This window comes from Enterobacter cloacae complex sp. 372C4, assembly GCF_050030615.1.
GTDB lineage: Bacteria > Pseudomonadota > Gammaproteobacteria > Enterobacterales > Enterobacteriaceae > Enterobacter > Enterobacter intestinihominis.
In genome coordinates this window covers 4,070,851-4,301,536 of record NZ_JBLGUQ010000001.1, presented here as the reverse complement: position 1 = coordinate 4,301,536, position 230,686 = coordinate 4,070,851, and the positions used below count along the sequence as shown (strand labels likewise).

Here is a 230,686-nt window from a genome sequence, read left to right as displayed (position 1 = left end):
CGAGTTTCAGGAATTCATCGTACTGGCTGTAGACGCTGATTTCACGATTCACGGAACGAATAAGACGCGCATCGCTTACCGCTTCCCCCTCCTCATTCAGACCACGAATAATCGTGGTATACAGACCATCCTGGGTGCTCAGCGACGGCGGAAAATCACTCTGGATCGGCCGCACAATCACCACACCTGCATTGAGATCGGTATGCTCGTTTAAGAGGTCGATTTGCCAGTCAACGAACGCGCGGAGGAAGTTACCTTCGCCAAACTGGATGATACGTTCAGGGTAGCGCGCACCGGGGAAATCACGACGGTTGAGTGTGTTCACAATGGAGGTCCTTTATAATTAGTCATACAGCCTGATAAGATTGGTGTGATAACTTATCAAAACTTCAGGACCAGAACCCCTGTCTGGATCAACTCAGGACGCGATGGTGAAAAATATCAAAGAAATTTATAGAACACCGAGGTCGCCGTCATGTCCCCGTTCGGCATCAGGGCGTAGCGTGGGATCTCCCCCGCCGTTTGCCAGCCCGCTCTCTGATAAAACGTCTCCGCGCCGCTGCCGGTCGAGGTATCAAGCACCAGCACCGTAAGCGCTTTTTCACGCGCAACCGCCTCCAGGGCTTCCATCAGCGCCATTGCCGCACCTTTACGGCGCGCCTTCTCATGTACCAGAAGTTTCGCGACATCTGCGCGGTGCGGCTGGTTTTCCGGCTGGTCGGTAATCAGCTGGACCGTGCCAACCAGCCCCTGCTCCGCGTCAAAACAGCCCAGGACGGTACGCTCGTCGCGCCCGACGCTGTCTGCGACGCCGAGCCAGAAGGTTTGGGCTTTCTCGGGAGAAAAAGGCAGCATAAAGCTGACGGAGGCGCCGCCGTTTACACAGTTGACGAGGATATCGCTCAGGGAATCAATGTGGCTGAGGATGTCCTGTCGGGAGAGAGGTTTAATCAGCATGGGAGAGTTCATTGCGCGTCCTTAGGTTGAATCTCTCCACTTTGCTATTAACATTTTTGTTACGCAATAAGCGATGACATAGGATTTCGTTATGTCATTTTTCGCCGTGATGTTGCCGCTTCATGGCGTACATTTGCGCATCCGCGTGTTTTAACCATGCCTGCATATCGTTGCGGTGATGATCGAACTCGCTCAGCCCCCAGGAGAACTGTAACGACCAGGGATGCAGCTGACGCGCGTTATACTTCTCCGTTTGTTCGACAAGATACTGCATGGCGATCCAGGCGCCAGGCTCATCGGTATCCGCAAACAGCACCGCGAACTCATCTCCCCCGAAACGCACCAGCATATCGGCCTCGCGGAATGAGGAGCGCATCAGGGCGGCCATCGCTTTCAGGGCCTTGTCGCCCTCCTGATGCCCGAAGCGATCGTTAATGGTTTTGAAATGGTCCAGATCCAGCCAGCCAAGCGTTAACGGTTCTGCCCTACGCTGCGAAACCGACAGTGCAAACTGCGCAAACTGGTTAAACCCGCGTCGGTTAAACAGGCCCGTGAGTTCATCGGTCGTGGCGGCGCTAACGGCTGCAAATTCATCTTCTGCCAGCGCGCTGAGATCGGCCAGTACGGCGGAATCCGCAGCGGTAAACTCACGCGGTGCGTAATCAATGAGACACAACGATCCTACGCACGCCCCGTCACGTAAACGCAGCGGGAAACCGGCATAAAAGCGCACGCCCGGATCTCCCGCCACCTGCGGATTATCCGCAAAGCGTTCGTCCAGCAGCGTGTCAGCCACCACCAGCGGCGCGTCACCCAGGATCGTATGACCACAAAACGAGAGATCGCGAGGCTGGCTGGCGAGTGCCCGCCCGTCGGCAGATTTCACGATCGCAGCGTGGTCATCCACCAGCGTAATCATCGCCAGCGGCACCCTGAAAAAGCGTGTTGCCAGCCGCGTGAGACGATCAAACGCGGGATAATTGTCGATCTCAAGCAGACCGGACTCGCGCAGCGCATTCATGCGCTCCGTTTCATTCACGGGAATTAGAGGTGCTTTCATGACGTCTCCTGACGCTGAGCATTAGTAAAAGCGTAGCTTAAACAGAGACATTGTCAGTTCAGGAGGCACGATTTACCTCAATGACCAGCCAATGATGGATCACGTTGACGATATACTGTTGCTGCTGCGCACTCAGCGGCACGCCCTGCGGGATAGCATGCCACTTAGCCAGACAGCCCCGGCAGCAGGTTGCCGTGGCATGCTGGGCGATAAAAACCGGATGGCCGCGCATCGGCGTCTGCTTACCGTCATTCACCGGGTGTGCAGGCGCCAGCCGCGCGGCGATAAAATCAGCGGCATGCTTATCGATAGTGTCCGCGCCCTTATCCCAGCAGTATTGCCGCTCTTTCATCCCTAAATGAAATCGTGAACGAAACGTGGAGCGAGCCAGGCGCGTGAACAGAGGATCTAACGTGGACATCAGTATACGGACCGTCCAAGGCGTTTGGTCAGCTGTTCCAGCGCCGCGACGCCCGCCAGTGAGTTGCCGGTCTCGTCCAGTTCCGGGCTCCAGACGGCAATCGCCATCTCGTGCGGAACAATGGCCACGACGCCACCGCCAACGCCGGATTTAGCCGGCAGCCCCACGCGCCAGGCAAACTCCCCGGCGTTCTGATACATTCCGCTGGTTGCCATTAAGGCGTTGATCTGCCGGGCCTGCATCGGGGAGACAACGTCCTCGCCCAGATGCGGGGCATGGCCCTGATGCGCCAGAAACAGAAAAGTCTGCGCCAGTTCAACGCAGTTCATCTTCAGGGCGCAGTAATGAAAATAGTTTTGCAGAACCGTGGCGACATCATTATGAAAGTTGCCGAAGGACTTCATCAGCCAGGCGATGGCGGCGTTACGTGCAGAGTGTTCAAACTCAGAGCGCGCTACCACCGGATCGTAGGCGATGTCCTGCACGCCGGAAAGCTGCCGCACAATCTGGAGCATACGCTGGCGCGGCGCGCTCAGACGGCTTTGCAGCATATCGCACACCACCAGCGCCCCGGCGTTGATAAACGGGTTGCGCGGCTTACCCTGTTCGATTTCAAGCTGGAGAAGGGAGTTGAAGGGCTGACCGGAGGGATCTTTGCCCACCCGCTGCCAGATCTCCTGCTCGTCATACTGGCGCATGGCGGCAACGAGGCTAAGCACTTTTGAGATCGACTGAATTGAAAAGCGCTCCAGTGCATCTCCCGCCTGAAAACGCTGCCCGTCGACAGTACAAATGGCGATGCCGAGCTTATTACCGCTGATCGAGGCCAGCGCGGGAATGTAATCGGCAACCTTACCCTGCCCCAGTAACGGACGAACCTGCGCCAGAATCTCGTCCAGCATCTCATTATGGATGACCGCAGCCACACTTTGCTCCTTGCCCTCAGGCTAAAACGGGCTGCGAGTATAACAGAGGCTTATACGTCACGTCAGGCAGGGAGACGAAAACGCGAGACGGCCTGCAACAAAAGATCTGACTCCCGATGCAGGCGCTCAGAGGCATTCGACGCTTCGCTAACCAGCACATCTGTCTGACGCGATACCTGATTCAGCGCCTGAAGTTGGCGCGTCATCTGATGAATGCTTTCCCCCTGATTTAGAGTGGCCAGCGAAATATCATTCAGCAGGCTACTCAGATTGGCCACCAGCCCGGTGACCTGCTGGAGATTTTCTTCCAGACGGTTTACCACCTGAGAACCTTCTTCAATGCCCTGTAGCGAGTGGTTAATTAGCGACTGGATGGTTTGCGTAGAGTGACTGCTTTTTCTGGCCAGCAGCCCCACTTCACGGGCGACCACCGCGAACCCGCGCCCCTGTTCTCCCGCATGGGCGGCTTCAATGGCAGCGTTGAGGGCCAGAATATTGGTCTGAAACGCCACGCTGTCGATCATGGCGACGATCCCACGCATCTCTGAGGATCGGTCGACGATCGTCTGCATCGAGCCATTCACCGCTGTCATCATTTGCTCCCCGCCGACGGCAGCCTGTCGGGCTTCATCCGCGCGCGAGCGGGCGAGTTTTGCATAACCCGTGTTCCCCTCAACGTGGGTTTCGAGATCGGCGATATGCGCGGTCACCTCCTCCAGCTCTTTGGCCTGTCGCGTGGACTGCTGATAAAGCTTCTGGTTCCCCTGCGCAAGTGACCCGATATTTTCGACCATAGAGGTCGTGGCCTCGCTGACCTGAGTCACCAGTTGCTGGAGCCCGCGCTGCATGGCGGTAATACTGCCGCTGAGCTGGCTGATTTCACGGTTAAAACGCACAACGTCAGGGGGTATTCCCGACAAATCCCCTGCCGCAAGCTGGTTAATATGGACAATCAGACGGCGTAGCGGGGATATCACCCATTTCGCCATTGCAAACCAGACGGCAATGGCAATAGCCAGCAGCACCAGCGGCGCAAACAGGAACAGCCGTTGCAGGCCTGAGAGTTGTTCCATGAGCGACTGACGCCCCTGTATCGCCTGCTTCTCACTCCGTTGCTGATAACGTGCAAAGTTGTCATTAAAATCGGTCTGAAACGCCTGGGCGGGTACGGCGAAAAAGAGGTCGATGCTGTTGGTTTTCACCAGCCCTTCCGCCTGCTCGCTAATGGCACCGAAGAACTGCTGATAGCTATTAACAAGCCCCTCGTCCTGCGGAGGATTAAGCGCGAGCCAGGCTTGCCATGCCTGCTGAGACGCCGCCAGGGATTTTTGCGCCTCGTCCATCAGGCTATGCCAGCTCCCTTCCGAACCGGTCTCTTTATCCTGCATAAAGTACACCCCGGAGCGGTTGAGCAGATCGCTCGCCGCAAGCAGCGAAATACGCGCCTGATCCAGTCTGCTCTGTTGCTGCCAGGCCAGCTGATTGCGCTGTTCGTTACGCTGGGCTTGATTCAGGGAAGCGGTAAGCAGGAAGGAGGATGAAAGTTGCAGGGCGGAGAAAAGGCCGATAATACAAAAGATGCCGGTCAGCAGGCCAAACTGACGAGGAAAAAAGCGCTGCGCAAGACGACGAAAAATTTGCGTTAGGTTCATAATTTTCTTCTGTAACAATACGTTAGACGCGAGCGAGTCTACGAAACGAAAATGACAGAACCATTGCAAAATAATGACAGGAAACGTGAATTGCCGGGTAGCGGCCTTGCCCTACCCGGCATCAACATTACACGCGATCCTTCCAGACCGTCTGAACGTTACAGAACTCATGCAGACCGAAATGTGAAAGCTCTCGCCCGAAGCCGCTCTTCTTCACTCCGCCAAACGCAACGCGCGCATCGCTTGCGCTGTAGCCATTGATAAAGACACCGCCGCACTCCAGCTCGCGAGAGAAGGTTTCAGCCAGCGCATCGTTCGCGGTAAAGACCGTCGCTGATAAGCCAAAGTCGCTGTCGTTAGCCAGCTGCAACGCGTGCGACGCATCATTGGCGACGGTAATCGCAGCCACCGGGCCAAACAGCTCCTGACGGAAGGCCGTCATCTGTGGGGTGACGTCGCCGAGTACGGTTGGCGCATAAAAGTTACCGGTCCCGGCAAGCTTCTCGCCGCCGAGCAGCAGGGTCGCCCCTTCCGCCAGCGTAGCCTGTACCTGCTGATGCAGTTCATCGCGAAGATCAAATCGCGCCATCGGGCCAATATAGTTATCTTCCTCATCCGGTGCGCCCATTTTCAGCGCCTGGACCGCGTCAACAAAGCGTTGGGTAAAGGTGTCCGCCACGCCCGCTTCCACAATAAAGCGTTTCGCCGCGGCGCAAACTTGTCCGGTATTCTGATAACGTCCGGCCACGGCCGCGTTGACAGCCAGATCCAGATCGGCATCATTCAGAACGATAAACGGATCGGAGCCGCCCAGCTCCAGCACGCATTTCTTCAGCGCCGCGCCCGCCTGCGCGCCAATTGCCGCACCAGCCCGAACGCTGCCGGTTACGGTCACCGCCGCGATACGCCGATCGTTAATCGCCTGGCTGACGCCGTCATTTGTCGCGTTCACCCAGCCAAAGATCCCCTCCGGGAAACCGGCATCCGCGAACACCTTCCCGATAAGCTCCGCCGAGCCGAGCACATTTGGCGCATGTTTAAGCAGATAGCTGTTCCCTGCCAGCAGGATCGGCACCGCACCGCGCAGCACCTGCCAGAGCGGGAAGTTCCACGGCATCACCGCCAGAATAGGCCCCAGCGGACGGTACTCAATCACCGCATTGTCGACCTGGGTAGATTCCGGGCGCAGCATTGCCGGGCCGTATTCAGCGTACCAGTCGCAAAGGCTGGCGGACTTAGCCACCTCCGCACGCGCCTGCACAATGGGCTTGCCCATCTCCCGGGAGATAGTCTGCGCCATCTCTTCCGCACGGCTACGCAGCGCCGCCCCCAGATCGCGAAGTTTTTGCGCCCGGTGCGCCACGCTTTCGCGTCGCCACTGACGAAAACCGGTATCCGCCTGCGCAATGGCACGTTCAACGTCACCGGACGTTGCCCACGGGTAAGCAGCCAGCGTTTCGCCGGTAGCCGGGTTGACAGAGTGGGCATGGGTAGCAGATGAATACGTCATGAAGTTCTCCATGTAATAACAGTTGATTGATTGTGGCCCACTCTGCTATTTCTTAAAAATGAATAATACTCACCACCTTGTTCACGAATCGAGAACGGTATGGACTTAACACAGCTTGAGATGTTTAACGCCGTCGCACTGACCGGCAGCATTACCCAGGCGGCGCAGAAGGTACACCGGGTGCCGTCAAACCTCACCACCCGCATCCGACAGCTTGAAGCGGATCTCGGCGTGGAGCTGTTTATTCGCGAGAATCAGCGCCTGCGGCTTTCCCCCGCCGGGCACAATTTTTTGCGCTACAGCAAGCAGATCCTGGCGCTGGTCGACGAAGCGCGAATGGTCGTCGCCGGGGATGAACCGCAGGGATTATTCTCGCTCGGCGCGCTGGAAAGTACCGCCGCCGTACGCATTCCGGAAAGTCTGGCGCGGTTTAATCAGCGCTATCCGCGCATTCAGTTTGCGTTATCCACCGGGCCTTCCGGTACGATGATTGACGGTGTGCTTGAGGGGACGCTCAGCGCCGCCTTTGTCGACGGGCCGCTCTCACACCCCGAACTGGAAGGAATGCCGGTTTACCGGGAAGAGATGATGCTGGTCACCCCTGCGGGTCACGCGGAAGTGTCAAAAGCCACGCAGGTGAGCGGTAGCGACGTTTATGCCTTTCGCGCCAACTGTTCCTACCGGCGTCATCTGGAGAGCTGGTTTCATGCTGACCGCGTAACGCCGGGAAGGATCCACGAGATGGAGTCCTACCACGGGATGCTCGCCTGCGTGATTGCCGGGGCAGGCATTGCGCTGATGCCCCGCTCCATGCTGGAGAGCATGCCGGGGCATCATCAGGTGGCGGCGTGGCCGCTGGCGGAAAACTGGCGCTGGCTCACCACCTGGCTGGTGTGGCGACGCGGGGCGATGACCCGCCAGCTTGAGGCGTTTATAGGGCTGCTAAACGAACGTCAGCCACCAGTGTCTTCTCCATAAACAGGCTCAGCGGATCCTCGTTGTAGGGGGCAAACGCGGGGCGCCGTTCGTATCCACACTGTTGATACAGACGAATAGCGGCGTGTTGTTTGATCCCCGTCTCCAGCCGGACGGTGTGGCAGCAGCGGCTGAGGGCTTCATCTTCCAGCGCCGCCAGTAATTTATCACCCAGCCGTTGCCCGCGATGGGTTGGATCAATATAGACCCGTTTCATTTCCCCGGTCCCGTCCCCGTTCAAAACAACAGCGCCACACCCGACGGCGTTAAGCTGAGTGTCACGAATAATCATCAGGATCAGCGAGTCGTCCGGCAGTTCGGTTAAATCCAGCAGATGATTACTTTCCGCGGGATAGAGAACGCTTTGATAACGGTCCAGCGCCGTAATCAGGGCGAGAATATCTGGATGATGGGCAGATTCAGCGGTAATAGAATACATGGCAGGCTCCTTGTCGTTTTCGTTCAACATACCGCCCGCCCTGTATACCGGCGTCATAGTTTTTAATGATGACCGTAATCCTGGTGACGAAGGAAAATTTTCCCCTTCATATACAGCGTGGCCTGGCCGCCAATCAGCACGCGGTCGCCTTTCAGCTCGCAGCGCAGATCCCCGCCACGGGAGGAGACCTGGCGGGCCGACATCTGCGTTTTTCCAAACTTTTCGCTCCAGTACGGGATCAGCATGCTGTGCGCTGATCCCGTCACCGGATCCTCCGGTACCCCTTCCCCCGGGCAGAAGAAGCGGCTGACGAAATCATACTCATCCCCCGGCGCCGTAACGCAGACCATTTTCCCCAGCGGGAGCATGGCTGTGATATCCGGCGTCAGCGCCTCCACCTGCCGCTGGCTGTCGAGCACCACCATGTAATCGCGCCCCACACGCACCTCTTTTGCCGCGTTAATGCCCAGCGAGCTGAACAGCACTGGGGGTGGAGTATCGACAACCTCGGTTGACCACGCTGGGAAATTCAGCGTCAGCCAGTCGCCGCTGCGTTGTACCGTAAGTTCGCCGACAAAGCGCGTGGTGAAGGTGATTTCCGTATGTGGATAATCCAGGTATTCGAAAATAACGTGAGAAGCCGCGAGGGTTGCGTGGCCGCAGAGGTTAATTTCATCCTGCGTGGTAAACCAGCGCAGTTCAAACCCGTTATCCGTTCGGACAAAGAACGCCGTCTCTGACTGATTATGCTGCTTCGCCATCTTCAGCAACGTCTCATCCGGCAGCCACGCTTCCAGCGGACACACCGCCGCCGCATTGCCGCCGAACGCCCTGTCGCTGAAGGCATCCACCAGATAAAAATCAATTTCCTGCATCGTTGGTTCCTCTTAGATTTATTCAGCGCAGAAATACTGTGCCCTTCAGATACAGCGCCGCCTGCCCGCCCATCCGCACGCGGTCGCCTTTCAGTTCGCAGCGTACGTCGCCACCACGGGCAGAAACCTGACGGGCAAACATCTGTGTTTTGCCAAGCTGTTCACTCCAGTAAGGGATCAGCATGGTGTGCGCGGAGCCGGTGACAGGATCTTCCGGCACGGCCACGCCCGGCGAGAAGAAACGACTGACAAAGTCGTATTCCCCCTCGTCCCGGGCGGTGACGGCCACTTTATGCTCCCCCGGCGTCATGGCGGAGAAATCCGGATTAATGGCTTCCACCTGCTCGCGGCTCTCCAGTACCAGCACCCAGGCGCGGCCTTTTCGCGCCTCGACGTAGTGGCTGATACCGAGTGCGGCGAGCATCTCCGGTGGCGGCGTCTGTGCCTGCGTCGGGCAGGCCGGGAAGTCCAGCGTCATCCAGTCACCTTCACGGCTGACGGTCAGGCGACCAGAGGCGGTGTCAAAATGAAGGCGTGAGTCCGGATAATCCAGTTCGTTAAACAGAACATACGCCGCGGCAAGCGTCGCGTGACCACACAGATTAACCTCGGTGAGCGTGGTGAACCAGCGCAGCTCAATCCCCCCTTTGGTGCACACAAAAAACGCGGTTTCCGACTGGTTATGCTGTTGTGCCATCCGCAGTAACGTCTCATCGGGCAGCCACGCGTCGAGCGGGCACACCGCCGCCGGGTTGCCGCCAAAGGAGGACTCGCTGAACGCATCTACCAGATAAAAATCAATCTCCTGCATTGTGTTACCGCCTGTTTTTGTTGTGTTGTTCTTTATCTTCAATGAAAACAACCGCGTTCGCTACCGCTGCATGAAGGTAAATTTTGTGATTCACATCACATAACGGTTGAGTTTTCGCCGTTTAAGGCTTTAAGATCGTCTCCTCATCTTTCAGGCAACGAATCCCAGATATCCCTATGACAACACACACGGTTTCCCGCAGGGTCGCGTGGCTACGCGTGGTCACGCTCGCCATCGCAGCGTTTATTTTCAACACCACGGAATTTGTTCCGGTTGGGCTGCTGTCCGACATTGCAGCCAGCTTCCATATGGAAACGGCACAGGTTGGCATTATGCTGACCATCTATGCATGGGTGGTAGCGCTGATGTCGCTGCCGTTTATGCTGCTGACCAGCCAGATGGAACGTCGTAAGCTGCTGATTGGGCTGTTTGTGGTGTTCATAGCCAGCCATGTGCTGTCATTTATGGCATGGAACTTTACGGTGCTGGTGATCAGCCGCGTCGGCATCGCGTTTGCCCATGCCGTTTTCTGGTCGATCACCGCATCGCTCGCCATTCGTCTCGCCCCGGCGGGGAAACGCGCCCAGGCGTTGAGCCTGATTGCCACCGGAACGGCGCTGGCGATGGTGTTAGGCCTGCCGATCGGGCGCATTGTGGGTCAATACTTCGGCTGGCGCACCACCTTCTTTGCCATCGGCATGGGGGCGCTGATCACCCTGGTGTGTCTGATCAAACTGCTGCCAAAACTGCCTAGCGAACACTCCGGCTCGCTGAAAAGTCTGCCGCTGCTGATGCGTCGACCGGCGCTGATGAGCATCTATCTGCTGACCGTGATTGTGGTGACCGCCCATTACACGGCCTACAGCTATATTGAGCCGTTTGTTCAGGTTGTGGCGGGCTTTAGCGCTAACTTCGCCACCGTTCTGCTGCTGATCCTGGGCGGCGCGGGGATTATCGGCAGCATCCTGTTCGGGAAGCTGGGCAATAAGCACGCGTCTGCGCTTGTAAGCAGTGCGATTGGCCTGCTGCTGGCGTGCCTGCTGTTACTGATGCCTGCGGCAGGCAGCGAGAGTCATCTGGCGATCCTCAGTCTGTTCTGGGGCGTGGCGATCATGATTATTGGTCTGGGAATGCAGGTCAAAGTGCTGGCCCTGGCCCCGGACGCCACGGACGTGGCAATGTCGCTGTTCTCGGGAATTTTTAATCTGGGAATTGGGGCCGGTGCGCTGGTGGGAAATCAGATCAGCCTGCATGTATCGATGTCGGCCATTGGCTATCTCGGGGCGATTCCCGCGCTGATTGCGCTGATCTGGTCGGTGCTTATCTTCCGTAAATGGCCGGTCGCGATGGAAGAACAGACCAGCCACGGTTGACGTTAGTTGTGCCGGGTGGCGGCTTCGGCCTACCCGGCCTAGGTTATTACGGACTTGTAGGCCGGGTAAGCGCAGCGCCACCCGGCGATGTCCTCAGTGATACGTCTTAATGATCTCCAGCACGCCGTTAATAATAAACTGCACGCCCATACAGACCAGCAGGAAGCCCATCAGACGGGAGATAGCTTCAATCCCCCCCTTGCCCACCCAGCGCATAATCGCCCCGGAGCTGCGCAATGACCCCCAGACGATAATGGCGATAAGCGCAAAAATGATCGGCGGCGCAACGGTAATAACCCAGTGCGGAAAAGTCACACCATCACGCACCGTTGAGGCGGAACTGATGATCATCGCAATCGTTCCCGGCCCCGCCGTGCTCGGCATGGCTAACGGCACAAACGCGATATTGGCGCTCGGTTCGCTTTCAAGCTCCTCCGATTTGCTTTTGGCTTCCGGCGATTCATGCGCTTTATGCGCCGGGAACAGCATCCGGAAACCAATAAACGCCACAATCAGCCCACCGGCGATACGCAGACCGGGAATCGAAATACCAAAAGTATTCATCACCAGTTGTCCGGCGTAATAAGCCACCATCATAATCGCGAAGACGTAGACGGAGGCCATCCTCGACTGCTGGTTGCGCTCCGCGCTGTTCATGTTACCCGCCAGCCCCAGAAAGAGCGCCACGGTCGTTAACGGGTTCGCCAGCGGAAGCAACACCACCAGCCCAAGCCCCACTGCTTTAATCAAATCCAACATAATGCACCGCAGTCCTTATCCTTATTCATTACCGCAATTATAGGGGGAAAGTCTCGTCCTGAGCTATCCGCGCAACGTAACCATAATTGTCCCGCGTAACTAATAACCCCAGATTATCTATATGATTTAAAAGCGTACAGAAAAAGTTCCTGAAGCGTTTTAGCAATTCGTGGCATCGGCTGATCCATTCAGTTGACTTATACTTGCCTGAGCAATAATATCTGCCGTGACTAAACTACTTGCCAGGGCAACCATTGTGAAAAGCACCAGTGATCTCTTTAACGACATAATCCCACTGGGTCGTCTTATTCATATGGTTAACCAAAAAAAAGATCGCCTGCTCAATGACTACCTGTCACCGCTGGATATCACCGCAACACAGTTCAAAGTGCTGTGTTCCATTCGCTGCGAAGTGTGTATCACGCCGGTTGAGCTGAAAAAGGTGCTCTCTGTCGATCTGGGTGCGTTAACCCGCATGCTGGATCGTCTCGTCTGCAAAGGATGGATAGAACGAAGCCCTAACCCGAATGACAAACGTGGCGTACTGGTGAAACTGACCAGCGATGGCGCGGCCATGTGTGAGCAATGTCATCAATTAGTAGGACAAACACTGCACCAAGAACTGACAAAAAACTTAACGGCAGATGAAGTGGCAACGCTTGAGCTTTTACTCAAGAAAATCCTGCCGTAAACAGAAAAAGAGGTATGACGATGTCCAGACGCAATACTGACGCTATCACCATTCATAGCATTTTGGACTGGATCGAAGATAACCTGGAATCTCCACTTTCCCTTGAGAAAGTGTCTGAGCGTTCAGGTTACTCAAAATGGCACCTGCAACGGATGTTTAAAAAAGAGACTGGCCATTCATTAGGACAATATATTCGCAGCCGTAAGCTGACGGAGATTGCCCAAAAACTGAAAGAAAGCAATGAGCCGATCCTCTATCTGGCGGAACGCTACGGATTTGAATCGCAACAAACCCTGACGCGTACGTTCAAGAACTACTTTGACGTGCCGCCTCATAAGTACCGTATTACCAGTATGCCGGGTGAATCCCGTTATCTGTATCCGCTAAAACATTGCAGTTAATCATCGCCTGTTAAGACGTAACCGAGGAAATCATGAAATTTATCGCCTCCGCCGCCCTCACCTTGCTGGTGCTGGTTTCCGGCCAGAGCTTCGCGGAGCAAACCCCCAGTGCGGGGCAGCAAAATAATCGTGACACCATGATTATGCCGTCCACGCAAAACCAGTCGCCCTGGGACTTCAATCACATGGGCGCTGGCAGCGACAAATCCGACGAATTAGGCGTGCCGTATTATAATCACGACCTGTAATTCGTTTTTGCCCCGCTAATGCGGGGCTTTTTTCTGCCTTAACTCCGCACCCGCGTCGCCCGACGCACCCGCAAGCCAAAGACGTTGATATACAGCCCGGCCATAATCAGCCCTGCGCCACACAGTTGCAGCGCGCTGAGCGTTTCATCCAGCAACAGGGCGGCGCTGGCAAGCCCGACCACCGGAACCAGCAGCGATAACGGCGCCACGCGCCAGGTTTCATAGCGTCCGAGCAGCGATCCCCAGATGCCGTAGCCAATGATTGAGGCGACTAATGCCAGGTAGATCAGCGACAAAATGGTCGTCAGGTCGATCTCCACCAGGCTTTTCAGCATCACCTGCGGTCCATCCAGAATAAACGACGCGACCATAAACGGCACAATGGGGATCAACGCGCTCCAGACCACCAGCGACATGATCCCAGGACGCGACTCATGCTGCATTATCAGCTTGTTAAAGATGTTGCCGCACGCCCAGCTCAGCCCTGCCGCCAGGGTGAGCATAAAGCCCAGCAGCGCGACATGCTGACCGTTGAGGCTGCCTTCTATCAGCACCAGCACGCCAAAGACCGCAAGGCTAATGCCCGCCAGCTGTTTGCCCTGCAAACGTTCGCCAAAGACAAACGCGCCGAGAATAATGGTAAAGAAAGCCTGCACCTGAAGCACCAGCGAAGCCAGACCCGCAGGCATACCGAATTTGATGGCGCAAAAAAGAAACGCAAACTGACCAAAGCTGATGGTGAGGCCGTAGCCCAGCAGAAGCTTCAGGGGAATCTTTGGGCGGGCAACGAACAGCAGCGCCGGGAAGGCCACCAGCAGGAAGCGCAGACCCGCCAGCATGAGTGGAGGCATGTTGTGCAACCCCATTTTGATGACCACAAAATTGAGTCCCCACACCACGACAACCAGTAACGCTAACAGCCCGTCTTTCCGCGTCATTTTCCGCCCCTGAATTATTAAATTTTTGTAAACACTTCAAGGTAACAGAAAAAATACCCCCGCGAGAAGATCATTAATTCTGGTACTGAGGAGAAGCACTTGCGGATAAATTGGGTGCTATACAAGCTGCCGATCCCATGATAATCCTGTAATAACACAACAAAAAAAGCATAAGCATTTGTCGGGCAGGAAAATGAAACCATCAATCAGGCGCTCAACCGCAGCGCTACTGGCATCGTCATTGTTATTAACAATTGGCCGCGGGGCAACGCTGCCCTTTATGACCATATATCTCACACGCGTGTACGATATGAGCGTGGAGAATATTGGCTATGCCCTTACCGTGGCGTTGACCATTGGCGTGGTGTTTAGCCTGGGATTTGGCATCCTGGCGGACAAGTTCGACAAAAAACGCTATATGCTGGTCGCCATCGTGGCCTTTATCGCCGGGTTTGTGGCCATTCCGCTGGTGAATAACGTGACGCTGGTGGTGTTGTTCTTTGCCCTGATTAACTGCGCCTATTCCGTCTTCTCAACGGTGCTGAAAGCGTGGTTTGCCGACGTGCTGACCTCCAGCGAAAAGGCGCGCGTTTTCTCACTCAACTACAGTTTCCTGAACATCGGCTGGACGATTGGGCCGCCGGTTGGCACTCTACTGGTGATGTACAGCCTGCAACTGCCGTTCTGGCTGGCGGCCTTCTGCGCCGCACTGCCGCTCGGGTTTATCCATTTCTTTGTGCAGAAAAGCGTAGCGTCTGACAGCGTGGAGGAAAAGGCGCCGTGGCAGCCCTCGGTGCTGCTGAAGGACCGGGCGCTGTTCTGGTACACGCTCTCCGGCCTGCTGGCGTCCTATGTGGGCGGATCGTTCGCCAGCTGCATTTCCCAGTATGTCCTCGCCGCGTATGCGGACAGCGATTTCGCAGAAAAGGTGGTGGCCGTTGTGTTGCCCGTCAACGCAGTGGTGGTGGTCACCCTGCAATACGCGCTTGGCCGCAAGATCTCGGCAAGCAACATCCGCCCGCTAATGACAGCCGCAACGCTCTTTTTCATCCTCGGGCTGGGCGGGTTTATGCTTTCCGGCGAGAACCTGCTTTACTGGGGGATTGCGGCGGCGATTTTCACCCTGGGTGAAATTATTTATGCCCCGGGTGAATACATGCTGATCGACAATATCGCCCCGCCGGGCATGAAGGCGAGCTACTTCTCCGCCCAGGCGCTGGGCTGGCTGGGCGCGGCGGCGAACCCGATGATCACCGGGCTCATCCTGACCCATCTGCCGCACTGGTCGTTATTTATTATTATGATGGCCGCCATTATTGCGGCGTGGCTGATGGTTTTGCGCGGGATGCGCGTGAAAAGTGAAGATAGCGTGTCGGGTGGCGCTGCGCTTACCCGACCTGGAAAACCCTAATCCCACGCCGGGTAAGGCTAAGCCCCCACCCGGCAAATCCAACAGCCTAGTGGTGCAACATCTCCTCCACCACCTGCTCTTTGTACATCTCGTTCGGGTAGTAGGTCGGCCAGTTATCCATCTCTTTCAGCAGCGCCTCGTGGGAGGTGTTGCCCATAAAGATATGGAAGTGTGAAGAGGCTTTCGGCCCGATGGTATGATCGCTGAACTGCACAAACTTAGGCGCCTGGCTTGCCTTATCCTTACATTCAAACAGGTAGCGCACGCCTTTTTTCCCCGACGCATAGGTCAGAATTTTATAGCCGCTGTAGTCGTAGCGGCAGCTGCTCATCGTTTTGCCTCTGTGGAATTCCATCACGTTGTTTTCAATGCCGATGGCGTCCACGTCCGTCGCGTAGCCCTTACGGTAGTACGCTTTCACCTCGGCAGCGGATTTTTCCCCCTTCTGCGCTTTCTTTTCGAAAACCGGATCCAGCGAACCATCAAGCAGGAACGGGTAAACAGACTGCCAGGTCCCGTCCCAGTCAGACAGCGTCCTGTCCCTGACGTCTTTATCCTCAAAGACGCCGTTTGCCGCCTTCTGTTCCGCCTCCGTCATCTGATGACCGTGCGAATGGGCAAAAAGCGAGCCGCTTACCAGCAGCGTTCCCAGAGTCAGCGCAATTTTTCCAAGTTGTGCAGCCACAGCAAAACCCTCATTCCGTGTTATAAGAATGAGGATGTTATAGTATAACATTTCAGATCGCAACCAGTCCGCGAACCCCCTCCTGCTCCATGTTCTCACCGCGCCCCTGCTGGACGATGCTGCCGCGCGACATCACCAGATAGCTGTCGGCCAGCTCCGCCGCAAAATCATAAAACTGCTCCACCAGCAGGATCGCCATATCCCCCCGGTTCGCCAGGCTGCGGATCACCTGCCCGATCTCTTTAATCACCGACGGCTGTATACCTTCCGTGGGTTCATCCAGGATCAGTAACCGTGGACGGCTCGCCAGCGCGCGACCAATCGCCAGCTGCTGCTGCTGACCACCGGAAAGATCGCCTCCGCGACGGTGTTTCATCTCCTTCAGCACCGGGAAAAGCTGCCAAATCTCCTCCGGCACGCTCCTTGCGTTTCCCGCGGAGAAGCGCGACAGTCCCATCAGCAGGTTTTCTTCTACGGTCAGACGCGGAAAAATCTCCCGCCCCTGCGGAACATACGCCACGCCGGACTGCACCCGCTGGTGCGGTTTACTGTGAGTGATGGTCTTTCCCTGCCAGACCACCTCCCCGGCTTTCACCGGGATCAGCCCCATCAGGCACCTCAGCAGTGTGGTTTTCCCTACCCCGTTGCGCCCCAGCAGGCAGGTAACTTCCCCGACCACCGCCTCAAAGCTCACCCCGCGCAGAATATGACTTCCGCCGTAGTACTGATTCAGCTCGTTAACCTGTAACATCCCCTCTCCTTAGCGTCCCAGATAGACGTCAATCACCTGCTCATTGGCCTGTACCTCGCGAAGCGAGCCTTCGGCCAGTACGCGCCCCTGATGCAGCACCGTGACGTGGTCGGCGATGGTCTCGACGAAGCCCATATCGTGCTCAACCACCATCAGCGAATGCTTGCCTGCCAGAGTTCGGAACAGCTCGGCTGTGTATTCCGTCTCTGCGTCGGTCATACCGGCGGCGGGTTCGTCCAGCAGCAACAGATGCGGATCCTGCACCAGCAGCATGCCGATCTCCAGAAACTGCTTCTGCCCGTGGGAAAGCAGCCCGGCGCGGCGATCGCGCTCGCTGCCAAGCCGCAGCAAAACCAACATCTCGTCAATGCGGTCGCGCTGCTCGCCGCTGAGTTTTGCCCGCAGGCTCGCCCAGACGGACCTGTCGGCTTTCATGGCGATTTCGAGGTTTTCCCCTACGGTCAGCGCTTCAAACACGGTCGGTTTCTGGAACTTACGGCCAATGCCCTGACGGGCAATGGCCGCCGGTTCAAGGGCTGTCAGATCGATGGACTGATCGTAAATAGCCTTCCCGCTTTTTGGCCGGGTTTTGCCGGTGATCACGTCCATCAGCGTAGTTTTACCGGCGCCGTTAGGGCCAATGATGCAGCGCAATTCTCCAATGCCGATATTAAGTGAGAGATCGGTCAACGCTTGAAAACCATCGAAACTGACGTTAATGGCCTCAAGCTGCAACACCGGATCGGTCTGCTCACGGTAACGATCGCCCGGTAGCTGGCGGGTAAAGAGTCCTTCAGAGGGCTGCATTAATTCTCTCCCTTACGAAACAGACCGAACACGCCGCGCGGTAAAAAGAGCGTCACGGCGATGAAAATCAGCCCAAGAAACAGTTGCCAGTACTCCGGCATCGCCACGGTGAAAAAGCTCTTCGCACCATTGACCAGCGCCGCACCAATCACCGGGCCTACCAGGGTGCCGCGCCCGCCCAGCGCCACCCAGATGGCCGCTTCAATCGAGTTGGTCGGCGACATTTCACCCGGGTTGATAATGCCCACCTGCGGAACGTACAGCGCTCCCGCCAGGCCACACAGCACGGCGGAAAGCGTCCAGACCAGCAGCTTGAAGCCGCGCGGATCGTAGCCGCAGAACGTCAGACGGTTTTCCGCATCGCGCACCGCCGTTAAAATGCGGCCAAATTTACTCTTCGCCAGGGCGTAGCCTGTGCCCAGGGCCAGAAGCAGCAGCATGACCGTTGCGAGAAACAGCGCGATCCGCGTGGTAGTCGCCGTAACGGAAAACCCGAGCAGCGTGGTAAAGCCGGTAAAGCCGTTATTGCCGCCAAAACCGGTTTCGTTGCGAAAGAACAGCAGCATGCCCGCATAGGTCAGCGCCTGGGTCATGATGGAAAAATAGACCCCTTTTATCTTCGAGCGGAAAGCAAACCAGCCGAAGACCAGCGCCAGCAGGCCGGGGATCGTCACGATTAACACCAGCGCCCAGGCAAAATGCTGCGTTCCCCACCAGAACCAGGGCAGTTCGCTCCACGAGAGAAACGACATAAACGCGGGCAGCCCGTCCCCGGCCGCCTGGCGCATCAGGTACATGCCCATCGCATAGCCGCCCAGGGCGAAGAATATGCCGTGCCCCAGCGAGAGCATACCGGCATAGCCCCAGACCAGATCGAGGGCCACGGCGACAATTGCGTAGCAGAGGATCTTGCCGATAAGCGTCAACATCCACGTCGAAACGGCCAGCGGATGGGTGGCGGGTAACAGCGCGAGAAAAGGCAGCACCAGCAGCGCCGCAACCAGCAGACTGCCGAAGATTTGCGCGGTGCGCGGTGCCCTGCGCGCCAGTGTTAAGGTCAATGGCTGGCTCATCAGTCTGTCACCCTCCCTTTAAGTGCGAATAACCCCTGCGGACGTTTCTGGATAAACAGAATGATCGCCACCAGAATCAGGATCTTGCCCAGCACGGCGCCCATCTGCGGTTCAAGAATTTTATTGAAGATCCCCAGACCAAAGGCCGCCGCGACGCTACCGGCCAGCTGGCCGACGCCGCCGAGCACCACCACCAGGAACGAATCGATGATGTATCCCTGGCCCAGCTCCGGCCCCACGTTCCCCAGCTGGGACAACGCCACGCCGCCCAACCCGGCAATGCCGGACCCGAGGCCAAATGCCAGCATATCTACCCGTCCGGTGGGAACGCCGCAGCAGGCCGCCATGCTGCGGTTTTGCGTCACCGCCCGCACGTTGAGACCCAGACGCGTTTTGTTCAGAATGAGCCAGGTGAAGAACAGCACCAGCAGCACAAAGCCGAGCACCACAATACGGTTCCAGGGCAGCGTCAGGTTGGCGAAAACCTGCACCCCGCCGGACAGCCAGGCCGGGTTAGCGACCTCAAGGTTCTGGGCGCCAAAGGTCATTCGCACCAGCTGGATAAGCATCAGGCTGATCCCCCAGGTGGCGAGCAGGGTTTCCAGCGGGCGGCCATACAGATGGCGTATCACCGTGCGCTCCAGCACCATTCCGATGCCTGCGGTCAGGCAAAACGCCACCGGCAGCGCCACCACCGGATAGAGCGCCAGCCACTGAGGCATCCACTGCGCCATCACCTGCTGTACCATCCAGGTGGCATACGCCCCGAGCATCAGCATCTCGCCGTGGGCCATGTTAATCACCCCCAGCAGACCATAGGTGATAGCCAGCCCGAGCGCGGCCAGCAAGAGTACCGACCCCAACGACAGGCCCATGAAGGCCTGCCCCAGCAGTTCGCCCCACATCAGCCGGTGCTGAATACGCTCCAGGCTCTCAGCGGCGGCGGCACGTACCCGTGCGTCCGGCTCGGTTTGTGTCCGGGTGAACGGCGTCAGCGTGGCCTGCACGTCCGGATCGTCAGACTGTCCCAACAGCTCAACAGCCTTGAGCCGTACTTCAGCCTGTGGGCTCGTCAGCTGGAGGTTTGCCAGCGCCAGCATCAGCGACTGTCGGGCGACGTCGTCCGTTTCGCTACTGGCCCGCTGTTGCAGAAAGCCGAGCATATCCGGCCGGGCGTCACGCTGAAGTTGCCGCGCGGCATGACGCCTTTCGGTGACACTGTCACTGACAAGCTGATGCGTCGCCAGCGCCGTGACGGTTAACACGCGCAGTCGGTTGGTCAGCCGCACGGCTTTGGTCGTGCCTTCAGCGCTTTTTGCCGCGCCCAGGGCAACCATTTCGCCGTCGATGCGGGTAAATGCCTTCGTCTGGCTGTCGGTATAAAGGTTCTCCTGTTGCAGCGCCTTAAGCAGCGGCAAACGTGCAGGTTCCGGCGTGGCTGCCCAGCGGGTCAGCATGGCGGTTTGCTGGCTGCGGCTAGCGGCAACGAAATCATCGGCATCCGATGCCTGCGCCATCCCTGGCAGCAGTCCGGTAAGCCACACAATCGCAATCATCATGCGTATGGCGTTCATGACGTCTCTCCCTGGTGGTGGCTTAGTTGCTGGCGGTTTTCATCGGCTGGTCAGGCTTTTTGTCATTCCCGGCGATAAACGGGCTCCACGGTTGAGCGCGTACCGGCTGTTCGGTTTGCCAGACGACGTTGAACTGGCCGTTGCCTTCAATTTCACCAATCATGACGGGCTTATGCAGGTGGTGGTTGGTGGCGTCCATGGTCAGCGTAAAGCCGGACGGCGCGTTGAACGACTGGCCCGCCATTGCCGCGCGCACTTTGTCCACGTCGGTTGTTCCCGCTTTTTCAACCGCCTGCGCCCACATATGCAGGCCAACGTAAGTCGCTTCCATCGGATCGTTGGTGACCACGTTATCGGCATTCGGCAGCTTATGGGCTTTCGCGTAGGCTTTGTAAGCCGCGACAAAGGTCTGGTTCGTCGGGTTGTCGACGGATTCAAAATAGTTCCACGCCGCCAGGTTACCCACCAGCGGTTTGGTATCAATGCCGCGCAGTTCTTCCTCACCCACCGAGAACGCCACCACCGGCACGTCCGTGGCTTTCAGCCCCTGGTTCGCCAGTTCTTTATAGAAAGGCACGTTGGAATCACCGTTGATGGTGGAGACCACTGCCGTTTTGCCGCCCGTGGAGAACTTTTTGATACTGGCGACGATGGTCTGGTAATCGCTATGTCCAAATGGGGTGTAGACCTCTTCAATATCTTTATCTTCAACGCCTTTCGAGTGCAGGAAGGCGCGCAGGATCTTGTTAGTAGTGCGCGGGTAAACGTAGTCCGTACCCAGCAGGAAGAATCGCTTCGCGCTGCCGCCGTCCTCGCTCATCAGATACTCCACCGCCGGGATCGCCTGCTGGTTAGGCGCCGCGCCGGTATAGAAGACGTTAGGTGACATCTCTTCACCTTCATACTGCACCGGATAGAACAGCAAACCGTTCAGCTCCTCAAAAACCGGCAGAACCGATTTACGCGATACGGAGGTCCAGCAGCCAAACACCACGGCGACCTTATCCTGGCTCAGAAGCTGGCGGGCCTTTTCGGCAAACAGCGGCCAGTTGGATGCCGGGTCAACCACCACCGGCTCCAGCTTTTTCCCGAGCACGCCGCCTTTAGCGTTGATTTCATCGATGGTCATCAGGGCGACATCTTTCAGGGGCGTTTCTGAAATGGCCATCGTGCCGGAGAGAGAGTGCATAATCCCGACTTTAATGGTCTCTGCGGCCTGGACGCCAAAGCTCATTCCCATGGCGATGACGGAGGCGGACAAGGTGAACGCTTTAATAAAGGTACGACGGTGCATATTTTCACTCCTGAAAAGAAAGCTGTGCGAAGACGTCCGTTACCGCCGGACGCAGAAAAAAGTAACGCCAGTTTCAGGAGAGCAAAAACAGTGCCAGGTTGCAGAGACAGGATTTTAAAGGGATCGAAGAGAGGAGTGACGGGAAACGACTCAGAATGGTACAGCGCTGCACTGTAATAATGCAGCGCTGTAAACGGCGTTACCAGACGTCGCTGGCGATTTTCGTCACGAGGCGAACTTTATCCCACTGCTGGGCTTCGCTCAGGCTGTTACCCTCTTCCGTAGAAGCAAATCCGCACTGCGGGCTGAGGCAAATCTGCTCTTTCGCCACGTAGCGCGCAGCCTCTTCCAGACGCGCTTTCACCCCTTCCGGGTTCTCCAGTTCACCGTGTTTGGTGGTGATCAGCCCCAGAACCACCTGCTGTTTACCCGGGCGCACAAAACGCAGTGGCGCGAAGTCCCCGCTACGGTCGTTGTCGTACTCCAGGAAGAACGCGTCGACGTTCACCGTGCCGAATAGCACCTCCGCCACCGGCTCATAGCCGCCCTCGGAAATCCAGGTTGAGCGGAAGTTGCCGCGGCAGACGTGCAGCCCGACGGTCAGATCGTCCGGTTTGCCCTCCAGCGCCTTATTCAGCACCCGGGCATAAGTTCGGGCAAGTTCGTCTGCATCGTCACCGCGCTCGCGGATCTGGCGGCGCTGGTCCTCCGAACAAAGATAGGCCCAGACGGTGTCATCCAGTTGCAGATAGCGGCAGCCTGCATCGTAAAAGGCCCGAATGGCATCGCGCCAGGTGGTCGCCAGATCGTCAAAGTAATCCTTCAGATCCGGGTAGACCGTAGCATCAATATCCTTGCGGCCACCGCGGAAGTGCAGCACGCTCGGGCTCGGAATGGTCATCTTCGGCTGTGCATTACCGCTAATGCTTTTGAGGTAGCGGAAATCTTCCAGCATAGGATGATCGCCGAAGCCCAGTTTGCCCGTTACGCGCACGCCGTGGGCTTTGGTCTGCACCCCGTTGAACTGAATGCCCTGCTGGGAATCATAACGCTCCACGCCCTGTAGCCCGTCAAAGAAGTCAAAGTGCCACCAGGCGCGGCGGAATTCACCGTCCGTTACCACATGCAGACCGCAGGCGCACTGCTGCTCGACAACATGACGAATGGCCTCGTCCTCAACCGCGCGAAGCTGCCCGGCATCGATTTCACCGCTGGCAAATTGCAGACGGGCCTGTTTAATGGCATCCGGGCGTAAAAAACTGCCGACTACATCGGCGCGGTACGGGGCATGGTGTCGCTGCATGGAAATCTCCTCTGTCTGTCGGCGTTAATTGCCCACAGTGATAATTCATCTCTTGAATCTTTAGACTTCTGGATGTCTAAACGTCCTGAAAAGATGTCATACCGGCTCGCCGCCGACAAACGAGAAAATTTCATCTGTGTTGAAATAAATTCATGTTCACAGAGCGGGTGATGAAGATCCTGCAAACGCGAACCGCTCATCTTCCCAGCCGGTCATGCCCCCGAGCATAATCTTAACCGGCAGACCCAGACGCGCCAGCTTCAGCGCCGCCCTGTCCGCCCCGTTGCAGTGCGGGCCTGCACAATAGACGACAAACAGCGTGCCCTCCGGCCACGCTTTCATCCGCTCTGCGGTGATCTGGCTCCAGGGTAAATGCAGCGCGCCGGGCAGATGCCGCCGGGCAAAATGTTCAGGCTTTCCGACAACGTGCAGCAGAACAAAGTCCTGCTCACCGCCGGATACCGCATGATGGACATCGGCGCAGTCCGTCTCGACACTCAGACGACGCAGAAAATGTCCCACAGCTTCCTGCGGCTCAGCAGCCGGAAATTCAGTAACATAGCTCATGAATCTTCCTCATTTGTGGTGTTTGTGTTAACACTACTCTATCCCTTAATTCAGCCCATGAATGCGTCCGCCTATGCCAGAAAACAGCAAAAAGATGACAAACTTAAGACATCCCTCGCCGCGCGCGATCGTGCTGGCATATGACGGTTTATGTACCTTTGAGTTTGGCGTGGCGGTAGAAATCTTTGGCTTGCCGCGCCCGGAGATGGGCGATGACTGGTATCAGTTTGCCGTGGCGAGCGTGGATGATGGCGAACTCCGGGCAACGGGCGGGATCCGTATTCTGGCCGATGGCGATCTGGGTCTGCTGGAGACGGCGGATCTGGTTGTCGTTCCCGGCTGGCGAGGGCTGGACGAACCCGTACCCGAAGCGCTCTGCCAGGCGCTCCGCGCGGCGCATGCCCGCGGCTGCCAGCTACTCTCGATCTGTTCTGGCGTTTTCGTTCTGGCAGCCTCAGGCCTGCTTGACGGGCGGAAGGCGACCACCCACTGGCGCTATACGCAAGCGCTGAAAACACGCTATCCCGCCATTACCGTGGTCGAAGATGTGCTCTACCAGGACGAAGGCGATATTCTCACTTCCGCCGGAAGCGCCGCGGGGATTGATCTGTGCCTGCACGTGGTGCGCCGGAATTACGGTATGGAAGTGGCAAACCGCGTGGCGCGTCGGCTGGTGATCCCGCCCCATCGGGACGGCTCGCAAACCCAGCAGCTTAGCCGACCGGTGGCTCAGTTGCGGGAGAGCCAGCGCCTCGGCCAGCTGTTTGATTATCTTCACCAGCATCTGGCCGTTTCCCATACCGTCGAATCGCTGGCCCTGCGGGTGGGTATGAGTCAGCGCACCTTTCTGCGCCGTTTCCAGGACGCGACCGGAACAACACCCGCGCGCTGGTTATTGACTGCGCGATTGCAGCGGGCAAAAGATTATCTCGAAAACAGTCGGCTCAGCATCGACAATATTGCGGAACAAACCGGATTTGGACAAAGCGCCACGCTGCGCCACCATTTCCGGCAGCAATTTGCGCTTTCACCCGCGCAATATCGCAAACAATTTTTACAGCCGGTACGATAAACGGGCAAAAAAAAACCGCCATAATCTGGCGGTAAATGCTTGCATGGATAGATTTGTATTTTGGTATCTACGCTCCGGTATTCCATACCGGGATGTGGATCACCTGCAATCTACCACTGTGAGCCTCAACGAAGCATAAACGAATCGATTAACCCGCTTTGGTATTAATTTGCAGATAACGCATCAGCCCCTGCTCTGCACTCTGGCGGGCATCATCATTAATCGCTTCGAGATAAAACGCACGAGAGACCCCATACGGCGCCTGCTCGGATGGGTAAACAGCGAACTGGAAGGTTTTGCCCCTCGCCTTATTGGTACAGCCCAGCTCCCAGCGATCTTCACTTACCTGGGTGCTATTACATTCGACACGTCCGTAATCGCTGGTTAAATACGATCCGACACGGCTTTTTGCTGACTGAATATATTCTGGTTCTTCATTTGAATAGATGCTGGCCGCAGCACCCACCGCAACCACTACGCCCAGAAGTGATAGCACGATTATTTTTTTCATTTATTCGATCCAATCCTTAGCCAGAAAAATCTTATTGTAAATGATTTCCCAATAAATCTAGCTTCTCTTTGCATACCAGAAATGGGAGTTTACAACGGCGATATAGCTTTTAAGAATAGTCTTAAGTGAGTTTTATGGCGACCACAATTTTTGACAGTCTATTTTCTCAAATTTAAAGAGTCGAATAATTACTCTATGAAATTATCCCTACGATGACCGTAGCGTATTTTCGGGGGTAAAAGATGTTCAGAAAAGGCTTTTCGCTACTGCTGCTGATTAGTGCACTGTTCTCGGGGCAGATTATGGCGGAGCACAAAGGGCATGAATTTGTGTATGTGAAAAACGCCGACCATCAGCTTCGTCATGAAGCTGACAGCGACGAGTTACGCAGCGCGGCAGAGGAGTCTGCGGAGGGGTTGCGCGAGCACCATGCCTGGCAGAAATCGCGCAAACCGGATACCCACTCTGCGGGTTAGCTGCCTTTACGCTTTGGCAGGGTCTTCATCAAATCGTCAGGGCTGACGGAGGCCACAATGCTGCCCGGAGACGGCATTTTGAAGATGTGATTCTTCATCTTGCCGATAACGTGCATTTCACACGGACGGCAGTCAAACTTCAGCGTCAGTACTTCATCGCCATTCACCAGCTGCATCGGCGTCGCTTTCCAACTTTTAATATTGCCTTTCGCCTGTTTCGGACAAAGGTTAAAGGCAAACCGCAGGCAGTGTTTGGTGATCATCACCGGCACATCGCCCTTCTCTTCATGCGCTTCATACGCGGCGTCAATCAACTGCACGCCGTGACGATGGTAAAACGCACGCGCTTTGTGGTTGTAAACGTTCGCAAGGAAAGAGAGATGCGTGTCCGGGTAGACCGGCGCAGGCACCGCTTCGGCCTTACGACTGCCGCGCGGATAGTTTGCCAGGCGTGCTTCATCCAGCATCTCTGCCGTTTCACGGCGGAACTGGTTCAGCAGGCTGTTCGGCACGAACAGCGCATCCGGCAGATTCACCTCAATATTGCGCGCATAATAAATGGTCTGCCCGAGCTTCGCTACGCCATCCTTGAGGTTGCTGAGCGCTTTCTCCGCATTGTTCGCCACCTCGAACAGGCCGTCGAGCGTATGCGTCACGCTGATGCCGTCTTCGCAGGTCATGGTCAGGATCAGCTGCTCTTCCCAGCCACCCAGCGCGATATCCACCGCAATGCGACGCTCGCTGGAGGTCTTGAGCAAGGCCTGCTGCCAGTTGTGATCCAGGTTACGGTTCAGCGCCGCATTCGGGCGGGCTTTGTAAAGGTCGGCAGGCATTTCGTTCGGCCAGACGCGATAACGATTTTCGCCGGTTTTCTCCACCGTATTGGCGCGAAAACCAACCACTTCACGTTTGATCATCACGTTGAGGCCATCGCCGTTCGCCAGCGGCTCTGTAACCTGAACGTCAAGATGATCCTTCGCCACTTTCAGCACTTCACCCACCGGCAGACCAATAAACTTCGGTGAATCGAACGCGCCAATATCCCCTTTGCGCGCATTAACGAAATAATCCGTACTGCCGCGGTGGAACGTTTTGTCCGTCGACGGAATAAAGAAATGCTCTGTACGACCGGCGGACGCGCGCGCCAGGTCACCGCGATCCTCGATGATGGCATCCAGCATCTGACGATAATGGGCGGTGATATTTTTCACGTAGCTCATGTCCTTGTAGCGGCCTTCAATTTTGAAGGAGCGTACGCCGGCATCGATCAGCGCGCCGAGGTTTGCCGTCTGATCGTTATCTTTCATCGACAGCAGGTGTTTTTCGAATGCCACCACGCGGCCCTGATCGTCTTTCAGGGTATACGGCAGACGGCAGGCCTGAGAGCAGTCGCCGCGGTTAGCGCTGCGCCCCGTCTGGGCGTGAGAGATATTACACTGCCCGGAATAGGCCACGCAAAGCGCACCGTGGATAAAGAATTCAATGGTCGCGTCGGTGGCCTGGTGGATATCGCGGATCTGGTTCAGGTTCAGCTCACGCGCCAGAACAATCTGCGTAAACCCGACGTCTGAAAGAAACTTCGCCTTCTCAACGGTGCGGATATCGCACTGGGTGCTGGCGTGCAGCTCAATTGGCGGGATATCCAGTTCCAGAACACCCATATCCTGAACGATCAGAGCGTCAACGCCGGTCTGGTAAAGATCGGTAATAAGACGCTGCGCGGGCTCCAGCTCATCATCATGAAGAATGGTGTTCAGGGTCACGAACACCTTCGCCCCGAAACGGTGGGCGAACGGTACCAGTTCGGCAATGTCGCGCAGGCTATTGCTGGCGTTATGACGGGCACCAAAGCCTGGGCCGCCAATGTAGACGGCATCCGCACCGTGAAGAATGGCTTCACGGGCAATGGCGGCGTCGCGGGCCGGGCTTAGCAGTTCAAGATGATGGGGGTGCAGGCGCATACTTCGTCGTTATCCGTTATGGTCAAAATGGCGGCTATTGTAGTCAGAAGTCTGTGCCAGTGAAACCGTTTTGCGACGCTTTAGCGGGGATAATGGATCAGAGAGTGAAAATGCACCGTCCGGGTGCTGCTGTTGCGGTACGCGTGCGGTTTATCGCCGGCAAAACGCACGCCTGAATCAGCGTATACAGTGCGCCAGACACCGTCGATATGCATATCCAGTTCACCGCTTATCACCACCACGTGTTCAATCACCCCGGCTTCGTGCGGCGTGGACTCACTCAGCGCGCCGGGCGACAGGGTGATGGAGAAATGGTCGAACTTAAGCTGTTCATCCCAGGGGAAAAGCGGTTTCACCACCATCGCCTGCTGCTGCGGATCGAACACCGCCTGCGGTTCGCTCTCTGGAGTGATAAACGCCGAAAAAGGTACGTTCAGCCCGGTGGCAATTTTCCACAAGGTTGAGACCGTCGGGCTGGACTCATTGCGTTCGATTTGCCCAAGCATCGCTTTCGACACGCCCGTCTCTTCCGCCAGTTTCGACAGGCTCCAGCCCCGCGCCTGACGCAGCGCTTTCAGTGTGGTTGCCAGATGTTGAGTGATATCCATGGTTCCTCCCGTTGCAGCAAAGCATACCACTTGTACGCTATAGCGCACAGTGATACCTTATCCCGGACGTTATAACGCACAACGGAGTTCACATGCGATCGACTGCCTCTCTCTTTCCTGCCGTGCTGGCTGGTTTTGTTGCCGTTCTGGTGGGCTACGCCAGCTCTGCCGCCATTATCTGGCAGGCGGCTGCGGCGGCGGGCGCCAGTACACAGCAAATCGCCGGATGGATGACCGCGCTGGGGCTCGGGATGGGGATCAGCACGCTTGCATTGTCGTGGTGGTATAAAGCCCCGGTGCTGACCGCCTGGTCGACTCCTGGCGCGGCGCTGCTCGCCACCAGCCTGCAAGGCGTGACGCTGGCGGAAACCATAGGGGTATTTATATTTGCGAATGCGCTGATTCTGCTGTGCGGCGTCACTGGCCTGTTTGCCCGGTTGATGAAACTGATCCCGCACTCGCTTGCCGCCGCTATGCTGGCAGGCGTGCTGTTACAGTTTGGCCTGAAGGCATTCAGCAATCTTGAGGGACACGTGCTTCTTTGCGGCAGTATGCTGGCCGCCTGGCTGGTGGCTAAAGCCGTGGCGCCCCGGTATGCCATTGTCGCCACGCTGCTGGTGGGGGTGTTCGTGGCCTGGGCTGGAGGTGACGTTGTCACGAATAAAATGACGTTATCGGTGATCATGCCGGAATTCATTGCCCCTGCGTTCACCTTCACCAGCCTGATCAGCATCGGCTTACCCTTCTTCCTGGTGACCATGGCGTCGCAGAATGCGCCCGGCTTCGCCACCATGCAGGCATCGGGCTATCCGCTGGCGGTCTCACCGCTGATCGTTGCCACCGGCGGGCTGGCGCTTCTGTTGTCCCCCTTCGGCGTCTATTCCATCTGTATCGCCGCCATCACCGCCGCCATCTGCCAGAGCCCGGACGCCCACCCGGATGCCAGTAAACGCTGGCTGGCAGCGGCGGCCGCAGGTGGGTTTTATCTGCTGGCGGGGGTGTTCGGCGGGTCGATTTCGGGGCTGATGGCCGCCCTGCCGCTGAGCGGCATCCAGACGCTGGCCGGGCTGGCCCTGCTCGGCACTATCAGCGGGAGTTTGTATCAGGCACTGAATCATGAAGCAGAGCGCGACGCGGCGATCGTCACCTTCCTGATGACCGCCAGCGGCGTCACGCTCCTGGGAATTGGCTCCGCTTTCTGGGGGCTGGTGCTGGGTGGGATCTGTTACGCTGTCTTCTCACGCCTTCGCCGCGCGTAGCTGTGACGGCGTGATGCCGGTCATGCTGCGAAAACGGTTACTGAAATGGCTGGCGGAGTTAAATCCGCAGGCCAGCGCGATGTCGGTGAGCGGCGTGGTCGTGTGCTGAATCAGCGCTTTGGCCTTCTCCATGCGGCGCTGCATGACGTACTGATGCGGCGCCAGCCCCATCGACTGGCGGAACATCCGCGCAAAGTGATACTCACTGAGTGCGGCCTGGCCCGCCAGTTCCGCCAGCGTTAAGGGTTGCGCCAGATTTTCCTCGATAAAGGCCAGCACGTTGCGCAGCACAAACGGCGATAGTCCGCCGGTGACCACCGGTAACTTCCACTGGACGCTGGAATAGTGCTGGACCAAATGCGTCAGTAATAAAGTCGACGCAGTGCTCAGGGTGAGCTGATTGGCGTTTTGCTGCCAGTCGCAGCCGAGCAAAAACTGGCGATAAAGGGCGGTGATTTTCGGATCGCTGCCGAAGATTTTTTCCTCCAGCGTCAGCGATAGCGGTCGTTTATCCCAGATTTTCTCCCCCACGTCCCGCAGGTGTTCATCGGTGCAGTAGAGGTGCACGAACGACAGGTCATCACGAATATCCCATGTGGATTCGCTCTCTTCCGGCATCAGACAAAAACGGTCCGGCCCGCCGCCATTTCTCCAGCCACCCGGCGTTTTTTGATAGCTTTCATAGCCATCCGCCACGTACAGGCTAAGGGTGTGATGGTTGCTTTTCACCGTGATCGTATCGTGCTTGTTGTACCACGCCGCCAGTTGAATGCCAGTATTGAGCGCGACGGTTTCCCGCAGTACTGCATTTTTTTGGCGTAACGTTTCAAAGGTGTCGTAAACGAGAGACATGGCCGTAAACAGGTGATTAATCAGACTGTCAGTCTAAGAAGTGTTGCAGCCTGTTACCAGCCATTGTGCGAGAAAAAAGCGCAAGAATTTGCAAGTCCGGCGCAAGGCGTTGAAAGCCGGGGCCCCCTTCTTTCGCCACACTGTTGTTTTTCGCGGTATGAGAAGAGAGACACCATGAACGCATTACTCTATGGGCTGGTTGTTGTTATCTGGGGCACGACCTGGATCGCCATTTTTTTACAACAGGGGCCGGTTGCAGCGCCGGTCTCCATTTTCTGGCGCTTCGCCGTGGCCAGCGCCACGATGATGATCGTCCTGGTCGCCCTTCGTCGCCTGCGCAGGCTGGCGCTGCGGGATCATCTCTATTGCATGCTTCAGGGTTGCTGCGTTTTCTGTTTCAACTTCTGGTGCTTTTATACCGCCGCCGCCCATATCAATACCGGCCTTGAGTCGGTGATTTTCTCGATGGCCGTACTGTATAACGCCATCAACAGCTTTATCTTCTTCGGCCAGCGTCCACCCGCGCGCTTCTGGACGGCGGCAGCGCTGGGGCTTATCGGGATCATTACCCTGTTCTGGAACGATCTGCTCGCCAGCGGCTGGAGCGCGTCATTGCTGACGGGCATCGGGCTTTCCGCCCTCGGCACCTACGGCTTCTCGCTGGGGAATATGATCAGCATGCGTCATCAGCGAAACGGGCTGGAAACCATGACCACCAACGCCTGGGCGATGCTGTATGGCACCGTCGTGATGGGCCTTATCGCTCTCTTCAGGGGCGATAGCTTTATGCCGGAATGGACGGTGAGCTATATGGGGGCGCTGCTCTATCTTGCGCTGTTTGGCTCGGTGATTGCCTTCGGCGCCTACTTTACGCTGGTAGGCCGTATTGGTCCCGGTAAAGCCGCGTACAGCACCCTGCTGTTCCCGCTGGTGGCGCTGTCGATTTCAACGGTGTACGAGGGTTACGTGTGGCATATCAACGGGATCGTCGGCCTGCTGTTGATATTGGGGGGAAATATGGTGATGTTTACGAAACCGGAAACCTGGTTCCGCCGCCTGCTGACGGCATAAAATAACGGCCTGCGTAAATGCAGGCCGTTTTTTATTATTTTGCTGTCTGATGGACATCAAACATGGTGGCATCGGTCGCCATATCATCCACAACCTGTTTCAGTGTGGCGAATCCCAACGGCGTGTTCTCGTTGGCAAGCTCTTTACCTTCACCTTTACGAACAACTTTAACTACCGGTTTGTTCGTGGCGGCATCAATCAGCTCACCTTCAAAGAAAAGATGCGTATCCATGGTGCGATGGCCAGTTGCCATCTGCGTACCCGCAACCAGCAGCGCGACGGGCACCACTTCATAGAACTGCAAACCTTCTTTCTCTGAGCTCACACCCGTGATGGCGCCGCGGAAGATCAGGCTATGTTTGCCCGGCGTCGTCACAATTGGCTTACGCTGGCCAATCGCGTTTTTTAATGTGTTATTGGTGTAACTCAACAATTCATCAAGCGTTTTTTGCCCAAGCTGTGTGGTTGGCTTTGGTGTCGGATAATAGGTTATCGGGGTCCAGATAATACTGTCGTAGTTCGCCGGATCATAGGAAGGATCGACCCAACGCAAGGTTGGTTTCCCGGTTGCTGATGTCATCTCCTGCAAGTCAGAGTAATCTTTTAAAAAGCCTGAATATTGATCGGGGGCTGCGACTTTTGACGCACAGCCAGAAAGGGCCAACAGGCCAGAAAGCACTGCAACTTTAAAAAAAGTGGAAGTACGCATGATGGAGTTCCGAGTTATCTGCAAGTATGCACTTGAAGTTATAACAAAAAACAGAGGGAAATGTTGTGGCAAAAAATGACGGGGAAGGCACAAATTGTAAAAATAGTGCCCGGACGGGATCCGGGCAGAAAAATATTACTGTTTTATATCTACCTGCCAGAACAGATGTTTGCCGAAGGGATCGATTTCATAGCCCGTGACCTCTTTTCTGACTGGCTCAAAAATGGTCGAGTGGGCAATCATAACCGCCGGCATTTGATCGTGCATCATCTGCTGCGCCTGCTTGTACAGCGCCACGCGTTTTTCGCGATCGGTTATCGATTTTGCTTCGGCAATCAGGTTATCAAACGGCTTATAGCACCATTTGGCCGAGTTCGACCCGCCGTTGGCGGACGTACAGGTAAACAGTGGTCCGAAGAAGTTATCTGGATCGCCCGTCGCCGTTGTCCAGCCCATCAGCGCAGCCTGATGCTCCCCGCCCTTCACGCGCTTCAGGTATTCGCCCCATTCGTAGGTCACGATTTTGGTCTGCACGCCTACTTTCGCCCAGTCCGCCTGGATCATTTCAGCCATACGCTTCGCGTTCGGGTTATACGGCCGCTGCACGGGCATAGCCCACAGATCGATGCTTACGCCGTTGGCAAATCCCGCCTCCTTTAACAGCGTTTTCGCTTTTTCTGGATCGTAATCGTAGTCTTTCAGCTCGCTGTCGGCACTCCAGACGCCAGGCGGCAGCAGGTTTTTCGCCGCCGTGCCGGTGCCGTGGAAGACCGCCTCAATGATGGCCGGTTTGTTAATCGCCATCGCCAGCGCCTGGCGCACTTTTACGTTATCCAGCGGCGGCTTTTGCGTGTTAAATGCCAGGAAACCGGTATTCAGACCGGCCTTGCTCATCAGGTTGATGTCTTTGTTAGCCTTCATACGCGGCAGATCCGCCGGGTTTGGGAACGGCATCACCTGGCACTCATTCTTCTCGACTTTGGCAAAACGCACCGAGGCGTCCGGCGTGATGGTGAACACCAGTCGATCCAGCTTCGATTTTCCCTGCCAGTAGTCCGGGAAGGCGGTAAAGAGGATGCGGGAATCCTTCTGATATTGCGCCAGTTTAAACGGCCCGGTGCCAATCGGCTGCATATCAACCTTTTCAGGCGTGCCCGCTTTCAGCATGGCATCGGCATACTCCGCCGACAGGATGGAGGCAAAATACCACGCCAGATCGGCAACAAACGGCGCTTCCGGGTGCGCCAGGGTGAAGCGCACGGTGCGATCGTCAACCTTATCAATGGCGGTAATCAGGTTGCCGAACTCCAGACTTTCGAAGTTGGAATAACTGCCGTTGGAGACGTTATGGTAGGGATGATTCACATCCTTCTGGCGCATAAACGAGAAAATCACGTCATCCGCGTTGAAGTCGCGCGTCGGCGTGAACAGTTTATTACTGTGGAATTTCACCCCTTTGCGCAGGTGGAAGGTGTAGACCTTACCATCCTCGCTCACCTCCCAGCTTTCCGCCAGGCTCGGCACCAGTTCGGTAGTGCCCGGTTTGAAATCGACCAGACGGTTATAAACCGGTACGGCGCTGGCGTCCACGCTGGTTCCCGACGTGTAGAGCTGAGGATTGAAGTTTTCCGGCGATCCTTCGGAGCAATACACCAGCGTTTTTGCCGCGACGGTGGAACTGACCGTCAGCGCAGCAAGCGCCAGCGTTATCATTGTGAATGTGCTTTTCATCATTTATTCCTGTCTTTTTAATTCGACGGCTAATTACTTCTTTTGCCATTTCATAAATAACATTAAAGTGATGGCGCAAACACATGAAAAATAAATACAGAAGGAAACACTATGGGCTCAGAACTCTCCAGACAATTAACCCAACGCTTTTTCCGCTATCTCGCCATCACCAGCCAGAGCGACCCGAAAGTCAAAACCCTGCCCTCCACCCCGGGCCAGCACGACATGGCGCGGGAGCTGGCGAAGGAGCTGGAAATGCTGGGGTTAGACGATATTGTGATTGATGAGTTCGCCACCGTTACCGCCGTAAAAAAAGGCAATATTCCCGGCGCGCCGCGGATTGGTTTTATTACCCATATCGATACCGTTGACGTCGGTTTATCCCCGGATATTCATCCACAAATATTAACCTTTACGGGAGATGATCTCTGCCTGAATAAAGAAAAAGATATTTGGTTGCGCGTAAATGAGCACCCGGAAATTCTGGCTTATCCTGATGAGGAGATTATTTTCAGCGACGGAACCAGCGTATTAGGCGCAGATAATAAAGCGGCCGTCACCGTGGTCATGACGGTGCTGGAAAACCTCACCGCTGAACATAAGCATGGCGATATTGTGGTGGCGTTTGTGCCCGATGAAGAGATTGGTCTCTGTGGCGCGAAAGCGCTGGATTTGAAGCGCTTCGACGTCGATTTTGCCTGGACCATCGACTGCTGCGAGCTGGGGGAAATTGTTTACGAGAACTTTAACGCGGCTGCGGCTGAAATTCGCTTTACCGGCGTCACGGCGCACCCGATGTCCGCCAAAGGGGTGATGGTCAACCCGCTGCTGATGGCAACGGATTTCATCAGCCATTTCGATCGCCAGCAAACCCCGGAATGCACCGAGGGGCGCGAAGGTTATATCTGGTTTAACGGCATCCAGGCCGGGCAAAACGAAGCGGTGCTGAAAGCCAACATTCGTGATTTTGACAAAGAGGGTTTTGCCGCCCGCAAGCAGCAAATTGCCGATGTGGCAGCGCGGATTGCTGCGCAGCATCCCACGGCAAACGTGGAGTATCGCATTGAAGATACCTACAGCAATATCAGCAATGCGATTGGCGAAGACCGCCGCGCGATCGACCTGATGTTCGAGGCGATGGAATCGCTCGGTATCACCCCAAAACCGATCCCCATGCGCGGTGGCACGGACGGGGCGGCCCTGTCAGCCAAAGGCTTGCTCACCCCGAACTTCTTCACCGGCGCCCATAACTTCCACTCAAAGTTTGAGTTTTTACCGCTGTCGTCGTTCGAGGCCTCCTGTCGCACGGCCTTGCAACTCTGTCTGCTGGCCGCGCGTTAAGCGGGCTTGCGTGCGAGCATGGTGGCGAAGCGCAGCTTGATACGGTTGCCGTTGGCATCGGTACGGTGGAGTTCCCCCACCTCTTCGTTGTACTTGATCAGCTCCCAGCCTTCGTAGTAGTGGCTCAGTTCACCGGTTTTGAAGGCAAACGGGAAGCCGACGGTGCACGGATAATCCTCCGTATCCATGGCGGCAACGATCAGGTTATAGCCGCTTGGTTTAGTGCAACGCTGCATATTGGCGATAAGACCAGGGATGGTTTTCGCTTCGAGAAACATCAACACGACGGTGGAAAGAATAAAGTCGTATTCGCCGTCAAAGGTCAGGTTGTTCAGGTCCTTTATCGCCGTTTGCAGATTCGCGATCCCTTCCGCCGCCTTAATGCGCTCGATGTTATCGATGCTCATCGGGTTTTTATCCCACGCCGTCACGTCATAGCCGTTGGCAGCGAGGTAGAGGCTGTTACGGCCATTTCCGCAACCGAGATCGAGCGTTTTTCCCGGCTTAACAATGTCCGCGCTGAGCAGGACCTCTGAGTGCGTGCGGGTCAGCCCATATTTCTCAGTAAAGTAGTTTTCATCGACAGTCATTATTTTTCCTCAGATTGCATTAGCAGTGCCTTATCAGCGCGCACCAGAAGTTTGCCCTGCATCAGCAAGATAAAAGTACGGACCAGCAGCATCGCGATGATGATGTTGGTGAAAATAAACAGGGGAACCGCGAGGGCATGAAAGAACCCAGACGGACTGCTCTGCCCCAGATGTAAACCGGTGGTCGCCAGCGCCGACACCCCGAACGAGAAGCTCCAGAACGACACGTTGAACGGCTGCGACAGATACCACGGCATCAGACGCAGCATAAACAGGAGTTGCAACAGACCATAGCCGAAAAGCATTTTGGCGAAGGTGTCCGCTTCGCCGCCGTTGACGCTAAACCAGGCGCTACAGGCCACCAGGGCAGGCGCAAGCTGGATCCCGAGCGAAGTACGAAGCGCCGCGGGCAGTTCGCCCACGCTGCGCAGGCGTTGCAGAATGACCGGCTCGAGGCTCAGCCAGGAAAAGACCCCGGCACCAAGGAACACCAGCCCCGCATCGTGGAAACCCAGCGCACCGCAGGCCATGGCGCTGATAAAATTGTTCGCTACCGTCGGCAGATACAGTCCCGGCGTCGTGGCCTCTTCCGGATGCTTACCGCGCCACAGCCCGGCGCTTTGCCAGGCGGCATACGCAAGCTGGATCACCACGCCTACGCTAAACAGCACCAGCGACACTGGTCGGCACCACGGCACAAAGCCAATGGCCACCAGTAGCGTTGTGGCAGGAAACAGGCTGACAAAACTGCTCATTACCGGATGCCGCATCTCGGCCAGCACGCTATGTGGAAACCGTACCGCACGGGTAAGAAACGCCACGCTCAGCAGGAACCAGATCGCCACCGCCAGCGCCACCAGGATGTCGCCCGGCCAGCGCGTCACCGGCCAGATAGTACCGGCATAACGCCAGGCGAACCCCATACCTATGGTACCCAGAACCATACCGAAATAACCGGCGGGCAAGTTAAGAACGCGTTGGTCTTGGTTATGCATTTTTTTTAAACTTTAAAATGTATTTTAAATGCCATTTTAAGGGGTTTACCGTGCAGACGCCAGCACTTCGAAACGCCAAAAGTTTGCTACGTTTAGTGAATGGCTTTTCAGGGAAAACACGATGACAAAATACAGGCTTAGCAATGAAAGGCGTCTCTGGCGCTGGCAGGACGGATCAACGCCGTGCACAACCCTACTCAGACAGATAATTGCCGCAAAGGATTTTAACGATGTGACCAGCGGGACAAAAGGTGGTTGGGTTGAGGATGAACACGCGCTCGCCCAGGACGGGGATTGCTGGGTTTATGATGAAAACAGCGTGGTGTTTGCCGGGGCCAGGATATCCGGCAACGCCCGCCTCACCCAACCTTGCATCGTAAGCCACCGCGCACTCGTAGGCGGCAACAGCTGGCTTGACGCGGCAGAGGTGAGTCACGGCGCGTCAATAAGTGACAACGTCACTATCCAGCACTCCACCGTACGCGGGGAATGCCGTATCGCGGGTGACGCGCGGGTGCTGCATAACAGCATGGTGATTGCAGCCAAAGGGCTGACACCCGACCGTGAGCAGATCCTGCAGATTTACGACAGAGCCACGGTCAGCCAGTCGCGTATTGTGCATCAGGCGCAAATCTACGGCGATGCCATGGTGACCTGGGCCTTTGTTGAGCACCGCGCGGAGGTGTTTGACCGCGCCATTCTTGAGGGCAACGCGCTTAATAACGTCTGGGTGTGCGACTGCGCCAAAGTGTACGGCAACGCCCGCCTGCTGGCCGGTTTAGAGGATGATGCGATCCCGACCGTGCGGTACAGTTCACAGGTCGCGGAAAACGCCCTCGTCGAAGGTAACTGCGTGATTAAACACCACGTATTGATTGGTGGCGAGGCGTGGTTACGCGGCGGGCCGATCCTGATTGATGACAAGGTCGTTATTCAGGGGCGCGCGCGTATCAGCGGCGATGTCCTGATTGAGCATCAGGTGGAGATGACAGACGATGCGGCGATCGAGGCGCTGGAGGGTGAAAGCATTCACGTCCGGGGAGCCAAAGTGATCAACGGTGACACGCGGATCACCCGGACGCCGCTGCTGGGGGCGCTATAGCGGGAATAACCTGGCGTACAGGTTTACGTCATCGAAGCGGCCGTTGAGCATTTCCGCTTCCCGCAAACAACCTTCCAGCGCAAAACCGTTGCGCTGCGCCACGCGGTTACTGTTATGGTTAGCCACGCGACATTTGATCACAAAGCGGCGGATCTCGCCGCGCTCAACGTAATAGCGCATAAACGCCTGTAGCGCCTGAGAGAGAATGCCCTGTCCCTGATGCGCTTTGTCAAGCCAGTAGCCGATGTACCCGGCCTTATTCGCAGGCTCTATCGCGTTAAAAGAAAGCACGCCCACCAGCTCGTCCTTCATGAAAATCAGGAACATTTTGGCGTAGCCGCGCTGGTGCAGCATCTGGTTGCTCTGCACGTTACGGCGCGTGTCCTCTTCAGTGCCGACATGCTGCGCCCAGTCGAAGGCGGTTTGCAGCCAGGTTTTGTTTTTAACAACGAGGTTGTGCAGATCGGTGGTATAGCGCTCTTCGACGGCGCGAAGCTCGATTTCCTGGGTTACGGGGATAATTTCTGAAGACATAGTGCCTCTTAATTGCCGGGTGGCGCTAACGCTTACCCGGCCTACAAATGCGTCCGGATCAGGCCGGGTAAGGCGAAGCCGCCACCCGGCACAAACCCATAAGGACTAACGCATGATCCGGTCGTCAACGTAGTTACGTTTGTCCGGCGCGGGCGGGAAGTACTGATACAGCCAGGTCTCGCTGATGGCGTCGCCCTGACAGCGCAGGAACAGACGCATATCGACCGGCTCGGTGGAGTCAGAGGTTGGGTACCAGTCAAACAGAATGCGATACCCGTCGAACGGCTCGACGTAGAGGATCTCCACCTGCTTCGCTTCACCGCTGGACAGGGTGATCACCGGCTCAATGCCCTTCGGTGCGGCGGCCTTCAAATCGCCCCCGACGAAGTCGATGGCAAAGCGACGGGCCCACACTTTCGGGTAATTTTCACCCGGCGCCCAGCCCTCCGGGAAGCCGCCCATACCGGTACGGGTAGCGTAGACGTTTGCCAGCGGTGAACGCACCGGCGGCTGCGCGCTCCAGTAGAGACGGTATTTGAAGTCCAGTTCATCACCCGCCTGCACCGGTTTTTCCGGCTGCCAGAAGCAGACCACGTTATCGAGCGTCTCGCCGGTTGTCGGGATCTCCATCAGGGCGATGGATCCTTTACCCCAGTTGTTGCGCGGCTCGACCCACAGGCTTGGTCGCTTGTTATACCAGCCCATGACGTCCTGGTAATGGGAGAAATCACGGTCAAGCTGCAACAAACCAAAGCCTTTCGGGTTTTTATCCAGAAAAGCGTTAAATTGCAGCTTTTGCGGGTTGTTCAGCGGTCGGCAGATCCACTCTCCGTTACCGCGCCACATTGCCAGGCGGTCTGAATCGTGGATCTGCGGATGAATGGTGTCGCACATGCGGCGTTCGTTGTTGCCGCAGCTGAACATGCTGGTCATCGGCGCGATGCCGAGCTGCTTGATGTCTTTGCGCGCATAGAGATGGTTTTCGACGTCCATGATCACCTGGCTCTTCTCACAGTGGATCACAAACTTATAGGCACCGGTAATGCTAGGGCTGTCCAGCAGCGCATAGACGGTAAAGGTGGTATCGCCCGGCTTAACGGTTTCAAACCAGAAGGAGGTGAAATCCGGGAACTCTTCCGGGGTGTCAGTAAAGGTATCCACCGCCAGCCCGCGCGCGGAAAGGCCGTACTGGTAGGTATCATCCACTGCGCGGAAGTAACTCGCGCCCAGGAACGAAACGATATCGCGTCGCGCCAGCTCCGGCGCTTTAAAGACGCGGAATCCGGCGAAGCCGAGGTCGCTCTGCCCTTCAAGCTGGCGGGTATCCACGCCCGTATCGCCGTAGCTGAACAGCTCAGGCCGGAAGTGGATCTCACGCGCCTGAGAGGTGCTTTGATCCAGCGAGAACATGCGCACGCGGCGGCGGAATCCCATCCCCATATGGAAGAACTGGGCGTCCAGCTGGCGACCTTCAATGTTATTCCACAGCGACTGTTTCTCATCGTAACGGATGGCGTTGTACGCCTGCGGCGTCATGGTGGCCAGCGTTTCCGGCAGCGGACGCGGCGCACCGCCCCACGGGGTTTTCGCCAGATCGTGCGCCATGGATTGCAGAACAGAGAAGTCAAAGCGACGGCTCTGACCGTCGGCAATGTCGGAGTCAGCAGCATACGCCGCCTGGGAAAACAGAGAAGCAAGGCCAGAAGTGCCGCTCAGGGCAGCCATTGCCAGGGAACCTTTGAGAAAACGTCTGCGATTCATGCCTGAGAAAACGTCCTTATGGTCGTGTGAATGAGTTTCGCGCGCAGCGAAATGACGGCAAGAAAGAACGCACAGCCTAAACAAAAACGGTTAAGAATCCAATTGTTGGCGGGTGATTATCTGAACAAACCGAGAAATATTTTCTGTCGACCAGAACGGCCTGAAAAAGGGGTAAAGTTATGTATAAAAATGTCCCGGCTGGACATCGACAGCCGGGACCAACGAGGCGGTTATTTTACGCTGACATCGATACCCGGGAAGTACTTATCAGCCAGTTTAGCGATCGTGCCGTCGGCACGTACTTTATCAATTGCGGCATCAAGCTGCTTTTTGGTGGCCTCATCCCCCTTACGCAGCCCAAAGCCGATCCCACTGCCGAGGATGGTGTCGTCCGACACCGGTTTGCCGATAAAGCCAAACCCTTTACCCTGCGGCTTGCTGAGGAAACCTGCCTGCCCGGCCGCTGACATGACCAGCGAGGCATCGATGCGGCCATTCAGCAGATCTCCCCAGGCCATATTCTGATCTTTATAAGACACCACGGTGACACCGTGCTTTTCCCAGTGCTCTTTGGCGTAGGTTTCCTGAATTGAACCCTGGAGAACGCCGATGGTTTTGCCCTTCAGCCCTTCGGGGGTAGCCTCTACCGCAGAACCGGCTTTGCCCACCAGCTGGGAGGGAATGCGATAGATGGGCTGGGTGAAATCAATGCTTTTGCGACGCTGTTCGGTGATGTTCATCGCCGAGTTTATGGCGTCGAACTTCTTCGCTACCAGACCGGGGATCAGCGCATCAAACGAGGTTTCTACCCAGCTGCACTTCAGCGCGGCGGCTTTACAGATGGCATTTCCCAGTTCTACGTCAAATCCTTCCAGCTCCCCTGAGGCATTGCGGCTTTCAAACGGCGGATATTCCGCTTCCAGCCCGTATCGCAACTCGGTAGCAGCAAACGACGAGAATGAACACAGCAGTCCTATGCCGACAACTAACGCGCGTAATTTCATCTCAAATTCCTTAACGTGGTGTAACCCGACAAAGGGCCTGGGCACCTGCCCGTAACGTCGCCTCATCTTTCGCAAAAGAGAGACGGATCAGTTTATTGTCCGTGCCATCGGCATAAAACGCTGACAGCGGAATGGTGGCAACCCCGTACTCAACAATCAGCCTTTTCACCATCTCGCTGTCGCGCTCGTCGCTAAAGCCGCTGTAATCCGCAAGCAGGAAAAACGAACCGGCACTCGGAAGCAGCCTGAACGGTGAGTCGGCGAGCAAACTTTGCAGCAGATCGCGCTTGCGCTGATAAAACGCCGCCAGCGACAGCCAGGTTTGCGGATCGGTCATGTGTTCGGCAAACGCGTACTGCATCGGCGTATCGGCCGAGAACATTAAAAATTGATGGACCTTACATATTTCATCCATCAGCTCCGCGGGCGCCACACAATAACCCACGCGCCAGCCGGTGACGTGATAGGTTTTTCCGAAAGAAGAAATAATCACGCTGCGCTCCGCCAGTTGCGGGTGCGTCGCCATCCCGTGATGCGGTTCGCCATCAAAAACGACGTGCTCGTACACTTCGTCAGACAAAATGATGATGTCGGTGTGGCGCGTCAGCACTGCCAGCTGGTGCAGATCGGCGGCTGAAAATACCTGTCCGCTCGGGTTGTGCGGCGTATTGACGATGATCATCCGCGTGCGCGGGGTAATAGCCGCGCGTACTTCATCCCAATTCACGGCAAAATCCGGTACCGTCAGCTTAATAGCGATCGGCGTCGCCCCCTGCAGACGGACAATCGGCGCATAGCTGTCAAAGGAGGGCTCGAAATAGATCACCTCATCGCCAGGATGAACCAGCCCGCTGATGGCTGAGTAAAGCCCTTCGCTGGCGCTGGCAGTCACCAGTACCTCGCTCACCGGGTCATAGCGGGTGCCATAGAGCGTGGCAATTTTGTCCGCGATGCGCTCTCTGAGCGGTTGCAGCCCGGTCATGGAGGCATACTGGTTATGCCCTGACTCCATGGCGCGAGTGACGCCGGAGATAAGTTTTGGGTCGCAGGAAAAATTCGGCGCACCCTGAGAAAGGTTGATGGCGTTATGCCGGGCTGAAAGCTGGCCGATAACGGTAAAAATGGTGGTTCCTACATCGGGCAATTTGGAGCGGGTCTGCACCGGCGTTTTCAAAGTCATCCTCTGTCCCTTCTCGTGGTGAATGCATAACTATTCAAACAATAACTTAATTGCCGGGACAATCGAATTGTTGTCATAATAGCCATGACAAAAACGCATAGCTAAGGTGAGATATGTCGCGTCGTTCATTTCCGCTTAATGCCGTAGAGACGTTTATCGTGACCGCGCGTCACCTGAATCTTACCCATGCCGCGAAGGAGCTTTGTCTGACGCAGGGGGCGGTAAGCCGCAAAATTGCCTCGCTGGAAAGCTGGTTCGGCTTCCCGCTGTTCGAACGCCATGCTCGCGGCCTGCGTCTTTCTTCACAGGGAAGCGCCCTGCTGCCGGAACTGCAATCTGCGTTTGAGCACCTGCTTAACGTTGCTGAACAGGCGCGGACGCACCAGACCGTAATTCGTCTGAAAGCGCCTACCTGCGCGATGCGCTGGCTGGTACCGCGTCTGTTACAGGTCGAGCGCGAACAGCCGGAACTCCAGATTGCGCTGACCACTACCACCGATCACAACGTCAATTTCAAAACCGAATCCTATGACGCGGCGATTGTGTTTGGAACGCACATGAGCGCCGGCGATCTGCTGTTCGAAGAGGCCTTAACCCCGGTGATGAGCCCGCTGAGGGCCGGTTCTGCGCTGGAAACACTCACCTTCCTTCACCCCACGCGGGACAAAACGGACTGGACGCTGTGGCTGGCGAAACAGCCGCGTCCGGCGCCAGCTATGCTCAAAAATCAACACTTTGAAACCATGGATCTGGCCATTACCGCCGCCATTCAGGGGCTGGGCATCGCCATTGCGGATGAAACGCTGGTGGAGGAGGACGTGCGCGCCGGACGGCTGATGCGGCCTTATGATACGAGCATAAAGACGGGGGCGAGCTACCGGCTGGTGTTACGCGACGCACCCGACCCGGAGAACGGGCTGGATGCGTTTCGTGCCTGTCTGCTCAGTCGAGGCTGACGTGGTGTTTCATTACCCGTTTGAAGAGGCTCATACGGGCACGCATAAAACGGTTTTCAAGCCGAAAACCTGCATGTTTATTCACACCGATGCGCAACAACACGTCCCGCCCTTTCCGGCAGGCGGGCCAGCGCGTGGGCCCCACCAGGCTATCGCGTGCTCCCGCATCCCGGGCGAAGCTCACCCAGTAGTCCGCCACCTGAGCGGCGAAGGCCAGATCGCGTTCATTTACATACTGCCGCGAGGGTTCCACCTGCCCAAGGGTATCGAACACGTAGGGCACTTCGTTACCGTGCCAGGCGCCGTTGGTATACGTCGCGTGCTCCGCTTCGGCCACATAATCAAACCAGTATCGCCAGCACAGGCCGCCTGCCCGCTGCTGCGCCTGCATCACCACGTATCCCATGGTGGTAAAGGCCATGTCGCGGCAAACCTGCCTGCCGAGTTCCTCATCGCCCTTCACGCCCGGATAAAGCAGCTTGATCAGCCCCAGGCCAAAGCGCCGCTCGCGACGGAGCTTCTGGATCTGCCCGGCAAGATCGATCCCGAACACCGACATCACGCTGGCTTCGTCGCTGTTCGACCCAATCATCACCGGTACTGAATGCTGACGGGCAGCGAAAAAGACATCGAGCATGGCCTCAGGCAAAACGCAGTCACCCACGATGGGCGCAGGGGCGATATTCAGTGGCGAGGTCAGCGGCCAGAACGCCTCAGGCGGGATCGCGCGAAGCTGTTCCGCGGTGGCATTTTGCAGGCCAAAATGGGCAGCAATCGCTTCGCCTTTATGCATGGCCTGCTCGCGCGGGGTGTCGGGCAGCGTGTACCCGCTTTGCACAATGGCTTTATGGAACAGTCCTCCCGCAAGCGGAGAAGCCATCAGCGACAGCACGCTGCGCGCACCGGCCGACTCGCCAAATACGGTGATGTTCTCAGGATCGCCGCCGAACGCGACAATGTTATCGCGCACCCATTCCAGGGCCTGGATCTGATCGAGCAGCGCAAAGTTATGCACCACGCGTTCTTCTTCCCCCTCAAGCGCCGGATGGGCAAAAAAGCCGAGGTGGCCGAGACGGTAATTAATTGTCACCACCACCGTGCCGCGCTTCGCCAGCGCCCTGCCGTTATACGGAGGCAGACCGCCAGCGCCGAGGGTAAATCCTCCGCCGTGCAGCCAGACCATCACCGGAAGCGGATCGGCGCGTACGACTGGCGACCAGACGTTAAGGTACAGGCAGTCTTCAGAGAACTGGCCAGGATCGCCGCCGCCCAGCTCCTGACAGCTTTCGCTGCTCTGCCAGCTGGAGGCGGAGAACGCCGTCGCCGGACGCACGCCATCCCAGCGTGCAGGGGGGCGTGGGGAGCGCCAGCGCCACGGGCCAACCGGCGGTGCCGCATAAGGAATGCCACACCACACATGGGTATCGCCTTCAGTAGAACCAATTAGTGCGCCCTGGCGCGTTTCAACCACAGGGGCGGAGGGATTTTCCATACCAACCTTCTTTTTCCATCACACCCCTGCAGAGTAACGGTTTCAGAGCAAACCGCAACGCTGTTTGCTGCGCGCTTCCGCCTCCTCGTAAAGCGTAAACTCGTCGTACACCGCACAGCCGAGCGCGGCTTCGAAGGCATTGCGGCTGGCATTGCCGTGGCTGCGCGCCTGCGTTTCATTGCCAAGATTCGACTGGAAAATCCCCGCCGCGCTGACGGGCAGAAAATCCTCATAGGTGATCGGCTGCGCCACAACCCAGCCGCGTTCGATCAGCGGCTGCGGATCGTCGCCGGGACGAAACGCCTGGCGATGCGCCTCACCTGTCGGAGTCAGACGGTAGCGGAAATAAGCCAGCCCCTGACGGCGCAGGAACATTTCGCTGTCCGGGAAGGTGCTGAAGATCTCGCGCAGGTGAAGCTGATGGGTCAGGTTGTCTTTGCCGGTCCCGGCCTGATTTAACAGACGGTCGTACAGCTCGCGCCCTTTCGGCGTAAGGGCCACGCCCCGCTGCTCAATCTCACCGAAACGCGCGGTATGCGTACCCTTGTGTTCTCCCGCGAAAAGCACCGGCTCTTCCAGCGCCTTAAAGCTGGTCTGGCGCAGGAGGATCGGCACCTCGCGGCGCGGCGGGCCTTCAATCAGGATTTTCGGCTCAATGCCGTACTTCGGCATCAGCTCCTGTACCCGGTCGATATCCAGCGTGCGCGGCGTGAGATGGTTGATATGGCACCCCGGGAAACAGACCACATCGGCAATCAGGCGATGTTCGTTGCTAAGCGCCAGATAGGTTTCCTGATCGACCGTCGCATGGCGATGCCAGCGGAAGGTTTCTAAGGCTTCCTGCACAAATTCGCGCGCCTGTGCCTCGGTAAAGTGTCCCTGTACATCATGCAGGTCGATCAGGTCCAGGCAGCGCGGCGTAAAGATGTTGCGCCGGGAGAGGATCTCTGCCGCCCTTTCGCGCAGCGCAACGTTTTCAATCAGCTCCAGGCGCAGCAGCGAGGTAAAAATGCGAAACGGATTACGGCAGAGCGCCGCATCGTCAGTCGGACGAAACGCCGTCGAATGGACGGGCACGCCCGCCTGGGAGAGATCGTAGTAGCTGACCGGGTACATGCCCATAATGGCGAAGATCCGGCGCAGGGTGGAAAGCTCCTGCGCGGTGCCAACGCGGATCGCACCGTGACGTTCAACATTCAGGCGCGCCAGTTCGTCTGCATTTGCCAGTTGTTCATGTAAAAGTGGGTTATTTTCCAGAACCGCCAGGTTAACGTCCGCCACCAGTTCCAGCAAGGTGCCGTACTGCGGAACTTCCTGCTGGTACATCGCCGACATAGCCTGCGAAAAGTGTTCCCGAATATCATCAGCCGTGATGGTGTTCGCCATGATGTCATGCCTCCAGTGAATACTACCTGGAGTGTAGAGAAGCCCGTTCTTTTCGTTGGGAAGAATTTACAAATTGTGATCCAGGCAGACGAGTGGTCAAAGCATGGGCGTTTTCGAAAAACAGTTGTAACTCAAACAGATCAAATGTTAAAAATATTTTGCTATCAGGTTATCAAATTCAAACAACTTAACTTGTCACCCGCGTCGCTCTGTTTTTAACATCGCCTATGGAAAAAAATGGTCTGTTCAGTCAGCGCATACGCTTGCGCCATTTGCATACATTTGTGGCCGTCGCTCAACAGGGAACGCTGGGGCGAGCGGCTGAAACCCTTAACCTTAGTCAGCCTGCACTATCCAAAACGCTGAACGAACTGGAACAGCTTACCGGAACCCGTCTGTTCGACCGCGGCCGTCTGGGCGCTCAGCTTACGCTCGTAGGCGAACAGTTCCTGACGCATGCCGTTAAAGTTCTTGATGCCCTCAATACCGCCGGTCAGGCCTTAAACCGTAAAGAAGAGCAGGCCAGCGACATCGTGCGCGTGGGGGCACTGCCAACGGCGGCGCTGGGCATATTGCCTGCGGCGATCGGCCAGTTCCACCGCCAGCAAAAGCACGCCACGCTTCAGGTCGCGACCATGAATAACACCATGCTGCTGGCGGGCCTGAAGTCAGGGGAGCTCGATCTGGGCATTGGCCGGATGTCCGATCCGGAACTGATGAGCGGCCTGAATTACGAGCTGCTGTTCCTGGAATCACTGAAGCTGGTCGTGCGTCCGAATCATCCCCTGCTGCAGGATACCGTCACCTTAAGCCGCGTAATGGAGTGGCCGGTGGTAGTTTCCCCGAAAGGAACGGTTCCGCGTCAGAATGCGGAAGCGTTGCTGCAAATGCAGGGCTGCACGCTGCCTTCAGGGTGTATTGAAACGCTCTCGGCGTCTCTTTCGCGCCAGCTGACGGTGGATTATGACTACGTGTGGTTTGTGCCGTCCGGCGCGGTGAAGGACGACCTGCGACGCGGCGTGCTTACGGCGCTGCCGGTAACCTCGCCCGGCGCCGGTGAACCCATTGGGATCCTGACGCGGGTAGATGCCCCGCTCTCTGAAGGCGCCCAAACGCTGTTAAGCGCCATTCGTAAGTCAATGCCTCTCTGACCCTAAACGCAGAACCCGCCGCGAGGGCGGGTCTGTCTTACTCAGAACGTTTCCCAGTTATCACCTGAGACGGCCGCCGCCGGGGTTAAAGGCGCGGGTTTTGCTGCGGTTGCGGCAGCAGTCCTTCCTGCTCGTGCCCCATTGAGACGAAACGCGCCAACGGCTTCCGTCAGACGCGCGCCCTGCTCTTCCAGCGAGGCCGCCGCCGCAGAGGCTTCTTCCACCAGCGAGGCATTCTGCTGCGTCACCTTATCCATCTCGGAAATCGCCTGGCTCACCTGAACAATGCCGCGGCTCTGCTCATCAGACGCGGCCGCAATCTCCAGCATAATATCGGTGACGCGTTTAACCGCCTCGACGATCTCATTCATGGTATTGCCCGCCGCAACCACCTCCCCGGAACCCTGATCGATAAGCGACACCGATTCATTAATCAGGCTTTCAATCTCTTTCGCCGCGTTCGCGCTGCGGCTTGCCAGGGTGCGGACTTCACTCGCCACGACCGCAAAGCCGCGTCCTTGTTCACCCGCACGCGCCGCCTCGACCGCCGCATTGAGCGCGAGAATATTGGTCTGGAACGCGATGCTGTTAATCACGGCGGTAATTTCAGAGATCTTCTTCGAGCTGGTGGAAATATTACCCATGGTTTTCACCACGCCGGAGACCATCTGCCCCCCGCGGCTGGCCTTACCGGAGGCATCTTCTGCAAGTTTACTCGCATGATGCGCGTTATCGGCGTTTTGCTTCACCGTCGCGGTGAGCTGCTCCATGCTGGCCGCCGTCTGTTCGATGGCCGCCGCCTGCTGTTCGGTTCGGGATGAGAGATCGGTATTACCCGCGGAGATCTCGCTGGTTCCCCGGTAGATCTCCTCCGCCCCCTGCCGCACCGTGCCCACGGTTGTCACCAGCGCGTGCTGCATTGTTTGCAGATCGCGCGTCAGGCGGCCAATTTCGCTGCGCCCGGTCGGTTCGTCCGGCATGGTCAAATCGCCTTTTGCGATATTTTCGATACGCGTAGCGGCTCGCTGAAGCGGGTTTATCACCGTACGGCGCAGCACCACAAAGGTGATCACCGCCAGCGCCAGCGCCAGGCCAAACGCGCCGAACATAAACATCAGCCCCAGCCGGGTGCGGGTGTGAGCCTGCGCCGTCAGTGCGTTCGCGCGTTCGGTGCGGATTTTTATCGCCTTCAGCAACACCGCGTTATAGGCATCGTCCAGCGGACGCGCGGTCTCATTTTCATGGTTGATAATGGCTTCAAACATGCCGTTTTTGGCATATTTCAGCATCGGCTGCATACCGGCGATGTAGGCGTCATAGCGGGCTTTCAGATCGCCATCCAGCGCTTCATCAGCCTGAGTGCGAACGGTGCGCTTCATATAGGCGGCAAATCCATCCTGCGACTGCCTGATGCGGGTCTCAGCCTCAGCGATGTTTTGCTTCATCGCCTCCATCTCCGCGATGCGGCTCGCCGCCCCCGCGTGGATCATGTTGATACGGGCGGTGCGTAAATGGTTGGAACTGTTTGACAGACCGGTGCGCACCTGGATTTCTGCTGTGACATCCTGCTGATCGTTATCGGCCTGGAGCAGGAAATAGCCTGCCAGACACGAGCTCAAGGCAAACAGGAGAATAATGCCACCGAGAATGGAGGAAAACAGCGGAACCAGCCGGATGTGATGCAAGAAACTCAGCTTGTGCTGCGCCTGCATCGATGTTGTGTTGTCCATGACCGTCGACTCTCTTATAGGTAAGATGCGTAAAAACACGCCTGTAAAAGAGTCATCGGCACAGCGGGGAATTAGATTACGCCTAAAAGCGCCAGACAGGTCACACTTTAGAGAAGATCAGGGAAGAAATGCCAGCGGGAAAAACCGCTGGCAGAATAATCAGTTGTCGCCGAAATGGATGACGGTACGAATGGATTTTCCTTCGTGCATCAGATCGAAGGCTTCGTTGATCTGCTCCAGCGGCAGGCGGTGCGTAATGAACGGGTCGAGCTGAATTTTGCCGACAATCGCATCTTCAACCATGCCCGGCAGCTGTGTACGGCCTTTCACGCCGCCAAATGCCGACCCGCGCCATACGCGCCCTGTCACCAGCTGGAAGGGACGGGTTTTAATCTCCTGACCCGCGCCGGCCACACCGATAATGATGCTCTCACCCCAGCCTTTGTGGCAGCACTCCAGCGCTGAGCGCATCACATTGACGTTGCCGATACATTCGAAGCTGAAGTCCACGCCGCCGTCGGTCAGCTCAACGATCACGTCCTGAACCGGTTTGTCGTAGTCTTTCGGGTTGATGAAGTCGGTCGCACCCATCTCACCTGCGAGCTTAAATTTCTCCGGGTTGGTATCCACAGCAATGATACGCCCAGCTTTCGCCTGTACCGCGCCCTGGATGACCGCCAGACCGATCCCGCCCAGGCCGAACACCGCCACGGTGTCACCCTCTTTCACTTTCGCCGTGTTATGCACCGCGCCGATACCGGTGGTGACACCGCAGCCGAGCAGACAGACTTTATCCAGCGGGGCCTGCGGATTCACTTTCGCCAGTGAGATCTCGGCGCACACCGTGTATTCGCTGAAGGTGCTGGTCCCCATGTAGTGATAGATTGGCTCGCCGTTATAGGAGAAGCGGGTTGTGCCGTCCGGCATAAGACCCTTGCCCTGCGTGGCGCGCACGGCCTGACAGAGGTTAGTTTTGCCGGATTTGCAGAACTTACACTCGCCGCACTCTGCGGTGTAGAGCGGGATCACATGGTCGCCGGGCTTCAGGCTGGTAACGCCTTCACCCACTTCCACCACCACACCGCCCCCTTCGTGGCCGAGCACCGCCGGGAATACGCCTTCCGGATCGTCACCGGAGAGGGTAAACGCATCGGTATGGCAGACGCCGGTGTGAGTAATTTTGATCAGCACTTCGCCTTTCTTCGGCGGAGCAACATCAATTTCAACGATTTTCAGCGGCTGGCCTGGGCCGAACGCGACAGCTGCGCGAGATTTCATGATGTCTTTCCCTTGTTGTGAGGTGTGTGGGTTTATTTTAGATAAGAGCGCAGCAAATGGCCGACTTCCGCCATCCGCACTGCCCGCTGATCCGGGGTGGTCTCCCCCGTCACCAGCTCATCTTTGAGGTGAATTTCAACCATTTCACCCATCAGGCCATTGGCAGCACCGCGCACGGCGGCAATTTGCTGCAGAATGGCGAGACAGGGATCGCCCGACTCCAGGGCGCGTTCAAGGGCATCAACCTGGCCTCGAATGCGGCGGACGCGGGTCAGAATACGTTTTTTATCTTCGGGTGAATGCGGCATACGCCCTCCTGATACTATAGGGGGGTATGGTACCTCGTATGTTATTGCCCTGTAAACCACAAGAAAGAGACGCTGCAATGAGCACATCGCAGGCAAGGAACAAAAGATATTTAGGGTTTATTCTGGCCGCTACGAATCCTATTTAGCTCGTAATGTTAAAATTCAGCACTTATATGGCACGATGTGAACAGAAATAACATTCTCGTCACCTAACATACTGCTACAAACAAAATGGTGGTGTTAATGATTGTACTAAAGAGCTTTTTATTCTTTGTTGGCGCGGCGGTCGCATGCGCGCTTATTATACTTTGTCTTTGGGTTGATATGCGGTTTGTCGGCCATGATATTCCGGAATTATCACTGACCGAAATCATGCAGGAAACGGTATTAGCGACTATCGTGTTTCTCCATTTTCGTCTGGCGAAAATGGATGAATCCATGCGTTACTGTAATATACTGGTTGGCGGTTTTTTCCTGACGATGTTAATTCGTGAACTGGACGCGCTTTTTGACCTCATTTCTCATGGGAGTTGGGTGTGGTTCGCGCTGATTACCGCTCTGCTGGCTATAATTCGCCCCGTTATGCATTTTCGCACTACCCTGGAACAGCTGGCAAAATACACGCAATCCCCCTGGTACGGTATTCTGTTGAGCGGCCTGCTGGCTGTACTGGTCTTCTCCCGTCTCTTTGGAATGCAAGTGCTGTGGCACGCCATTCTGGAGCATGGCTATATGCGTGTCGTGAAAAACGCCGTGGAGGAAGGTTCGGAATCGTTCGGCTATATGCTGTGCCTGGCCGCATCCCTTGGCTATTACATTACCTTTCGCGCTAACGCACGAGAGAAATAGTCTCTTCCCGCTACGTAGACAGAGACGGCGAGGGAAATATTTATCCACTCCATCCTTAGGGCGTTATGGTGGACATGTAAGAAAGACATATCCTAAAAAGAGGTAATCAGGCGTCGATTTTAGCGAATTCTCTCTCACTCTTGCCATCAGCGTCTATCCTTAGACTATCAACAAAAGGAGGCTGGAATGTCTGATTTCGACACTGATAAAAATGCACAATACGCTGGCGATAAAGCCAAAAACAAACTTGATGAATTATCCGGCTCTGCGCAGCAGCAGTTTGGTGAATTCGTTGATTCCCCTAAACATCAGGTGAAAGGTGCAGCGAAAAAATATGCTGCCCAGGCCAGTGATGCCGTCTCGGATGTTACTGAAGCCGTCAGAAATAACCCGTTAACGGGCTTAATCGCTGCGGGTGCGGTAGGCATCGTTCTGGGACTTCTGCTGGGACGGAAATAATTTCAGGCCCTCCGGGGCCTTTTCTTTTCCCCACGTTTTTCTCCCTCTCTTCCCCCCTAATTTTGATAGTTCTTCTGACAAATCCCCGAACTGCACGAAAAACTTGTACAATTTAGATGTACAGATTTGACCGGATAGTATAAATTCGATGCCAGTGATGTTACAAAATTGTTTGTCAACGGTGGAAAATTATGCGTCGCAACCATGCTCCCTCTACAGCAGAAAGCGCTATAACCTTGTATTTTAACAAGGATAATGTCCCAACACAGCAGGAAACCCTTGGTGCCATCGTCAGTGAGATCATCAAAGAAAATGTACAACTGAGCAGAATGACAATTTGTACAAAGCTGTTGCGCAGAATTGAAGAATCAACGTCTGACGTTGAGAAAGCGCACTATAACGGTTTGATAGCCCTCTTCTTCGAGCGTTAACCTGAACACTGTTTTTAACTTACTAAGTTAGTCATGCTGAGTGAGAATAGAGCATCTGGATGCGATGACTAACCCCATGCTACAGCCGCGTGTAGCAGAGTGAGATTAAGCTATGCATAGAACTAAATTTGAACGACTTAAGGATGACCTTATCGGTGAGGCCGTATTATCCATACTGAAAGAGAACGGACCTATTACCTTTGCGTCTCTTGCTAATCGCCTGCTGGCGATGGCTAACGTTGAATCAAATGATGAGCGTAAAAATGCATTGATTGCCGCTGAAGATGAAGTGCGCCAGCGTGTAACCGGCGTATCGCACGACCGGGGAAGAGTGATGGGCGATTATGAAATTGGCCGCATGCGCTCTCTCTTTACTCACAACACGCTTCTGAGCCCAAATAAGAAACACTAATTTTAACCGAGACGGTGACCACCATGAGTAAAGCGACTATGCACCAGACGTATAATTTTGAAGCCCTGCACGATAAAGGACTGGCGGAACACTTTCTTAATGCTGGAAAGCATCTCAGTGGAGAAGTTGAAGTGTTAGGCTCGGCAATACGCTGTATTATGCTGACCGGTGACAACCTTTCGAATAAAGAGATCATCCTGCAACTGATTCACGCCCTTGAAATTACCGAGGAGCCTGAAGCCTGCGATGTCATTCGCAACACACTTGAAATTGTTGTCGGCTTTACGCGTGATGATATCTGAGAATACACTATTGCGACGGTGAGTGAGTGTTTTTTACTGGTGGTCGAATACTGTAGTCTGTCGTACCACCAGCATAGTGAAGCCGTTAACTAAATAGCCGTACCATTCGATCCAACTCTTCTTCTTTAACCGCGCGGGAAAGATAATAACCCTGGAATCGCTTAACCCCTAACGCGACAAGTTTTTCAAATTTTTCTTCGCTATCGACGCCTTCCGCAACGCATTCGGTCCCCGTCATGTCGCTGTAAACCTGTATCGCTTTAATAATGCTATAGTCTTTGTCGTTAGCCACAAAGTGCTCAACAATATCGCGATCAAGCTTTAGTCCATCAACATTAATCAGTCTGATGGGCAGCATAGCATGATATTTTGAAAAACAGTCATCCAGAAAAAGCCGACATCCCTCGGCGCGTAAACGCTGGAGTGTTTCGGGAATATTTTTATCCTTTGTTACGTCAATCGTTTCAGCTAGTTCAAAGACCAGTTTCCCGGCCCACTGCGGTTTGAGTAACATTTCGACCGCCTTTTTGGCCATCCCCGGCAGCGCGTTCCCCGAAGCAAGTTGAGGAGGAATGTTAACTGAAAAATAATATTTCCCATTGTATTTATTGATACCTGATACGGCCGCATGGATGACTAACGCCGTTAGCTTGAGCCATATTTCACTATTTTTTATCCCTCCCAGAAAATAGGCTGGCTTCAGGATCTCACCTTTTTTATGCCAGCGCAGCAGGATTTCAAATCCAACTCCTTTTTTATCACTATCAGTGATAATTTGATAAGCCGCAAAGATTTCCCGTTTATGTAACGCTTGTAATATATCTATTTCCGTTTCCGAAAACACTTTTGTTTTATTTTTTACTGCACAAACCTCATCTCTGAAAACGCGAGAGTCGTTAAACCATACTCTGATAATATATAATTTACCCAAACCCACCTTGCGATGGGTATAAATAGTTTTATCTGACAACCCTAACCTCTTACTCTGCTCTTTTATGGAAATACCCCGATAGAAATTCAGTAGCACGGTTAACTCGCGATGTGTTAACCCATGCAAATTTTCTTTACCCTCCTTGTCCGGTACGTTACGCAACAAGCGTGAAGGGCCAGCACGCTCATCTGTCTCATTTTTTACAAAGCCCATTATTTCTGTAATATTCTCTACCCTGATCGTGGAAAGCTTTTTTGTATTATTAACGAGACTTCTCAACGTTGCATTAAGCCATCGCTCAGGTAGTGCACCATACAGGGTGACCCTGCAAATCACTGGCAGTGCATTCAGAACGGATACCAAGCGCTTCAGGCTTTCAAGAAAAGTAGCAACGTCACGACCAAGGAAAACCGAAACCTCGGGCGATTGATTTTCCATCATTTTTTCAACGTCAACGGAACATATTTCATCCTCTTCAAAATGGAGTCGCGTGGCGTGTACGCCTCGAGATTTCAGAAGCAGGCTATACCCTTCAAAGGTGAAACCGCAGGCTGAAATAACAAACCGTTGCTTGTAGCAAGTACCTTGCACAGAGGGTAAATTTTGAGACATAACCTGCTCCTGAGAATACAAACATCATTCCCATATGTAATTAAAGCCAATATTCCTTGTCGCATTGAATAATTTTACCGCACCCCATTTGGTTAATAAACCGTTATCAATGTTATGCACATGAACATCTTTGCGTTAATCAACCGACTCATCCATATGCAGCATAAATATCATTTTCTTTTCATATAACAACAGTAACCAGGACTTTCTCAAGGTATAATGAAAATTCCGAAAAAGAAGTCCGGACACTTCTTCTCATCGGCTCAGACAAAAAAGAGAAAATGCTATGGATAATCACATCTCATCCAGAGCTTTGCTACATCGACGGGATGTCATTAAAAACAACCCGCGATTTAGTGAAGCTATAATAGAACACTACAGAATCAATGACGCCATTTATAAAAAACAACCCCTGTTCTACAAAACGATGCTTCAGGAATCACGGTTCAATATAATACTCTCAATATGTTGTTTTGTTTTTGGCAATCAGGCTGAGTCGGTCTCGGAGATTAAGGCACTGTGCTCACGCTATAATATCGCCAGCCCTAACAGCGTTATTGCGATCATCACCATACTTAAAACCACCGGGCGAATTAAGACCTGGCGCTGTACCGAAGATCGGCGAAAAACAAAAATCGCGCCTACGGAAAAAGGACTGGATGAGCTTAAACGCTATATGTCCGGGGCGTTCACGCCTGTTAGCATTCTTTATCCGACATTCAACATTAATGTTAATCTTCTGGACAATGACACACTCAGGCACAACTTTTTCCGGCGCGCCGCAGAATACCTTTTCCGCGGATTAACATTCAGTAAAGTACTTCCGGAGGTGGGTTTATTTATTGATAAGGATGGTGGCCGGATGATTATGCTCTATCTCTATTTGCAGGCCATTAAAAACAAAACAGCATACGGTGCCATAATAGCGTATTCAGCCAGCACACTTGCAAAAGAATTTTTCGTCTCGCGTATTCACGTCAACCGCATTATCAAATCGGCACAGGAGGCTGGTTATCTTAAAGATCGCGGCGATGGCCGGATGTCCATTTACCCGGCATTTATCGAACTTGTCGAAAATTATGCCGGTTTATATTTTGCCTATGTCACACATTACATCAATGTGGTGCCAAAAGAACGACGCCATGCTGTCAACATGACGTCTACACTCTGATCTGACGGGCGTTCGGCTTGCTGAACGCCTTTTTTATCGCTCGCGCAGCGCCTCTTTTGCCTTATTTAACGGTTTCAGCAGATAATCAATGACGGATTTACTGCCGGTTTTGATATCAACCGTAGCTATCATGCCCGGAAACACCGGGAATTCCTTGCCCTGCCGGTTAGTCAGATGGTTACTGTCTGTACGGATATAAACGCGATAATAATAAACATCCCGTTTCACCTCGTCCTGAAGGGTATCCGGTGAAATCATCGTCACCTCCCCCTCCAGCCCGCCGTAAATGGAGTAGTCATAAGCGGTGATTTTCACCAGCGCTTTTTGCCCGGGATGGATAAACGCGACATCGCGCGGCGAGATTTTTGCTTCTATCACCATCTGGTCATCAAGCGGTACCAGGCTCATCAGTTTGCCGTTCGGCGGGATCACCCCGCCAACCGTCGTCACGTCAATGTCTTTCACGATGCCACGCACCGGCGCATTAAACGTTAAGCGGGTGAGTGAGTCTTCGCGCCCTTTCATCACCGAACGCTGCGCTTCGATTTCCGCGTTCGCTTTCGCCAGTTCTTCGCGGGCGCGAACGTAGTACTGGTTTTTCATCTCGGTGATTTTGCTCTCCAGCTCATTTTTTTGGCGTTCAAGGCGTAAGACTTCGACCTTACTGGCCGCCCCCTGCGTCACCAGCGGGCGCGTTAATGCCAGTTCACGCTGCACGAGATCCGCTCCCTGGCGTAAACCCGCCAGCCCTTTTTCAAGGCTTTCGCGACGAGACTGGTAAAGCGCCGTTTCCTGTTTAACCAGCTCAACGTCGTCATCCAGCTCTGCCGGGAATGTCAGCCCGGTGTCGTTCACTTCAGCATTCAGACGCGCGGCTGTCGCCATCGCAGCATTTAATCGAGACTCGCTCTCAAGCACGCTGGACTCGGTTTTCGTCCGGTCCAGTTGGGCAAGCTGTTGACCACGCTCGACGATATCGCCTTCGCGCACCATCAGACTGTGGATAATCCCCCCTTCCAGGGACTGGATCACCTGCTCGTGGGAGGACGGGATCACCTTGCCACTGCCCGTAGTGACCTCATCCAGCTGGAACAGGCTGGCCCAGGTAATAAACACCACCAGCAGGGCAAACAGCGACCATGCCACCAGCGACGATCGCGGCAGGCGGGGCTCCTTCAGTCGGCTATTAAAGCGGGAGAAATCATTCATGCCACGCCCTCCGTTTTCAGTTTAACCGTGCGCTGCGGCGCCTGCTGCGGGGCCATTCCGTGCTGGCGTAAAATGGCATCACGAGGGCCATCCATCACCACTTTGCCGTTTTCCAGCACGATGATGCGGTCAACCAGGTCCAGAATCGGCAGACGATGCGTCGCCACCACCAGCGTCCGGCGCTTACCGAGCCACTGGTGCAGATGCTGGATAAACTGCTTCTCGCTGACCTCATCCAGCCAGGCAGTGGGTTCATCCAGCAGCAGAATATTCGGCGAGGTGATCAGCGCGCGGGCCAGCAGCAGCGCCTGACGTTGCCCGCCGGAAAGCCCCATTCCGCCCTCGTTGATGATGGTGTTCAGCCCCATTTTCTGCTTGCGCACAAACTCCAGCGCACCGCTATTGACCAGCGCCTGATGGATTTCCTCGTCTGTCGCCAGCGGATTACCCATCAGGATGTTGTCGCGTACGGAGCCGAAGAACAGCCTCGCCTGCTGACTGAGCAGCTGCATATCGCGGCGTACGTCAGCCGGGTCAAGATGATTGAGAGCAATATCGTCCAGCAAAATGCTGCCCTGCTGTGGCTCCTGCATTCCCGCCAGCAGGTGCAGCAAAGTGCTTTTCCCCGAACCATTCCGCCCGAGCACCGCCACGCGCTCCCCGGCGCGAATGCGCAGTTTGCTGACGTTCAGCACGGTGAGCTTCTCTTCTTCGTCGTAATAAAACCCGACGTCGTCCAGCTGATAATCACCGCGCAGGTGGGCTTTATGCACTTTTTTGCCGTGCTGGGGATCGTCAATCGGACGCTGCATCAGGTCATCCAGTCCCTTGCGGGCCACCTTTGCTGACTGCCAGCGGGAGAGCACGCCGGAAATCTGCGACAGCGGCGCAATGGTGCGGGACGCCAGAATCGAGGTGCCCACCAGCGCACCGGTGGTCATGTCGCCGCTGATGACCAGGTAACAGCCCACCAGCAGCACCACGGCGTAGACGATAGATTGCACCTCCTGGGTCCAGGTCAGCAGCAGCCCCGTCAGCCAGCGCTGTTTCATGCCGACGCTGGCGGCAACGTCATTGGTGTTATTCCACTGGTTCTGGAACCGCTGCTCGGCGCGCATCAGCTTGATGTCCTCAAGCCCCTGCACCGCTTCCACCAGCGTGGCGTTACGAATCGCCGATTCACGCATCCCTTCGCTGGAGAGTTTTCCCAGCGGGCGCTGCACCAGCAGGCCGGGAATGAGCAGCAGCGGCACGGCCAGCAGCACCACCAGCACCAGCGGGCCGCCAATCATCCACAGAATGAAGACGAACAGCAGGAAGAACGGCAGATCGGAGATGGCTGCAATGGTGGTGGAGGTGATCAGCTCCCGCACCGACTCCAGCTCGCGGATCTGAGCGATAAACGACCCGGTCGATTTCGACCGTGCGCCGTTTTTAATCCGCAGGGCGTGGGCAAACACGCGCTCGGAAATACGCAGGTCGGCGCGTTTCCCTACCACATCCGAAATATGCACCCGCAGCATGCGCATGATGAATTCAAACACGATGGCGATCATCACGCCGCCAAACAGCACCCACAGCGTGGCCTCCGACTGGGACGGCACCACCCTGTCATACACCTGCATGGAAAAGACCATGCCGGAGAGCGCCAGCACGTTGGCGACCAGCGCCACCAGCATAATGTCGCTGTAGCGACGCCAGTCTTTCAGCGCCAGCTGCCAGAACCAGTTTTTCTCATAGGGTTTGATGTAATCATCCACGCGCGCATCCGGCGTGGACTCCAGGGGACGCAGTACCATCAGCCCTTTTAACCGCGAACCGAGTTCGTCACGCGTCAGCGTCGTCTCCAGGCCGCCGTCGCCGCTGAACTGCACGCTGATGTTCCCTTCGTTGTCCATACGGTTGATGACCGCGATTTGCCCGCCGGTGAACTCCGCCAGCAGCGGTAAGCGCCACGGGTCGAGCGATACGGCTTCCGCCGCTACCCAACGCATCCCCAGCCCAAGCTGGCGCGCCATCTCCTCCAGCACCAGCTGGCGCGAAGACTGGCTTTCATGGTTAATCGTGACCCGAACATGCTCCGCCGAAAAATCCAGCCGATAGTGCTTAGCGATGATGAGCATGCCCTGCAACCAGGGTTCGTACTGTGGATGTGTCTTCATAATGCTACGTCCTGTTCAGGGCGATGATTTCGCACTGAAATGATACCTTTGCGAGATGATTAGAAATCGAACGTTGCCTAAACGAGCCCGCAAAATAATCTTGTGAAATAGAGGGTTATGGCTATTAATGTAAAGAAACGCAAAAAGCCGCGAGGATCGCTCCCCGCGGCGTTGTTTTACGCAATTAACAGTTGATGATTTGCCAGCAGCGTCGCCAGATCCGTCTGCACGCCGTTCAGCGTCACCAGGGTGGTTGGCGAGAACTGGCCGCCCGTCCCGTCGAGGTCAACCTGGATCTCGGTGTTGCTGCCGTTCTGCACCACGCGGATGTAGTCAGCAATGTTGCCCGCGCTACTGTCCAGCGTCGCCACGCCGTTCACGTAGCTCGCCGAGCCGGTGCCGGTATAGCCGCTGTCGGAAAGCAGGTCGCGCAGATCGATGCGGTCCGTGTCTGCCGTCCCTTCCCAGGTACCGACGGTAAAGCCGTTCACCACATCGCTACCGTTGCCGCCCGTCGCGTCAGACGCGTTGATCAGCTTATAGAGCAGCGTGTCCTGACCGCCGCTGCCGATGTTGAAGGTGTCGTTACCGCCGCGGCCTTCGAACTGGTTATCACCGCTGTTGCCGGTGATCACGTCGTCATGGTCGGAGCCGTTAATCCCTTCAATATTCAACAACCGTGTAGTACCGAACCCGGTGTCCTGCGCCGTTGAGAGGCGCAAATCAACAGTTATCCCAGAGGTGGCATTGCGGTAATCCACCACGTCCATGCCGCCGGTATTGCTCCAGGTGTCGTAGTCGGAATGGGTATTCCAGCCGCCGGAGCCGTTATAGGTATAGGTCCCATCCTCTGCGATAAAGGTGTCGTTATACCCGGTTCCGGTAATGGTTCCGCTGTGGCCGCCGGTGGCCGCTTCGGCGGTGAGAACATAACCCTCTTTGCCGTTGCTCGCGTCCAGGCCGGTCCAGGTGACGTTATCCGACACGCCGTTGGTGATCTTCACGATCTCCGCCGAGTAGGTTTCGTTCGGATCCAGCCCGTAGAAACTTACCTGCGCAGAGGTATCATTCGAGCCAATGCCGGACTGGGCGTTGATGATCTGCGAGGCCACCAGCACGCCCGCAGCGTTATACAGATTGACCGTGTTGCCATAGTAGGCGTTGATGCCTTCGCTATCGACAATGTGCAGATGCATCGCGGTACCGTCAGCAATGGTTTTGCTGTTTTGCACCAGCACCACCTTGCCATTCTGCTGAGACACCAGCAGATCCTGCGCACCATCCCAGTTGTAGTCCACCGCGGCGACGCCGGTGACGTTAGCAAGCCCTGACGCAAGCTGGCTTGAAGTCCAGGTTGAGCCGTAGCCGTTGTTGGTGAACAAGGTTGCCGTCTGCGAGCCGCCGTAGGTGCTGAGCTTGATGATGTCCATCTGCCCATCGCCGTTCCAGTCCACCGCCACCGACAAATAGCCCGCCGTGGCGTTAGAGGCTTCCACCGCGCTCCTGGTGGTGGATAGCTGCCCGGTACCGTCGTTGTAGTAAATCACCCCGCCGTTGTTGTTGTAGCTGCTGCCCAGGTACAGGTCCATGTAGCCATCGCCGTTAAAGTCCGCCCACGTCATGGACGCCGCCGTGGTGGTATTCGAGGCGTTGGCCACAAACACGTTGGTCAGGTTCTGGCCAATGGAGAGCGTACCGTTCCCGTTGTTGTTTATCACGGTGAGCGAGTACGCCCCGCTGCGGTTGGTGTGCTGCACGATGTCCACGGTGCCGTCGTTGTTCAGGTCGACGCCGGAGATTTCACGTCCGGAATCGAACTGGCCGTAGAATCCACCTTCCCCGCCGGTGCCGTCCGGCGACAGAACGCCGTTGGTATTAACCAGGTAGGTCAGGGAGTCCATACCGGCATCTCCGTAGGCCAGATCCAGATAGCCATCCCCGGTTTTATCGTAGGCAATTACGCCGCCGTACCAGATAGTGGTCCCCATTGCCAGCTGGCTGGCGGTGTAACTGCTGCCATCGTAGGTCCACATCACCTGCGTAGAACCCGCGTAGGTGTTCTCAGTTGCGAAAATATCCTGGGTGCCGTTACGGTCAAAGTCGGCGGCGGTCTGACTCACCACGTAATAGCCACGGGTGTTGCTCAGCGTATTGCCGGCATAGGTCGAGCTATCGCTGCTGGTGTAAGACTGGCCGTTAGCAATGATATTCCACAGCCCGCTGCTATTGGTGCCCACCGTCATGGTCGAGTTGTTCGAGTTACCCGTCGTGGTCGCCCAGTCGGTATTCACCGAGGTGGTATCGATCACCAGGCTGCCGGTTGCCGTACCAGTGGTGTTACCGTTGCCCGCGCTACTCTTCACCTGCGCGGTTACGTCGTAGTTCGCCACGCTCAGGGCATCGCTGTCCGGGATCTGCAGATACCAGGTATTGTGATCCGGGTCGACTACCACCGCGCCGCCGGTCTGGGAGGTGTAGGTTTTCCCGTTCACCGTCACCACCAGATATTCACCGTTTACCAGGTCTGCGGAGACCGTACCGCTGACAATCGGCGTGGTATCCGAGGTGGTCTGGGCAGTAATCGCCGCCGTGGTGGTCGGGATGCTGGTATCGACGTTCAGCACAAAGCCATCCGATTCCGTGTAGTTACCGGCTTTGTCGGTGACGCGCAGAATGTAAGTGTGATTCCCGTCGAGCAGGCCGTTGTCCTGATAGGACCAGCTTGCGCTGCCGTTCATTGTGACCTGACCCAGCAAGATCCCGTCCCGGTAAAGCTGCACGATTTCGCCGTCTTCCGGAGCACGGTTAAGCGTACCGTTGATCAGCGGTGAGGTATCGTCTGTCGCGACTGATGCGCCGTACGTGCCCGTACGTTCACCTTCCCCGTCGGTATAGCTGACCACCGTTCCCACCGTTTCAGGCGGCGTGGTATCAACCGTTACCACCTGCGACGAGGTTGAGCCGACGTTGCCCGCCTGGTCGATGATCCGCACCTGCCAGGTGTAATCCCCGTCCGCCAGATCGCGGGTATCCGTATAGCTCCAGCGCTGGTTAGTGACGGCAGTGTCAATCCAGGTATTGCCGCCGTCGAGGCTGATCTGTACGCGCTCGTCGCTGGCCAGCGCGCTGCCCAACGAGCCGTTGATCGTCAGCGAGGTGTCCATGGTGTTGAAATCACTCCCGGACTGCCCGGTATCTTCGCTGATGCTGTCAATGGTGATGCCGTACTGCGGCGCCTGGGTATCCACCGTCACGTCCTGCGAGGTGGTGGCCCCGACGTTGCCCGCCTGATCGACAACCCGCACCTGATAGCGGTAGTCGCCGTCGGCCAGGGTGCGCGCGTCGTTATAACTCCACCGGGTGCCGCTTACCGTGGCGTAAACCCAGGTAGTGCCGCCATCCATGCTCACCTGCACATACTCACCCGCCCCGAGTTCGGCCCCGAGCGTCCCGTTGAGCGTGTACGAGGTCGAACTGGTCAGGAAGTCGTTATTGTCGAAGCCGGTATCGACGGTGATGTTATCCACGGTCACCGTAATCGCCGCATCCGGCGCGACCGTATCGACCGTCACCTGCTGATGAGCGCTGGCACCCACGTTGCCCGCCGCATCCACTACGCGAACGTAGTAGTCATAGGTCTGGTTACCCAGCGTGCGGCCGTCCACGTAGTACCAGCTGTTGCCGGTGACGATCACGTTCTGCCAGCTGACTCCGCCGTCGATGCTAATCTGGGCATATTCGCCGTCGGCCAGCGTTGCGCCGAGCGAGCCGTGCAGCGTCAGGGAGGTATCATTGGTGATAAAGTCGCTGCTGCTCAGGCCGGTATCGTCGCTGATGCTGTCGATAGCGATCGTTTCGCTGGCGTCCGGCGCGACGGTATCAATGGTCACCACCTGTCTGGTGGTGGCGCTGATATTCCCCGCGTCGTCAATCACCCGCAGCTGGTAGTTGTAGTCTCCGTCGGCCAGCGTGCGGCCATCAACGTAGGTCCAGCTCAGTCCGCTGACGCTCACGTCAGTCCAGGTCGCGCCACCGTCCAGGCTGATCTGCGCGTGGTCGCCGCTGCCCAGGGCCGCGCCGAGCGTCCCTTTCAGGCTAATCTGGTTGTCGCTGGTAATGAAGTCGCTGTCGGACAGGCCGGTATCCTGCGAGACGGAATCCACGGTAATGCTCGTCGCCGCAGGCTTCGTCAGATCGATTACCACGTCCTGGCTGTCCGTTGCCCCAACGTTCCCCGCATTATCAATGACGCGCACCTGGTACGGGTACGTCCCGTCCGTCAGGGTACGCCCATCGGTGTAGCGCCAGGTGGTGCCGGTCACGGTCAGGTCAATCCAGGTTGAACCACCGTCCAGGCTGATCTGCGCCTTCTCGTTATTGCCGAGCTGCGCCGATAGCGAACCGTTCACCACCACCTGCTTATCGTTGGTGATGAAGTCACTCGCGCTCAGGCCGGTATCGTTTTGCAGGGAATCAATGCTGATCCCCATTGACGGTGCGGTGAGATCCACGGTGACGCTGTGGTTATCGCTGGCGCTGTTGCCGATGGCGTTGCTCACCTGCGCATTGATCACGTACGAACCGCCGTCCGCCAGCGCGGTCACGTCTGCGCTGCCGACCGTATAGCTCCAGGTGCCGTCATTTTGAACGGTAGCCGTGTAGGTTTTACCGTTAAGCGTAATGGTCACCGTCTGGCCCGCAGGCGCGTCGGTGGTGCCGCTGACAATTAGCGGCGTGCCGTGCTCGGCGGCGTTGACGATATCGTCCTGGGCAAAGGTGTTAATGACGATGGTCGGCACGTCGCCGTTCAGCGTCACGTCGTGTGTTGCGCTGCCCGGGTTACCCGCCTTATCGCTCACCGTAGCCGTAATGGTGTAATCCCCATCGCTCAGGCCGAGGAAGTCGCGGCCCGGCACGAAGACCGACCACGAACCGTCTGCTCCAACGGTCGCCTGATAGCTGTGCCCGTTGAAGGAGACGGTCACCGTCTGGCCCTGCTCCGCGGTGGTGGTCCCGCTAATAGTCTGCCCCGCCAGCTGCTCGGCGTTGTTGACGATATCGTCATCGGCCACGGTGCTGATGGTGACGGCTGGTGCGACGGTATCGACCGTTAAGGTATGGGTCGTCTGGCCGCTGTTACCGGCTTTATCGTTGACCACGGCGGTCACCGTCAGCGCACCCTGGCTCAGTGCGGCCAGGTCTGCCGCCGGAACGTCCAGCGTCCAGGTGCCATCGCTGCCGACAAGCGCAGTGTAGGTTTTTCCGCCCAGCGTGACGGTCACCGTCTGGCCTGCTTCCGCGCTGGAAGAGCCGTGTACGGTGAGCGGCTGCTGAGCTTCCGCCGCATTCAGCACGTCGTTGCCCGACAACGTGTTCACGCTAATCACCGGCGCGGTGGTGTCCACGCTGATGGTATGCGTCGCCGAGGCGCTGTTCCCGGCGCTGTCCTGCGCCGAAGCAGAAACCTGGTAGCTCGCGCCGTCGGCCAGAGCGCCCACGTCGGCGGCTGGAACGGTGGTCTGCCAGGCGCCGTCGCTCTGAATGGTGGCCGTATAGCTCTTACCATTCAGGGTGATAGTGACCTGCGTACCGCTGGCGAACTGCGCACTGGAACCGTTGATAACCAGCGACGCGCCCGCTTCTGCCGCATTGATCACGTCATCACCACTGAGGGTGTTGACGGTCAGCGCGACCGATGCGGTATTTACCACCACGTCATGGGTCTGAGTGCTGCTGTTGCCTGCGCTGTCGGTGATAGTCGCGCTGAGGGTTACGGTGCCGTCGGTCAGTGCGGAAATCACGCTGGCCGGAACGCCCACGCTCCAGTAACCGCTGGCGTCAACGGTGGTGGTGTACTGATTCGAACCGATGGTGATAATCAGCTTATCGCCGACGCTGGCGCCGGTTGCGGTGCCGCTGACGATCTGCGCCTGCCCGTGCTCCACGCTGTTGATGACGTCATCACCCGCCACGACGTTAAAGCTGACGGTCGGCGGCGTGGTATCAAGCGTAATCGCTTTGCCCGCGCTGCCCGGGTTACCCGCGGCGTCACTCACGCTCACCTGCACGGTATAGCCGTTATCCGCCAGGGCGGACAGGTCTGTGCCCGGCACGTTAACGCTCCAGACGCCGCCCTGCTGAACCTGCGCGGTGTAGCTGTTCCCGCCGAAGGTTACGGTTACCGTCTGACCGACTTCCGCCGTGGTGGTGCCGGAAATGGCCACGCCCGCAGCCGCTTCGCTGCCGTTGATCACGTTGTCGCCTGCGACCGTGTCAATCGTCACGGTTGGCGCGGTGGCATCTACACTGTATTCGCGGCCCGCAGAGGCGCTGTTGCCGTGCGCGTTGGTGATGCTCACCTGCACGCTGGCGTCGCCGTCTTTCAGACCCGCAAGATCCGAGGAAGGCACGTTCGCCGTCCAGTTGCCGTCGGCATCGACTTTGGCGGTGTAAGACTTGCCGCCAAAGGTGATGGTCACGGTCTGGTTCTCTTCCACATTGGATGTGCTGCCGGAAAGCACCAGATCCGCGCCTTTCTCCGCCGCATTAATCACGTCGTCGGTGGCGATGGCATCGATGCTGATCGCCACGGCTGCCAGATCGATGGTGACGTCGTGGCTGATGGAGACCGGATTGCCCGCCGCGCTCTGGCCCGCTACGGTGACGGTCATCGTGCCTGCGGCCAGAGCGCCCACGTCTGCCGCCGGGATCGCCGCGGTCCAGGAGCCGTCTGCCAGTACCGACGCGGCATAGGTCTTGCCATTCAGGGTCACGGTGAGCGTAGTGCCCGCCGCCAGCCCATCGCTTGAGCCAGTGACGATAAGATTCTGACCATGCTCAATGCTGTTGATCACGTCATCGCCCGCCACGGTATCCACGCGCAGCCCCGGCAGGCTGGCGTCGATAGTGATATCGCGCTCGCCCGTTCCCGTATTGCCATGGTCATTAGTGACGGTCGCTGACACCATTAAATCGCCGTTGCCCAGCGCCGTCAGAACCGACTCAGGCACGTTCACGGACCAGGTCAGATCGCTCTGCACCGTCGCGGCGTAGCTGTTGCCGCCGATGGTCACCGTCACGGTGTTGCCCGCCTCAGCGTTCGTTACCCTGCCGCTGAGGGTCTGCCCCGCAGCCACTTCCGCCGCGTTAATCACGTTGTCGCCCGCCACTGTGTTGATGGTGACGGTTGGCAGCGCGGTGTCGACAAGCAGGTTCGCGGTATTGCTCACGCTGTTGCCCACGCCGTTGGTGGCGGTCGCGCTCAGGGTGTAGTTGGCTTCGCCCAGGCTCGCCAGATCCGCCGCCGGAACGGTCAGGCTCCAGGTGCCGTCTGCCGCAGTTGTCGCCGTGTAGTTTTTACCGTTCAGAATTACAGTCACCACGGTGCCTTCCGCCAGGTTGGCGCTGGTGCCGCTGACGCCCAGGTCCTGCCCTTTTTCTACCGCGTTCAGTACGTTGTCATCGCTGATGGCGTTAAAGCTGACCGACGGCAGACCGGTATCGACGGTCACATTATGCGTACCGCTGCCGGTGTTGCCCGCCGCGTCGGTGACAGACGCTGTGACGGTCACGGTGCCGTCGCTGAGGCCTGAAATCACGCTGGCCGGGACGCCCACGCTCCAGTTACCCGCCGCGTCCAGCACGGTGGTGTAAGTCTGGCCGCCGATCGTGACGGTGACCTTATCGCCCGCCGCCGCGCCGGTGGCGGAGCCGCTGACGATCTGCGCCTGATTGTGTTCAGCCGCGTTAATCACATCGTCACCTGCAACGGTGTGGATGGTCACCCCAGGAACGGTCACATCCACCGTCAGAGTGTGATCAACCGATGCCGGGTTACCCGCCTTGTCGCTGACTGAGGCAGTGACCGTCACGCTGCCGTCGGTTAATCCTGCCAGATCCGCCGCCGGAACGTTCAGCGTCCAGCTGCCGTCTGCGCTGACGGTTGTGGTGAAATCTTTGCCGTTCAGCGACACGGTCAGCGTCTGGCCCGCTTCGGCGGTGCTGGTGCCGGAGATTGCCAGGTCTGACTGCGCTTCCGTGGCGTTGAGGATACCGTCTGTGGCAATCGTGTTGATGGTCACGGACGGCGCGGTAGCATCCACGCTGTACTCGTGGCCCGCAGACGCGCTGTTGCCGTTCACGTTGGTGACGCTCACCTGCACGCTGGCGTCGCCATCCTTCAGGCCAGCCAGATCCGCTGACGGCACGGTGTAAGTCCAGTTGCCGCTGTCGTCCACGGTGGCGGTGTAGATCCTGCCGTTCAGACTGATGGTCACGGTCTGCCCGGCTTCCACGTTGGTGGTCGCACCGGACAGCACCAGATCCGCGCCCTTCTCCGCCGCGTTAATCACGTCGTCGGTGGCAAGCGCATTGATGCTGATGGCAACGGTAGCCAGATCCACGGTCACGTCGTGGCTGATGGTGATCGGATTACCCGCCGCGCTGTCGCCGGTAACGCTGATTTTCACGGTGCCTTCCGGCCACGCGCTCACGTCGGTGGACGGGATCGCCGCGCGCCAGGTGCCGTCTGCCAGTACCGTTGCCGCGTAATCTTTACCGTTGACGGTAACCGTCAGCGCCGTGCCCGGCGCCAGCCCGTCGCTGGAGCCTGAAACAATCAGGTTCTGCGCGTGCTCAATGGTGTTGATCACGTCATCACCCGCCACGGTATTCACGCGCAGGCCCGGCAGGTTAGCGTCGATAGCGATCTCGCGCTCGCCGGTCCCGGTGTTGCCGTGGCCGTTGGTGACGGTTGCCGTCACGCTCAGGCTGCCGTTGCCGAGTGCTGTCAGCACGTCAGACGGCACGTTGACGGACCAGGACAGATTGTTCTGCACCGTTGCGGTGTAGCTGTGGCCGCCGATAGTCACCGTCACGGTGTTGCCCGCTTCGGCATTCGCCACGGTGCCGCTCAGGGTCTGACCTGCCGCCACTTCCGCCGCGTTAATCACGTTGTCGCCCGCCACGGTGTTGATGGTGACGGTTGGCAGCGCGGTGTCCACCAGCAGGTTCGCGGTGTTGCTCACGCTGTTGCCCACGCCGTTGGTGGCGGTCGCGTTCAGGGTGTAACTGGCCTGACCGAGACCGGCCAGATCCGCCGCCGGAACGGTCAGGCTCCAGGTACCGTCTGCAGCAGTTGTCGCCGTGTAGTTTTTACCGTTCAGAATTACGGTCACCACGGTGCCTTCCGCCAGGTTGGCGCTGGTGCCGCTGACGCTCAGGTCCTGGCCTTTTTCTACCGCGTTCAGGACGTTGTCATCGCTGATGGCGTTAAAGCTGACCGACGGCAGACCGGTATCGACGGTCACATTATGCGTGCCGCTGCCAGTGTTGCCCGCCGCGTCGGTGACAGACGCAGTGACGGTCACGGTGCCGTCGCTGAGGCCTGAAATCACATTTGCCGGAACGCCCACGCTCCAGTTACCCGCCGCGTCCAGCACGGTGGTGTAAGTCTGGCCGCCGATCGTGACGGTGACCTTATCGCCCGCTGCCGCGCCGGTGGCGGAGCCGCTGACGATCTGTGCCTGCTTGTGTTCAGCCACGTTAATCACATCGTCACCTGCCACGGTGTGGATGGTCACAGTCGGAACGGTGACGTCCACCGTCAGGTTGTGGTCCACCGACGCCGGGTTACCCGCCTTGTCGCTGACTGAGGCAGTGACCGTCACGCTGCCGTCGGTTAATCCTGCCAGATCCGCCGCCGGAACGTTCAGCGTCCAGCTGCCGTTCGCGCTGACGGTTGTGGTGTAATCTTTGCCGTTCAGCGATACGGTCAGCGTCTGGCCCGCTTCGGCGGTGCTGGTGCCGGAGATTGCCAGGTCAGACTGCGCTTCCGTGGCGTTCAGGATATCGTCTGTGGCAATCGTGTTGATGGTCACGGACGGCGCGGTAGCATCCACGCTGTACTCGCGGCCCGCCGAGGCGCTGTTGCCGTTCACGTTGGTGACGCTTACCTGCACGCTGGCATCACCCTCTTTCAGACCGGTCAGATCCGAAGATGGCACAGTGGCGGTCCATTTACCCTCAGCGTCCACCGTGGCGGTGTAGTTCTTGCCGCCGAAGGCGATGGTGACGGTTTGATTTTCCTCCACGTTCGCAGTGGTGCCGGAGAGCACCAGATCCGCGCCCTTCTCGGCGGCGTTGATCACGTCATCGGAAGCGATGGCGTCAATGCTGATGGCGACGTTTGCCAGATCCACCGTCACATCATGGTTGATAGTCACCGGATTGCCCGCGCTGCTCTGCCCTTCAACGGTCACGGTGACCGTGCCTGCGGCAAGGGCACTCACGTCCGCAGAAGGGATCGCCGCACTCCAGGTGCCGTCTGCCAGCACGGTAGCCGCATAGGTTTTACCGTTTACGGTGACGGTCAGCGCCGTACCCGCCGTCAGGCCGTCGCTTGAACCCGTGATAATCAGATTCTGCCCGTGTTCGATGCTGTTAATCACGTCATCGCCCGCCACGGTGTCCACGCGCAGGCCCGGCAGATTCGCGTCTATCACGATTTCGCGCTCGCCCGTTCCGCTATTGCCCACGCCGTTGGTGACGCTGGCTGACACTGTTAAATCGCCGTTGCCCAGCGCGGTCAGCACAGACTCCGGCACGCTAACGGACCAGGTGAGATCGCTCTGCACCGTTGCGGTGTAGCTGTTGCCGCCAATGGTCACGGTCACGGTGTTACCCGCTTCGGCATTCACCACCTTACCGCTGATGGTCTGGCCGGTTGCCAGCTCCGCCGCGTTGATCACGTCGTCGCCCGCCACGGTGTTGATGATTACGCCAGGCAGAACGGATTCCACGTTCACGGTGTGCGAGGTGCTGGTGCTGTTGCCGACGCTATCCGTTGCGGAGGCCGACACTGTGTAAAGCGCTTCACCCAGTTGCCCCACCTCGCTCGCCGGAACGGTGGTGGTCCATTGGCCATTGGTAGCTACCGTGGCGCTGTACGCTTTGCCGTTCAGTATCACGGTCACCACCGCGCCTGTCGCCAGGCCGGAAGCCGTACCGGAGATCGTCAGATCCTGGGTTTTCTCGGTGTTGTTGATCACATCGTCACCGGACACGGTGTCAATGGTCAGCACCGGCGCGGTGAGGTTGACTTCAACCTCGTGCGTTGTGCTGTTGCTGTTTCCGGCTTTATCGGTCAGCGCCGCGGTGATGGTGTGATCCCCGGCAGTCAGAGCACTCACGTCCGCCGCAGGCACGCCCACGTTCCACTTGCCGGAAGCGTCCAGGGTCGCCGTGTAATCTTTGTTATTGATGGTGACGGTCACCACGTCACCCGCCGCCGCACCGGTCACGGAACCGGTGACAATCAGCGCCTGCGCATGCTCGGCGCTGTTGATCACGTCGTCGTCGGAAACGGCGTTAATGGTCAGCTGTGGCACCGTGGTATCCACCAGCACATCGCGATCCGTCGAGGCCGGGTTACCCGCTTTATCCAGGACGGCTGCCGTGATGGTGTAATCGCCGTCGGAAATCGCGCCGACATCCGCAGACGGTACGGTGACGCTCCAGCTGCCATTCGCCTGCACGGTGGTGGTGTAATTCTCGCCGTTCAGGGTCACGGTCACTGTCTGGCCCGCTTCCGCGTCAGAGACGCCGTTGATGACCAGATCCTGCTGCGCTTCGGCAGCATTGATGATGTTGTTGTCGCTGACGATTTCAATCGACACCGTCGGCGCGGTGGCATCCACGCTGTACTCGCGGCCCGCAGAGGCGCTGTTGCCGTTTACGTTGGTGACGCTGACCTGCACGCTGGTGTCGCCGTCTTTCAGTCCGCCCAAATCGGCAGACGGTACGGTCGCCGTCCAGTGGCCGCTGGCATCCACCGTCGCGCTATAGGTCTTACCGCCGAAAATGATAGTAACGGTCTGGTTTTCTTCCACGTTGGTGGTCGAGCCGGACAGCACCAGATCCGCACCCTTCTCGGCTGCGTTAATCACGTCGTCGGTAGCTACGGCGTCGATGCTGATGGCGACCGGCGCCAGATCCACCTTCACGTCATGGCTGATGGAAACCGGATTACCCGCCGCGCTCTGGCCGTCAACGGTCACGGTGACTGTACCTGCGCTCAGCGCGCCGACGTCAGCCGCCGGAATAGCCGCCGTCCAGGTGCCGTCCGCCAGCACGGTTGCCGCGTAGGTTTTGCCGTTGACGGTGACCGTCAGCGCCGATCCGCTCGCCAGCCCGTCGCTGGAGCCGGTGATAATCAGGTTTTGAGTATGCTCGATGCTGTTGATCACATCGTCGCCTGCCACGGTATCCACGCGCAGGCCCGGCAGGCTGGCATCAATCGTGATGTCGCGCTCGCCGGTGCCGGTGTTGCCGTGGCCGTTGGTCACGCTCGCTGTTACGGTGAGATCGCCGTTACCGATAGCGGTTAAGACGTCAGATGCCACGTTAACCGACCAGCTCAGATCGTCCTGAACCGTCGCGGTATAGGTGTTGCCCCCGATACCGATCGTGACAGTGTCACCGCTCGCCGCGCCGCTCACTTTCCCGCTCAGGGTTTGTCCGGAAGCCACTTCCGCTGCGTTAATCACGTCGTCGGTGGCAACTGCATTAATGGTGACCTGCGGCAGCGCGCTGTCGACCAGCACGCTATGGCTGGTGTTCGCGCTATTACCCGCGGTATCGGTCACGCTGGCCGTCACGCTGTAGCTCGCTTCGCCCAGTGCCGAGACGTTTGCCGCCGGAACGGTGACGCTCCAGTTACCGCTGGCATCGGTGGTGGCGGCGTAACTGATACCGTTCAGGGTTACGGTGATGCGGGTCCCGTCCGGCTGGTTGCTGGTGCCGGAGACCAGCAGATCCTGACCTTTCTCGGTCGCGTTGATCACGTCGTCAACCGCCAGGGTAGTGATGGCAATCACCGGCGCGGTCAGGGAGACGTCAAACGCGTGCGTCGCGCTGGTGCTGTTGCCCGCTTTATCGGTGAGCGTGGCGGAGATCGTTTGATCGCCGTTAGCCAGCGCGCCCACGTCCGCCGCCGGAACGCCCACGCTCCAGTTACCGGCACCGTCCAGCATGGCGGTGTAGTCTTTGCCGTTCAGGGTCAGGGTAATCACATCGCCCGCCTGCGCGCCCGTCACCTTGCCGGTGACAATCAGCGCCTGGCCGTGCTCGGCAATATTAACAATGTCGTCGCCCGCCACAATGTTGAAGGTAATCTGCGGCACGGTAGTGTCGACCAGCACGGACGCCCCCGCGCTGGCCGGGTTGCCCGCTTTATCGGACACGGTCGCCGTGACCGCCGCGCTACCGTCTGCGATCCCCGCCAGATCCGCCGCCGGTACATCCAGCGTCCAGCTGCCGTTTGCCTGCACCTGGGCGGTGTACTGATTGCCGTTGAAGGTCACGGTGACCGTCTGGCCTGCTTCGGCAGTAGACGTCCCGCTCAGGGTCAGGTCCTGCGCCGCCTCTGCCGCATTTAGCATGTTGTCGCCGCTGATGGTGTTGATGGTGACCGCTGGCGCGGCGGTATCGACGCTGAATGCCTGCGAGGAAGAGGCCGCGTTGCCGTTCATGTTGGTTACGCTAACCTGTACGCTGGCGTCGCCATCCTTCAGGCCGCTCAGTTCGGCAGCCGGTACGGTGCAGGTCCAGTCGCCGTTGGCATCGACCATCGTGGCCCAGGTTTTACCCGCAAAGATAATGGTAACGGTCTGGCCCGCTTCAACGTTCGAGGAGGAGCCGGACAGCACTAGATCCTGGCCTTTTTCTGCCGCGTTCAGCACGTTGTCGTCCGTCACGCTGTTGATGCTTATCGCCACCGGGGCGAGATCGACATCCACCACGGTACCGATGTTCACCGGGTTGCCGGAGGTATCCTGCGCGCTGGCGCTGATGGTGAGCGCTCCATCCGCCCACCGGGAGACGTCTGCGGCCGGAACCGCAGCCTGCCAGGTGCCGTCCGCCAGTACCGAGGCGGAATAACTCTTGCCGTTGATGCTCACGGTGACGGTGCTACCCGCCGCCAGGTCGGTGCTGGTACCGGAGATAACCAGGTTCTGCGCGTGTTCAATAACGTTAATGACGTCGTCACCGGCGACGGTATCAATGCGCAGGCCGGGCAACTGGGCGTCAATGGTGACATCCAGGGAAGACGATCCGGTATTACCGTGCGCGTTCGTCACGCTGGCCGATACGGTCAGGTCGCCGTTGCCGAGCGCGGTTAACTGACTCTGGGTTAACGGCAGGCTCCAGGTGAGATCGTCCTGTACGGTAGCCGTGTATGTCTGCCCGCCGATGATAATGGTGACGGTATCGCCCGATGCCGCGTTCGATACTTTCCCGGTCAGGGTTTGCCCTGCGGCCACTTCCGCCGCGTTAACGATATTGTCGCCCGCGACGTTGTTGAGGGTAACAACCGGCAGCGAGCTGTCCACCAGCACATCGTGCGTGGCAGAGGCGCTGTTGCCCACATTATCGGTGACGCTCGCCGTCACGGTGTAATTGGCTTCACCCAGCGCGCTCACCGCAGAGGCGGGTACGGTAACGCTCCAGTTGCCACTGGCGTCGGTGGTGGCTGCATAGTTGATACCGTTCAGATTAACGGTGATGGTGGTTCCTTCCGGCTGGTTGCTGGTACCGGAAAGCAGCAGATCTTCGCCCTTCTCTGCCGCATTGATCACGTCATCCGCCGCCAGCGTACTAATACCGATTACAGGCGTGACTGTATTGACCACCACATCCACAGAACTGCTGCCGGTGTTGCCGGACCGATCGGTCACGGAGACGTTAATGGTCCAGGTGCCGTCCGTCAGCCCCTGAACGACGGACGCAGGCAGGCCGAGGCTCCAGTTGCCCGCCGCATCCACCACGGTGGTGTAGTCCACGTTATTGATGGTGATGATGACCAAATCACCCGCCGCCGCGCCGGTGACGGAGCCGCTCAGGATCTGCGCCTGTGAATGGGCCAGCTGGTTAACGGTGTTGGTGTCGGTGACGAAATCGTTGATGGTCACCTGCGGTTCGGTGGCATCCACCAGCCCAACGCGGTCCGCGCTGCTGCTGTTGCCCGCCACGTCACTGACGGTGGCCGTGACGGTGACATTGCCATCGGTCAGCGCGCCAACGTCGGCGGCAGGCACGTTCAACTGCCAGCGACCGTCCGCCTGGACCGTGGTCTGGTAAGATTTACCGTTCAGCGTCACGGTGACCGTCTGGCCCGCTTCAGCGGTTGTGCTGCCGCTGAGCACCAGATCCTGCTGCGCTTCTGCCGCATTAATGATGTTGTCGTCGGTCAGGTTATCAAGCGTAATGGCTGGCGGCTGCGTATCGACGGTCACCACGCGTGAGGCGTCCGCGCTGTTGCCGTTGACGTTAGTCACGCTGACGCTCACCTGCGCCCGCCCGTCGATCAGCGTTTCCATCGCGCTCGCCGGAACGGTCAGGCGCCAGGAGCCGTCCTGCTGCACCTGTGCGGTAAAGGTTTGATCCGCGAATTTCACCAGCACGGTTTGCCCGGCCTCTACGCCCTGCGTCTGACCGGAAAGGGTGACATCCGCGCCTTTTTCCGCCGCGTTGAGCATATCGTCAGTGGTTACGGTATCGATGGTGACGGCCACCGCGTTCAGGTCAAGCTCGATCGGGTGTTCAGCCGCCACGGTGTTGCCCCAGGCATCTTCCGCACTGACGCTGACGGTCATGCCTCCCGCCGTCCATGCCTGAAGGTCCGCCGACGGCACGCCAATCTGCCAGCTGCCGCTGGCGTTAACCGTGGTGACGTATTCAACATTATTGATGGTGACGGTGATCTGTGTGCCTTCGGCCAGATGAGTGCTGGAGCCGGTCACGGCCAGATCCTGCTGCTGTTCAATGGCGTTAATCACGTCATCGCCAGAGATCGTGTTCACGCGCAGGCCCGGCAGTTCGGCGTTGATGTTGATATCACGTTCGCCGGTGCCGGTGTTGCCGTGCGCATTCGTGACAGAGGCGCTGAAGGTTAAATCGCCGTCGCCAAACGCCTGAAGGTCGGCCGATGGGATGGTCACGCTCCATTTCAGGTCGCTGCCAACCGTCGCGGTGTAGCTCTTGCCGCCCACGGTGACAGAGACGGTATCGCCCGCCGCCGCGCCGGTGACGCGTCCGCTGAGGGTTTGGTCAACCGCCGCTTCGGCGTTATTGACCAGGTTATCCCCGGCAAAGGTGTTGAGGATCACCTGCGGCAGCGCGGTATCGACCAGCAGATTCGCCTCGGCGGAGCCGCTGTTACCCACGCTGTCGGTGCCGCTGACGCTCACGGTGTAAAGGGTATTCGCCAGATCCAGCACGTCGGAAACCGGCACCTGAACGGACCAGCTACCGTTCTCAACGGTGGCCTGATAGTTAACGTTGTTCAATGTCACGGTGACAGCGCTGCCGTTCGGCAGATTACTGGTCCCGCTAAGGCTCAGAGGCTGCATGGCCTCCAGCGCATTCAGGACGTTATCCTGGCTGATGGGGTCAAGGGTAAATTCCGGCGGGTTGCCGCTGAGCGTAATGCCGTGCGTCGCGCTGCCGGTGTTGCCCGCCGCATCGGTCACGGAGACCGAAATGCTGTGGCTACCTTCACCCAGCGTGCCAATGACAGAGGCTGGCACGCCGACGCTCCAGCTGCCGTCCGCCTGGACGACACCGGTAAAGGTCTTGCCGCCAACGGTCACGGTGACAACGTCGCCCGCCGCCGCGCCGTTCGCCAGGCCGGAAATAATCTGAGCCTGCCCCTGCTCGCTGGTGTTCAGAATGTCGTCGCCCGCGACAGTGTTGATAGTGACCACTGGCGCTGCGGTATCGACCGTGAAATCGGCGGTGGTGGAGGCCCCGTTACCCGCTTTGTCGCTGACGTTTGCCGTCAGGGTGTGCTCGCCGTTAGCCATCGCCTGTACTTCACTGGCCGAAAGCGTAACGGACCAGGTGCCGTCGCTGCCCACGGTCGCCGTGTGATTTTTGCCGTTCAGCGTGACCGTCACAATCTGGCCCGCTTCCGCATCGGTTTTTCCGGTCAGCGTCAGCGGCTGATTATGTTCAGCCGCGTTGATGATGTTGTCCTGGGCGATCGTGTCGACAGAAATCGCTGGCGCAGCGGTATCGACGCCAATCGTCTGGCTGCCGGTCACGGTGTTGCCCGCCGCGTCTTTGCCGCTGACGTTGACCGTCCAGGTACCATCGCCCAGCGCCTGCGCGTCAGCAGCAGGCACCTTCACGCTCCATGCGCCGTTTGCCCCCACTTCTGCGGAATAGGTTTTACCGTTCAGCGTGACGGTAAGCGCCGTTCCCTGCGCCAGGTTTTTGCTGGTGCCGGACAGCGTAAAGCCAGCGGCCTGCTCGCTGGCGTTGATCACGTTATCGCCCGCCGTGGTGGCGAGCGTCACGCTGGTATCCGCTGTAGAAACGGTTACGGTAATACTGCCCGCAGAGGTCGTTTTACTGCCGTCGATCTGGACGACGGACCAGGTATGTTCCCCCTCCGCCTGGGTCGGAAGTGTTACCGTCCAGGTGCCGTCCTTTGCGACCATGGTGCTGGCGATGGTGCTGCCGCTGCTGTCTTTAACCTGAATGGTCGCGCCCGGCTGCCCGGTACCGCTGAAGGTTGGGGTGTTATCATCCGTGACCTCTTTTGCACTCAGCACCCCCTGCTTGTCACCCGCGTTATCCGTCAGCAAAAATGTTGGCGTGGCGCTTTCGACTTCTTTTGTATTATCAATAACTTTTGTTTTGGTTTCGCCGTCACCGCCGTGAGCCAGCAGTGCGCCAATCGCACCGCCTCCCAACGCCGCTCCGGCAATCCAGCCCCACGGCGCATCGCTTAAGACGCTTCCCTGCTCCAGAAAAGGTTCAATGCTGCTAATGGGTGCAGCCTGGGCGGTTAATTCGGTGGCGGCAACGCCTGATGCTTCCCCGGCATCGGCAAATGAAATATGCGTCAACTCCTGGTTATCGTTAAATACCAGTTCGGAATGATTATGGGTTTCCGTGTCTTCGACAAAATAATTATTGCAGCGGATCACGCTGCCATCTTTCATATAAATGAGGAGGTCATTCCCCTGGCGGACATAACGCACCACGTCCTGAGCAGAACCCTGAATTTCAATCACGCTCGGCGATGAAATAGAGACCGAGAGATTCCCTTCACCGGTTAATTTCGTTTTTTCTGCCGTTTTTCGAATGATAACATCAACAACTTTTGCGTTACTCATATTCTTCTCCTTGCAGGTGCGCGTATTCCTGTGGTTATGTCCACCAGAGGGATGTAACTATCCCTGGGAAAAACCACCCATTATTGTCTGACTTATTTCGCGCAGAAAGGCGCGCCTTTTTTAACTCAAATCAGGTAATTTCGCGGCAGCGTTTTTCTCTATTCCGATAAGCGGCATGAGATTATCCACCGCGGAGGCGTAATTAATCGCCGCGCTCCAGCCATCGTATTCAGCCATTATTTTCGCTGAGGTGGCAGACCAGACATCCTGCTCCACGCTGAGCAGATCGTTAATGCTGCGCTTGCTCAGGGTATATTCATTTTTGTAGACGTCGCGGGCGCGCAACGCATTTTCCAGCTGACGTTTTCCGGCCTCCATACGTCCTTGCGCCCCGGTCCAGTCGGCCTGTGCGACGGAGGCTTTTTGCAGGACATCAAAACGGGCCTGATCGACCTGAGACGATGCCATTGCCCTTGCGCCCTCGGCCTGACGGACGCGCGCCGAGACCGCGCCGCCCTGATAAAGCGGTGCATCAATATTGAGCTGGATCTGATCATCCCAGTACGCGCGATTATCAGACTCGTACCGGGTGCGGCCCCCTTTCAGGCTTAAGGTTGGCCAGTGCTGTGACTTCGCGGTTTCTACGCCGTACTGGGCTGAACGCTCCATGTTCTGCGCGGCCATCACCGTTGGGATCAGTGAATAATCAATTCGATTGAGAGAATCCGACTCCACGGCCAGACCTCCCGGAACCGGTGAATAGCGTTCAGCCTGTATGCCAGTTAATACCGCCAGCCGCGCGCGGGCGCTGTTCAGGGACGCATTGTACTGCTCTACCGTCGCCTGCATTCCGGCAATACGGGTGCGGGTCTGAAGCTCATCAGAGGTGGAGCTTACCCCTGCATCGGCGCGGAGTTTTGCCAGCTGCTCAACGTTTTTAAGCGCCTGCACGTTCTCTGTTGCCGCCTGTAACAGATCGCTGTAGCGTTTCACTTCCACATAGCTGAGGGCCGTTTTTTCCGCGACGGCAGACATCGTGCTCATCAGCTGGTAGCGATAGCTGTCACGCTGAGCTGAAGACTGGCTGATGCTGTTATTGGTCTTGCCAAAATCGTACACAAGCTGCGTCAGGCTCAGACCCCAGGCTGCGGAATTTCGCAACGAGCCGCTCGAATCGGTGGTCTGGCTGTGACCCGTACTCCCGTTCAAGGCTATTTGTGGCATCCAGCCACTACGCGCTTCGTCTATTTGTGCCTGGCCAATCCCCAGCTGTGCAGCCTGCTGACTCACCGACGGGTCGCGGTCAAGAGCGAAAAGAATACTTTCTTTCATCGTCATTGCCGCAACGGGAGATATCCCTACCAGACCGTTAGTTGCATGAGCCGCAGTCGCCACCAGTGAAATTAAGGTCAGGGAAGCAGATAATCTGAGCATCCTGTTATTGCATTTCATCTTTATAATACCCCCGACTTCAGGTGATGGCTAAATAATTACCAGGAAGAGGTACAAATAATTCACCCTATTTGCCCCACTCCTGTTTGATAAATTCCGCCAATAGTCGCCCACACCCATTTCAATTGAGATGAGAGCCGTACAATCTCTTTTTTTCTTTTAAGAATTTACTTAAATATTTATTGATTCGCAGCATAACAAAATGTGATATGAGCGACCACATCCGTAATGTTAATGTGGTGTTACAAATAAGAAAAAAGATGGGGTTTCTGGACAAATGGCTATTAGATGCGTTTACGCTGAATCATATAAACCCTCTGTAATTTAAGGAAAATTCTGAAACACCTTGATGTACATTTTTGCGTTTATTTCATCTCGAATCAGACACAAAGATTTTCAAAGAACTGTCAATTTAAGTCATTCGCTGATTAATATTAAATTATTTTACTTTAAAAAGAATATCTAATAGATATAAGCACCAATTTATATTTATAATCTGGTTTTATATTCTTATTCGAACTCCTTATTCGGTAGCTTTAACCAAATTTCTATGTAAAACATAGCGTTAACATCAGGTCTAAACGATACATACATGTTTTTGATGACTGATTAATGCTAATTCAATATTCACCTTATCAAACTGTTTTTGGACAACATCCCCCTCCTGTTACGATTCCCTTTCCTGTAAAATGCTGTAAACTGCATAGTATTGCGACATTTTGCAGGATACTGCACCCATGCATAAAACCGCCAGACAGAAATATGTACTTGAAATTATTACTGAACAAGGCCAGGCCAGCATCACTGAGCTGGCAGAAAAGTTGCAGGTTTCGGCGGATACCATCCGTCGCGATCTGACCGATCTGGAAAAACAGGGACTGGCACAAAAAAACCATGGCGGCGCCATCGCGCTGAATCTCTCGACGATGAACCGAGTTAGCAGGAATACCTTACTGCCTGAAATCAAGCAGCGGCTGGGTAAACAGGTTGCGCAGTGCGTACCTGCGGGCTCGACGCTTTTTCTGGACGCCGGAAGCACACTTCTGGCCGTTGCCTCTTTCCTGCAGGGACCGCTGACCATCATCACCCCTTCTCTTGATATCGCCCAGCAGGTTAGCGATCGGGAAGATGTCGATCTGATCCTGCTTGGTGGAAAGTGGGATCAGAAACAGCGCCTGTTTGCCGGAAGCGCCACCCTTTCGCTGCTCTCTCGCTACCGGGCGGATATCGCCATCCTTGGCGCATGCGCCATTCATGCCGAGCTCGGATTGAGCGCCAGTCAGGAGGCGGATGCCGAGGTGAAGCGTGCCATGCTGGCCGCAAGCCAGGCGCACTGGGTAGTCGCCGATCATCTGAAACTCAACCAGTGCGAACCTTATCTGGTTTCAGGGTTATCCCAGATTCATCAACTGTTTTTAGATCGTCCCTGGGCAGAGCTCGGGGACCATAGCGCCGTGCAGGTTACCGTTTGCGCGCATTAACGTGGAGAAGGTCATGAATAAAGTGAAGACAATGAATATTGCGCTGATCGGGTATGGTTTTGTGGGTAAGACGTTTCATGCCCCGCTGATCCAGTCCGTCGACGGCCTGAAGCTGGCGGTGGTCTCATCCCGGGATGAAGAAAAGGTCAAACGCGATCTGCCGGACGTCCTCGTTGTCGCCACCCCTGAAGAGGCTATTCAGCACCCGGATATCGACCTGGTGGTTATCGCCTCCCCTAACGCGACCCATGCGCCGCTGGCCACCCTGGCGCTCAACGCCGGCAAGCACGTAGTGGTGGATAAGCCATTTACGCTGGATATGCAGGAAGCGCGAGACCTGATTGCGCTTGCGCAAGAAAAACAACGCCTGCTCTCTGTCTTCCATAACCGCCGCTGGGACAGCGATTTTCTCGGCATTAAGCAGGTGATTGAGCAAGGCAGTATCGGCAAGGTAAAACACTTTGAATCGCATATCGATCGTTTCCGCCCGGAGGTTCGCGTGCGCTGGAGAGAGCAAAATGTTCCCGGCAGTGGCCTGTGGTTCGACTTAGGCCCGCACATGATTGACCAGACGCTACAGCTTTTTGGTCTGCCGCTGTCGGTACAGGGCAACATCGCCACCCTGCGTGACGGTGCGGAAATTAACGACTGGGCGCACGTGGTGCTGAACTATCCTGACCACAAAGTGGTCCTCCATTGCAGCATGCTGGTGGCAGGCGGCGTTGCCCGCTTTACCGTCCACGGCGATAAGGCCAGCGTGGTGAAAGCGCGCATCGATCAGCAGGAAGCCCAGCTTCTGGCAGGCGTCATTCCGGGTAGCGAAAGCTGGGGTGAGGACAGCGACGCTATGGTGCTGTTTAATGCCCAGGGTGAAGCCAGCGCTATCCCTGCGCCAAAAGGCGACCAGCGGCAGTACTATATAAACGTGCGCGATGCCCTGAACGGCAAGATTGACAATCCGGTCCATCCGGTGGAAGCCCTGGCGGTGATGGCGGTGCTGGAAGCGGCGGTAAAATCTTCAGAAACGGGTACAACTCAGGAACTGGATTTAACGGCGCAGGAGCGCGCGCAACTGCAATAAGCCGCAAAAAAAATGCCCTGCGGGTTGGCAGGGCATTATCGGTCACTGACGCTTTTTCGGCATCATGCGCAGCAGCGTATTGTCTCTCCAGAAATAGTGATGCATCAGCGCGGCAAAGGCGTGCAAACCAATCACAAAATACCCCAGATTCGCCAGCGTTACGTGCCACGCTTTTAGCGTATCCACCAGGTCAAAATTCCCCTCCGCCGCATGCGGCATCGTCAGGCCAAACGCAAACCAGTCATTTCCCCGGTTATACATCATCACCATGCCGATCAGCGGCAGCGCAATAAACAGCAGGTAGATAACCAGATGCCCCAGATGGGACAGCCCGGTGATCATCGCTTTTGGTTTCGGTTGAATGGGCGGAGCCGGGAATTTCAGGCGGATAAGCAGGCGCGCCACCATCAGCACCAGGATGCTGATCCCGCAGGAAACGTGGATCATATTAATAAGCGGACGATCGGTTCGCGGGAACCAACCTCTGAATTCCATGGCGCAATAGGCCATAATCACTAACAGAAAAACCAGCCAGTGAATGCTGATTTGCAGACCCGTATATTTTGTGCGCATGTTGTTTCCCGATAAATAACAGTTATCGCGCCAACATAACCACCTTTCCTGAAAATGTGAACCCCCTTTTACGGAGGGCCGAGTATTCCCAGTTATTTGAAATCAGAAGCATTAACGTGCCTTCAGAATAACGGAGGGATTACAGCGATGCCCAGGTCCGGCTGAAAATCGCTGAGGCGTTTGCCTTCCGGCCGGGGCGAGGCGCAGGGATGCGCCGAGAGGGCGGGCTTTACAGGGATGTTACCTCCGCCCGTCCCCGATAAGCCGGAAGGAATAAGCCGAAGGGACCGCGAAGCGGCGATTTACCGCCGGGAGCCCGGGTCGCCAGGGTGGTGGCGACTGAGCCACCCTGGCACGTTCACCGGTCATTTTGTTACAGAGTAGCAAGGAGCCTAAAGTGAACGGAATGACCACCAGAGCCGTATGTTCCCCTCACCCTAACCCTCTCCCCAAAGGGGCGAGGGAACTGCTCCGTGCACACATTATCTCGCATGGAGGGGGCTCCTGATTACGACTGTAAATAGACTACCTGCGTCTGCAAATACTCATTCAGACCGTGTTTGCCATCCGCCCCGCCGATCCCGGATTTCCGCCAGCCCGCATGGAAGCCCTGCATCGCTTCAAAGTTTTCACGGTTAATGTAGGTCTCGCCGAACTTAAGCCCTTTAATGGCTTTCATGGCGACATTCAGATCCTGCGTATATACAGACGAGGTTAAACCGTAGTCGCTGTCGTTGGCCATTTTCAGGGCCTCTTCCAGGGTGTCGAAAGCCACCACCGGCAACACCGGGCCAAAGGTCTCTTCGTGCATGATGGCCATGTCCTGATGTACGTCCAGCAGCAGCGTTGGGGGATAAAAATACCCTTTGCCCTCTGCCGCTTTACCGCCAAGGACCACTTTAGCCCCTTCCTGCACCGCGCGCGCCACCTTCTGCTCCACACGCTCCAGCGCGGCGGCGTTGATCAGCGGCCCCATGGCAATATCCGTTCGCTCAGCCGGATTGCCAAACTGGACGGCTTTCATTGCCTCGCCCAGACGATTCACAAAGCGGTCGTAGATCCCCTTCTGAACATAGACACGTTCCGCGCAGTTACACACCTGTCCGGTATTGATGACGCGTGAATCCACAATGGCCTTCACGGCCAGCTCGAGGTCGGCATCGTCCATCACGATGGCCGGGGCTTTACCACCCAGCTCCAGCCCCACTTTGGTGATGTTTTTCGCAGCCGCAGCCATGATCTTTTCACCCGCCCCGACGCTGCCGGTCATGCTGACCATCGCCACTTTCGGGTTCCCGGCCAGCTCCTGTCCGACGGTTTCACCGCGGCCCAGCACCAGGTTGAAGACGCCTTTCGGCAGGCCAATCTCGTCGACGATTTTGGCAAACGCAATGGCGTTGTTTGGGGTAAATTCGCTCGGTTTGATAACGATGGTGTTGCCGGTGATTAGCGCAGGAGCGAGCTTACGGGCAATCAGGAAGAAGGGAAAGTTCCACGGCAGAATGCCGGTGGTGACGCCAAGGGCGCGCTTAAACACCAGAATATTCTCGCCCGGACGGTCGCTCTGAATGATTTCCCCTTCATAACGGCGCGCCCACTCGGCCATATAGTCGATATAGTCAGCGGTAAAGTTAACTTCCACTTCCGCCAGCTGCTGGATCTTGCCCCCTTCGGCCACAATCAGCGCGCTGATTTCGCTGACGCGCTCGCGGATCCCGGCGGAAATTTTGCGTAGCCAGCTGGCGCGTTCAATGGCCGGCAGCGCCTCCCAGCCAGCCTGCGCGCGCTCTGCCGCGTCAATGGCCTTGCGGGCGTCCTCGGCGGTGCCATCGGGAATACGGGAAATGACCTCTTCCGTGGCCGGATTGATCACGTCAATCCAGGCATCACCCTGCCAGGCAACAAACTGTCCATCAATATACATAGGATGTTGTACGGGTACTGTCATAACCTGCTCCTGTAATCACACTGTTTTTAACAAGTAAACTTAATGTTAAAAACTATAATTACCGGGGCAATTGCCTACTCTATGAGTCTGTTTTTGTGAGATATCTCATAAAAGAAACGGGTCAGCCCGTTTCAAAAATCACAAATCGGCAACAAAGGCTGCCCGTTTGCGTAAAAGATGGCGCAAACGGGCAAGAGCATTACAGCAGAGAACGGCTCACCAGCGCGTCGGTGAGAATGACGTCGTTTCGCAGGATCTGCCACGCGGCGTCCACGTCGGCAGGGATATCGACATGGGCAATGAAATCACGTCCCGCCGGACCGTAGCCGTTGATGTCGTCCCTGAGTCGCGGAAATTCACCCAGCACCAGCGACAGGTAACGTTCTACCGGCCATAACCCCTCGACCGGGCCGCTGAACGCCAGACCGTCGTCACTGTTTTGCAGGACGGGCGTCAGGCCGGGATGACTCATCCATGCGGGCGATGCAGCCTCGTCGCGGCAAACGCGGGCAAACGTAGCCATTGTGCGACGCTGCATCGTCGGGTCCTGCACTACCAGCACCCGGGCGGCGTTCAGTCCGGACTGTTTCATCAACGCCCGGCTGAAGCGGGCGTTTTCGCCACAGTTGGTCGACTGATCCTCAACGTGAAGATGCTCAGCCGGAATGTTCCAGAATTCACGGGCGATGTCGGCCAGAATAGCCGCCTCAGCCCGCCCGGTGGTGGGTATCCTGTTATAGCGGGGGTGCTTAGCAATCGCGGCGTAGAGGAAGGTCGTCGAGTGACCGATCCCGCCGCTGATGATCAGAGGAACCCCCTGTTCAGCCGCGATTTTACAGGCAGCATCAATCGCGGGGATCACCGCGTTACCCGCCAGAATCACCAGATCAACGGGCTGGTTGTCCTGATAGTCGTCCTGAGCAAGCCACGCCCCAACGGTATTCACGGCGTCGAGTGTTGTGCCAGGCAGACAGGGGAAAAGTGCCATTGTCATCGTTACCTCCTTACAGCATTAATCTTTAGAGTACTTCACACAACGGGGGTGAAAAGGAGATCACTCTGAAAGCCGAGGTGCTCATTACGCTGCATATTTGTCATTTTGATGAAATAACCAGAAACATCCAAAAACAATTGGGTTGCACCCTGAGTTTGTGCTTTTGATTATCTGCCCTTCAACACATCCTGCCACAACAGCGTGCTGAAAAAGCACCAGTTGCTGCTTAATCCATCGTGATCTGACCCGTTTTAGTTCTGGCTGACTTGCCAAACGTAACATCCAACCCTAAGTTGCTTAACAATTTCACAACCATTACACACCGACAGGTTGCACCTGAAGCGCGCCAGGTAACACCTCTATTATCATCCACGTGGCGGAGTTTTGAGTCATGACACAACATGAGAGCACGACAACGGTATTGCGGAAAAACAAAAAGGTATTAATTGCCAGTCTTACGGGAAGTTCTATTGAATGGTTTGATTATTTTCTCTATGGCACCGCTGCCGCGCTGGTGTTTAACAAGATTTTCTTTCCGATGGTCGACCCGGTAATCGGGCTGATCCTCTCCTATCTCTCCTTCTCGTTGACCTTTTTTATTCGCCCCATTGGCGGCGTTCTCTTTGCACATATCGGGGATCGTATCGGTCGCAAAAAAACGCTTGTCCTCACCCTTTCATTGATGGGAGGTGCAACCGTGATGATTGGCCTGCTGCCCACCTACGACATGATCGGGATGTGGGCGCCCGCGTTGCTGATCCTGATGCGTATTATTCAGGGGATGGGTATCGGCGGTGAATGGGGTGGCGCGCTGCTGCTGGCTTACGAGTATGCTCCAGAAAAACGCAAAGGCTTCTTCGGCAGTATTCCGCAGGCGGGCGTTACCATCGGCATGTTGATGGCGACATTTATCGTCTCGCTAATGACGCTGTTCAGCGAAGAGGATTTTCTCTCCTGGGGCTGGCGCATTCCGTTCCTGCTCAGTTCCGTGCTGGTAATATTGGGGCTTTGGATCCGGAAAGATATTGACGAAACGCCTGATTTCCAGAAAGTGAAAAAATCCGGCCAGGTTGCGAAAGCTCCGCTGCGCGACACCATAAAACACCACTGGCGTGAAGTGCTAATTGCCGCCGGGCTTAAGGTTGTTGAGACAGCACCGTTCTATATTTTCTCCACGTTTGTGGTGAGCTACGCCACTACCACCCTGACCTATCAGAAATCCCAGGCGCTGGAGGCAGTAACTCTTGGCGCACTGGTCGCCACTATCATGATCCCGCTGATGGGGCTGCTCTCCGACAGGGTTGGCCGCCAGCGTATGTACGCCGTCAGTGTCTTCGTGCTCGGCCTGTTTATCGTGCCCTGGTTTATGCTGCTGAATACCGGTACCACCTGGGGAATTGTGCTCGCGACCGTTATCGCTTTTGGCGTACTGTGGGCACCGGTGACGGCGGTTCTCGGCACGCTCTGCTCTGAAATTTTCAGTGCCAACGTTCGCTACACCGGTATCACGCTGGGTTATCAACTTGGGGCCGCGCTGGCGGGCGGAACGGCACCGCTAATAGCTACCGGACTGCTGGCGAAATACGACGGCGACTGGGTACCCGTGGCCTGGTATCTGGGCGTGACGGTCGCTATCTCCCTCATTGCAATTTTTTGTGCCAGCCGCATCAACCGTGAACGCCACCTTCAGGCGCAGCCGGAACAGCGATAATATTATTGCGGCTCCGTTCGCGAGCCGCACTTTTTCTTCATCATTCCCTCTACATTTGATTAACATACAATATTCGTATTCACTTGAATTATGATTTGCGTCAGCCGTAGAATCATTAGCCCGCTCACAATTCAACATTTTTAAAGGTAAACCCCGTTATGCGCCTGCCCCAACGCGATCCTTATGCTCCTCGCGAGTGGCAGCCACACGAGAAACCCGCTCTGCTGGGTTCCCCTTCCACCCCGGAACATCCGACGTCGAAACGGATCGCCTATGGCGTGGTCGGCCTGCTGGTGTGCCTGACCGGGGCGCTGGGTAACGCGGTCGTCACCGCCAATCTGCAAAATCTGCAAGGCACCTTCGGCGCCTGGTCGACTGAAATCGCCTGGCTGCCTGCCGTCTATGTCATGACTAACGTCTCTATCAACCTGCTGCTGGTAAAGTTTCGCCAGCAGTACGGTTTGCGCGCGTTTACGGAAGGCTTCCTGGTGCTGTATGTGCTGGTCACCTTTTTCCACCTGTTTGTGAACGATCTCAGCTCGGCGCTGATGGTACGGGCGGCACACGGGATGGTCGCCGCCGCGCTCAGCTCGCTCGGCATTTATTACCAGATACAGGCCTGGCCCGCGAAGCACCGACTGAAGGCGCTGACCATCGGCATTACCGGTTCGTCGCTGGCGATACCGCTGGCGCGGCTGTTCTCCACCGAGCTGTTGCAGCTTGATGAGTGGCGTGGGCTGTACTTCTTCGAGCTGGGTTTGGCCCTGATCTCACTGGCCTGCGTGATGGTGCTGAAACTGCCCCCGGGCGATCGACGCAAAGTTTTCGAGAAGAAAGATTTCATCACCTTCTTTTTGCTTGCGCCCGGTATGGCGCTGTTGTGCGCGGTTCTGTCGCTAGGGCGTCTGGAATGGTGGTTTGAAACACCGTGGATCGGCTGGGCGTTGGCTCTCTCGCTGGTGCTAATTGTCTGTGCAATCGTCTTTGAACATAACCGCAGCAACCCGCTGCTCAATACCCGCTGGCTGTCCAGCGGCAGCATCGTACGCCTGGGGTTGATTATGCTGCTGATCCGCATCGTACTGGCGGAACAGAACACCGGCGTCATCGGCTGGCTGCAATATGCGGGCCTACAGAATGAACAGATGACCCATCTGGCGTGGTCTATTTTCGCCGGAATCGTCTGCGGTATCGTCACCAGCTGTCTGACGATCAAACCCACTAAGCTGGCCTGGCCGATTATCACCTCGCTGGCGCTGATGATTGTTGCTTCGCTGCTGGACAGCCAGTCCAACAACCTGACCCGGCCGGATCAGCTGATGTTCAGCCAGTTCCTGCTTGGTTTCGGCAGCGCTTTCTTCCTCGCCCCTGCGATGCTGGCCGCCATTGGCGGGGTGATCGCCGATCCACGCAATCTGGTCAGCTTTTCCGTGATGTTTGGCATGAGTCAGAACCTTGGTGGCCTGCTGGGTTCTGCAATCCTTGGTACCTTCCAGACCTGGCGCGAGAAGTACCATTCCAGCCTGCTGGCTGACCAGCTCACCACCCTCAACCCGCTGGTGAACGAACGCATTCAGCTTTACACCCAGATGTATAAAAGCCTGGTTGGCGACAGTTCCCTGTTGGGAACCCAGGCCATTATTCAGCTTCAGACGGTGACGACGCTTGAGGCAAACATTCTGGCTTACAACGATACTTATCTCCTGACGGCGAGCATTGCCACAGCCACGCTGGTCTGGATTTTATGGCGCTTGCTGCGCCTGCGCATCACCGCCCGTATGGCCCTTAAGAACGCCACTGGCAATAAGTAATGACTATTTTTCAGGAGAAGTTATGAGTCAGCAGGATGCCGCCAAAGAGCAGGCCAACACCCGCAAAAATGTACGCGTCGTTTCCATTTTCACCGCCGCGGCTATCGGCATTGTCGGGGTGCTGGTGATCCTTTATGCCTGGCAGTTGCCCCCGTTCACGCGTCATACCCAGTTTACTGATAACGCCTACGTGCGCGGCCAGACCACGTTCATCAGTCCGCAAGTCAACGGCTACATTACTGAGGTCCATGTTCAGGATTTTGTGCAGGTTAAAAAAGGCGACCTGCTGTTGCAGATTGATGACCGGATCTATCGCCAGCGCGTCCATCAGGCCGAGGCGCAGCTGGCAATGAAAATTGCTGCGCTGAACAACAACCTGCAACAGCGTAAAAGCGCGGAAGCGGTGATTGCCAAAAACGAAGCGGCACTGAAAAACGCCCGTGCCCAAAGTCTGAAAACCCAGGCGGATCTGAAACGCGTGAAGGATCTGACCGCAGACGGCTCCCTGTCCATTCGCGAGCGCGATGCGGCGCTGGCCAATGCCGCCCAGGGGAGCGCCGATATCGACCAGGCGAAAGCAACGCTTGAGATGTCGCGCCAGGATCTACAAACGGTTATCGTCAATCGCGCTTCGCTGGAAGCGGACGTTGAAAATGCGAAAGCCGCGCTGGAGCTTGCGCAGATCGATCTGCAAAACACCCGCATTGTCGCGCCGCGTGACGGTCAGCTCGGGCAGATTGCGGTGCGTCTGGGAGCGTACGTCACCGCCGGGACGCACCTTACCACGCTGGTCCCGCCGCAGCACTGGGTGATCGCCAATATCAAAGAGACGCAGCTGGCGAATTTACGCGTCGGACAGCCAGTGAAATTCACCGTCGATGCGTTAAACGATAAAGCCTATCAGGGCCGCGTGGAGAGCATATCCCCGGCCACAGGCGTCGAGTTCAGCGCTATCACCCCGGATAACGCCACGGGCAACTTTGTTAAAATCGCCCAGCGCATCCCGGTACGCATTGAGGTACTCGGTGAGCCGGAGGCGTACCGGCTGCTGCGCCCTGGCATGTCGGTGCAGGTCACCATCGACACGCGGGAGGCGAAACAATGACGCTTCGCCCGATAGCCGGCCTGCTGATGATGGCTATCCTTGCGGGTTGCCAGTCGGTTGACGTTGAGCCCGCCACATCGTCCCTGCATATCCCGGCCCAGTGGCGCGCGACGTCGGGGCCAACCAGCCCGACAGAGCAGCTCTGGTGGCGTAATTTCCACGACAGCAATCTGAATCACTATGTGGATCAGGCGCTGAAGAACAACAGCGACGTGCTGATTGCCCGCGAGCGGATTAATGAGTATCAGGCCCGGGTATACGCCGCCGACGGCAGCCTGTTCCCGTCGCTTGACGCGGGCGTGACCGGGACGCGCGCGCGCTCGCAGTCCGCCGCCACAGGCCTTCCGGTATACGGTACGTTGTACAAAGGCAGCCTGACCGCCAGCTACGACGTGGATATCTGGGGGGTAAACCGCAGCACCTCCCGTGCCGCCGAAGCGTCGCTGGAGGCACAAAAGGCGGCGGCCGCGGCGGCAGATCTCACGGTCGCATCGTCGGTGGCCTCCGGGTACGTCACTCTCCTGTCGCTGGATGAACAGCTTCGCGTTACCCAGTCCACGCTGAAATCGCGTGAAGAGGCGTTCAATCTTGCTAAACGACAGTTTGAGACGGGATACAGCTCTCGCCTTGAGCTGATGCAATCGGATTCTGAGCTGCGCGCTACCCGCGCTCAGGTTCCACTGCTTCAGCACCAGATTGCGCAGCAGGAGAATGCGCTTAGCCTGCTGCTGGGCAGCAACCCGGGTAACGTTGCGCGCGGTGAAAGCTTTGATGCCCTGACGCCGCTGAAACTGCCCTCCCAACTGCCGTCGACGTTACTGAACCGGCGTCCGGATATCGTCCAGGCTGAACGTCAGCTGATTGCGGCGGACGCGACGCTGGCGGCATCGCGTGCCAGCCTGCTGCCGTCGATCAACCTCACGGCCACAGGATCGGTGCAGGATCGCACGCTGTCGGGATTGCTGGATAACCCCCTCCAGCTCTGGAGCGTGGGCGGCAGTATTCTTGCGCCGCTGCTGAACCGACAGACGCTGAATGCACAGGTGGATATCTCCCAGTCTCAGCGTAATCAGGCGTTGTACAGCTACGAAAAAACCGTACGTAATGCGTTTGCCGAGGTGAATGACAGCCTTGATGCCATCACCCGTTATCAGGAACAGCTTACCGAGCTGTTGGCTCAGCAGGCGGTCGCGCAGGAGACGCTGCGGATAGCGCAAAACCGCTACCGCAACGGGTACTCTTCTTATCTGGATGTGCTCGATGCACAGCGCACGCTGTTCTCGGTGCAGACCAGCGTGGTACAGGTGAAAAACAACCTGCTGCTGGCGCAAATTGATTTGTATAAAGCGCTGGGCGGCGGTTGGGTCAGTGCGTGAAAACATGCCGGGTGGCGGCTACGCCTTACCCGGCCTACATTTCGCCTCTGGCGATACCCCCAAGGAGTCAATCTATGCAACAGCAGTGGTGTTCAGTAGATAATTACATGATTTCGTCGCTTATTCCTGAGGATGAGGTTCTCCAGAGCGTGCTTGAAAACAACAAACGCGCCGGTTTGCCCGAGCACGATGTTGCCGCTAATCAGGGGCAACTGCTGGCGCTGTTTGTCCGCATGACGCAGGCCCGCCGCATTCTGGAGATCGGTACGCTTGGTGCGTATAGCTCAATCTGGATGGCGCGCGCCCTGCCGCCGGATGGAAAGCTGATTACGCTTGAAGCGGACCCGAAACATGCCGCTGTTGCACGACAGAATATTCACCTTGCGGGACTCAGCGATCGTATCGAACTGATTACAGGCCCGGCGCTAAAGTCGCTCGAGAATTTCGGTGACGTCCCGCCCTTTGACCTGATCTTTATTGATGCCGATAAGCCAAACAATCCCGGCTACCTGGAGTGGGCGCTGCACTACTCCCGTCCCGGCACGGTCATAATCGGCGATAACGTGGTGCGCGACGGCGAGGTGGTTAACGGGCAAAGCGACGATGCACGCGTGCATGGGGTACGGAAGTTTATCGAGATGACTGGAGATAACCCACGCTTAACCGCCACCGCGCTGCAAACGGTGGGCGTTAAGGGGTGGGATGGGTTTACGCTAGCGATGGTGGAACGATAAAAAAGCCGGGTGGCGGCTACGCCTTACCCGGCCTGCATGTTCTCCCGTAGGCCCGGTAAGCGCAGCGCCACCGGGCAATGGTTTTAGCCGGAGATCTGCTCCATCGCCTGCAAGATACGCTTATCCGAAATGGGATACGGCGTACCGAGCTGCTGGGCGAAGAAGCTGACGCGCAGCTCCTCGATCATCCAGCGGATCTCCCGCACATCGTCATCATCGCGACGCGCTGGCGGCAGTTTGTTGAGCCACTGCTGCCACGCCTGCTGCACGTTTTCGACTTTCAGCATCTGCGCTCGATCGCGATGCGGATCGACCGCCATTTTCTCCAGACGCTTCTCAATCGCCTGCAAATAACGCAGCGTATCACCCAGACGCTTAAAGCCGTTGCCGGTGACAAAGCCGCGATACACCAGCCCCGCCATCTGCGCCTTCACGTCCGACAGACCCAGGGCCATGGTCATATCCACCCGCCCCTTCAGACGCTTGTTGATATTGAACACGGCGGTGAGGATCTGCTCGACCTGTTTGGCAATCTCCACCACGGTGTCGTTCAGCTCCGCGCGCACCTTTTCATGAAGCTGAGCAAAGCCCTCTTCCGTCCAGACCGGACCGCCCGCCTCGTGGATCAGTTTGTCCACACCGCAGGAGATGCAGTCGTCGATCAGATCCAGCACCTTACCGTACGGGTTAAAGTAGAGCCCCAGCTTGGCTTTGTTCGGCAGCTTCTCGTGCAGATACTTAATCGGCGACGGGATGTTAAGCAGCAGCAGGCGACGCAGCCCGCGCCACATCATCTGCTGTTGCTCCTGCGGATTGTCAAAGAGCTTAATCGCCACGCTGTCGCGCTCATCCACCAGCGCGGGCCAGGCTTTCACCTTGTAGTTCCCGCGCTTCTGCTCATAGCTTTCCGGAAGCTGACCAAAGCTCCAGATGTGCAGCCCGCTCTGCTCAATACCGTCATCGGCCACCGCAGAGAGCGTCTCCTGGACTTTACCTTTCAGCGCTTCTTTCAGCTCCGTCAGAGAACGGCCTTCGAGCAGCTTTTTGTTTTTATCGTCCACCACGCGGAATGTGATTTTCAGGTGATCGGGCACCTGATCCCAGTTCCAGTCGTCGCGGTCAATGGTGGTCCCGGTCATGCGTCGGAACTCACGCTCCAGTGCGTCCAGCAGCGGCAGTTCCAGCGGCGTGACGCGGCCTAAAAACGCTTCGGCGTAGTTCGGCGCCGGTACAAAGTTGCGCCGCACTGGTTTAGGCAGGGATTTGATTAATGCAATGACCAGTTCGCGGCGCAGGCCGGGAATTTGCCACTCAAACCCGCTCTCATCCACCTGGTTTAACAGCGGCAGCGGAATGTGCACCGTCACGCCATCGGCATCCGCGCCCGGCTCAAACTGATAGGTCAGACGCAGCTTCAGGTTGCCCTGATGCCAGAAGTTCGGGTAGTCGAGCTTGCTGACCGACTCCGCGCCCTCTTTGATCAGCATGCTCTTTTCAAAGTTGAGCAGGTCCGGGGTCTCTTTGCTGGCTTTCTTCCACCAGCTGTCGAAATGGCGCGCCGAGATCACATCGTGGCTGATGCGCTGGTCGTAAAACTCAAACAGCGTCTCGTCGTCCACCAGAATGTCGCGGCGGCGGGACTTGTGCTCAAGCTCTTCCACCTCGGCGCGCAGCTTGAGGTTTTCGCGGAAGAACGCATGGCGCGTCTGCCAGTCGCCTTCCACCAGCGCATGGCGGATAAACAGCTCGCGACTCAGCGCCGGGTCAATCTGGCTGTAGTTAACCTTACGCGCTGCAACCACCGGCAGGCCGTAAACGGTGACTTTTTCCGTCGCCATCACCGCGCCCTGCCCGCGCTCCCAGTGCGGCTCACTGTACGAGCGTTTCAGCAGGTGCTGCGCCACCGGCTCAACCCACTCTGGATCGATACGCGCGGCGATACGCCCCCACAGACGGCTGGTTTCCACCAGCTCGGCAACCATGGTCCACTTCGGCGGCTTCTTGAACAAACCGGAGCCCGGGAAGATGGAGAAACGCGCGTTGCGTGCGCCGGTAAATTCCTGTTTATCCGCATCCTTCATCCCGATATGGGACAGCAGGCCGGTCAACAGGGCAATATGAATTTCGCGGTACTCCGCCGGTTCACTGTTCACCGGGATGCCCAGCTCTTTCACCACCTGGCGCAGTTGGGTGTAGATATCCTGCCATTCGCGCACGCGCAGGTAGTTGAGGAAATCCACCCGGCACTGACGGTGGAACTGATTCGAAGAGAGCGCTTTTTGCTGCTCGCCGAGGTAGTTCCACAGGTTGACGAATGCGAGGAAATCGGACTCTTTATCGTGGAAGCGACGGTGTTTTTCATCCGACGCCTGCTGTTTGTCCATTGGACGCTCGCGCGGATCCTGAATGGAGAGCGCCGAGGTGATGATCATCGCCTCGCGCACGCAGCCGTGTTTTTGCGCCTCCAGCACCATGCGCGCCAGACGCGGGTCGACCGGCAGCTGGCTAAGCTGGCGGCCCAACGGCGTTAGCTTGTAGGCCGTCGCCTGCTCGTCGGTAGTAATGGCCCCCAGCTCTTCCAGCAGCCGCACCCCGTCCTGAATATTGCGCTTATCCGGCGCTTCCACAAACGGGAAGGCGGCGATATCGCCCAGCCCCAGCGCGGTCATTTGCAGGATAACGGATGCCAGGTTGGTTCGCAGGATCTCCGGATCGGTAAACTCCGGGCGCGACAGGAAATCGTCTTCCGAATAGAGACGAATACAGATCCCTTCCGACACGCGGCCGCAGCGGCCCTTACGCTGATTAGCTGACGCCTGCGAAACCGGCTCGATCGGCAGACGCTGAACTTTGGTTCTGTAGCTGTAGCGGCTGATGCGCGCCGTACCCGGGTCGATCACGTATTTAATGCCCGGTACGGTCAGCGAGGTTTCGGCCACGTTGGTCGCCAGCACGATGCGGCGCCCGCTGTGCGGCTGGAACACGCGGTTCTGCTCGCTGTTGGACAGGCGCGCGTACAGCGGCAGGATCTCGGTATGGCGCAGATCGCGCTTGCTGAGCGCATCGGCGGTATCGCGGATCTCACGCTCGCCGCTCATGAAGATCAGAATGTCGCCAGAACTCTCGTTGCCCAGCTCATCGACGGCATCGAAGATGGCCTGAAGCTGGTCGCGCTCGGTATCGTCCGCCTCTTCAACAATCGGGCGATAGCGCACTTCAACCGGGTAGGTTCGGCCTGAGACTTCAATGATCGGCGCATTGTTGAAATGTTTTGAGAAGCGCTCCGGGTCGATGGTCGCGGAGGTGATGATGATTTTCAGATCCGGACGCCGGGGCAGCAGCTCTTTCAGGTAGCCGAGCAGGAAGTCGATGTTCAGGCTGCGCTCGTGCGCTTCATCGATGATGATGGTGTCGTACTGCATCAGCAGACGATCCTGCTGGATTTCCGCCAGCAGGATACCGTCGGTCATCAGCTTAACCATGGTGTTATCGCTGACGTGGTCGCTGAATCGCACCTTGTAGCCGATGCAGCCGCCCGGCTCCGTTTGCAGCTCGTCGGCAATACGGTTCGCCACGGTGCGCGCCGCCAGACGACGCGGCTGGGTGTGACCGATCAACCCTTTCACCCCGCGGCCTAATTCCATGCAGATCTTCGGCAGCTGAGTGGTTTTACCTGAACCGGTTTCCCCCGCGACGATCACCACCTGGTGATCGCGCACGGCCTCAAGAATGTCCTGTTTTTTCTGGCTGACGGGCAGGTTTTCCGGATAGGTAATCTCCGGGCGTGCGGCTTCACGCAGCACAACTTTCCCTGCCGCCTGTTCAATCTCTTTGGCCATCTCCTGGTAAATGGCCTGTTGTGCATCAGGATTTTTAACCTTCTTAACGCCGTGCAGACGGCGCGCAAACCGCTGTTTATCGCGCAGCATCAGCGAATCAAGCTGTTGCATCAGCACCGGGAAGGATAATTTCTGTTGTTCTGTCATAGCGTTAACGGGCAGTGCACTGCCGGATAAAATCTCTTTTTAATGATTGCTATAGAGTACCACATCAGTGCTTTTCGCGCCTTATTCAAAAAATTCGAACATAGGCTTCGATATATTGCGCTATCCCTGTGGCAGGATTGTGAATAAAGTGTCAACAAGCAACGGGGCAACCCCCTCAATCAAATACAAAACAGGAAATTCCCATGAGCAAAGTATTAGTGTTGAAATCCAGTATTCTGGCAGGGTATTCACAGTCTGGTCAGCTGGCTGACTATTTCGTTGAACAGTGGCGTGAACAGCACAGCGCGGATGAAATCACCGTGCGTGACCTGGCGGCAAACCCGATTCCTGTGCTGGACGGCGAGCTGGTTGGCGCGCTGCGTCCGAGCGATGCGCCTCTCACCCCACGTCAGCAGGAAGCCCTGGCGCTCTCCGACGAGCTGATTGCTGAGTTGCAGGCCCACGACGTTATCGTGATCAACGCCCCAATGTATAACTTCAACATTCCTACGCAGCTGAAGAACTACTTCGACCTGGTGGCGCGCGCTGGCGTAACCTTCCGTTACACCGAGAACGGACCGGAAGGTCTGGTGAAAGGTAAACGCGCTATCGTCCTGACCAGCCGCGGCGGTATTCACAAAGATACCCCTAGCGATCTGGTCGCACCGTACATGACGCTGTTCCTGGGCTTCATCGGCATTACCGACGTGAACTTCGTGTTCGCTGAAGGTATCGCTTACGGCCCGGAAGTGGCCACCAAAGCGCAGACCGACGCGAAAGCCGCTATCGACAGCCTGGTCGCAGCCTAAATTTTCCCCCTCTCACCGCCCGGTGGGAGGGTTTTTCTTTCCCCCGTATTTCGTTATCATCCGCACCCACTCTCCAGCCCGGCGGCCTGATGTCTGTCATTATCGATACGTTTATTGCACCACCCTGTCACGACGACATTGAGATCCTCTGGCAGGACGAGCATCTGCTGCTGATCAACAAACCCTCAGGGCTGCTCAGCCTGTCCGGGAAAAATCCGCAAAACCGCGATTCCGTCCACCACCGTCTGGTGCAAACCTTTCCCGGCTGCACGCTGGTGCATCGTCTTGATTTTGGCACTTCGGGTCTGATGGTCATTGCACGTAACAAAGCGATTAACGCCGCGCTTTGCCACCAGTTCAGCCAGCGCGCCGTGACCAAGGTTTACACCGCCCTGTTGTGCGGACATGTGGAACAGGACGAAGGGACCGTGGATGCCCCGATTGCCAAAGATCCGGCGCTGTTTCCGCTGATGACGATCTGTGCCCGCACCGGTAAGCCCGCTCGCTCCCGCTATCGGGTGATGGAACGTATTTATCAGGATACGACAATGCCGTTGACGCGGGTTGAGCTTACCCCGGAGACCGGGCGCACCCACCAGCTGCGCATTCACTGTCAGCAGTTAGGCCACCCTATTTTGGGGTGCGATCTGTATGGGGGTCTGGAATGGCCGGGGGCGGAAGAAACGCCCCGGCTGATGCTGCATGCAAGCGTTCTGAGTTTTATTCATCCGCTGAGCGGCGAGACCATGAATGCCCGTCACGCCGCGCCATTCTGAACGAGGTTTACCACATTAAATCGTCAGGGATTTTGAAGTCTGCGTACGGATCGTCTTCGTCCTGCTCTTCCTGACTCAGCGCGCTGTTTAGCACAATGCTGTCCGCATCGCGCTGGGCAATTTTATCCGCCACCACCGCCGGGATAATCGCGTAATCACAGTCGCCATTCGCGTTAATCACCAGTCGGGCAATCGCCAGGCGACCGTTGATCAGCTGGGTTTGCGTCTGCTTATCGACGTCGATTTTTTTGATCAGGCTGCCATCGGTAAAGTTAAAGGTAATGTTGCCCTTCGCCACGGTGATGCGGTTCATCTCAATCAGCTGCTTCACCTGCGCCCTGAACTCTTTTGCCAGCACCGCCTGTTTTTGCTGTTCGCTCAGCTGCTTATCACGCTCCAGCTGGGCTTTCTTGTTCTCTTCAACAGCCTCTCTCGCCTCGCGAGCCTGGACGCGGGATTTTTTTGCCGTGCGCTGAACCTTCGCCATCTTTTTACTGCTGACTAAGCCCGCTTTCAGCATCTGCTCTTGTAGGGTGAGTTTTGTCATGATCGTTTAAACCGGTTGGAAATGTCGGGGGATTATACCTGAATCGCGCAGTTCATGAAGAACCCTCATGACGCAGTGAAATTAAGTCACTTCCCCTGCGCCAGTGGCTCAGGCATAAATTATGCATTGATAACGTTTAGGCAACATGAACTTAGGATGCATAACCAAATGAGTCAGGCTTTCACATTTACCCTTAAGCGCAGTTGCTTTGATGAAAATTATAACCCGTCAGAAAACACGCGTACCACCACCAACTTCGCCAACCTGGCGCGTGGCGAGAAGCGTCAGGAGAACCTGCGCAATACGCTGGTGATGATCAACAACCGCTTTAACGCGCTGGCGAGCTGGGATAACCCGAAAGCCGACCGCTATGCCGTCGAGCTGGAGATTATTTCAGTCGATATGAATATCGGCGGCGATTTTACTTTCCCGGCCATCGAAATTCTGCAAACGACGATTGTGGATAAAAAGACCCACGAGCGCATCGAAGGCATCGTCGGGAATAACTTCTCATCCTATGTTCGTGACTATGATTTCAGCGTCCTGCTGCTGGAACATAATAAAGATCAGCCCCGTTTTACCCTCCCCGAGAATTTTGGCGAGCTGCACGGCAATATCTTTAAAAGCTTCATTCATTCTGCGGAATATCAGGCGAACTTTAAAAAAGCGCCGGTGATCTGCCTGAGCGTCTCCAGCAAAGACACCTATCGTCGTACCGGTAACCACCACCCGGTGCTGGGGTATGAGTACCAGCCGGACGGCGAGTCGCTAACGGAACAGTACTTCGCGAAGATGGGCCTCAAGGTTCGCTATTTCATGCCGGAAAACAGCGTCGCGCCATTTGCCTTCTTCTTCACCGGCGATTTACTGCGTGATTACACCAATCTGGAACTGATCGGCACCATCAGCACCATGGAGACGTTCCAGAAGATCTATCGACCAGAAATTTACAATGCCAATTCCGCTGCGGGACAGTGCTATCAGCCCGACCTGAATCAGCAGGATCACTCATTAACAAAAATCGTCTATGACCGTGAAGAGCGCAGCCGGCTGGCCATTGAACAGGGTAAATATACCGAAGAGCGGTTCATCAAACCCTATAAAACCCTTCTTGAGCAGTGGTCTCATCACTTCACGCTTTAATTTAATACGAATAAAAGGTTCTTCTTATGAAAACATTGCTCCCGACATCGACGGCTGGCAGCCTGCCGAAACCCACCTGGCTTGCGCAGCCGGAAACGCTCTGGTCGCCGTGGAAACTCCAGGACGAGGAATTACTGGCAGGGAAACAGGATGCGCTTCGTTTGTCTCTGGATGAACAGATTCGCGCCGGGATTGATATCGTCAGCGACGGGGAACAAACCCGCCAGCATTTCGTCACCACCTTTATTGAACATCTCAGCGGCGTGGATTTTGAAAATCGTCAGACGGTGCGGATCCGTAACCGTTACGATGCGAGCGTGCCGACCGTGGTAGACGCGGTGGCGCGCCAGAAACCGGTGTTTGTAGACGACGCGAAATACCTGCGCCAGCTGACGGACAAGCCGATCAAGTGGGCGCTGCCCGGCCCGATGACCATGATCGACACGCTATACGATGCTCACTATAAAAGCCGCGAAAAGCTGGCCTGGGAGTTCGCTAAAATTCTCAATCAGGAAGCCCGCGAGCTGGAGGCGGCCGGCGTTGACATTATTCAGTTCGACGAACCTGCCTTTAACGTCTTTTTCGACGAAGTGAATGACTGGGGCATCGCCGCGCTGGAGCGCGCCATTGAAGGGCTGAAATGCGAAACCGCAGTACATATCTGCTACGGGTACGGCATCAAAGCCAATACGGACTGGAAAAAAACGCTCGGCTCCGAGTGGCGCCAGTATGAAGAGGCGTTTCCTAAGTTGCAGACCTCAAAGATCGATATCATCTCGCTGGAGTGCCACAACTCGCGCGTGCCGATGGATCTACTGGAGCTGATCCGCGGTAAAAAAGTGATGGTCGGGGCAATTGATGTTGCCACCCAGACCATCGAAACGCCGGAAGAGGTTGCCGATACGCTACGCAAGGCGTTGCAGTTTGTGGATGCAGACAAGCTCTATCCGTCCACCAACTGCGGCATGGCTCCCCTTTCCCGCCAGGTCGCCAACGGTAAGCTGAAGGCATTAAGCGCCGGGGCTGACATTATCCGTCGCGAGCTTGCCCGCTAACCTTCAGGTTTGCCAGTACAGCGGCGTACCGAACCGCTCAATATAGTAGTCAATCACCGCCCTGACGTTAAGGGGCGGATGACGCGCGTTCGGGTAAATCGCCGCAATCGTCAGTGGCTCCGTATTAATTGAACACTCCATTTCCGGCAGCAGTGCCACCAGCTCACCGCTTTTGAGCCGTTCGCTCACCATCCAGTCCGGGAAAAGCACAACGCCCATGCCGCCCAGCGCCGCAATCAGGAGGGTTTCCGCGTTATTGGAAGTCATCAGCGGTACGATGGGATAGTGAACCCACGCCTCGCCCGGCTGCCGGATCAGCCAGCGGTTAGGCCCGGACGAACCGCGGTAAATCAGACAGTGGTGACGGCTGAGATCGTCCGGCCCCTCGGGTGCGCCATGTTTTTGCAGATAGTCCGGCGAGGCCGCCAGATGGTAGAACTGCTGACCGAACACCCGGGCGTGAAACGAGGAGTCCGTCAGCGCGCCGATGCGGAAGATAACGTCCGCGGCGTCGCGGTGCGGATCGATAAAATCGTCGGTGAGGGTCAGTTCAATGGAGAGACGAGGATAACGCGCCAGAAGCCCCGGCAGGCCCGGCGCGATGTGCCGTTGTCCGAAAAAGACCGGGCCATTGATACGCAGCGTGCCCGACGGCTCGCGGGCGCGTTCATCCAGCTCGCGTCGCGCATCCTCCAGATTTCCGGCCATCGCCCGGGCGTAGCGCACAAAAAGATGCCCGCTCTCTGTGGGCATAATCGCCCGCGTGTTGCGGTAGAAAAGCTGTTGCCCGAGGGCGTCCTCAAGCTGGTGGATCACGCGGGAAACCTGCGACGCAGAAATCCCTTCCCGCCTCGCCACCACGGAAAAATTCTGCGTTTCATAAACGTCGATGAAGATCAGCAGCGCGCGAATGCTGATATGTCCGGCATCCATCATTAATGCATTTCCTGCACAGGTGTTTCCTGCATTATGGCATTTTTCTCAATGATGTTCAGACGTAATCTTCTCCGCCTGGAAAAAGGAGAAAAAGCGTTATGCACATTATTTTAATTTTACTGGTGATTGCCGGCGGCATGGGGCTGTCCGTGGAAGCCGGGCTGCTGGGGCCGCTGGGCGCGGAGGTGGGCGACCTGTGGGCGGCGTTCAGCATATTTAGCGTGGGAACCGGGCTGACGTTTCTGCTGATGCTGTTTTTCAGCCCCCGCAACAGTCCCTCATTTTTTGCGCAGCCGTCATGGCACCTGCTGGGCGGCGTGCTCGGCCCGGTCTACGTCATCATTCTCACCATTGCCACGCCAGCGATCGGTATTGCTATGACGATGATCGGCATTCTGGCAGGCCAGGTCTTTAAAAGCCTGATTATTGACCACTATGGCCTGCTGGGTACGCCGCACCGCAGGATCGATACAAAACGCATTATTGCGCTGGGATTTATCATCGCCGCGCTCATTCTCGTGGCGCAGGGGTAACGTTATGACAGTGATTATGATTATTCTGGCGGTGATTGGCGGCGCGACGCTGAGCATTCAGGCTGCCATTAACGGGCAATTAGGCAGCAGCGTGGGGGTATTCAAAAGCGCGTTTCTGACCTTTTCCGTCGGCGCGCTGGTAACCGCCCTGCTCATTTTCTTTTTTGAGCCGAAACAGGCGGTCAGCCTGATGGATGTGCCCAAGTGGCAGCTTCTGGGCGCCCTGTGCGGCGTGCCCTATATAGTGATTATGGTGCTCGCGGTGCAGCGTATCGGCACCGCCGTTGCCACGGTAGCGGTGATCCTGGGTCAGCTGGCCATGAGCATGCTGATTGATAACTTTGGCTGGCTGAACAATGAAGCCATTCCGTTTTCAGCGAGCCGTTTCGGGGCCGTGGTCTGCCTGAGTATCGCGCTCTTCTTCATCTACTCAAGCAGTAAACCTCAGCCCGAAGAGGATTAACCGCCCTCTTTGCGGGTAAAGAACAGCGTCACCGTGGCGACGGTGACGCCAAATTTCTTCATCTCGGTTTTATTGAACAGACGGGTGCTGTCCTGCAAATACATCCAGTCATCAAAGTGCAGCAGCCAGGTTTTGCCATCCGCCTTCACGTTCATGCTGTAGCGCCAGTTAAGGGCGTTGCCCGAAACCTGACCTGTCGCGACACCTTCTATGTCACCCGCCGTGCCTTCGTAACGATCGTGGCCAATGCGGCGGATATGCCAGACGCGCTGCTGCTTTTCGCCATCGTCATAGACAAAATGCTCGTTCAGCGTCAGCGTATCGCCGATAACATCTCCGGCGATCTCGACGTGAAAACGGCGGATCTGCTTACCGCTGCGGTCCTGCACCATCCCCCACGCCTCGGTTTTGCCCTGGAAGTAGTGGAAAATATCAAGCCTTGGCTGCTGCTGACGATACTCGGTCACTTCTGTGCTGCACCCGGCCACCAGCATTGTCAGTGTAAGCGCCATTAACAGGAATCGTTTCATTGTGGTCCTCCGATTAACTGCTGACGCAGTTCAGGATACTCGGTGCGGGGATCGAGCCAGATCGCCAGAAAGCGCGAGCTAAACGCTGCCGACTGGCGCGGCCCGAGGGGCGTAAATTTTTTCTGCAAAGCCGTGGGGCGATACCAGAATTGCCCCTGACCGTTATTAACCACAAACGCGAGCTGCGTGCCGGGCGTGACGTCGGGCCAGAGCGCTTTTAGCATCCGCAGCCAGGCTTCACTCTGCGGCGCCTGCTGCAAAATGCCCTGCGCCTGCCACTGGTCGCGGGTCGCCTCGACCAGGTCGTCGCCATCGATATACCGGGCATAGGTGATAATCAGCGCGTTATCGCTGTCTGTTCCTGTATAGCTGCCGTCGGGCGTCAGCAGCTGAGAGGTATAAACGGTAAACGGCCCCCAGGTGAGGGTGGCATCGCCTACCTTGCGCCAGCTCAGCCAGTCTGCCGCCTGCACGGTACAGGTGAAGATGGACAAGGCGAGCACCAGTAACAGATTTTTCATTGTTGTCTCCCCATCAGCAGGTGGAAAAACAGCATCAGCACCAACCAGCCCGGGATCATCCAGCTGACGACGATAAAAGTCGGCTCCAGGAACGTGATGGCCCCCAGACGCTCGCCAAACAGGTAGGCCAGCGGCCCGCCCAAGGTCGCCAGCGCCGTCAGCAGCCAGCCCGGCAAGGTGGTCGTGCGGGTCAGTTGCGTCCAGACGGTGGCAAACATCAGCCACAGCGCCACCATCCATAGCGGCATCAGAGACGTGCCAGTGAATGAAATCAACCCCGTCAGCGCCCAAAGGGCGTCCAGCATCGCGCCCGACGCCGCCAGCACAAGAGCGTATACCCGGTGTGATGGCGGTAACAACAGCCAGGCAATCAGCGCCAGCGCGATCCAGATGACCAGCCCCTGCTCGCGAAACAGCACCACCAGCGTCCAGTAGAGATCAAACCCGATGGCCAACAGAAAGACCTGCCCGTAGCGCTTCATACGCGTTCCGCAGTCAGTTGCACCACGCTGATGGTGCGGGCGTTAAACCCGGCTTCACAGTAGCCGAGGTAGTACAGCCACATCCGGCGGAAACGGTCATCAAATCCGAGCTTTTCAATCTCCTGCCAGGCGTGAACGAAGCGCTGACGCCAGTGCGCCAGCGTGCGGGCGTAGTCCGGCCCCATATCGAAGAGGTTACGCACGACAAAATCGGTATGGCGGGTCATCAGTTCATTCATGGCGGTGATGCTGGGCAAAAAGCCGCCGGGGAAGATGTAGCGCTGAATAAAATCGACGCTTTTGCTGTAGTCGCGATAGCGCTGATCCTGAATGGTGATGGCCTGAATCGCCATCCGCCCGCCCGGACGCAGACGCGCCTGGCAGGTGCGGAAAAACGTTGGCAGGTAGCGTTGGCCGACGGCTTCAATCATCTCAACCGACACCAGCTTATCGTACACTCCGGTCAGATCGCGGTAGTCGCAGAGCAGCACCTCAACGCGATCCTGTAAACCTGCCCGCGCGATCCGCGCGGTGGCCCACTGGTACTGCTCCTGCGATAGCGTGGTAGTTGTTACCCGGCAGCCATAATGACGGGCGGCATATTCCGCCATCGCCCCCCAGCCGGTACCAATCTCCAGCAGATGATCGTTTGCGGTGAGCGCCAGTTGGTCGCACAGCCTGGCCATTTTTGCCTGCTGAGCCGCCGCGAGATCCTGCTCTTCCCCGGTAAACAGCGCGCTGGAGTAAAGGAGTTGTTCATCAAGGAAATGGGCGTAAAAGGCGTTGCCCAAATCGTAATGGGCGGCAATATTTTCCCGTGCCTGCGCGCGGGAGTTGCGCCGCATCCAGTGCCGTAGCCGCTCTACCGGTTTCCCGAGCAGGCGAAACCCTTTTTCCAGTTGCCCGAGGATCTGGCTATTGCGCGCTATCAGCTCCAGCAGCGGCGTCAGGTGGGCCGTCTCCCAGTCGCCATCTATCCACGCTTGTGCCGCGGCGAGGCTGCCCCCGGTTAAAATGCGCCAGTAGACGCCCGGCGCGAGTACCTGCACCTCAGCGTGAAGCGCGGTGGAGGCGTCGCCGAACTGGAATGTCTGCGCGCCTTCACGCAGCGTCAGCGAGCCGCCGCGCAGCCCGTTCAGCAGGCGAAAAAGCAGCCATCGCGCGACGCGGACGTTGCGCGGGATATCGGGTTCAAGCGCAAAGACGGGATCGGTCATGAGCGTTCACTCCTGCTTAGGGGATGGTTATGCAGCGGCACGCGCTTCAGCCACAGCCTGAGCGCCTGCCAGTAAATAGCGAGAACGGTTTTGAGGGTCATCAACGGGATCCGCGCCAGCAGCGACCGCAGCGCTGCGCGCGTCAGCGGCTCCCGGCGCAGCGTCAGAGTGGCATCAAACACCTTCGTCTCCTGATGGTTTTCGATATGCATGCGCAGCGTGCTGGACGGACTGTTGAAGCGCCAGTGGTAGACCATGTCCATCGGATTAAAGGGCGAGACGTGAAACGCTTTTTCCGTCGGCGGGGCGTCCCGCCCCGCTACCGCGTAGTAGTGTCGTTCATTCCACGGCGTGTTGCGGACTTCGGCGAGAACCCAGCGCAGGGTGTCTTCCCTGTCATAGCAGTAGTAAAAATTGACCGGGTTAAAATGAAAGCCGAAATAACGCAGTTGGGTTAGAAGCATGACCCGCCCCGCCGGGCGTTCGCCGGTCAGATTTTCCAGACGCTCAAGGATGCACTCCTTGAGCGGCGTGCCCAGCGGGTAGTCCGCATCATAAAATGCCGCGGGCGCAACGCGGTTACGGCGCACACCGACGGAGGGCAGCGCGTCCAGCTCATCGAGATCGAGCCAGGCCATAAAGACGCTGTAGGTAAAGTGGTGCGCTTTTGGCGAAAGACGGCGATGGCGCAATGTGCCGTGGTAAAGGCAGCTGTTCATCTCAGTTGCCCTCCCCGGCCGCGATAGCGTTTACCACATCCAGCGCACTGCGTACCCCATCTTCGTGGAAGCCGTTGTACCAGTACGCGCCGCAGAACCAGCTCCGCTGGCGACCGTTTATTTCTCCGCGTCGGGCCTGGGCTTGCCAGCTTTGCGGGTTAAAAAGCGGATGCTCATAGACAAAGCGGCGCAGCACATAGCGTTCTTCCACCGGCGTTTCCGGGTTGAGGGTGACGCAAAACAGCGGGCTACCCGGCGGCAGTCCCTGCAAAATATTCATGTTATAGGTGACGCAGGCGCTGGCCCGATCCTGCTCGCTGAGGCGGTAGTTCCAGCTCGCCCACGCGCGCTTGCGCACCGGCAGCCAGCGCGGATCGCTGTGAAGCACCACCTCGTTACGCTGCCAGCCGATATCACCCAGCACCTCACGTTCAGCCTGCGTTGGGCTGGCGAGCATCGCCAGCGCCTGAGCGGAGTGGCAGGCGAAGATCACCTGATCAAAGTTGTCTGTTACGTCCTCACGCGTTATATCAACCCCGCGATCGTGGCGAATAATCTGCTGCACCGGCGCATTGAGGTGCAGCGTCAGGCGATTGCCAAGCTTGTCCAGCATCGCGCGAATGTACTCCCGGGAGCCACCCGGCACCACGTACCACTGCGGACGATGGGTAATGTCCAGCAGACCGTGGTTTTCAAAAAAGCGTAAAAAGAGCGGCAGCGGGAAGCGTTTCATCTCATGTAGCGAGGATGACCAGATAGCCGCCCCCATTGGCAGAATGTAGTGACGCGCAAAAAAAGGCGTGAAGCGGTGCTGGTGCAGGAACGTCTCCAGCGTGGCGGACTCGCTGACGTCACCCCGGAGCGTCTGTTTCGCCAGCCGGTTAAAGCGCACGATCTCCTTCAGCAGCGTCCAGAACGCAGGGTTTAACAGATTACGACGCTGGGCGAACAGCGACGTCAGCGTGTGGCCGTTGTACTCCAGCCCGCTCTGCGGGTTATGCACCGAAAAACTCATCTGCGTTTTTTGCCCGCTGATGCCCAGTTCGCTCAGCAGCCCCATGAAGCGCGGATAGGTGCGGTCGTTGTAGACAATAAAACCGGTGTCGATGGCAAAGTTGCCCTGCGGCGTGTCGACATCCACCGTTGCGGTATGACCGCCCGGCGTGGCCTGCGCTTCAAACAGCGTGACCTGATGATGTCCGGCGAGCCGCCAGGCACAGGTTAACCCGGCGATACCGCTGCCGATAATCGCGATCTTCATGGTCGCACCATCCTGCGCAGCAGTGCGCGCTGAAGTTTATCGGGCAGACCGGAGAGCAGGCGCAGCGCCAGGCTAAACCCGGCGGGAAACGCGATATGATCCTTCCCTTTTGCCAGACCGCGACGAATGGCATGGACGGCGTCCTCCACGCTGACCCGGCCCGGCATCGGGAAATCATTTTTTCGGGTCAGCGGCGTGTCGACAAAACCAGGTGAAACGACCGTGACGGCGATCCCTTTCGGCTCCCAGTCGAGGCGCAGCGTCTCAGCAAACCAGGTTAACGCCGCTTTAGAGGCGCCATAGGCTTCGGCTCGCGGGAAGTGAAGCCAGTGCGCCATCGAACTGACCAGCACCACGCGGTTGCCGGATATCAGCTGCGGCCGCAACGCCGCAAGGCAGTTTACCGGCCCCATGAAATTGGTGGTCATGACGCGCGCCACCAACGCGGCATCCACCTCGCCGCGATCGAGATACTCGCAGGTTCCGGCGCAAAGAATCACCGTGTCGGCAGCACAGTCCGCCAGCGCCTGGCGACAGGCGTCCCTGTCTGTCATATCGAACAGGCGCACCGTAATGTTGGGGCTGTGCTGATGCACGGCTGCCAGACGTTGCGCATCGCGCCCGCAGGCAATCACCCGGTAGCCATCGTCGGCAAAAGATTTCGCCAGCCCGGCCCCTATGCCCGAGCTTGCGCCGGTGATCAGAACCGTTTTCATGATTTCACTCTCCGCTTCACGCCGCGTACGGCCCAGCCGAGCACCGGAAGATGTTCGTAAATCATCTCTCCGGCATCGTAGTAATCCCGCTGGCGAACAATGCGATCGTCGCGCATGTCTACCACAGAGCAGCCCGGCAGCTGGCGCATTGCCCCCCGGGCAATACGCGGGTGCGACCAGTGCATCATCCAGGTAACAACAAAGCGATCGCCCTGCTGCAAGGGTGCATCGACGGTAAAGCGGCACCGCTGGACGTTAGCCAGCAGGTGAGTGAAATAGCGCTGAATCGCGAACAACCCGCTGTGTTCGCCAAAGGGATCGATAAGCGTGGCATCGGCGCGATAAATCTTTGCCAGCGCCGAAGGTGGCTGGGTATCCAGCGTGGCGTAATAATCAACGAATCGACTGATGACGGACGGCAACGTGCTCATGGGTCACATCCTGGCTGTAAACAACGTAGCGAAATCGCATAATTAAAACTTACACAATTAGCGTTATTTGTCCAAGTTTGTGCAGATATATTTTTTATACCTCTTTTAATTCAGTATTTTAAAAACTTCCCTGAGGTGCCAATTTGAGTCAAAAGCAGATTCTCACCGCCGTGCCGTTATTTTTAGGGATAACCTTAAGGCAAAGGTGCCATTTATCTTCCAGACTTATCCTTTTAATTCATAAGGATGTCACGCGATGAAAAATTTACTGATGGCGCTCTTTTCCAGCCCGGAATCCTTGTTGCAGGTTATGAGTCACCAGGAAATTATCGAAGCCGTAGAGGATGGCGACCGCATCATCATCGATCAGGATGGAAACGCCTCGGTTAACTACAAAAGTAACGAGGTTCGGCAGGACTTTCTGCGCCATGTCAACGCGCTGAAGAGGGCCTGAAATGGGAACGGCAATATTCATGGTATTGATGGTATGCGGCTACTGGTACACCAGCCGCGATCTCTCAACCCGGTTCAAAATTAAGCGTTCATTCGGCTGGGATGTCTATTTCCTTGTGGCGCTGTATGGCTGCATTTTCGTTTTACAGGGCGTGATCGCCACCGGCCTGCTCTGGCTGCTGTTGTTCGCCCTCTCCGCCGCCGACAACACGTTCCATTTCACGTCCGCAAAATACGCCGACTGGCAAATTGATTTTATGAACTGGAGCTTTTTAGGGATTCAGGCTCCGGTCGTGGTGATGCTGGCCTTTGCGATCCTGTTTTGTCTCTATCGTTCTAACTGGGCCGGCAGCGCGCGGCTGGACGGCGAAGGCCGGAAAAAGCTCTACAAGCGGCTGGCACAATCGAGCGGGATTGAACAACTGCTCTATCAGTGCATGGAGGAAGGTGAACTTGCGCACGTCACGCTGAAGTCGCGGCGGATTTATATTGGCATGATCCATACCGCCACGCTGGAGTATGAAAAAACCGCCAATATCGTGCTTATCCCGATGCTGAGCGGCTACCGCGACGGGGAGAACATGCAGCTGTGTATTGAGCACAACTACAGCAAATGGTACGCCGAGCATGAGGTTACGCTCGACTCAGAGCCAAAAAGCGCTATGGATTTCCGTAAGGTGATCATGCTTGATCAGATCGAGAGTATTTCGCTGTTCGATCCGGCAAGTGCCAGCGCGCTGGCGATGCGTGAATAAAAAAATGGCGCCTTATTTCTAAGGCGCCAGGATTATGTGGATGAAACCTGAACTTATGGCGTTACGATATTGAACCAGAAGTCAAATTTGTCCATGTAGCTCAGCATCTCTTCCAGCTTCGCCCCGTTTCCACTCACCTTCACGTAACCTTTATCCATCGCCTGCTTCAGCGTCTCTTTCTTAAGGATGATGTTGTTCAGCGTGGTGCGATCAAGCGCGATAGTTGCGTCGGCATCCTTCGCCTGCGCGTTGGCGGTATGGTTCAGCACGCCGTTTTCCAGCTCCAGCTTGTATTTGCCGCCATCCTTACCGAGATCGACATTGAAGACCGCCTTCGCGTTACCGGCACGCACCCCGTTGATGTGCACACCCAGGTAGTCGAAGAACATTTCCGGGGTCATCGCCCGCACGGTAACCGGGCTGGCGGTGTTCGGCGTCGGCAGCTTCTTCACACCATTACGCAGTTCTTGCGCGCCGGTCAGGTAGAAGTTACGCCAGGTGCCCGCTTCCGCCTGGTAACCTAACTGCTCAAGCGCGTCGGCTTCCAGATTCCGGGCAGCCTGGTTGTTAGGATCGGCAAAGACCACTTTGCTGACCACCTGAGCAACCCAACGGTAATTACCCTGCTGATAATCCGCTTTGGCTTTCTGCATGATGGCATCAGCGCCGCCCATGTACTGCACGAACTTCTTCGCAGCCTGTTCAGGCGGCAGCTCGTCGAGGGTTGCCGGGTTGCCGTCGAACCAGCCGAGATAAAACACGTAAGTGGCTTTGACGTCGTGGCTAACGGAGCCGTAGTAACCGCGGCTTGCCCACTGTTTCTCGAGCGATTCCGGCAGCTTAAATTCTGCGGCGATCTCATCGCGAGTCAGGCCTTTGTTGGCCATACGCAGGGTCTGGTCGTTGATGTAGCGGTACATATCGCGCTGGCCTTTCATCAGCTTGACGATATTCTCGTTACCCCAGGTCGGCCAGTGGTGCTGCGCAATAATCACTTCCGCGTCCGCGCCCCAGCGCTCAATGGCGGCGTTAATGTACTTAGACCAGGCCAGCGGGTCGCGGATTTTCGCGCCGCGCAGGGAGTAGGTGTTGTGCAGAGTATGGGTCACGTCCTCTGCGGCCTCGATCATTTTCTTCTCTTTGACGTACCACAGCATCTCCGACGGAGCTTCTGAACCCGGCGCCATCATAAAGTCGTAGGTCAAACCGTCGATCACTTCTTCCTGACCGGTATGGGTAATGTAGTCGGTCGGCGGGATGAGGGTGACAGTACCCGCAGAGGTGGTGGTGCCAAGGCCTGCACCCACCTGGCCTTTTGCATCCGGCTTCAGCAGGTTGCCGTACATATAGCTCGCACGGCGGCTCATCGCGTTTCCGGCCATAATGTTTTCGGAAACCGCCTCTTTCATAAAGCCATCCGGCGCGTAGATTTTCACTTTGCCAGACTTGACGTCAGCTTCGTCAACCACGCCGCGCAGGCCGCCATAGTGGTCAACGTGGCTGTGGGTGATCACCACAGCGACGACCGGTTTCTTGCCGCGGTTTGCATAGTAGAGATCCAGCGCTTCTTTCGCCGGTTCAGCGCTTAACAGCGGGTCGATAACGGTAATGCCCTTCTCGCCCTCAATGATGGTCATGTTGGAGAGATCGAGATTACGGATCTGATACACGCCGTCGGTGACCTTAAACAGCCCGCCAATGTTGATCAACTGTGACTGACGCCACAGGCTCGGGTTTACCGTATCCGGGGCTTTTTCACCCTCTTTGACGAAATCATATTTCGCCGGGTTCCAGATAACGTTCCCCTGCTCGCCTTTGATCATGTTTTGCGGCAGCGGGGCGATAAAGCCTTTATGGGCATTTTCAAAGTCGGTTTTATCGGCAAACGGTAATTTGTTATACAGGGCGTTATTAGCCTGCTGGGTTGTAGGAGTGGCATCCTGCGGCTGTACTTCCGCAAACGCGGAAAGCGACAGCGACGTCAACACACCGGCCAGCGCCAGATGTTTAGCGATTATCGTTAATTTCATTAAATGGCCTCATAGATTAATTGCGCCGCCAGCGATATTTAATTGTGGCGGATAATTTTAATGCGAACTCATTGAGGACCATTCTAACCAGAATACCTTCCCTTCATAGTCCCATATGGGACTGGTTATTTATCGATTCGTAATCCGTGGGCTATTGCTGCTATACTCGCTACCATAGCAGACGTTGCGGGGAGAGGCTTAGCGTGAATTTCCAGGATATCCATACCTATTATCAGCAACTCAATATTGGGCAATTTTTTCCACAAATGCTTTGTGAAGGCGAGGTCTTAACCGTTGCCGCAAATAAAAAACTCACCGTTGAACCTGGCTATATTTATTTCTGTACTGAAGGGTCGCTGACGATATTAATGCCTGATGATGGGCTGAATATTGGCAATACTATTGAGTATATGCCGATCGGGTTAATGGAAAGGTATTGTCCACTGGCGAAGTATGAATATCGCAGCAGTGCCAGGGTGAAACTGGTGAGAATATCCTGGGCCGACTTCGACCAGATATTTTTCCAGGGTGGGCCTGAGCGCATGCAGGCGCTGGCCACCATACTGACCTACATGTCGATATTCACCATCGACCTGCATAACGAACGCAGGCAGGTCACCAGCTACCAGACCATTAAACCTATGCTCTATCGCTATCTTTATCGGCAGGAAACCCACACGGAAGAGAATGAGGGTCTGGCGCTGTTTATCATCAAGCGCACTAACCTGTCGCGAACGCATGTCTTTCGCGTGCTGGCGGATCTTAAAGCCGGGGGCTATATCACCATGAAGCGCGGAAAGCTGGTGTCGATAGACCGTCCGCTGCCGGAGGCGTATTAAATTACGCCCCTGAAGCGAATGCTTCAGGGGCTGGCTGATTAACGCACCAGGTGCAGGAAGTGCAGATGTTTTTCATACTGGTCCAGAATATCGTTAATTAACTGCTCCTGGTTCCAGCCCATCACATCGTAATTTTGCCCACCTTCCTTGAGGTAGATTTCTGCCCGATAGTATCGGTGCTGTTCTGCCTGATTCTCATCATTCTCCATGGCCGCTAGCGCGAAGGTCGGCGAGTTATAGCCACGCAGCCTGACTTCATAAATGAAATTCAGCTCATTGCCTAAATCCACCTCAAGGCGAATACGATCGTCCGACGCGTCGCTGATATGGCTCTGCGTTCCCTGCTTATTCAGTTCATCCTGCACCAGCACCATGGCCGGTTTGATCACCTCTTCCATAAAGCGTTTCACCAGGGAGCGTTTAGGTAAGTAGGCGATGTTACGCAGTCTGCGCTGCCACGGAATGGGGTTACGGGCCGCTGTCGGTGCGATCGTGGCCATACTCAGGCTCTCGCGTTTGGTCAAATCGCGTCGGAGCGCCTTCAGCAGGCCATAGATCGACACCAGCAGGATCATCGAGAACGGTAGCGCGCTGGCGATGGTCACGGTTTGCAGCGCACTCAGTCCGCCCGCGAGCAGCAGCGCGATAGCGACTACGCCCATCAGCGCGGCCCAGAAGATGCGCTGCCAGACGGGGGTATTGGCCTCGCCGCCGGACGCGAGGGTATCCACCACCATCGCCCCGGAGTCAGCGGAGGTCACAAAGAAGACGATGACCATCGCCATGGCAATAAACGACAGCACGGAAGAGAACGGGAAATGCTCAAGGAAATTAAACAGCGCCAGCGCCACGTCCTGCTGGACGGTATTCGCCAGATCGGACGCTCCCTTGTTCATGATGAGGTAAATGGCGCTATTGCCGAACACCGTCATCCACATCAGGGTAAAGCCCGCCGGGACAAACAGCACGCCGGTCACGAACTCGCGGATGGTTCTGCCGCGGGACACACGGGCAATGAACATCCCGACAAACGGCGACCAGGACAGCCACCAGCCCCAGTACAGCAGCGTCCAGCCTCCCAGCCAGTTGCTGGATTTCGGTTCATAAGCGTACAGGTTAAACGTCTTGCTCACCAGCTCGGACAGGTATCCGCCGGTATTTTCCACAAAGGATTTCAGCAGGAGTACGGTTGGCCCCAGGCACAACACCAGCACCAGCAGCAGTACCGCCAGCCCCAGATTGAGCTCTGATAAAATGCGAATGCCTTTGTCCAGACCGGACACCACAGAAATGGTCGCCAGCCCGGTAATCAGGACGATAAGGATCACCTGCACGGTATCGTTGATGGGCACGCCAAAAAGGTGGTTCAGCCCGGCATTGACCTGTAAAACGCCGTAACCTAACGAGGTCGCCACGCCAAATACGGTGCCGATTACCGCGAAGATATCCACCGCATGACCTAGCGGGCCGTAAATACGGTCCCCGATAATCGGATAAAGCGCCGAACGAAGCGTCAAAGGCAGGCCGTGGCGGTAGCTGAAGAACGCCAGAATCAACGCAACGATGGCGTAGATAGCCCAGGCGTGCAGCCCCCAGTGGAAGAATGTCAGCCGCATGGCCTCTTTGGCCGCAGCGACCGTTTCAGGTGTCCCCACCGGCGGGGAAAGGTAGTGCATGACCGGCTCCGCCACGCCGAAGAACATCAGGCCGATCCCCATCCCCGCCGAGAACAGCATGGCGAACCACGAGTGGTAGCTGAAGTCAGGCTGGGAGTGGTCGGGCCCGAGTTTAATATCGCCGTAGCGGGACAAGCCGAGGAACGTCACGCTCATTAAAATCAGCGCGACGGCAAGAATGTAAAACCAGCTGGCGTTGGTGAATATTTGCTGTTGCAGTAGCTTAAAGTTTTTATCGGCAACGTCAGGGAAAATCGCGGCAAAGGCGACAAGAAGGAAAATTAACAAAGCAGATGTGTAAAATACCGCTTTGTTAATCTGGCTTTTGGACTGCTTTGGGATAGTGTCGTTTTCACTCATATAGTGTCTTCCATAAACGCATTGACCGCTCTGAATGAGAGGCGTGATCTGCGTCAGGGTAACAAAATCCCTTTATGAATGCAGGTCTGAAACGTTCAATTATACACTATCCCCAAAGGGTATTTGTTGCGCGTTAACGCATCCCTATGCCATTGCATTATTTCGCAGGCAAGAAATGGTTAATTATCCCGGCCAGCCGACTTGGGCCGTAAGTTCTCATCGAATACCAGCCGTTTGCGGCCGGGCTCTTCTTCCCGCAGCGGCTCTACCTGATGCAGCGTCTGCTTACAGCGATCCACCAGCACCTGATACTCCCGCGTGCCCTGCTTTTTCCACTCTATTTCCTGCGCGCTTAGCTCACGAATCGCTTTCGCCGGACTGCCAAGAATTAAGTGATTCGCAGGCATTTCCGCTTTGGCCTTCACAAACGCCGCCGCCCCGACGATGCTGTTTTCGCCGATCGTCGCTCCGTCCATCACCACCGCATTCATCCCCACCAGCGCATTACGACGGATAATGCAGCCATGCAGGATCGCGCTGTGGCCGATATGCCCGTCCTCTTCCACCACCGTGTCCTGCTCCGGAAAACCGTGCATCACACAGTTATCCTGAATGTTCGCGCCGTCTTTCACCACGATCCGGCCAAAATCACCGCGCAGGCTGGCGTTGGGGCCTACGTAAACACCTTTGCCGAGGATCACGTCGCCAATCAGCACCGCGGTCGGGTGAACATAGCTCTCTTCAGGCACGACCGGCGTCAGACCATCAATTTGATAAACAGGCATACCCTCTCCTTATGTGATATTCAGACCACCAAAACGCTGGTGATAAAGCGTGCCGGGCGCGGGCAGCTCGCCGACGGAGGTTTCCCCCTTCTCACTGACAAACGCCAGGGCTCCCGCTGCCACGCGCTGGTAGATGTTAATGCACAGCTGTCGCGCGCTCTGTCCCGCCCAGTGCGCCGGGAGTAACTCCTCCGGCAACAGCGGATCTTTCAGCACCACGCGACGATAAAAATGAATGAGTAACAGCTGGATCTGGAAGCAGCGTTCCGGGGTTAAATCCTCGGGCGACGCCTCTTTCAGCAGCGGCAGCAGCGGACGGAACGAGTTGATAAACGTTTCGTACATCGCGTTTTGTTCGGTCAACTGCCAGCACTCTTCCACGCGGGATCGTAACGCCGCGCGTGACAAAGCCAGCGGCGAATGAGCTTCAAAGAAAATGACGTTTTCCGCCACGCCCGCGTCATGCAACAGCGACTGCACGTCCGCGAGGTTCTGCGACGGCGAGGCCATCAGGCTCGGCGCCAGCGTGCCGAACCCTTGCCAGATGAGCTGTTTTTTCACGTCCGCGAGCGTGGTTTTATCCAGCCCTTCGGAGAGCAGCAGCAGCCATTTGCCATCCCACGCCGGCAGTTCCGCACGGTAGATTTTATTTTCCGCGCGTCGGGTCAAACGCAGCCCCTTGTCGCTGAGACGGTAAAAGCTGCGGCGGCCAATGCGGGACACGTCCAGCCAGCCCTCTTTGTTGAGGCGAAACAGCGCGGTGCGCACAAAGCGCTCCCCGAATCCCATCCCTTCCAGCAGGGCCGCCAGACTGCCGAGCCAGATCTCTCCGCCGCGATGGGAAAGCGCGTCGCCATACAGCGAGGAGATAAGCGACGTTCCGCTGACGGGAACAGAGCTGACTGCGTGCTGGATAAAGGCATCAAGTTTATTCATGTGATTCATTCTGTTGTTATTTTTTTCCTGGATGAATCATAGCATACGAATCTGGGGTTTCCCCCTCACCCTAACCCTCTCCCAAAGGGAGAGGGAACTTAATATACCCTCTCCCTTTGGGCTGAGGGATCCCCAGTAATTTTTTTATGCAGAAGCAATAAAGTTGCTTTCTAAATGACTGAGGGCTGTCAGCGATGCCCTGGTCCGGCTGTAAATCGCTGAGGCGTTTCCTGCAGGCCGGGGCGAGGCGCAGGGATGCGCCGAGAGGGCGGCTTTACAGGGACGTTGCCTCCGCCCGTACCCGATAAGCCGGAAGGAATAAGCCGAGGGCACCGCGAAGCGGCGATTTACCGCCGGGAGCCCGGGTCGCCAGGGTGGTGGCGACTGAGCCACCCTGGCACGTTCACCGGTCATGTCGTTACAGAGTAGCAAGGAACATAAAGTGAACGGAATGACCACCACCGCCGTATGTTCCCCTCACCCTAACCCTCTCCCCGGAGGGGCGAGGGGATTGCTCAGTGCTCGCATTAATTTGTGGGGAACCCTCAGCCCTTTGGGAGAGGGCTGGAGTAAGGGAAATTCAACCGTTGGCTGCTACTTTACGCAAATCAAACACCCGGCAGGCTTTACCCTCGGATCGCGGTATGCTGCCGCAGTTAACGATCATCACATCGGTTGAAATCCCCACCATCGATTTAATCCGATGACGCAGCTGATGGCAGACCTGACAACGCTGTTCATGCGTCAGCGTTAAGCTACTCTGTTTCAGCTCGACCTTCACCGAAAGTGAATCAAGATGCCCGCGGCGGTTCACCTCCAGCTGATAGTGCGGCGAAAGATGTTCGAACTTGACGATCTCCTCTTCCAGCTGTGACGGGAAGACGTTAACGCCGCGAATGATGAGCATGTCGTCGCTGCGCCCGCTGATACGATCCATCCGGCGCATGGTGCGTGCGGTACCCGGCAGCAGGCGCGTCAGGTCGCGGGTGCGGTAGCGGATCACCGGCAGCGCCTCTTTGGTCAGCGTGGTGAACAGCAGTTCGCCCTGCTCGCCGTCGGCCAGCGGCGTGCCATCATTCGGGTTGACGATCTCCGGGTAGAAGTGATCTTCCCAGATGGTCGGGCCGTCAGCGGTTTCAAGACACTCCATCGCCACGCCCGGCCCCATCACCTCGGAGAGACCATAGATATCCAGCGCGGTAATGCCCAGCCGTTTCTCGATCTCGCGGCGCATCGCCTGCGTCCACGGCTCGGCGCCAAACACGCCGACGCGCAGGGAACAGGCGCTGGCATCACCGCCCATCTGACGCTCCAGCTCTTCGATCAGGTTCAGGCAGTAAGAGGGCGTCACCATGATCATATCCGGCTGGAAATCGCGGATCAGCTGCGCCTGCTTCTCCGTCTGGCCGCCGGACATCGGGATCACCGTCGCCCCCAGACGCTCTGCACCGTAGTGCGCCCCCAGCCCGCCGGTGAAGAGCCCGTAACCGTAGGCGACGTGAATTTTATCCTTCGCGCTGCCCCCGGCGGCGCGCAGGGAACGGGCGACGATATTGGCCCAGTTGTCGATATCATTCTGGGTATACCCCACCACGGTCGGCTTTCCGGTGGTGCCCGACGAGGCGTGAATACGCACCACCTGCTCCATCGGCACCGCAAAGGTATCGAACGGGTAGTTGTCGCGCAGATCCTGCTTGGTGGTGCACGGGAATTTTTGCAGGTCCGCCAGCTCGTTGAAATCGTCAGGGTGAACGCCCGCGGCATCAAACTTGCGTTTGTACATCGGAACGTTGTTGTAGGCGTGGTTCAGCGTCCACTTCAGGCGCGCGGTCTGCAACGCCTGCAATTCATCAATGGACGCGGTTTCGATCGGATCAAGCTTTGTTGTATTTATCATCGCAGGGTACTCACATTATTGTTCGCTCAAACACGCTCAAGGATCATGGCAATGCCCTGACCCACACCGATGCACATCGTACACAGCGCGTAGCGCCCGCCGCGTCGGTGCAATTCATTGCTCGCGGCCAGCGCCAGTCTGGCACCGCTCATTCCCAGCGGATGACCTAGCGCGATCGCTCCGCCGTTCGGGTTGACATGCTCCGCGTCATCCGGCAAGCCCAGCTGACGCAGCACCCCCAGCGCCTGTGCGGCGAAGGCTTCGTTAAGCTCAATGACGTCCATATCGGTGATACTGAGTCCGGCACGTTCCAGCACCTTACGGGTGGCGGGAACCGGGCCTAATCCCATCAGACGCGGCTCGACGCCCGCGGTCGACATGGCCACAATGCGGGTGCGCGGGGTTAACCCCTGGGCAAGCGCCATCGGCTCGCTGGCGATAATCAGCGCCGCCGCCCCGTCGTTGACGCCAGAGGCGTTCCCCGCCGTCACCACACCGTTCTTGCGAAACGGGGCTTTCAGCGCGGCAAGCTGTTCAAGGGTGGTTTCGGCGCGCGGATGCTCGTCTACGCTCACTTCCGTTACCGCGCCTTTTTTACCCGTTACCTGTACCGGGATTATCTCCTGCGCCAGAACGCCATTCTGCTGCGCCAGCGCGGTGCGCTGCTGGCTGCGCAAGGCAAATGCGTCCTGATCGGCACGGCTTATATTTAACAATTCCGCTACATTCTCTGCCGTTTCCGGCATGCTGTCAGTTCCGTATTGCTGATGCATGAGCGGATTCACAAATCGCCAGCCGATGGTGGTATCGAAGATCTCCGCCTGACGCTGAAACGCCGCGGTGGCTTTACCCATCACGAACGGCGCACGGGACATGGATTCGACGCCACCGGCGATCAGCAGATCGCCATCCCCGGCCTTAATGGCGCGCGCCGCAAAGCCAAGGGCATCCAGACCGGAGCCGCACAGGCGGTTAATGGTGGTACCGGAAACGGTCTGCGGCAGCCCGGCCAGCAGCGACGACATGCGCGCCACGTTGCGGTTATCCTCTCCGGCCTGATTTGCGCAGCCGAAGATCACGTCATCTATGCGCTCCAGATCGAGCTGCGGGTAACGCGCCAGCAGCGCACGCAGCGGAACGGCCCCTAAGTCATCGGCACGCAGGCTGGATAATGCTCCACCATAACGACCGACCGGGGTACGCACACCCTCACAAATAAATGCGTTACGCATCAGGCTTCTCCTGTCACACTGCCGCCGGTGCGGTGGGATTTCCCGCGAAAAAGAGCGACGGTTTTCTGTTGTTGATTCTGAATTTCAATGTCATAGACGCCGGTCAGTTTGCCCTGATGCTTCACCCGCGCGATAGCGGTCAGCTTATCGCCAGCAAAGCCCGGACGCAGAAAATCGATGGCGCAGCCTGAGGCCACCGCCGCCAGCCCCTGACTGTTGCAGGCGTAGGCAAAGGCGGTATCGGCCAGCGAGAATAGCTGTCCGCCGTGGCAGGTTTTATGCCCGTTAAGCATCTGCGGGGTGATGGTCATGGTCACCACCGCGTAGCCCTCGCCCATGTCGATAATGTCCATCCCCATCGCCTGCGCGCAGGCGTCCCGTTCGTACATCGCGCGGGCGTTATGCCAGGCGTTATGACTCATAACTACTCTCCAGAAGCGCACGCTGGCGCAGCAATGAACAGGGGCGATAACGTTCCTCGCCGTAGTGACGTTGCAGGTTCTCCAGCAGCGTTAACAGACGCTGCCAGCCAAGGCGCTCGCCCCAGGCGATGGGGCCGCAGGGATAGTTGACCCCTAAGCGCATGGCGGTATCGATGTCTTGCTCACCGGCGACCCCTTTTTGCAGGGCATCCAGCGCTTCGTTGGCAATCATCGCCACCGTGCGCCAGATCAGCAGGCCGGGGTAATCCGCAATCTGGACCACACGTTTCTCCTGGTGCTGCAACCAGTAAATGACTTTCTGCGTGGCGGCGTGCGGGTTGCCGGGCGCGGCGGCTATAACGGCCACATCCCGCTCGATGCGGTCGACCACCACCACCGGACAGCCGTGGCGCAGCGCCAGCGACTGCGCGGTTTCACCCTGCGTTTCGATCAGCAACAGATCGTCAATTTCCGTGACACCGTCACTTCTTCGCTGTGCGCGCATCGGGCTGAAGCTGTGGCTGACCGGGGCGAGCCAGCTGACGGCGGGTTTGTCCTCCTGCCAGCGGTAAACGCCCTGCCCGCTTTTCTTACCCAGACGCCCCGCCAGCACCAGCTCCTGCTGCACCAGCGACGGCAAAAAACGACGCTCCTGCCAGAAGGCGTTAAATACGGAGCAGGTCACGGCAAAGTTGACGTCCTGACCAATCATGTCCGTCAGCTCAAGCGGCCCCATCGGGAACCCCCCGCCGTCTCGCAGGGCGGCGTCGATCACCTCGGGCGCTGCCACCTGCTCTTCCAGCGCGCGCCAGGCTTCCGAGTAGAAAGGACGCGCTACGCGGTTGACGATAAACCCCGGCGTGGACTGGCAGCGTACCGGCTGCTTTCCCCAGCTCAGCGCCAGCTCGCACAGCGCATCGGCCACTTCGGGTGAGGTCGCCAGCCCGCTGACCACCTCCACCAGCTTCATCACCGGGGCAGGATTGAAGAAGTGCAGCCCGGCGACGCGTTCAGGGTGGTTTATCTCCGCCGCAATCGCGGTAACGGAAATAGACGAGGTATTGCTGGCGAGTAGCGTCTGCGGCGGGCAAACCTCTGCCAGCTGGGCAAACAGCGCCTTTTTCACTTCAAGCCGCTCGGAGGCCGCCTCGATCACCAGATCGGCTTTCGCCAGAGCACTGATATTCGTCACCGGCGTCAGGCGGGCGAGGATCTGTTCCCCGGCGTCGGCAGAGAGTTTTCCGCGCGCAACGCGAGAGGACAGCCGCTGGCGAATGCCGTCGACGGCGCGGGAAATCGCCGCAGCGTCAATGTCGTACACCAGAACCGGATGACCGTGGCTGGCTGCCACTTCGGCAATCCCGGCGCCCATGGTGCCGCTGCCAATGACGGCGACCGTATGGATATTCACCATCTTATTTCCCCGTAAAGTTCGGCGCGCGTTTTGCCAGGAACGCGCTGACGCCTTCCCGGTAGTCGTCGCTGCGTCCAGCCAGACGTTGATAGTCGCGCTCCAGATCAAGCTGGGCGTCGAGGGTGTTGGTTTCGGCGGCGTTGATCGCCTGCTTGATCAAGCCCAGGCCAAAGGTCGGCTGCGAGGCAAAATGCAGCGCCATCTGCTGTGCGGTGGCGGAGAGCTGCTCGTCGTCCACCACCTGCCAGATCATTCCCCAGGCCTGTGCCTGCTCGGCGCTGAGCTTGTCACCCAGCAATGCCAGCCCCATGGCGCGGGCGCGTCCGGTCACGCGCGGCAGCAGCCAGGTTCCGCCGCAGTCCGGTACCAGCCCGAGCTTGCTGAAGGCCATCACAAAGCTGGCTGAACGGGCCGCAATCACCATGTCACAGCCGACGGCCAGCGTGGCACCTGCCCCCGCCGCCACGCCGTTAACCGCGCAAATCACCGGCTTCGGCAGTTTTGCCAGGCGGCGCACCAGCGGGTTGTAAAAAGTCTCAACGGACATGCCCAGATCCGGCGCAGGGCCGTTCGGGTCCACGTTACGGTCGTTGAGATCCTGCCCGGCGCAGAAACCGCGTCCTGCCCCGGTGATCAGCAGGCAGCGGATGGCGTCATCGCGCTCGGCCTGCTTCAGGCATTCGGAAAGCTGCTGGTGCATGACGTCGTTAAAGCTGTTCAGGCGCTCCGGGCGGTTCAGCGTAATGGTCATTACGCCCTGCTCAACATGGCTCAGAATAAATTCCACAATTAGCGTCCTTTAAAGTCTGGGGTGCGTTTCTGTAAAAAGGCGTTGATGCCTTCCCGGCGATCGTCGGTGGCCGCGAGTAGCGCAAACAGCTGACGCTCCTGCGCCAGCCCGGCCTGAAGCGGCACTTCCTGCGACTGGCGAAGCGCCTGCTTCGCCGCCTGTAACGCCAGCGGCGAGTGGCGCGCCATCAGCCCCGCCTGCTTCAGGGCATACTCCAGCGTCAGCGAGGCCGGGTAAACGTCACTGACCAGCCCGGCGCTGTGCGCCTGAACCGCCGTGATGCTTTCGCCCGTCAGCACCATTTTGCTGGCCAGCGATTTGCCCACGCTACGGATTAGCCGCTGTGTGCCGCCTGCGCCCGGCATGATCCCGAGGGTGATTTCCGGCAGGCCAAAGCGGGCGTTATCACCGGCAATCACCACGTCGCAGAGCAGCGCCAGCTCACAGCCTGCCCCCAGCACGTAGCCGTTCACGGCGGCAATCAGCGGTTTGGTGAAGGCGTTTATCCGCGCCCACAGCTGCGGGCGGATATCGTTCAGTGTGGCGGGCAGGTCTTTCTCCGCCATTTCGTTGAGATCGGCCCCGGCAGCAAAGCAGCGTTCGTTGCCGTAAATCACACAGACGGCGATCTCCGCATCCGCGGCGGCGGCTTCAAGCTGCTCCGCGATTTGCGTGAGCAGCGCATTGTTGAGCGCGTTGCGCGCCGCCGGACGGTTAAGCGTCAGCTGCAACACGCGGCCATAACGGGTGACAATCAGTTCGCTCATGCCATCCCCTTCGCATCAAAATCGACGATAACGTCAGCGGTTAACGGCAGCGCCTGACAGCTCAGCACATAGCCTGCGGCCAGCTCGTCCGGCTCCAGACTGTAGTTGGTCGCCATGTCCACCTTCCCGCGAAGCACTTTGCATTTGCAGGTGGCGCACACGCCGCCCTTGCAGGCGTAAGGCAGATCCGCCCCCTGACGCAGGGCCGCGTCAAGAATGCTCTCGTCGTCCGCCGTCAGGGTGATCTCCCTGTCGCGCCCGTCCTGACGGACGGTGACCTTCTGCCCGTCGGCCTGCACGCTGACTGTCCGTTTAACGGGGGTTCCCGGCGTGTTAAAGCGTTCAAGATGGATCGCTTTTTCCGGCATACCCAGCGCTTTCAGCGCCGCCTCAGCCTCGTCCATCATCGCCGACGGGCCGCAGATGAAGGCTTCATCGTACTGGCGGAAATTCACCAGCGTTTTTGCCAGCGCATGGAGCTTTTCCCCGTCAATACGGCCATTGAGCAGATCGCTGTCGAGCGTCTCCTGGCTGAAGATAGAGATCAGCTGCAAACGCTGCGGGTATTTATCTTTCAGGTCCGCCAGCGCCCGGCGGAACATCATGCTCTGGCTGCTGCGGTTACCGTAAATCAGGGTGAAGTGGCTGTGGGCTTCAGTGGCCAGCGTAGCGGACATAATCGCCAGCATCGGGGTGATCCCGGACCCGGCGGCAATCGCCAGATAGTGGCCTTCGCGTTCGGCCTGCGGCTGGTAGCCAAAATGCCCCTGGGGAATCATCACCTCCAGCGCCATGCCAGGTTTGATCTCGTCCCGGGCATAGCGGGAAAAACGTCCGCCCTCGATGGCTTTGACCGCCACGCTGATCTCACCGCACGCGGTGCTCCGGCAGATGGAGTAGCAGCGGCGCAGTTCATCCCCGCCAGGACTGGCTTTCAGGGTCAAATGCTGACCGGGACGGAAGCGGTACGCCTCCTGTAACGCCTGCGGCACCGCGAAGGTAATGGTCACCGCGTCGCGGGTTTCGGGTTCCACTTTTGCCACTGTTAATGAATGAAACGTTGTCATGGCAGCCTCAAATACATTTGAAATAGTCGAAGGGCTCACGGCAGGTATTGCAGCGGTAGAGCGCTTTGCAGGCCGTGGAACCAAATTCACTGATGAGCGAGGTATCGGTGCTCGCACAGCGCGGGCAGCTCACCTCCGCGGGAACGTGGGCATGGCAGCTATGGCCGACAGGCGGGCTGATGCCATATTCCCGCAGGCGCCTGCGGGCATCGTCGGTCATCCAGTCGGTGGTCCAGGCGGGCTCCAGTTGCAGCACAATATGTACCGGGGAAAAGCCGTTCCCGGTCAGAGTTTCGCGGATCGCCCCCAGCAGATGCTCCGTTGCCGGACAGCCCGAATAGGTTGGCGTGAAGCCTATAACCCAGCCTTCCCCCTGCGCCTTCACGCTGCGCACCATGCCTAAGTCGGTGATGGTCAGCACCGGCACTTCCGGGTCGGGGATCTGGCTTAACAGCGCCCAAATCTGCGGGATTTGGGCAGGCGCAATGTCGACGAGGCGTTGCATAGCGTTCTCCTTTACCACTGCTGGTCGGGGTAAACGCGCTGGAGATACTGCATCTCAGCCAGCATCGGTCCGAGGTGTTCAGTATGTAGCCCCTTCTTGCCGCCCGTGCGATACGCCACTTCCTCGGGCACGCGGAGGGTAGCTTCCGCCAGCCCGGCAAACACTTCGCGCTCCCACGGTTCCCGCAGGGCGCGCGGATCAACCGCCACGTCGGTGTCAACCAGCGCCAGCTCGACGTCGTCGGCGTCAAACAATTCAGCCGTAAAGCGCCACAGGCTATCCACCGCCTCCTGCATTTTCTGTGAGGAGGTTTCTGTCCCGTCCCCCAGCCGCACCAGCCAGCCGCGGCTAAAACGCAGGTGATAGCGCGCCTCTTTAATGGCTTTTGCCGCGATGGCGGCAAGCTGACTGTCGCTGCTGTGGATCAACCGTTCGTACAGCGCTACGTTCCACGCATCCATCAGATACTGACGGGCAATGGTGTCGGCGAAGCTGCCGTTTGGCTGTTCCACCAGCAGCAAATTGCGGAACTGACGCTCATCGCGGCCATAGGCCAGGGTATCTTCATCGCCCTTACCCTCCCGTTCAGCGGCGTAGGTCAGGAAATTGCGCGCCTGCCCGAGCAGATCAAGGCCGATATTGGCGAGCGCCAGGTCAATTTCCAGCTCCGGCGCATGGCCGCACCAGGCGCCCAGACGCTGTGAGAGCACCAGACCGTTGTCACCCAGACGCAGGGCATAAGCAGATACGTTGTTCATCCCCAACCTCACATATGCTCAATGCCATCAGGGATGGTGTAAAACGTCGGATGGCGGTAGACCTTGCTTTCCGCCGGATCGAAAAACTCCCCGCTCTCTTCCGGCTGGGAGGCGACGATTTCACTCGCCTTCACCACCCAGATGGAACAGCCTTCGCTGCGGCGGGTATAGGCATCGCGCGCGTTTTCCAGCGCCATGCGGTCGTCGGCAGCGTGAAGGCTGCCCACATGGCGGTGCGACAGCCCCTGCTTCGAACGGACAAAAACTTCGTATAACGGCCAGTAAACATTGCTCATGGTTGATTCCTCTTATGCGGCCAGGCGGGCGCGTTGTTTTTCCGCGTGGGCCAGAGCGGCTTCACGCACCCATGCGCCGTCGTCCCAGGCTTTACGTTTTGCGGCCAGACGTTCGTGGTTGCATATCCCGCGCCCGTTGATCACCTCGTCAAATTCGTGCCAGTCGATTTCGCCGAAGCGGTAGTGGCCGCTCTCTTCATCGAAACGCAGGTCGGGATCCGGCACGGTCATGCCAAGCATCTCCACCTGAGGCACCGTGTTGTCCACGAAGCGCTGGCGAAGCTCATCGTTGCCAAAGCGTTTGATCTTCCAGGCGAGACTGCGGGCGCTGTTTGGGGAGTTGTCGTCGTTGGGTCCGAACATCATCAGCGCGGGCCACCAGAAACGGTTGATGGCGTCCTGCAACATCTGCCGCTGTGCTTCGCTGCCCTGCGCCAGCGCCATACAGGCCTCAAAACCCTGACGCTGGTGGAAGCTCTCTTCTTTACAGATTTTCACCATCGCCCGGGCGTACGGGCCGTAAGACGTACGGCACAGCGCCACCTGGTTCACAATGGCCGCCCCGTCCACCAGCCAGCCAATGACGCCGATATCGGCCCAGCTCAGGGTCGGATAGTTGAAGATGGAGGAGTATTTCATCTTGCCGTCGAGCATCTTTTGATAGATGTCCTCCCGGGCGCAGCCCAGCGTTTCCGCCGCGCTGTAGAGGTACAGGCCGTGTCCGGCTTCGTCCTGAACCTTCGCCAGCAGAATGGCTTTCCGGCGCAGCGTCGGCGCGCGGGTGATCCAGTTTCCTTCCGGCAGCATGCCGACAATCTCAGAGTGGGCGTGCTGTCCAATCTGGCGGATCAGCGTCTTGCGATAGGCATCCGGCATCCAGTCCTGCGGCTCGATGGCCGTCTCCTGTGCGATGCGTTGCTCAAAGCGTTGTTCTTGCGTCACATAACCACCTTTGTGATTCGTTAAATCACCACAAACAGCAAAATGGTGAATCATTTGGTTTCTTAAAAGTTACACAAAGGTTAAATATAACCCCAAGAAGCGTTTGTTTATTTTGTGACGACGCTCGCAAGCCTTTTCGTTAAAGGCCGATGATACAAGGCTTTCGGGTGGTCAGGCTAAGCAATAGAGATCACAACGTTAACAATTCATTAAAACTCAGCTTGATTTTTATGATTCGCGATCAAACTATTTATAGTGAAATCACGAAACACCTGGAGAGAAGAAATGCAGCAGTTAGCCAGCTTCTTGTCCGGCACCTGGCAATCAGGCCGGGGCCGCGAGCGCACCATCACCCACGCCATCAGCGGGGAAACGCTATTTGAAGTCACCAGCGAAGGGCTGGATATGGCGGCCGCGCGCCGTTACGCCATTGAACACGGCGGAGAAGCGCTCCGCGCAATGAGCTTTATCGAGCGCGCCGCCATGCTGAAGGCGGTGGCCAAACATCTTCTGAGCCAGAAGGATCGGTTTTATGCCCTGTCAGCCCAGACCGGCGCGACGAAGGCCGACAGCTGGGTAGATATTGAAGGCGGTATCGGCACCCTCTTCACCTACGCAAGCCTCGGCAGCCGTGAGCTGCCGGACGATACCCTGTGGCCGGAGGATGAGCTGATCCCGCTGTCGAAGGAAGGCGGCTTTGCGGCACGTCACGTGTTAACGTCGAAATCCGGCGTGGCGGTGCATATCAACGCGTTCAACTTCCCGTGCTGGGGGATGCTGGAAAAGCTCGCACCCACCTGGCTTGCCGGGATGCCCGCCATCATCAAGCCCGCCACCGCCACCGCGCAGGTGACTCAGGCAATGGTGAAAGCGATCGTCGAGAGCGGACTGGTGCCGGACGGCGCCATCAGCCTGATCTGTGGTGGCGCGGGCGATCTGCTGAACCAGCTCGACAGCCAGGACGTGGTGACGTTTACCGGGTCGGCCAGCACCGGGCAGAGCCTGCGCGTACATCCGAATATCGTCGCGCATTCCATTCCGTTTACCATGGAAGCGGACTCCCTTAACTGCTGCGTGCTCGGTGAAGACGTAACGCCGGAGCAGCCGGAGTTTGCGCTGTTTATTCGCGAAGTGGTGCGCGAGATGACCGCCAAAGCCGGGCAAAAATGTACCGCCATCCGCCGCATCATCGTGCCGGAAGCGCAGGTTGAAGCCGTCAGCCAAGCGCTGATTGCGCGGCTGGAGAACGTGGTCGTCGGCGATCCGGCCCAGGAAGGGGTCAAGATGGGGGCTCTCGTCAACAGTGAGCAACGTGCTGACGTGCAGGAAAAAGTCGATCATCTGCTTGCCTCGGGCTGCCAGATCCGTCTGGGTGGTAAAGCCGATATGCAGGCGGCTGGCGCATTCTTCCCGCCCACCCTGCTGTTCTGCCCGCAGCCGGACGAAACTCCGGCCGTTCACGCCACCGAAGCCTTTGGCCCCGTCGCCACCCTGATGCCCTGCCGCAACAGTGAACACGCCATGCAGCTGGCGCGGGCGGGCGGCGGCAGCCTGGCGGGAACGCTGGTCACGGCAGATTCAAACGTGGCGCGGCAATTTATTGCCGGTGCCGCGCGCGCCCACGGACGCATTCAGATCCTCAACCAGGAATCCTCGAAAGAATCCACCGGCCACGGTTCACCGCTGCCGCAGCTGGTGCACGGCGGCCCGGGACGTGCGGGCGGCGGCGAGGAGCTGGGCGGCCTGCGTGCGGTGAAGCACTATCTCCAGCGCACGGCCATTCAGGGCAGCCCGTCCATGCTCGCCGCCATCGGCAAACAGTGGGTCCGTGGCGCGGAGGTGCTGGAAGATCGCGTTCATCCGTTCCGTAAATACTTCGAGGAGTTACAGCCGGGCGACAGCCTGCTGACCCCGCGTCGTACCCTGACGGAAGCGGATATCGTGAATTTTGCCTGCCTGAGCGGGGATCATTTCTATGCCCATATGGACAAAATTGGCGCGGCGGAGTCGATTTTTGGCGAGCGCGTGGTACACGGTTATTTCCTGATTTCCGCCGCGGCGGGGCTGTTTGTCGATGCCGGGGTTGGGCCGGTCATTGCCAACTACGGCATGGAAAACCTGCGCTTTATCGAGCCGGTCAAGCCGGGCGATACCATTCAGGTGCGCCTGACCTGTAAACGTAAAACGCTGAAGAAACAGCGCACTGCCGAGGAAAAACCGACGGGCGTGGTGGAATGGGCGGTGGAGATCTTCAACCAGCATCAGCAGGCCGTGGCGCTTTACTCCATCCTGACGCTGGTGGTGCGCCAGCAGGGTGACTTTTAATCAAAGCAATGGCATTAACCTTGCTGCCTGGAGTGTTTGAGCGCATCAAAATAAACGGAAGGTAATACAGGGACTGGTTGGCTTTGATTAATCGAACCATCCAGTCTGCCTGGTTTGGATAAGTTACAACCGGAAACACTAAGCAAATTGACCGTATAGTTAGCATAGTTATTATTTATCGCCGGGAATATTCCCGCGTTAAATTACATGGATGATTAACAGACTATGGCAATTCCTGTTTACCTTTTCTTGACTGACGATGGTGGTACAAAAATTACAGGCTCGGTGGATGTTTGTTACCGTGAGGGAAGCATTGAAGTCACTGGCTTTACACACAATCTTCGCCTCCCAACCGATCCATTGACCGGGAAAATTACCAGTAAACGTAACCATGCCCCAGTCGTATTTCAAAAAGAAATCGATTCCTCCTCCCCTTACCTGATGAAAGCGGTTGCGACTGGCCAAACCCTTAAAACGGCCGAGTTCAGGTGGTATCGCATTAATGACGCCGGACAGGAAGTAGAATATTACAATATGCGTCTCGATAATATTCGCGTCGTTTCCGTTACGCCATTGATGCATGACATTAAAGACCCGACGAAAGAAAAACATAATCATCTTGAAGTCGTGGAACTACGCTATGATAAAATAACATGGACATATTGCGATGGTAATATACAGTTTGCAGACTGTTGGGCTGAGCGTTAAATATGCGAACTCCTTCCTATTCAACACCCTATAATATTGCATCCTTTGCACCACCTGGCGTGGACGTCGTTAGCCACATGATAATAGCGCGATTTCATGGTGGCCCCTCATTAATGACCTACATATGGTTTTATCAAATGGTCAGAAACCATGGTCCCTGGGATTATAAACAAGGCCGTGCAGAGTATGCCAATTTTGGCAATTTTCATTACGGTGCCGTTGGTGCGGCAGCAGGCATTCCTGAGGGAATTCTGCTCCGGGGGGCAGGCACTGCACAGATTCTTGCCGGGACAAGCGATCCTGCCGAATTTGCAAAATTCCAGAACAATAATAATTACGGTGATGATCCAGTCGATCAGTTATGGATAAGGGCAGGAATAGATTATGCGCGACGTTCGGGTTTTTAACTGGCGAGCTGGAATTATTATCTTTAGTTTTCTCATATTCATTGCATACCCTTTCCGCGATCTTTTTACCGTGTATGAAAATTTGCAGGAAAAAATCAAGGTTAACGATCGTTTAACTCTTTACATCACCCAGGTTGAGACGGGCTCACTGTCTAAAAACAGGTCTCATATTTATCTCTTTGATGCGAAAAAAAGTCCGGAAGAATTCATGTCTAACATTAAGAATATCAATCCCGTCATGATCACCGATGATGATAAAGCTTCAGTGGCAATTAAAAATGGAGACATTTATCTTCGCGTTCGCGGTACGGTTTATTCGTTCACGACGGTAGGTTTCGATGTCTGCATTCATCTCGACAGTTCACCTTACTGAAGCACACTTTCACTTTCACGGGGTGTGATGCACCCCCGGTCTTTTTTTAACCTGGCAAGACTGACAAACAACCTGGCAGATGCAGGCAAACGCTTTTCGTGCGCGCCTGTCAGGATAAGGCTGACACAACACAATAAACACAACAAGATGAGGTCTGCGATGGGAAGCAATTCTTCTTTTTTTGCCCGTAGAACGGCACTGGCCATGGCCGTTGCGCTCTGTTGCGCCTGGCAATCCCCTGTTTACGCTCACGGCAGCGAGGCGCATATGGTCCCGATGGACAAAACGCTTCAGGCGTTTGGCGCGGACGTGCAGTGGGATGATTACGCCCAGATGTTCACCATCGTTAAAGACGGTGCCTTTGTGAAGGTCAAACCCGGCGCCAACACCGCCATCGTTAATGGCAAACCGCTGACGCTCCAGGTGCCCGTGGTGATGAAGAACAATAAGGCCTATATCCCGGAGACTTTTATCAACGATGTCTTTCAGTCCGGTCTTGATCAGACATTCCAGGTTGAAAAACGCCCCCATCCGTTAAACGCGCTGACCGCTGATGAAATCAACCAGGCCGTAGCCATTGTGAAAGCCTCTGCGGATTTTAAACCCAATACCCGCTTTACCCAGATTGCGCTGGCGGAGCCAGAAAAGGCCAAAGTCTGGGACTTTGTGCTTAACGGCACGGCGGTGGATGCACCCCGCCAGGCCAATATCATCATGCTTGATGGTAAACACATCATCGAAAGCCGGGTGGATCTGAAGGACAAAAAGATCCTCCGCTGGGAGCCGATCAAAGACGCGCACGGCATGGTGCTGCTGGATGACTTCAATACCGTGCAGCAGATCATCAATGAAAGCCCGGAGTTTGCCGCCGTGCTGAAAAAGCGCGGCATTACCGATCCGAAGAAAGTGATCACCACCCCGCTTACCGTCGGCTTTTTTGACGGCAAGGATGGGCTGAAACAGGAAGACCGCCTGCTGAAAGTGATCAGCTATCTCGACGTGGGCGACGGTAACTACTGGGCGCACCCGATCGAAAACCTGGTTGCGGTGGTGGATCTCGAGCAGAAGAAAATCCAGAAGATTGAGGAGGGCCCGGTCGTGCCGGTGCCGCTCACCCCGCGTCCTTATGATGGCCGTGACCGCGTTGAAACGGTGAAAAAACCGCTGGAGATTATCGAGCCGGAAGGCAAGAACTACACCATTACCGGGGATATGGTGCACTGGCAGAACTGGGATTTTCATCTGAGCCTGGACTCGCGCGTCGGCCCGATGATCTCCACCGTGACCTATAACGACAACGGCAAAAAGCGACAGGTGATGTATCAGGGATCGCTCGGGGGCATGATTGTGCCGTACGGCGACCCGGATATCGGCTGGTACTTTAAGGCCTACCTGGACTCCGGTGATTACGGCATGGGTACCCTGACCTCCCCGCTGGTGCGCGGCAAGGATGTTCCGTCTAACGCCGTGATGCTCAACGAAACCATCCCGGACTATACCGGTGCGCCAATGGAGATCCCCCGGGCGATCGCCATTTTCGAGCGTTACGCCGGGCCGGAGTATAAGCATCAGGAGTTAGGTAAACCCAACGTCAGCACCGAGCGCCGCGAGCTGGTGGTGCGCTGGGTCAGCACCGTGGGTAACTACGATTATATCTTCGACTGGGTATTCCACGAAAACGGCACCATCGGCATTGATGCAGGGGCCACGGGCATTGAAGCGGTGAAAGGCGTGCAGACGAAAACCATGCATGATGCCACCGCGAAGGATGACACCCGATACGGTACGCTGATCGACCATAATATTGTCGGCACCACCCACCAGCACATCTACAACTTCCGTCTGGATATGGACGTGGACGGCATCAACAACAAGCTGGTGGCCATGGATCCGGACGTCAAACCGAACACCGCTGGCGGACCGCGCACCAGCACCATGCAGGTTAATCAGTATGATATTGATACCGAACAGCAGGCGGCGCAGAAGTTTGATCCGGGCACCATCCGCCTGTTGAGCAACACCAGCAAAGAGAACCGCATGGGCAACCCGGTCTCGTATCAGATCATCCCTTACGCGGGGGGCACACACCCGGTGGCGACGGGCGCGAGGTTTGCCCCGGACGAGTGGATTTATCACCGCCTGAGCTTTATGGATAAACAGCTGTGGGTGACGCGTTACCATCCCGACGAGATGTACCCGGAGGGAAAATACCCGAACCGTTCCACGCATGATACGGGCCTCGGCCAGTACAGCAAAGATAACGAGTCGCTGAACGACCAGGATAACGTCATCTGGATGACCACCGGCACCACCCATGTCGCCCGCGCCGAGGAGTGGCCGATAATGCCGACGGAATGGGTGCACACGTTACTCAAGCCGTGGAACTTCTTTGACGAGACGCCAACGCTCGGTAAGAAAAAAGAGCAGAAATAACACGTTGACCGGGCACGATGCCCGGTTTTTCATTCGCTTTCTTGCTGAATACCACTCCCCGATTATAGTTAATGTTACTTCGCTTAATGCTTTTGCAACATCTGAAACATTTTGTAGATATCGAAGTGTCCATGAACAACGCTATACATAACCGAGAGGTTTTAGGATGAAAGTCAATGAGATAGCAAGAAGCCTTGCGCTGGCCGGTTTTTTCATTTCCGCCAGTTCAGCCTGGGCCGCAGAAGCCCCTAAGGATGCAACCGCAGCAACTCAGCAGGCCAACAACGCACTCTTCAACCAGCTTCCTTTCTCCGATAACACCGATTTTACCAATGCCCACAAAGGGTTTATCGCCCCGCTACCTCAGGAAATTATCAAAGGGGAGCAAGGCAACACCGTCTGGGATCCACAGCAGTACGCCTTTATCAAGGAAGGCGATAAAGCGCCCGATTCGGTTAACCCGAGCTTATGGCGTCAGTCCCAGCTGATTAACATCAGCGGCCTGTTTGAAGTCACCGAGGGCGTGTACCAGATCCGTAACCTCGACCTGTCAAACATGACCATTATTGAAGGTAAAGAAGGCATTACCGTGGTCGACCCGCTGGTGTCGGCGGAGACGGCCAAAGTCGGGATGGATCTTTACTATAAAAATCGCGGCAAGAAACCTGTCGTCGCTGTTATTTACACCCACAGCCACGTTGACCACTATGGCGGCGTGCGCGGCGTGGTGGACGAAGCCGACGTGAAGTCCGGCAAGGTTAAAGTCTACGCGCCAGCCGGATTTATGGAGGCCGCCGTCGCGGAAAATATCATGGCGGGCAACGTCATGAGCCGCCGCGCCAGCTATATGTACGGCAACCTGCTGAAGCCGGATGCGAAAGGCCAGGTGGGTGCGGGTCTCGGCACCACCACCTCCGCCGGGACGGTGACCCTGATTGCCCCGACCAATATCATCGAGAAAGATGGTCAGAAAGAGGTGATCGATGGCCTGACCTATGATTTTATGCTCGCGCCGGGCTCCGAAGCGCCTTCTGAGATGCTCTGGTATATCGAAGAGAAAAAGCTGATCGAGTCTGCGGAAGATGTCACCCATACCCTTCACAACACCTACTCCCTGCGCGGTGCGAAAATTCGTGAACCGCTGCCATGGTCGAAATACATCAACCAGGCAATTGTACGCTGGGGTGATAAGGCCGAAGTTATCATGGCGCAGCACCACTGGCCGACCTGGGGCAACGAGAATGTGGTTAACCTGCTGAAAAGCCAGCGCGACCTCTACCGCTACATCAACGACCAGACCCTGCGCATGGCGAATGAAGGGCTGACGCGTGACGAGATCGCCGCCAACTTCAAGCTGCCGAACTCCCTGGCCAATACCTGGGCCAACCGAGGCTATTACGGTTCAGTCAGCCATGACGTCAAAGCCACCTACGTGCTCTATTTAGGCTGGTTTGACGGCAACCCCGCGACCCTGGATGAACTGCCGCCTGAAGAAGCTGCGAAGAAATTTGTGGAGTATATGGGAGGCGCGGATGCCATCCTGAGTAAAGCTAAAACCGATTTTGACCAGGGCAACTATCGCTGGGTGGCTCAGGTGGTCAGCAAAGTGGTGTTCGCCGATCCAAACAACCAGGCCGCACGTAACCTTGAAGCGGATGCCCTGGAGCAGTTGGGTTATCAGGCTGAATCCGGCCCATGGCGTAACTTCTACCTGACCGGCGCGCAGGAGTTGCGTAACGGCGTGGTGAAAGGTCCGACCCCGAATACCGCCAGCCCGGATACCGTGCGCGCAATGACGCCAGAAATGTTCTTTGACTATCTGGCGGTGCATATCAACGGTGAAAAAGCAGCGGATGCAAAATCGGTGTTTAACATCGACCTCGGCAGCGACGGCGGCAAATATAAGCTGGAGCTGGAAAATGGCGTGCTGAACCACACGGCGAACGCCGAAGCGAAGGATGCTGACGCGACCGTGACCCTCAACCGCGATACGCTGAATAAAATCATCCTGAAAGAAGTGACGCTTAAACAGGCTCAGGATAATGGCGATATCAAAGTGACGGGCGATGCCGCAAAACTCGATGCCATGCTCGGTTACATGGATAAATTTGAATTCTGGTTTAACATTGTGACCCCGTAAAGGCATGCACTCGCGGGCGGTCTTTCCGCCCGCCACAGGGACATTCTCTCTCATGGAAAAAAGACACAACGCCACTCCGGAGCCCGCGACCTGGCCGACCCGTAACGCCATGGTTGTCCACGGGCTGGCCATGAACCTGCCGTGGCTCGCCTTCGTCAACGCGAGCTTTGCGCTAATGATCCTGCTGCGCAATTCCCTGTTCGGCCAAATTGATACCCTCTTACACGTCAGCCCACCTCTCACACAGATGATTGACGCTTCCATGCTGGGGGTAGTCATCCTTTCCGTGGCGTTGGTAATAATGGCCTGGCGCCACATCCGCGGCGTCAGCGCCGTGCTGTTAATGTGTAGCCTGCTATGGTCGATAAGTTGTTACTGGTTTATCAACGTGATACAGCTTCCTCATCCCTGGCCGATATTTGTTACCCTGCTGATGGCCGGTATGACCGCGCTCTATTTTCATCCGGTGGGACTGGTGTGCTTTATCGCGCCGCTGTGGATCACCATGCCCGTTGCCAGCATGCTGCTGAATCAGGAGATGAACCTTCGCTTTGCCGGGCTGTGGGTGGTGTTCACGTTCATTCTCGTTTGCGGACGCTACATCCTCTTAAGCTGGTTTGAAGAGGCCTGGCGTCGCAACCAGCAGAATCAGCGTTTAATTTCGCGGCTGGATGCGCTGGCCCATCAGGATCCGCTGACGAAAACGGCCAACCGCAGGGCGATGGAGCTGGTGCTGGAAAACGCGGTGGAGCAAGGCAAACGCTTCACGGTCCTGATGCTGGATGTCGACTACTTCAAACTGTATAACGACACCTATGGTCACCAGGCGGGGGACGCGTGTCTCGCGCGGGTCGCGGAGGTGCTGAACACCTCGGTGCGCACGCCAGAGGATGTGGTTTCGCGCTACGGTGGTGAGGAGTTCGTCGTGATCCTCTTTGACTGTGAAGAAAGCGTTGCTGAGAAAGTCGCCGCGCGGATCCAGGCTGGCCTGCGCACCGCAGCCATTGCGCACAGCGCGTCGAAGGTGAGTGAATGTGTGACGGTGAGTATGGGCATTGCCGGCTATACCCCAGGACTGGCCGGCCCGGAAATCATCGCCCGCGCCGATGCGGCGTTGTATCGGGCGAAGGAGTCCGGGCGGGATAGGTGGTCGCTGTAAGTTACGCCGGGTGGCGCTGCGCTTACCCGGCCTACAAAACCAACCTTTTCCTTGCTCCCGTAGGCCGGGTAAGGCGTAGCCGCCACCCGGCGTTTTTTTAATACCGCACACACACCGACTTAGTTTCGCACCAGCCGTCCAGCCAGTCGGGGCGGAAATCATTGCCCGCGCCGATGCGGCGCTGTACAGGGCGAAGGAGGCCGGGCGGAATCGGTGGTCGCTGTAAGTTACGCCGGGTGGCGCTGCGCTTACCCGGCCTACAAAACCAACTTTTTTCCTCGATCCCGTAGGCCGGGTAAGGCGTAGCCGCCACCCGGCGTTTTTTTAATACCGCACACACACCGACTTGGTTTCACACCAGCCGTCCAGCCAGTCGGGGCGGAAATCATCGCCCGCGCCGATGCGGCGCTGTACAGGGCGAAGGAGGCCGGGCGGAATCGGTGGTCGCTGTAAGTTACGCCGGGTGGCGCTGCGCTTACCCTGCCTACAAAACCAACCTTTTTCCTCGATCCCGTAGGCCGGGTAAGGCGTAGCCGCCACCCGGCGTTTTTTTAATACCGCACACACACCGACTTGGTTTCACACCAGCCGTCCAGCCAGTCGGGGCCGAAATCGCGCCCGGTGCCAGACTGCTTCATGCCGCCGAACGGCAGGTTGGCGTCTATCAGCGTGTGGCTGTTCACCCACACGGTTCCGGCCTGTAGTCTGTCGGTGTACTCCAGCGCTTTACTGATGTTCTGCGTCCAGACGCTGGCCGTTAAGCCGTATTCAGTGTCGTTCGCCAGCTGAAGCGCCTCTTCCCCGTCAGCTACACGGACCAGATTCACCACCGGCCCGAAGACCTCTTCACGCGTCAGTCGCAGATGATTATCCGGGTTGACCACCAGCGTTGGCGAAACGTAATAGCCTTTGCCGTCTGGCCCCCGGTTCCCGGCGATCAGCTCCGCATTGTGCGCCTTCGCCTCATCCAGAAACGCCTGGACCTTATCGCAGTGGGCGCGCGACACCAGCGGGTTGATAAACGCGTCCGGCGACATGCCCGGCCCGACGCTCAGGGATTTCACGGCCTGTTCAAAGCCGCTGACCAGCGTGTCGAACAGCGGAGCTTCAATATATATACGTGAACTGGCCGCGCAGACCTGCCCCTGATTCAGGAAGCTGCCGGTCATCAGCCCTTCAATCACCCACGCCGGATCGGCATCTTTCAGCACGATGGCCGGGTTTTTGCCGCCCAGTTCCAGCGTCACGCCCGTTAGCTTATCCGCCGCCGCGCGGGCAATCTGCTTGCCCGTCGCCGTCGATCCGGTAAAGCTCACTTTGGCAATGCGCGGGTGCGAGGTCAGTGCCGCGCCACAGACGGCGCCACTGCCGGTCACCACGTTGAAAACGCCATCCGGGATCCCCGCCTCGCTCGCCAGTTCCGCCACCCGTAACAGGGTGAGCGGCGTGGTTTCCGAGGGTTTGATCACGATGGAGCAACCTGCCGCCAGCGCGGGCATCACTTTCCACATGCCAATCATCAGCGGGAAGTTCCATGGCACAATCCCCGCCACGACCCCAACCGGCTCTTTACGCGTCCACGCCTGATAACGCGCGCCCTGCGGCAGTGGAATCGAGAGATCGAGGGTTTTACCGGCAATTTTGGTGGTCAGCCCTGCCGTGTAGCGCATCCAGTTCAGGGTGCAGCCCACCTCGAAGGCGCGGGAAATGTTAATCGATTTCCCCTGCTCCAGGGTTTCGAGCTGTGCCAGCTCTTCGCCATGCTGTTCCACCAGATCCGCAAACCGCAGCAGGATGCGTTCCCGCTCTGCCGGAAGCCGCCCGGCCCAGCTTCGGGCGACAAAGGCGCGCCAGCCAGACATCACCGCACGATCGACATCATCAACGCTGGCATCGGCGGTGGAGGCAATGACCTCTCCGGTCGCCGGGTTGTAGACGTTCAGACGCTTTTCGCTATCGGATGCCGCCTGACGCCCTTCGATCCACAGGCCGTGCTGGCGATCTAAAAACTGCTGCACGCCAGGCAGGACGGCGACGTGTGATTCGGACATAGGATACTCCTTCGTTATGCTTCGCAGGGTGTGTATGCAGTCTAAGAGGGGATTCGCATTCCTGCTTTTGTCTGTGTGACATTCGCTTTGCCAGCTGTGACAGGCTCCGCAAATCGTGATAATTCCCGCTTATATCGCTGTAACCGTTGAGTGTTCTTTCCTATAGTCAGCCTCGTAGCCCTGACAATATGCAACATAAATGCAACAATGCGAAAACAGTGACGGTGCAGCGAGAACATCAATGGCATGTGCAAGCGAACAGGACAATTTTCAGCAGTGGCTGGCGCAAATTAACCAGGTTTGTGGGCGCTTTGCGGCACGTCCGTTAGAGGGGGCGTTTCTCGGCGAACTGGAAACCAGCTACACCCAAAGTCTGAAGCTGAGCACGGTGACCGCCGCAGGCGTTAACCTGTTTCGCACCCGTCAGGAGATCAAAAACGGCAACGATGCCTGGTTCTACACCGTCTTTCAGCTGGAAGGCAGCGCCGGAATCGAACAGGACGACCAGCGCGCGCTGCTGAAAGCCGGGGATATCACGCTGATTGACGCCTCCCGCCCGTGCTCAATTTACTGGCAGGAGCGTTCCCGCCAGATTTCGCTGCTGCTCCCGCGACAAATCATTGAGCAACACGCGCGTTTTCAGGAAGTGAGGTGCGCGTTGCCCCTCTCCCGCAGTCTGCCTACCGTACAGCTGAGCTACCGACTGTTACAGGAGAGCATGGGCAATGCCGATCTCAGCGCCAGTGAAAGCGAAGCGGCGCTGGAGGCGATGGTGTGTCTGCTGCGTCCGGCCTTCCAGCAGCATGACGAGGTGCTGCCGCGCAAGGAGCGTCAGTTCCGCCACGTTCTGTCCCTGATTGACGATCATATTCAGTCGGAGGCGTTAAGACCGGAGTGGATAGCCTCAGAGAGCGGCATGTCCGTGCGTAGCTTGTACCGCATGTTTGCCGGGAAAGGGCTGGTGGTAGCGCAGTATATTAAGAACCGTCGCCTCGATTTATGCGCTCAGGCGCTGCGTTCCATCGGCGATGACGAAAAGCTGGCGGGCATTGGCTACAGCTGGGGCTTTACCGACCATAGCCATTTTTCCACCGCCTTTAAGCAGCGTTTCGGGGTTTCGCCGGGCGAATACCGTAAGCGTTACCGCTAGTTACTTTTTCAGCCACTTGCCGTTAATCCCCTTCACGTACTCACCCGGCTGCGCGCGGGCCACCAGCTTTTGCCCCGCCATTTTCGCCACCTCGTCGACGGGCAAATTATTGCTGTCAGCAAGCTGCTGGTAACTTTCCGTGCGTGCGGCGTTGATACGGTTCACCAGCGCCAGGGTTTCAGCGTCGTGCTGAACGGGCGCAAGATAGCCGCTCAGGGTTTCCCCTACGCGCCCCTGGGTGCGCGCATCGTTGAGCGTAAGCGTGGCGGCGTGAACGTTCATCCCCAGCGCCAGTAACATCAGAGCTAATTGTTTCATGGCATCCTCAGAACAGATCGCTGCGGGATTTCAGCAGGGCTTCGACGTCTTTATCCACCTTGATATGGATTTCATGCTCGATTTTCACGTTCATGTTGATGGTGATCGGCTCTTTGGGCGCCGCCACTTCAATGCGCGGCGTGCAGCCTGACAGCAGCGCGACGACGGCCACGGTGAGTACACCAGCCCTCTTTTTCATTGTTGTTCCTCACTTTCCTTGCCTGTCGAACCGCGGAGAAGGGGTATCGCCGCATGTTGCTCAAACCATGTTTGCAGATTGTCCCCAAAGCGCAGGCTGCGCCAGAGGGTAAAAATGTTCTCTTCATGGGTGTAATTCAGGTTAACGAAGCTGCTTTTGCCCTCGACGCGGCTGGTGCCTTTAATGGCCGCCTGCATGGTTAACACACCCAGATTATCCACATTGAGTTTTGTCCACGACTGCGAAATTTCCATATAGCGGAGCCAGTTGATCGCCGCCCCGGCAACCACGTTGTCTTTCACAATGGCATCCGCCGTGTCCTGGTCGATGCGCAGCGTCATCGGCCCCGGGTTGGTCAGCCAGCCATCTTTAATGATCCATTTCTCATTGTCCAGCCAGAACGGCAGCGCGCCGCTCACCGGGCCGGACATGGCAAACTGCTTCGGATTTACCGCGCTTATCAGTTCGCTGGAGGAAATATTATCCACGCGCAGTAAAGCCGGATCGTGCTGCGGCATTCTCAACTGCTGCATGGTGATTTTCCCGCCGAGCGCTTCCACCTTCACGTTGGTGAGCAGGAGCGGGTTCGCTTCGGTCCAGGGATAATCGCCCTGGAGATCCGCGGTGATATTTCGGGCTGTGACCAGGTTTTTCACCTCGTCAATTCGTAACGTTACCGGTCCGCGCGTGCCCAGTGACCAGGTGCCCTGGCTTAAGCGGAACGGCAGAACAAAATCAACGCCGTTGATTTCGTTATCCGGCATCCACGCGCTGCCCGCTTTCAGCACCCCGTGCCCCCCGGCCTCAAACCCCTGGTCGGGGGCCGCCGAGAAAGCCACCTGCGCGTACATTTCGCCGCCGCGCAGGGTCATTTTCCAGTCTGGCGGGATCAGCGGCTGGAACACTGTAAGAGACTGTTTTGGCCACCAGGCCTGACCGCGGAGGCGTTCGCCGTCCCAGCGTCCATTCACCTGGACCGGGCCGATGTCATCCGCATGAAGGTTCCCTTTAAACTGGAACACCGTCGGGTCTGTCCCGTCAACGCTGAAGGTCAAAACGGACGGCGGCAGCACGCTTCCGCCTGAAAAGCTTGTTTGCCCGGCATTGAGCGCGAGCGCGCCGCTAAAGGTGGGGTTATCCGGGTCCCGCGACCAGCGCACCGGGTGATCCAGCACCAGGCGCGGTTTGCTGACCAGCATCGTGCCGTACTGCAATTTGTCGAACCCCGTGGAAAGATCGGTCAGTTCGATAACGTTGTCGCGCCACTCCCCGGTTCCCCGGACATCCCAGCGCGCGTTCATCGGCGTGAAGTTCCCTTTACCCCAGTAGCGCCACTGCCACAAACCGTTGTCCGGTAAAAAGTCGTTAGCCTGGCCGTCCAGATGCAGCTCAAAATTGCCCATCTCGTTTTCATGCGCCCGCAGAATGGCTTGCAGGCGGCCGTCCACGCCCTTTTGCGTGAGCTTCACGCCCGCCAGCGGCCAGCGGATCTCATCGATATCCAGCGAGTCAATGATGCGTCCGCGCGAGCGCAATAGTGCGCCGGGTTCAAACGTAAGCTGCGGATCGTAAAGGCTGCCGGTCAGCTTCGCCGGGAGTCTGGCATACAGGATCAGATCGTTTTGCTTGGCTTCCCCGCTCAGGTGCAGCGGCATAGCGCTGTTTTCTATACTGAGCGAGCCGGGACCGATATTCAGCACCGCGTTGCCCTTACCCGCGTCCCCCTGGGTCAGCACGTTGAGCCGCCCCGTGAAGGTGGCTTTTTCCAGCCCCTGCTGCCAGTTATCCACCTTCAGGCCGATGCGACCGCTCATCGGCATACCGGAGGCTGACCAGTTCCAGCGCCCGTCGCTGATGGTCAACTGCTGAGCGGTGATCTGCCACGGTAAATCGAGCAGCGGATCGGGGTTGTCCCGCGCCATAACCACCAGCTGGCCCTGATTATCCTCCCAGTCCAGATCGGCATCGACCAGCGAGGATAACTGTGGCACGTTAAAGGTCGCGACCGTATGCCCTTTCACCGGTACGCCGTCCGGCACCAGCGGCAGGGTAAATTCACCGACCAGCTTCACGGGCTGCGACTGGTCCGGAAGCTGCACATCGAACTGGCTGATGGAGAGCGTCTGGCCGCGCAACTGCCCCTTAATGCTCACCTGCTCGCCTTTATAGGTGATGTCCTGGCGGGCTGGCGTGAGTGAGGCATGCAGCTCACCCTCCCACTGCTGCCAGGGAGAAAGGGTAAAACGGTGGATGGTCAGCCAGGTGTTGGGCAGGATGGTCTGCCACTGCGCCAGCGTTTTCGGCGCCACCGTAGACGGCGCCGATTGCGGTAATTTGCTCAGGCAGACAGAGTTAAGTTCAAGTGCGCCAATATCCAGATCCCAGCGGCTGGGGTGTGACAGGGTCACGTTTTCCATGCGGGCAATTTCGCACTCTTCTACCAGATAACGGAGATCGGGGATGATCAGGGCGTGGCGCGTGAGCCGTGGGCTTTTTTCAAACGCGATGCGTGTTCCAACGGGAAGCCAGATCCCGGCGAGCGTGGGCACCCACTGGGCGAGCGTCATCAGCAGCGTCAGCGGCACAAGAAATAGCAGCAGTAAAAGCGCGATTGCGGCTTTGTATTTACCCTTCATGGGCAGTTAATATCCTGATTTTGCGAAATAAATAAGCCGTTCTTGCCGCTCATTGTCGCATGTTTAGCCAGTCAGTTGAAGGTAATGCCATTTTTAAGAGTAGATGCTCTACAATAATTCATAGAACTTATTGATTTCAATGAATTTTGAAAAATTGTAAGATAATTTTAAACATGCTAACGTGGTTCCAAAATCACTGGAGAAAGTCTTATGAAACTCGCGGTATATAGCACAAAGCAGTACGACAAAAAGTATCTGCAACATGTTAACGAGACGTACGGTTTCGATCTTGAATTTTTCGACTTTCTGCTGACTGAAAAGACGGCTAAAACCGCCCACGGCTGCGAAGGCGTGTGTATCTTCGTTAACGATGACGGTAGCCGACCGGTACTGGAAGAGTTGAAAAAACAGGGCGTGAAATACATTGCTCTGCGCTGCGCGGGCTTTAACAACGTCGATCTCGATGCCGCCAAAGAGCTGGGTCTGAAGGTTGTTCGCGTTCCGGCCTATTCTCCGGAAGCCGTGGCAGAACATGCGGTCGGGATGATGATGTCGCTCAACCGTCGTATTCACCGTGCCTATCAGCGTACCCGTGATGCCAACTTCTCTCTTGAAGGGCTGACCGGCTTTACTATGTACGGTAAAACCGCAGGCGTGATCGGTACCGGCAAAATTGGTGTGGCCGCCCTACGCATCCTGAAAGGATTTGGCATGCGCCTGCTGGCGTTTGATCCGTACCCAAGCGCCGCTGCGCTGGAGCTGGGCGTGGAGTATGTCGATCTGAAAACGCTCTTCTCGCAGTCTGATGTTATCTCCCTGCACTGCCCGCTGACTCCTGAAAACTATCACCTGCTTAACCAGTCGGCGTTCGACCAGATGAAAGACGGCGTGATGATCATCAATACCAGCCGCGGCGGACTGATCGACTCTCAGGCCGCTATCGAAGCGTTGAAAACGCAAAAAATCGGCGCGTTGGGTATGGACGTGTATGAGAACGAACGCGATCTGTTCTTTGAGGATAAATCTAACGACGTGATTCAGGACGACGTGTTCCGTCGCCTGTCGGCCTGCCACAACGTGTTGTTCACCGGCCACCAGGCGTTTCTGACCGCCGAAGCGCTGATCAGTATTTCGGAAACCACGCTGGGGAATTTACAGCAGCTTGAACAGGGCGAAGCGTGCCCTAACGCGATCGTTTAAGATCGTCAGGCCGGGTGGCGGTAACCTCTGCCCGGCCAATAATAAGCCCATCAGAAAATAAGCACAGGTTAACTATTAAGATGGCTAACGTTCATCGTAAATATAACAATCAAGGATATGACTGTTCCGGTGTGACCATATCAGAATGAGGCTCTGCTGAAGGCTGCGTGATTTGCTGCACTATCGTAACCAGTTGTTCAAAAACAGCTCTCATTTGCGTCGGGTAGGTTAAAGACAACCAGGTTGCCAGCACTGCTCCAGCCAAAAAGCCCAACTTCATACACCATCCCTAATAAATTCAGCGAGATACAAGCTTTAACGTATGTGTGGTGCCGGGTGCCTCCCGGTGAGTCGTTGGTCAGCCACCTTGACCCGCTACTGATTGCCTAAGCTACACGTGCTGTTTAGCCCCTCCGCACAGGGGGATTCACCACGCGAGAAAAATAACACAGTGCCCCGGCTGGTTTAGGGGATATTTCGTTTAAAAATAAATAATGACCATACAAAATTAATCTATAACTGTTTTCAGGAACCCTTCTACACTTTAAGCGGATATATCAGTAATAAGATTAATATAAGTCAGTTTTATTACGTCCCTAAATGCTGGGCTATTTACTTAGCCTTCACACATGTTGCCATTAGCAGAGGAGTCTGAAATATGGCATTCGTAACAACGAAAGATGGTGTCAGTATTTATTACAAAGACTGGGGTCCGAAGGATGCGCAGCCGATCGTTTTCCATCACGGCTGGCCGCTGAGCGCCGATGACTGGGATAACCAGATGCTCTTTTTCCTTGCAGAAGGCTTCCGCGTCATCGCCCTCGACCGTCGTGGTCATGGTCGTTCCGATCAGGTGAGTGAAGGTCATGATATGGATCATTATGCCTCCGACGCATCAGCCGTGGTCGAAAGCCTTGATTTGCGTAATGCCGTGCACGTCGGCCACTCCACCGGCGGAGGCCAGGTCGCCAGATACGTTGCGAAGTACGGCCAGCCTCAGGGGCGAGTGGCCAAAGCGGTACTTGTCAGCGCCGTTCCTCCGCTGATGGTAAAATCAGACACGAACCCCGGCGGTACGCCCATTGAAGTGTTCGACGGCTTCCGCCAGGCGCTGGCCGCTAACCGCGCCCAGTTTTACCTCGACGTCGCCAGCGGTCCTTTCTATGGATTTAACCGAGACGGAGCAGAGGTTTCGCAGGGAACAATCCAGAACTGGTGGCGTCAGGGTATGATCGGTAGCGCCAAAGCCCACTATGATGGCATTAAGGCATTTTCAGAAACCGACCAGACGGACGATCTCAAAGCCATCACGGTTCCCGTCCTGGTGTTGCAGGGTGATGACGATCAGGTCGTCCCGTATAAAAATGCCTCCCTTCTTCAGGATAAGCTGCTCGCAAACAGCGAGCTTAAAATCTATCCAGGCTTCCCGCATGGGATGCATACCACGCATGCAGATACCATAAATGCCGATATCCTGACGTTTATTCGCTCATAAAGACGTTGATTATCCATAAAACAACCGGGCACCACGCCCGGTTCTCTTTTGCGGCAAGAATTGAGCGACCATTTCAGGAAGAAACGCTTACAGGAGTTTGATTTTTACTTCATACCCCTCCAGGCCTGTCATGGCCTCACGAGCGATAAACTCAATTTCAGATACTTCCTGCCCTGTTTTTTTTCGTAATTCTGCAATTTTTTTGGCTATAAGCGCTGAAATTTCTTCCTCTGCCTTTTGCGTCATTGCGTCAACTTTCATATTTACCTCTTGCGGCCGTTTACTGTTTCCAGTATCTAACTGGTTTTAACCATAACCCTATGTAAAGCGTAGACTATCTGCGTTACGTATGCTGCCTTCACCTTGAGATGAGGGGCAGATGGGGCCATTGCATTTAAATATGCATTTAGATTGCATTATTTGAATAAGCTGTTATTGTGCCAACGCCTTAGAGCACATAAACATAAGAAAAGATTTGACTCAAACTCGCCCCGCACCAGGGGCATTTTTTTTGCTCCCTATAAGCAAAAAACCCGCCATGAGCGGGTTTCTGCGTTATTCGGAAAGATTATTTGAAGACTTCTGCTACGGCCTGGAAGTTAGGGCCATGCTCTCGAGCGGCGATGATGACATAGTATTTCCCGCCCTTCTCATCTGCCAGTTTCGAGAGTTTTTGATGAAGATCTGAAGGTGAAGAAATTTGTCCACCTGAAGCCCCTACAGATACATTGCCCAGGTATTCAAGTTTGAAGTGGTGCGCTTCATCTTTGGAAATCATATCTGCCGCAGATGCGCCAAAGCTTGCAACTGTTAAAGCCAATACACTCCCTAATAGTGCTTTTTTCATATCATTCCTCCTGTTAATAAATCTATCTATTTAACATTAGCATCAAATATGGGAATGATCCGTGCCAATGTCGTAGAGAGACTGAGTGATAAGCGTCGCCTTATTGAGCATTATTACCTGCCCTCTCTGACGCAACCTGCGATTACAGCAGGTTCATCTACTATACTGACCTGTGCAGTTAGCATTTATCTGCCCGGTTGCGCGTTAGGTAACCGAAACTTACCTGTACCATGACCATCAGGAGAACAATATGCACACGAGTAAAACCCTGAAAAGGCTGCTAGCCGTATCAGCAGTTGCAGCAATGTTCAGCACCGTTGGCGTACAAGCCCAGACGACAAGCGCCGCGCAAACTAACGCTGCGGGCCAGGCTCAACCGGACGCCAGACTCAGCTCCGGCGACGAGAAAGCGTTAAAGGACATGGCGCAGGCCAATATCAACGAAGTCGCCGCCGCCAGGCTCGCCCTGGACAAGGCCCAGACCAGTGAAGTGAAAACATTCGCCCAGAAAATGGTCGACGACCACGGCGCCGCCCTGACCAAAGTGCAGGCCGTTGCCCAGAAAAAGGGCGTAGAGCTGCCGACCGAGCCAGACGCCGCCCATAAAGCCCTGAACTCAAGGCTGGAAAACCAGCGCGGTGACGCTTTTGACAAGATGTATATGGAATATGCCGGTGTGAAAGACCACGAGAAGGTGCTGTCGAAGCTTAAAAACGACGCCAGTAAAATCGACGATCCGGATGTGAAGGCGCTGGCCAACGAGCACACGCCGGTGGTTGAGCAGCACCTGAAGTCCGCCGAGCAGATGTCAACCCACTCCGGCGCATCAGCCGATAAATAACGCGTCGGTAAAACGACTACTGCAAAATAACGTGGGGCCCACAGGCCCCACTTCATTTTTCCCTTCCAGGTGAATTATTCCGGCAAGGCGTAAACAACCACCTGATCGCCCACCTGATCCTTCAGGATCGTGTTCCCGCCAGCCACGAAGGCCACATACTGCCGACCCTTATATTCATACACGGACGGGTTCGCTACCGCTGGCGCTTCTGCCTGATCGGACCACAGCTCCTCACCGCTCTCTACCGAGTAGGCACGCACTTTGGCATCCATTGAAGCACCGATGAAGATCACGCCACCCGCCGTCACGGCCGGGCCACCAATGGTAGGCGAACCCCAGCTTTCCGGCATGAAGAAGCCATACTGCTGTGAGGCGCCAACCGGACGACGCCATTTCACATCGCCCGTGTGCATGTCTATCGCCACGATTTCGCCAAATGGCGGCTGCCAGCACGGCATGCCCAGCCAGTTGCTCGCCACCAGCAGACGCATACCGTACGGGGCGCCTTCCTGTGGGGCAAAGCCGCTTTCGTTGCCGGAGTCTTTGTCCGCGTTATCGTAATCCTCACGGCTGTAGAGCTTCACGTACTGAACGATATGCGAGGTGTTGACGATGGCGATCTGTTTTTGCGGATCGAACGCCACCCCGCCCCACTGCACGCCGCCGGCGCTATCGGGATAGGTGAGCGTGCCTTCGCCTTTGGTGGTAGGCGGAGTATACATTCCCTCATAGGTCAGGTTATCCCACAGGCGAGAGCACTGGCCGCCACCGACGATATCCGCCAGCTTCCAGATTTCCGGCTTTTTCGACTGGTCGAGCAGCGGCGCAGGTTTGGTCGGGAACGGCTGTGTAGGCGAGAGAACTTCGCCCTGGACCGAACCATCACCCTGCGGAACCGGACGCTCTTCGATTGGCCATACGTCCTCCCCGGTCAGGCGGTTAACCACAAACAGGAAGCCCTGCTTGGTGGCCTGAACCAGCGCCGGGATCTGCTTGCCGTCTACGGTGATATCCATCAGCGTCGGGGCAGAGTTGATGTCGTAATCCCAGACGTCGTGGTGTACCCACTGACGGGACCAGACCACTTTACCGGTGTTGATGTCCAGCGCGGTGGTGGAGGTGCCAAGCGGAATTGCGTCGACGCGGTTGCCGCCCCAATAGTTGGGAGACGGCGATGAGACCGGGAGATAGACCAGCCCATTGGCCTCATCGGCGGACATGTGCGTCCAGACGTTGGCGGTACCGGTACGCTTGCGGATCTCTGCCGGTATCGCCTCAAAGGTCCATTCAAGCTTGCCGGTCTGGGCGTTGACAGAAAATACGGTACCCGGAGGCGCTTCGGCATAGGCCCAGTCTTTCCCGGCCCAACCCACCAGCAGATGGTTGCCGACGACGGTTGGCGGTTGCAGGACAGAGAGCGGATACTTGGCGTTAACGGTGTTCCACTGATTCAGATCCAGCACCCCATTGTCCGCAAAGCCGCTGCACGGTTTGCCTGAATCGGCGTCCAGCGCAAAGAGCTTGCCGTCAACGGTGCCCATATAGACCATCTTCTGGCACGCCTCTCCCTTCACCGGATTTTTGGCCTGCCAGTAGGAAACGCCGCGGTTTTTCAGCACCGGCTGGGTCAGTGCCTTGCGCGACGATTTGGTGTCATAGTGCCACTTCTCTTTACCCGTGCCCGGATCCAGCGCAATCAGGCGATCGAAAGGGGTACCGATGTAGAGCGTGTCGTTAGCGAAAATGGGCGTTGCGGACCACACGGTCGCTGGCGTATCACCTTTACCATCCGAGACGTCGCCGGTATGGAACTCCCAGACTTTCGTTAATTTACTGACGTTATCCGCCGTGATCTGGGTAAGCGGGCTGTATTTCTGCGCGTTAAGCTGGCCGTGGAAGCTGTCCCAGGTTGGCGTGCTGGGCACCAGCGGCGTCGCTGGCTGGCTGGCCGAGGCGACTTTCTTTCCGTCACCGCTACCGGTTGAGGCATCGTCTGTGGTTTTTGTGGTTCCAGGCGCCTGCTGATCGGCCGCATCAATATTCAGTGATTCCTGGGTCCCCTGAGAGGCCTCAGCGGCTTTATCCTGCGCCTGCAGCGCGAACGGGGTGACCAGCAGCGCCAGCGCCGTCATGCTGACTTTTATGAAGGGATAATGCTTATCGTTATGCACGGGCGGCTCCTCAGGTTCTGACGGAATGGTTGTAACGGGCGGAATGGCTGCTCAGCATAATCAGACCAATCAGGCCGACCACCATGGCTGCCGTTATGATGTACTGGTGCAGCAGCGCGGCGGCAAAACCAATACCCGCCAACACCACCAGGGTGACAATAATCAGGAAAACACGCGCCCCGCGCCCCGATGCCGCACGTAACACAAAGATCAGTATCGCCAGCACCGCGCTGGCAATGGCCACGCCCAGTGCGCCAATGGTGCCTGTGACGCCGGTAAGCGGCGTCCACCAGGCGTATAGCGCCACCGCGAAGCCTATAACCGCGGCCAACAGCAGCAAAATAGTGCCGACGCGCGAATATTGAGAATGCAACATACCAGGAATCCCCCTCTAAAAAATGCAAAATGGACCAACATTAAGGCGTTTTCGTGGATATATGTCCCTGCTGTTCGCGCGTGCAATGGCTATTAAAACAACGCGACGTGAAAAACGGTGGCATATTTCCCTAAACGTAACTGAGTATAGAAGAGGATTTTTTAAAGGGGCGTTTATCCGGCGAGTACCCTTCCTCACGTTGAGCCCATAAGGCAGTGTGTTTCGCTAAAAACGCTCGGGCGAGGTTTATTGTCTGCTTTGAGCGAGGGACAAACGCTGGGGTGTAAAAAAATCGCCAGATGGGGTAGTAAAGGCTAGATTTAATTCAGGCATAACTGGTATGACCACATAAATAAGGCTCTATGAATGCGTTCAGTCATAATACCCGTCAATGAAGGTGGATTTCTGGCAGCCACAATTTGGGAAAGAAGCGATGCCAAAGCGATAGTGCTCCTTCATCCGGCAACGGCGGTTGTACAGGGGTTTTATAAGGGATTCGCAGAATATCTTTTTAACAGAGGATTCAACGTCCTTACATACGATTATCGCGGCACCGGCCTCTCTAAATCCGGGCTGGTCCGTACTTACCGCGTTTCGATGTCTGACTGGATCGACCAGGACGTCGGATGTATAACCGCCTGGGCTAAAGCACATTTTCCAGAGCTTAGCCTGTTGGCGGTAGGACACAGTGTGGGCGGGCATGCCGTTCTGCTTTCAACAGCCACCCACGCCCTGCAAGCTGCGGTCATTGTAGCCTCACATGCCGGGGTGACGAGCACCATCAAACGCACCACAGAAAAGGTGCGTGTCTGGTGCGTATTACGTGTTCTGGCTCCGATTCTGTGCCGTATCTTCGGTTACATGCCTGCCAGGCGCCTGGGGCTGGGTGAAGATTTACCTGCGCCAGTCATGCTTCAATGGGGGCGCTGGAGCGCAATGCCTGGATATTTCTACGATGATCCACACTGGAATGCACGCCAACGGGCAAGTGAGATCACCCTACCCGTGCTGGTAATGGGATTTGATGACGATCCCTGGGCTAACCGTGAAGCTATTGCACGGCTGATGGAGCCGGTGCAACAAGCAAAAATAGAACGCTGCGAGATACGGCACGCAGAGTTTGGTCTTTCGTCCATTGGGCATATGGGATTTTTTCGTACGCGATGTGCGGAGAAATTATGGCCCGTCGTCGGTCAATGGCTGGAGAGTCAGTGCCCGGATTGAACGACGCGTGAACATGACCTTTCTGAGTATTCAACATATTAAAACCTGCCGGCATAAAAATTTGGAAATTTAACGGAAATGGTTAAGCTTCTTAGACACATGCTTAAGGGATAGTCAGGAAATGATTGTTAACTGTATGGTCTACCGTTCAGGCCACCCCGCCGAAACCGTAGATATTGAGGATATCAGTGAAGTCATCCAGGATACCGATGCGTTTATCTGGCTGGGGCTTTGGCAGCCTGAACCTGCGTTTATGTACAAAGTCCAGGAGGAGTTCGGTCTGCACGATCTGGCCGTTGAGGATGCGCTTAATGCACATCAGCGGCCTAAAATAGAGCGTTATGGCAGCTCGGCATTTATCGTTGTAAAAACCGTCAGTGGACAGGACGACAATATTGAGTTTGGCGAAACGCATTTGTTTGTGGGCCGAAACTTCCTCATTACGGTGCGTCATGGTGCTTCAGTGAGCTATGCACCTATACGCGCCCGTGCTGCTGAGGCCCCGGACATGCTTTCGTACGGTCCGGCTTATCCTCTTTACTGTATTCTGGATTTTATTGTTGACAGTTATGCAGAGCTGACTGCGCGCCTCAACACCAAAATTGGTGATATAGAAGCGACACTTTTTCACAGTGAATTTGACCGTGAAGCTATTCAGGACGTGTATTCCCTCCGCCGTAATCTACTCGGGCTTCGCAACGCCGCTCAGCCAGTAGAAGAAATCTGTACAGAGCTTATCCGCATTCATGAAGAACTTATTCCAAAACCCCTCAGGGCGTATTTCAGAGATATTCAGGATCACGCAAGCCATGTAGTAACGGATGTAAATGACATGCGTGAGCTGCTAAGCAGCGCGATGCACGTTAACCTGGCACTGGTTTCAGTGCAGCAAAACGAAGTCGTGAAGAAACTGGCCGGTTGGGGGGCCATCCTCGTGATCCCGACGGTAGTCTTTAGCATGTATGGTATGAACTTCGAACATATGCCGGAACTGAAGACGCTCTTTGGCTATCCGGCTACGGTCGCTGTCACGCTGGGAGCCTGTGTATTACTGTGGCTTCGGCTCAAACGCTCTCGCTGGCTTTGATTGATAAGCGATCTGATAGTTTTTGGTGTCGTGAAGTACAGTAAAGCCTCACGCTTATGTCGATTATGCCACGACACCATACCCTATCCGTTATTTCCCCTGCATATGTCGGTACATTCCTGTTCACCGGGACCCGGTTGCTCAATCCGGGATCGCCCGCTCCACCGTTTATAAAATCCTGAAAAACGAGGCTATCACAGGGCAAGGTCACTCGTTATTCTAAATTATCAAACCACATCGATAATTATTATATTTGTTTATGATTCATTGAGCTCAGATGTGAATTTATATTGACGGACGTAAACATTATTTTTTCACACATGGATGGTTAATATGAAAAGGGTTTTTATGACGGCTGCATTAACGGGTTTATTTGTCAGTAATAATCCGTATGCAGGAGAAAGCTATCTGGTCTATAACCCACATAATATTGCGGTATTTGAAGTGCGTTTCTTTAATGTTGGCGATGGCCCCTTTATGCCGGACTGGCCGAATGCGTCTGTGTCAACATGGGATCTTGGCCAGCAACAAAAAGAAAAAATACTCGACGCTATGCGTTACTGGGCTGAGGTTATTACCCCCAGCCCGGGGCAACTGCCTGCCATTATCAATGTGGGGACGTTTAACGACGAGAATGCCGCAGGTTCCAGCGATTCAGTTACCGACGGCATTATAAGTCTGACGCAGTTGCAAGGCGCATTGAACGGCATTGATACCGGAGAGCTGACCTTTGGTTCCCACGCCCAGTTCATCATGGGCAAACTGGATTTTGATAACGTTCCCTATGTGCCCGCGCAATTGCCGCGCACTGGAAAGGCCGATCTGGTCAGCGTCGCTGTTCATGAGCTGGCCCATGGACTGGGAATATCCAATATGGTTACCGATCTGCAAGGAAGTGGCACATTCACGCCCGCTTTCGATACCGTGCCTTTTGGCTCCTGGACCAGCCATCTGCGCGATGACCGTGGCAATCCTGCCCGGCCAGGGCAAGTAATATTGTGTAATGGATGCAATAACAGATGGGATCCACAAGGCTTTGATGTACGGCTTGATAAAGGCTATTTCACCGGCAGGCATGTGGATGAAGTCCTTGCAGGCGCCATGCCTGGCGTGCCGGTGAAAATGTTAGCAGACGACGGCTCGGTCGATGATAACTACATGAGCCATATCGAGCTGAAAAACAGCATGATGAGCCATCAGAACTACCGCAATTACACCACGTTTATGGAAGCGGAACTGGCGTTGCTGCAGGATATGGGATATCAGATTGACCGGCGTAACTTTTTCGGTTTTTCGCTATATGGCAACGGGCAAACGCTCGTTAACCGCAATGGCTATTTTCAGCGTAATCAGCAGGCGGATGGCTATCTGGCTGGTCAATACAATACCGCTAATCTGGGAGTTGGCCTGCATGTGTATGGCAGTAATAACCATATCTTTCAACAAGCGGACCTGTTGACGTCAGGGGCTGGCGGCGCGGGCATCCGTATAGATGGGCAAAATAACACCCTGAGCATCGATCCCGGTGTACGGATATACGCCGATGGCGTTAATGGCCGTGGGGTGATGTTTGCCTACGGTAAACAGCACAGCCTTATTCAACGTGGCGACGTTCAGGCACTGGGAGCCAGTGGCGTCGGTATCAGTTTTGATTTTGGCAATAACCTCCTGGGTAACGAGGTGGACTATCGCGGATCCTGGCTTCATATCGTGGACGGCTATTACGATGCGTTATTACCCGAGTTGCAGGGAGCGCTGGTAGACAATGCCGACATCAGCGGACGGGTTGCCGGTAAAGGCGCGGCGATTTATATATCACCGAACGCGCTGGTCGGTAATATAAATATATTAACGGGTGCCCGGCTGGAGGGTGATATTTATTCGGACTACGCCCAGCGGGATGACTATGGCCAACAGCGGTTAACGCTGCTTACCTTCGGTCGGAAGGCCAATGCGTACGGGCAAGCGACGGAAGCTGCCGATGCTGATTTCAGCTTTACGTACCGCGGAAACATTGAAGGTATCAATAATCTGGCACTGGACGCGCACGGAGGGAAAACCTCGCTTAATGGCGATTTCCAGATTTACAGCATGACTATCGCGCCAGGTGCCAGCCTGTCCGGCAACGCCAGCTATACGCTTAATGAGGAAGGCCGCTTTGTAAATAACGGGATCCTTGCGCCGGGTAATTCACTTGGGCAAATCAAAATATCCGGTGCTTATCAACAGGGGAATACCGGGCAGTTGTTGTTGGAAGTCGACGGGCGCGGCAGGCATGATACTCTGCAAGTGGACGGTCACGCACAATTTGACGGTCAACTGACGTTTGCGCCGCAGCCGGACTGGTACGCAACAAACTGGCGTCTGAATACGCAAGATTTGCTAAAAACGGACGCTTCCGACGGCAATTTCAGTGCGGTGAACAGTGTGCTCCGTTCACCCACGCTAACGCTGCAAACAACGCCACAGGGAAAGAATGGCTGGCAGCTCTCAATGCTGCGCGCTTCAAACGCATACAGCCGGTATGCGCAGGACGCTAATGCGCGGCAGGTAGGGCAAGCGCTGGATAAAATTGTGGCGGAAGCTAAGTCGGATATACAACCGCTGTACCGTACTCTGGATTTCTCAGCCACTGATGGCGGGAGTATCAGCAATGCCTTGCCGCAACTTTCTGCGGGCGCCTACAGCGCCATGTTCGCAAGTTCCCTGCAGCGTGAACAGCAGATAGCGCGGATCGTTGGCGGGCCAAATCCTGTGGTTATGCCGAAGCAACTGACGGAAGGCGAATGGCGCAGCTTTGCCATACCCTTTGGCGGCGGCTTCTGGCAACAGCGTCAGGGTGACAGTGTAGGGTACGACGCCAGCAGTTATGGCATTGTATTCGGTGCTGAAAAACAAAACGATGAGAATCACAACTGGATTTATGGCTTTCATGGTGCGGTCAGCGGTCAGTCGGTGACGGTGAAATCACCAGAAACCGCAACCGGGAAAACCACTGCTTTCGATCTGGGTGTTCATGCTCGTTACGGCGCTGAAAGGTCCGAAGGAATGTATTTATTCGGCACTGGCCGATTGGGTATTGAAGACAGCTGGCTGGACAGAAACATTAATGTAGAAACTTACGGAGCAAGCCACCATGCCACCTGGACCGGATTGTCAGGTTCTGTTACGGCCGGCGGAGGCTATCGATGGGCGCTGAATAATAATGTGAACGCCGGACCGGTAACGTCATTGAATTACACCACATTACATCGTCCCGGCGTGAAGGAAAGCGGCAATGACGGCAGCCGACTGATGCTGGGTTCGCAGACCTTCGATTCTCTGAGATCAAGTATCGGGGTGAATGGTAACTGGAATGTACCCCTCGCTTCAGGGGCATCGTTCGCAGCTGAGCTGCAGCTCACCTGGGATCATGAACTGCTTGATGGCAACGTAGTGCAACAAGCCTCTTTCGCCAACTATCGAAGCACAGGGTTTAGTTCCAGGAATCAGGTGACTGGTCGTGACACTCTGGGTGTTAAGGCAGGTATGAGCTATAAAATCAACGCTGATGTCGAATTGGGCATCGGGGTTGAAAGCGAAATGTTTCGTTCTGGCTATGACTCGATTGCAGGTAATCTTTCAGCCACATGGCGTTTCTGATGCCTGAGGACGAGAAAATAATAGGACTGGCCCTATCCCCGGCGTTGCCGGGGTATTCCTGAAGGCTTTTGATATCAAAAATGGCTTGTGTCGCCCTGGCCATGCTCACCTGAACCTTTAACCCGCTTAAGCTGGATCTCTTCACCACGTTGCCAGGCATCCGCTCCCTTAGCAACTGGGTGCGCCACAATATCCTTACGTTCTTCTTTGATGGCTTGCGTGCTCACGTCAAAGCGTCGATCTCTGTCCGCCAGAAGTTTAGGGTCTAACTGCCCTTCCCCGGTAAAGCCCATCATCAGTGCCGGAATGCCGAGCGGCAGCTTTTTATCGCGGTCGGTGTGCCAGGTATGCCAGGTCTTGCCGTAGGTATTCACAATTTTGCTCATCAATGCTTTGTCAGCCACTGCAGGTAAACCTGGAGCAATCAGGCTGCCGGATTTCACTTCATATTGATGGCTGTGCCACAATTTTTTTTCTTCCGGCGGCAGTGTGTTAAACAAACGCTCACTAATAATGTACTCAACGCCCATTAAACGGGCATCTTTGGTGTTACCGTCGTAGATCACCGCCTGCATCACGTCTTCATTCAACACGGTTACATAATGATGGGCTTCCATCTGGCCATTTTTATCCCCGCTATAAAAATGGAAACCGTCAAGGTAGGCACTCATTGCATCAATGGGCGGACGGGACTGGATAAGCTGAGCACCGGCTTCAAGCGTGCTCGTCCCGACGGAGGTTTTTACACCCGGAACAGGCGTATTTGAAGGGGTATTGTTCGCGCCACAACCCACCAACGTCAGGCTCGACAATAATAAAAGCGATAATGGTTTCATTGACCCTCCCTGTAAAAGTCACTTTACTGAAAGTAGTACATTCGCGCAGACACGCCAGGAGAGTTTTTATTAAACCATCCGGCAAACTGGCGTACGTTCCGTTTAAGAACACCATTTAAATACTGGCAGAAAGAGCATCAGAGATTTTTCAGCCGCGAAGGCCATTTTTCTGAAGATATGGAGTTGATCGCAGAAGAGTTTGAAGTGGTTGAGATCCTGTAGGACAAAGTAAAGGGGCTGGCGTTTGATCAATTGCCATTTATATCAATGTCCGCTTCTGGCACAAAACAGCCATTAACATTCATCGAATTCTCAGTAAATCTGAATACCGGGTCGTATACCGCGGCGAAAGCATTTCACGCTTCATCTGCCATTGCTGCTGTATGCCCTGCCCGGCAAAATAAAGCGTACCCTTTCCATCTTTCGCGTTCAGACGATCCAGCACTTCCATCAGCTTTTCACTTCCGGCACGCGGCGCGCTATTGTCAAACAAATTGAGCTGGGCAACGCCCTGGCTGAAGAAGTCCCCGAGCATAATGCCGGCTTTCTGGTAGCGGTGGCCCTCCTTCCAGATTTTGTCGAGGCACTTTACCGCGGCGTTGATAATGTCGCGGGAGTCCTGAGTGGGTGTGAGAAGCGTCATTGAGGCACTGTTGCCGTAATAGGGTTCGTTCAGAGCGAACGGAGAGGTCTTTACGAACGCCGAGATAAAGCGGCAATACTGGTGCTCGCCACGTAACTTCTCAGCGCCACGGGCCGCATAGCTGCATATAGCCTGGCGCACCTGCTTGTATTCTGTCACGCGCTCACCGAATGACCGACTACAGACGATCTCCTGCTTTGTCGGTGCAAACTCTTCCAGATCGAGGCACGGCTCGCCGCGCAGCTCCCGGACCGTTCGCTCCAGCACTACATTGAAGTGCTTGCGGATAATCCACGTGCTCTGCTCTGAGAGATCCAGCGCCGTTTTGATACCCATCGCATTGAGCTTCTTGCTGATGCGCCTGCCCACGCCCCATACGTCCTCTACAGGCACGATAGCCAACAACCGGCGCTGGCGGTCGATATTGGATAAATCAACCACCCCACCCGTCTGCTGCTGCCATTTCTTCGCCGCGTGATTTGCCAGCTTCGCCAGCGTCTTCGTCTGGGCTATGCCAACGCCGACCTTCAGGTGCGTACGCTTCAAAACCGTTTCGCGGATCTCCTTGCCAAAATCAGTCAGGTCCCGGCAATTACGAACCCCGGTGAGATCACAAAAGGCCTCATCAATGGAATATATTTCGACGCGAGGGCTTATTTCTTCCAGCGTGGTCATTACCCGGCTGGACATGTCAGCGTAAAGTTCGTAGTTACTGCTGAAGCAAACCACGCCGGCGCGCCGGAACAGGTCTTTCTGCTTAAAGTATGGCGCCCCCATGGTAACGCCAGCGGCTTTGGCCTCTGCGCTGCGCGCTATCACGCAACCGTCGTTATTTGAGAGGACAACCACCGGTCGGCCTCTCAAATCTGGCCTGAATACCGTCTCGCATGATGCATAGAATGAATTCACATCACAGAGCGCAAACATATCAGCTGGCCGATTTAACAATAAAAGTGACCACACCAAAAACGTCCAGCGTGTCTTCACTGCCAACGATAATCGGTGAATAAGCGCTGTTCATCGGATTGAGTTGAACATTAGGAGGCAGTTGCAGGCGCTTAACGGTGAATTCCCCTTCCACCGCGGCGATGACGATATCGCCGTGCTCAGCCGTTCGGGAACTATCGACCACCAGTAAATCGCCGTCGCTTATTCCCCCTTCAATCATTGAATCACCCGCGGCTTTAACGAAATACGTCGAGCTGGGGTGGGCAACCAGAAGTTCATTAAGATCAATGCGCTGCTCCACATAATCGGCAGCCGGGCTTGGGAATCCGCACTGAACTAAATCGCTGAAAAGTGGAAGCGCGATAATCTCACGCAGTTCTGTAGGTCTGATAAATTCCATTACGCATACCTCTAATACTGTTTTTATATACAGTAGTTTTGTTTTGAAGCACGCGCAAGGCAGCTGAACCGTAGCGACTGTTTAAACCTTCACCGTTTCGTTTGTAAGTTTCTCTCTGGCTTCAAATTATGGTTTTTGTAAATTTTACGATTAAACGCTTCGACTGCTCGTTTTAAAGGCTAAATGAATAGATTGTCATCAACATAAACAAGGTGAAGGGCGGCATGGCATTTCTTTAGCCGGAATGCCGTTTGACTGTACCCATATACAGTAGTATTTTTACGTGCAGACAGAATCGCACAATTAATATTCATAGGGAAAAAATAATGTTTGTTGAACTGGTTTATGACAAGCGAAACGTACAGGGGCTGGAGGGAGCCAGGGAGATAATTCTGGCTGAACTGACAAAACGTGTGCACCGGATTTTTCCTGATGCCAGCGTGACGGTTAAGCCAATGCAGGCGAATGGCCTGAATAGCGATGCCAGCAAAAGCGACCGGGAAAAGCTGAACCGTATGCTTGAGGAAATGTTTGAAGAGTCGGACATGTGGCTGACGCAAGAGTAACAAGGTTAACAAATACCAGCCCACCGGGGAAAAACCGGGCGCAATGCCCGGTTCTGTTTTCAGCCAGTAATGCCTTTAATCACTCACCCGCGGTTCTCCAGCATCGGTTCATTTCTCGGATCGTGCCCGCAAGATAAAAACGCCTCCCGGAATTTCTGCCCATTTTCTCGCGTTATCTTGTACAAAATACAGCTTTTGCATGTCGATCAAGTCACTTATCCCTGCCCTATACTTTGAGTATGACATCCGACTGGAGGTTTCTATGTGTGGACGCTTTGCACAAGCCCAAACCCGTGAAGAATACCTGGCCTACCTTGCCGACGAAGGCGATCGCGACATCGCGTATGACCCGGCCCCCATTGGCCGGTACAACGTCGCGCCCGGTACCAAAGTCCTGCTGCTGAGCGAACGCGACGAACTACTGCACCTCGATCCGGTGTTCTGGGGCTACGCACCTGGATGGTGGAACAAAGCACCACTGATTAACGCACGTGTAGAAACCGCGGCCACCAGCAGAATGTTTAAACCTCTGTGGCAACATGGCCGGGCGATCTGTTTTGCCGATGGATGGTTCGAATGGAAGAAGTCAGGTGACAAGAAACAACCCTACTTCATCCACCGGGCCGACGGTCAGCCAATCTTTATGGCGGCGATCGGAAGCACACCGTTTGAGCGCGGCGATGAAGCCGAGGGATTTCTGATTGTGACGTCTGCGGCTGATAAAGGCCTCGTCGACATTCATGACCGCAGGCCATTAGTTTTGTCACCAGAAGCGGCACGCGAGTGGATGCGACAGCATGTTGGCGGGAAAGAAGCTGAAGAGATAGCTTCAGATGGTGCAGTGCCCACCGATAAGTTCGTCTGGCATGCGGTAACGCGTACAGTAGGAAATGTAAAAAACCAGGGGAGGAATTTGATAGAGCAAATAGAAATCAAATCTGATCTTAGTTAGACCTGCACTTTTTAGATGGGATAATAAAACCCTTCCCTCTATTGAAGTCAAAACCTTTGACAACTCCTGTCATTTTACGAGACAAATTATTTCCTTGCTGTAAATCAAATTTGACGACACAGGAAAAATTTGGATTGGCTAATCAAATCTGTATGGCCTCCCAGATGGCTAAAATAAGATTTGCTTAAAAGATCTACACGTGCCTTAATGATGTGGTTGGTTCGATGCAATGTGAATCTGACTTTTCCAAAGTAGTCCTCATAACCAGGTGCTATCTCTGATATCCCCTCCTCTTGAGTCCATACGTATGCCATCATGCGTTTCTTTTCATGAACTTGTAACTTTTAAGTGTTCAAGTGGAGTTTTTATGTCATCAAAAATGATAGGTCTTGTTAAGTGGTTTAACGATGATAAGGGTTTTGGCTTCATCTCCCCACTCGATGGAAGTAAAGATATCCTTGTTCACTCTTCTTCTCTACAGGGAGAGACATTCAAAACTCTTTTTGAAGGCCAAAAAGTTAAATTTGCTGTCATTGCCGGTACCAAAGGTCCGACAGCTGCAAATGTTACGCTTTGCGATAAATAACCCCCCTCAATGACCGCTTAAGCTTCTGTGAATTAAATAATCAGAAGCGTCATTTATCGTTTGCGAATATCATTACAACAGGCCAGCATATTTACAGCACCGTCAAATTTGCTGACCGATGTGATGAAATGCAGGACTGCTGCATGAATAGTCTCAAAGCAGAAGCTAACTGCTTATAAAATATTAAAGTGCGTAAGAGGTTAGGCAGCCTCCAAAAGCATCACTTCTTAGTTATTATATGAGATTTTTTAGTAATGCTGAGGGGATTTGAACAACGCGTTGCAGTAAGGGCAAACCAGTTGAGCTCCCTTTTGTACACGATTGTAACTATGCTCCGAGTCTCTTGTGCAGTTTGGACAAGGGCATTTGACTAAATAATTTCGGCGGAATTGCGTGTTTTTACGTGCAGACATAAGCTTCTCCAGTACAAATGGACTGCTACAGTACACGTTAAGGCAGAATATTGCTTGTTTTAATTTCGAAAGAGGTAACTAAACGTCAATAAATCAACCCCTTTCGAACAACCCCGGGCCATAAAACTCCCTGAAATACATGGTGATACATGAAAAAAGTAATTATTTTCTTTAATGGTAAACCAGGTAAAGTAATCACCGTACTTAAGGGCGTGACATCAATACGCGAACAATACCCTAATGGAGAAGGGATAAACCTTCCGATAATGTCAGCCGGTTTTCCCTCTTTAACAGGTGACCATGAAGTTGTCTATGTTGCATCAGATCGAGAGCTTACATCTCAGGAAATATTAGATGCAGCCAGGAAGTATCTATAAGCTTCAATATCTTCTACCAACACTGCAGATAACCTTTAGTAACAAGCATTATTAAAACAATTAGGAATTATCAGTATTGCCTACCTGGCGTAGGCTTTTTTTTTCATTTAGCAGACGATACATTCCTGTCTAATGTCATATATTTTTTAGGACTCGGAACATTTTTTGATTCAAACAGTCTAAAAGATATACTCACAAAGGGGGCCTTTATGACAACGCTTATCATCTCTACTATCGTGGCAATGGTACTGGCATTGATGATTTTAAGTCTGATCAAGATCGGGATCAGCGTATCGAACAATCCTGATGAACTGTAATGTATTCAAGTTTCCATAACCTCTTTATTTACTGGGCAGCCTATTCACCTTTCCTCGCAGGCAGCGCCACTCCAGCCCCGGGTACGTTCCACAATTAATTCCCTCTCCATTGGCGCAGCAGGAAGCTGCCCAGTCGTTCGCCCTGATATACAGGGTCAGCCATAAGAAAGTTATCCTGCAAATTTCGCAGAATTTAAGGATTCATTTTGGGGAGGAATTTGGAGGAGTTTCGGGGAAGAAAAAATCGAACAAAAAACCGGGCATCGCGCCCGGTTCTGTTTCCACACTAAAAAGCCCTTAAACACTCAATCCACGATTCTCCAGCATCGGTTCGATCCTCGGATCGTGCCCGCGCCAGTTCCGGTAAAGTTCAGCTAAATCAGTGCTGTTGCCGCGCGACAAAATCGCCTCGCGGAATGTCTGTCCGTTTTCGCGTGTCAAACCGCCCTGCTCGACAAACCACTGATAGCCATCGTCCGCCAGCATCTGCGTCCAGAGATAGGCGTAATAGCCCGCCGCGTAGCCGCCGCCGAAGATATGGGCAAAATAGCTGCTGCGATAGCGCGGCGGTACGGCTGGAAGATCCAGCCCTTCTTTTTTCAACGCGGCGGCTTCAAAGGTTTCCACGTCTTCAATGGGCTCCTGAATGCCGTGCCAGTTCATATCCAGCAGCGCGGCGCTCAGCAGTTCCGTCATGTCATAACCCTTATTAAACTGGGTCGCATTGAGCATTTTTTCCCGCAGCGCATCCGGCATCGGCTCGCCGGTTTGATAATGACGGGCAAAGTGCGCAAACACCTGCGGATGGCTGGCCCAGTGTTCATTGATCTGCGACGGGAATTCAACGAAATCACGCGGCGTGTTGGTGCCTGAAAGCGTGGCATAGCGCTGGCTGGCAAACAGGCCATGCAGTGTATGGCCAAACTCGTGGAACAGGGTAATCACATCATCCCAGGAGATCAGCGCGGTCTGCCCGTTCGCTGGTTTTTGATAGTTGCAGACGTTATAAATCACCGGACGCGCGGCAAACTCGTAAGACTGCTCAACAAAATTCCCCATCCACGCCCCGCCCGCTTTGGAATCACGCGCGAAAAAGTCGCCGTAGAACAGCGCCATGCCTTCACCCGTGTGGTCGAAAATCTCCCACACGCGAACGTCCGGGTGATAAACCGGAATATCGAAACGCTCGACAAAACGGATACCGAACAGCTGCGTGGCGGTCCAGAATACGCCATCTTCCAGCACGGTATTGAGCGCGAAATAGGGTTTGATCTGCGACTCATCCAGCGCGTATTTCGCTGAACGCACGCGTTCGGCATAAAACGCCCAGTCCCAGGCCTGCACCGTAAAACCGCCCTGCTCGTCGTCAATGACCTTCTGAATATCCGCCTGCTCCAGCGCGGCCCTGCTGCGCGCCGCAGGAACTATCCCGCGCATGAATTCGAGCGCGGCATCCGGCGTTTTCGCCATTTGTTCGGCAATGCTCCAGCTGGCATAGTTATCAAAGCCGAGCAGTTGCGCCTGTCTTGCCCGCAACGCGGTAAGCCGACGGATCAGGTCGCGCGTATCGTTTTCGTCGCCTTTTTGAGTGCGTTCCCAGCCCGCGCTAAACAGCTTTTTACGGGTCTCGCGCAGAGACAGCGCCGCCAGCGCGGGCTGTTGCGTGGTATTCAGAAGCGGGATCAGCCAGCGATCCGTCAGCCCTTTTTCTGCGGCAGCATGAGCCGCGGCAGCCATCTCCTCCGCACTGAGTCCGTCAAGCTGGTGAACATCATCCACCACCAGCCCTCCCGCCTTATTCGCCGCCAGCAGGCGCTGGTTGAACTGGCTGGTCAGGGCGGCGGCTTCGGTATTCAGGGCTTTCAGCTCGGCTTTTTCATCGGCGTTCAGACGCGCGCCCGCAAGAACAAAGTGCTGATACGTCACCTCCGTCAGTCGGCGGGATTCGGCATCCAGCGTGTCGCGATCCTGCCAGACGGCTTCCACGCGGGCGAAAAGCGTATCGTTTAGCCAGATATCGTTCGCCAGCCCGGCCAGTTCGGTGGAGAACTGCTCGTCCAGTGCCTGAAGATAATCGTTGGTGTGTGCGGACGTCATGGCGAAGAACACGCTGCTGACGCGCGACAGCATGGCCCCGCTTTTTTCCAGCGCCAGCACGGTGTTGTTGAAGTCCGGCACGGCGCTCTGCGCGATAATCGCGTCAATGTCTGCACGCTTGAGGCGCATTGCTTCATCAAACGCCGGGCGATAGTGGCTGTCTTCTATCACATCAAAACGCGGAGCCTGATAAGGCAGCAGGCTAACGTCAAAGAAAGGGTTGTTGACCGACATCGTTTACTCCTGAGCACGGTATTTCTCACCAGAGTAGGCCAGCCTGCTCCGGCCTGCAATGGCGTCATACAAATGTTGCCTTAACGACCCGCCCGAGAGCGTGCTATGGTAGTACAACACAAAAAGCGTTGAGGAACAGTGAGATGATTATATTAGTTACCGGGGCGACAGCAGGTTTTGGTGAAAGCATCACGCGTCGCTTCGTCGCCAACGGACATAAGGTGATTGCAACGGGTCGTCGTCAGGAGCGTCTCCAGGAGCTGAAAGACGAGCTGGGCGACAGCATCCTGACCGCACAGCTGGACGTGCGCAACCGCGCCGCCATTGAAGAGATGATTGCCAACCTGCCTGCCGAATGGCGTGAAATCGACGTGCTGGTCAATAACGCTGGCCTGGCGCTGGGCATGGAGCCTGCCCACAAAGCCAACGTGGAAGACTGGGAGAACATGATCGACACCAACAACAAAGGCCTGGTGTACATGACCCGCGCCGTGCTGCCGGGCATGGTTGAACGTAACCGTGGTCATATCATTAATATCGGTTCCACCGCAGGCAGCTGGCCTTACGCGGGCGGCAACGTCTATGGCGCAACCAAGGCCTTTGTACGCCAGTTCAGCCTGAACCTGCGCACCGACCTGCACGGTACCGCGATCCGCGTGACCGATGTTGAGCCGGGTCTGGTCGGTGGAACGGAATTCTCCAACGTGCGCTTCAAGGGTGACGACGCGAAAGCGGATAAAACCTATGAAAATGCGAATGCGCTGACGCCGGAAGATATCACCGAAACCGTCTGGTGGGTCGCGACGCTGCCGAAGCATGTCAACATCAACACGGTTGAGATGATGCCCGTCAGCCAGACCTATGCCGGACTCAGCGTGCATCGCGGGTAATTCACCCTTCCCGGCCTGCGGGCCGGGTATGTGATGACGGGTAAAAGAATGGTAGTATGTTCAGGTTAACTCTCTGAGAAATCACAACCCATGGCCGCTGAATCGCAACTTAATCCTACCCAGCCTGTAAATCAGCAAATTTATCGCATCTTACGCCGTGATATCGTTCGCTGCCTGATCCCACCGGGAACGCCACTCTCAGAAAAAGAGGTTTCGGTACGTTTTGACGTTTCTCGTCAGCCCGTGCGCGAGGCGTTTATTAAGCTCGCAGAAAACGGCCTTATCCAGATCCGCCCTCAGCGCGGCAGCTATGTAAATAAAATTTCGCTTTCGCAGGTACGGAATGGCTGTTTTGTTCGCCAGGCCATTGAGTGCGCCGTTGTGCGTCGCGCCGCGTCGCTCATCAACGATAACCAGTGCTACCTGCTGGAGCAAAACCTGCATCAGCAACGCATTGCCATCGACCGCAAACAGCTGAACGACTTTTTCCAGCTGGACGACGAATTTCACCAGAAACTGGCGCAGATCGCCGAGTGCCAGCTCGCGTGGGATACCGTCGAAAACATCAAAGCTACCATCGACCGCGTGCGCTACATGAGCCTCGACCATGTTTCTCCGCCAGAGATGTTGCTGCGCCAGCATCACGATATTTTCAGCGCACTGGAAAAACGCGACGTGGAAGCCGTAGATAAAGCGATGACGCTTCACCTCCAGGAAATTAGCGAGTCAGTTCAGTTAATTCGTCAGGAAAACCGCGAGTGGTTCAGCGAAGAATAAAACCTCGCCGCCCCTTTCGGTTGCGGCGAAGTAATTAGCGGACCACTAATACCGGAATAGTGGCGTAGCGCAGGATAGTTTCAGCATTCGAGCCCAGCAGATGTGTTGTCATGCTCGGGTTTCTTGATCCAATAACAATAACGTCATATTTCCCCTTTTTGCTGAGCTGGATGATTTCATCGCGTACGTTGCCGAAACGTACTTCACAATCAATATTTTCCGCGGACATATCAAAGAGCCGTTTCAGTGCCTTCATCTTCTTATCCGACTCGGCGGTCATATACTCTTCGAACTTCTTAATATCGGCATTGAACCCCCGCAGTAACGAACGGCTGCTGTTAGGGAGAATGTTGACCAGGGTGATCGTTGCGCCTTCCGATTTCGCGAGGTTGACCGCGTGGCGTACCGCTTTATCGCTTAGATCCATTTCAAACACGTCAACAGGCATCAAAATTTTCTTATACATAAGCCTGACTCCTTTTCCGATGAAGGGTTATTTTCTGCCTCCAGAATGGCATTGTGGATATAAACAAAGCCTAAACGCTTGCGTCTGGAAACTATCAATTAAGGAAAATAACTGTCCGCTTTGTAAAGCGGTGTCCTGAACCGTCAACGCCATCTGGAAATAAGAAAAAAGTGTGAGCTTGATCAAAAGCAAATAATTTCGTTTAAGAGAGGCGTATTAATAGTGCCCCGTGAACGGCAGCCGTTGAATTAGCGCCGTAACGGATAAGTGCGAGAGGAGAAAATACCATGATGACATACGACCGTAACCGAAATGCAATCACCACTGGCAGCCGCGTCATGATTAGCGGCACAGGTCAGTTCGGCGTGATTAAAGCGATCCACAGCGACGGCCTTAATGCCGAGCAGGTGCGTCGTGGTAAAACGGTTGAAGTGGAAGGATGCGAAGGTAAGTTCGAACCGATTGAGCTGATTCGCCTGGGGATGCACTAAGCTGTGCCCCGACATGCCGCCGCGAACGGCGGCATGTCAAAGCGTTAAAGCCGGGCTGCGTACTCAGCAACCGTGGCCTTCGCGCCTTTTTGCAGCAACGTTTGATAGGCCTGCATGACGGCAGCCACGAATACCGTGTCCTTCGGCAGCTCGTTACCGAAAATAGCCTCAATGCCCAACAGCGCGCTAACGCGGCTTTCACCTTCAGCGCTACCGTTTACCGCCGCCTGAATCACCGCCAGCTGCGGATCGCTCACCTCAATCGCGTTACCCTGCTCATCCACACCGCCGACATAACGCATCCAGCCCGCCACGCCGAGGGCCAGCAGCGGGAAGGGTTTCTGGTGGACAAGGTGCCAGCGCACGGAATCGAGCATGCGCTGCGGCAATTTCTGGCTACCGTCCATGGCGATTTGCCAGGTGCGGTGACGCAGGGCCGGATTGCTGTAACGCGCAATCAGCTGGTCGGCATAACGACCCAAATCCACGCCCCGCACTTTCAGCGTCGGCGCCTGCTCTATCAGCATCAGCGCATGCGCGGCTGCGCGATAATGTTCATCTTCCATGCAGTCGTTAATGTGCTGATAACCGGCAAGATAGCCGAGATAGGCCAGGAACGAGTGGCTGCCGTTAAGCATTCGCAGCTTCATCTCTTCAAACGGAATGACATCAGAAACCAGCTCCGCACCGGCCTTTTCCCACTGGGGACGTCCGGCAACAAAATTATCTTCCACCACCCACTGGCGGAACGGCTCGCAGGCGACACCTGCCGGATCGCGTACGCCAGTCAGCTGTTCGATTTTATCCAGCGTATCAGCCGTGACGGCGGGCACAATGCGGTCCACCATGGTTGACGGGAAGGTGACGTTCGCTTCGATCCAGTCCGCCAGATCGCCGTCTACGGCGCGCGCGTAGGCACAGGTCACATTGCGCATCACGTGGCCGTTCTCCGGCATGTTATCGCATGACATCACGCTGAATGCCGGTAGCCCCGCCGCCTTGCGACGCGCCAGCGCCTCAACCACCACGCCCGGCGCAGATTTAGGCTGATGCGGGTTTTGCAGGTCGGCAACGATAAACGGATGATCGAACATCAGTTGTCCGGTTGCCGGGGAGTGGCAATATCCTTTCTCGGTGATGGTCAGGGAAACAATGGCGACCTGCGGCTCACACAGCGCCGCCAGCACGGTTTCCAGCCCGTCGATCTGCGCATGCAGCGCGTTTTTGACGACGCCGACCACGCGCGCCGTCCACGCATCGGCAGACATCTCTGCCACGGTATAAAGGTTATCCTGTGCCTTCAGATCGGCGATCTGCTGTTCGCCGCCAATCAGGTTAACTTCGCAGTAACCCCAGTCGCTGCCTTGTTCTGCGGCGAGTATATCGGTGTACACCGCCTGGTGCGCACGGTGAAACGCGCCAAACCCTAAATGAACAATGCGTGCCTTGAGGCTGTCGCGATCGTATTGAGGACGCGTTGCCTTCGCCTGTAATAACCGGTTTTCCATGATTGAGACTCGTTAATTAATGAAAGCTGTGATCCACTGCCGCTTCCTTTTAAGAGCGGCAGCGCCTGCTGACTACACCAACTAGAATGGCAGTCGGAGTCAAAAAACGCTGCCATTAACCATACTGACACATCGTTTTCAGATCTTGATTTACATTAACTTTTCGCCATGTGGTGTGACATCAGTAAAAAGTTGTGTGACAGGTAACGCAAGATGTAAACCACTAGCGGCGTGAAGAGAGCGCGCCGTAGGCTACCGATTCCTTATGAGGAGCCTCCGCAGCATCTTCGGCTTCACTCAAATCGCAGTCGCGCACTTCTGGCATCAGCAACGCGGAGACCAGCCCAATCAGCGAGTACGCCACCAGCATCACCACAATCGGCCACCAGGACCCGGTCATGTTGCAGAAGATCCCCGCCAGCACCGGACCAAAGCCTACGGCTACCAGCCCGCCCGCCTCTTTCGAAATGGCCATGCGGGTAAAGCGGTTCCGCGAACCAAACATCTCTGCCATGGTGATATTTTCCAGCGCGAACAGCCCGAGCACCGCAAAGTTATGAATAACGATGATAGAGAGCATAATCACGCCCGGCGCGTAACTCTTATCGACGATAATCGACAGCATCGGGTAAGCCAGAATAATGGCTGAAATGTTAAGGAGGATATACGGCAGACGGCGCCCCACTTTATCGGACAGCCAGCCCAGCAGCGGGATGGAGAGGAAGCCGAGAATCGAACTGATCATCAGCGCATCGGTTGGGATCGCCTTATCAAACAACAGCGTCTGCACCAGATATCCGGCAAGGAAAGTCTGAATCAAACCTGAGTTGCCGGCCTGACCAAAGCGCAGCCCCGTCGCCAGCCAGAACGATTTGCTCTTAAACATCGCGCCTAATGAGGTATCCGGCGCAGCAACCGGCGCAATGGTTTCAGCGTCGTTAACCTTCTCAAACACCGGGCTCTCTTTAAGGTTCATACGCAGCCAGATGGCGAAGATCATCACCACCACGCTGGCGAGGAACGGCACGCGCCAGCCCCAGGCAATAAGTTCTTCACGATCGAGGGCAAAGAACATCACGGCCCAGATCGCCGTGGCGCTCAGCGTCCCGCAGTTGGTTCCCATGGCCACCAGCGAGGAGATGATGCCGCGTTTACCCTTCGGCGCGTACTCCGCCAGCATGGTACCTGCGCCGGAGATTTCTGCCCCCGCGCCCAGCCCCTGAATAATGCGCAGCGTCACCAGCAGCACCGGTGCGAAAATCCCGATCTGCGCGTAGGTTGGCAGGACGCCGATTAAGGTGGTGCAGATCCCCATCATGGTGATGGTGATAAACAGCACCTTTTTGCGGCCAATTCTGTCGCCCATTCTGCCGAAGATAAATGCCCCGACGATACGCGCGATGTAGCCTGCCCCATAGGTGCCCATCGCCAGGATCAGCGCCATGGCCGCGGATTGTTCAGGGAAGAAAATTTCATGGAATACCAGCGCGGCGCCAAGGGAGTAAAGCTGAAAATCCATAAACTCCAGGGCGGTGCCCAGCCAGCCGGATACGGCGGCTTTCACCAGGTCTGACGTACTTCTTTGAGGTTGTGCTTGAGTCATAATGGCTATCTCTGCAAGGTAAGATGCGTACCACTGAGAGCCTGTCTTCGCAGGCTCTTAACCGCGTGAATTATTATTGGTCGAACGTGAGCAAGACTTTGCAGCACTGCCGCTGGTCTTTTTCAAACAGTTCGATGGCGTCTGTAACGTGGTGATAGTCAAATGTATGGGTGACCAGTTTTTCAGGGTCGATCAGCCCTTTTTCCAGCCAGTCAATGACCACCGGAAATTTGTTGGCATTCAGGCGCGAAGAGAAGATCGACAGCTCTTTGCCGGTGATCCCCTGTTGCACGATCTGGCTCGGGTCGCTGGAGAAGCCCATCAGCACGATGCGCGCCGCCGGAGACGCCAGCGTAATCGCTTCCTGCAAAATGGACGGATGACAGGCAGCATCGATGATTAACGTCGGCTTGATGCCTTTTTCATCCAGCGCGGCCTGTAATGAGTGCTCGCTGTTGTTGAAGACCCAGTCTGCGCCGCTGCGTTGCGCCATCCCCAGCCGCTCATCAATGCGATCCACCACGATGACCTGCTTCACCTTGTAAACGCCCTTTAGCGCCTGCACGGTGACCAGCCCCATCGGGCCTGCGCCGTAGATCAGCGCCACGTCCTGTTCGGTGGGTTTCGCCTGCCCCGTCACGTTGGCGGCAATGGTGAAAGGCTCAACCATCACCGCGTGTTTGTCAGGGATCGCATCCGGAATGTGCCAGGCATTTTTCGCCGGCACGACGGCGTATTCGCTGAAGCCACCGTCACGGTGGACGCCCAGCACCACCAGCGAGGTACAAACGTTCGGTTTTCCGACGGAACACGGGTAGCAGTGCCCGCAGCTGATCACCGGATCCACAGACACGCGCTGGCCCAGTCGGGTGCTCTCCACGCCTTCGCCAACCGCGTCTATTTCGCCAAAGAACTCGTGACCGATTACCCGCGGGTATTTCGCAAACGGGTTATGCCCGCGATAGATATGGCTGTCTGAACCGCAGATACCGGCGAGTTTAATTCTGACGCGGACGTCGCCTGCCCCCGGCAACGGGAGAGGACGCTCCTCAATCACCAGCGCATTCGGCTGTTGGATCACAACGCTTTTCATCATTCGCTCCTCGTTTACCAGTTCCAGAGGGTGCCGTCTTCCAGACGGGCCACCGGCAGACAGGCCGGTTCGTACGGGTATTTCGCTGCCAGCTTCTCATCAAACTCAATGCCCAGCCCTGGCTTGTCGCCCGGGTGCATATAGCCGTTATCGAAGCGCCAGCTGTGCGGGAACACTTCCAGCATCTGCTCTGAATACCCCATATACTCCTGCACGCCAAAGTTCGGTACCCACAGGTCAAAATGCAGCGCCGCGGCGTGGCAAATCGGCGACAGATCCGACGGGCCGTGTGAGCCGGTGCGCACCTGGTAGAGTGAGGCAAAGTCAGCAATGCGACGCATCCCGGTAATGCCGCCCGCATGGGTTATGGTGGCGCGGATATAGTCAATGAGCTGCTCTTCAATCAGCTGCTTGCAGTCCCAGATGCTGTTGAACACTTCCCCCACCGCAATGGGCGTGACGGTGTGCTGGCGAATCAGGCGGAAACACTCCTGGTTTTCAGCGGGAGTCGGGTCTTCCATCCAGAACAGGCGGTACTCTTCAATGCTTTTGCCGAATCGCGCCGCTTCGATGGGCGTCAGACGGTGGTGCATGTCGTGAAGGAGATGTTCGTTGAAGCCGAACTGACTGCGCACTGCGTCGAACAGTTTCGGCGTAAAGTCGAGGTATTTCTCGGTGGACCAAAGCTGCTCGTCCGGCCAGTCGCCCTTGGTTGCAGGCTCATACGCCAGCCCTTTTCCTTTAGACATACCATAGGTGGTTTTCATCCCCGGCACGCCGCACTGCACGCGAATAGCCTTGAAGCCCATCTCTTTATGACGGGCATAATCTTCCAGTACGTCGTCAATGGTGTGCCCGGTGGTATGACAATAAACCATCACCCCTTCCCGGGAGGCTCCGCCCAGAAGTTGATAGAGCGGCATATTCGCGGCTTTCGCTTTGATGTCCCACAGCGCCATATCCACGGCAGAAATCGCTGACATGGTGACCGGGCCACGACGCCAGTACGCGCCTTTATAGAAGAATTGCCAGATATCTTCGATGCGGTGCGCATCGCGGCCAATCAGCTGAGGGCACAGGTGATCTTTCAGGTAGGAGGCAACGGAAAGTTCACGTCCGTTAAGCGTGGCATCACCCAGGCCGACAATGCCCTCATCGGTGGTGATTTTAAGGGTGACAAAGTTACGCCCCGGGCAGGTGACAAATACTTCAGCCCCGACAATCTTCATAATCCATTTCCTTACATCGCTCGTTGTGATGCAGGAAATTTACGCAACTACACTACTACCATACAAGTATAACGATCGAAAAATCAGCGGGCGATCACACTATGAGGACGACTATGCGCGTCCCCAGCCGGCCACGATGATCAACATGCCGCACAGGGCAACCAGCGCGCCTGCCCAGTCATACAGGCTTAGCCTGATGCCATCGACAAAGCGCAGCCACAGCAGCGCAGTACAGACGTACACCCCTCCGTAGGCCGCATAAACCCGCCCGCTAGCGGCCGGATGCAGGGTGAGCAGCCAGACGAAAAGAACCAGGGACACACCCGCCGGGATCAGCAGCAGCGCGGAAGCGCCCCGCTTTAGCCAGAGCCACGGCAAAAAGCATCCGATGATTTCACACAGCGCGGTCGCGAAAAAAAGCAGCGTCGTTTTGAACATTTTTCTCGTTTCGTGAGGATTGATTTAGACATCATACGCGATAATGCTCTCATCGTTCCCATACCTGCCGCGCGGGTATGACACCCTTTCGGATTGGTGTAGAATCCAACGGGGTAATCCGATTGTCTGCACCCGTTTAAAGGAAACGCTATGACTACATTAAGCAAACGCCTTTGTCTGACAGCCGCACTGGCGCTGTCCTCGTTCGCCTTCGCCGCAACGGCATCAGCCGAAACCAGCAAACTCATCATTGAGTCTGGTGACAGCGCGCAAAGCCGTCAGAACGCCGCCATGGACAAAGAACAATGGAATGACACCCGCAGCCTGCGTCAGAAAGTGAATAAGCGCGTGGAAAAAGAGTGGGATAAAGAAGACGTCGCGTTTGATGCCCGCGACAAATGCCAGCAAAGTGCCAACGTCAACGCTTACTGGGAGCCTAACACCCTGCGCTGTCTGGATCGTCGCACTGGCCGCACGGTAGCACCGTAATGTCGACGCCGTGTGACGTAAAGCTCCGTCCGCTGGAGCGCGAAGATTTACGCTTTGTCCACCAGCTCGACAACAATGCCAGCGTGATGCGCTACTGGTTTGAAGAGCCTTACGAGGCCTTCGTCGAGCTGTCCGATCTCTACGATAAGCATATCCACGATCAAAGTGAACGCCGGTTTGTGGTGGAGTGCGAAGGTGAGAAAGCCGGGCTGGTTGAGCTGGTTGAGATCAACCATGTTCACCGTCGGGCGGAATTTCAGATCATTATTTCACCGGAGCACCAGGGGAAAGGTCTTGCGTCGCGGGCGGCAAAGCTGGCGATGGATTATGGGTTTAACGTCCTGAATCTCTACAAGCTTTACCTCATCGTCGATAAAGAGAACGAAAAAGCGATTCATATCTACCGTAAGCTCGGCTTTATGGTGGAAGGTGAACTGATCCATGAGTTCTTTATTAATGGCGAATACCGTAACACCATCCGCATGTGCATTTTCCAGCATCAGCATCTGGCCGGGCATAAATCCTCCTCCGCCAACCTGCTTAAACCCACCGCGCAGTAACCTGCGCGGTTTTATTCTTAATAATATTCAATGCTGTTTTTGATGGTGTACTTGCGCTCAATGGCAGGTTTAACGCTGTCATCGACGATAACCAGCTCGCAGCTCACCGGGTTGTTGTGGCGATCGTAATCGCAACTCTGCTTTACATTGCCCATCGGTTTATCGTTCAACAGGCTTACCGCCGTATAATCCATGCGCTTACGCAGATCTTTCGACGGCATCGATTTGACCGATAAACGCTGGTCGCCGGAGACCGTGGTTTTACCGAGCGGGTAGCCGTCGGTATCATACTGGTACTTCACTTCCATCTCTTTGCTGTGCGCGGCAACCACAAACCCGTTATCGTCGGTGTCCCATGTCAGGCCGGCAGACGGCAGTTCCGCCAGCTGACATTTTCCCTGCAACTTCACCTTCTGCTGCTGGGTTTCCGCATCGACGTAGTAGTTAGCATCCAGCACCAGCGCAATGCCCGTGTTAGCCTCCAGATCGTGCAGTTCAAGGGTATCGAAACACCCCTCCGACGACATCGTTCCGGTCACGCGTTTAGAGACTTCACCCTTATCGTTCAACAGCGTCTGGGTAAAATCTTTCACCGGCCCGCGCAGAGGGTCAAAGTCAAACTCGTTCGAAAAGCTCGCCATCTCCGGCGTAAATGACAGCGGCGCGGTGTTGTTGTCACATCCCACCAGTACCGTTGCCAGTAGCGTTATCGCTGCGTATTTATTCACATCATTTACCGTTCAGAGAGAGATACAATCATATTAGCAAATACAGCAACTTACATAACAGCACTTCATTTGACTCTTTACGCTGTATAAATCCGTCATTTGCATTGACGAGACCTGCCAAAGTGGCTACTTTGGGCGCGGAAAATTCCACATTATTATAAAATTAGATTCTTAAATTTTCGGGTTAACATCATGATTTACGACTGTTTTTTGTACTATGACGAAGATATGTTGCTCGACATCAGATTACATACGCTCGCTGATGTCGTTGACCGTTTTGTCATTGTAGAAGCAACACACTCTTTTACGGGCATACCGCGAGAATTACATTTCGATATTACGAAGTTTGGCAAATTCAGAGACAAAATTATTTACGTGCCTTTTGACGCGCAGCCTATTTTAAACAGTGCTGACAATAACCAGGTTGATGCCTGGGCAAATGAAGCAGCGCTTCGCAACTCCATTATGAATGGGTTAAAAGACGCGGCAGACGACGATCTGATTCTGGTGTCAGACGTTGATGAAATTTTCTCTCCCGAGACGGTCAGGGCCATTAATCCACGCGCGCTCTGCACGACTATTCATCAAAACGTGTTCAACTATCAGTTTAATCTTCAGGTTCACAACATGGATGGTACGCCGAGAAAATGTACCTTGCCCCGCGCGACGTCCTATTACAACCTTAAGCATTTCTTCCACGGTGAGCCTGAATCTTTCAGAAACTGGAAGCGTGCACGCAAAGATAAAAACTGGTCATGGTTTAAATGGAACTGGCTAAAAATCAATAATAAGGTTGTGAAAGATGGCGGCTGGCATTTCTCCTGGGTAATGACCCCAGAAAGAATTTCCGAAAAAATGTCTACCATTTCTCATACCGAATACGATCTGCCGGAATTTAATAACCCGGAACATATTATGAAGGTTATCACCAACGCCGAAGATATCTGGGGACGAGACCGAAAACTGGTCAGGCAAGAGGTATCAAAACGCACCCTGCCTTCTTATCTGGTAGACAATCAGCACCATTATTCGCAATTTATTTTATGACGCAGGCGGGGCTCCAGGACAATTCAGAAAGAGAGACACAAAAACAAAAGCTTACCCTAACCCTGCTATGCTTACAGTCTATACAGTGAAAAGGAGCTACAGATGAAACGGTTACCCTGGATTACCGCCCTGCTGTTAATGAGTGCTTCACCTGCTATTCTTGCGGCCCCGGACTCCTGCGAGCGCGTGAAAAGCGACATTCAGCAGAAGATTATCAACAACGGCGTACCGGAGTCTGGCTTTACCCTGAACATCGTGCCAAACGATCAGGCCGACCAGCCGGATGCGCAGGTCGTTGGGCATTGCGCCAACGATACTTTCAAAATTTTGTACACTCGCACCAGTAGCGGCAACTACCCGGTAAGCGGTGCAGGTACGCAGGAGAATGCACCCGCTGAGCCGCAATGATTTTCCCACTCAATTCCCCTGAGTTGACGAGGATTAATATTTAATACCTCTAAATAAGTAACACTCCCCCCATCATTAGCCCGGTTGTAGTCACGGGTGAAAATAATTATTAACAATGATGGGGTGAGTTATGTCCGAAGTTGAACATCACGACGGGATAAGCCGTCGAACTCTGGTTAAATCTACTGCCATAGGATCTCTGGCGCTTGCCGCCGGTGGGATCGCATTGCCTTTTGGTCTGAAAAGCGCCGCCGCCGCAGTGCAGACCGCTATTCAGCCAGCGGAAGATAAAGTCGTCTGGGGCGCCTGCTCGGTAAACTGCGGTAGCCGCTGCGCGCTGCGTCTGCACGTTCGCGATGACGAAGTCTATTGGGTTGAAACGGATAATACCGGCGAGGATGTTTACGGCAACCATCAGGTTCGCGCCTGCCTGCGAGGCCGTTCAATTCGCCGTCGCATTAATCATCCAGACCGTCTGAACTATCCGATGAAACGCGTGGGCAAACGCGGAGAAGGCAAGTTTGAACGTATCACCTGGGAAGAAGCGCTGGACACCATCGCCGCGAGCCTGAAAAGCGTGGTCGAAAAATACGGCAACGAAGCGGTCTACATTAACTACTCCTCCGGAATTGTCGGCGGCAATATCACCCGCTCCTCCCCTTACGCCTCGCTGGTGGCACGCATGATGAACTGCTACGGCGGCTTCCTCAGCCACTACGGTACCTACAGCACCGCGCAGATCGCCTGCGCAATGCCCTACACCTACGGCAGCAACGACGGCAACAGTACATCGGATATCGAAAACACCAAACTGGTGGTGATGTTCGGCAATAATCCGGCAGAAACGCGCATGAGCGGCGGCGGGATCACTTACTACCTTGAACAGGCACGTGAACGGTCTAACGCACGGATGATCGTTATCGATCCGCGCTACACCGACACCGCCGCAGGCCGCGAAGACGAGTGGATCCCGATTCGTCCGGGCACCGATGCCGCACTGGTGGCAGGTATTGCGTGGGTGCTGATTAATGAAAACCTCGTCGATCAGCCCTTCCTCGATAAATACTGCGTAGGTTATGACGAAAAAACCCTGCCGGAAGGCGCACCTGTTAACGGTCATTACAAAGCCTATATTCTCGGCCAGGGTGATGACAAAACCGCGAAAACTCCGGAGTGGGCGTCGCGCATTACAGGCATTCCTGCCGATCGCATTATTAAGCTGGCCCGTGAAATCGGTTCGGCAAAACCGGCCTACATTTGCCAGGGTTGGGGCCCGCAGCGTCAGGCCAACGGCGAGCAGACATCCCGCGCCATCGCCATGCTGCCGATCCTGACCGGCAACGTCGGCATTAACGGCGGCAACAGCGGCGCGCGCGAATCGACCTACACCATCACCATCGAACGTATGCCGCTGCCGGAAAATCCTGTGAAAACGCAAATCTCCTGCTTCAGCTGGACGGATGCCATCGTGCGTGGACCGGAGATGACCGCCCTGCGCGACGGCGTACGCGGCAAGGATAAGCTGGATGTGCCGATCAAGTTCATCTGGAACTATGCGGGTAATACCATCATCAACCAGCACTCTGATATCAACAAAACTCACGACATTTTGCAGGATGAGAGTAAGTGCGAAACGATCGTCGTTATCGACAACTTCATGACCTCGTCCGCGAAGTATGCCGATATTGTCCTGCCGGACCTGATGACCGTTGAGCAGGAAGATATCATCCCCAACGATTACGCCGGCAACATGGGATACCTGATTTTCCTCCAGCCGGTAACCGCCCCGAAGTTTGAGCGCAAACCCATCTACTGGATCATGAGCGAAGTAGCGAAACGTCTCGGACCGGATGTCTATCAGAAATTCACCGAAGGCCGTACGCAGGAGCAGTGGCTGCGCTACCTTTACGCCAAAATGGTTGCCAAAGATCCGCTGCTGCCGTCCTACGACGCGCTGAAAAAAATGGGTATTTATAAGCGCAAAGATCCAAATGGACATTTTGTGGCCTATAAAAAATTCCGTGACGATCCGGATGCCAATCCGCTGAAAACACCGTCGGGGAAAATCGAGATCTACTCCAGCAAGCTGGCGGATATTGCGGCAACCTGGGAACTGCAAAAAGACGAAACCATCACCCCGCTGCCAGTCTATACCTCAACCTTTGAAGGCTGGGACGCGCCCGAGCGCAGCAAATTCCCGCTGCAACTGTTCGGTTTCCACTTTAAAGCCCGTACCCACTCCAGCTACGGCAACGTGGATGTGCTCCAGGCCGCCTGTCGCCAGGAGGTGTGGCTTAACCCTGTAGACGCCGAGAAGCGCGGCATTAAAAACGGTGACACGGTGCGCGTGTTTAACGATCGCGGCGAAGTGCGCATTGCCGCCAAAGTCACCCCGCGCATTATGCCTGGTGTGAGCGCGATGGGCCAGGGCGCCTGGCATGACGCCAACATGAACGGCGATCGTGTCGATCACGGCTCCTGCATCAATACCCTGACCACACACCGCCCGTCACCGCTGGCGAAAGGCAATCCGCAGCACACGAACCTGGTGCAGATCGAGAAGGCATAAGGATTAACCGATGACAACCCAGTATGGATTTTTTATTGATTCCAGCCGCTGCACCGGGTGTAAAACCTGCGAGCTGGCCTGCAAGGATTATAAAGACCTGACCCCGGGCGTCAGCTTCCGTCGTATTTATGAATACGCGGGCGGCGACTGGCAGGAGGATAACGGCGTCTGGCATCAGAACGTCTTCGCCTATTACCTGTCGATTGCCTGCAACCACTGCGAAGATCCGGCCTGCACTAAGGTCTGCCCGAGCGGGGCAATGCACAAGCGAGACGACGGTTTTGTGGTGGTGGACGAGGATGTCTGCATCGGCTGTCGCTACTGCCACATGGCCTGCCCGTACGGCGCGCCGCAGTATAACGCGGCTAAAGGCCACATGACCAAGTGCGACGGCTGCCACAGCCGCGTGGCGGACGGCAAAAAGCCCATCTGCGTCGAGTCCTGCCCGCTGCGCGCGCTGGACTTTGGCCCGATTGAAGAGCTGCGCAAAAAACACGGCCAGCTTGCTGCGGTCGCGCCGCTGCCGTCTGCGCACTTCACGAAGCCGAGTATTGTGATTAAACCTAACGCCAACAGCCGTCCGACGGGTGACACCACCGGCTACCTGGCAAACCCGAAGGAGGTGTGAGATGGGAAGTGGATGGCATGAATGGCCGCTGGTGATCTTCACCGTTTTCGGGCAGTGCGTGGCTGGCGCATTAATCGTGATGGGCTTCGCCTGGCTGAATGAAGGTGATGACAAGGCCAGAATACGCATCGTGCGCAGCCTGTTTTTTCTCTGGCTGGTAATGGGTATTGGGTTTATGGCCTCGGTACTGCATCTTGGCTCCCCGCTGCGCGCCTTCAACTCGCTTAACCGCGTGGGAGCGTCAGCGCTGAGTAATGAGATCGCGGCGGGTTCGATCTTCTTTGCCGTGGGCGGTTTCTGGTGGCTGGTGTCGGTTATCGGTAAAATGCCCCCAGCTTTAGGCAAAATCTGGCTGGTTGTCAGCCAGCTCCTGGGTGTCGTTTTTGTCTGGGCGATGACCCGGGTCTATCAGATCGATACCGTACCGACCTGGTATACGGGCTACACCACGTTGGCCTTCTTCCTGACGATGGCTCTTACTGGCCCGCTGCTGGCCGCGCTGCTGCTGCGGGTCGCAAACGTGACATACAAAGGTACCCTTGCCGCGTCTGTCAGCGTACTGGCACTCATCGCCTGCGTGGCGGTCGTCGTGTTGCAAAGCAATACGCTGGGGACGATCCAGAGTTCTATCCAGCAGGCTAACGCCCTGCTGCCGGATTATGGTTCGCTTCAGGTATGGCGCATCGCGCTGCTGGCGGCGGGTTTAGGCTGCTGGATCTGTCCGCTTATTCGTCGTCAGGAACCGAAAACGCTCGGCCTGTTTGCAGGTTTCGTGCTGGTGGCGGTGGGTGAACTGATTGGCCGTGGGCTATTTTATGGTTTGCATATGACCGCAGGGTTAGCAATTGCAGGTTAACACAGGTGCGCGGGCTACCCCCGCGCACAAGTAAGGAAAGTTGTAATGAATGACGTCTCACACCGCGAATCGTTCGCGTTCAGCGCCCGGGTACTGGGCGCGCTGTTTTATTTTGCCCCTGACAGCGAGCAGACCGCACCGCTGGTGAGTGCCCTGACCGCAGGTGACTGGATGCAGGACTGGCCGCTGGCGCAGGAAAGCCTGCAGCCCGTGGCCAGTATGTTTAAGAACCCGTCGGACGAAGCGTTGAAAGACGCCTGGCAGCGTCTGTTTATTGGCCCGTATGCCCTGCCCGCCCCCCCGTGGGGCTCCGTCTGGCTCGATCGCGAGTCCGTGCTGTTTGGCGATTCGACCCTTGCATTGCGCCAGTGGATGCGTGAAAACCATATCGCCTTTGAGATGCAGCAGAATGAGCCGGAAGATCACTTCGGAACGTTGCTGATGCTGGCGGCATGGCTTGCCGAGAACGGTCGCGACACAGAACGCGACCAGCTTATGGCCTGGCATCTGCTGCCGTGGAGCACGCGTTTCCTTAGCGTATTCGTTGAAAACGCGGCCCATCCGTCTATACGGCGCTGGGTAAACTTGCCCAGCTGACGCTGGCAGAATGGCAGTCCACTTTGCTGATCCCGATTGCAGAAAAAACGCTGTACCGATAGCAGCTCCTGGCTTGTACATCCGTTGTGTAAGCCAGGTTCGGACATTTTTGCTGCAACGCAGATCCGGAACTGCTATACTGTATATAATTACAGTGCTGGAGGTGCAAAATGGCTGTTGAAACAAAATTCGTGGTCGTAAGAAAAGGTGAAGAGAAAATGACTTTTGCCAGTAAGAAAGAGGCTGACGCTCACGACAAACTGCTCGACATGGCAGAAGCGTTCACCGACTGGCTGCTGCAAAGCGGAATGCAGATGGATGAAACGCAGGCGGAAAACCTTGGTCTGTATCTTGCCGAGCAGAAAGAGTCCGTGCAGCATATCCTGCGTACCAGCAAGCTTCCCGAGCTCAATGCTGCAACGGATAAAACAGCGCCAGAGGCGGATAGCAGCAAAAAAATCCGGGCCGTCAAAGCCGCCTGATCGTCAGAACGACTCATCACCTGTCCTGCTGCCGCGGGCCGGAAACGGCTCGCGGCTTAATAGTGCGGTAAATTATCACACAACTCTTGCAACTCGTTGATTAGTCTGGCCACATGGAAACCATCACAGACAGAATGATGAACCTGAACGGCGAAAGGCAACAAGACTTTTCCATCCTGGTTAAAGTATTTTCCAAACGTGAACATGGGCGCAAAAAAGTTCTGCATGTTAGCCACGTTGATATTAAAACTGGTAAAACTGACCCACGGAATATCCGATATGAAGAATATATTTTCCCGGTACTCTTCTTTGGGCCAGTAGGCAAGATTATCACCATAGCGAGAAACGTCTTCTGCATAAACGTTCTGAAAGTGATGAATATTCCCGTCGAAGTGACTCCATAATGATGAAAACGTCTCCGTCTCTTTATGGAAAAGGGTATAGCTGGGATGCACCTCATTCCATATTACAAGCTCATTATCCTTCATAGCCATACGGAACTCAGAATGGCGGTTAACGACTGTCGAAATAAGGGAAATAATCGAAGGATAAAATTTCCAGCCAACCTGTTTGATATGTTTCAGCAGCGCAGTGATATCCAGCTGAACCGTTTGGTTAATCGTGCATTGAGCAAAGCTCTGAAAGACTTCAAAATGTTCTTTCCTTGCCCAACTCGATAAGTCTACAGCCGTATATTCTGGCGTTATTTTTGTCATTTCTTTGCCTTAATTAAGCAGCGCTATATAAAATACTAGCGTACCACAAACCCAGGAGCTGTATAGACCGTCGAGCAGAGGCTGCCTTAAATTTTCAACGTATCAATAACCGCTCTCAGCGCCGGGGACACGTTGCGGTGCGGGTAATAGAGGTAAAGCCCGTCCATCCGCAGGCTGTAGCGCTGTAAGACGCGTATAAGCGTGCCACGCTCCAGATCGTCAGCCACCAGCTCAACCGGGACATAGGCCAGCCCGAGTTCCAGCCGGGCCGCTTCAGCCTCCATGTAGCTGTCGGAAAAGGCCCATTGCCCCTCAGGCCGGTGCGTAACTCGCTTCCCGTCCTGAACAAGCTCCCAGTGATAGTGGTTACCGTCGGCAAACTGGTAGGCAATGCAGGGATGAGCATCCAGATCGGCGGGCGTCTGCGGGAAACCATAGCGCCGAAAATACGCCGGGGCGGCAACCACAGCCATCTCCATATCGGGCGTGATGCGCACCGCAATCATTCCTTGTCCCACCTCTGGTCCCAGCCGGACGCCCGCGTCGAATCGCTCCGCAATGATATCCACGAACCGGCTCTCATTCATCAATTCCAGACGGATATCCGGGTAACGCTGTTTGAAAATAGCGAGCTTTGGCAGCAGACATTTCTCGATGGCGTGCTGGCTGGCATTAATGCGCACCGTGCCGGACGGCGTCTGGCGGTAATGCGCCAGTCTGGTCAACCCGGTATCAAGCGCATCAAAGGCGGAGCCGGCGGTCTGGTAAAGCTGTTCCCCGGCGTGTGTCAGCGACAGCTTGCGCGTAGTACGCACCAGAAGCTGAACGCCCAACCGCTCTTCCAGCTCACGAACCGATCGGCTGATCCCGGATTGCGCCAGCCCGAGCCGCTGTGCGGCTGCCGTGAAGCTTCCCTCCCGCACCACCTGGATAAAGAGATACAGTTCATTATAGTTTTCCCGCTTCGCCATCATGCCTCGTCAATTCATAACAAAATGATATTAATCCTAGCAGCTTTCGGCCTCTAATCAGCACTATTTCTGCTAACTATAATGGCCTCATTACAACAACACACGGTACCTCTTATGAAAACATTCACCCAAAAACTGTCCGTTGCGCTGCTGTTATGCGCATCATTAAGTGGAGTGACAACAATGAGTTATGCAGAAACGCTAAATCCTAACGCCCCCGTTTCGATGGTGACAACCTGGGATAAAACCTTCGCCGAGAGCAATAAAGTCAACCACCGCAAAGTGACGTTCCAGAACCGGTACGGGATCACTCTGGTGGGCGATCTGTACATTCCCAGGAACCACGGCGACCAGAAACTGGCGGCGATAGCCGTCAGTGGGCCGTTCGGTGCGGTTAAAGAACAATCCAGCGGTCTGTACGCCCAGACTCTGGCTGAGCAGGGGTTCGTGGCCCTGGCCTTCGACCCATCCTACACGGGGGAAAGTGGCGGCCAGCCGCGTAACGTTGCCTCCCCTGACATCAACACCGAAGACTTTAGCGCCGCTGTGGATTTCCTGGGGTTACAGAAAGAGGTCGACCGTAACCGTATCGGCATTCTTGGTATCTGCGGCTGGGGCGGTATGGCGCTGAACGCGGCATCCATGGATACCCGCGTGAAGGCGGTCGCCACCAGCGTAATGTACGATATGAGCCGCGCGATGGGTCAAGGCGTGGGCAACGGGAAAGATCGCTATTCAGCGGCCGATCGTCGGGCCGTGTTGCAGTATCTGAACGCGCAGCGCTGGAAAGATGCTGAAAGCGGCACTTTCGCCCATGGCGGCCACGATATTAATGTCGATGAGAATGGCAAGGTGACGGCGGCCGAGCGCATTCTGCCGGAAGCACTGCCCACCGATCCGCATCCGGTACTGAAAGAGTTCTATGATTACTACCGTATGCCGCGCGGTTTCCATGCTCGTTCCGTAAACTCCACCGGCGCGTGGACTGCGACCATGCCGTTATCCTTTATGAATATGCCGCTGCTGAGCTATGCCGGGGAGATCACTATCCCAACGCTGATTGTGACCGGTGAAAACGCACACTCTCGTTATTTTGCGGAGGATGCGTTCAAGGCCGTCGGCAGCAAAGAGAAAGAGCTGGTGATTGTTCCCGGTGCAAACCATGTTGATCTCTACGATAACGTCGCAGGAAAAATCCCGTTCGCGCAGTTTGAGCAGTTCTTCAAAACCAGTCTGAAATAACACTCAAAGCCCCCGGAAATCACGGGGGCATCTCTTCTCATCGTCGTGAATGACACCTATGTCTACACTGAATCAAATCCCATCCCGCTACAGCGAGCATGCACACTGGGACAGTATTTTTGCCCGTCAGTCTGCTCGTGGCATCTGCAATAAGGCATTATATTAACAGGGTTATTTTATTTAATTACAAAACCTCGAATACCTCCCGTTGAAATAATAATTAAGCAATATCCTGGTCAGTCGGCGACATCGCTTTGTTAGCTTGAGAAGTCAGGCAAAGCTCAAACTGGAGGTATTCTTTGCTGATTAAATTAAAGAAAGAACGAACGCATCAGGAGGATCGTTGTCTTGCACTCTGGCTGGCGACCTCCGCGGGACTGCTGAATGCCATTGCGCTGGGCGCGTTCGGCTTTTTCCCCTCTCATATGACGGGTAATACATCGCAGTTATCCAGCGAAGTTTCCTCCACCGATCTCAGTGATATTCTTTTTTTTGGCGCCATTATTCTGTCGTTTGTCACTGGCGCCATTGTTGCGCGGATTATTGTTATCTGGGGAATTATCCATAACGTCAGGCTGATATTCAGCCAGGTTTTATTTGTTGAAGGGCTATTACTTGCGGGGGTATCCCTTTATGAAATGTATTTTCACTCCTTCGCCACGAATCAGGAGATTATTCTTTTCCTGTGCGGTTTGATGGGAATTCATAACTCCACCTCAACTCAGCTTTCCGGCGGTCGGGTGAGATCCACGCACATTACCGGCACGCTGACCGATGCCGGCATTTCGCTGGCCTCCGTTATGGTCGCCATGCTGCGCCGGGATTATTCCAAAGACACGGCCGCGCAAAAGAGCCAGCTCAAAACCCATTTAACCACCCTTTTCTCGTTTATTACCGGCGGGATTGCGGGGCTGATCCTCTTCAGAGAGTTTGGATTCCACGCGATGCTGGCACTGGGCCTGATGCTGGTGTTTATCGCCGCCTTTTCAATCGTTCGTATCTCGTGGCGCGTTCGAAAGGTACGCGCCGCGCTTAGTCGATAGGGTGATCAGCACGCCTCAAGTGACGTTGTCACTTGAGGCGTGCTTCTTTAAGACTATTCTGCCTTCCCACTGACAGCCCTTACGCCATAAGGCTTAACTCAGGTTGTCACTAATTTCATAGGGTTACTGTTTTACCCCCTTTGCTGGAACCCTTCCGTTTCGCTTGCTATAGGTGAAGTACCCCTGCCGAAACATGGCATAACAACAGGCAACCGCAACAGGTGGTTGCTATAACGCATGCGCACAGGGAGACACACCGCAATGCACCCATTACTTAAACGTTCGCTGCTTTTTGTCGGCGCGATTATCGTGGTCCTCGCTCTCCTCACCTGGGGAATTGGACTGGAGACGATTAAGGCGCGCCAGGTTGACCTGCTCTACCTCGGTCAACAGCACCTGATTCTGGTCTTTTCATCAATGTTCTTTGCCCTGTTGGTGGGCATTCCAAGCGGTATTCTGCTGAGCCGTCCGGCGGCACGGGGTATCGCCGAATACGTGATGCAAATCTTTAACGTGGGCAACACCCTGCCGCCGCTGGCCGTTCTGGCGCTGGCGATGGTGGTGATTGGCATCGGTGATAAACCGGCCATTATCGCCCTCTTTCTCGCTTCTTTGCTGCCAATTGTGCGTAACACCTATGCCGGGCTGTGCTCTGTTCCCGCGTCGTTGCTGGAAGCGGCAAACGGCATCGGCATGACCAAATGGCAGCGCCTGCATCAGGTCGAAATTCCTAACGCCTGGCCGGTGATGCTTTCCGGTATTCGCATTGCCACTGCGATTAACGTCGGTACCGCACCGCTGGCATTCCTGATTGGCGCCAGCAGCTACGGCGAGCTGATTTTCCCGGGGATCTATCTGAATGACTTCCCGACGCTGATCCTGGGCGCGGCGGCCACCGCCCTGTTCGCCCTGATTCTGGATACGCTGCTGGCGGCACTGGGTCGACTACTGAGCCCGCATCTCGCGCGATAATTATAACAAGGAGCTTCTATGAGACTGTTTTCCGGCCTGACGGCGCTGTGCGCCGCCGCGCTCTTCACCAGCCAGGCGCTCGCCGCGCCGCTGATCCTGGCAACAAAGAGCTTTACCGAGCAGCACATTCTCTCGGCCATGACCGTACAGTATCTGCAAAAGAAAGGATTTCAGGTGCAGCCGCAGACTAATATTGCGACGGTGATTTCCCGTAACGCGATGATTAACAAGCAGATTGATATGACCTGGGAGTACACCGGCACGTCGCTGATCATCTTCAACCATATCAACAAACGCATGTCGCCGCAGGAGTCATACGAGACGGTGAAACGCCTCGACGCAAAGCACGGTCTGGTGTGGCTTAAACCTGCCGATATGAACAATACCTATGCCTTTGCCATGCAGCGCAAGCGCGCCGAGGCTGAACATATCAATACCATGTCTGAGATGGTGGCAAAGATTGAGCAGATCCGTAAAACCGATCCAGATAACAACTGGCTGCTGGGCCTTGACCTGGAATTTGCCGGGCGTAGCGACGGGATGAAACCGTTGCAGGCGGCCTACAACATGGAGCTGGACCGCCCGCAGATCCGCCAGATGGATCCGGGGCTGGTCTATAACGCGGTGCGCGACGGGTTTGTCGATGCCGGGCTGATCTACACCACCGACGGGCGCGTGAAGGGCTTCGATCTTAAAGTGCTGGAAGACGATAAAGGCTTCTTCCCGAGTTACGCCGTGACGCCAGTTGTTCGAAAAGACACGCTGGAGGCTAACCCGGGGCTGGAGGAGGCGCTGAACACCCTCTCAGCCCAGCTCAACAACGACGTTATCACCGAACTGAATAAGAAGGTGGATATCGACCATCAGTCACCGCAGCAGGTCGCCCGTGATTTCCTGCGTAGCAAACAGTTGCTGTAGGAGGCGCTATGGAGACGATTCACTATATTCTCGACAACTGGGACTATCTCTTAACCCTGACGCTGCAACACCTCTGGCTGGTGGCACTCGCCGTGGGCCTGGCGATTGTTATTGGCGTGCCGCTGGGTATTTTAATTGTCCGCCATAAATGGCTGGCAACGCCGGTGCTGGGGATTGCCACCATTGTGCTCACCATCCCGTCAATTGCGCTTTTCGGCCTGATGATCCCGCTCTTTTCGCTGATCGGTCAGGGCATTGGCGCCCTGCCCGCGATTACGGCGGTGTTCCTCTATTCACTGCTGCCGATTGTGCGCAACACCCACACGGCGCTCGACAGCCTGCCACCCGGCCTGCGCGAAGCGGGACGCGGCATCGGCATGACCTTCTGGCAGCGTCTGCGCTGGGTGGAAATCCCAATGGCGCTGCCGGTCATTTTTGGCGGCATCCGAACCGCCGTGGTGATGAACATCGGCGTCATGGCGATTGCTGCCGTGATTGGCGCGGGCGGTCTGGGCCTGCTGCTGCTTAACGGTATTGGCGGGAGTGATATTCGTATGTTAATTGCGGGCGCGCTGATGATTTGTCTTTTAGCGATTGTGCTCGACTGGTTGCTGCACCGTTTGCAGGTGGTACTGACTCCGAAGGGGATTCGATAATGATAAAACTGGAAAACCTCACCAAACAATTTTCACAGAAGCACGGCCAGACGTTTAAGGCCGTCGACAACGTCAACCTGAACGTGCCTGAAGGGGAAATGTGCGTGCTGCTCGGCCCGTCCGGCTGCGGGAAAACCACTACCCTGAAGATGATTAACCGTCTCATTACGCCAAGCAGCGGGACGATCCTGATTAACGGCGAAGACACCAGCGGGATGGACACCGTGACCCTGCGCCGCAACATTGGCTACGTGATCCAGCAGATTGGCCTGTTCCCGAACATGACTATCGAAGAGAACATTACCGTCGTGCCGCGCATGCTGGGCTGGGACAAAGCGCGCTGTAAATCCCGTGCCGAGGAGCTGATGGATATGGTGGCAATGGATCCACATAAATTCCTTCACCGCTATCCGCGCGAAATGTCCGGCGGTCAGCAGCAGCGTATCGGCGTCATCCGCGCGCTGGCAGCGGATCCTCCGGTCCTGCTGATGGATGAACCATTCGGCGCGGTTGACCCGATTAACCGTGAGGTGATCCAGAACCAGTTCCTGGAGATGCAGCGCAAGCTGAAAAAGACCGTGATGCTGGTGAGCCACGATATTGACGAAGCGCTGAAGCTGGGCGACCGTATTGCCGTCTTCCGTCAGGGGCGTATTGTTCAGTGCGCCAGCCCGGACGAGCTGCTGGCGAAACCCGCCAATGAGTTTGTCGGCTCGTTTGTTGGTCAGGACCGGACGTTGAAACGCCTGCTGCTGGTATCCGCGGGCGACGTCACCGACCAGCAGCCGACGATTACGGTACGCGAATCGACGCCGCTGCCAGAGGCCTTCGCCACCATGGATGACAACGATATTCGCGCCATTACCGTGGTTGATGATCTCGGCAAACCGCTGGGCTTTGTGAAGCGCCGCGAAGCGCGTAATGCCAGCGGCAGCTGCGGTGATATTCTGCATCCGTTCCGCATGACAGGTAAGGCCGAGGATAACCTGCGCGTGGTGCTTTCTCGCCTGTATGAGAGCAACACCAGCTGGATGCCGATTGTGGACGAGGACGGACGCTATAACGGCGAGATATCCCAGGATTATATTGCGGAGTATTTGAGCTCAGGGCGTACGCGCCGGGCATTGAATATTCATAGCGAGAGTTAAGCATTCAGGCCGGGTACTGCCCGGCCTTTTTCCGCACGCATACCTTTTGCTAACCTCACGTTTTCCCGCCACAATATCGTATCGTCCCCGTTAATCACGACTTCATGCAACGTCTTCACGCATACCCCGACATCCGCGCGATGTTTCGCCGTCTCCTGATTGCTACCGTCACCGGCGTGCTGGCAGCGCTGGCCGTTGCGGTGTTCCGCCACAGCATGTATCTGCTGGAGTGGTTGTTTCTCAGCAACGAAAGCGGAAGCCTGGTGAACGCCGCTGCCGCGTTATCGCCCTGGCGGCGGGCGCTCACGCCTGCGCTGGGTGGTCTGGCCGCGGGAGTGCTACTGTGGGGATGGCAGCGCATGACGGCACAACGTCCCCACGCCCCGACCGATTATATGGAGGCGCTGGAAACGGGTGATGGCCAGTTTGATTACGGCGCCAGCCTGGTGAAATCCCTCGCCTCGTTGCTGGTGGTCGCCAGCGGCAGCGCCATCGGCCGGGAAGGCGCCATGATCCTGCTTGCCGCCCTCGCTGCCTCCTTTTTTGCACAACGTTGTACGCTGAAATCCGAATGGAAACTGTGGATCGCCTGCGGTGCCGCCGCCGGGATGGCCAGCGCCTATCATGCGCCGCTGGCGGGCAGCCTGTTTATCGCAGAGATCCTGTTTGGCACACTTATGCTGGCCTCCCTCGGCCCGGTGGTGATTGCCGCTGTGGTGGCTCTGCTGACCACGCGCCTGTTAAGTCCCGGCGCGAATACGCTTTATGATGTCCATCTCAGCGAGATGCTTACGGCGGTGGATTATTTCCTGATCGTTGGCGTGGGTCTGCTGGCTGGGCTGTGCGGCCCGCTTTTGATGTGGCTAATGGCTTTCAGCCATTCTCTTTTTCTGCGTCTCAAACTCTCACCACCGTGGCAGCTGGCGCTGGGGGGTCTGATCGTCGGGCTGCTGTCGCTGCTGACGCCGAAGGTATGGGGGAATGGCTACAGCGTGGTTCAGGCGTTTTTGCAGTCGCCGCCGCTGCTGTCGGTAATTGCCGGCGTCTTTATCTGCAAGCTCCTGGCGGTGCTGGCAAGCAGCGGGTCCGGCGCACCGGGAGGCGTGTTTACGCCAACCTTGTTCGTTGGTATGGCAACGGGAATGCTGTTTGCGCAGATCTTTGCGCTGTGGTTTCCTGGCTCTGAGACGGCGATCCTGCTTGGGCTGGCAGGAATGGCGACGCTGCTCGCCGCCACAACGCATGCGCCAATCATGTCGGCCTTGATGGTATGTGAGATGACCGGGCAGTATTTTTTACTTCCCGGTTTGCTGGTTGCCTGTGTTGTGGCGTCGGTATTGTCGAGAACGCTACGCCACGACTCGATCTACGGCCAGCATACCGCCGAAAGCCGAGAGATCGATATAGTGCGCTAATTCGCGCTGCTCGGCGCGGGGCAGATAAGGCAGTTCGCCTACCAACGGGCCAGGCAGCTTTTTGCTCAGCACGTCGATGATTTCTGCGTAGTGCGCAAGGCCCGGGTTAATACGGTTCGCCACCCAACCAATCAGTGGCAGGCCGTCATTAGCGATAGCCTGCGCCGTCAGCAAGGCATGGTTGATGCACCCTTCCTGAATGCCCACGACCATAATCACCGGCAGCTGCTCCTGCACCACCCACTCGGAAAGGGGACGTAAATCGTTCATCAGGCTGCGCCAGCCACCGGTCCCTTCAACGACAACGTGGTCAACCTTTTCACTCAGATTTGCCAGGCCATCAGAAAGCAGACTGTAGTTGATAAGCCCGCTGTGAGCGACGCTGCTTTCCTCTTCGCTTAACGCGATAGGATTGACGGCATCATAAGGCAGTTCCAGAGACGAGACGCTTTGCAGAACCAGGGCGTCCTTATTGCGCAGCCCTTCTGGCGTCTCTTTACTGCCTTTTGCTACCGGCTTGTATCCTGCAACGCGTTTACCGCTTGCCGCCAGGGCCTGAAGTAACGCGCGGGATACGACGGTCTTCCCGACAGACGTATCCGTACCAGTAATAAAGAAACGCTTAAGCATGACTCATTCCACCTCTTGGGTATGCTTCAAAAAATATAAACCAGGTAAATAATTCAGTGGGGAAAGTCTACGGGAAGCGTGCGCTACCCGGCTTGAGATAGCGCAATTTTTCGTACATCTATGGAAAAGAGTTAGCCCTGAAGCAAACGAATCAGTAACGAGCCGTTGTACATCGCATCTTTTACCAGCGCGGCGCCAGCCATCGTACCCTGGTTGGAAAATTGCGTACTTTCCACCACGATGTTTTTACTGTACGCGGGAAGCGCCTGCTGGTTGATGCAGGCGGAAATCGCCGGGAAGAGGATATCCGCCGCCTGGCTGAGCGGGGAGCCGATCAGTATTTTTTGCGGGTTAAACAGGTTCACCATAATGGCCAGAATGCGCCCGACATTATTGCCCACGCCGGTAATGATGTCCTTCGCCAGCAGATCGCCCTGCCTTGCCGCAGTGCACAATGCCTCGACGCTCAACGGTTGACCGTGCAGCGTGGAGCTCATTGACTGGCTGAGCCGCACCTGCGCCAGCTCCAGCACGCTTTCGACGCTGGCAATCGTCTCCAGACAACCATGATTACCGCAGTAGCAGCGTTTTCCGTACGGATCGACCTGCGTATGGCCAATCTCTACCAGGCTACTGCTGCCAGCATGCAACAGACGCCCGTCGGTGATCACACCTGCGCCAACGTTATGATCAATCACCACCTGAATTACGTCGCGCGCGCCCCGGGAAGCGCCAAATAACGCCTCCGCCATCGTCCAGGCGCTGATATCATGCTGAATGTAGACCGGCACACCGGTGTGGTTTTCCAGCACGTCGCCCAGCGGCATCTCTTTGACGTTTTCATAAAACGGCATGCGGTGCACAATGCCATTTTCGGTATCAATAATTCCCGGCAGGGTGATCGCAATCGCCGTTAAACGTTCAAGGCGCTGCTGGTGACGAATAAAGAACTGGTCGATGTGGGTCAGAATGGCATCGAGGAGTGGTTGCTCTGCATCGAGCGGGAGCTCCAGCCGGTCTTCCACCACCAGCTTGCTGCTGAGGTCGCGCAGCGCGAGGAAGATTTCCCCGCGGCTAATTCGCAGCGACAGGTAGTGCCAGGCTTCCGTTTCCACCACCAGCCCTACCGCCGGACGGCCACGGCTGCCCGGCTCCTGAATTTCTGTCTCCTGAACCAGATGGGCTTCCAGCATTTCGCGGACAATCTTGGTAATACTGGCGGGTGCCAGTTGTGCCAGGCGCGAAAGATCGATACGCGAAACCGGACCCAGCTGATCAATCAGGCGATAAACGGCGCCCGCGTTGGTCTGCTTGATCTGATCGATATGCCCTGGCTGACTATCAGCAACCACCTCGTACTCCCTTATTTTCGAGCTTCGAAATAAACTGAGGGCTATGGTGAAGCACTTCAATGGCTGACGTCAAATTTTTACTTAGCCATGTGATTTACTGCACATTTTCGCCCGCTTTTCCCTATAAATAACGCCCGTGAGAAGCGGTAATTAATTGTTCTTTGAAACGCTGTGCCGCATGGCTCTGTTCATGATGTTTAGACCACACCAGCCACATCTCCGAGACCGCATCCTGCTCGGCAATATTCACCCAGCGCATTTCCGGCAGTTGTACCCGTTTAAACGAGGCCGGAAGAATCGACACGCCAAGCCCTGCGGCAACGAGACCAATGATCGTCATGGCTTCCCCCACTTCCTGCGCGATAGTCGGGACAAGGCCATATCGCCGCATCAGACCAAGAATATCGTCATACAATCCGGTACCCACCTGTGGGTCAAAAAAGACAAAGGGTTCTTTCGCCAGTTCAGCCAGCGTGACGCTATGCTGCGCGGCGAGCGGGTGATCCCGGGGGATCATCGCCATCAGCGGTTCGCGGAGGATCACCTGCCACGCCAGGGTATCAGGCAACTGCGTGTTACGCATTAGCCCCAGGTCGAGCGATCCTTCATTAAGCGGCGATATTTGCTCCCGGGTATTGATTTCGCGCGTCTGAATATGCACATCCGGAAAGTTACTGCGAAACGAGGATAGCGTTTGTGAAACAGCGCTGATGAAGGGGGCCGACGAGGTAAACCCGATGCGCAGCTCTCCCGTCTCCCCGAGATGAAGCCGTTCCGCTCTGGCGGCGGCGTCCACCACCATACTCAGGATCTGTCGGCTATCGGCGAGAAACTGTTTTCCCGCCGCCGTCAGGCTCACGCTGCGGTTGGTTCGCGCCAGCAGACGCGCCCCAACCTGCTGCTCAAGGATCTGGATCTGTTGGCTCAGCGGTGGCTGGGAGATATTCAGCCTTGCCGCAGCACGACCAAAATGGAGCTCTTCAGCGACGGCGACAAAATAGCGCAGATGGCGCAGCTCGATATTCATATTTTTAAAGTATCATTTGAGATTATTAATATATTAGACAGAATATTTACATTTTCCTACCCTAATCTTGTGGTCATACCCGTCACCAGAAACCACGGGGAAGTTTAAGCAAGGATTATGTGTGAGCCGTACAACGACCGTTGATATCGCGCCGGCCAGCGACATTGATGATTTACCCGCAGTACCGCAGCCGGTTCAGTTTATAAAACGTGGTACCCCCCAGTTTATGCGCGTCACGCTGGCGCTCTTCTCAGCGGGTCTCGCCACTTTCGCCCTGCTCTACTGCGTTCAGCCGATCCTGCCGGTCCTGTCGCATGAATTTGGCGTGTCGCCAGCCAGCAGCAGTATTTCGCTCTCCATTTCAACCGGGATGCTGGCGATCGGTCTGCTGTTCACCGGGCCACTTTCAGATGCCATCGGGCGTAAGCAGGTCATGGTAACGGCGTTAATGCTGGCCTCCGTGTGTACCTTGCTGTCCACCATGATGACCAGCTGGCACGGCATTCTGGTCATGCGCGCGCTGATTGGGTTATCCCTCAGCGGCGTGGCGGCGGTCGGGATGACCTATCTCAGCGAGGAGATCCACCCGAGTTTCGTGGCCTTCTCCATGGGGCTGTACATTAGCGGGAACTCTATCGGCGGGATGAGCGGACGCCTGCTCAGCGGTGTGTTTACCGATTTCTTTAACTGGCGCATTGCGCTGGCCGTAATCGGCTGCTTCGCCCTCGCTTCGGCGCTGATGTTCTGGAAAATCCTGCCGGAATCGCGCCATTTCCGCCCGACTTCTCTGCGTCCGAAAACACTGTTTATCAACTTTCGCCTGCACTGGCGCGATCAAGGGCTGCCCCGTTTGTTCCTGACCGGTTTCCTGCTGATGGGCTCGTTCGTGACGCTGTTCAACTACATTGGCTATCGTCTGATGCTTTCACCGTGGCATCTTAGCCAGGCATTAGTGGGTTTGCTCTCTGTGGCATATCTCACCGGGACATGGAGTTCGCCAAAAGCGGGCGCCATGACCGCGCGCTTCGGCCGTGGTCCGGTGATGCTGGTATCCACCGCCGTGATGCTGTTCGGACTGCTGATGACGCTTTTCTCTTCCCTGTGGCTGATTTTTGCCGGAATGCTGCTCTTCTCTGCGGGCTTCTTTGCCGCGCATTCCGTTGCCAGCAGCTGGATTGGCCCACGCGCGCGCCGCGCTAAAGGTCAGGCTTCGTCACTGTATCTGTTCAGTTACTATCTCGGTTCCAGCATAGCCGGTACGCTCGGCGGGGTGTTCTGGCATAACTACGGCTGGAACGGCGTGGGCGGATTTATCGCGCTGATGTTGTGTGCGGCACTGCTGGTGGGCGCGAGCCTGCATAAACGACTGCATTAACATTCAGCCCTCTTCGTGTTTAAATCGAGCCGATGCTAATTTTTGTCATCGGCTGATTCAGACACGAGGACTTCATGAAAAACAATAACTATCAACAACTCACCCGCACCTTCCAGCGTCTCTCCCGCTTCTCTCACCTCTCCTCCATCGCCAGCTGGGACATGTTTACCATGATGCCGCCCGGCGGCAGCGCCGCGCGCGGTGAAGCGCTGGCGGAGATGAGCGTCCTGCAACATCAGATCCTGACCGATAAAAAAGTGGGTGAATGGCTGGCGACGGCGGCAGAAGAAGATCTGAACGACGTTGAGCAGGCCAACCTGCGTGAAATGACGCGCCACTACCAGCAGGCCACTTTACTGCCGGAATCGCTGGTGGAGGCCAAATCGCTGGCGGGCAGCAGGTGTGAACACGCCTGGCGTACTCAGCGTCCGGCCAACGACTGGCAGGGCTTTTCAGCCAACCTGAAAGAGGTGGTGAAGCTCAGTCGTGAAGAGGCCCGCCTGCGCGCCGAGGCTAAAGGCTGCACGCCTTACGACGCGCTGCTGGATATCTTTGAACCCGACATGTCCAGCGCTCGCCTGGATGTGCTGTTCGGCGATCTGAAGTCCTGGCTGCCGGAGCTGCTGGCAAAGGTTGTGGAAAAACAGGCTCAACGATCGTTCGTTCCGCCACAGGGTCCCTTCCCCACCGCCACCCAGCGCGAGCTGGGCCTGGAAGCGATGAAAATGCTTGGCTTCGATTTTAACGGCGGTCGTCTGGACGTTAGCGCCCACCCGTTCTGCGGCGGCGTTCCGGAAGATGTGCGTATCACCACGCGTTACGATGAAGACGAGTTGCTCAGCGCGCTTTTCGGCGTGATCCACGAAACCGGACATGCCCGCTACGAGCAAAACCTTCCGCGAGCGTGGGCCGGCCAGCCCGTTGCGCTGGCGCGCTCTACGGCGATCCATGAATCCCAAAGTCTGTTCTTTGAAATGCAGCTGGGCCGCAGTGAGGCTTTCCTGAAGCATCTGCTTCCGGCGGTCCATGCCCGTTTCGGCAGCCAGGCGGCATTCAGTGAAGATAATTTTATTGCCTGGAATCAGCGCGTGAAACCGGGCTACATCCGCGTTGATGCAGATGAAGTGAGCTATCCGGCGCATGTGGTATTGCGCTATGAGATTGAGCGCGCGCTGATCAATGGCGAAATTGAAGTGGATGATATCCCCGCGTTATGGGATGAGAAAATGCAGGCCTGGCTTGGATTATCCACCAAAGATAACTACCGCAACGGCTGTATGCAGGACATCCACTGGACCGACGGCGGTTTTGGCTACTTCCCGTCTTACACGCTGGGGGCTATGTATGCGGCACAGCTGTTCCATGCCGCCAAAACTGCGCTGCCCGGGTTGCAGGCATCCATTGCCGGGGGCGACTTCTCGGCGCTGTTTGACTGGCTGCGTCAGAATATCTGGCAGCACGGCAGCCGTTTCAGCACGTCGCAGCTCATCACCCAGGCCACAGGTGAAGATCTGAATATCCGCTACTTCCGCGAACACCTGACGTCCCGCTACCTGTAAACGAACGCGCCGGGGGCCACCCCGGCGTTGTACATACGGTTACACACCGATACCAATCACTCACGGAAACCCCGAATTTACAGGGATATAGTTATTTCAACGGCCCCGCAGTGGGGTTAAATGAAAAACCAAATTCGAGGGTATGAAAATGAAAAAAGTATTAGCTCTGGTTGTTGCCGCTGCTATGGGTCTTTCTTCCGCTGCATTCGCGGCTGAAACTACCGCCACCGCAGCGCCTGCGGCATCCACCGCTGCTCCGGCCAAAACGGTTCACCATAAAAAACATCACAAAGCGGCTAAACCAGCGGCAGCACAGAAAGCGCAGGCCGCGAAAAAGCACCACAAAAAAGCGGCAAAACCTGCGGTAGAGCAGAAAGCCCAGGCGGCTAAAAAGCATCACAAAAAAGCGGCAAAACACGAAGCGGCTAAACCTGCTGCACAGCCAGCAGCGTAAGAGTACAAGCTTAACCGTGCCCTTCGGGGCACGTTGGTAAACCGGCGCTGAACGGGATTGCGGTCAGCGCCGTTTTTTTATCCGGAGGGCGTATGCTGCGGCGCTATCGGTTTGAGTTCATTCTTATCCTGCTAATTTTATGCGCGCTCATCGCCAGCCACTTTTATCTTTCCTGAATGTAGCACGCTGATTTTACTCCCACTTTCTCGCCGTCGCGTCTATAGTATTTTCATAGGGTTCACTTTTAATAATCATAATTACCCCCACCAGAGTGTGATATGCGTAAATCTGTTGTGCTGTTACTGGGAACGTTTAGCCTTTTTGCTGGCTTTTCACATGCGGATGAGGGCGACGATGACGCCATCAGCGCCAAAGAGGTAAAGACGCTGTTTTTTGGTCATGACGATCGTACGCGTGTCACCGATCCTACCGAAGCGCCCTGGGATGCCATCGGGCAACTGGAAACCGCCAGCGGCAATCTATGTACCGCAACTCTCATAACGCCACGCCTTGCGCTTACGGCGGGTCATTGCCTGTTAATGCCGCCCGAAGGCAAACCGGATAAAGCGATCGCCCTGCGCTTTGTCTCGCAGAAAGGGATTTGGCGCTACGAAATTCACGGTATTGAGGGGCGGGTGGATCCGTCGCTCGGGAAACGCCTGAAACCGGATGGCGATGGCTGGATTGTGCCGCCCGGGGCGGCATCCTGGGATTTCGGGCTGATCGTTTTACGTTATCCGCCGTCCGGGATCGCTCCGCTACCGCTCTTTGATGGTGACAAAGACGCGCTCACCGCCGCCCTGAAAGCCGCCGATCGAAAAGTGACGCAGTCAGGCTACCCTGTTGATCACCTCGATTCGCTGTACACCCATACGGACTGCGTGGTGACGGGCTGGGCGCAAAACAGCGTGCTTTCGCATCAGTGCGATACGCTACCGGGTGATAGCGGATCGCCCCTGATGTTAAAAACCGTTAACGGCTGGCAACTGATTGGCGTTCAGAGTTCTGCTCCGGCAGCGAAAGACCGCTGGCGCGCCGATAACCGAGCGTTAGCGGTGACCGGTTTTCGCGACCGGCTGGAAGCCCTGGCGCAGCAGTAGGTCACTCAGGCCAGTTTAATCATGATCATGCCAGCGAGCAGTAATACCAGCCCTATCCAGCCTTTATGGTTTAAACGCTGCCCGAACATAATCCAGCCTGCCGCCAGGGTGGCGGCAATACCGAAGCCGCCCCACAGCGCGTAGGCCACGGAAAGATCGATGCCTTTCACCGCCTGTGACAGAGCGCTAAACGCCCCCAGAACCGCGGCAATCGATAACAGGCCGTAGGCTTTGCGACGAAAACCGTCGGAGAACTTCAGAAAGACGTTCGCAATAATTTCCAGAACGATGGCGAAAGCCAGCCAGGCCGCGTGGATCCATTCAAACTGCTGCATGGGTCTGCTCCTTCTGCTGTTTTGCCGGTTTGCGCGTACCCGATTTAATCAGCACGATACCTGCCACCAGGGTCGTCAGCCCGGCAATTTTCATTGTCGTCAGGGTTTCATCAAATATCATGACGCTGAACAGCGTAATCAATAAAATACCAACACCTTCCCACAAAGCGTATGCCACGCCCAGCGCGATTTTTTTAACCGCGAAAGAGAGGAATATATAGGAAAGCGTAATCATGACCAGCATCAAAATAAATCCGGTGCTGCCGTCACTCACGCTCGCCCATTTCATCGACAAGGTGCCGGTAATTTCAGCAACGATAGCCAGAGCTAATAAAATCCAGTAAAACATGTTTTTCTCCTGCTTGAGAATATAATCCATCGAGGCTCGCTGCGAACAGCAAACCAAAAAAGTGGGAATTAAATCAGTTAGCTAAGCGCATAGCGCCAGCTCAGGCAGAAGACGTGACTATAGCGCGGAACGCCAGTGTTGTTCACCGGAAAGCGTGCAGAGGGAGGTAGAAAACAGAGCAGAGTTGTTTGAAAAATACGTCCTGAACAAATTGTCCATAAAATTACAATTATCCGCGGTGTTGCTTCTCGTCTTTGCGGATGAAAATTGTCCTCAGTAGTTGAACACGCCTGATTTGTATCATAAGCCAGGAATTTACTCAAAGCCTTTTCATTTCTTTACCCAGTCTGTTTGATTTTGGTTAGTTTTTTTAATCCGCTTTCCCCTCTATTATAAATAAAAAACTGTTCAGGAACGTCCATGGCCAAACCCATTATCACCCTCAACGGGCTTAAGATCGTCATCATGCTGGGCATGCTGGTGATCATTCTGACCGGCGTTCGTTTTGCGGCCGATATCATCGTGCCCTTTATCCTGGCGCTTTTTATCGCGGTGATCCTCAATCCACTGGTGCAGCGAATGGTGCGGCTGCGCATCCCGCGTGTGCTGGCGATAAGCCTGCTTATCAGTATTATTATCGTTGCGATGGTGCTGTTAGTCGCCTATCTGGGAACCTCCCTGAACGAGCTGGCGCGGACGCTGCCGACATACCGCTCTTCCCTCGCGACCCCGCTGCTGCAAATTGAACCCTGGCTGCAACGCGCGGGTATCGAAGTCTCGGTTGAGGAACTGCTTAAATACATCGATCCGAATGCCGCCATGACGATTGTCACCAGCCTGCTGGCACAGCTCTCCAACGCCATGACCTCGATTTTCCTGCTGTTCCTGACGGTTGTGTTTATGCTGCTGGAAGTTCCACAGCTGCCTGCAAAACTCCAGCACATCATGGTGCGTCCGGTAGAGGGAATGGGTGCTATTCAGCGCGCGCTCGACAGCGTTTCACGCTATCTGGTGCTGAAAACGGCCATCAGCCTGGTGACGGGATTAGTGGTCTGGGGGATGCTCGCCGCGCTGGATGTGCGTTTTGCCTTCGTCTGGGGACTGCTGGCCTTTGCGCTCAACTATATTCCTAACATCGGCTCCGTGCTGGCGGCGATCCCCCCTATCCTTCAGGTGCTGGTTTTCAGCGGTTTGTATGATGCCCTGATTCTGCTGGCAGGTTATCTGGTGATTAACCTTGTCTTCGGGAACATTCTCGAACCACGGATAATGGGACGCGGGCTGGGGCTTTCAACTCTTGTTGTGTTCCTGTCCCTGATTTTCTGGGGCTGGCTGCTCGGGCCTGTCGGCATGCTGCTTTCCGTTCCGCTGACAATTATTGTCAAAATTGGCCTGGAGCAGACCGCCGGTGGACAAAGTATCGCTGTACTGCTGAGCGACATGAGCCATAAGGCCGATTAATTGTCCATCGACAGCATAGGCTTGCCCGTTCTTCCCGCTTCGCGGTAGTTGCCCACTGCCCGCTGCCATTCCGACAGCGGGTAGAGGGTAACATCGCTGCACTGGCTGGCGCGCAGTTTAGGCCAGATGCGCCGAAACTCCGCCTGCCACGCCTCAGCGCTCAGCGCGTCCAGATAGTTACGAATGTGAAACCACGCCACGCGCGGCAACGGCCGCTGCTGCCGGAAGGTCTGCCCGGAGAGTAGCCCGTAGCAGACAAAGGTACCGGTTTCGGGCATCACGCTCAGGATCGCCTCCGCCAGGCTGCCGCCCGTGGCGTCGTACACCACCTCCGCTTGCGCGGCGGCAGCGTTGACGGCGGCCGTATCATCTTGCGCAATCGGGACGATCCCCATTTCAGCCAGACGTTGAGCGTGCACGGGCGAGCGATGGATCCCGTAAACCGCCTCTGCACCCGCCTGGCGTGCCCATTGCCCGAGCAGAACGGCGCAGTCAGAACCGGCAGCGGTGAGCAGCACCGTTTTCCCGATCGGAGGATAGCGGTCCAGCATCATCTGAGCGGCAAGCGGGTTGATATACGCCCGCGCGGCAAGAAGCGAGTCGATGTCGTCCGGGACGGGAACCGCATACGCCACCGGGCAGTCGACATAGCGCTGCCAGGTTCCCTGCCCCCGTAACGGCAGAACCCGCTTGCCCAGCAGCGCCGGGTAAGCGGCGGGCGTTTCGGTCACTATTCCGACCCCTTCATAACCGGCTATTGCGGGCAGCGGCGTGCGATGGCGATATGCCCCGGTGATGGGGATGAGATCGGAGGCGTTCACCGGAGAAAAAAGCATGCGCACACGTATCTCTCCCGGCTGTCGCGGTGACAATGGTGTGGTTTCCGCTTGCAGTACCGATTCAGGCTCACCAAACCGGCGATACCAGAGGGCCAGATTACGCATTGCGATCGCGCCATCCCATTTCCGGTGCGACATGTTTCAGGATGGACTCGATCACATGTGCGTTGTATTCCACGCCCAGCTGATTCGGCACGGTAAGCAACAGCGTATCCGCTTCCGCGATCGCTTCATCCTTTCTCAACTGTTCAATCAGCTTGTCTGGCTCTGCGGCATAGCTGCGTCCGAAAATGGCCCGCGTTTTCTCATCCAGATAGCCAACGCTGTCGCTCTCATTGCGGCTTGAACCGAAATACATCCGGTCGCGATCGTCCATCAGGGCAAAAATACTGCGGCTGACCGAAACGCGTGGCTGACGGGTATGCCCTGCCTCGGCCCAGGCCTGTCGGTAGGCACGGATCTGTTTTGCCTGCTGAATATGGAACGGCTCGCCGGTTTCATCATCTTTCAGCGTTGAGCTTTGCAGGTTCATCCCCAGTTTTGCCGCCCATACTGCCGTTGCATTGGAGCCAGCCCCCCACCAGATACGATCGCGTAAGCCCTCTGAATGCGGCTCCAGACGCAACAATCCCGGCGGGTTTGGGAACATCGGCTGTGGGTTAGGCTTCGCAAACCCTTCACCGCGTAATACATCAAGCAGTACCTCAGTGTGGCGGCGCGCCATATCAGATTCGTTTTCCCCGTCCTGCGGCACGTAACCAAAATAACGCCAACCATCAATCACCTGCTCCGGGGAGCCCCGGCTGATACCAAGCTGTAATCGCCCGCCGGAGATGAGATCTGCCGCGCCAGCATCTTCCGCCATATACAGCGGATTCTCGTACCGCATGTCGATCACGCCCGTACCGATTTCGATGCGTTTGGTTTTCGCGCCTATCGCAGCCAGCAAGGGGAATGGCGAACTGAGCTGGCGGGCAAAGTGGTGCACGCGGAAATAAGCACCGTCCGCGCCCAGCTCTTCAGCGGCGACAGCCAGATCGATGGACTGTAGCAGCGTGTCAGCTGCGGTTTGCGTGCCGGACTGGGAAGACGGCGTCCAGTGACCAAACGACAAAAATCCGATCTTTTTCATAGTGGAGTATCCTGATAAAGCATTGCGTTATCCCTACTCTACGCATTAACCGATGAGAATAAATGGTGATTATTTAACGGAATGCTTCAAATAAACTGACAGAAATACGCAAATCGCACGCTGCCTTCCCGCAGAGGAGGCATTCTCCTGGCATCTCAAAATGGGATATAGTGTGAACTGTTCTCTTTTTTAACAGGTAACATCAGCAATGGCTCTGATCCCCAAAAACTACGCACGGCTGGAAAGCGGCTACCGTGAAAAAGCGCTAAAAATTTACCCGTGGGTCTGTGGACGCTGCTCGCGGGAGTTTGTGTATTCGAATCTTCGTGAACTCACGGTCCACCATATCGACCACGATCACACCAATAATCCGGAAGATGGCAGTAACTGGGAGTTGTTGTGCCTGTTTTGCCATGACCACGAACACTCAAAGTACACCGAAGCGGATCAGTATGGCACCACCGTTGTCGCAGGTGAGGATGCGCAAAAAGACGTGGGTGTCGCCACGTTTAACCCCTTTGCCGATCTCAAGGCGATGATGAACAAGAAGAAGTAATATCGGCGGCTTTACTGCCCATACCTGCCGTATGGGCAGTCAGAAAGATAAAGGTAATGTATTCCAGTCACAGATTGAACAAGGAGACGGCCTTAATATCGGCTTCAGGATTCACGCGTTTTACAGCCTCTAAAAACGCAGCAAAGTTTTGATTAAACACCGTCAGATTATTATAAAATTGCACCTGTTTTTCACGGGTTCCCTCAAGATAGCTCACAGACCAGATCCGCCTGTTATTTACCACCGTCGAGCCCGGCTTAATTTTTACGATAGCCGCCAGCTCAATTTTACGGGTGACGCTATTTATGACCTCGTATAAATACTGCTCATCATAAAAGTAGGTTTTACCTGACGATCCGCCAAACCAGGAAGGATGGGTAGAGATTTTTTTCATTCCCCGGCTGTCGGCAACGATGCGCTTTGGATGCCGAATACGCCTGATGAAAAAGCGCATCAGCATAATCAGTGCCGTGAAAGACAGCACCACGAAAAGAAAATTAATGCTCTCCCGCATATTTCGTTACCTGCCACGCATAACTCAAAGTGGCGAAGTATAGCGTAGCCCTGTAGCTCAGGGAACGTACGCGATGCAATCGCAGATGGAACGGGAAATGCTCTTATCTCGCCACGCAACATGATGTGCGGATCTCCTCAGGGTTAAGTGATATTAACAATTGCTGCTAAGTTGTAAGTTTCCCCTTGCCGGACAGGACAAATCAGTTATCGTGCCAGGCAACTTTTTCAGCAATAAAAAACAGTGGGATGCGCTATGGCGATTTTTGATGGTCACAATGACCTGTTGCTTAATTTATGGCTTCACCATCGCCAGGATCCGGTAAAGGCCTTCTTTTCCGGCATTGAGAACGGACACCTCGATTATCCGCGCATGCAGCAAGGCGGATTTTCCGGCGGGCTGTTCGCGCTGTTCGTGCCGCCGCAGGAGTATATCGCCCGCATGGCGCCGCACTACGCCAGCGAGCCGTGGCAACCGATCGACATTCTCTGGCAGCAGTTGACGATCCTCAAGCAGCTTGTCGCACACTCCGATGGGCGGGCGCGATTGTGCCTGAGCGCGGCAGATATCGAACGCTGCCGTCAGGATAAGGTGCTGGCGATGGTGGCGCATATTGAGGGTGCGGGCGGTTTTGACGGCGAGGGTGGCGATCTACAGGCTTTCTATGCCGCTGGCGTGCGCAGCATTGGGCCTTTCTGGAACATTGCTAACCGTTTTGGCACCGGCGTTAACGGGGCGTTTCCCGGCAGCCCGGACAGCGGCCCAGGGCTTACCGCAGAGGGTATCGCCCTCATTAAGCACGCTAACGCCCTGAACATGCTGATTGACGTTTCTCATATGAATGAAAAGGCGTTCTGGGATACTGCTGGTCATTCCTCTTCACCGCTGGTCGCCACCCATTCCAACGCCCATACGCTGTGCCCGCAACCGCGTAATCTGACCGATCGGCAACTGCTGGCTATCCGCGACAGCGGCGGCGTGGCAGGGGTCAATTTCGGCAACGCCTTTCTGCGCGCCGACGGTAAACGCGATAGCGATACCCCGCTGAGCACAATCGTTCGCCATATCGACTATCTTATTAACATCATGGGCGAAGATCATGTTGCGCTGGGCTCCGATTTTGACGGCATCACGTTACCTGATGATTTGCATGATGTGAGTGGTTTACCGCGGCTAATCAGCGCGTTGCGTGACAGCGGCTATGATCAATTTGTGCTGAATAAGCTGCTGTGGGGCAACTGGCAAAAGGTATTGCAAAATGTTTGGCAACAATAGGTTACGTTGTAAACATTACGTTAATTCCTTACATCTTTCGGGTTGAGCTTTGCCCCACTGTGACGCATTATTTGATGACCATCACAAAACTGGCACAAACAATGGTGTTGGTGCTGTATTTTTAAAGAGGAAAAAACGATGTGGAAGAAACCTGCTTTTATTGATTTACGTCTTGGCCTGGAAGTGACGCTGTACATTTCCAACCGCTAATCGCTCAGCCCGCCATCCGTGCGGGCATTTCTGTTTTACTACCTGGCCTATCTTCATGTTTATTAAAGTCCTCGGTTCCGCCGCCGGCGGCGGTTTCCCTCAGTGGAACTGTAATTGCGCCAACTGTCAGGGTTTGCGCAACGGTACCCTTCAGGCGACCCCCCGCACCCAGTCGTCGATCATCGTCAGCGATAACGGCGAAGAGTGGATACTGTGTAACGCCTCGCCCGATATCAGCCAGCAGATTGCCCATACGCCAGAACTGAATAAGAAAGAGGTTCTGCGCGGCACGCATATTGGCGGCATTATTCTCACCGACAGCCAGATTGACCACACCACCGGGCTGCTCAGCCTGCGCGAAGGGTGTCCGCATCAGGTATGGTGTACGCCGGAGGTGCATGAAGATCTTTCCAGCGGATTCCCGATTTTTACCATGCTCCGGCACTGGAACGGCGGCCTGGTCCATCATCCGATTGCGCCGCTCACCGCCTTTAGCGTGGAAGCCTGCCCTGATTTGCAGTTTACCGCTGTCCCCATCGCCAGTAACGCACCGCCCTATTCGCCGTGGCGCGACCGCCCGCTGCCGGGGCATAACGTGGCGCTGTTTATCGAAAACCGCCGCAACGGTCAGACGCTGTTCTACGCGCCGGGTCTCGGTGAACCCGATGCCGCCATCCTGCCGTGGCTTAAAAAAGCGGACTGTCTGCTGATTGACGGCACCGTCTGGCAGGACGATGAACTGCAGGCCGCTGGCGTCGGGCGCAATACCGGCCGCGATATGGGCCATCTGGCGCTCGGCGATGAACACGGCATGATGGCGCTGCTGGCCTCTCTGCCGGCAAAGCGCAAGATTCTGATTCACATTAATAACACTAACCCGATCCTTAACGAGCAGTCGCCGCAGCGTCACGCCCTCACGCAGCAGGGAATTGAAGTGAGCTGGGACGGGATGACCATCACGCTTCAGGACTAACTATGCACATTCGTGAAACGCTCTCGCCGCAAGAGTTTGAACACGCCCTCCGGGCGAAAGGCGCCTACTATCATATTCACCATCCGTACCATATCGCGATGCATAACGGCGAGGCCAGCCGCGAGCAGATCCAGGGCTGGGTGGCGAACCGGTTTTACTACCAGACGACGATCCCGCTGAAAGATGCGGCCATTATGGCGAACTGCCCGGATCCGCACACGCGTCGAAAATGGGTGCAGCGGATCCTCGATCACGACGGCAGCAACGGTCATGACGGCGGGATCGAAGCCTGGCTACAGCTGGGCGAAGCCGTAGGGCTTAGCCGCGACGACTTAATCAGCGAACGCCACGTGCTGCCCGGCGTCCGTTTCGCCGTGGACGCTTACGTTAACTTCGCCCGCCGCGCCAACTGGCAGGAGGCGGCATGCAGTTCGCTCACCGAACTGTTTGCCCCGCAAATTCATCAGTCGCGTCTCGACAGCTGGCCGCAGCACTATCCGTGGATCAAAGAGGAAGGCTATTTTTATTTTCGCAGCCGCCTCAGCCAGGCCAGCCGCGACGTTGAACACGGTCTGGAGCTGGCGAAGAGTTACTGCGATAGCGCAGAAAAGCAGAATCGGATGCTGGAGATCCTTCAGTTCAAACTCGATATCCTGTGGTCGATGCTCGACGCGATGACCATGGCCTACGCGCTACAGCGTCCGCCTTATCACACGGTCACCGACAAAGCGGCCTGGCACACAACCCGACTGGTATAAGCATGCAAAAAAACTCCATCGTCGCCTTTCGTCGCGGCTATCGCCTGCAATGGGAAGCCGCTCAGGACAGCCATGTCATCCTTTATCCGGAAGGCATGGCTAAACTCAATGAGACCGCGACCGCAATCCTCGAACTGGTCGATGGCCAACGCGACGCGGCGGCCATCATTGCCATACTCAACGAACGGTTCCCGGAAGCCGGCGGCGTGGATGACGACGTCGTAGAATTCCTGCAAATCGCTTATCAACAGAAGTGGATTATTTTCCGTGAGCCAGAATAAACCCACCGTCAATCCACCGCTGTGGCTGCTGGCGGAGCTGACCTATCGCTGTCCGCTACAGTGTCCTTACTGCTCTAACCCGCTGGACTTTGCCCGGCAGGATCAGGAGCTGACCACTGAACAGTGGATTGAGGTTTTCCGCCAGGCGCGGGCGATGGGCAGCGTGCAGATAGGTTTTTCCGGCGGCGAACCGTTGACGCGTAAAGATCTGCCGGAGCTGATCCGCGCCGCCCGCGATCTCGGTTTTTATACCAACCTGATCACCTCGGGAATTGGCCTGACGGAAAGCAAGCTCGACGCGTTCAGCGAGGCCGGTCTGGACCATATCCAGATTAGCTTCCAGGCCAGCGATGAAGTGCTCAACGCTGCGCTGGCGGGGAATAAAAAAGCCTTCCAGCAGAAGCTGGCAATGGCCAAAGCGGTCAAAGCGCGCGATTACCCGATGGTGCTGAATTTCGTCCTGCACCGGCACAACATCGACCAGATCGATAAAATCATCGAGCTGTGCATCGAACTGGACGCCGACGACGTCGAACTTGCCACCTGCCAGTTCTACGGTTGGGCGTTCCTTAATCGTCAGGGCCTTTTGCCGACGCGGGAACAGATCGCCCGCGCGGAACGCGTGGTTGCCGAATATCGGCAAAAAATGGCCGCCAGCGGCAATCTGACCAACCTGCTGTTCGTCACCCCTGATTATTACGAAGAGCGACCAAAAGGCTGTATGGGCGGCTGGGGGTCGATTTTCCTCAGCGTGACCCCGGAAGGCACGGCGCTGCCCTGCCACAGCGCGCGCCAGCTACCGGTGGAGTTCCCCTCGGTGCTTGATCAGAGTCTGGAATCCATCTGGTATGACTCTTTCGGCTTCAACCGCTATCGCGGGTTTGACTGGATGCCGGAGCCGTGCCGCTCCTGCGATGAAAAGGAGAAGGACTTCGGCGGCTGCCGCTGCCAGGCCTTTATGCTCACCGGGAATGCGGATAACGCCGATCCGGTGTGCAGCAAATCGCCGCATCATCATAAAATTCTGGACGCGCGACGCGAAGCAGCCTGTAGCGACATGAAAATCGGCCAGCTTCAGTTCCGCAACCGTACCCGTTCGCAGCTTATCTATAAAACCCGGGAACTGTAGCGATAATGACCACCCGCATCGTGGAGCTGGCAGGCGGTTTACGCGCAACGCTGGTGCATCAGCCGCAGGCGACACGCGCGGCGGCGCTGGCGCGCGTGAGTGCCGGAAGCCATCACGAGCCACCGCGCTTCGCCGGTCTTGCGCATTTACTTGAGCACCTGCTGTTCCGCGGTAGCCAGCGCTATCAGGGCGACGATCGACTCATGGCCTGGGTCCAGCGTCAGGGCGGTAGCGTCAATGCCACCACGCTGGCTCGCCACAGCGCATTTTTCTTCGATGTGGCCGCCGATAACCTGTACGACGGCATCGCACGACTGCGGGATATGTTGCAGGCGCCGCTGCTTTCATGCGATGACATACAGCGCGAAGTGGCGGTCATTGATGCGGAAAACCGGCTCATCCAGCAGCATGATTCCGCCAGGCGCGAAGCGGCGGCACGCCACGCGATGGAAGAACCCACAGTTTTTCGCCGTTTTCAGGTAGGTAGCCAGGATTCTCTGGGGCAGGACACGGGATCGCTGCAAACCGCGTTGCGCGACTTTCATCGGCGCTATTATGTGGCCGGACACCTGCAATTGTGGCTGCAAGGGCCGCAAACGCTGGATGCGCTGGCCGAGCTTGCCCATACGTTTGCGTCCGGTTTTGCTTCTGGTGGCATGCCTGAAACCGCTCCCCCGTTGCGTCTTAGCGCTGAAGCAGATTTTCAGCTGGCAGTGACGGAGCGACCCGCACTGTGGCGTTGTCCGTTAATTCGAAAATGTGACAACGTCATCTTATTTCGGGAGTTTTTACTGGACGACGCCCCCGGAAGCCTGATTGCCGGGCTGCGGGCGCGAGGGCTGGCAGAAGATGTCGCCCTGAACTGGCTTTATCAGGATAACGATAACGGCTGGCTGGCGCTAACGGTTGATAGCGAACGACCCGAGGAGGTTGACCCGCATATTACCCACTGGCTACGGGCGCTACAGCAAACGACGGATGAGCAGCAGCGGCATTATTATCGGCTGGCACAGCAGCGTTTCAGCGCCCTGACGACGCTGGAGCAGCTGCGCCAGCGGGCGTTCGGTTTTGCGCCCGGTGCGGCGCCCGTAAGTTTTTCTGCCTTTTGTGCCGATTTACTGGCGGCGCCCACCTCGTATCTGGCCTGCAAAAAAATTGAAACCGCTGAAATTATCGCCAGCCAGGGGTTTGCTCTGCCGCTTAGCCATTGGCGTCGCCAGCCGGTTGCAGATGATAGCCCCATCGCGTTTTCCTTCTACCCGCAGACTGCCAGGTATGTTACGCCAGCCCCGACGTCAGAAGCCGCTCCGCTGCTGCATTTGTCGGCGCAGACACAACCGCCAACGCTGATCCTGCGCAGGCCTTTTTATTCGTGCGTGGAACGGGCGCAGGGGGTGGCGATGAGCAAACAGTTACGCCCTCTTCTTGCTGAACTGCGCCATATTGACGGCAGCGGCGAGTGGCAAACGGTTGACGGTAGCTGGCAGCTCACCCTGCGGCTTCCTGACGCCGTGGTGACGGCGGAACACATCATCGGGGCGATAATCGATCGCCTCTCCCTCCCCGCTCCGGCTCTTACGCCAGTGCCAGAAGGCATTGCCATCCGTGAGCTGCTTCAGCAATTGCCTGAACGTCTGGCATCGGATCCGCCACGGGACGGCTGGCTGGCGGCGCTAGTTGGCGGCAGCGTCGCACACGCGCACGGGTTAGCCCGGCAGCTTGGCCTGCTCCGGGCGCCGGTTAACGCTAAGCCGACGCCATTAAGCGGTTGTCCCGGCGGGATCGAACACATTCCGCACGCCAGCGCGGATTCGGCGCTGCTGGTGTTTATTCCCCTGCCGCCGGGCGCATCGCTCGCCGCGCTGCGGCTGCTGGCGTTATGCTGCGAACCGCAATTTTTCCAGCGCCTGCGCGTGGAACAGCAGATTGGCTACGTGGTCAGCTGTCGTTATCAGCGTATTGCCGATCGCGATGGCCTGCTGCTGGCGTTACAGTCGCCTGACCGCTCTCCCGTGAACCTGTTGGGTTGCTGCAAACAATTTTTGCGTGAGCTGACGCTGTGCGATGTGACGGCGTTCAGCGTATTGCGACAGCAGCTGGCGACGCAAATCCGGTCACCGATGAATGCCAGCGCCACGGCAGTAGCCGCCCTGCGCCAGCGCTATGGTTTACCGGTGTTAACGCCGCAGGCTGTTGATGCCCTGCAACATGACGAGATAATCGCACTATGGCGCGAGATGACTCGCCATCGCCGTCGCTGGCGGGTGCTTTTCACGGGCTGACCGGACCCGCCGCTTTCTTCATATCCGTGGTTTTTAGTCAAAAAAAAGCCCCGTACTACGACGGGGCCAGGTTGCTTATTTCGCTGTTATTTATCCAGCGCGTAGGCAATCACGTAGTCACCACGATCCGGCGACTGGCGTGCACCGCCAGCAGAGATCAGAATGTACTGTTTGCCGGTTTTCGGTGATACATAGCTGATAGGTCCGCCCTGGCTACCCACCGGAAGACGCGCTTTCCACACTTCTTCCCCCGTAGAGGAATCAAAGGCGCGCAGGTAGTAATCCTGGGTTCCCGCAATGAAGACCAGACCGCCCTGCGTGGCCAGCGTACCGCCCAGCGTCGGCATACCGACAGGCATTGGCATACGCATTTTTACCCCAAACGGACCGGTATCCTGTACGGTACCGACCGGCACCTGCCAGACGATTTTCTGCGTTTTCAGGTCAATGGCGGAGAGAGAGCCAAACGGTGGTTTCTGGCACGGAATGCCCAGCGGTGACATGAAACGGTTTTTGTTGACCGAATACGGCGTTCCTTTCATCGGAACGGCGCCCATCCCGGCGTTCACGGCTTCACCGCCCGTGTTTGCCACCGCGCTCTGCGGATCTTGCTTAATCAGCTGAACCCACAGGCCCAGACGCATGTCATTGACGAAGATATACTGGTTGTTCGGATCGGTGGACAAACTGCCCCAGTTCATTCCACCCAGCGAGCCCGGGAAGCTCAGGGAAATATCGGTTCCCGGCATCGTGTACAGACCGTCATAACGCATTGATTTGAAGCTGATACGACAGGCCAGCTGGTCAAACGGCGTCGCCCCCCACATATCCGATTCTTTCAGGGTTTCAGCGCCAATCTGCGGCATCCCCACAGAGCGAGGCTGCGTTGCCGGGTACTGTTCACGTGGAATATCCGCTGGTTTTACCGGAACCTCTTTCACTTCAGTGAGCGGTTTACCCGTCAGGCGATCGAGAACGTAAATTTGCCCCGCTTTAGTGCCCACCACCACCGCGGGCTTGTTGCCCTCTTTCGTTGGGAAATCAACCAGGCTCGGCTGCATCGGGATATCGAAATCCCAGAGGTCGTTATGCGCGGTCTGGTATACCCACTTCTCTTTCCCGGTAGTCGCATCCAGCGCGAGAATTGAGGTGGCGTATTTGTGATCTTCCGGAATACGGTCAGCGCCCCACAGGTCGACAGAGGAACTTCCCATCGGGATAAACACGGTATTCATCGACGCATCCCAGGACATAGGGGCCCAGGAGTTTGCGGAGCTGCGTTTGTAGTGTTCGCCCGGCTTCAGAACATAGTTCGGATCCGGATTACGCGGATCGAACGCCCAGCGCAGCTGGCCGGTGATCACGTCATAACCACGTATTACGCCGCCCGGCATATCGGTGCTGACGTTATCCGCAACGCGGCCGCCAACCACGACCGTGGTACCCGCCAGCGTCGGGGCCGACGTCAACACATAGGTTGGATCTGACGCGTCGCCCATTCCTTCATGCAGGTTAACGCTGCCGTTAGTACCGAAGTCCGGGCAGAATTTGCCGTTATCGGCGTCTAACGCGATCAGCTTACCGTCAATGGTATTCATCAGGATACGGCGCTGGCATGCCGCGCCCGGTGCGACCTGCGCTGGCAGAACCGGTGTGGAGCCGGCTACCGTTGGCTGTGCCAGCGGTTTGGTGGCATCAAAGTACGCCAGGCCACGGCAGCGCATCCAGATTGCAGACTTAGCGTTGATTTCCGCTTTCCAGATCTCTTTCCCGCTATCGGCATCCACGGCGATCACGTTGTTATGCGGCGTACAGAGGAAGACACGATCGTCTACCTGTAGCGGCGTTTGCTGATCTTCTGCGCCATTGCCATCCGGACTTTGCGGAATATCACCGGTATGGTAGGTCCAGACCGGTTTCAGGTTTTTCACGTTGTCACGGGTTATCTGGTCCAGCGACACAAAGCGACTACCGCCAGCCGTATTACCGTAGTGATCCCAGTTCTGCTGTTTCGCCTCTTCTTTTACCGGCACCAGCGGGCGCTTTTCGCCGCTAAACGGCACGGTCGGATGGGGTTGAAACATCTGAACAAAGGTGACGCCCATGCCGATAATAAGGACCGCGCAGACCGCTATCGCCCCTTTCGTGGAGGACGGTTTTCCTTCACGCTTACGCAATGCAGGCCAGGTGGCTGCTGCCAGCACCATCAGCCCGGCGGGTACCATTAATCGGGAAACCAGGGGCCAGAAGTCGAGTCCGGCATCGAAAAATGCCCAAATCAGGGTGCCAAGAAACACCAGAGCAAACAGCCCTACGGCAGAGGATTTGCGGCGGAAAAACTGAATAGCAGAGAGCAGCGTGAAAACCCCGGCAATGAGAAAGTACCAACTCCCCCCCAGGGAAGCCAGTTTAAAACCGCCGATGGCAAAAAACAGCCCCGTCACAAGAAGTACCACACCCACCAGCAGGCACCACGGGCCTAACCAGCCCAATGGGCGGGGATTATTGTCTGACATAAAAATGAATCTCCTGATTACTTTATATAAAGCAGGGTTTTATTAACTGCCACGATGTTAAAACCCTGCACAACGCTAATTGTTCGTATGCGAAGCATAAATTAAAAAGAGAACGTAGACAAAACCTATTATGTCGGAAGAAATGAAAACCAGCGCAATTGCATGGGTTTAACAGGGTTAAAATAGCGAATATCGCTAACTACGTCACCGATGCTGGAATTTATGACCAGCCGTAAGTTGCTTAAAGGATTAATATCAGGATTCCCCCAAGGCCGTTCTTATAGCGTCAGATTTTTACAGCTGAGCCTTCAAACAGAAGATTTAATTAAGCAATAACCATGAATAAGCACAGGGATAAACCTGAGTTCAGTTTCAGGAAGAAGTTATCAATAATTTTAGAGCGTCTGGTGCGTTGAACATTCCGTCATTATCAGCACTGAAAATGTGACTTTCCGCATCAAAGCGGACTCACAGCGTGACAATACAAACACTATCAAATCACTTAATGAAGTCTTGAATCGCAGAAAAGCCAAACAGTAATTCACTGCGCTTTCACTACACATTGACTTTACACCAAGACTAGCGCATATTTTACAGCACAAATTAACAAGACAATTTTTGGAGGACGTTTTCTATGCCAGCCCGTGATTATCCCGACAAGCGTGTTGCTCGCGGTGTAGCAAAGGAGGCCGATCTCAGGATGTTAAGTGCGCGCATCGATCCAGCGCTGATGGAGTACATCCGCATTACTGCGTATGAAACACGGAAAAGTAAGCAGGAAATCGTGGCGGAAGCGTTAGCACTTCACCGCCAAAGGAATCAGATTGTGTCATAAACACCTAAAGCCCGAAAAATCCCCCAGGCTTTTGCTGCTGTCTGGATTACTCCACCAGCGTATTTAACGTCTCCAGCGCCTCAGGCGGCAATACCAGATCGGCTGCCGCCAGGTTTTCACGCAGATGCGCCACCGAAGAAGTACCCGGGATCAAGAGGATATTTGGCGAGCGTTGCAGCAGCCATGCCAGCGCCACCTGCATAGGCGTCGCATCCAGTGAATCCGCCACCGCCTGTAGCCCGGAAGATTGCAGTGGCGTGAAACCACCCAGTGGGAAGAACGGCACCCAGGCAATCCCCTGCTGCGCCAGCGAATCTACCAGCGCATCGTCACCGCGATTCACCACGTTGTACATGTTCTGTACGCATACCACGGAAACCATCTTCTGCGCTTCAGCCACCTGCGAAGCGGTGACGTTGCTCAGCCCAATATGGCGAACCAGCCCCTGTTGTTGCAGCTCCGCGAGGGTGCTTAGCGGCGCGGCAATCGAGCCTTCCGCTGGTCCGTGGGCGCTAAACATGATCCGCAGGTTAACCACGTCCAGCACATCTCGCTTCAGGTTGCGCAGGTTGTCATGCACCGCCTGCGTCAGCTCCTGGGCGGAAAACGCCGGCAGCCAGGAGGCGTCCTCGCCGCGTCGGGCTCCGATCTTGGTCACAATCGTAAGGTCATCCCGGTAAGGATGAAGCGCCTCGCAGATAAGCTGGTTGGTCACATTGGGGCCGTAAAAATCGCTGGTATCAATGTGATTTACCCCCGACTCTACCGCTTCACGCAACACCGCCAGCGCCGCATTTTTGTCTTTTGGCGGACCAAAAACGCCAGGTCCGGCAAGCTGCATCGCGCCATAGCCAAACCGTTTAACCGTACGCGTTCCGAGCGTGAATGTTCCGCATTTATCTATGCTGCTCATGCTGACCTTCCTCATTAAAATGATCCGGGTTTACAACAGGTTCCGCAACGAAACCATTAGTTAAGCAATAGTAAAATTAAAGTTTAAATTCGCTACGACGATAGTATTGATGTAACCCTGCCTCTTCTATTACGGATGACCGCCATGCTGAAAAATCTGCACGTGATTACCGGTATTATCTTTGCCCTCACCATATTCTGTCTGCTGCAAGTTGTCACGGGAGGGTTGTTCTACTCTGCCGTTAACAACGATCGTCACAACTTTCAGAACTCCGGGTTGCTTAATGCCCAGCAGGAGAGCCTGAGCGACAGTGTGAACACCCTGGTGAAAACGCGCGTTACCGTCACTCGCGTGGCGATCCGCTACCTGAAAAACCAGCGCGACCCGGCCTCTCTCGCGGCAATCAATACGCTGCTGGGCACCGCGAACGGTTCGCTGGCCAAAGCCGAAGACTATTACAAAAACTGGCAGGCGATTCCGCAGGTGAAGGGGCAAAATGCCGCGCTCACCGAAGAGATGCAGAAAGCCTGGAAGAACATGCACGAGGTAATGCGCTTGTCCATTGCGTACTTGCGCGCCGATAACTATCAGGCCTATGGCGACCTGGACGCCCAGCAGGCGCAGGATGAGATGGAGGCGGTCTATACCCGCTGGCGCGCGGAAAACAACGTGCTGCTGAAAGCCGCCGCCGAAGAGAACCAGAACAGCTTTACCCAGATGCAGTGGACGCTGGCGGCGATCTTCCTGACCGTTATCGCCGTGCTGGTGGTGATCTGGCAGGGTCTACAGCACCTGCTCCTGAGACCGCTCAACGCCATCATGAACCATATTCGCACCATCGCGAGCGGCGATCTGACGCAAAACGTCGCGATTACCGGGCGCAACGAAATGGGCCAGCTGGCCGCCGGTCTGCATGAGATGCAACAGTCGCTGGTCAGCACCGTCAGCGCCGTGCGCGGCAGCACAGATTCTATCTACACGGGCGCAGGAGAAATTGCCGCCGGGAGTAACGACCTTTCCGCCCGAACCGAGCAGCAGGCAGCCTCGCTGGAAGAGACCGCCGCCAGCATGGAAGAGCTGACGGCCACGGTGAAACAGAACTCGGATAACGCTCGTCAGGCGACGCTGCTGGCAAAGAATGCGTCTGAAACCGCCGCACGCGGCGGCCAGGTGGTGAATAATGTAGTGCGTACCATGAATGACATTGCCGACAGTTCTCAGCAAATTGCGCATATCACCGGCGTTATCGATAGCATTGCCTTCCAGACCAACATTCTGGCGCTCAACGCGGCGGTTGAAGCCGCCCGTGCCGGCGAACAAGGCCGCGGCTTTGCGGTGGTGGCAGGCGAAGTACGGACGCTGGCCAGCCGCAGCGCGCAGGCGGCAAAAGAGATCAAAGGGCTTATTGAAAACTCCGTCAGCCGGGTGAATACCGGCTCGGAACAGGTGAGCGAGGCGGGTGCGACCATGAAAGAGATCGTCGCGGCCGTGACACGCGTAACCGATATTATGGCTGAAATCTCGTCGGCGTCTGACGAGCAAAGCCGCGGTATTGAACAGGTCAGCCTGGCGGTCTCGCAGATGGACAGCGTAACGCAGCAAAACGCCGCGCTGGTACAGGAGTCGGCAACGGCGGCGGCGGCGCTGGAAGATCAGTCTGAACAGCTGCGCCAGGCCGTGGCGGCATTCCGGCTGAACATGCAGGAAAACACCGCTCCGCGGCCAAAAAATACAAAAGCACCGCAACTGTTGCGTCCCGCCACGGTCAGTGCATCAGGTGACACAAACTGGGAGACGTTCTAGGCCTTACCGTTAACGGCTGCGCTTGGCGTGACGTTCCCAGTTCTCCTGTTTCGCCTCATCGGATTTTCGGAGTGAAACATAACATGCCCCGCTGCCGCCGTGATGCGGCAGCGCCACGCAGAAAGCCTGCACGTCCTCGAACTCAGTTAACCAGCGGGCAAGATAACTGCGCACCACGTTCGGGTGCGAATTCTGCTCGCGGCCCTTCCCGTGAATGATAATCAGGTTACGTAAACCGTCGCGGCTGGCCTGGCGAATGAAGGCGTACAGCATCTGGCGGCAGCGTTCGGCGGGCTGACGCAACAGATTTAAGCTGGCCTGTCGGGCGTATTTACCCGAGCGCAGCTTGTCAATAACGCCCTGCTGAACGCCCTCGCGCTGGAACATCAGCGGCTCTTCAAGCGGCAAGAGTTCCAGGAAACCCAGTGTGAGAAAGTTGTCGAGCTGCTCGGTATCGATCTCCTGGCGAACCCGGGTATTACGGCTTTGCTGCCAGTGGATATCGGTGCAGCGTTTCAGGGGCTGGACATCCTCCATGGCGTCAAGAAAAAGTGATTTGTCGTCAGGGTTCATGGAAATCCTCCGGGCACATCGGGGCTTGTACTATACCTGCACCGGGCAGGGGCCTCAATAACCCTTACCGCAAGGGGCAAGATAAATATTAATCTGATGAATATATATAGCTACCATTAAAGTTATTTAAATATTACTTAACTAAAACTACAGCAGAGTTAAAATAAGTGATTTGCGTTGAAATTTTGTAAAACCAATGACGTGCCGCCTTTCTTTTTTCAGGAAAGATGTTATACCTAAATATACCTGCCTCATGGATATAATACCCAGGATTTGCGAAAGGACGCACTGCTGTGTGTACTGTAGGGTCTGTCTGATGTCGGACAGGCTCTATTTTTTCTTTGGCAATTTCACGATAAAACTATTTTTCTCGCTTCCCTTCTGAATTGTGTAATTAATGATTCAGCCAGGGGCGTCTGGCGTGCATCACGGCGCTGAATTAAATAATAGGCCGCTCTGGGAAGTGTTTCCACAACCGGCAGCATGACCAGCCGGTGCGCCAGCAGCGGGTCGCAGCCCAACTCCTGCGGCAGCACGCTCAGGAAGTCACTTTGTGCGACAAGGCTAATACAGGACGAAAAGGTTTCGCAAACGACGCCAATACGCGGTATCTGCGAGCGATGATGAAATATATCCTCAAGCTGCTTATAATAACTTCCCCGCGGCGTTGGCATTGTCCAGTTATAATGAAGAAGTTCATTAATAGAGGTAGCCCCCAACGCCGGATGTCCTTCCCGACAAAATACCGCAAAAGGTTTCTCAAAGAGTTTTTCAAACGTAAATTCGTGATCGTAAGGCCCCTGATAATAGGTATTGATGGTAAAGTCCAGCTCACCCTGGCGTAATTCATTGATCATTGATACCAGCTGACCTTCCATAATCCGCACCTTGATCTGAGGATGCTGCGCATGAAAACGGGAGATAACGGCGGGCATCAGGCTGCGCGCCACGCTGGCACCCATCCCAATATTGATCTGCCCGGTCAGCTCCCCCTGACGCTGACGGATATCATCCTGCGCTGCGCGAAGCTCTTCCAGAATCAAATTAGCGCGGTGATAAAACCCTTCCCCGCACTCGGTCAGGGCGACACCTTTACTCCGGCGCACAAACAGCTGTGCCGCCATGCCCTCTTCCAGCTCTTTAATGGATTTAGTCAGCGCGGGCTGCGAAAGATTCAGCACCCGGCTGGCTCCGCGAATACTGCCCTGACGCGCCACTTCGACAAAAGCCCGAATTTGATGAAATTTAATCTGAAATGACATAACCCGACCGATAACCGTTGTTTATCAGAGTAAAGAAACTGTCATCTACTTTAATGGAATCGGATGTGCGAGGGTAATTCCTGAACGGTTAAAACTGTGAAAAATCGCTTAGTGATAAGTAAAAACTATCACAGCGTGAAGCAGTTCACATATTTTAATGATGACAGGAAAAGATATGAACGCACTGGCGCAGTACATCCACACATTAGCCCCCCAACTGAGCGCATGGCGTCGCGATCTTCACCATTTCGCGGAATCCGGCTGGGTGGAGTTTCGCACTGCCGCGAAAGTCTCGGAGATCCTGGACTCGCTGGGTTACGAGCTGGCGATGGGTCGCGATGTCGTGGATGCCGAAAGCCGGATGGGGTTGCCCGATGACGCAACCCTGGCGCGGGAATTTGCCCGCGCCCGCGCGCAAGGCGCACCGGAAAAATGGCTCGCGCCGTTCGAAGGCGGGTTCACCGGCATTGTCGCGACCCTGAATACCGGTCGCCCCGGCCCGACGCTGGCCTTTCGCGTGGACATGGATGCGCTTGATCTGAGCGAAGCGCATGACGACAGCCACCGGCCGTACCGCGACGGTTTTGCCTCCTGCAACCCGGGCATGATGCACGCCTGCGCGCACGACGGCCACACCACCATTGGTCTGGGGCTGGCGCAGGTGCTTAAGCAGTATGAAGCCCAGCTCAACGGCACCATCAAACTGATCTTCCAGCCTGCCGAAGAGGGTACGCGCGGCGCCCGCGCTATGGTCGCTGCAGGGGCGCTGGACGACGTGGACTACTTTACCGCCATTCATATTGGAACCGGCGTTCCGGAAGGGACGGTGATCTGCGGCAGCGATAACTTCATGGCGACCACCAAATTTGACGTGCGCTTTACCGGCGTTGCCGCACACGCTGGCGGTAAACCGGAAGAGGGCCGTAACGCCCTGCTCGCGGCGGCCCAGGCCGCTATCGCGCTGCATGGCATCGCGCCACACAGCGAAGGCGCGTCCCGGGTTAACGTCGGAGTCATGCAGGCGGGCAGCGGACGCAACGTGGTTCCGGCTGATGCGTTGCTTAAGGTTGAAACCCGCGGTGAAAGCGAGGCGATTAATCAGTATGTCTTTGAGCGCGCGCAGGCGGTGATTACCGGCGCGGCAGCACTCTACGGCGTAACAGCCGGGATAAACCTGATGGGGGCGGCGACCTCCAGTGCCCCCACCCCGGCCTGGGTCGATTATCTGCGCGAACAGGCAAGCCAGGTGCCCGGCGTGACTCATGCCATTAATAAGGTCAAAGCGCCTGCGGGCTCCGAAGATGCCACGCTAATGATGGCCCGCGTGCAGCAGAACGGCGGCATGGCCTCGTATATGGTCTTCGGCACCGAACTGAGCGCCGGACATCACAACGAAAAATTCGATTTTGATGAGCAGGTGATGAACGTTGCCATCGAAACACTGGCGCGAACTGCGCTTAATTTCCCGTGGACGCGAGGTGTGTAATGCAGGAGAACTACGCTTTTATCGCTGATGCCATCGACACGCGATGTCAGACGTTTACCGATATTGCCGACGACATCTGGGATCATCCCGAAACGCGCTTTGAAGAGTTCTGGTCCGCCGAACGGCTTGCCAGCGCGCTGGAAGCCGAGGGCTTTACCCTGATGCGGGAAGCCGGAGGCATTCCCAACGCCTTTATTGCCAGCTACGGCAGCGGCAAGCCCGTTATCGCCCTTCTGGGCGAATACGACGCCCTGGCCGGGTTGAGCCAGCAGGCGCACTGCGCGACGGCGCAATCCGCCACCCCGGGGGCTAACGGCCATGGCTGCGGGCATAACCTGTTGGGTACTGCTGCCTTTGCCGGTGCGGTGGCGGTGAAAAGCTGGCTGGAACAGCACGGCGGCAGCGGAACGGTACGATTTTACGGCTGCCCCGGCGAGGAAGGCGGCTCCGGTAAAACCTTTATGGTGCGTGAAGGATTATTTGACGACGTGGACGCTGCCGTGACCTGGCATCCGGAAGCCTTTGCCGGGATGTTTAACGTCAGCACGCTGGCCAATATTCAGGCCGCCTGGCGGTTTAAGGGGATCGCCGCCCATGCCGCAAACTCCCCACATCTGGGACGTAGCGCGCTGGATGCCGTGACGTTGATGACCACCGGCACAAACTTCCTCAACGAACACATCATTGAAAAAGCGCGCGTTCATTACGCCATCACCGATACCGGCGGAATTTCGCCTAACGTGGTGCAGGCTCAGGCAGAAGTGCTGTACCTGATCCGCGCTCCGGAGATGGCCGATGCGCAGCAGATCTACGCGCGCATCGAGAAAATCGCCCAGGGCGCGGCGATGATGACCGAAACCACTGTCGAGTGTCGCTTTGATAAAGCCTGCTCCAGCTATCTGCCGAACCGTACGCTCGAAGCGGCCATGTACCGCGCATTGCAGCATTACGGCACGCCGGACTGGACGGAAGAAGAACGCGAATTTGCCCGTGAAATCCGCGCCACGCTCACGGCAAACGACCTGCAAAACAGCCTGAAAAACATTGCCGCAACGGGAGCCGAAGAGGGAAAAGCCTTTGCCCGACGCCATCACGAAACGCTGCTGGTGGATGAAGTTGCCCCTTACGCCATCACCGATAACGTGCTGGCTGGCTCCACCGACGTGGGGGATGTCAGCTGGAAGATGCCTGTCGCACAGTGCTTTAGCCCCTGTTTTACCGTCGGCACCCCGCTGCATACCTGGCAATTGGTGGCGCAGGGGCGTACCTCTATTGCCCATAAAGGCATGCTGCTGGCCGGAAAAGTGATGGGCGCGACCGCGCTGCATCTGCTTCAGGATGCCGACCTGCTGCGAAAATGTCGGGAAGAATTCGAACAACACATAACAGAAAAACCGTACGAGTGTCCGATCCCGCAGGACGTGACACCGTCACCTTTAAAATAAAAAAACACAACACAACACAACACAACACAACACAACAACAGTCCCGAGGAACGCCCATGAGTATGTCATCCATACCTTCGCATTCCCCATCCGGTAAGCTCTATGGCTGGGTTGAAAGGATCGGTAATAAAGTGCCGCACCCTTTCCTGCTTTTTATCTATTTAATTGTCATCCTGATGGTCGCGACAGCCGTGCTGTCCGCCTTTGATGTGAGCGTGCGCAGCCCGGCCGACGGCAGCATGGTGGCCGTAAAAAATCTGCTCAGCGTGGAGGGGTTGCACTGGTTTTTGCCGAACGTGATTAAAAACTTCAGCGGTTTTGCGCCGCTGGGCGCCATCCTGGCGCTGGTGTTAGGCGCGGGTCTGGCCGAACGTGTGGGTCTGCTGCCCGCGCTGATGGTGAAAATGGCCTCGCACGTCAGCGCGCGTTATGCCAGCTATATGGTGCTGTTTATTGCCTTCTTCAGCCATATCTCGTCCGACGCGGCGCTGGTGATCATGCCGCCGATGGGGGCGCTGATTTTCCTCGCCGTTGGCCGTCATCCTGTTGCGGGCCTGCTGTCGGCGATCGCAGGCGTCGGCTGTGGGTTTACCGCTAACCTGCTTATCGTGACCACCGATGTGCTGCTCTCCGGCATCAGCACGGAGGCTGCCAGCACCATCGATGCGGCCATGCACGTCAGCGTGATCGACAACTGGTACTTTATGGCCAGTTCGGTGATTGTCCTGACGATTGTCGGGGGGCTGATTACCGATAAGATCGTTGAGCCGCGCCTGGGTAAATGGGAAGGCCGGAGCGATGAAAAGCTGGAGACGCTGAGCAAAGAGCAGCAATTCGGCCTGCGCGTCGCCGGGATCGTCTCGCTGGCGTTCATTGCGGCTGTGGCGCTGATGGTGGTGCCGGAGAATGGCGTGTTGCGCGATCCGATCAAACACACCGTACTTCCCTCGCCGTTTATTCAGGGTATTGTGCCGCTGATAATTCTCTTCTTCTTCGTCGTTTCGCTCGCCTACGGCATCGCTACCGGTAAAATCCGCCGTCAGGGAGATCTGCCGCACCTGATGATCGAGCCGATGAAGGAGATGGCGGGTTTTATCGTGATGGTGTTCCCGCTGGCGCAGTTTGTGGCCATGTTTAACTGGAGCAACATGGGCAAGTTTATGGCCGTGAGCCTGACGGACGCGCTGGAGGCGGCGGGGTTGAGCGGGGTTCCGGCGTTTGTCGGCCTGGCGCTGCTGTCGTCCCTGCTGTGCATGTTTATTGCCAGCGGGTCGGCCATCTGGTCGATTCTGGCCCCCATCTTTGTCCCCATGTTTATGATGCTCGGCTTTCATCCGGCATTCGCCCAGATCCTGTTCCGTGTCGCCGATTCTTCGGTGATCCCGCTGGCGCCCGTGTCACCCTTCGTTCCGCTGTTTTTAGGCTTCCTGCAACGCTACAGACCGGAGGCTAAGCTGGGTACCTACTATTCGCTGGTTCTGCCCTATCCGCTTATCTTCTTAGGGGTATGGCTGGTGATGCTGGTGGCGTGGTATCTTGTCGGCCTGCCGATTGGACCGGGTGTTTACCCGAGGCTGAACTAAGGAGTACTGATGCTGAGATTACTCGAAGATAAGATTGCGACGCCGCTGGGGCCGCTGTGGGTTATCGCGGATGAAGCGTTCAATCTGCGCGCTGTTGAGTGGGAAGAGCACAGCGACCGGATGGTTGAGCTGCTCAACATCCATTATCGCGCCGAGGGTTACGAGCGTATTACTGCCCGTAATCCTGGCGGGCTGAGCGATAAACTGGCGGCCTACTTCGAGGGCGATCTCAGCATTATTAATACCCTGCCAACCGCCACGGCGGGTACCCCTTTTCAGCGCGAGGTGTGGCAGGCGCTACGTAACATTCCCTGCGGGCAGGTGATGCACTACGGTCAGCTGGCAGAGCAGCTTGGCCGTGCCGGCGCGGCGCGCGCAGTCGGTGCGGCAAATGGCTCAAATCCCGTCAGCATTGTGGTGCCTTGCCATCGCGTGATCGGGCGCAACGGCACCCTCACCGGCTATGCCGGGGGCGTACAGCGTAAAGAGTGGCTGCTGCGTCACGAAGGGTATTTTCTGCTGTAATTCCCAGGCTTTTTGTGCTTAATTTTCTTCCTGTTAGGCTAATAATCCTTAATCATTCTGTGGAATTTCAAGGAGATGGCAGCTCGCTGCCGTCTCTTGTCTTTATTGGGGGTTTGCCAGACTTACGTCCTTACCAAAAAGATGTTAAAATTGACCAATATCAATTAAGGCTTGAGCAAACCTATGATCCCGGAAAAGCGAATTATACGACGCATTCAGTCTGGCGGTTGTGCTATCCATTGCCAGGATTGCAGCATCAGCCAGCTCTGTATCCCGTTTACTCTGAATGAGCATGAACTCGATCAGCTTGACAATATCATCGAGCGCAAAAAGCCTATTCAGAAAGGGCAGACGCTGTTTAAAGCGGGAGACGAACTGAAATCGCTCTATGCTATCCGTTCTGGCACCATCAAAAGCTACACCATTACCGAACAGGGCGACGAGCAGATCACTGGCTTCCATCTGGCGGGCGATTTAGTCGGCTTTGACGCCATCGGCAGTGGCCATCACCCGAGCTTTGCTCAGGCGCTGGAAACCTCTATGGTTTGTGAAATCCCGTTTGAAACGCTGGACGATCTGTCCGGTAAGATGCCGAACCTGCGTCAGCAGATGATGCGTCTGATGAGCGGTGAGATCAAAGGCGATCAGGATATGATCCTGCTGCTTTCCAAAAAGAATGCCGAAGAGCGTCTGGCCGCCTTTATCTATAACCTCTCCCGCCGTTTCGCGGAACGTGGCTTCTCCCCACGCGAATTCCGTCTGACCATGACGCGTGGCGATATTGGTAACTATCTGGGCCTGACCGTGGAAACCATCAGCCGTCTGCTGGGTCGTTTCCAGAAGAGCGGAATGCTGGCGGTTAAAGGTAAGTACATCACCATTGAAAACGGTGAAGCCCTGGCCATTCTGGCGGGTCACTCACGTAACGTGGCATAACTCTCCCGGATATCTTATGCCAGATCGATAAATTTTCATGATTATTGATCTGGCAAAAACTTCCCCCCTGTTTCATTCAAGATATATAGGTTACTCTTTTACTTACAGACTGTGGTGACAGTAGTAAGGAGACCTGTATGGCAAAGTATCAAAATATGCTGGTGGCTATCGATCCGAATCAGGACGATCAGCCAGCATTACGACGTGCTGTGTATTTACATCAACGGATTGGTGGCAAAATTAAAGCCTTTTTGCCGATTTATGACTTCTCATACGAGATGACCACCCTTCTGTCGCCTGACGAGCGCACCGCTATGCGTCAGGGAGTGATCAGCCAGCGTACCGCGTGGATCCGCGAGCAGGCGAAGTATTATCTGGAAGCGGGCGTACCTATCGATATCAAGGTGGTCTGGCACAACCGTCCTTTCGAAGCCATTATTCAGGAAGTGGTGGCCGGTGGGCATGACCTGCTGCTGAAAATGGCGCACCAGCATGACAAACTGGAATCCGTGATTTTCACCCCGACCGACTGGCACCTGCTGCGCAAATGCCCTTGTCCGGTATGGATGGTGAAAGATCAGCCGTGGCCTGAGGGCGGGAAAGCCGTCGTGGCGGTCAATCTGGCCAGCGAAGAGGATTATCACAATTCGCTGAACGAGAAGCTGGTGAAGGAGACCCTTCAGCTAGCCGACCAGGTTAACCACACTGAAGTCCATCTGGTGGGGGCCTATCCGGTTACGCCAATCAATATCGCCATCGAGCTGCCTGAATTTGACCCGAGCGTGTATAACGACGCGATTCGCGGTCAGCATCTGCTGGCCATGAAAGCGCTGCGCCAGAAATTCAGTATCGATGAGAACATGACGCACGTAGAAAAAGGGTTACCTGAAGAGGTTATTCCGGATCTGGCGGAGCATTTGCAGGCCGGGATTGTGGTGCTGGGCACCATTGGCCGGACCGGTATTTCTGCCGCGTTCCTGGGTAATACCGCCGAGCAGGTGATCGACCATCTTCGCTGCGACCTTCTGGTTATCAAGCCGGATCAGTATCAGACGCCGGTTGAACTGGACGATGAGGAAGACGATTGACCCCAAAATGAAAGCCCGCCGGTAACGGCGGGCTTTTTTTATTGCGCTTCGCTCAACCGTTGCGCCGGTGCCTCGTCGCCAGCATTCATCCAGGGCGCGTGCAGAACCATGCTCGGCAGCGCCAGCTTGATCTCCTGCTGGTTCAGCCCCTCCAGAATACGAATATTGATCTCCTGCTGAATATCCATGTACTTGTTGTAATCCGCCGTATTAACGATATGGACCACCTCGAAGGTCAGGCGATCGCGATCGAAGCCCAGGAAATGGGCGCGGTCAAACTTCGTTTCCCCGACGTCGGTAATGATCTGTTTGACCATATCACCCACTGAACGCAGTTTTTCCGGCGCCGTGTCGCTGGCGACCCCGAAGGTAAAGACGATCCGGCGCGTTTGCATCCGCTTGTAGTTATGCAGCGTCTGTTGCAGCAGGATGGCGTTCCCGCAGACAATCTGCTCCCCGCTCAGGCTACGGATACGGGTGGTTTTCAGGCCGATGTGCTCTACCGTCCCGGCGACATCGTTAAACACCACAAAATCGCCGATTTCGAACGGCTTATCAAAACCGATGGAGAGCGATGCAAACACGTCGCTCAGGATCGTTTGCACCGCGAGGGCGATAGCAATACCCCCTACCCCAAGGCTGGCAACCAGAGCAGTGATGTTGACGCCCGCGTTAGCAAGGATAGACAGCAGCATCACTGACCAGACAATGGCACGGAGGATAAGCCCCGTGATCACCAGCGTCACCGGGTTTTTATGGCTTCCCGGCGCCAGCATGACGTGACGAAGCCACGACACCACCCCCTGATCCATCCACAGCGCCACCTGGATAGCGAAGACCAGGAACCAGGCGTGGCTCACGGTACCAAAGAGATGATCCGGTAAGTCGACGAAACGCAGGCTGAACAGCAGCGCCACGACAAAAAGCAGGAAGCGGCTGGTGCGGTTAAGCATATCCGTCAGGATAAAACGCATCCGGTTGGTGGTGGGATGCTTGTCGCCCCAGGTGGTGATCCCTTTCTTAACAAAGGCGATCAGGCGCGTCAGCAGCCAGTACACCAGCAGAGTTACAAAGACTACCGTGGCGACGCCAATCCAGAATGATGGCGTCATCATCAGCGCGATGATGTCAAAGCGGGACAGAAATTGCATTACACCTCCTCGTATTACACAAAGGGTAAAGTATAGACAGAGGAGAATGGCTGACCGCAGAAATAAGAAAACCGCCCCCAGGGGCGGTTTGACAGGATGAAGCGGAATTAAAGAGATTTCAGAATCGCATCCACGCTGGCCTTGGCGTCGCCAAACAGCATGTGGGTGTTATCTTTAAAGAACAGCGGGTTCTGCACGCCAGCATAGCCGGTGTTCATAGAGCGTTTGAAGACAATGACGTTCTGCGCCTTCCACACTTCGAGAACAGGCATACCCGCAATCGGGCTGCGCGGATCGTCCTGCGCCGCCGGGTTAACGGTGTCGTTGGCGCCAATCACCAGCACGGTGTCGGTGTCGGCGAAATCATCGTTGATCTCGTCCATTTCCAGCACGATGTCGTAAGGCACCTTCGCTTCCGCCAGCAGCACGTTCATGTGGCCTGGCAGACGCCCCGCCACCGGGTGAATACCAAAGCGAACCTTGATACCGCGCGCGCGCAGTTTCTCGGTGATTTCCGCCACCGGATACTGCGCCTGCGCCACCGCCATGCCATAGCCCGGGGTGATGATAACGGAATGCGAGTTTTTCAGCATCTCTGCGGTGTCTTCCGCACTGATTTCACGGTGTTCACCCACTTCCTCATCAGAACCGGTTGATGAACCGTCAGAACCGAAGCCACCCGCGATGACGCTGATAAACGAGCGGTTCATCGCCTTACACATGATGTAAGACAGGATCGCACCGGAAGAACCGACCAGCGCACCGGTGACAATCAGCAGGTCGTTGCTCAGCATGAAGCCTGCTGCCGCCGCTGCCCAACCGGAATAGGAGTTCAGCATGGAGACGACTACCGGCATATCTGCCCCGCCGATAGACGCCACCAAATGCCAGCCGAAGGCCAGCGCGATAATGGTCATCACCAGTAACGCCAGCACCTGCAAGCCTACGCTTTCGGTACGCACGAAGACCACCAGCAGCACAAAGGAAACGACCAGCGCCGCCAGATTCAGCTTATGGCGGTTAGGCAGCATCAGCGGTTTGGAAGAGATCTTCCCGCGCAGTTTGCCGAACGCCACGATTGAGCCGGTGAAGGTCACCGCACCAATGAAGATGCCGAGGAACACTTCGGTCAGGTGGATGTTCACCAGAATCGGTTCCAGACCCGGTTCGTGGTACAGATAGCTGTTGAAGCCCACCAGCACCGCGGCCAGACCCACGAAGCTGTGCAGAATAGCAACCAGCTCCGGCATCTCGGTCATTTCAACGCGTTTCGCCAGACGAATACCAATCGCACCACCGATGATCATCGCCACCAGGATCCACGCCACGTTGCCGGTGTCCGGCCCAAAGATGGTGGCAATCAGCGCAATCGCCATCCCGGCGATACCAAAGTTATTTCCCTGCTGAGACGTTTCGTGTTTGGAAAGCCCCGCCAGACTGAAAATAAACAGGATTGCAGCAACAATGTATGCGGCTGTAACTAATCCTCCAGACATATGCTACCCCTTAGCCTTTACGAAACATTTTCAGCATGCGCTGAGTCACGGTGAAACCACCGAAAATATTGATACTGGCGATCAGCACTGCAATGAAGCTCAGGAAGCTGATCCAGCCGCCATGACCAATTTGCAGCAATGCCCCAACCACGATAATCCCGGAGATGGCATTGGTAACCGACATCAGCGGGGTATGCAGCGCATGGGAAACGTTCCATACGACGTAGTAACCCACCACGCAGGAGAGCGCGAAGACGGTGAAGTGGCCAAGGAACTCTTTTGGCGCGACGTCCGCCAGCCAGCCAAACAGGATAATGACCAGCGCCATGATGGCGTATTTGCGCCACGGCGACGCAGGTTTCGCTGGTTCTGCAGGCTCAGGCGCCGCTTTCGGCGCAGCCTGAGGCTGAGCGGAAACCTGTATCGGCGGTGCAGGCCAGGTGATTTCCCCTTCACGCACCACGGTCACGCCGCGCACCACCACATCATCAAAATCAACGGTGATGTTGCCGTCTTTCTCTTTGCAGAGCAGCTTCAGCAGATTAACGAGGTTCGTGCCGTACAGCTGAGAGGACTGGGTTGGCAGACGTCCTGGCAGGTCGGTATAACCGATCACCTTCACGCCGTTCGCGGTCGTCGTGACCTGATTTGGCACGGTATACTCACAGTTACCGCCGTTTTGCGCCGCCAGATCGACAATCACGCTGCCCGGCTGCATGGAATCCACCATCTCACGGGTGATCAGCTTCGGTGCCGGTTTACCCGGAATAAGCGCGGTGGTGACAATGATGTCCACCTCTTTTGCCTGCGCCGCAAAGAGCGCCATTTCCGCCTTAATAAAGGCTTCAGACATGACCTTCGCGTAACCATCACCGCTGCCCGCTTCTTCCTTGAAGTCCAGCTCAAGGAATTCGGCGCCCATACTCTGCACCTGCTCCTTCACTTCCGGCCGGGTATCAAACGCACGAACAATAGCGCCCAGGCTGTTTGCGGCCCCAATAGCGGCAAGACCTGCCACACCGGCACCAATTACCATCACCTTCGCGGGTGGTACTTTGCCTGCGGCCGTAATTTGACCGGTAAAGAAGCGACCAAACTCATGCGCAGCTTCGACAATGGCGCGATAGCCGGCAATGTTTGCCATAGAACTCAGCGCATCCAGAGACTGCGCGCGCGAAATACGCGGCACGGAATCCATCGCCATCACGGTGACACCGCGTGCCGCCAGTTTCTCCATCAGCTCCGGGTTTTGGGCTGGCCAGACAAAGCTCACAAGCGTCGTGCCCGCGTTCAGCAGTTCAATTTCACTCTCTTCCGGTGCGTTTACCTTCAGAATAATGGGTGATTGCCAGACCTCAGCACCGTCCACTACGTCCGCGCCAGCCTGAGTAAAGGCCTCGTCATCGAAACTCGCCAGTTTGCCCGCGCCGCTTTCAATCGCGACGGTAAAACCCAGTTTAAGCAGTTGCTCCACCGTTTTTGGTGTTGCCGCTACGCGGGTTTCATTGGCTAACCGTTCTTTTGGTACCCCAATACGCATAGTTTTCCCTTCCATCGGTTTGTGATGATGGTTTGTCGATAATTGCCCGCGGTTCGTATCAATTTTCACCATCGCGATAACGACGGAGAATGATTAACCCCGGAAAATAAAACAGTAACAAACTTTCTATAACCTACTGAAAATAGCGCCCGTGATCTACCGCCAGAAAACACTATTTCTTATTTTATCTGTGAAAAATAAGCGATCGGGGTCACTGACAGAGATATTTACCTTAAATTCGCCTTCAGGACCGATAAATCGCGCAAGCGAAGCGGTAAAAACATGATATAGCGCCATAAAAGAACAACTCATTAACATTAAATTAACTTGTAAAAGTCATATGCTTAATCAGTTTTTCTTGTGAAACGCCTGTTTTTTCCACATATCACAAAATGTTATCGAATCAGGTCCTTTGCTGAGCACAGGCTGTGAAAAATGCCGCAGACAGCGACGGGTGTTAAATGCCATAATCGGGACCGTCTCAAATTAACAACAACACCAGTACATGGTTTGCGCAAGGCGAAGGATTATTTTTATGAAGCTTAAGAACACTCTCCTGGCGTCCGCACTTCTTTCCGCGACCGCCCTGTCAGCGAATGCTGCGACAGAGTTGACGCCGGAGCAAGCGGCAGCGTTAAAACCTTTTGACCATACGGTCATTGTGGGTCGGTATAATTCCATTGGCGATGCCGTCGCCGCCGCATCAAAAGCCGCCGATAAAAACGGCGCTGCCTCGTTTTACGTTGTTGACCAGTCCGATCAGGGCAACAGCGGTAACCAGCGCGTGACTGTTGCGCTGTACAAAGAGAATGCCCCAAAGGCAGATGAACAGAAAAACCGCGTTATTAACGGCATTGTTGAACTGCCGAAAGATCAGGCTGTTCAGCTGGAACCGTATGACACCGTGACCGTTCAGGGCTTCTACCGCAGCCAGCCTGAAGTTAACGATGCCATCACCAAAGCCGCGAGAGAAAAAGGCGCTTACGCGTTTTATATCGTGCGTCAGGTTGATGCCAACCAGGGCGGAAACCAGCGCATTACCGCCTTCATCTATAAGCAAGATGCGAAAAAACGCGTAGTGCAAAGCCCGGATGCGATTCCAGCGGATTCAGAAGCCGGTCGTGCTGCGTTAGCAAAAGGCGGTGAAGAAGCGAAGAAAGTTGAAATTCCGGGCGTAGCAACGTCTGCGGCACCAAGCGCAGAAGTGGGTCGTTTCTTTGAAACCCAATCCACCAAAGGCGGTCGTTATACCGTTACGTTACCAGACGGCACGAAAATTGAAGAGCTGAACAAAGCCACTGCCGCGCAGATGGTGCCGTTCGACAGCATCAAGTTTACGGGCAACTATGGCAACATGACAGAAATCTCCTATCAGGTGGCGAAGCGTGCTGCGAAGAAAGGCGCGAAGTATTATCACATCACCCGCCAGTGGCAGGAACGTGGCAACAACCTGACCATCAGTGCCGATCTGTACAAGTAACAAAACGGTTTCATAAAGGCGGCGCAGTGCCGCCTTTTTTGTTACTTTTTTTCTGATTTCTGCCCCATGTCATTGCATGCATCCGTCACACTCCGTAAAATCCCGCGCCTTAGCGTGATCCACCATTTTTATGCGCCTTAGCGAAATAATTATTCTGGATTTGGACTTTTCATAACAGGAAGCCAATGGAAAAGAAACTTGGCCTGAGTGCGTTAACTGCACTTGTATTGAGCTCAATGCTGGGCGCGGGCGTATTCAGTTTGCCGCAGAACATGGCGGCCGTCGCCAGCCCGGCCGCATTATTGATTGGCTGGGGCATCACCGGCGTCGGGATTTTGTTGCTGGCGTTCGCCATGCTGCTGCTGACGCGTATCCGACCGGATCTGGACGGCGGAATATTCACTTACGCCCGTGAAGGTTTTGGCGAGCTGATTGGCTTCTGCTCCGCCTGGGGCTACTGGCTGTGCGCGGTGATCGCCAACGTCTCCTATCTGGTTATCGTCTTCTCGGCGCTCAGTTTCTTTACCGATACGCCCGAACTGCGCCTGTTTGGTGACGGCAATACCTGGCAGTCCATCGTCGGCGCCTCGGTGCTGCTGTGGATTGTTCACTGGTTGATTTTGCGCGGCGTTCAGACCGCGGCCAGCATTAACCTGGTGGCGACGCTGGCCAAGCTGGTGCCACTTGGCCTGTTCGTCGTGCTGGCCTTCCTCGCCTTCCGTCTCGATGTCTTTACGCTCGATTTCAGCGGTATTGCGTTGGGCGTTCCCGTCTGGGAGCAGGTGAAAAATACCATGCTGATTACCCTGTGGGTGTTCATCGGTGTTGAAGGTGCCGTCGTGGTCTCTGCCCGCGCGCGTAACAAACGCGACGTGGGACGCGCCACGCTGCTGGCCGTCCTGGCGGCGCTGGGCGTTTATCTGCTGGTGACGCTGCTGTCGCTCGGTGTGGTGGCCCGCCCTGAACTGGCGGAGATGCGTAATCCGTCCATGGCCGGGCTGATGGTGAAAATGCTCGGTCCCTGGGGTGATGTGGTTATCGCGGCAGGTTTGATTGTCTCCGTCTGCGGCGCGTACCTGAGCTGGACCATTATGGCGGCGGAAGTTCCGTTCCTGGCCGCCACGCACAAAGCGTTCCCGCGCCTGTTTGCCCGTCAGAACAAAAACAGTTCGCCATCGGCCTCTCTGTGGCTCACCAACATCAGCGTGCAGGTCTGTCTGGTGCTGATCTGGCTCACAGGTTCGGACTATAACACGCTGCTGACCATCGCCTCCGAGATGATTCTGGTACCCTATTTCTTAGTGGGCGCATATCTGTTAAAAATTGCGACCCGCCCGGCACACTATGCGGTAGGCGTAGGTGCCTGTATTTACGGTCTATGGTTATTGTATGCTTCCGGCCCGATGCATCTGCTGCTGTCCGTGGTGCTCTACGCGCCAGGCCTGCTGGTGTTTATCTACGCTCGCCGTACGCATCAGCTTGATAATGCCCTTAAGCGCCGCGAAATGGCGTTGATAGGTTTGCTGTTAGTCGCTGCCGTACCGGCAACGTGGATGTTAATGGGATAGCGCCGCCTGTCCCATTGTTGAACTGAAAAGGAGATTACGATGGGACACACGCAGCAACGCCCAATATTGATCACTGGCGCAGGCCGTCGCATCGGCCTCGCCCTCGCCCATCACTTTCTCAATCTTCGCCATCCGGTTATCGTCAGTTACCGCACGGAATATCCCTCCATTGAAGGGCTACGACATGCCGGAGCCGTCTGCATTCAGGCG

The 230,686-nt window shown here is 56.1% G+C and carries 206 protein-coding genes and 4 pseudogenes (2 of these 210 running past the window's edge); 100 read left to right on the top strand and 110 right to left on the bottom strand.

Going from position 1 to position 230,686, the window contains the following annotated elements; all coding sequences use genetic code 11:
- The 7 genes from ACQG11_RS20880 to sad all read right to left on the bottom strand — a co-directional run.
- On the bottom strand, positions 1 to 325 hold the 5' portion of the coding sequence (locus ACQG11_RS20880) for a tagaturonate reductase (protein ID WP_063853634.1). The gene continues 1,127 nt to the left of window position 1, outside the view; the window shows 325 of its 1,452 coding nt (coding positions 1–325); it begins with the start codon at positions 323 to 325; its stop codon lies beyond the left edge, outside the window.
- A gap of 116 nt (positions 326 to 441) precedes the next feature.
- The gene (locus tag ACQG11_RS20875; protein WP_426728744.1) at positions 442 to 969 is read right to left on the bottom strand and encodes a GNAT family N-acetyltransferase; all 528 of its coding nucleotides are present in this window, start codon (positions 967 to 969) and stop codon (positions 442 to 444) included.
- Positions 970 to 1,051: 82 nt separating this feature from the next.
- Positions 1,052 to 2,017: a sensor domain-containing diguanylate cyclase gene (locus tag ACQG11_RS20870; protein WP_022648115.1), complete on the bottom strand. Its 966-nt coding sequence runs from the start codon at positions 2,015 to 2,017 to the stop codon at positions 1,052 to 1,054.
- Between the two features lie 58 nt (positions 2,018 to 2,075).
- Entirely contained in the window at positions 2,076 to 2,438 is a 363-nt protein-coding gene (locus tag ACQG11_RS20865; RefSeq protein ID WP_048965757.1) for a DUF4186 domain-containing protein, read from the bottom strand.
- On the bottom strand, positions 2,438 to 3,364 hold the full coding sequence (gene glsB / locus ACQG11_RS20860; protein WP_003857165.1) for a glutaminase B: 927 nt from the start codon (positions 3,362 to 3,364) through the stop codon (positions 2,438 to 2,440). The genes ACQG11_RS20865 and glsB overlap by 1 nt, the downstream gene beginning before the upstream one ends.
- A gap of 62 nt (positions 3,365 to 3,426) precedes the next feature.
- Positions 3,427 to 5,016, bottom strand: a complete 1,590-nt coding sequence (locus ACQG11_RS20855) for a methyl-accepting chemotaxis protein (RefSeq protein WP_171935879.1) — start codon at positions 5,014 to 5,016, stop codon at positions 3,427 to 3,429.
- 127 nt (positions 5,017 to 5,143) lie between these two features.
- A complete protein-coding gene (gene sad, locus ACQG11_RS20850; protein ID WP_193131998.1) occupies positions 5,144 to 6,526 on the bottom strand; it encodes a succinate-semialdehyde dehydrogenase in 1,383 nt (460 codons plus the stop codon).
- A gap of 99 nt (positions 6,527 to 6,625) precedes the next feature.
- Here sad and ptrR point away from each other — a divergent pair, with 99 nt between their 5' ends.
- Positions 6,626 to 7,504: a putrescine utilization regulator PtrR gene (ptrR, locus tag ACQG11_RS20845; RefSeq protein ID WP_045622741.1), complete on the top strand. Its 879-nt coding sequence runs from the start codon at positions 6,626 to 6,628 to the stop codon at positions 7,502 to 7,504.
- Here ptrR and ACQG11_RS20840 read toward each other — a convergent pair.
- From ACQG11_RS20840 to ACQG11_RS20830, 3 genes are all read right to left on the bottom strand, one after another.
- Positions 7,458 to 7,940 (bottom strand): GNAT family N-acetyltransferase, encoded by a 483-nt coding sequence (locus ACQG11_RS20840; RefSeq protein WP_032622224.1) that lies wholly within the window; start codon positions 7,938 to 7,940, stop codon positions 7,458 to 7,460. The genes ptrR and ACQG11_RS20840 overlap by 47 nt on opposite strands.
- Positions 7,941 to 8,002: 62 nt before the next feature.
- Positions 8,003 to 8,815 (bottom strand): PhzF family phenazine biosynthesis protein, encoded by an 813-nt coding sequence (locus ACQG11_RS20835; protein WP_426728743.1) that lies wholly within the window; start codon positions 8,813 to 8,815, stop codon positions 8,003 to 8,005.
- A gap of 22 nt (positions 8,816 to 8,837) precedes the next feature.
- Positions 8,838 to 9,626 carry a PhzF family phenazine biosynthesis protein gene (locus ACQG11_RS20830; protein WP_063137745.1) on the bottom strand — a complete coding sequence of 263 codons (789 nt, stop codon included), beginning with the start codon at positions 9,624 to 9,626 and terminating at the stop codon, positions 8,838 to 8,840.
- Between the two features lie 176 nt (positions 9,627 to 9,802).
- Here ACQG11_RS20830 and ACQG11_RS20825 point away from each other — a divergent pair, with 176 nt between their 5' ends.
- On the top strand, positions 9,803 to 10,999 hold the full coding sequence (locus tag ACQG11_RS20825; RefSeq protein WP_022648106.1) for a sugar transporter: 1,197 nt from the start codon (positions 9,803 to 9,805) through the stop codon (positions 10,997 to 10,999).
- A 93-nt stretch (positions 11,000 to 11,092) separates the two neighbouring features.
- On the opposite strand, the gene ACQG11_RS20820 is transcribed toward ACQG11_RS20825, so the two are convergent.
- Positions 11,093 to 11,758, bottom strand: coding sequence for a MarC family NAAT transporter (locus ACQG11_RS20820; protein ID WP_022648105.1), 666 nt, complete (start codon positions 11,756 to 11,758; stop codon positions 11,093 to 11,095).
- 256 nt (positions 11,759 to 12,014) lie between these two features.
- On the opposite strand from ACQG11_RS20820, the gene marR reads away from it, so the two are divergent.
- The 3 genes from marR to marB are packed head-to-tail and all read left to right on the top strand — an operon-like array spanning position 12,015 to position 13,098.
- Positions 12,015 to 12,449, top strand: coding sequence for a multiple antibiotic resistance transcriptional regulator MarR (gene marR, locus ACQG11_RS20815; RefSeq protein WP_020884159.1), 435 nt, complete (start codon positions 12,015 to 12,017; stop codon positions 12,447 to 12,449).
- A gap of 20 nt (positions 12,450 to 12,469) precedes the next feature.
- Complete coding sequence (marA, locus tag ACQG11_RS20810; protein ID WP_001303241.1) at positions 12,470 to 12,850, top strand: MDR efflux pump AcrAB transcriptional activator MarA; 381 nt, start codon at positions 12,470 to 12,472, stop codon at positions 12,848 to 12,850.
- Between the two features lie 32 nt (positions 12,851 to 12,882).
- Complete coding sequence (gene marB, locus ACQG11_RS20805) at positions 12,883 to 13,098, top strand: multiple antibiotic resistance protein MarB (RefSeq protein WP_003857184.1); 216 nt, start codon at positions 12,883 to 12,885, stop codon at positions 13,096 to 13,098.
- Positions 13,099 to 13,136: 38 nt separating this feature from the next.
- Here marB and eamA read toward each other — a convergent pair whose 3' ends face one another.
- Positions 13,137 to 14,036: an O-acetylserine/cysteine exporter gene (gene eamA, locus ACQG11_RS20800; RefSeq protein WP_023300097.1), complete on the bottom strand. Its 900-nt coding sequence runs from the start codon at positions 14,034 to 14,036 to the stop codon at positions 13,137 to 13,139.
- A gap of 193 nt (positions 14,037 to 14,229) precedes the next feature.
- Between eamA and ydeE the strand changes: the two genes are divergently transcribed.
- Entirely contained in the window at positions 14,230 to 15,447 is a 1,218-nt protein-coding gene (gene ydeE, locus ACQG11_RS20795) for an efflux MFS transporter YdeE (RefSeq protein ID WP_022648102.1), read from the top strand.
- Positions 15,448 to 15,493: 46 nt separating this feature from the next.
- On the opposite strand, the gene zinT is transcribed toward ydeE, so the two are convergent.
- From zinT to ACQG11_RS20755, 8 genes are all read right to left on the bottom strand, one after another.
- Positions 15,494 to 16,132, bottom strand: coding sequence for a metal-binding protein ZinT (gene zinT, locus ACQG11_RS20790; protein WP_045308192.1), 639 nt, complete (start codon positions 16,130 to 16,132; stop codon positions 15,494 to 15,496).
- A gap of 52 nt (positions 16,133 to 16,184) precedes the next feature.
- Positions 16,185 to 16,883 carry an urea ABC transporter ATP-binding subunit UrtE gene (gene urtE / locus ACQG11_RS20785; RefSeq protein ID WP_023300094.1) on the bottom strand — a complete coding sequence of 233 codons (699 nt, stop codon included), beginning with the start codon at positions 16,881 to 16,883 and terminating at the stop codon, positions 16,185 to 16,187.
- A gap of 9 nt (positions 16,884 to 16,892) precedes the next feature.
- On the bottom strand, positions 16,893 to 17,690 hold the full coding sequence (gene urtD, locus ACQG11_RS20780; protein WP_032624266.1) for an urea ABC transporter ATP-binding protein UrtD: 798 nt from the start codon (positions 17,688 to 17,690) through the stop codon (positions 16,893 to 16,895).
- Positions 17,690 to 18,763 (bottom strand): urea ABC transporter permease subunit UrtC, encoded by a 1,074-nt coding sequence (urtC, locus tag ACQG11_RS20775; protein WP_045622751.1) that lies wholly within the window; start codon positions 18,761 to 18,763, stop codon positions 17,690 to 17,692. The genes urtD and urtC overlap by 1 nt, the downstream gene beginning before the upstream one ends.
- Positions 18,763 to 20,337 carry an urea ABC transporter permease subunit UrtB gene (gene urtB, locus ACQG11_RS20770; protein WP_426728742.1) on the bottom strand — a complete coding sequence of 525 codons (1,575 nt, stop codon included), beginning with the start codon at positions 20,335 to 20,337 and terminating at the stop codon, positions 18,763 to 18,765. Before urtB ends, urtC begins: the two co-directional genes overlap by 1 nt.
- A gap of 22 nt (positions 20,338 to 20,359) precedes the next feature.
- A complete protein-coding gene (gene urtA / locus ACQG11_RS20765) occupies positions 20,360 to 21,631 on the bottom strand; it encodes an urea ABC transporter substrate-binding protein (protein WP_038416047.1) in 1,272 nt (423 codons plus the stop codon).
- A 199-nt stretch (positions 21,632 to 21,830) separates the two neighbouring features.
- Positions 21,831 to 22,934, bottom strand: coding sequence for a cobalamin-independent methionine synthase II family protein (locus tag ACQG11_RS20760; RefSeq protein ID WP_023306183.1), 1,104 nt, complete (start codon positions 22,932 to 22,934; stop codon positions 21,831 to 21,833).
- A gap of 156 nt (positions 22,935 to 23,090) precedes the next feature.
- On the bottom strand, positions 23,091 to 23,501 hold the full coding sequence (locus tag ACQG11_RS20755; protein ID WP_023306182.1) for a rhodanese-like domain-containing protein: 411 nt from the start codon (positions 23,499 to 23,501) through the stop codon (positions 23,091 to 23,093).
- Between the two features lie 73 nt (positions 23,502 to 23,574).
- On the opposite strand from ACQG11_RS20755, the gene ftrA reads away from it, so the two are divergent.
- On the top strand, positions 23,575 to 24,573 hold the full coding sequence (gene ftrA, locus ACQG11_RS20750; protein WP_058646652.1) for a transcriptional regulator FtrA: 999 nt from the start codon (positions 23,575 to 23,577) through the stop codon (positions 24,571 to 24,573).
- A gap of 148 nt (positions 24,574 to 24,721) precedes the next feature.
- Here ftrA and ACQG11_RS20745 read toward each other — a convergent pair whose 3' ends face one another.
- Entirely contained in the window at positions 24,722 to 25,084 is a 363-nt protein-coding gene (locus ACQG11_RS20745; protein ID WP_015570547.1) for a hypothetical protein, read from the bottom strand.
- Positions 25,085 to 25,326: 242 nt separating this feature from the next.
- On the opposite strand from ACQG11_RS20745, the gene ACQG11_RS20740 reads away from it, so the two are divergent.
- Entirely contained in the window at positions 25,327 to 25,560 is a 234-nt protein-coding gene (locus ACQG11_RS20740; protein ID WP_023300086.1) for a DUF2554 family protein, read from the top strand.
- On the opposite strand, the gene ACQG11_RS20735 is transcribed toward ACQG11_RS20740, so the two are convergent.
- Together ACQG11_RS20735 and ACQG11_RS20730 are read right to left on the bottom strand one after the other, a co-directional pair.
- Positions 25,557 to 27,521 carry a peptidase U32 family protein gene (locus ACQG11_RS20735; protein WP_045622761.1) on the bottom strand — a complete coding sequence of 655 codons (1,965 nt, stop codon included), beginning with the start codon at positions 27,519 to 27,521 and terminating at the stop codon, positions 25,557 to 25,559. The two genes, ACQG11_RS20740 and ACQG11_RS20735, sit on opposite strands and share 4 nt — an antisense overlap.
- An 80-nt stretch (positions 27,522 to 27,601) precedes the next feature.
- Complete coding sequence (locus ACQG11_RS20730) at positions 27,602 to 28,129, bottom strand: helix-turn-helix domain-containing protein (protein WP_032676237.1); 528 nt, start codon at positions 28,127 to 28,129, stop codon at positions 27,602 to 27,604.
- A 92-nt stretch (positions 28,130 to 28,221) separates the two neighbouring features.
- Between ACQG11_RS20730 and ACQG11_RS20725 the strand changes: the two genes are divergently transcribed.
- Positions 28,222 to 29,388: a benzoate/H(+) symporter BenE family transporter gene (locus tag ACQG11_RS20725; protein ID WP_023300083.1), complete on the top strand. Its 1,167-nt coding sequence runs from the start codon at positions 28,222 to 28,224 to the stop codon at positions 29,386 to 29,388.
- Here the strand turns inward: ACQG11_RS20725 and ACQG11_RS20720 are convergent.
- Entirely contained in the window at positions 29,368 to 30,240 is an 873-nt protein-coding gene (locus ACQG11_RS20720; RefSeq protein ID WP_426728741.1) for a helix-turn-helix domain-containing protein, read from the bottom strand. The genes ACQG11_RS20725 and ACQG11_RS20720 overlap by 21 nt on opposite strands.
- A 174-nt stretch (positions 30,241 to 30,414) precedes the next feature.
- Here ACQG11_RS20720 and ACQG11_RS20715 point away from each other — a divergent pair, with 174 nt between their 5' ends.
- Positions 30,415 to 31,311, top strand: coding sequence for a DMT family transporter (locus tag ACQG11_RS20715; protein WP_045308102.1), 897 nt, complete (start codon positions 30,415 to 30,417; stop codon positions 31,309 to 31,311).
- 34 nt (positions 31,312 to 31,345) lie between these two features.
- Here ACQG11_RS20715 and ACQG11_RS20710 read toward each other — a convergent pair whose 3' ends face one another.
- Both ACQG11_RS20710 and ACQG11_RS20705 read right to left on the bottom strand, forming a co-directional pair.
- Positions 31,346 to 32,020 carry a DUF3313 domain-containing protein gene (locus ACQG11_RS20710; protein WP_022648086.1) on the bottom strand — a complete coding sequence of 225 codons (675 nt, stop codon included), beginning with the start codon at positions 32,018 to 32,020 and terminating at the stop codon, positions 31,346 to 31,348.
- Positions 32,021 to 32,155: 135 nt separating this feature from the next.
- Positions 32,156 to 33,751, bottom strand: a complete 1,596-nt coding sequence (locus ACQG11_RS20705) for an ABC transporter substrate-binding protein (RefSeq protein WP_046621579.1) — start codon at positions 33,749 to 33,751, stop codon at positions 32,156 to 32,158.
- Between the two features lie 111 nt (positions 33,752 to 33,862).
- On the opposite strand from ACQG11_RS20705, the gene pepT reads away from it, so the two are divergent.
- Entirely contained in the window at positions 33,863 to 35,092 is a 1,230-nt protein-coding gene (pepT, locus tag ACQG11_RS20700) for a peptidase T (RefSeq protein ID WP_426728740.1), read from the top strand.
- Here pepT and tehB read toward each other — a convergent pair.
- Both tehB and tehA read right to left on the bottom strand, forming a co-directional pair.
- Complete coding sequence (gene tehB / locus ACQG11_RS20695) at positions 35,089 to 35,682, bottom strand: tellurite resistance methyltransferase TehB (RefSeq protein ID WP_426728739.1); 594 nt, start codon at positions 35,680 to 35,682, stop codon at positions 35,089 to 35,091. The two genes, pepT and tehB, sit on opposite strands and share 4 nt — an antisense overlap.
- Positions 35,682 to 36,677: a dicarboxylate transporter/tellurite-resistance protein TehA gene (gene tehA, locus ACQG11_RS20690; protein WP_426728738.1), complete on the bottom strand. Its 996-nt coding sequence runs from the start codon at positions 36,675 to 36,677 to the stop codon at positions 35,682 to 35,684. Before tehA ends, tehB begins: the two co-directional genes overlap by 1 nt.
- A 121-nt stretch (positions 36,678 to 36,798) precedes the next feature.
- Here tehA and ydcK point away from each other — a divergent pair, with 121 nt between their 5' ends.
- Positions 36,799 to 37,779: a YdcK family protein gene (ydcK, locus tag ACQG11_RS20685; protein WP_426728737.1), complete on the top strand. Its 981-nt coding sequence runs from the start codon at positions 36,799 to 36,801 to the stop codon at positions 37,777 to 37,779.
- On the opposite strand, the gene rimL is transcribed toward ydcK, so the two are convergent.
- The 4 genes from rimL to ACQG11_RS20665 all read right to left on the bottom strand — a co-directional run bounded on the left by rimL (position 37,774) and on the right by ACQG11_RS20665 (position 42,258).
- Positions 37,774 to 38,313, bottom strand: coding sequence for a 50S ribosomal protein L7/L12-serine acetyltransferase (gene rimL / locus ACQG11_RS20680; RefSeq protein ID WP_063200295.1), 540 nt, complete (start codon positions 38,311 to 38,313; stop codon positions 37,774 to 37,776). The two genes, ydcK and rimL, sit on opposite strands and share 6 nt — an antisense overlap.
- A 105-nt stretch (positions 38,314 to 38,418) precedes the next feature.
- On the bottom strand, positions 38,419 to 40,074 hold the full coding sequence (locus tag ACQG11_RS20675; protein ID WP_426728736.1) for a glucan biosynthesis protein D: 1,656 nt from the start codon (positions 40,072 to 40,074) through the stop codon (positions 38,419 to 38,421).
- 230 nt (positions 40,075 to 40,304) lie between these two features.
- Positions 40,305 to 41,078, bottom strand: a complete 774-nt coding sequence (locus ACQG11_RS20670) for an ABC transporter substrate-binding protein (RefSeq protein WP_038416033.1) — start codon at positions 41,076 to 41,078, stop codon at positions 40,305 to 40,307.
- Positions 41,079 to 41,088: 10 nt separating this feature from the next.
- A complete protein-coding gene (locus ACQG11_RS20665; protein ID WP_022648077.1) occupies positions 41,089 to 42,258 on the bottom strand; it encodes a pyridoxal phosphate-dependent aminotransferase in 1,170 nt (389 codons plus the stop codon).
- Between the two features lie 113 nt (positions 42,259 to 42,371).
- Between ACQG11_RS20665 and ACQG11_RS20660 the strand changes: the two genes are divergently transcribed.
- A complete protein-coding gene (locus tag ACQG11_RS20660) occupies positions 42,372 to 43,214 on the top strand; it encodes a LysR family transcriptional regulator (protein WP_022648076.1) in 843 nt (280 codons plus the stop codon).
- Here ACQG11_RS20660 and ACQG11_RS20655 read toward each other — a convergent pair.
- On the bottom strand, positions 43,201 to 44,706 hold the full coding sequence (locus ACQG11_RS20655; protein WP_426728735.1) for a carboxylesterase/lipase family protein: 1,506 nt from the start codon (positions 44,704 to 44,706) through the stop codon (positions 43,201 to 43,203). The two genes, ACQG11_RS20660 and ACQG11_RS20655, sit on opposite strands and share 14 nt — an antisense overlap.
- A 42-nt stretch (positions 44,707 to 44,748) precedes the next feature.
- On the bottom strand, positions 44,749 to 46,092 hold the full coding sequence (gene hglS / locus ACQG11_RS20650) for a 2-oxoadipate dioxygenase/decarboxylase HglS (RefSeq protein ID WP_426728734.1): 1,344 nt from the start codon (positions 46,090 to 46,092) through the stop codon (positions 44,749 to 44,751).
- Between the two features lie 227 nt (positions 46,093 to 46,319).
- Between hglS and ACQG11_RS20645 the strand changes: the two genes are divergently transcribed.
- On the top strand, positions 46,320 to 47,243 hold the full coding sequence (locus tag ACQG11_RS20645; RefSeq protein ID WP_022648073.1) for a LysR substrate-binding domain-containing protein: 924 nt from the start codon (positions 46,320 to 46,322) through the stop codon (positions 47,241 to 47,243).
- A gap of 41 nt (positions 47,244 to 47,284) precedes the next feature.
- On the opposite strand, the gene ACQG11_RS20640 is transcribed toward ACQG11_RS20645, so the two are convergent.
- The 3 genes from ACQG11_RS20640 to ACQG11_RS20630 form a co-directional block, all read right to left on the bottom strand.
- Positions 47,285 to 48,973 (bottom strand): methyl-accepting chemotaxis protein, encoded by a 1,689-nt coding sequence (locus ACQG11_RS20640; RefSeq protein WP_426728733.1) that lies wholly within the window; start codon positions 48,971 to 48,973, stop codon positions 47,285 to 47,287.
- A gap of 159 nt (positions 48,974 to 49,132) precedes the next feature.
- The gene (locus tag ACQG11_RS20635) at positions 49,133 to 50,251 is read right to left on the bottom strand and encodes an S-(hydroxymethyl)glutathione dehydrogenase/class III alcohol dehydrogenase (protein WP_426728732.1); all 1,119 of its coding nucleotides are present in this window, start codon (positions 50,249 to 50,251) and stop codon (positions 49,133 to 49,135) included.
- A 32-nt stretch (positions 50,252 to 50,283) separates the two neighbouring features.
- The gene (locus tag ACQG11_RS20630; RefSeq protein WP_003857256.1) at positions 50,284 to 50,559 is read right to left on the bottom strand and encodes a metal/formaldehyde-sensitive transcriptional repressor; all 276 of its coding nucleotides are present in this window, start codon (positions 50,557 to 50,559) and stop codon (positions 50,284 to 50,286) included.
- 243 nt (positions 50,560 to 50,802) lie between these two features.
- Between ACQG11_RS20630 and ACQG11_RS20625 the strand changes: the two genes are divergently transcribed.
- The 5 genes from ACQG11_RS20625 to ACQG11_RS20605 all read left to right on the top strand — a co-directional run bounded on the left by ACQG11_RS20625 (position 50,803) and on the right by ACQG11_RS20605 (position 53,012).
- Positions 50,803 to 51,408, top strand: a complete 606-nt coding sequence (locus ACQG11_RS20625) for a hypothetical protein (RefSeq protein WP_023300068.1) — start codon at positions 50,803 to 50,805, stop codon at positions 51,406 to 51,408.
- 186 nt (positions 51,409 to 51,594) lie between these two features.
- Entirely contained in the window at positions 51,595 to 51,867 is a 273-nt protein-coding gene (locus ACQG11_RS20620) for a DUF883 family protein (RefSeq protein ID WP_003857263.1), read from the top strand.
- A 191-nt stretch (positions 51,868 to 52,058) separates the two neighbouring features.
- Positions 52,059 to 52,298, top strand: coding sequence for a regulatory protein YcgZ (gene ycgZ / locus ACQG11_RS20615; protein WP_003857265.1), 240 nt, complete (start codon positions 52,059 to 52,061; stop codon positions 52,296 to 52,298).
- Between the two features lie 112 nt (positions 52,299 to 52,410).
- On the top strand, positions 52,411 to 52,710 hold the full coding sequence (locus tag ACQG11_RS20610) for a hypothetical protein (RefSeq protein WP_023306164.1): 300 nt from the start codon (positions 52,411 to 52,413) through the stop codon (positions 52,708 to 52,710).
- A gap of 23 nt (positions 52,711 to 52,733) precedes the next feature.
- On the top strand, positions 52,734 to 53,012 hold the full coding sequence (locus ACQG11_RS20605) for a biofilm development regulator YmgB/AriR family protein (RefSeq protein WP_075208094.1): 279 nt from the start codon (positions 52,734 to 52,736) through the stop codon (positions 53,010 to 53,012).
- A gap of 85 nt (positions 53,013 to 53,097) precedes the next feature.
- On the opposite strand, the gene ACQG11_RS20600 is transcribed toward ACQG11_RS20605, so the two are convergent.
- The gene (locus ACQG11_RS20600; protein ID WP_426728731.1) at positions 53,098 to 54,555 is read right to left on the bottom strand and encodes an EAL domain-containing protein; all 1,458 of its coding nucleotides are present in this window, start codon (positions 54,553 to 54,555) and stop codon (positions 53,098 to 53,100) included.
- Positions 54,556 to 54,841: 286 nt separating this feature from the next.
- Here ACQG11_RS20600 and ACQG11_RS20595 point away from each other — a divergent pair, with 286 nt between their 5' ends.
- The gene (locus ACQG11_RS20595) at positions 54,842 to 55,726 is read left to right on the top strand and encodes a hypothetical protein (protein WP_023300064.1); all 885 of its coding nucleotides are present in this window, start codon (positions 54,842 to 54,844) and stop codon (positions 55,724 to 55,726) included.
- A 33-nt stretch (positions 55,727 to 55,759) separates the two neighbouring features.
- Here the strand turns inward: ACQG11_RS20595 and ACQG11_RS20590 are convergent, their stop codons facing one another.
- From ACQG11_RS20590 to ACQG11_RS20575, 4 genes are all read right to left on the bottom strand, one after another.
- Positions 55,760 to 56,935 carry an HlyD family type I secretion periplasmic adaptor subunit gene (locus tag ACQG11_RS20590; protein WP_022648066.1) on the bottom strand — a complete coding sequence of 392 codons (1,176 nt, stop codon included), beginning with the start codon at positions 56,933 to 56,935 and terminating at the stop codon, positions 55,760 to 55,762.
- A complete protein-coding gene (locus ACQG11_RS20585; RefSeq protein WP_022648065.1) occupies positions 56,932 to 59,097 on the bottom strand; it encodes a type I secretion system permease/ATPase in 2,166 nt (721 codons plus the stop codon). The genes ACQG11_RS20590 and ACQG11_RS20585 overlap by 4 nt, the downstream gene beginning before the upstream one ends.
- A gap of 176 nt (positions 59,098 to 59,273) precedes the next feature.
- Positions 59,274 to 77,279, bottom strand: coding sequence for an Ig-like domain-containing protein (locus ACQG11_RS20580; RefSeq protein ID WP_426728730.1), 18,006 nt, complete (start codon positions 77,277 to 77,279; stop codon positions 59,274 to 59,276).
- Positions 77,280 to 77,399: 120 nt separating this feature from the next.
- Positions 77,400 to 78,617: a TolC family outer membrane protein gene (locus ACQG11_RS20575; RefSeq protein WP_100248972.1), complete on the bottom strand. Its 1,218-nt coding sequence runs from the start codon at positions 78,615 to 78,617 to the stop codon at positions 77,400 to 77,402.
- Between the two features lie 851 nt (positions 78,618 to 79,468).
- On the opposite strand from ACQG11_RS20575, the gene ACQG11_RS20570 reads away from it, so the two are divergent.
- Both ACQG11_RS20570 and ACQG11_RS20565 read left to right on the top strand, forming a co-directional pair.
- Positions 79,469 to 80,212, top strand: a complete 744-nt coding sequence (locus tag ACQG11_RS20570) for a DeoR/GlpR family DNA-binding transcription regulator (protein ID WP_023300061.1) — start codon at positions 79,469 to 79,471, stop codon at positions 80,210 to 80,212.
- Positions 80,213 to 80,225: 13 nt separating this feature from the next.
- Positions 80,226 to 81,293: an oxidoreductase gene (locus tag ACQG11_RS20565; RefSeq protein ID WP_225303359.1), complete on the top strand. Its 1,068-nt coding sequence runs from the start codon at positions 80,226 to 80,228 to the stop codon at positions 81,291 to 81,293.
- A 42-nt stretch (positions 81,294 to 81,335) separates the two neighbouring features.
- Here ACQG11_RS20565 and cybB read toward each other — a convergent pair whose 3' ends face one another.
- The 3 genes from cybB to ACQG11_RS20550 all read right to left on the bottom strand — a co-directional run bounded on the left by cybB (position 81,336) and on the right by ACQG11_RS20550 (position 84,808).
- On the bottom strand, positions 81,336 to 81,866 hold the full coding sequence (gene cybB, locus ACQG11_RS20560) for a cytochrome b561 (protein WP_163346459.1): 531 nt from the start codon (positions 81,864 to 81,866) through the stop codon (positions 81,336 to 81,338).
- A 508-nt stretch (positions 81,867 to 82,374) separates the two neighbouring features.
- The gene (gene aldA, locus ACQG11_RS20555) at positions 82,375 to 83,814 is read right to left on the bottom strand and encodes an aldehyde dehydrogenase (RefSeq protein WP_032624297.1); all 1,440 of its coding nucleotides are present in this window, start codon (positions 83,812 to 83,814) and stop codon (positions 82,375 to 82,377) included.
- A gap of 199 nt (positions 83,815 to 84,013) precedes the next feature.
- The gene (locus ACQG11_RS20550; RefSeq protein WP_022648057.1) at positions 84,014 to 84,808 is read right to left on the bottom strand and encodes a YdcF family protein; all 795 of its coding nucleotides are present in this window, start codon (positions 84,806 to 84,808) and stop codon (positions 84,014 to 84,016) included.
- Between the two features lie 391 nt (positions 84,809 to 85,199).
- Here ACQG11_RS20550 and ACQG11_RS20545 point away from each other — a divergent pair, with 391 nt between their 5' ends.
- The 5 genes from ACQG11_RS20545 to ACQG11_RS20525 all read left to right on the top strand — a co-directional run bounded on the left by ACQG11_RS20545 (position 85,200) and on the right by ACQG11_RS20525 (position 91,545).
- Positions 85,200 to 86,519 carry an MFS transporter gene (locus ACQG11_RS20545; protein WP_032624298.1) on the top strand — a complete coding sequence of 440 codons (1,320 nt, stop codon included), beginning with the start codon at positions 85,200 to 85,202 and terminating at the stop codon, positions 86,517 to 86,519.
- A 158-nt stretch (positions 86,520 to 86,677) separates the two neighbouring features.
- Positions 86,678 to 88,330, top strand: coding sequence for an MFS transporter (locus tag ACQG11_RS20540; protein WP_022648055.1), 1,653 nt, complete (start codon positions 86,678 to 86,680; stop codon positions 88,328 to 88,330).
- 22 nt (positions 88,331 to 88,352) lie between these two features.
- Positions 88,353 to 89,435, top strand: a complete 1,083-nt coding sequence (locus ACQG11_RS20535) for an HlyD family secretion protein (protein WP_163346464.1) — start codon at positions 88,353 to 88,355, stop codon at positions 89,433 to 89,435.
- On the top strand, positions 89,432 to 90,811 hold the full coding sequence (locus ACQG11_RS20530) for an efflux transporter outer membrane subunit (RefSeq protein WP_426728729.1): 1,380 nt from the start codon (positions 89,432 to 89,434) through the stop codon (positions 90,809 to 90,811). Before ACQG11_RS20535 ends, ACQG11_RS20530 begins: the two co-directional genes overlap by 4 nt.
- Before the next feature lie 74 nt (positions 90,812 to 90,885).
- Positions 90,886 to 91,545, top strand: coding sequence for an O-methyltransferase (locus ACQG11_RS20525; RefSeq protein ID WP_426728728.1), 660 nt, complete (start codon positions 90,886 to 90,888; stop codon positions 91,543 to 91,545).
- A gap of 83 nt (positions 91,546 to 91,628) precedes the next feature.
- On the opposite strand, the gene hrpA is transcribed toward ACQG11_RS20525, so the two are convergent.
- On the bottom strand, positions 91,629 to 95,531 hold the full coding sequence (hrpA, locus tag ACQG11_RS20520) for an ATP-dependent RNA helicase HrpA (protein WP_426728727.1): 3,903 nt from the start codon (positions 95,529 to 95,531) through the stop codon (positions 91,629 to 91,631).
- 203 nt (positions 95,532 to 95,734) lie between these two features.
- Here hrpA and azoR point away from each other — a divergent pair, with 203 nt between their 5' ends.
- Together azoR and ACQG11_RS20510 are read left to right on the top strand one after the other, a co-directional pair.
- On the top strand, positions 95,735 to 96,340 hold the full coding sequence (gene azoR / locus ACQG11_RS20515) for an FMN-dependent NADH-azoreductase (protein ID WP_426728726.1): 606 nt from the start codon (positions 95,735 to 95,737) through the stop codon (positions 96,338 to 96,340).
- 89 nt (positions 96,341 to 96,429) lie between these two features.
- A complete protein-coding gene (locus tag ACQG11_RS20510) occupies positions 96,430 to 97,116 on the top strand; it encodes an RluA family pseudouridine synthase (RefSeq protein WP_023300051.1) in 687 nt (228 codons plus the stop codon).
- 7 nt (positions 97,117 to 97,123) lie between these two features.
- Here the strand turns inward: ACQG11_RS20510 and ACQG11_RS20505 are convergent, their stop codons facing one another.
- The gene (locus ACQG11_RS20505; RefSeq protein WP_022648048.1) at positions 97,124 to 97,663 is read right to left on the bottom strand and encodes a DUF2058 domain-containing protein; all 540 of its coding nucleotides are present in this window, start codon (positions 97,661 to 97,663) and stop codon (positions 97,124 to 97,126) included.
- Positions 97,664 to 97,831: 168 nt separating this feature from the next.
- On the opposite strand from ACQG11_RS20505, the gene ACQG11_RS20500 reads away from it, so the two are divergent.
- Complete coding sequence (locus ACQG11_RS20500; RefSeq protein ID WP_063147385.1) at positions 97,832 to 98,806, top strand: DUF1852 domain-containing protein; 975 nt, start codon at positions 97,832 to 97,834, stop codon at positions 98,804 to 98,806.
- Positions 98,807 to 98,832: 26 nt separating this feature from the next.
- Positions 98,833 to 99,861 (top strand): methionine synthase, encoded by a 1,029-nt coding sequence (locus ACQG11_RS20495; RefSeq protein WP_003857302.1) that lies wholly within the window; start codon positions 98,833 to 98,835, stop codon positions 99,859 to 99,861.
- Between the two features lie 3 nt (positions 99,862 to 99,864).
- On the opposite strand, the gene ACQG11_RS20490 is transcribed toward ACQG11_RS20495, so the two are convergent.
- A complete protein-coding gene (locus ACQG11_RS20490) occupies positions 99,865 to 100,797 on the bottom strand; it encodes a LysR substrate-binding domain-containing protein (RefSeq protein ID WP_426728725.1) in 933 nt (310 codons plus the stop codon).
- Between the two features lie 98 nt (positions 100,798 to 100,895).
- Between ACQG11_RS20490 and ACQG11_RS20485 the strand changes: the two genes are divergently transcribed.
- Positions 100,896 to 101,330, top strand: coding sequence for a DMT family transporter (locus tag ACQG11_RS20485; protein ID WP_003857304.1), 435 nt, complete (start codon positions 100,896 to 100,898; stop codon positions 101,328 to 101,330).
- A gap of 4 nt (positions 101,331 to 101,334) precedes the next feature.
- Complete coding sequence (locus tag ACQG11_RS20480; protein ID WP_022648044.1) at positions 101,335 to 101,793, top strand: DMT family transporter; 459 nt, start codon at positions 101,335 to 101,337, stop codon at positions 101,791 to 101,793.
- Here the strand turns inward: ACQG11_RS20480 and ACQG11_RS20475 are convergent.
- The 8 genes from ACQG11_RS20475 to ACQG11_RS20440 are packed head-to-tail and all read right to left on the bottom strand — an operon-like array spanning position 101,790 to position 107,670.
- Entirely contained in the window at positions 101,790 to 102,323 is a 534-nt protein-coding gene (locus ACQG11_RS20475) for a DUF3833 domain-containing protein (protein ID WP_046621638.1), read from the bottom strand. The two genes, ACQG11_RS20480 and ACQG11_RS20475, sit on opposite strands and share 4 nt — an antisense overlap.
- On the bottom strand, positions 102,320 to 102,844 hold the full coding sequence (locus ACQG11_RS20470; RefSeq protein WP_395036535.1) for a hypothetical protein: 525 nt from the start codon (positions 102,842 to 102,844) through the stop codon (positions 102,320 to 102,322). Before ACQG11_RS20470 ends, ACQG11_RS20475 begins: the two co-directional genes overlap by 4 nt.
- Complete coding sequence (locus ACQG11_RS20465; protein ID WP_023300043.1) at positions 102,841 to 103,326, bottom strand: DUF2878 domain-containing protein; 486 nt, start codon at positions 103,324 to 103,326, stop codon at positions 102,841 to 102,843. The genes ACQG11_RS20470 and ACQG11_RS20465 overlap by 4 nt, the downstream gene beginning before the upstream one ends.
- The gene (locus ACQG11_RS20460) at positions 103,323 to 104,543 is read right to left on the bottom strand and encodes an SAM-dependent methyltransferase (protein ID WP_063145948.1); all 1,221 of its coding nucleotides are present in this window, start codon (positions 104,541 to 104,543) and stop codon (positions 103,323 to 103,325) included. Before ACQG11_RS20460 ends, ACQG11_RS20465 begins: the two co-directional genes overlap by 4 nt.
- Positions 104,540 to 105,262, bottom strand: a complete 723-nt coding sequence (locus ACQG11_RS20455; protein WP_426728724.1) for a DUF1365 domain-containing protein — start codon at positions 105,260 to 105,262, stop codon at positions 104,540 to 104,542. Before ACQG11_RS20455 ends, ACQG11_RS20460 begins: the two co-directional genes overlap by 4 nt.
- A 1-nt stretch (position 105,263) precedes the next feature.
- The gene (locus tag ACQG11_RS20450; protein ID WP_426728723.1) at positions 105,264 to 106,523 is read right to left on the bottom strand and encodes an NAD(P)/FAD-dependent oxidoreductase; all 1,260 of its coding nucleotides are present in this window, start codon (positions 106,521 to 106,523) and stop codon (positions 105,264 to 105,266) included.
- Positions 106,520 to 107,239, bottom strand: coding sequence for an SDR family NAD(P)-dependent oxidoreductase (locus ACQG11_RS20445; RefSeq protein WP_395036538.1), 720 nt, complete (start codon positions 107,237 to 107,239; stop codon positions 106,520 to 106,522). Before ACQG11_RS20445 ends, ACQG11_RS20450 begins: the two co-directional genes overlap by 4 nt.
- Positions 107,236 to 107,670, bottom strand: coding sequence for a nuclear transport factor 2 family protein (locus ACQG11_RS20440; RefSeq protein WP_022648036.1), 435 nt, complete (start codon positions 107,668 to 107,670; stop codon positions 107,236 to 107,238). Before ACQG11_RS20440 ends, ACQG11_RS20445 begins: the two co-directional genes overlap by 4 nt.
- A 256-nt stretch (positions 107,671 to 107,926) precedes the next feature.
- Between ACQG11_RS20440 and ACQG11_RS20435 the strand changes: the two genes are divergently transcribed.
- Entirely contained in the window at positions 107,927 to 108,124 is a 198-nt protein-coding gene (locus tag ACQG11_RS20435) for a hypothetical protein (RefSeq protein ID WP_022648035.1), read from the top strand.
- Position 108,125: 1 nt separating this feature from the next.
- A complete protein-coding gene (locus ACQG11_RS20430; RefSeq protein WP_022648034.1) occupies positions 108,126 to 108,878 on the top strand; it encodes a hypothetical protein in 753 nt (250 codons plus the stop codon).
- A 53-nt stretch (positions 108,879 to 108,931) separates the two neighbouring features.
- Here ACQG11_RS20430 and ACQG11_RS20425 read toward each other — a convergent pair whose 3' ends face one another.
- Positions 108,932 to 110,908: an alkyl/aryl-sulfatase gene (locus tag ACQG11_RS20425; protein WP_426728722.1), complete on the bottom strand. Its 1,977-nt coding sequence runs from the start codon at positions 110,906 to 110,908 to the stop codon at positions 108,932 to 108,934.
- A gap of 203 nt (positions 110,909 to 111,111) precedes the next feature.
- Between ACQG11_RS20425 and ACQG11_RS20420 the strand changes: the two genes are divergently transcribed.
- A complete protein-coding gene (locus tag ACQG11_RS20420; RefSeq protein WP_426728721.1) occupies positions 111,112 to 111,747 on the top strand; it encodes a helix-turn-helix domain-containing protein in 636 nt (211 codons plus the stop codon).
- A gap of 38 nt (positions 111,748 to 111,785) precedes the next feature.
- Here ACQG11_RS20420 and ACQG11_RS20415 read toward each other — a convergent pair whose 3' ends face one another.
- The 14 genes from ACQG11_RS20415 to paaA form a co-directional block, all read right to left on the bottom strand.
- Positions 111,786 to 113,783, bottom strand: a complete 1,998-nt coding sequence (locus ACQG11_RS20415) for a BCCT family transporter (protein ID WP_045622286.1) — start codon at positions 113,781 to 113,783, stop codon at positions 111,786 to 111,788.
- 179 nt (positions 113,784 to 113,962) lie between these two features.
- Positions 113,963 to 114,568: a phenylacetic acid degradation protein PaaY gene (gene paaY / locus ACQG11_RS20410; protein ID WP_023300036.1), complete on the bottom strand. Its 606-nt coding sequence runs from the start codon at positions 114,566 to 114,568 to the stop codon at positions 113,963 to 113,965.
- 9 nt (positions 114,569 to 114,577) lie between these two features.
- Positions 114,578 to 115,513 carry a phenylacetic acid degradation operon negative regulatory protein PaaX gene (gene paaX, locus ACQG11_RS20405; protein ID WP_032622213.1) on the bottom strand — a complete coding sequence of 312 codons (936 nt, stop codon included), beginning with the start codon at positions 115,511 to 115,513 and terminating at the stop codon, positions 114,578 to 114,580.
- Positions 115,514 to 116,084: 571 nt separating this feature from the next.
- On the bottom strand, positions 116,085 to 117,401 hold the full coding sequence (paaK, locus tag ACQG11_RS20400) for a phenylacetate--CoA ligase PaaK (protein ID WP_022648028.1): 1,317 nt from the start codon (positions 117,399 to 117,401) through the stop codon (positions 116,085 to 116,087).
- Positions 117,402 to 117,427: 26 nt separating this feature from the next.
- On the bottom strand, positions 117,428 to 118,633 hold the full coding sequence (gene pcaF, locus ACQG11_RS20395) for a 3-oxoadipyl-CoA thiolase (protein WP_426728720.1): 1,206 nt from the start codon (positions 118,631 to 118,633) through the stop codon (positions 117,428 to 117,430).
- Complete coding sequence (gene paaI, locus ACQG11_RS20390) at positions 118,633 to 119,055, bottom strand: hydroxyphenylacetyl-CoA thioesterase PaaI (protein WP_150316755.1); 423 nt, start codon at positions 119,053 to 119,055, stop codon at positions 118,633 to 118,635. The genes pcaF and paaI overlap by 1 nt, the downstream gene beginning before the upstream one ends.
- Positions 119,045 to 120,469 carry a 3-hydroxyacyl-CoA dehydrogenase PaaH gene (paaH, locus tag ACQG11_RS20385; RefSeq protein ID WP_426728719.1) on the bottom strand — a complete coding sequence of 475 codons (1,425 nt, stop codon included), beginning with the start codon at positions 120,467 to 120,469 and terminating at the stop codon, positions 119,045 to 119,047. The genes paaI and paaH overlap by 11 nt, the downstream gene beginning before the upstream one ends.
- Before the next feature lies 1 nt (position 120,470).
- Complete coding sequence (paaG, locus tag ACQG11_RS20380) at positions 120,471 to 121,259, bottom strand: 2-(1,2-epoxy-1,2-dihydrophenyl)acetyl-CoA isomerase PaaG (RefSeq protein ID WP_426728904.1); 789 nt, start codon at positions 121,257 to 121,259, stop codon at positions 120,471 to 120,473.
- On the bottom strand, positions 121,259 to 122,026 hold the full coding sequence (gene paaF, locus ACQG11_RS20375; RefSeq protein WP_426728718.1) for a 2,3-dehydroadipyl-CoA hydratase PaaF: 768 nt from the start codon (positions 122,024 to 122,026) through the stop codon (positions 121,259 to 121,261). Before paaF ends, paaG begins: the two co-directional genes overlap by 1 nt.
- Positions 122,023 to 123,093, bottom strand: coding sequence for a 1,2-phenylacetyl-CoA epoxidase subunit PaaE (paaE, locus tag ACQG11_RS20370; RefSeq protein WP_426728717.1), 1,071 nt, complete (start codon positions 123,091 to 123,093; stop codon positions 122,023 to 122,025). Before paaE ends, paaF begins: the two co-directional genes overlap by 4 nt.
- A gap of 7 nt (positions 123,094 to 123,100) precedes the next feature.
- The gene (gene paaD / locus ACQG11_RS20365; protein WP_003857347.1) at positions 123,101 to 123,598 is read right to left on the bottom strand and encodes a 1,2-phenylacetyl-CoA epoxidase subunit PaaD; all 498 of its coding nucleotides are present in this window, start codon (positions 123,596 to 123,598) and stop codon (positions 123,101 to 123,103) included.
- An 11-nt stretch (positions 123,599 to 123,609) separates the two neighbouring features.
- Positions 123,610 to 124,356, bottom strand: coding sequence for a 1,2-phenylacetyl-CoA epoxidase subunit PaaC (paaC, locus tag ACQG11_RS20360; RefSeq protein WP_417648265.1), 747 nt, complete (start codon positions 124,354 to 124,356; stop codon positions 123,610 to 123,612).
- An 8-nt stretch (positions 124,357 to 124,364) separates the two neighbouring features.
- Positions 124,365 to 124,652: a 1,2-phenylacetyl-CoA epoxidase subunit PaaB gene (gene paaB / locus ACQG11_RS20355; RefSeq protein ID WP_003857353.1), complete on the bottom strand. Its 288-nt coding sequence runs from the start codon at positions 124,650 to 124,652 to the stop codon at positions 124,365 to 124,367.
- 12 nt (positions 124,653 to 124,664) lie between these two features.
- Positions 124,665 to 125,594, bottom strand: a complete 930-nt coding sequence (gene paaA, locus ACQG11_RS20350; RefSeq protein WP_155018868.1) for a 1,2-phenylacetyl-CoA epoxidase subunit PaaA — start codon at positions 125,592 to 125,594, stop codon at positions 124,665 to 124,667.
- Between the two features lie 285 nt (positions 125,595 to 125,879).
- On the opposite strand from paaA, the gene paaZ reads away from it, so the two are divergent.
- The 7 genes from paaZ (at position 125,880) to ACQG11_RS20315 (ending at position 135,139) form a co-directional block, all read left to right on the top strand.
- Positions 125,880 to 127,919, top strand: a complete 2,040-nt coding sequence (gene paaZ / locus ACQG11_RS20345) for a phenylacetic acid degradation bifunctional protein PaaZ (protein ID WP_163346486.1) — start codon at positions 125,880 to 125,882, stop codon at positions 127,917 to 127,919.
- A 225-nt stretch (positions 127,920 to 128,144) separates the two neighbouring features.
- Complete coding sequence (locus tag ACQG11_RS20340; RefSeq protein ID WP_022648017.1) at positions 128,145 to 128,627, top strand: Hcp family type VI secretion system effector; 483 nt, start codon at positions 128,145 to 128,147, stop codon at positions 128,625 to 128,627.
- A 113-nt stretch (positions 128,628 to 128,740) separates the two neighbouring features.
- Positions 128,741 to 129,034, top strand: coding sequence for a polymorphic toxin type 44 domain-containing protein (locus ACQG11_RS20335; RefSeq protein ID WP_223825170.1), 294 nt, complete (start codon positions 128,741 to 128,743; stop codon positions 129,032 to 129,034).
- A complete protein-coding gene (locus ACQG11_RS20330; protein WP_022648016.1) occupies positions 129,012 to 129,407 on the top strand; it encodes a hypothetical protein in 396 nt (131 codons plus the stop codon). Before ACQG11_RS20335 ends, ACQG11_RS20330 begins: the two co-directional genes overlap by 23 nt.
- Before the next feature lie 159 nt (positions 129,408 to 129,566).
- Positions 129,567 to 131,840 carry a primary-amine oxidase gene (tynA, locus tag ACQG11_RS20325; protein ID WP_367074629.1) on the top strand — a complete coding sequence of 758 codons (2,274 nt, stop codon included), beginning with the start codon at positions 129,567 to 129,569 and terminating at the stop codon, positions 131,838 to 131,840.
- Between the two features lie 166 nt (positions 131,841 to 132,006).
- Positions 132,007 to 133,980, top strand: coding sequence for an alkyl/aryl-sulfatase (locus tag ACQG11_RS20320; protein WP_048966596.1), 1,974 nt, complete (start codon positions 132,007 to 132,009; stop codon positions 133,978 to 133,980).
- A 52-nt stretch (positions 133,981 to 134,032) separates the two neighbouring features.
- A complete protein-coding gene (locus ACQG11_RS20315; protein ID WP_045309013.1) occupies positions 134,033 to 135,139 on the top strand; it encodes a GGDEF domain-containing protein in 1,107 nt (368 codons plus the stop codon).
- A gap of 97 nt (positions 135,140 to 135,236) precedes the next feature.
- On the opposite strand, the pseudogene ACQG11_RS20310 reads toward ACQG11_RS20315, so the two are convergent.
- Positions 135,237 to 135,311: pseudogene (locus ACQG11_RS20310) on the bottom strand (hypothetical protein); the annotation flags it as partial.
- Between the two features lie 379 nt (positions 135,312 to 135,690).
- A complete protein-coding gene (locus ACQG11_RS20305; RefSeq protein WP_154051223.1) occupies positions 135,691 to 137,190 on the bottom strand; it encodes an aldehyde dehydrogenase family protein in 1,500 nt (499 codons plus the stop codon).
- Between the two features lie 241 nt (positions 137,191 to 137,431).
- On the opposite strand from ACQG11_RS20305, the gene feaR reads away from it, so the two are divergent.
- A complete protein-coding gene (gene feaR, locus ACQG11_RS20300) occupies positions 137,432 to 138,340 on the top strand; it encodes a transcriptional regulator FeaR (RefSeq protein ID WP_023300024.1) in 909 nt (302 codons plus the stop codon).
- Here feaR and ACQG11_RS20295 read toward each other — a convergent pair whose 3' ends face one another.
- From ACQG11_RS20295 to ACQG11_RS20285, 3 genes are read right to left on the bottom strand one after another with little or no spacing between them, the layout of a single operon-like run.
- Positions 138,341 to 138,658, bottom strand: a complete 318-nt coding sequence (locus ACQG11_RS20295; RefSeq protein WP_426728716.1) for a YdbL family protein — start codon at positions 138,656 to 138,658, stop codon at positions 138,341 to 138,343.
- 7 nt (positions 138,659 to 138,665) lie between these two features.
- Complete coding sequence (locus ACQG11_RS20290) at positions 138,666 to 138,857, bottom strand: YnbE family lipoprotein (RefSeq protein ID WP_003857369.1); 192 nt, start codon at positions 138,855 to 138,857, stop codon at positions 138,666 to 138,668.
- On the bottom strand, positions 138,854 to 141,493 hold the full coding sequence (locus tag ACQG11_RS20285; protein ID WP_426728715.1) for a YdbH family protein: 2,640 nt from the start codon (positions 141,491 to 141,493) through the stop codon (positions 138,854 to 138,856). Before ACQG11_RS20285 ends, ACQG11_RS20290 begins: the two co-directional genes overlap by 4 nt.
- 210 nt (positions 141,494 to 141,703) lie before the next feature.
- On the opposite strand from ACQG11_RS20285, the gene ACQG11_RS20280 reads away from it, so the two are divergent.
- Complete coding sequence (locus ACQG11_RS20280; RefSeq protein WP_155018860.1) at positions 141,704 to 142,693, top strand: 2-hydroxyacid dehydrogenase; 990 nt, start codon at positions 141,704 to 141,706, stop codon at positions 142,691 to 142,693.
- Positions 142,694 to 143,351: 658 nt separating this feature from the next.
- Positions 143,352 to 144,188, top strand: a complete 837-nt coding sequence (locus tag ACQG11_RS20275) for an alpha/beta fold hydrolase (RefSeq protein WP_022648007.1) — start codon at positions 143,352 to 143,354, stop codon at positions 144,186 to 144,188.
- 87 nt (positions 144,189 to 144,275) lie between these two features.
- Here ACQG11_RS20275 and ACQG11_RS20270 read toward each other — a convergent pair whose 3' ends face one another.
- Both ACQG11_RS20270 and ACQG11_RS20265 read right to left on the bottom strand, forming a co-directional pair.
- A complete protein-coding gene (locus ACQG11_RS20270) occupies positions 144,276 to 144,449 on the bottom strand; it encodes a GnsA/GnsB family addiction module toxin (protein WP_022648006.1) in 174 nt (57 codons plus the stop codon).
- A 307-nt stretch (positions 144,450 to 144,756) separates the two neighbouring features.
- Positions 144,757 to 145,035, bottom strand: a complete 279-nt coding sequence (locus tag ACQG11_RS20265; RefSeq protein ID WP_003857380.1) for a DUF1471 domain-containing protein — start codon at positions 145,033 to 145,035, stop codon at positions 144,757 to 144,759.
- A 250-nt stretch (positions 145,036 to 145,285) separates the two neighbouring features.
- Here ACQG11_RS20265 and ACQG11_RS20260 point away from each other — a divergent pair, with 250 nt between their 5' ends.
- Complete coding sequence (locus ACQG11_RS20260) at positions 145,286 to 145,876, top strand: DUF4142 domain-containing protein (RefSeq protein ID WP_303756442.1); 591 nt, start codon at positions 145,286 to 145,288, stop codon at positions 145,874 to 145,876.
- A gap of 74 nt (positions 145,877 to 145,950) precedes the next feature.
- Here the strand turns inward: ACQG11_RS20260 and ACQG11_RS20255 are convergent, their stop codons facing one another.
- Complete coding sequence (locus tag ACQG11_RS20255) at positions 145,951 to 148,047, bottom strand: pyrroloquinoline quinone-dependent dehydrogenase (RefSeq protein ID WP_426728714.1); 2,097 nt, start codon at positions 148,045 to 148,047, stop codon at positions 145,951 to 145,953.
- 10 nt (positions 148,048 to 148,057) lie between these two features.
- A complete protein-coding gene (locus tag ACQG11_RS20250; RefSeq protein WP_063202045.1) occupies positions 148,058 to 148,423 on the bottom strand; it encodes a hypothetical protein in 366 nt (121 codons plus the stop codon).
- 366 nt (positions 148,424 to 148,789) lie between these two features.
- Between ACQG11_RS20250 and ACQG11_RS20245 the strand changes: the two genes are divergently transcribed.
- From ACQG11_RS20245 to ACQG11_RS20235, 3 genes are all read left to right on the top strand, one after another.
- Positions 148,790 to 149,647 (top strand): alpha/beta hydrolase family protein, encoded by an 858-nt coding sequence (locus tag ACQG11_RS20245; protein ID WP_023306125.1) that lies wholly within the window; start codon positions 148,790 to 148,792, stop codon positions 149,645 to 149,647.
- Between the two features lie 121 nt (positions 149,648 to 149,768).
- Positions 149,769 to 150,734: a magnesium and cobalt transport protein CorA gene (locus ACQG11_RS20240; RefSeq protein ID WP_022648001.1), complete on the top strand. Its 966-nt coding sequence runs from the start codon at positions 149,769 to 149,771 to the stop codon at positions 150,732 to 150,734.
- 333 nt (positions 150,735 to 151,067) lie between these two features.
- Entirely contained in the window at positions 151,068 to 154,376 is a 3,309-nt protein-coding gene (locus ACQG11_RS20235) for an autotransporter outer membrane beta-barrel domain-containing protein (protein ID WP_426728713.1), read from the top strand.
- Between the two features lie 74 nt (positions 154,377 to 154,450).
- On the opposite strand, the gene ACQG11_RS20230 is transcribed toward ACQG11_RS20235, so the two are convergent.
- Positions 154,451 to 155,212: an OBAP family protein gene (locus tag ACQG11_RS20230; protein WP_023300017.1), complete on the bottom strand. Its 762-nt coding sequence runs from the start codon at positions 155,210 to 155,212 to the stop codon at positions 154,451 to 154,453.
- A 117-nt stretch (positions 155,213 to 155,329) separates the two neighbouring features.
- Between ACQG11_RS20230 and ACQG11_RS20225 the strand changes: the two are divergent.
- Positions 155,330 to 155,434: pseudogene (locus ACQG11_RS20225) on the top strand (ASCH domain-containing protein); the annotation flags it as partial.
- A gap of 79 nt (positions 155,435 to 155,513) precedes the next feature.
- Here the strand turns inward: ACQG11_RS20225 and ACQG11_RS20220 are convergent.
- Positions 155,514 to 156,782 carry a Y-family DNA polymerase gene (locus ACQG11_RS20220; RefSeq protein ID WP_426728712.1) on the bottom strand — a complete coding sequence of 423 codons (1,269 nt, stop codon included), beginning with the start codon at positions 156,780 to 156,782 and terminating at the stop codon, positions 155,514 to 155,516.
- 1 nt (position 156,783) lies between these two features.
- Positions 156,784 to 157,203, bottom strand: coding sequence for a translesion error-prone DNA polymerase V autoproteolytic subunit (locus tag ACQG11_RS20215; RefSeq protein WP_426728711.1), 420 nt, complete (start codon positions 157,201 to 157,203; stop codon positions 156,784 to 156,786).
- Positions 157,204 to 157,529: 326 nt separating this feature from the next.
- On the opposite strand from ACQG11_RS20215, the gene ACQG11_RS20210 reads away from it, so the two are divergent.
- From ACQG11_RS20210 to ACQG11_RS20200, 3 genes are all read left to right on the top strand, one after another.
- The gene (locus tag ACQG11_RS20210) at positions 157,530 to 157,769 is read left to right on the top strand and encodes a DinI family protein (RefSeq protein WP_006808847.1); all 240 of its coding nucleotides are present in this window, start codon (positions 157,530 to 157,532) and stop codon (positions 157,767 to 157,769) included.
- A gap of 262 nt (positions 157,770 to 158,031) precedes the next feature.
- Positions 158,032 to 158,721, top strand: a complete 690-nt coding sequence (locus tag ACQG11_RS20205) for an SOS response-associated peptidase (protein WP_425968349.1) — start codon at positions 158,032 to 158,034, stop codon at positions 158,719 to 158,721.
- Positions 158,722 to 159,088: 367 nt separating this feature from the next.
- On the top strand, positions 159,089 to 159,307 hold the full coding sequence (locus ACQG11_RS20200; protein ID WP_022647994.1) for a cold shock domain-containing protein: 219 nt from the start codon (positions 159,089 to 159,091) through the stop codon (positions 159,305 to 159,307).
- 248 nt (positions 159,308 to 159,555) lie between these two features.
- On the opposite strand, the gene ACQG11_RS20195 is transcribed toward ACQG11_RS20200, so the two are convergent.
- Entirely contained in the window at positions 159,556 to 159,720 is a 165-nt protein-coding gene (locus ACQG11_RS20195) for a YnfU family zinc-binding protein (protein WP_213083702.1), read from the bottom strand.
- A gap of 149 nt (positions 159,721 to 159,869) precedes the next feature.
- Between ACQG11_RS20195 and ACQG11_RS20190 the strand changes: the two genes are divergently transcribed.
- On the top strand, positions 159,870 to 160,097 hold the full coding sequence (locus tag ACQG11_RS20190; protein WP_071788017.1) for a hypothetical protein: 228 nt from the start codon (positions 159,870 to 159,872) through the stop codon (positions 160,095 to 160,097).
- A 209-nt stretch (positions 160,098 to 160,306) separates the two neighbouring features.
- Positions 160,307 to 160,414 carry a YnaM/YnfT family protein gene (locus tag ACQG11_RS20185; RefSeq protein ID WP_022647993.1) on the top strand — a complete coding sequence of 36 codons (108 nt, stop codon included), beginning with the start codon at positions 160,307 to 160,309 and terminating at the stop codon, positions 160,412 to 160,414.
- A 297-nt stretch (positions 160,415 to 160,711) separates the two neighbouring features.
- Here the strand turns inward: ACQG11_RS20185 and dcp are convergent, their stop codons facing one another.
- Positions 160,712 to 162,745, bottom strand: coding sequence for a peptidyl-dipeptidase Dcp (gene dcp / locus ACQG11_RS20180; protein ID WP_426728710.1), 2,034 nt, complete (start codon positions 162,743 to 162,745; stop codon positions 160,712 to 160,714).
- 143 nt (positions 162,746 to 162,888) lie between these two features.
- Between dcp and ydfG the strand changes: the two genes are divergently transcribed.
- Together ydfG and ACQG11_RS20170 are read left to right on the top strand one after the other, a co-directional pair.
- Positions 162,889 to 163,635: a bifunctional NADP-dependent 3-hydroxy acid dehydrogenase/3-hydroxypropionate dehydrogenase YdfG gene (ydfG, locus tag ACQG11_RS20175; protein ID WP_038415990.1), complete on the top strand. Its 747-nt coding sequence runs from the start codon at positions 162,889 to 162,891 to the stop codon at positions 163,633 to 163,635.
- A gap of 90 nt (positions 163,636 to 163,725) precedes the next feature.
- Positions 163,726 to 164,412, top strand: a complete 687-nt coding sequence (locus tag ACQG11_RS20170) for a GntR family transcriptional regulator (protein WP_003857403.1) — start codon at positions 163,726 to 163,728, stop codon at positions 164,410 to 164,412.
- A 34-nt stretch (positions 164,413 to 164,446) separates the two neighbouring features.
- On the opposite strand, the gene ACQG11_RS20165 is transcribed toward ACQG11_RS20170, so the two are convergent.
- A complete protein-coding gene (locus ACQG11_RS20165; protein ID WP_426728709.1) occupies positions 164,447 to 164,878 on the bottom strand; it encodes a universal stress protein in 432 nt (143 codons plus the stop codon).
- Positions 164,879 to 165,165: 287 nt separating this feature from the next.
- On the opposite strand from ACQG11_RS20165, the gene ydfZ reads away from it, so the two are divergent.
- Positions 165,166 to 165,369 carry a putative selenium delivery protein YdfZ gene (ydfZ, locus tag ACQG11_RS20160; RefSeq protein ID WP_003857405.1) on the top strand — a complete coding sequence of 68 codons (204 nt, stop codon included), beginning with the start codon at positions 165,166 to 165,168 and terminating at the stop codon, positions 165,367 to 165,369.
- A 44-nt stretch (positions 165,370 to 165,413) separates the two neighbouring features.
- Here the strand turns inward: ydfZ and ACQG11_RS20155 are convergent, their stop codons facing one another.
- The 5 genes from ACQG11_RS20155 to ACQG11_RS20135 all read right to left on the bottom strand — a co-directional run bounded on the left by ACQG11_RS20155 (position 165,414) and on the right by ACQG11_RS20135 (position 171,240).
- Complete coding sequence (locus tag ACQG11_RS20155) at positions 165,414 to 166,877, bottom strand: mannitol dehydrogenase family protein (protein WP_046620028.1); 1,464 nt, start codon at positions 166,875 to 166,877, stop codon at positions 165,414 to 165,416.
- Between the two features lie 223 nt (positions 166,878 to 167,100).
- Positions 167,101 to 168,480, bottom strand: coding sequence for an MFS transporter (locus tag ACQG11_RS20150; RefSeq protein ID WP_426728708.1), 1,380 nt, complete (start codon positions 168,478 to 168,480; stop codon positions 167,101 to 167,103).
- Positions 168,481 to 168,553: 73 nt separating this feature from the next.
- A complete protein-coding gene (locus ACQG11_RS20145; RefSeq protein WP_045621670.1) occupies positions 168,554 to 169,573 on the bottom strand; it encodes a Zn-dependent oxidoreductase in 1,020 nt (339 codons plus the stop codon).
- Between the two features lie 14 nt (positions 169,574 to 169,587).
- On the bottom strand, positions 169,588 to 170,802 hold the full coding sequence (gene manD / locus ACQG11_RS20140; RefSeq protein WP_023300009.1) for a D-mannonate dehydratase ManD: 1,215 nt from the start codon (positions 170,800 to 170,802) through the stop codon (positions 169,588 to 169,590).
- A 111-nt stretch (positions 170,803 to 170,913) separates the two neighbouring features.
- On the bottom strand, positions 170,914 to 171,240 hold the full coding sequence (locus ACQG11_RS20135; protein WP_023300008.1) for a YnfA family protein: 327 nt from the start codon (positions 171,238 to 171,240) through the stop codon (positions 170,914 to 170,916).
- A gap of 150 nt (positions 171,241 to 171,390) precedes the next feature.
- Here ACQG11_RS20135 and ACQG11_RS20130 point away from each other — a divergent pair, with 150 nt between their 5' ends.
- Together ACQG11_RS20130 and speG are read left to right on the top strand one after the other, a co-directional pair.
- Entirely contained in the window at positions 171,391 to 171,729 is a 339-nt protein-coding gene (locus tag ACQG11_RS20130; protein WP_023300007.1) for a DUF1283 family protein, read from the top strand.
- Complete coding sequence (speG, locus tag ACQG11_RS20125; RefSeq protein ID WP_022647983.1) at positions 171,729 to 172,289, top strand: spermidine N1-acetyltransferase; 561 nt, start codon at positions 171,729 to 171,731, stop codon at positions 172,287 to 172,289. Before ACQG11_RS20130 ends, speG begins: the two co-directional genes overlap by 1 nt.
- Positions 172,290 to 172,306: 17 nt before the next feature.
- Here speG and ACQG11_RS20120 read toward each other — a convergent pair whose 3' ends face one another.
- Positions 172,307 to 173,017, bottom strand: a complete 711-nt coding sequence (locus ACQG11_RS20120; protein ID WP_426728707.1) for a YnfC family lipoprotein — start codon at positions 173,015 to 173,017, stop codon at positions 172,307 to 172,309.
- Between the two features lie 192 nt (positions 173,018 to 173,209).
- Here ACQG11_RS20120 and ACQG11_RS20115 point away from each other — a divergent pair, with 192 nt between their 5' ends.
- The 7 genes and pseudogenes from ACQG11_RS20115 to ACQG11_RS20085 all read left to right on the top strand — a co-directional run bounded on the left by ACQG11_RS20115 (position 173,210) and on the right by ACQG11_RS20085 (position 179,604).
- The gene (locus ACQG11_RS20115; RefSeq protein WP_045621664.1) at positions 173,210 to 174,064 is read left to right on the top strand and encodes a benzoate transporter; all 855 of its coding nucleotides are present in this window, start codon (positions 173,210 to 173,212) and stop codon (positions 174,062 to 174,064) included.
- 102 nt (positions 174,065 to 174,166) lie between these two features.
- Positions 174,167 to 174,472: a DUF1161 domain-containing protein gene (locus ACQG11_RS20110; protein ID WP_006808860.1), complete on the top strand. Its 306-nt coding sequence runs from the start codon at positions 174,167 to 174,169 to the stop codon at positions 174,470 to 174,472.
- Positions 174,473 to 174,602: 130 nt separating this feature from the next.
- On the top strand, positions 174,603 to 177,041 hold the full coding sequence (gene ynfE / locus ACQG11_RS20105) for a selenate/tellurate reductase subunit YnfE (protein ID WP_426728706.1): 2,439 nt from the start codon (positions 174,603 to 174,605) through the stop codon (positions 177,039 to 177,041).
- Positions 177,042 to 177,051: 10 nt separating this feature from the next.
- Complete coding sequence (locus tag ACQG11_RS20100) at positions 177,052 to 177,669, top strand: DMSO/selenate family reductase complex B subunit (RefSeq protein WP_426728705.1); 618 nt, start codon at positions 177,052 to 177,054, stop codon at positions 177,667 to 177,669.
- Position 177,670: 1 nt separating this feature from the next.
- The gene (locus ACQG11_RS20095) at positions 177,671 to 178,525 is read left to right on the top strand and encodes a dimethyl sulfoxide reductase anchor subunit family protein (RefSeq protein WP_426728704.1); all 855 of its coding nucleotides are present in this window, start codon (positions 177,671 to 177,673) and stop codon (positions 178,523 to 178,525) included.
- A 45-nt stretch (positions 178,526 to 178,570) separates the two neighbouring features.
- Positions 178,571 to 179,184: pseudogene (dmsD, locus tag ACQG11_RS20090) on the top strand (Tat proofreading chaperone DmsD).
- A 108-nt stretch (positions 179,185 to 179,292) separates the two neighbouring features.
- Positions 179,293 to 179,604: a YebG family protein gene (locus tag ACQG11_RS20085; RefSeq protein ID WP_022647976.1), complete on the top strand. Its 312-nt coding sequence runs from the start codon at positions 179,293 to 179,295 to the stop codon at positions 179,602 to 179,604.
- Between the two features lie 56 nt (positions 179,605 to 179,660).
- Here ACQG11_RS20085 and catA read toward each other — a convergent pair whose 3' ends face one another.
- Positions 179,661 to 180,320, bottom strand: coding sequence for a type A chloramphenicol O-acetyltransferase (gene catA, locus ACQG11_RS20080; RefSeq protein WP_023300000.1), 660 nt, complete (start codon positions 180,318 to 180,320; stop codon positions 179,661 to 179,663).
- A gap of 86 nt (positions 180,321 to 180,406) precedes the next feature.
- Entirely contained in the window at positions 180,407 to 181,291 is an 885-nt protein-coding gene (locus tag ACQG11_RS20075) for a LysR family transcriptional regulator (RefSeq protein WP_426728903.1), read from the bottom strand.
- A gap of 114 nt (positions 181,292 to 181,405) precedes the next feature.
- On the opposite strand from ACQG11_RS20075, the gene ACQG11_RS20070 reads away from it, so the two are divergent.
- From ACQG11_RS20070 to clcB, 7 genes are all read left to right on the top strand, one after another.
- On the top strand, positions 181,406 to 182,533 hold the full coding sequence (locus ACQG11_RS20070; RefSeq protein WP_426728703.1) for an alpha/beta hydrolase: 1,128 nt from the start codon (positions 181,406 to 181,408) through the stop codon (positions 182,531 to 182,533).
- A 299-nt stretch (positions 182,534 to 182,832) separates the two neighbouring features.
- Positions 182,833 to 183,576: a YoaK family protein gene (locus ACQG11_RS20065; protein ID WP_426728702.1), complete on the top strand. Its 744-nt coding sequence runs from the start codon at positions 182,833 to 182,835 to the stop codon at positions 183,574 to 183,576.
- 261 nt (positions 183,577 to 183,837) lie between these two features.
- The gene (gene osmY, locus ACQG11_RS20060; RefSeq protein WP_022647971.1) at positions 183,838 to 184,548 is read left to right on the top strand and encodes an osmoprotectant ABC transporter permease OsmY; all 711 of its coding nucleotides are present in this window, start codon (positions 183,838 to 183,840) and stop codon (positions 184,546 to 184,548) included.
- An 18-nt stretch (positions 184,549 to 184,566) separates the two neighbouring features.
- Positions 184,567 to 185,466, top strand: coding sequence for an osmoprotectant ABC transporter substrate-binding protein OsmX (gene osmX / locus ACQG11_RS20055; RefSeq protein WP_017694085.1), 900 nt, complete (start codon positions 184,567 to 184,569; stop codon positions 185,464 to 185,466).
- Between the two features lie 8 nt (positions 185,467 to 185,474).
- Positions 185,475 to 186,122: an osmoprotectant ABC transporter permease OsmW gene (gene osmW, locus ACQG11_RS20050; protein WP_022647970.1), complete on the top strand. Its 648-nt coding sequence runs from the start codon at positions 185,475 to 185,477 to the stop codon at positions 186,120 to 186,122.
- A complete protein-coding gene (osmV, locus tag ACQG11_RS20045; RefSeq protein ID WP_022647969.1) occupies positions 186,122 to 187,270 on the top strand; it encodes an osmoprotectant ABC transporter ATP-binding protein OsmV in 1,149 nt (382 codons plus the stop codon). Before osmW ends, osmV begins: the two co-directional genes overlap by 1 nt.
- Before the next feature lie 104 nt (positions 187,271 to 187,374).
- On the top strand, positions 187,375 to 188,685 hold the full coding sequence (clcB, locus tag ACQG11_RS20040) for a voltage-gated ClC-type chloride channel ClcB (protein ID WP_426728701.1): 1,311 nt from the start codon (positions 187,375 to 187,377) through the stop codon (positions 188,683 to 188,685).
- Here clcB and bioD read toward each other — a convergent pair.
- The 3 genes from bioD to ACQG11_RS20025 all read right to left on the bottom strand — a co-directional run bounded on the left by bioD (position 188,620) and on the right by ACQG11_RS20025 (position 191,694).
- Positions 188,620 to 189,315, bottom strand: coding sequence for a dethiobiotin synthase (gene bioD / locus ACQG11_RS20035; RefSeq protein ID WP_015570628.1), 696 nt, complete (start codon positions 189,313 to 189,315; stop codon positions 188,620 to 188,622). The genes clcB and bioD overlap by 66 nt on opposite strands.
- Positions 189,316 to 189,446: 131 nt before the next feature.
- Entirely contained in the window at positions 189,447 to 190,667 is a 1,221-nt protein-coding gene (gene mlc / locus ACQG11_RS20030; RefSeq protein ID WP_022647966.1) for a sugar metabolism global transcriptional regulator Mlc, read from the bottom strand.
- Positions 190,668 to 190,788: 121 nt separating this feature from the next.
- Positions 190,789 to 191,694: a LysR family transcriptional regulator gene (locus ACQG11_RS20025; protein WP_022647965.1), complete on the bottom strand. Its 906-nt coding sequence runs from the start codon at positions 191,692 to 191,694 to the stop codon at positions 190,789 to 190,791.
- Positions 191,695 to 191,815: 121 nt separating this feature from the next.
- Between ACQG11_RS20025 and ACQG11_RS20020 the strand changes: the two genes are divergently transcribed.
- From ACQG11_RS20020 to ACQG11_RS20000, 5 genes are all read left to right on the top strand, one after another.
- On the top strand, positions 191,816 to 193,069 hold the full coding sequence (locus tag ACQG11_RS20020) for an MFS transporter (RefSeq protein WP_415344177.1): 1,254 nt from the start codon (positions 191,816 to 191,818) through the stop codon (positions 193,067 to 193,069).
- A 74-nt stretch (positions 193,070 to 193,143) separates the two neighbouring features.
- Positions 193,144 to 194,628, top strand: a complete 1,485-nt coding sequence (locus ACQG11_RS20015) for a carboxypeptidase M32 (protein WP_032624340.1) — start codon at positions 193,144 to 193,146, stop codon at positions 194,626 to 194,628.
- 148 nt (positions 194,629 to 194,776) lie between these two features.
- The gene (gene asr / locus ACQG11_RS20010; RefSeq protein ID WP_022647962.1) at positions 194,777 to 195,082 is read left to right on the top strand and encodes an acid resistance repetitive basic protein Asr; all 306 of its coding nucleotides are present in this window, start codon (positions 194,777 to 194,779) and stop codon (positions 195,080 to 195,082) included.
- A gap of 92 nt (positions 195,083 to 195,174) precedes the next feature.
- On the top strand, positions 195,175 to 195,258 hold the full coding sequence (locus ACQG11_RS20005; protein WP_057979992.1) for a hypothetical protein: 84 nt from the start codon (positions 195,175 to 195,177) through the stop codon (positions 195,256 to 195,258).
- 102 nt (positions 195,259 to 195,360) lie between these two features.
- Positions 195,361 to 196,182 (top strand): trypsin-like serine peptidase, encoded by an 822-nt coding sequence (locus ACQG11_RS20000; protein ID WP_023299991.1) that lies wholly within the window; start codon positions 195,361 to 195,363, stop codon positions 196,180 to 196,182.
- Between the two features lie 5 nt (positions 196,183 to 196,187).
- On the opposite strand, the gene mdtI is transcribed toward ACQG11_RS20000, so the two are convergent.
- The 3 genes and pseudogenes from mdtI to ACQG11_RS19985 all read right to left on the bottom strand — a co-directional run bounded on the left by mdtI (position 196,188) and on the right by ACQG11_RS19985 (position 197,154).
- Entirely contained in the window at positions 196,188 to 196,517 is a 330-nt protein-coding gene (gene mdtI, locus ACQG11_RS19995) for a multidrug/spermidine efflux SMR transporter subunit MdtI (RefSeq protein ID WP_022647960.1), read from the bottom strand.
- Positions 196,504 to 196,866: a multidrug/spermidine efflux SMR transporter subunit MdtJ gene (gene mdtJ, locus ACQG11_RS19990; protein WP_032624865.1), complete on the bottom strand. Its 363-nt coding sequence runs from the start codon at positions 196,864 to 196,866 to the stop codon at positions 196,504 to 196,506. The genes mdtI and mdtJ overlap by 14 nt, the downstream gene beginning before the upstream one ends.
- A 117-nt stretch (positions 196,867 to 196,983) precedes the next feature.
- A pseudogene (locus ACQG11_RS19985) lies at positions 196,984 to 197,154 on the bottom strand (hypothetical protein).
- Between the two features lie 132 nt (positions 197,155 to 197,286).
- Between ACQG11_RS19985 and ACQG11_RS19980 the strand changes: the two are divergent.
- Positions 197,287 to 198,327, top strand: a complete 1,041-nt coding sequence (locus ACQG11_RS19980) for an AI-2E family transporter (RefSeq protein WP_003857467.1) — start codon at positions 197,287 to 197,289, stop codon at positions 198,325 to 198,327.
- Here ACQG11_RS19980 and ACQG11_RS19975 read toward each other — a convergent pair.
- Positions 198,324 to 199,271 carry a zinc-dependent alcohol dehydrogenase family protein gene (locus tag ACQG11_RS19975; protein ID WP_032622195.1) on the bottom strand — a complete coding sequence of 316 codons (948 nt, stop codon included), beginning with the start codon at positions 199,269 to 199,271 and terminating at the stop codon, positions 198,324 to 198,326. The two genes, ACQG11_RS19980 and ACQG11_RS19975, sit on opposite strands and share 4 nt — an antisense overlap.
- Positions 199,264 to 200,298: an LLM class flavin-dependent oxidoreductase gene (locus ACQG11_RS19970; RefSeq protein WP_023299989.1), complete on the bottom strand. Its 1,035-nt coding sequence runs from the start codon at positions 200,296 to 200,298 to the stop codon at positions 199,264 to 199,266. The genes ACQG11_RS19975 and ACQG11_RS19970 overlap by 8 nt, the downstream gene beginning before the upstream one ends.
- A 208-nt stretch (positions 200,299 to 200,506) precedes the next feature.
- Between ACQG11_RS19970 and yajD the strand changes: the two genes are divergently transcribed.
- Positions 200,507 to 200,854: an HNH nuclease YajD gene (gene yajD, locus ACQG11_RS19965; RefSeq protein WP_006808895.1), complete on the top strand. Its 348-nt coding sequence runs from the start codon at positions 200,507 to 200,509 to the stop codon at positions 200,852 to 200,854.
- A gap of 67 nt (positions 200,855 to 200,921) precedes the next feature.
- Here the strand turns inward: yajD and ACQG11_RS19960 are convergent, their stop codons facing one another.
- The gene (locus ACQG11_RS19960; RefSeq protein ID WP_022647956.1) at positions 200,922 to 201,368 is read right to left on the bottom strand and encodes a hypothetical protein; all 447 of its coding nucleotides are present in this window, start codon (positions 201,366 to 201,368) and stop codon (positions 200,922 to 200,924) included.
- Between the two features lie 255 nt (positions 201,369 to 201,623).
- Between ACQG11_RS19960 and ACQG11_RS19955 the strand changes: the two genes are divergently transcribed.
- The 7 genes from ACQG11_RS19955 (at position 201,624) to pqqF (ending at position 208,276) form a co-directional block, all read left to right on the top strand.
- Entirely contained in the window at positions 201,624 to 202,643 is a 1,020-nt protein-coding gene (locus ACQG11_RS19955; protein WP_426728700.1) for a dipeptidase, read from the top strand.
- 138 nt (positions 202,644 to 202,781) lie between these two features.
- On the top strand, positions 202,782 to 202,853 hold the full coding sequence (gene pqqA / locus ACQG11_RS19950; protein ID WP_002905689.1) for a pyrroloquinoline quinone precursor peptide PqqA: 72 nt from the start codon (positions 202,782 to 202,784) through the stop codon (positions 202,851 to 202,853).
- 55 nt (positions 202,854 to 202,908) lie between these two features.
- The gene (pqqB, locus tag ACQG11_RS19945; protein WP_063137508.1) at positions 202,909 to 203,826 is read left to right on the top strand and encodes a pyrroloquinoline quinone biosynthesis protein PqqB; all 918 of its coding nucleotides are present in this window, start codon (positions 202,909 to 202,911) and stop codon (positions 203,824 to 203,826) included.
- Between the two features lie 2 nt (positions 203,827 to 203,828).
- Complete coding sequence (gene pqqC, locus ACQG11_RS19940) at positions 203,829 to 204,584, top strand: pyrroloquinoline-quinone synthase PqqC (protein WP_023306095.1); 756 nt, start codon at positions 203,829 to 203,831, stop codon at positions 204,582 to 204,584.
- Between the two features lie 2 nt (positions 204,585 to 204,586).
- Entirely contained in the window at positions 204,587 to 204,865 is a 279-nt protein-coding gene (gene pqqD, locus ACQG11_RS19935; protein WP_426728699.1) for a pyrroloquinoline quinone biosynthesis peptide chaperone PqqD, read from the top strand.
- Positions 204,852 to 205,994 carry a pyrroloquinoline quinone biosynthesis protein PqqE gene (gene pqqE, locus ACQG11_RS19930; protein ID WP_426728698.1) on the top strand — a complete coding sequence of 381 codons (1,143 nt, stop codon included), beginning with the start codon at positions 204,852 to 204,854 and terminating at the stop codon, positions 205,992 to 205,994. Before pqqD ends, pqqE begins: the two co-directional genes overlap by 14 nt.
- A 5-nt stretch (positions 205,995 to 205,999) precedes the next feature.
- Positions 206,000 to 208,276, top strand: a complete 2,277-nt coding sequence (pqqF, locus tag ACQG11_RS19925; RefSeq protein ID WP_426728697.1) for a pyrroloquinoline quinone biosynthesis protein PqqF — start codon at positions 206,000 to 206,002, stop codon at positions 208,274 to 208,276.
- 86 nt (positions 208,277 to 208,362) lie between these two features.
- Here pqqF and ACQG11_RS19920 read toward each other — a convergent pair whose 3' ends face one another.
- Complete coding sequence (locus tag ACQG11_RS19920) at positions 208,363 to 210,792, bottom strand: glucose/quinate/shikimate family membrane-bound PQQ-dependent dehydrogenase (RefSeq protein ID WP_426728696.1); 2,430 nt, start codon at positions 210,790 to 210,792, stop codon at positions 208,363 to 208,365.
- Between the two features lie 634 nt (positions 210,793 to 211,426).
- On the opposite strand from ACQG11_RS19920, the gene ACQG11_RS19915 reads away from it, so the two are divergent.
- Positions 211,427 to 211,627, top strand: a complete 201-nt coding sequence (locus tag ACQG11_RS19915) for a hypothetical protein (protein ID WP_023299982.1) — start codon at positions 211,427 to 211,429, stop codon at positions 211,625 to 211,627.
- A gap of 46 nt (positions 211,628 to 211,673) precedes the next feature.
- On the opposite strand, the gene ACQG11_RS19910 is transcribed toward ACQG11_RS19915, so the two are convergent.
- Positions 211,674 to 212,540, bottom strand: a complete 867-nt coding sequence (locus tag ACQG11_RS19910; protein WP_426728695.1) for an aldo/keto reductase family oxidoreductase — start codon at positions 212,538 to 212,540, stop codon at positions 211,674 to 211,676.
- Positions 212,541 to 212,684: 144 nt separating this feature from the next.
- Between ACQG11_RS19910 and tcp the strand changes: the two genes are divergently transcribed.
- A complete protein-coding gene (gene tcp, locus ACQG11_RS19905; RefSeq protein WP_023299980.1) occupies positions 212,685 to 214,343 on the top strand; it encodes a methyl-accepting chemotaxis citrate transducer in 1,659 nt (552 codons plus the stop codon).
- Positions 214,344 to 214,352: 9 nt separating this feature from the next.
- Here the strand turns inward: tcp and smrA are convergent, their stop codons facing one another.
- Both smrA and ACQG11_RS19895 read right to left on the bottom strand, forming a co-directional pair.
- Positions 214,353 to 214,916, bottom strand: a complete 564-nt coding sequence (gene smrA / locus ACQG11_RS19900) for a DNA endonuclease SmrA (RefSeq protein ID WP_023299979.1) — start codon at positions 214,914 to 214,916, stop codon at positions 214,353 to 214,355.
- Positions 214,917 to 215,266: 350 nt separating this feature from the next.
- Entirely contained in the window at positions 215,267 to 216,178 is a 912-nt protein-coding gene (locus tag ACQG11_RS19895; protein WP_046620072.1) for a LysR family transcriptional regulator, read from the bottom strand.
- 175 nt (positions 216,179 to 216,353) lie between these two features.
- On the opposite strand from ACQG11_RS19895, the gene ACQG11_RS19890 reads away from it, so the two are divergent.
- From ACQG11_RS19890 to uspE, 6 genes are all read left to right on the top strand, one after another.
- On the top strand, positions 216,354 to 217,664 hold the full coding sequence (locus ACQG11_RS19890; RefSeq protein WP_426728694.1) for a M20 family metallo-hydrolase: 1,311 nt from the start codon (positions 216,354 to 216,356) through the stop codon (positions 217,662 to 217,664).
- Positions 217,664 to 219,109 (top strand): M20 family metallopeptidase, encoded by a 1,446-nt coding sequence (locus tag ACQG11_RS19885; protein WP_022647943.1) that lies wholly within the window; start codon positions 217,664 to 217,666, stop codon positions 219,107 to 219,109. The genes ACQG11_RS19890 and ACQG11_RS19885 overlap by 1 nt, the downstream gene beginning before the upstream one ends.
- A 56-nt stretch (positions 219,110 to 219,165) precedes the next feature.
- The gene (gene abgT, locus ACQG11_RS19880) at positions 219,166 to 220,692 is read left to right on the top strand and encodes a p-aminobenzoyl-glutamate transporter (RefSeq protein WP_045622841.1); all 1,527 of its coding nucleotides are present in this window, start codon (positions 219,166 to 219,168) and stop codon (positions 220,690 to 220,692) included.
- 9 nt (positions 220,693 to 220,701) lie between these two features.
- Positions 220,702 to 221,217, top strand: a complete 516-nt coding sequence (ogt, locus tag ACQG11_RS19875; RefSeq protein ID WP_032622192.1) for a methylated-DNA--[protein]-cysteine S-methyltransferase — start codon at positions 220,702 to 220,704, stop codon at positions 221,215 to 221,217.
- A gap of 183 nt (positions 221,218 to 221,400) precedes the next feature.
- The gene (gene fnr / locus ACQG11_RS19870; RefSeq protein ID WP_000611906.1) at positions 221,401 to 222,153 is read left to right on the top strand and encodes a fumarate/nitrate reduction transcriptional regulator Fnr; all 753 of its coding nucleotides are present in this window, start codon (positions 221,401 to 221,403) and stop codon (positions 222,151 to 222,153) included.
- Between the two features lie 137 nt (positions 222,154 to 222,290).
- Complete coding sequence (uspE, locus tag ACQG11_RS19865; protein WP_003857535.1) at positions 222,291 to 223,241, top strand: universal stress protein UspE; 951 nt, start codon at positions 222,291 to 222,293, stop codon at positions 223,239 to 223,241.
- A gap of 38 nt (positions 223,242 to 223,279) precedes the next feature.
- Here the strand turns inward: uspE and ACQG11_RS19860 are convergent, their stop codons facing one another.
- The 3 genes from ACQG11_RS19860 to pntA all read right to left on the bottom strand — a co-directional run bounded on the left by ACQG11_RS19860 (position 223,280) and on the right by pntA (position 227,428).
- Entirely contained in the window at positions 223,280 to 224,392 is a 1,113-nt protein-coding gene (locus ACQG11_RS19860; RefSeq protein ID WP_022647940.1) for a mechanosensitive ion channel family protein, read from the bottom strand.
- 107 nt (positions 224,393 to 224,499) lie between these two features.
- Positions 224,500 to 225,888, bottom strand: coding sequence for a Re/Si-specific NAD(P)(+) transhydrogenase subunit beta (gene pntB / locus ACQG11_RS19855; protein WP_022647939.1), 1,389 nt, complete (start codon positions 225,886 to 225,888; stop codon positions 224,500 to 224,502).
- A 10-nt stretch (positions 225,889 to 225,898) separates the two neighbouring features.
- Complete coding sequence (gene pntA / locus ACQG11_RS19850; protein ID WP_017384575.1) at positions 225,899 to 227,428, bottom strand: Re/Si-specific NAD(P)(+) transhydrogenase subunit alpha; 1,530 nt, start codon at positions 227,426 to 227,428, stop codon at positions 225,899 to 225,901.
- A 535-nt stretch (positions 227,429 to 227,963) separates the two neighbouring features.
- Here pntA and ydgH point away from each other — a divergent pair.
- The 3 genes from ydgH to folM all read left to right on the top strand — a co-directional run.
- Positions 227,964 to 228,908: a DUF1471 family protein YdgH gene (ydgH, locus tag ACQG11_RS19845; RefSeq protein ID WP_022647937.1), complete on the top strand. Its 945-nt coding sequence runs from the start codon at positions 227,964 to 227,966 to the stop codon at positions 228,906 to 228,908.
- A gap of 185 nt (positions 228,909 to 229,093) precedes the next feature.
- On the top strand, positions 229,094 to 230,476 hold the full coding sequence (locus ACQG11_RS19840; RefSeq protein WP_426728693.1) for an amino acid permease: 1,383 nt from the start codon (positions 229,094 to 229,096) through the stop codon (positions 230,474 to 230,476).
- Between the two features lie 39 nt (positions 230,477 to 230,515).
- Positions 230,516 to 230,686, top strand: partial view of a dihydromonapterin reductase gene (gene folM / locus ACQG11_RS19835; RefSeq protein ID WP_426728692.1) — the start only. It continues 552 nt past the right edge of the window; only the first 171 of its 723 coding nucleotides appear in the window; it begins with the start codon at positions 230,516 to 230,518; its stop codon lies beyond the right edge, outside the window.

Bases quoted from the DNA above. Each gene is read 5' to 3' on its own strand.
- ACQG11_RS19970 (WP_023299989.1), bottom strand. From the start codon at position 200,298: ATGAAAAAGATCGGATTTTTGTCGTTTGGTCACTGGACGCCGTCTTCC.
- osmV (WP_022647969.1), top strand. From the start codon at position 186,122: ATGATAAAACTGGAAAACCTCACCAAACAATTTTCACAGAAGCACGGC.
- ACQG11_RS20605 (WP_075208094.1), top strand. From the start codon at position 52,734: ATGAGTAAAGCGACTATGCACCAGACGTATAATTTTGAAGCCCTGCAC.
- ACQG11_RS20580 (WP_426728730.1), bottom strand. From the start codon at position 77,279: ATGAGTAACGCAAAAGTTGTTGATGTTATCATTCGAAAAACGGCAGAA.
- ACQG11_RS20490 (WP_426728725.1), bottom strand. From the start codon at position 100,797: ATGATGGATGCCGGACATATCAGCATTCGCGCGCTGCTGATCTTCATC.
- ACQG11_RS20205 (WP_425968349.1), top strand. From the start codon at position 158,032: ATGTGTGGACGCTTTGCACAAGCCCAAACCCGTGAAGAATACCTGGCC.
- ACQG11_RS20430 (WP_022648034.1), top strand. From the start codon at position 108,126: ATGGGAACGGCAATATTCATGGTATTGATGGTATGCGGCTACTGGTAC.
- ACQG11_RS20305 (WP_154051223.1), bottom strand. From the start codon at position 137,190: ATGTCCGAATCACACGTCGCCGTCCTGCCTGGCGTGCAGCAGTTTTTA.
- osmW (WP_022647970.1), top strand. From the start codon at position 185,475: ATGGAGACGATTCACTATATTCTCGACAACTGGGACTATCTCTTAACC.
- paaD (WP_003857347.1), bottom strand. From the start codon at position 123,598: ATGCAACGCCTCGTCGACATTGCGCCTGCCCAAATCCCGCAGATTTGG.
- ACQG11_RS20585 (WP_022648065.1), bottom strand. From the start codon at position 59,097: ATGAAGACACATCCACAGTACGAACCCTGGTTGCAGGGCATGCTCATC.
- ACQG11_RS20260 (WP_303756442.1), top strand. From the start codon at position 145,286: ATGCACACGAGTAAAACCCTGAAAAGGCTGCTAGCCGTATCAGCAGTT.
- ACQG11_RS20330 (WP_022648016.1), top strand. From the start codon at position 129,012: ATGCGCGACGTTCGGGTTTTTAACTGGCGAGCTGGAATTATTATCTTT.
- ACQG11_RS19895 (WP_046620072.1), bottom strand. From the start codon at position 216,178: ATGTCATTTCAGATTAAATTTCATCAAATTCGGGCTTTTGTCGAAGTG.
- ACQG11_RS20710 (WP_022648086.1), bottom strand. From the start codon at position 32,020: ATGCGTACTTCCACTTTTTTTAAAGTTGCAGTGCTTTCTGGCCTGTTG.
- mdtI (WP_022647960.1), bottom strand. From the start codon at position 196,517: ATGCAGCAGTTTGAATGGATCCACGCGGCCTGGCTGGCTTTCGCCATC.
- ACQG11_RS20825 (WP_022648106.1), top strand. From the start codon at position 9,803: ATGACAACACACACGGTTTCCCGCAGGGTCGCGTGGCTACGCGTGGTC.
- tcp (WP_023299980.1), top strand. From the start codon at position 212,685: ATGCTGAAAAATCTGCACGTGATTACCGGTATTATCTTTGCCCTCACC.
- ACQG11_RS20005 (WP_057979992.1), top strand. From the start codon at position 195,175: ATGCTGCGGCGCTATCGGTTTGAGTTCATTCTTATCCTGCTAATTTTA.
- ACQG11_RS20625 (WP_023300068.1), top strand. From the start codon at position 50,803: ATGATTGTACTAAAGAGCTTTTTATTCTTTGTTGGCGCGGCGGTCGCA.
- ACQG11_RS20250 (WP_063202045.1), bottom strand. From the start codon at position 148,423: ATGTTGCATTCTCAATATTCGCGCGTCGGCACTATTTTGCTGCTGTTG.
- ACQG11_RS20665 (WP_022648077.1), bottom strand. From the start codon at position 42,258: ATGACTTTGAAAACGCCGGTGCAGACCCGCTCCAAATTGCCCGATGTA.
- ACQG11_RS19980 (WP_003857467.1), top strand. From the start codon at position 197,287: ATGGCCAAACCCATTATCACCCTCAACGGGCTTAAGATCGTCATCATG.
- urtE (WP_023300094.1), bottom strand. From the start codon at position 16,883: ATGTTACAGGTTAACGAGCTGAATCAGTACTACGGCGGAAGTCATATT.
- ACQG11_RS20550 (WP_022648057.1), bottom strand. From the start codon at position 84,808: ATGACAATGGCACTTTTCCCCTGTCTGCCTGGCACAACACTCGACGCC.
- ACQG11_RS19960 (WP_022647956.1), bottom strand. From the start codon at position 201,368: ATGCGGGAGAGCATTAATTTTCTTTTCGTGGTGCTGTCTTTCACGGCA.
- ACQG11_RS20660 (WP_022648076.1), top strand. From the start codon at position 42,372: ATGTCGCGTCGTTCATTTCCGCTTAATGCCGTAGAGACGTTTATCGTG.
- ACQG11_RS20535 (WP_163346464.1), top strand. From the start codon at position 88,353: ATGAGTCAGCAGGATGCCGCCAAAGAGCAGGCCAACACCCGCAAAAAT.
- pqqF (WP_426728697.1), top strand. From the start codon at position 206,000: ATGACCACCCGCATCGTGGAGCTGGCAGGCGGTTTACGCGCAACGCTG.
- ydfG (WP_038415990.1), top strand. From the start codon at position 162,889: ATGATTATATTAGTTACCGGGGCGACAGCAGGTTTTGGTGAAAGCATC.
- ACQG11_RS20655 (WP_426728735.1), bottom strand. From the start codon at position 44,706: ATGGAAAATCCCTCCGCCCCTGTGGTTGAAACGCGCCAGGGCGCACTA.
- urtA (WP_038416047.1), bottom strand. From the start codon at position 21,631: ATGCACCGTCGTACCTTTATTAAAGCGTTCACCTTGTCCGCCTCCGTC.
- ACQG11_RS20645 (WP_022648073.1), top strand. From the start codon at position 46,320: ATGGAAAAAAATGGTCTGTTCAGTCAGCGCATACGCTTGCGCCATTTG.
- ACQG11_RS19860 (WP_022647940.1), bottom strand. From the start codon at position 224,392: ATGCAATTTCTGTCCCGCTTTGACATCATCGCGCTGATGATGACGCCA.
- ACQG11_RS20025 (WP_022647965.1), bottom strand. From the start codon at position 191,694: ATGAATATCGAGCTGCGCCATCTGCGCTATTTTGTCGCCGTCGCTGAA.
- aldA (WP_032624297.1), bottom strand. From the start codon at position 83,814: ATGACAGTACCCGTACAACATCCTATGTATATTGATGGACAGTTTGTT.
- bioD (WP_015570628.1), bottom strand. From the start codon at position 189,315: ATGCTTAAGCGTTTCTTTATTACTGGTACGGATACGTCTGTCGGGAAG.
- ACQG11_RS20465 (WP_023300043.1), bottom strand. From the start codon at position 103,326: ATGAAGCGCTACGGGCAGGTCTTTCTGTTGGCCATCGGGTTTGATCTC.
- ACQG11_RS20235 (WP_426728713.1), top strand. From the start codon at position 151,068: ATGAAAAGGGTTTTTATGACGGCTGCATTAACGGGTTTATTTGTCAGT.
- osmX (WP_017694085.1), top strand. From the start codon at position 184,567: ATGAGACTGTTTTCCGGCCTGACGGCGCTGTGCGCCGCCGCGCTCTTC.
- pntB (WP_022647939.1), bottom strand. From the start codon at position 225,888: ATGTCTGGAGGATTAGTTACAGCCGCATACATTGTTGCTGCAATCCTG.
- ydeE (WP_022648102.1), top strand. From the start codon at position 14,230: ATGAAACCATCAATCAGGCGCTCAACCGCAGCGCTACTGGCATCGTCA.
- ACQG11_RS20500 (WP_063147385.1), top strand. From the start codon at position 97,832: ATGAGTCAGGCTTTCACATTTACCCTTAAGCGCAGTTGCTTTGATGAA.
- ACQG11_RS20245 (WP_023306125.1), top strand. From the start codon at position 148,790: ATGCGTTCAGTCATAATACCCGTCAATGAAGGTGGATTTCTGGCAGCC.
- ACQG11_RS20705 (WP_046621579.1), bottom strand. From the start codon at position 33,751: ATGAAAAGCACATTCACAATGATAACGCTGGCGCTTGCTGCGCTGACG.
- urtD (WP_032624266.1), bottom strand. From the start codon at position 17,690: ATGCAGCCCTCTGAAGGACTCTTTACCCGCCAGCTACCGGGCGATCGT.
- paaB (WP_003857353.1), bottom strand. From the start codon at position 124,652: ATGAGCAATGTTTACTGGCCGTTATACGAAGTTTTTGTCCGTTCGAAG.
- uspE (WP_003857535.1), top strand. From the start codon at position 222,291: ATGGCAAAGTATCAAAATATGCTGGTGGCTATCGATCCGAATCAGGAC.
- cybB (WP_163346459.1), bottom strand. From the start codon at position 81,866: ATGCGCACAAAATATACGGGTCTGCAAATCAGCATTCACTGGCTGGTT.
- ACQG11_RS20640 (WP_426728733.1), bottom strand. From the start codon at position 48,973: ATGGACAACACAACATCGATGCAGGCGCAGCACAAGCTGAGTTTCTTG.
- ACQG11_RS20445 (WP_395036538.1), bottom strand. From the start codon at position 107,239: ATGAAAACGGTTCTGATCACCGGCGCAAGCTCGGGCATAGGGGCCGGG.
- ACQG11_RS20280 (WP_155018860.1), top strand. From the start codon at position 141,704: ATGAAACTCGCGGTATATAGCACAAAGCAGTACGACAAAAAGTATCTG.
- pcaF (WP_426728720.1), bottom strand. From the start codon at position 118,633: ATGCGTAACGCATTTATTTGTGAGGGTGTGCGTACCCCGGTCGGTCGT.
- pqqB (WP_063137508.1), top strand. From the start codon at position 202,909: ATGTTTATTAAAGTCCTCGGTTCCGCCGCCGGCGGCGGTTTCCCTCAG.
- ACQG11_RS19890 (WP_426728694.1), top strand. From the start codon at position 216,354: ATGAACGCACTGGCGCAGTACATCCACACATTAGCCCCCCAACTGAGC.
- hglS (WP_426728734.1), bottom strand. From the start codon at position 46,092: ATGGCGAACACCATCACGGCTGATGATATTCGGGAACACTTTTCGCAG.
- ACQG11_RS20185 (WP_022647993.1), top strand. From the start codon at position 160,307: ATGACAACGCTTATCATCTCTACTATCGTGGCAATGGTACTGGCATTG.
- ACQG11_RS20285 (WP_426728715.1), bottom strand. From the start codon at position 141,493: ATGAAGGGTAAATACAAAGCCGCAATCGCGCTTTTACTGCTGCTATTT.
- ACQG11_RS19885 (WP_022647943.1), top strand. From the start codon at position 217,664: ATGCAGGAGAACTACGCTTTTATCGCTGATGCCATCGACACGCGATGT.
- ACQG11_RS20295 (WP_426728716.1), bottom strand. From the start codon at position 138,658: ATGAAACAATTAGCTCTGATGTTACTGGCGCTGGGGATGAACGTTCAC.
- ACQG11_RS20270 (WP_022648006.1), bottom strand. From the start codon at position 144,449: ATGAAAGTTGACGCAATGACGCAAAAGGCAGAGGAAGAAATTTCAGCG.
- tehA (WP_426728738.1), bottom strand. From the start codon at position 36,677: ATGCATAACCAAGACCAACGCGTTCTTAACTTGCCCGCCGGTTATTTC.
- abgT (WP_045622841.1), top strand. From the start codon at position 219,166: ATGAGTATGTCATCCATACCTTCGCATTCCCCATCCGGTAAGCTCTAT.
- pntA (WP_017384575.1), bottom strand. From the start codon at position 227,428: ATGCGTATTGGGGTACCAAAAGAACGGTTAGCCAATGAAACCCGCGTA.
- ACQG11_RS20505 (WP_022648048.1), bottom strand. From the start codon at position 97,663: ATGACAAAACTCACCCTACAAGAGCAGATGCTGAAAGCGGGCTTAGTC.
- marB (WP_003857184.1), top strand. From the start codon at position 12,883: ATGAAATTTATCGCCTCCGCCGCCCTCACCTTGCTGGTGCTGGTTTCC.
- asr (WP_022647962.1), top strand. From the start codon at position 194,777: ATGAAAAAAGTATTAGCTCTGGTTGTTGCCGCTGCTATGGGTCTTTCT.
- ACQG11_RS20470 (WP_395036535.1), bottom strand. From the start codon at position 102,844: ATGAAAAATCTGTTACTGGTGCTCGCCTTGTCCATCTTCACCTGTACC.
- ACQG11_RS19920 (WP_426728696.1), bottom strand. From the start codon at position 210,792: ATGTCAGACAATAATCCCCGCCCATTGGGCTGGTTAGGCCCGTGGTGC.
- ACQG11_RS20760 (WP_023306183.1), bottom strand. From the start codon at position 22,934: ATGCAGCGACACCATGCCCCGTACCGCGCCGATGTAGTCGGCAGTTTT.
- ACQG11_RS20610 (WP_023306164.1), top strand. From the start codon at position 52,411: ATGCATAGAACTAAATTTGAACGACTTAAGGATGACCTTATCGGTGAG.
- ACQG11_RS20335 (WP_223825170.1), top strand. From the start codon at position 128,741: ATGACCTACATATGGTTTTATCAAATGGTCAGAAACCATGGTCCCTGG.
- manD (WP_023300009.1), bottom strand. From the start codon at position 170,802: ATGAAGATTGTCGGGGCTGAAGTATTTGTCACCTGCCCGGGGCGTAAC.
- ACQG11_RS20145 (WP_045621670.1), bottom strand. From the start codon at position 169,573: ATGAAAAGCGTTGTGATCCAACAGCCGAATGCGCTGGTGATTGAGGAG.
- ACQG11_RS20415 (WP_045622286.1), bottom strand. From the start codon at position 113,783: ATGAGTGAAAACGACACTATCCCAAAGCAGTCCAAAAGCCAGATTAAC.
- ACQG11_RS20210 (WP_006808847.1), top strand. From the start codon at position 157,530: ATGTTTGTTGAACTGGTTTATGACAAGCGAAACGTACAGGGGCTGGAG.
- ACQG11_RS20735 (WP_045622761.1), bottom strand. From the start codon at position 27,521: ATGCGCCTGCACCCCCATCATCTTGAACTGCTAAGCCCGGCCCGCGAC.
- ACQG11_RS20315 (WP_045309013.1), top strand. From the start codon at position 134,033: ATGGAAAAAAGACACAACGCCACTCCGGAGCCCGCGACCTGGCCGACC.
- ACQG11_RS20545 (WP_032624298.1), top strand. From the start codon at position 85,200: ATGACACAACATGAGAGCACGACAACGGTATTGCGGAAAAACAAAAAG.
- ACQG11_RS20565 (WP_225303359.1), top strand. From the start codon at position 80,226: ATGAATAAAGTGAAGACAATGAATATTGCGCTGATCGGGTATGGTTTT.
- paaY (WP_023300036.1), bottom strand. From the start codon at position 114,568: ATGCCTGTTTATCAAATTGATGGTCTGACGCCGGTCGTGCCTGAAGAG.
- ACQG11_RS20540 (WP_022648055.1), top strand. From the start codon at position 86,678: ATGCGCCTGCCCCAACGCGATCCTTATGCTCCTCGCGAGTGGCAGCCA.
- fnr (WP_000611906.1), top strand. From the start codon at position 221,401: ATGATCCCGGAAAAGCGAATTATACGACGCATTCAGTCTGGCGGTTGT.
- ACQG11_RS20115 (WP_045621664.1), top strand. From the start codon at position 173,210: ATGATTTACGACTGTTTTTTGTACTATGACGAAGATATGTTGCTCGAC.
- ACQG11_RS20485 (WP_003857304.1), top strand. From the start codon at position 100,896: ATGCACATTATTTTAATTTTACTGGTGATTGCCGGCGGCATGGGGCTG.
- ftrA (WP_058646652.1), top strand. From the start codon at position 23,575: ATGCCAGAAAACAGCAAAAAGATGACAAACTTAAGACATCCCTCGCCG.
- ACQG11_RS20595 (WP_023300064.1), top strand. From the start codon at position 54,842: ATGGATAATCACATCTCATCCAGAGCTTTGCTACATCGACGGGATGTC.
- marA (WP_001303241.1), top strand. From the start codon at position 12,470: ATGTCCAGACGCAATACTGACGCTATCACCATTCATAGCATTTTGGAC.
- feaR (WP_023300024.1), top strand. From the start codon at position 137,432: ATGGCATGTGCAAGCGAACAGGACAATTTTCAGCAGTGGCTGGCGCAA.
- ACQG11_RS20830 (WP_063137745.1), bottom strand. From the start codon at position 9,626: ATGCAGGAGATTGATTTTTATCTGGTAGATGCGTTCAGCGAGTCCTCC.
- pepT (WP_426728740.1), top strand. From the start codon at position 33,863: ATGGGCTCAGAACTCTCCAGACAATTAACCCAACGCTTTTTCCGCTAT.
- ACQG11_RS20740 (WP_023300086.1), top strand. From the start codon at position 25,327: ATGTTCAGAAAAGGCTTTTCGCTACTGCTGCTGATTAGTGCACTGTTC.
- ACQG11_RS20745 (WP_015570547.1), bottom strand. From the start codon at position 25,084: ATGAAAAAAATAATCGTGCTATCACTTCTGGGCGTAGTGGTTGCGGTG.
- ACQG11_RS20450 (WP_426728723.1), bottom strand. From the start codon at position 106,523: ATGAAGATCGCGATTATCGGCAGCGGTATCGCCGGGTTAACCTGTGCC.
- ydcK (WP_426728737.1), top strand. From the start codon at position 36,799: ATGACAAAATACAGGCTTAGCAATGAAAGGCGTCTCTGGCGCTGGCAG.
- ACQG11_RS20075 (WP_426728903.1), bottom strand. From the start codon at position 181,291: ATGGCGAAGCGGGAAAACTATAATGAACTGTATCTCTTTATCCAGGTG.
- ACQG11_RS20440 (WP_022648036.1), bottom strand. From the start codon at position 107,670: ATGAGCACGTTGCCGTCCGTCATCAGTCGATTCGTTGATTATTACGCC.
- ACQG11_RS20265 (WP_003857380.1), bottom strand. From the start codon at position 145,035: ATGAAAAAAGCACTATTAGGGAGTGTATTGGCTTTAACAGTTGCAAGC.
- ACQG11_RS20135 (WP_023300008.1), bottom strand. From the start codon at position 171,240: ATGTTCAAAACGACGCTGCTTTTTTTCGCGACCGCGCTGTGTGAAATC.
- ACQG11_RS20865 (WP_048965757.1), bottom strand. From the start codon at position 2,438: ATGTCCACGTTAGATCCTCTGTTCACGCGCCTGGCTCGCTCCACGTTT.
- ACQG11_RS20200 (WP_022647994.1), top strand. From the start codon at position 159,089: ATGTCATCAAAAATGATAGGTCTTGTTAAGTGGTTTAACGATGATAAG.
- tehB (WP_426728739.1), bottom strand. From the start codon at position 35,682: ATGACTGTCGATGAAAACTACTTTACTGAGAAATATGGGCTGACCCGC.
- paaX (WP_032622213.1), bottom strand. From the start codon at position 115,513: ATGAATCACATGAATAAACTTGATGCCTTTATCCAGCACGCAGTCAGC.
- ACQG11_RS20755 (WP_023306182.1), bottom strand. From the start codon at position 23,501: ATGAGCTATGTTACTGAATTTCCGGCTGCTGAGCCGCAGGAAGCTGTG.
- ACQG11_RS20630 (WP_003857256.1), bottom strand. From the start codon at position 50,559: ATGCCGCATTCACCCGAAGATAAAAAACGTATTCTGACCCGCGTCCGC.
- ACQG11_RS20675 (WP_426728736.1), bottom strand. From the start codon at position 40,074: ATGAATCGCAGACGTTTTCTCAAAGGTTCCCTGGCAATGGCTGCCCTG.
- ACQG11_RS20840 (WP_032622224.1), bottom strand. From the start codon at position 7,940: ATGTATTCTATTACCGCTGAATCTGCCCATCATCCAGATATTCTCGCC.
- ogt (WP_032622192.1), top strand. From the start codon at position 220,702: ATGCTGAGATTACTCGAAGATAAGATTGCGACGCCGCTGGGGCCGCTG.
- ycgZ (WP_003857265.1), top strand. From the start codon at position 52,059: ATGCGTCGCAACCATGCTCCCTCTACAGCAGAAAGCGCTATAACCTTG.
- ynfE (WP_426728706.1), top strand. From the start codon at position 174,603: ATGTCCGAAGTTGAACATCACGACGGGATAAGCCGTCGAACTCTGGTT.
- eamA (WP_023300097.1), bottom strand. From the start codon at position 14,036: ATGACGCGGAAAGACGGGCTGTTAGCGTTACTGGTTGTCGTGGTGTGG.
- ACQG11_RS19955 (WP_426728700.1), top strand. From the start codon at position 201,624: ATGGCGATTTTTGATGGTCACAATGACCTGTTGCTTAATTTATGGCTT.
- ACQG11_RS20510 (WP_023300051.1), top strand. From the start codon at position 96,430: ATGTCTGTCATTATCGATACGTTTATTGCACCACCCTGTCACGACGAC.
- paaZ (WP_163346486.1), top strand. From the start codon at position 125,880: ATGCAGCAGTTAGCCAGCTTCTTGTCCGGCACCTGGCAATCAGGCCGG.
- ACQG11_RS20715 (WP_045308102.1), top strand. From the start codon at position 30,415: ATGAACGCATTACTCTATGGGCTGGTTGTTGTTATCTGGGGCACGACC.
- ACQG11_RS20730 (WP_032676237.1), bottom strand. From the start codon at position 28,129: ATGGATATCACTCAACATCTGGCAACCACACTGAAAGCGCTGCGTCAG.
- ACQG11_RS20725 (WP_023300083.1), top strand. From the start codon at position 28,222: ATGCGATCGACTGCCTCTCTCTTTCCTGCCGTGCTGGCTGGTTTTGTT.
- ACQG11_RS20190 (WP_071788017.1), top strand. From the start codon at position 159,870: ATGAAAAAAGTAATTATTTTCTTTAATGGTAAACCAGGTAAAGTAATC.
- paaF (WP_426728718.1), bottom strand. From the start codon at position 122,026: ATGAGCGAACTGATTGTCACCCGTTATGGCCGCGTGTTGCAGCTGACG.
- dcp (WP_426728710.1), bottom strand. From the start codon at position 162,745: ATGTCGGTCAACAACCCTTTCTTTGACGTTAGCCTGCTGCCTTATCAG.
- ACQG11_RS19915 (WP_023299982.1), top strand. From the start codon at position 211,427: ATGCCAGCCCGTGATTATCCCGACAAGCGTGTTGCTCGCGGTGTAGCA.
- ACQG11_RS20155 (WP_046620028.1), bottom strand. From the start codon at position 166,877: ATGGAAAACCGGTTATTACAGGCGAAGGCAACGCGTCCTCAATACGAT.
- speG (WP_022647983.1), top strand. From the start codon at position 171,729: ATGTCGACGCCGTGTGACGTAAAGCTCCGTCCGCTGGAGCGCGAAGAT.
- ACQG11_RS20855 (WP_171935879.1), bottom strand. From the start codon at position 5,016: ATGAACCTAACGCAAATTTTTCGTCGTCTTGCGCAGCGCTTTTTTCCT.
- ACQG11_RS20070 (WP_426728703.1), top strand. From the start codon at position 181,406: ATGAAAACATTCACCCAAAAACTGTCCGTTGCGCTGCTGTTATGCGCA.
- smrA (WP_023299979.1), bottom strand. From the start codon at position 214,916: ATGAACCCTGACGACAAATCACTTTTTCTTGACGCCATGGAGGATGTC.
- ACQG11_RS20820 (WP_022648105.1), bottom strand. From the start codon at position 11,758: ATGTTGGATTTGATTAAAGCAGTGGGGCTTGGGCTGGTGGTGTTGCTT.
- ACQG11_RS20240 (WP_022648001.1), top strand. From the start codon at position 149,769: ATGATTGTTAACTGTATGGTCTACCGTTCAGGCCACCCCGCCGAAACC.
- ACQG11_RS20150 (WP_426728708.1), bottom strand. From the start codon at position 168,480: ATGACTCAAGCACAACCTCAAAGAAGTACGTCAGACCTGGTGAAAGCC.
- ACQG11_RS20670 (WP_038416033.1), bottom strand. From the start codon at position 41,078: ATGAAATTACGCGCGTTAGTTGTCGGCATAGGACTGCTGTGTTCATTC.
- ACQG11_RS20425 (WP_426728722.1), bottom strand. From the start codon at position 110,908: ATGAAATTAACGATAATCGCTAAACATCTGGCGCTGGCCGGTGTGTTG.
- ACQG11_RS20170 (WP_003857403.1), top strand. From the start codon at position 163,726: ATGGCCGCTGAATCGCAACTTAATCCTACCCAGCCTGTAAATCAGCAA.
- ACQG11_RS20590 (WP_022648066.1), bottom strand. From the start codon at position 56,935: ATGAATGATTTCTCCCGCTTTAATAGCCGACTGAAGGAGCCCCGCCTG.
- pqqC (WP_023306095.1), top strand. From the start codon at position 203,829: ATGCACATTCGTGAAACGCTCTCGCCGCAAGAGTTTGAACACGCCCTC.
- osmY (WP_022647971.1), top strand. From the start codon at position 183,838: ATGCACCCATTACTTAAACGTTCGCTGCTTTTTGTCGGCGCGATTATC.
- ptrR (WP_045622741.1), top strand. From the start codon at position 6,626: ATGGACTTAACACAGCTTGAGATGTTTAACGCCGTCGCACTGACCGGC.
- ACQG11_RS20000 (WP_023299991.1), top strand. From the start codon at position 195,361: ATGCGTAAATCTGTTGTGCTGTTACTGGGAACGTTTAGCCTTTTTGCT.
- ydgH (WP_022647937.1), top strand. From the start codon at position 227,964: ATGAAGCTTAAGAACACTCTCCTGGCGTCCGCACTTCTTTCCGCGACC.
- ACQG11_RS20475 (WP_046621638.1), bottom strand. From the start codon at position 102,323: ATGAAACGATTCCTGTTAATGGCGCTTACACTGACAATGCTGGTGGCC.
- ACQG11_RS20195 (WP_213083702.1), bottom strand. From the start codon at position 159,720: ATGTCTGCACGTAAAAACACGCAATTCCGCCGAAATTATTTAGTCAAA.
- ACQG11_RS20720 (WP_426728741.1), bottom strand. From the start codon at position 30,240: ATGTCTCTCGTTTACGACACCTTTGAAACGTTACGCCAAAAAAATGCA.
- mdtJ (WP_032624865.1), bottom strand. From the start codon at position 196,866: ATGTTTTACTGGATTTTATTAGCTCTGGCTATCGTTGCTGAAATTACC.
- paaI (WP_150316755.1), bottom strand. From the start codon at position 119,055: ATGAGTCATAACGCCTGGCATAACGCCCGCGCGATGTACGAACGGGAC.
- urtC (WP_045622751.1), bottom strand. From the start codon at position 18,763: ATGAGCCAGCCATTGACCTTAACACTGGCGCGCAGGGCACCGCGCACC.
- ACQG11_RS20340 (WP_022648017.1), top strand. From the start codon at position 128,145: ATGGCAATTCCTGTTTACCTTTTCTTGACTGACGATGGTGGTACAAAA.
- paaE (WP_426728717.1), bottom strand. From the start codon at position 123,093: ATGACAACGTTTCATTCATTAACAGTGGCAAAAGTGGAACCCGAAACC.
- ACQG11_RS20495 (WP_003857302.1), top strand. From the start codon at position 98,833: ATGAAAACATTGCTCCCGACATCGACGGCTGGCAGCCTGCCGAAACCC.
- ACQG11_RS20530 (WP_426728729.1), top strand. From the start codon at position 89,432: ATGACGCTTCGCCCGATAGCCGGCCTGCTGATGATGGCTATCCTTGCG.
- ACQG11_RS20635 (WP_426728732.1), bottom strand. From the start codon at position 50,251: ATGAAATCTCGCGCAGCTGTCGCGTTCGGCCCAGGCCAGCCGCTGAAA.
- ACQG11_RS19840 (WP_426728693.1), top strand. From the start codon at position 229,094: ATGGAAAAGAAACTTGGCCTGAGTGCGTTAACTGCACTTGTATTGAGC.
- rimL (WP_063200295.1), bottom strand. From the start codon at position 38,313: ATGTCTTCAGAAATTATCCCCGTAACCCAGGAAATCGAGCTTCGCGCC.
- paaK (WP_022648028.1), bottom strand. From the start codon at position 117,401: ATGATAAATACAACAAAGCTTGATCCGATCGAAACCGCGTCCATTGAT.
- ACQG11_RS20220 (WP_426728712.1), bottom strand. From the start codon at position 156,782: ATGTTTGCGCTCTGTGATGTGAATTCATTCTATGCATCATGCGAGACG.
- catA (WP_023300000.1), bottom strand. From the start codon at position 180,320: ATGACAAAAATAACGCCAGAATATACGGCTGTAGACTTATCGAGTTGG.
- ACQG11_RS20290 (WP_003857369.1), bottom strand. From the start codon at position 138,857: ATGAAAAAGAGGGCTGGTGTACTCACCGTGGCCGTCGTCGCGCTGCTG.
- yajD (WP_006808895.1), top strand. From the start codon at position 200,507: ATGGCTCTGATCCCCAAAAACTACGCACGGCTGGAAAGCGGCTACCGT.
- ACQG11_RS20455 (WP_426728724.1), bottom strand. From the start codon at position 105,262: ATGAACAGCTGCCTTTACCACGGCACATTGCGCCATCGCCGTCTTTCG.
- ACQG11_RS20100 (WP_426728705.1), top strand. From the start codon at position 177,052: ATGACAACCCAGTATGGATTTTTTATTGATTCCAGCCGCTGCACCGGG.
- ACQG11_RS20130 (WP_023300007.1), top strand. From the start codon at position 171,391: ATGACTACATTAAGCAAACGCCTTTGTCTGACAGCCGCACTGGCGCTG.
- ACQG11_RS20570 (WP_023300061.1), top strand. From the start codon at position 79,469: ATGCATAAAACCGCCAGACAGAAATATGTACTTGAAATTATTACTGAA.
- tynA (WP_367074629.1), top strand. From the start codon at position 129,567: ATGGGAAGCAATTCTTCTTTTTTTGCCCGTAGAACGGCACTGGCCATG.
- ACQG11_RS20600 (WP_426728731.1), bottom strand. From the start codon at position 54,555: ATGTCTCAAAATTTACCCTCTGTGCAAGGTACTTGCTACAAGCAACGG.
- pqqD (WP_426728699.1), top strand. From the start codon at position 204,587: ATGCAAAAAAACTCCATCGTCGCCTTTCGTCGCGGCTATCGCCTGCAA.
- ydfZ (WP_003857405.1), top strand. From the start codon at position 165,166: ATGATGACATACGACCGTAACCGAAATGCAATCACCACTGGCAGCCGC.
- ACQG11_RS20575 (WP_100248972.1), bottom strand. From the start codon at position 78,617: ATGACGATGAAAGAAAGTATTCTTTTCGCTCTTGACCGCGACCCGTCG.
- ACQG11_RS20875 (WP_426728744.1), bottom strand. From the start codon at position 969: ATGAACTCTCCCATGCTGATTAAACCTCTCTCCCGACAGGACATCCTC.
- ACQG11_RS20320 (WP_048966596.1), top strand. From the start codon at position 132,007: ATGAAAGTCAATGAGATAGCAAGAAGCCTTGCGCTGGCCGGTTTTTTC.
- hrpA (WP_426728727.1), bottom strand. From the start codon at position 95,531: ATGACAGAACAACAGAAATTATCCTTCCCGGTGCTGATGCAACAGCTT.
- ACQG11_RS20620 (WP_003857263.1), top strand. From the start codon at position 51,595: ATGTCTGATTTCGACACTGATAAAAATGCACAATACGCTGGCGATAAA.
- sad (WP_193131998.1), bottom strand. From the start codon at position 6,526: ATGACGTATTCATCTGCTACCCATGCCCACTCTGTCAACCCGGCTACC.
- paaH (WP_426728719.1), bottom strand. From the start codon at position 120,469: ATGGTGAATATCCATACGGTCGCCGTCATTGGCAGCGGCACCATGGGC.
- ACQG11_RS20215 (WP_426728711.1), bottom strand. From the start codon at position 157,203: ATGGAATTTATCAGACCTACAGAACTGCGTGAGATTATCGCGCTTCCA.
- ACQG11_RS20480 (WP_022648044.1), top strand. From the start codon at position 101,335: ATGACAGTGATTATGATTATTCTGGCGGTGATTGGCGGCGCGACGCTG.
- azoR (WP_426728726.1), top strand. From the start codon at position 95,735: ATGAGCAAAGTATTAGTGTTGAAATCCAGTATTCTGGCAGGGTATTCA.
- ACQG11_RS20015 (WP_032624340.1), top strand. From the start codon at position 193,144: ATGAAAAACAATAACTATCAACAACTCACCCGCACCTTCCAGCGTCTC.
- paaC (WP_417648265.1), bottom strand. From the start codon at position 124,356: ATGAACAACGTATCTGCTTATGCCCTGCGTCTGGGTGACAACGGTCTG.
- ACQG11_RS20165 (WP_426728709.1), bottom strand. From the start codon at position 164,878: ATGTATAAGAAAATTTTGATGCCTGTTGACGTGTTTGAAATGGATCTA.
- ACQG11_RS20870 (WP_022648115.1), bottom strand. From the start codon at position 2,017: ATGAAAGCACCTCTAATTCCCGTGAATGAAACGGAGCGCATGAATGCG.
- ACQG11_RS20230 (WP_023300017.1), bottom strand. From the start codon at position 155,212: ATGAAACCATTATCGCTTTTATTATTGTCGAGCCTGACGTTGGTGGGT.
- ACQG11_RS20110 (WP_006808860.1), top strand. From the start codon at position 174,167: ATGAAACGGTTACCCTGGATTACCGCCCTGCTGTTAATGAGTGCTTCA.
- ACQG11_RS20095 (WP_426728704.1), top strand. From the start codon at position 177,671: ATGGGAAGTGGATGGCATGAATGGCCGCTGGTGATCTTCACCGTTTTC.
- ACQG11_RS19975 (WP_032622195.1), bottom strand. From the start codon at position 199,271: ATGCGTAATCTGGCCCTCTGGTATCGCCGGTTTGGTGAGCCTGAATCG.
- urtB (WP_426728742.1), bottom strand. From the start codon at position 20,337: ATGAACGCCATACGCATGATGATTGCGATTGTGTGGCTTACCGGACTG.
- ACQG11_RS20275 (WP_022648007.1), top strand. From the start codon at position 143,352: ATGGCATTCGTAACAACGAAAGATGGTGTCAGTATTTATTACAAAGAC.
- ACQG11_RS20435 (WP_022648035.1), top strand. From the start codon at position 107,927: ATGAAAAATTTACTGATGGCGCTCTTTTCCAGCCCGGAATCCTTGTTG.
- ACQG11_RS20525 (WP_426728728.1), top strand. From the start codon at position 90,886: ATGCAACAGCAGTGGTGTTCAGTAGATAATTACATGATTTCGTCGCTT.
- ACQG11_RS20835 (WP_426728743.1), bottom strand. From the start codon at position 8,815: ATGCAGGAAATTGATTTTTATCTGGTGGATGCCTTCAGCGACAGGGCG.
- ACQG11_RS20460 (WP_063145948.1), bottom strand. From the start codon at position 104,543: ATGACCGATCCCGTCTTTGCGCTTGAACCCGATATCCCGCGCAACGTC.
- clcB (WP_426728701.1), top strand. From the start codon at position 187,375: ATGCAACGTCTTCACGCATACCCCGACATCCGCGCGATGTTTCGCCGT.
- ACQG11_RS20085 (WP_022647976.1), top strand. From the start codon at position 179,293: ATGGCTGTTGAAACAAAATTCGTGGTCGTAAGAAAAGGTGAAGAGAAA.
- ACQG11_RS19910 (WP_426728695.1), bottom strand. From the start codon at position 212,540: ATGAGCAGCATAGATAAATGCGGAACATTCACGCTCGGAACGCGTACG.